Source organism: Nesterenkonia xinjiangensis, from assembly GCF_013410745.1.
In the GTDB taxonomy this organism is placed as follows: Bacteria; Actinomycetota; Actinomycetes; order Actinomycetales; family Micrococcaceae; genus Nesterenkonia; species Nesterenkonia xinjiangensis.
Genome location: NZ_JACCFY010000001.1, coordinates 2,575,247 through 2,805,932 on the forward strand (window position 1 = coordinate 2,575,247; position 230,686 = coordinate 2,805,932).

Here is a 230,686-nt window from a genome sequence, read left to right on the forward strand (position 1 = left end):
GGAGGACACCGAGGAGGGCGAGGTGCACCGCACCCTGAACGCCCAGCTGGACGAGGATCTGGGCCTGGAGCTTCCTGCCCCGGTGCTCACCCGGTCCCTGGAGCAGCTGAGCTTCACCACCGATCCGCTTCAGGAGGCCTTCCCCCAGCTGGTGGAGGACTCCGAGACCGCCGGCACCGGCGATTCCGTCGACGTCGGCGGCCTGGTCATCCCGGCCCCGGGGGAGACCCCCACAGACCAGAGCGGCGCCCCGGGCGTCGAGGAGGAGGACTGATGAACGAGGCCGTGGTCTTCGACGCCGTGGACAAGTCCTTCGCCGCGGGACCGGAGGTGCTCTCCCAGGTCAGCTTCGACATCGCCGAGGGAGAGTTCGTCTGCCTGCTGGGCGCTTCCGGATGCGGAAAGTCCACCCTGCTGAGCATGATCGCCCAGCTGGAGCGGCCCACCGGGGGCGCCATCGAGGTCACCGAGGGCGGGGCGGCGTTCATGTTCCAGGACCCCTCGCTGTTCCCCTGGCTGACCGCCGAGCAGAACATCATGCTCGCCCTGCGTCTGGCCGAGGGTCGCTGCCAGATCCGTCAGCGGAAGGCTCGGCGCGAGCGTGCGGCCGCGCTGTTGGATCTGGTGCGGCTCTCCGACCACGCCGGCCGCCGGCCCCACGAGCTCTCCGGCGGCATGCGCCAGCGGGTGGCCCTGGCTCGTGCGCTGGCGCAGGAGCGGCCGGTGATGCTCATGGACGAGCCCTTCGGGGCCCTGGACGCCATCACCCGTTCCCTGCTGCACGAGGAGCTGCTGCGCATCTGGCGGGCCACCGGGCGCACCGTCGTCTTCGTCACCCACTCTGTGGACGAGGCGGTGCATCTGGGGCAGCGGGTGCTCCTGCTCTCCTCCCGACCGGGCCGGATCATCGGTGAGTGGGAGGTTGAGGAACAGGACCGAGAGGGCGCTCGACGGGCAGGACTGGTCGACGAGATCACCGAGCGGCTGCGGAACGAGGTGGGGCGCCATGGTGGTCACGCGAACTGAGGAGCACGCCCACCACGGTGCCTCCCGGGGCACCGGCCAGGGCCTCGGCCAGGCCGAGGCGGGCACCGGCTCCCAGACCCGCCCTGGCGGGTCAGCGCCCGACGTCGCCGATGTCTCCCGCGGGCTGGACGCCCTGGAGACCCCGGGTTCATCCGCCCGGAGGCGTCTGGACCCGCAGTCCGTGCTGCTGCCGGTGGCCGCCCTCGCGGTGGTCATCGTCGCCTGGCAGCTCTACGTGATGACCGGCCACCGGCGTGGCGACCTGGTCCCCGGGCCCTTCGACGTCGCCGCCACCGCTTGGGAGCTCTGGCTCACCGGAGCGTTCTGGGAGGCGGTGAGCACGTCACTGGGGCGAGGGCTCACCGGATTCGCGCTGAGCATCCTCATCGCCACCCCGGTGGGGCTGATCATCGCGCAGGTGCGCCTGCTGCGGCAGGCCTTCGGACCGCTGATCTCCGGGCTGCAGGTGCTTCCCTCGGTGGCCTGGGTGCCCGCGGCGATCATCTGGTTCGGACTCACCGACGCCACCGTGTACTTCGTGATCTTCATGGGCGCCATCCCCTCGGTGGTCAACGGGCTCATCGCCGGGGTGCGGCAGGTCCCACCTCAGCACCATCGGGTGGGCCGGGTGCTGGGAGCCGGGCGCTGGCAGATGACGACCCGCATCCTGCTGCCGGCCATCCTGCCCTCCTATGTCGGGGGCCTGCGGCAGGGCTGGGCCTTCTCCTGGCGGTCGCTGATGGCCGCCGAGATCATCGCCACCGGTGGCTCCATGGGCTACGGGCTGGGCACGCTGCTGGACCAGGGACGAGCGCTCGCCGACATGTCGGTGGTATTGACCGCGGTGCTGATCATCCTGCTGGTCGGGGTGATCGTGGAGCTGCTGGTCTTCGCCCCGATCGAACGCCGTCTGCTGAAGACGAGAGGACTTCTGGAACGATGAGAGAGACCACGAACATCCATCCCCGCACCTCGCGGACCGACGTGCCCGCTCCGGGCGGCCATGTGGCCCTGATCGGCGGAGGCCCGGCCCAGGCGGACCTGATCACCCATCGTGGCCATGAGCTGCTGCTGGCCGCCGACGTCGTGGTGGCAGACAGGCTGGGCCCCCGGGCCCTGCTGGAGGAGCTCGCCGAGGGCGTCGAGGTGATCGACGTCGGCAAGGCTCCGGGCTGCCACACCGCCACCCAGGACGAGATCAACGACCTGCTGGTGGACCGGGCGCTGCGCGGACTGCGGGTGGCCCGGCTGAAGGGCGGCGACCCCTACGTGCTGGGCCGCGGATCCGAGGAGCGGGAGCATTGCCGCCGCTTCGGGATCCCCGTGGAGGTGGTCCCCGGGATCACCTCGGCGGTCGGGGTCCCGGCGGAGGCCGGCATCCCGCTGACCCACCGCGGTCTGTCGCGCGGCTTCACCGTGATCACCGGTCATGACGACCTCGATGTGGTCCCGCGCTCCGAGCAGCACACTCTGGTGATCCTCATGGGTGTCTCCACCCTGCGGCGCACCGCCACACATCTGATGGTCAACGGTCATGACGCATCCACTCCGGTGGCGATCATCGAGTCAGGCGGCACCCCGGAGCAGCGGGTCACCCTGTCCAGGCTCCACGCGGTGGCCGACGTCGCCGCACGCCGGAAGGTGGCCAATCCTGCGGTGATCGTCGTGGGTGCGGTGGTGACCTTGGCCGACGACTGGCCGCTGGAGCTCGACACCGACGCTCCCCTCTCGGGCCGCCGCACCGCGGCCACTGTGACCTCCCCCTGACGAACGAAGGACAGACAAGACTATGAGCACTGACATCACGCATCGCGTCGCCGTGGTCGGCGCCGGCCCGGCCGGCGTCTACGCCGCTGACATCATCGCCCGCTCGGAGCATGGCGAGCAGATCGCCATCGATCTCTTCGACCGCTACCCGGCGCCTTTCGGGCTGATCCGTTACGGCGTCGCCCCGGACCACCCGCGGATCAAGGGCATCATCAAGGCCCTGCACAAGGTGATGGACCGCGGCGGCATCCGGTTCATCGGCAATGTGGACTTCGGCACTGACATCACGCTGGCGGAGCTTCAGGAGCATTACGACGCCGTCATCTTCTCCACCGGAGCGATCGACGATGCCGCCCTGAACATCGAGGGCATCGACCTCGAGGGCTCCTTCGGTGCGGCCGACTTCGTCTCCTGGTACGACGGCCACCCCGACTACCCCCGCGAGTGGCCGCTGGAGGCGAAGGAGATCGCGGTGATCGGCAACGGGAACGTCGCCCTCGACGTGGCCCGGGTGCTCTCCAAGCATGCGGACGACCTGCTCACCACCGAGATCCCGGACAACGTGTACCAGGGGCTGAAGGCTTCCCCGGTGACGGACGTCCACGTCTTCGGACGGCGTGGCCCCGCACAGGTGAAGTTCACCCCGCTGGAGCTGCGCGAACTGGCGCACAGCCACGACGTGGACATCGTCCTGCACCCGGAGGACTTCGAGTTCGACGCCGGCTCTGACGAGGCCATCAGGTCCAACAACCAGGTCAAGACGATGGTCAACACCCTCACCAACTGGCTGGTGGAGCAGGAGGAGCGTGAGGAGGATCCGGAGCACCGCCCGGCCTCCCGGCGGCTGCACCTGCACTTCCTGCAGTCCCCGGTGGAGATCCTCGCCGGCGAGGGGGAGCGGGCCGGGAAGGTGGACGGCATTCGGCTGGAGCGCCAGGAGCTCGACGGCACCGGCAACGTCCGCGGCACCGGAGAGTTCCTCGAGTACCCGGTGCAGGCGGTGTATCGCGCGGTGGGCTACTTCGGCTCTCCGCTGGCGGACGTGCCCTTCGACGCCGACCGGGGCGTCATCCCGCACGAGGCCGGCCGGGTGCTCGGCGAGGACGGTCACCCGCTGCCCGGCGTCTACGCCACCGGCTGGATCAAGCGGGGGCCGGTGGGGCTGATCGGGCACACCAAGGGCGATGCGCTGGAGACGGTGGGCTGTCTGCTGGAGGACCTGCCCGCGCTGCCCGGCCGGACCGGGGGAGGGGAAGAGGTCGACGTCGTCGAGCTGCTCGAGTCCCGCGGGGTGGAGGTCACCTCATGGGATGGCTGGCTGCGGCTGGACGATCACGAGCGCACCTTGGGTGCCGAGTACGGGGAGCTGCCGGACGGCTCGGCTCGTGAGCGGGTGAAGGTCGTCGAGCGCGCGGAGATGGTGGGCGTCTCCCGCAGCGGCAGCGCCGTGCGTGTGTGAGGCGCCCCTAGCATCCGTTGAGCTGGTGAGTTTCCGCCCGAATCAGCGCTCACAGAGCCGCATAAGGGCGGAAACTCACCAGCTCAACGTGCCTTCGGGTGGGAACGTCAGTGGGTGATCGCGGTCTGCTGGTATAGGACCAGCCGGACTCGGGCCTCGATCAGACGGTAGGTGCTGGACATCAGCGCCACGAACGGGTCCTCACCGGTGCGCGTGGCGCGGGCTCGATAGATCAGTGCCGCACAGTCTGCGCCCAGCGGGATCAGCGCCGGGTCGGTGATCTCGTAGGTGTCCCAGGCGGGAGCCCCATCGAGGGAACCGACGACGCCGTCACGGTCCAGCACCATGCCGTTGACCAGGATCATCCGCGCGTCGGGGGCCATCAGGTCGCCGTAGAACGCGCCGCCCCGATTCTCACACAGGGCGTTCCAACCCTCGTGCTCCAGGGTCAGAAGTGTCGAGAGATCGAGCATGAGGGCACGGTAGCAACGGAGGTGATGTCCTGGGCACCCTGTGCGACCAGCCACTCTCGCGCCGGGGAGAGTGAGCCCGGAGACGGGGAAGGGAGATGCTGTGCGGGAAGGCCCTCAGGAGGCCTGGGCCTCGGCCAGCCGCTGCGCGATCGCGAGGCGCTCCACGGCGAACTCACCGGGGCGGTGGTGCTGGCAGAAGCCTCCGTCGGGGACCTTCTGCAGGTGCGCGGCCATCTGGGCCAGCTCCACGGGGCTGAACTCCTCGGCACGACGGCGCTTGGCCGGCTGCGCGCGTTCGGGCCTGTCCCGCGGCTCGACCTCCAGGCCGAACACGTCCTCCAGCGCCCTCACATAGTCCTCGGTGCGGCCCTCGGCGGCCAGCTCCCGGGCACGGACGGTGGGGGTGTGCAGCAGCTTGCGGACGATCCGCCGCACGGCGAACTCGACCTCCTCGGCCGCCGCGGTACAGCCGTGCTGCCTGCGGACCTTCTCCATCTCCCCGTCCAGCACGGACTGGGTGTGGCGGCGCAGCGCCACGATGGCGTCGTCGGCGCTCCGCTGCTGGCGCTCGGTCAGGTACTCCTGGACCGCCGACTGCACGACCTCGCGGGCCTGCTCCAGGGAGTCCTCGGTCTCGGAGGGCGCTGCCATCTTCACCGACTCCAGGGTGATCAGCTCGACGCCGGGCAGCTCGGCCACATCAGGGGTGAAGTCGTGCGAAAGCGCCAGGTCGATGATCGTCAGGTCCTTCTGGCGACCGGTGGGGCCGACCCCGGCCAGGGAGCGGATCTCCCGGGCGGTGATCTGCCGATTTCCCCCCGAGCAGCCGATGATGAGGTCCGCGGAGGCGAAGGCCTCGGCCAGGTCCTCCATCCTCAGCGCACGGGCCGCGGCACCACGCTCGGCGACGAACTGCTCAGCACGTCCGGAGCCGGAGAAGACGGCGATGTCGTGCACCCCACGTTCCTGCAGCTGGGCCAGTGAGGTGCCCGCGTAGGCGCCGGTGCCGACCAGCACGACGGAGGCGCCGCGATAGAAGGAGGCGCCGTTGCCACGCATGTCTCCGGCGATGTCCAGGGCCACCGAGACGATGGAGCGGCCACGGGAGCCCAGAGCGGTGCGGGTGCCGACGTCCTTGGCGGTGCGGGTGGCGGTCTCGAACAGCCGGGTGAGGCTGCCGGAGACGGTGCCGGAGTTCTGTGCGTCGGCCAGGGACTTGCGCACCTGTCCGGCGATCTCCCGCTCACCGACCACTGCGGAGTCTAGGCCCGCCCCGACCTCAAAGAGGTGGCTGACGGCGTCGTCCTCCACCAGAGTCCGGAACGTGGAGGCGATGGTCTGCCGGTCGACGCCGGAGGTCTCGGCCACCGCGTCGATGAGCTGCTCACGGCTGGACTCGACGGCGGTGGGATCGTCGGCGGGGGACTCGGCGTAGATCTCCAAGCGATTGCAGGTGGCCAGCGTGACGGCAGGCACATTGACAGAACCGGCCACTTCGGCCGCTCCTGAGCTGAGGATGCCGACGGTCTCGAGATCGAGATCGGCGTGGGTTGCCACCAGGGAGAACAGAGTCACGACAGAGTCAATTCTACAACGCGTCGTAGAAAGAGGCAGAATTGGGGGCATGTCTTCTGAAACATTCTCCGGCATGGCCGCCACCTCGCCCCTCACGGCACCCGTGCGGACCGTCGAGGTCCGCCGTGCCGCGGCCGGCAGGAACTCCCGGACCGTCAGGTCCGCGCTGCCCGCCGACCATCCCCTGACCAGCGGCGTCACTGCGGACTCCCCGCTGCTGGTGGAGTACCGCGGCGGTCGCGACGCCGCGGGGAACCCGGTCCGTCCGAACCGCCGCCCGGTGTGGTTCATGCGACAGGCCGGCCGCTCGCTGCCGGAGTACCGGACGCTGCGCGAGGGCACCTCCATGCTCGACGCCTGCCTGGACCCGGAGATGGCGGCGGAGATCACCCTCCAGCCGGTGCGCCGCCACGACGTCGACGCCGCGATCTTCTTCTCGGACATCGTGATCCCGCTGCGCCTGGCCGGCATCGACGTCGAGATCGTCCCCAATGTGGGCCCGGTCCTCGGCAGCCCGGTCCGTACCCGTGCAGACGTCGAGGCGCTGCCGACGCTCGACGACGACGCCTTCGCGCCGATCACCGAGGCGGTGCGTCGGACCGTGGCGCAGCTGGGCTCCACCCCGCTGATCGGCTTCGCCGGGGCGCCGTTCACCTTGGCCGCCTACATGGTGGAGGGGCGTCCCTCACGTGACCACCTGGGTCCACGCACCATGATGCACGCGGACCCGGACACCTGGGACGCGCTGGCCTCCTGGGCCGCCGACGTCTCGGGCCGATTCATGCGAGCCCAGCTGATGGCGGGCGCCTCGGCGGCGCAGCTCTTCGACTCCTGGGCCGGTTCGCTGGGCCGGGACGACTACGCCGCCCACGTCCAGAAGCACTCCGCCGCCGCGTTCTCCCACGTCGCCGGCCTCGGTGCCCCGCTGATCCACTTCGGTACCGGCACCGGCGAGATCCTGGACCTGCTGAAGGAGGCCGGGGCCGACGTCGTCGGCATCGACTACCGGGTGAACCTGGCCGAGGCCACCCGCCGCCTGGGCGCGGAGACCCCGCTGCAGGGCAACATCGACCCGGCGCTGCTCACCGCGGACTGGGACGTGCTGGAGACCCATGTGCGTGAGGTCGTCGCCGCCGGCTCCGGGGCGGCGGGCCATGTGCTCAACCTGGGCCACGGTGTGCCGCCGAGCACCGATCCGGAGGTCCTGACCCGGGTGGTCTCGCTGATCCACGAGATCAGCCCCGCGCAGCCATGAGGCGGCGGGTCGCCGTCGTCGGCGGGGGAATCGCCGGTCTGGTGGCCGCCTGGGACCTGGTCCGCGGCGGCTGCGCGGTGACCCTCCTCGAGGCCGGTCCCCGGCCCGGGGGAGCCATCGGCACCCATCGGCTGGGCGGCGTCGAGGTCGACGCCGGCGCCGAGTCCTTCGCCACCCGCTCCGCCGCGGTGCCCCGGCTGATCGGGGAGCTGGGCCTGCAGGACTCGGTCATCGCCCCTCACCCCTCCGGGGCCTGGCTGCAGCTGCCCGATCTCGCCGCGCCGCTGCCGGCCACCGGGATCCTGGGCATCCCCGCGGACCCGCTCGCCGCTGACGTGGTGCGCATCATCGGTGCCGAGGCCGCCGCGCGGGCGGCGGCGGATCGTGAGATGCCGGTGGATGCCTGGCGCGGACGTGAGGACATCACCGTCGGGGAGCTCGTGCTCGATCGGATGGGCCCGGCAGTGCTGGAGAAGCTGGTCACGCCCATCGTCTCCGGGGTGCACTCGGCCCGGCCCGAGCAGCTCGACGCAGGCAACGCCGCCCCCGGACTGGTCGAGGCGATGCTGCGCGAGGGATCCCTGGCCGGAGCGGTGGCCTCGGTGAAGGCTCAGGCCCCGGCCGGCGCGGCGGTGAACTCGCTGCACGGGGGTCTCTCCACCCTGATCCGCGCGCTCGACGAGGCGCTGCGCGCCCAGGGTGCGGAGATCCGGCTGGGTGAGCGGGTCACGGATCTGCCGGCGCTGCTGAGCGCGCATGACCATGTGGTGCTGGCGGTGGACGCCCCGGCCGCCCTCCGGCTGCTGGAGCCTGTCGCCCCGCAGGCGTCCGCGCAGCACGACACAGGGCAGCACGACACTGGGCAGCACGACGACGGCACCCCGGGTGAACCCGCTGCGTCCCGCGCCGGACGCGGCGTCGCGCTGGTCTCCCTGCTGCTGGACGCGCCCGAGCTGGATGCCCGCCCGCGGGGCACGGGGATGCTCGTGGCCCCCGGCGTGGACGGGGTGGGCGCGAAAGCCATGACCCATGTCTCCTCGAAGTGGCCCTGGGTGGCCGAGGCGCTGGGGCCCGGTCGGCACCTGGTGCGGCTCTCCTACGGGCGTGTCACGGACGTCCCGGGCACCGGTGCGCTGGGCTTGGAGTCAACTGATGAGCTCCTGCTGGCCGCTGCACGCGCCGACGTCGCCGCGCTCTTCGAGCTGCCGCGGCTGAGGGAGCAGGTCCTGGAGGCCGATGTGGTGCGCTGGGAGAAGGCGCTGCCGCAGGCCTCGGCCGGGCATGCCCGGCGGATCCGAGGCCTGCGCGAGGAGCTGGCCGACTCGGCCGTCAGCGTGGTGGGAAGCTGGTTCGCGGGCACGGGTCTGGCCCGGGTGGTGCCCGACGCCCGGCGGGCCGCGGCGGAGATCCTCGCCACATGACCCCGGCCGTGACTTTGCGGAGCACCGAATTTTCTACAGAATGTAGAAGGACGATCCGGCGCCGTGTCATTCCCTCCCGCTAGGCTGGGACGGCGTCGAGAAGCAGGAGGAATGCATGAGCTACGGTCGCAACGCCCAGAGGACCCCGGAAGAGGTCAACGCCTCGGGACGGGACTGGTACACCCTGTACACCGTCTTCGCCCGCGCGGACAGCTCCGAGGGGGTCGTTCGCGGCCCGCAGGCCAGCCCTGAGGAGATCGCGCCGCTGGCCGAGGAATTCGACGCCGTCGTCGCCGGCCTGGACCAGGACGAGGTCATCCTCCGCGGGGTCTATGACGTCTCCGGCATGCGTGCCGAGGCCGATGTCATGACCTGGCTGACCGGCCACTCCGCCGAGGCTCTGCAGGCTGCCCTGCGTCGGCTCCACCGCACCGCCCTGCTGGGCTCCTCGCGCATCGTGTTCTCGGCTCTGGGCGTGCACCGCACGGCCGAGTTCGCCCGCAGCCACGTGCCGGCCTTCGCCCGCGGCGTCGAGGCCGAGGACTGGCTGGTGGTCTACCCGTTCAACCGGTCCTATGACTGGTACCTGATGGACCCGAAGAAGCGTGGGGCCCTGCTGCGTGAGCACGGCATGCTCGGCCAGGAGTTCCCCTCCGTCCTGGCCAACACCACCAGCGCCTTCGCCCTGAATGACTGGGAGTGGCTGCTCGCCCTGGAGTCACCCCAGCTGACCGACCTCGTGGACATGATGCGGCGTCTGCGGGAGTCCGAGACCCGATACCACGTCCGGGACGAGACCCCGTTCTACACCGGACGCCGCCTCCCCACCACCACCGAGATCGCAGAGGTGCTGCGCTGACATGAGCTCCCCGACGAATGACGCCGGCTTCGACCCCCGCCGGGGCTATGATGCCGAGGGCGTCATGGCCCCCAAACAGTACGACGCCGTCCTGCTCGCCTCCTTCGGGGGGCCGGAGGGGCAGGATGACGTGATCCCGTTCCTGCGCAACGTGACCCGAGGGCGGGGGATCCCGGACGAGCGCCTCGAAGAGGTCGCCACGCACTACCGGGCCAACGGCGGCGTGAGCCCGATCAATGCGCAGAACCGTGCGCTGAAGGCGGCGCTGGAGGCCGAGCTCGCCGCGCGCGAGATCGACCTGCCCGTGTACTGGGGCAACCGGAACTGGGCGCCCTACGTGCCTGAGACCCTCCAGGAGATCCACGACGCCGGGCACCGTCGGGTGCTGACCGTGACCACCTCGGCCTACTCCTGCTACTCCTCCTGCCGCCAGTACCGCGAGGACCTCGGCGTGGCGCTGCGCGAGACCGGGCTGGAGGGCCGCCTCGAGGTGGACAAGATCCGCCAGTACTTCGACCACCCCGGCTTCGTGAAGGCCTTCCTGCCGGGCCTGCAGGCTGGGCTGGCGCAGATGCGGGAGGCCGCGGGCCAGGACGGCAAGGTCCATGTGCTCTTCGCCACCCACTCGATCCCGAACTCCGACGCCGCCGCGGCCGGTCCGCGTCCGCTGGCCGCCGAGCTGGTCGAGCAGACCGGCGCCGCAGCGGGGGAGGCCAACGGCGCCGACGTGTACTCCGCCCAGCACCTGGCGGTGGCCGAGCTGCTGATGGCGATGGCACCCGAGGCCGAGGGCGTCGACTGGTCCCTGGTGTACCAGTCCCGGTCGGGCCCGCCCTCGGTGCCTTGGCTGGAGCCTGACATCAATGACGCCATGGAGACCCTCGCCAAGGAGCAGGGCGTCACCGCCGTCGTCGTGGTTCCGCTGGGCTTCGTCTCAGACCACATGGAGGTCCTCTGGGACCTCGACACGGAGGCCAAGGAGACCGCGGAGGAGCTGGGCCTGGACTTCGTCCGGACTCCGACCCCGGGCACTCACCAGGAGTTCGTGGGCGGACTCGTGGACCTGATCGGCGAGCGGCTCGCCCAGGCGGAGGACCGCCCTGTCCGGGAGGGCCTGACGGACTTCGGACCCTGGTACGACGTCTGCCGGCCCAACTGCTGCGTGAAGGTCATGCTGGACGGTACGGAGAAACCCACGGTGGCCGCGGTGGACTCCGAGGTCGGAGTGCCGCAGGCCTGATGGTGGACTCCCGCATGTTCCGCGTCGGCACGCGCGGCAGCCGGCTCGCGCTGACCCAGACCACCCTCGTGGCCGAGGCGCTCACGGCGGCCTCGGGGATGAGCCATGAGCTGATCACCGTGCGCACCGACGGCGACATCCTCACTGGTCCGCTCGCACAGATGGGCGGCACCGGCGTCTTCGCCTCCGCCCTCCGGCAGGCGCTGTTCGACCGCACCTGCGACGTCGCGGTCCACTCTCTGAAGGACCTGCCGGCCAAGGATCTCGACGGGTTGAGCATCGCCGCGGTCCCGGTGCGCGAGGACGTCCGTGACGCCCTGTGCTCCGCCGGGGATGTGCCGCTGGCCGACCTTCGGGACGGTGCCACCGTGGGCACAGGATCCCCGCGGCGCGCTGCCCAGCTGCTCGCGGCGAGACCTGATCTGCGGGTCGTGGACATCCGCGGCAATGTCGGCACCCGCCTGGCCCGGGTGAAGGGTCGGGAGGACGCCGCCGAGGTCTCCACCCAGGCGCCCGACGCCGCCCGCGGAGACCTGGACGCCGTCGTGCTGGCCGGCGCCGGGTTGCGCCGGCTGGGACTGGAGCATCACATCTCCGAGCTGCTGGAGCCGGGCATCATGCTGCCTGCTCCCGGGCAGGGATCCCTGGCGGTGGAGGTCCGCGCCGAGGATGTCGTCGCCGGTGCTCCGTTGGCCCCAGCCCTCAGCGCGTACGACGACGTCGCCGCCCGCCTGGAGACCACCGCCGAGCGGGCCCTGCTGGCGCGGCTCAACGCCGGCTGCTCGGCCCCGATCGGCGGACTCGCGAGGTTCTCGGAGGACACCGACGGCCCGGCGGTGCTGCAGCTGGACTCCATGGTCTGTGCCCCGGACGGCTCGGCCGTCCAGCGCGCGCGGGCCGAGGTGTCCTTCAGCCGCAGCGCAGAGTCTCTGCAGGCGGCCGTCGAGCTGGGCACCCGAGTGGCGGAGCAGCTGCTCGCCGAGGACACCGGGCTGCTGGCCCACGTCATCGACACCTGACCCCCCCCCACGGTGGAGGGCCTCATCCTGCGGGATGAGGCCGGGTTCAGCCTGTGCTCCGATGCGCCCGGGGCCTCCGGCGGACGATGCTGGAGGCATGATCACCACCGCCCCGCCTGTGCTGCAGGCGCATTCGCTCTCGAAGACCTATGACTCCGCCCACGCGCTCGTCGACGCCGGGCTGACCGTCCACCCCGGAGAATCGGTGGCCATCATGGGCCCCTCCGGCTCTGGGAAGACCACGCTGATGCATGTGCTCTCCGGCATCATCCAGTCGGACACCGGCGACGTCGTCTTCACCCCCGCACCGGGTCACGCGCCGGTGAACCTCGCCACCCGGACCTCCGAACAGCGGGCCCGGCTGCGTCGTGAGCACATCGGGTTCGTCTTCCAGGACGGCCTGCTGCTGCCGGAGCTGACCGCCCTGGAGAACGTGGCCGTCGCCCGCATGGTCGCCGGGGTACCGCGGGCCCAGGCCCAGCAGGAGGCCGCGGGCTGGCTGGGGGCCCTGGGGTTGGCTGGCTATGAGCAGCGGCGCCCGGGACAGCTCTCCGGCGGTCAGGCCCAGCGGGTCGCCATCGCCCGCGCGCAGGTGACCGGCCCCGCCGTCGTCTTCGCCGATGAGCCCACCGGTGCGCTGGACTCGGCGACCTCCGAGGCGGTGCTGGATGCGCTGTTGGGCTCCACTGTCTCCCGAGGTGCCCCGCTGGTGATGGTCACCCATGACGAGGCAGTCGCCGCACGCTGCTCCCGGCTGATCCGGCTTCAGGACGGACGGGTCGTCCATGACTCCGCAGGGGTGCACGCATGAACCGGCTGTTCCTCTCCCGTCTCCTCTCCCAGCGTCAGGTGTGGGGGCTGCCGGTGGCGGCGTTCGCGATCACCAGCGGCATCGCCTACATGGTGATCGGCGGTGCCGGGTGGTTCTTCCGGCTCGAGGGTGAGCTGGCCGGGCTGTATCTGATGCTGGCTGCCATCGCGCTGGTGCTGCTGGCGGTGCCGATGGTGCTGCTCATGGCATCCTCCGCACGGCTGATGGCCCGACGGCGCGATGAGCGGCTCTCCAGCCTGCGGCTGCTCGGCGCCTCGAGCCGACAGCTGCGCGGACTGGCCCTGTCCGAGGCCGCGGTGCTGGCCGCCGTCGGCGTCGGGATGGGTGCGGTGGTCTACCTGGCGCTGATGCCGCTGGTGGGTCTGCTGCCCTTCGCCGGCTCCCGGATCGGGACCGAGGGCCTCTGGATGGGGCCGCTGGCGCTCGGGGCCACAGCGGCGGGGCTGCTGGCCGTGGCCGTGGCCAGTGCCGCGGCCGGGATGCGGCGCATCGAAATCACCCCGCTGGGGGTGCGCACCCGCACCCTGCCGGCCCGGGTCCATTGGATCCGGCTGCTGATCGCCGCCGTCGGCTTCGTGCTGGCCCAGGTGATCGCCCAGGTGGTCGGCGTCGGATCCATGGCGGTGCTGGTGGCCATGGTCCTGGCGATCATCGCCGTGCCCCTGGTGGCGGTGCATCTGCTCGGCCCCTGGGTGCTGAAGCTGGTGGCGCAGCTCCAGCTGCGCCGGGCACGCACCGCGGAACGGCTGATCGCCGCACGCAGCGTGCTGGAGTCGCCGCAGCAGATGTGGCAGCAGATCGGCGGGGTCGCGATCACCACGTATGTGGGGGTGATCGCCGGCGCGGGGATGGGCCTGGCGTCTCTGGGGATGACCGGGGCGGATGCCGAGGAGCTCGTGCTGCTGGGTGACATCCAGCGAGGCGTGCTGCTCACGCTGGGTGTCTCCTTCGTGATGACCGCCTGCGCGGTGGGCATCAGCCAGACCGCCCAGGTGCTGGATCGTCGGGACCTCTACTCCTCGCTGGCGAAGGTGGGCCTGGAGCTCTCGCAGCTCTCGGCGATCCGCCGGCTGGCGGTGATGCGTTCGCTGATCGCCGTGGTGGCCATCGCGGTGATCGCCGCCGCGCTGAGCGCTCTGCCGCTGCTGGGCGCGGCCGTGCTGCTGGCCCCGGCCTCCACGGCCACTGTGGCGGGCGTGCTGGTGGCCGGGGTGCTGGTGGTGCTGCTGGGCGTGCTGGCAAGTCGGCCGACGCTGCGCCGGGTCATCGCTGTCTGACGGCCACCATTCCCGCAGCACACGACGACGCCGGGAGCCGCCCCTCGGCGGCCCCCGGCGGTGAGCGCGTGGCAGACTGTGGGGCATGCGCATCGTCCTCACCCGCTGGCCCCATCAGGCCGGCCGTCTGGAGGAAGGGCTGCGTGCGGCGGGGATCGACGTCGGCTTCCTCCCGCTCACCGAGCAACGGCTGCCCGCCGATCTCACCGTGCTGCGGGCCGCGGTGACTGATCTGGCCGAGGGTCGGTTCCAGTGGCTGCTGCTGACCAGCGCCACCACGGTCTGGGCGCTGCAGGAGGCCGGCTGGGACGGCGACGTGCCCGAGGGCACCCGCATCGGGGTGACCGGCCCCGGGACCGCACAGGCGCTCCCGAGTGCCGCGCCGCAGGCCTGGATGCCTCACAGGGAGGCCAGCGCGGCGGGGATCCTCGCCGAGCTGCCCGCACCGCGCCCGGGGGAGCAGGTCCTGCTGCCGCAGTCCGCCCAGGCTCGGCCCCAGCTGGTCAACGGCCTGCGGTCCGCCGGATGGGAGGTCACCCAGGTGACCGCCTACGAGACCGTGGACCGGGTCCGTGAGGGCACCCTGCCGCCGTCGGGAGCCGACGACCGGTGTGCCGGCGTCGTCGGCCCCGCGGAGCTGGCCGGAGCCGAGGCCGTGCTGATCACCAGCTCCACAGCCGCTCGTGCCTGGGCTCGTCTCACGCTGCCTGGTGAGTCCGACACCCCCGCGCTGCTGGCGATCGGCAGACCCACCGCGCAGACGCTGGACGAGCTGCAACTCTCGGCCCGGATGCTGGAGGATGTCTCTGCGGCGGCCGTCCTCCGGGCGCTCGGCGTCGCCCCGGGCCCTGAGCACGCACGGCCCCGTCCGGTGGATCGCAGGCCGGGGACCGGTCACTAGAATGGAGGCGGTGCCGGTGCCGCCACCGTGGTGCTCCGACCGCCCGGCGTCAGCCGCAGCCCCTGCGCCGCAGGGCCTGGACCGGCGCCGCACCTCGGCCGCGAAGACCCGTGCGCCGGAGCATCGTCTGCACGATCGCCGTCCCCGACACTCTGGAGAGCCTGCGTGAGTTTCCCCGCCCGCCGTCCGCGACGCCTGCGCCGCACCCCCGCCCTGCGCCGACTGGTGGCCGAGACCCGGCTGCACCCGGCCGACCTGATCCTGCCGGTCTTCGTCCGGGAGGGTCTGGACGCGCCTGCTCCGATCAGCTCCATGCCCGGGGTGGTGCAGCACAGCGAGGCCTCCCTGCTGGAGGCCGCCGAGGAGGCCCGCGAGCTGGGGCTGGGCGGCATCATGCTCTTCGGCATCCCCGCCGTCCGAGACGCCGTCGGAACCGCCTCCCTGGATCCGGAGGGCATCCTGAACCGCAGCATCCGTGCGGTGAAGGCACGGGTGGGGGAGGACCTGCCGGTGATGAGCGACCTCTGCCTGGACGAGTTCACCGATCACGGCCACTGCGGAGTGCTCACCGCCGAGGGCGCGGTGGACAACGACGCCACCCTGGAGATCTACGCGCAGATGGGGGTGGCCCAGGCCGAGGCCGGTGCCGACGTCGTCGCGCCCTCCGGGATGATGGACGGCCAGGTCGCGGTGATCCGTCAGGCGCTCGACGAGGCCGGGCACCAGGAGGTGCCGATCCTCGCGTACTCGGCGAAGTACGCCTCGGCGTTCTACGGTCCTTTCCGTGAGGCCGTGGACTCCCAGCTCAGCGGGGACCGGCGCACCTACCAGATGGACGCCCCGAACCGCACCGAGGCGCTGCGCGAGGCCGAGATGGACATCACCGAGGGTGCGGACATGATCATGGTCAAGCCCGCCACCGCCTATCTGGACATCCTGGCCGACGTCGCCGCGTTCAGCGACGTCCCCGTGGCCGCCTACCAGGTCAGCGGCGAGTACGCGATGATCGAGGCCGCCGCCGCCCAGGGCTGGGTGGATCGCCGAGGCGTCATCCTCGAGTCCATCACCGCGATCCGCCGCGCCGGAGCGACGAACGTGCTGACCTATCACGCCGCCGAGATCGCCGGCTGGCTGCACGAGGGCTGAGGCCCGCGCCGCCGTCGTCGCGCCTGCGGCCCCGACCTTGCCGAACCCCCGATCTTTCGCAACCGTTGAACCCGTGATCCGAGAGGACCCTGTGACTGACCCGCAGACCACCAACCAGCAGCTCTTCGACTCGGCCCGTGACCTGATGCCTGGCGGGGTGAACTCCCCGGTGCGAGCGTTCGGCTCGGTCGGCGGCACCCCGGCGTTCATGGTCTCCGCGGAGGGCCCCCACCTCACCGACGCCGAGGGTACCCAGTACGTGGACCTCGTCGGCTCCTGGGGCCCGGCCCTGCTGGGCCACAAACACCCTCGGGTCATCGAGGCCGTCCACGCCGCCGTCGACGCCGGCCTGGGCTTCGGCACCTCTCACCCCTCAGAGACCCGACTGGCCGAGCTGGTGCGCTCCCGAGTGCCCGGGGCGGAGATGATCCGCATGGTCTCCACCGGCACCGAAGCCACGATGACGGCGATCCGCCTGGCGCGCGGGGCCACCGGCCGCAACCTGGTGGTCAAGTTCGCCGGCTGCTACCACGGCCACTCCGACGGGCTGCTCGCCGCCGCCGGATCCGGGGTCGCCACTCTGGGGCTTCCAGGCTCCGCGGGCGTCACCGAGGCTCAGGCCTCGGAGACCATCGTCGTGGAATACAACGACCAGGAGGCCCTGGAGCAGGTCTTCGCCGAGCGGGGCAACGACGTCGCCGCCGTCATCACCGAGGCCACTCCGGCCAACATGGGCGTGGTGCCCCCGGCGGAGGGCTTCAACGCGTTCCTCCGGGAGATCACCGAGCGGCACGGTGCGCTGATGATCTTCGACGAGGTCATGACCGGCTTCCGTATCACCGAGGCCGGCTACTGGGGCGCCTCCGGGCGCACCGAAGGCTGGACCCCGGACCTGTTCACCTTCGGGAAGGTCATCGGCGGCGGCCTGCCCACCGCGGCGGTGGCCGGGCGCCGCGACGTCATGGAGCACCTGGCGCCGACCGGGCCGGTGTACCACGCGGGCACGCTGTCCGGGAACCCGGTGGCGATGGCCGCCGGAGTGGCCACCCTGGAGCACGCCACCTCGGAGGTCTACCAGCACATCGACCGGCAGGCCGAGGTCGTGGCCTCCGCCCTGGGCCAGGCGTTGGACGCCGCCGGGGTGGACCACTCGATCCAGAAGGTCGGCTCGCTGTTCTCGCTGGCCTTCGGCACCTCCGCCACCGGGGTGAAGGACTATGCCGCCGCCCAGGCGCAGGAGACCTTCCGGTACGGCCCGTTCTTCCACGCGATGCTTCAGGCCGGGGTGTACCTGCCGCCGAGCGTCTTCGAGGCCTGGTTCCTCTCCGCCGCGCATGACGACGGCGCCGTCCAGCGAATCGTCGACGCACTGCCGGCTGCGGCCGAGGCCGCGGCCGCTGCAGAGGCTCCCGCGGGCTGAGGCCCCAGATAGACCGAGTGGCCACGAATCACCGGATCTTCAGGGTGACACGCCGTGCGTGCCCCGGAGATGCCGTGATTCGTGGCCACCCGATATGTGTGAGCAGGCCTCAGGGCCTGGGCTGGCTCAGCGCCCGGCGTCGCGGATGGTGCCGTACTCCAGGGCGGACCAGAAGTCGCCGCGCACGTATCGCTGCTCCGGCTCCGGGTTGAAGTCGAAGCTTCGGACCGTGCCCTGCTGCAGCGACGAGGCCACCAGACGACGGCGGCCCTGGCTGGCCAGGACCTTCGCCTCCAGCCCGGTGAGGTCGTACCGCGCGTCCAGCTCTGCGTGCAGGGCGGCGACGACGTCGGCATGCCCCGGGTCCGAAGCCAGGTTGCGCAGTTCGTCTGGATCAGTCTCCAGGTCGAAGAGCTGGTCCGGGTCCCCGGGGCAGGTGATGTACTTGTGCCGCCCGCGCACGATCGTCAGCTGGGGACGGTAGGTGCCCTCGGCCAGATACTCGATGACCACGTCCCGATCCTCCGGGCCCAGCTCCCCGGCACGCTCCCGGCGGGCCACCTCCAGCACAGAGTCCCCGGCGGTCTCGGCCGCGGGTGCCCGGCCCAGCTCCAGCAGGGTGGGCATCAGGTCCAGCAGGGAGACCGCCGTGCTGAACCGTCCGCGCGGCACCAGACGCTCTGGGCCATAGACGATCAGCGGCACCCGCGAGGACTGCTCGTAGGGGGACATCTTGTACCAGAGGCCCTTCTCACCGACCATGTCGCCGTGGTCGGAGGTCACGATGATCACCGTGCTCTCCGCCAGGCCGAGCGTGTCGAGGCGCTCGCGGATGCGACCCACGTGGTCGTCGATGTAGCTGACGGCAGCGTAGTAGGCGCGTCGGGCCCGCCGGACCTCCTCGATCCCCGGCTCCCGGACGTCGAAGCCGCTCATCGCCCGCAGCCGGTGGCTGTGCGGGTCGGTCGCGGCGTCGGGCACCTGAGGGTGCGCGGGGTCGGGGATGTCGCCGTCGGCGAACCGGTCCCAGTGCTCCGGGGGCGGCTCGTAGGGGTCGTGCGGGTGGATGAAGCTGCTGACCATCAGGAACGGCCGGGCCTGCTCGCCGTGGGAGGTCGCCCACTGGTTCGCCCGGGCCCGGTCGTTGAGGTGGCGCAGCGTGCGGAAGCCCACCTCGTCGTCGAAGTCCTGCTGGACGGTGGCCTTCGAGACGCCGGCGGAGAAGACGGCGTCGGCGTCGTGGTACCACTGCAGCTTCTGGTCCAGCGGCCGGGTCCAGTCCGGGACCATGTCCAGATCGGCGGGGTAGACGTCGGTGGTGAGACGCTCCTCGAACCCGTGCTGCTGGTCCGGGCCGATGAAGTGCATCCGGCCCACCAGCGCCGTGTGGTATCCGGCGTGGCGCAGATGGTGCGCGAAGGTCGGCGTCGAGGACGGGAAGTCATCGCCGTTGTCGTAGCAGCCCAGTTCTGAGGGCATGAGGCCGGTCATCATCGACGCGCGGGACGGGGCGCACAGCGGGGTGTTGCAGTACGCCCGGTCGAAGACGGCTCCCTCGGCGGCGAGGGCGTCCATGTGCGGGGTCTTCGCGGCCTGGTCGCCGTAGGCCCCCATCGCCTGGGCGGCCATCTGGTCGGCCTGGATGACGACGATGTTCGGAGGGGAGACGGTGGCTCCGTCGGCAGGGGGAGACACGGTTCCGTCGTGGTGGGAGACGTGTTCTGCTGTCATCCTGCATCCCTCCTTCGGGGTCATTCCGGGGCGACCTGCGACGTGCAGGCCGTGGCCAGCGTACAGGTTCGCGATGGCTAAGCTGGAGGGCATGGTCTCCACGCATGACGCACCCTCCTGCTGCGGAGCCTCCCGCGGAGAGGCCGACGACGCCGGCGCACCAGAGTCTGCGCAGAGCGAGTCCGATGGGCCTGCCGTGCCTGGCCCACCCCGTGCGGCGCTCCAGGCGCTCACGGCAGCCGCCTCGGGGCAGCTGTCCCTGCTGGGGCTCGACGGCGGCGCCTTCCGGATGGGCAGTGAGGATCAGCTGGCCTATCCGCAGGACGGCGAAGGGCCGGTGCGAAGCGTGGAGGTGGCTCCGTTCGCGATCGCGGCGACCACGGTGACGGTGGCGGAGTTCGCCACATTCGTGCTGGCCACCGGGCATCGCAGCGATGCGGAACGAATGGGGGACTCGCTGGTGTTCAGCGGAAAGCTCGAGTCCGGGGTGGCTGATTCGCTGCCCCGGGTGGCGGACGCGCCCTGGTGGGCTGTGGTGCCGGGGGCCACCTGGTTCTCACCCGAAGGGCCGGGCTCCGAGGTGCGCGGACGCGAGGATCATCCGGTCACCCATGTCTCCCAACGGGACGCGCAGGCCTATGCCGAGTGGGTGGGTGCTCGGCTGCCCTCCGAAGAGGAGTGGGAGTTCGCCGCCCGTGGGGGCCTGGACCAGCAGCCGTACCCGTGGGGTGGGGTGCGGGATCCTGAGGGGCAGCGTCGGATGAACATCTTCCCGGGCAGCTTCCCGGATGCTCCCGACGGGCCGGTGGGCACCGTCCCGGTGCGGTCCTACGCGCCGAACGGGTATGGGCTGTTCAACGTCACCGGCAACGTGTGGGAGTGGACGGCGAGCCCGTTCCAGGGCGACCCGGCGGTGCCGGCGATGCGCGGCGGCTCCTATATGTGCCATGAGTCCTACTGCCGCCGGTATCGGACCTCGGCACGCAGCTCGGCCACGGCAGACACCTCGCTGGGCCACACCGGGTTCCGGCTCGCGCTGAGCCGGTGAGCGGCTGAGCCTGTGGCCGGAGCGCAGACGCTGCCTCGGCCGGTGGGCTTCAGGTGAGCTCGGAGCTCTTCTGAGGGTCGTGGGAGATCACAGCCTGCAGCGGCGCGACGGCGAGCGTGGCGATGGTCAGACAGGCGATGGCGTAGCCGAGGTGGCTGTCGAGGGAGTCCCGCAGGTGCGGAAGCACCCACATGATCAGTGCCGTCACCGCGGCGAGCAGGGACATCAGCGGCATCGCAGCACCGGTCAGGTGTGTGGCACCGTGGGCGCGCATGCCGTAATGGATGGACCCGATGACTGCACCGCCGAGGAGGACGGTGTTCAGCAGGAGCAGCATCCAGAAGCTGGGTGAGTGGTGTTCGGTGAAGACTGGCAGGGATCCGTGGCCGAAGAAGAACGCGGCCGCAGAGATCGTCAGCAGGAAGGCGGCGTACCCGTCATGGGGCGCCCCGAGAGCCGGTTTCGCCACTTGCGTGTCCTGGTTCTGTTCCGTCTGCGAATCACTCATGGATCCACTGCATCACACCGGCCACCTCGGATCCACGACGGCGTCCGGCCGGGTCTTGCGGAAGTGGTCCTGCAGCGAGGCGGCCTGCTCGGCCTTCCACCCGATCTGCAGCTGGTGGAGCTCGTCCGCGGTGATCTGGATCTGCGGGAAGCGGGAGGCCAGGGCATCGGCGACTTCGACGGCGGCCCGGGCGTCGGCGGAGGCCGAGTGTGCGTCGTCGAGCACCACGCGGTAGTGCTCGGAGAGGTGGCCCAGGGTGCGTTTGCCGCGGCGGAACTTGTCCACCTGCTTGTCGATCACCAGGGGGTCGATGACCGGAGCCGCCTCGGGGAAGTCTGCCCCGTAGCGCAGGGCCTCCTCGGCGAGGACGGTGAGGTCGTAGGGAGCGTTGAAGACCACCACCGGGGTTCCGGTGGCGAACTCCTGGGAGAGCGCGTAGACGATCTGCGGGATCGCTTCGGCGGCGAGCTGACCCTCGGCCTGCGCACGTTCAGTGGTGATGCCATGGATGGCGGTGGTCTCCGCGGGGATCTCGACCCCCGGGTTGACCAGCCAGTCCTGGACGCGCACTGCGGGTTCGGGTGCGCTCAGGCCGGGAGCGACCTCGGCCTGGGGTTCGAAGATCACCAGGGCCGCGGAGACGATCCGAGCGACTCGGGGGTCTCGGGAGGTGGTCTCCAGGTCGAAGCCGACTCGGCGGCCGAGGTGCCATGAGTCGCCGTTGGCGGGGAGGTCGAAGAGCATCGGGTTGTCCACACCTCCAGACTATCCCGGTCCCATGACATGTCTGCGACGGTCATGCGGGCCGGGACCTGCGTGTCACACCGCTCTGGTTGAATGACTGGCATGGAGTTCGATGAGTCCCAGCGCCAGGTCCTCGCCGCCGTCGCCGAGCCCGGCCACGGCCCGATCCTGGTGCACGGCGGACCAGGCAGCGGCAAGTCCACGCTCGCGGTGGAGCTGGCCCTGCGTCACCTGGAGTCCGGCCAAGACTCCCATCGACTCCTCGTGCTCTCACCCACCCGGGCGACGTCGGCGGCGCTGCGCGACGAGATCGAGACCTCCTGGGCGCGCCGGGACACCAGCGGCCGCGGCGGCTCCCTCTCCGAGCAGCCGTCGCGTTCCTTCTCCTCCTACGCCTTCTGGCTGCTGGGCGAGGCCCGCCGCCGCGAGATCCTCACCTTCCGCGCCCGCCAGCCACGCCTGCTCTCCGGTGCGGAGCAGGACAGCATCATTCGTCAGCTGCTGGCACCGGACCCCGCCACCGGGCTGACCACGATCAGCTGGCCGGCCGCACTGCAGGAAGCGGCAGGCACCGACGGATTCCGCAAGGAGATCCGCGAGCTCTTCGACCGCGCCGCCGAGTACGGGGTCTCGCCGGAGCGCCTGCGCGCGCTGGCCGAGTCCTGCCGTCGCCCCGAGTGGCGGGCCGCGGCCGACCTCTACGAGCAGTACCGGGAGGATCTCGATGCCGGCTCCAACGCGGACGCCTTCGACCCCGCCGGGCTGATCAACGAAGCCTGCAACCTGTTGGAGGAGAACCCTCAGCTGCTCGAGGACGAACGCCTGCGCCTGCGCCGGATCATCGTCGACGACATCCAGGAGGCCACTCCCAGCGTCTTCCGTCTGCTGCGGCTCGTCGGCGCCGGTGGGGACGTCGTCGCCTTCGCGAATCCGGAGACGGCGGTCCAGGGATTCCGCGGCGCCCGTCCGGACAAGCTGCGCAATTGGACGACATCTCCGCAGCGTCTCAGCTCCGAGGCCGCCGCCGGACTGGATCCGGAGACCGACCTCGACGTGGACGGCATCGTGCGCCGCAGCGTCTCCGGGGCGATGACGCCGGATCCGCACGGTGGACTGCCCGGGGCAGAGCCTGCAGTCATGGTGCTGGAGGAGAACCACCGGATCGCGCCGGCGCTGGGCCGGGTCTACGCCCGGGTGCTGCGTCGGCTGGCTCCGATCGGACCTCAGTCGGCCCGCAGGCGATGGGAGGATCTGCTGGCGGCCGGTGGTGAGGACGTCGGCCAGGGCACCAGCACTCACGACGGCGAGGAGGACGACGCCGTCCCCGGCTCCTGCGCTGTGGAGGTCGTGCCCCAGGACTATCTGGCTGAACAGTTCGTGCTCCAGGAGGTGCTCGACCGGCATCACCGGGCCGGAGTGCCCTTCGAGGAGATCGCCGTCATCGCCCGCAACGGGACCATGCTGACGCGTCTGGTGCGCATGTTCCAGGCCCAGGGCGTCCCGGTGCGGCAGTCGATGAGCGACGTCATCCTCAACCAGGAGCCCGGTGTGGCGCCGCTGCTGCAGGTGCTGAGCATCGTCGCTGACCCGGAGGCCAGGGAGGTCGAGCTGCCGGAGGTGCTGGTGCTGCTCACCAGCCGCTACGGGGATGCTGACTCGATGTCACTGCGCAGCCTGCGCCAGGTGCTCCGGCAGCAGGAGCGCCGCAGCGTCGAGGGTGAGCCGCGCAGCTCGGACGAGCTGCTGTGTGCGGCGATCAACTCCCCGGAGGATCCGGTCGTCGCCGCGGTGCGTGCCCAGGAGCGATACCGGCACCTCACCCGCGGGGTGGAGCGTATCGCCGCGATGATCCGTGCCGGGCGCACGGCCTTCGACGCCGCCGCCGGGCCTGAGGAGCTGCTCTGGGAGATCTGGGATGCCGCCGGGGTCAGCGCCCACTGGGCGGGGGTCTCCCGCAAGCCCACCGCTGAGGGTCGGGTCGCGGACCAGGACCTCGACGCCGTGATGGCGCTGTTCCAGGCCGCCGAACGCTTCGCCGACCAGAACCCCGGGGCGACCCCGCAGGCCTTCGTGGACCACATGGAACGCCTCGAGCTGCCCATGGACACCCTGGCGAAGACCTCCGCAGGCGACCATGCCGTGGAGGTGCTCACTCCCGCCAGTGCGGCCGGGCGGGAGTTCGACACCGTGATCCTCACCGGTCTGCAGGAGGGAGCCTGGCCGAACCTGAACCCGCGGGGCCAGCTGCTCGGCAGCGGGCAGCTGGTCGACGTCGTCGAGGGGCGTACCGACGCTGCGGCCCAGTCGCCGCTCGTGAAGCGGATGAACGTGCTGCAGGACGAGTACCGCCTCTTCGCCTCGGCGGTCTCCCGCGCGAGGCGACGCCTCTTCGCAGTGGCCGTCCACGGGCAGGAGGAGAGCCCCTCGATGCTGCTGGACCTGGTGGTCCCGCCCGATGAACGCTCCTCCCGCGGCTCGGCCATTCCGCGACCCATCACCGCACCGCGGCTCATCGCGGAGCTGCGCCGTCACCTGGAGGACAGTGTCCAGCGGGAGCTCGACGGCGCTGAGGCCGGTCCCGCGGTTGTCCAGGAGCGGGAGGCTGCCGCTCGGGCACTGGCCCGTCTGGCTTCAGCCGGCCTCACCGGAGCCGACCCGGACCAGTGGTGGGGGCTGCCCGAGCTCAGCACCGATGCGCCGTTGCTGGAGCCCGAGGAGGTCGTGCGGGTCTCGCCGTCGAGCGTGCAGACCGCCGTCGAGTCGCCGCTGCAGTGGTTCACCCAGGCCGCCGGGGGAGTGGAGCCCACCGACTTCACCCGCATGCTGGGCTCGCTGATCCATGAGATCGCCGAACACCACCCCACAGAGACCGACCTCGAGGTGCTGCACCGGGAGCTGGAGGACCGGTGGCACACTCTGGGACGCGATGAGGGCTGGGAATCCGAGAAGGACCGGCTGCGGGCCGAGCAGATGATCGGCAAGCTGGCCCAGTACTATCGCGCCGTCGAACGCGACGGCCGCGAGGTCGCGGCCCGAGAGCTGAAGGTCGAAGCGACCCTGGAGGTCCCCGCGGGCGAGCCCGACCGTGACGGTGCCGAAGCTCCCGGGCGTCGCACGGTCCAGATCCGCGGTGTGATCGACCGGGTCGAACGCTCCGCAGACGGCCGGCTGTTCGTCATCGATCTGAAGACCGGAAAGACCAAGCCCGGCAAGAAGGACATCACCACCCATGCGCAGCTGGGGGCCTACCAGCTGCTGGTCTCCCTCGGCGCTGTCGATGCGGGCCTGGCCGGTGACGCGAGCGCAACCGGAGACGACGGAGACCAAGGTTCGCCGGACGCTGCCTCCCCGTCCCTCGGCGCTGCGCTGCTGCACGTCGGCACGCCGGTGGCGCAGCTCGACCTCCAGGGACAGCCCGCTCTGTCCGAGGACGAGGACTGGCCGGTCCAGCAGGTCACTCTGGCGGCTCGGGTGATGTCCGGGTCCCGCTTCGACGCCTACCACCCCAATGGCCAGCAGTCCTGCCGCATCGGGGCACTCTGCCCGCTCTGCGAGAACGCGAAACAGGTGACCCAGCCATGAGCACACCGACGCACACCACGACCACGGGGGAGACCATGACTGCCCGCCCTGCGGTGCGCTATACCGCCTGTGACATCGTCGACGCCCTGCAGCGGGACGTCCCGCCGGAGAAGCGTCTCTATCCCACCGCCGAACAGCAGGCTGTGATCGAGGCCGGAATGGATCCGATGCTCGTGGTCGCCGGCGCGGGCTCCGGGAAGACCGCCACCATGGCTGATCGAGTGGTGTGGCTGGTGGCCAACGGCATCGTCCGGCCGGATCAGATCCTGGGGGTCACCTTCACCAAGAAGGCCGCTGGAGAGCTGAAGGAACGGATCGCCGGACGGCTCCGCCAGCTCGTCGACGCCGAGCTGATCGCCCCGGAGGACATCGTTCCCGCCGAGCTGGTGGAGTCGGCCCGCACCCAGTCCCTCTCGGATCTGCTGGCCCCGGCGGTGTCGACCTATCACTCCTATGCGAACACTCTGGTCAGCGAATACGGACTTCAGATCGGCCTGGAGCCGGAGACCCAGCTGGTCGGTGAGGCCAAGGCGTGGCAGATGGTCCACCAGATCGCCAGCAGCTATGAACGTGCCCAGGTGCTGGTGGAGGCGGATCAGTCCGCCGGCAGCCTGGCCGGGTATGTCATGCAGCTCGCCTCGGACTGTGCGGAGCACCTCCGCACCCCCGACGACGTCGAGGCACACCTGGGTGAGGAGCTGGCCCGGGTGGATTCCTGGCTCGCCGCGGGGGCGAAACCCAACAAGGGGCAGGCCGGACTGGTCCAGAACCTCCGGGTGCGACGCGAGATGGCCGAATTGGTGCGCCGTTTTCAGGAGGCCAAGCATCGCGAGGGGTTCATGGACTTCGGTGACCTGCTGCGATTCGCCGCACAGATAGCCATGGAGGTCCCCAGCGCCGGTGAGGCGGAGCGGGAGAAGTACAAGGTCGTGCTGCTCGACGAGTTCCAGGACACCTCGTACGCCCAGCTGGCCCTGTTCAGCAGTCTCTATGGCACCGGCGGCTCAGGGGAGGGGGTCGGGCACGCCGTCACCGCGGTGGGGGACCCGAACCAGTCCATCTATGGGTTCCGTGGGGCCTCGGCCGGGCAGCTCTTCGACTTCCCGCAGTCCTTCCCCGCATTGGACCCGCAGACCGGCGACCGGCGGCCGGCCGATCTGCTGCAGCTGACCGTGGCGTGGCGCAACGGGCGCAGCATCCTGGATGTCGCCAACCGGATGGTAGAGCCGTTCCGACGGGACTCGGCGGATTCTCTGGGCAAGCCCTGGAGGCAGCACAACGCTCATCTGCGGGACCAGCTCAAGCCGCTCAGCTCCCCGTCCGGCGCGGCCGATGGCACGGTGAGCTACGGCTGGTTCGCCTCACAGGCCGAGGAAGCCGGTGCCATCGCGGCGCAGCTGGGGGAGGCCTTGGACGTGCCGGACGCTTCGGCACGGCCCAGCTGTGCGGTGCTGGCCCGTACTCGGGCGCAGCTGGGGACTGTGGCGGAACATCTGCGGGCCGCGGGCATCGAGTATGAGCTGGTGGGGCTCTCGGGCCTGCTACGGACCCCGGAGGTCGCGGAGGTGCTGGCCTATCTCCGCGTCATCGCGGACCCGGGCCGCTCGGATGCGCTGATCCGCATCCTGGGCGGTGCGCGCTACCGGATCGGTCCGAAGGACCTCGTCCAGCTGCAGCGCTCGGCGCGTGACCTGGAGGGCTTCCGACAGCGTGTCGACAGCGGCGGCGAAGTGCAGAGCGAGTCGGCCGACGCCCCGGATGCCGAGGACCGGTATGAGTCCACGGTCCTGGAGATGGACGAACGGTCGTCTCTGGTGGAGGCTTTGGAGCGGCTGCGGGACGCCCCAGAGCAGGCGGAGCGTCTGGGACTCTCGGCGGAAGGGCACCGCCGGCTGCTGCTGGCCAAGGAGCAGATCCGTCGCCTGCGGCAGTGGGCCGGACTGGACCTGGGCGTGCTGATCCAGCGGATCGTCAGTGACACGGGCCTGGATGTGGAGGTCGCGGCCCGCCCCTGGGAGGAGCAGCACTACGCGACTCGGCAGCTGGACGCGCTGATCGATGAGGCGGAGGGCTACGCCTCCACCGAGACCACGCCGGATCTGCGCAGCTTCTTGGACTGGCTCGATGCCGCCGAGGAGAAGGAGCGGGGGCTCGAGCAGGCCGACATCGAACCCCAGGAGGGCGCGGTGCAGCTGCTGACCATCCATGCCTCGAAGGGCTTGGAGTGGGACGTGGTCGTCGTCGCCGGGCTGCGGGAGGAGAAGTTCCCCACTCAGCAGACGGACCGGTGGACCGGGAAGAAGGGGATGCTTCCGGCCCGGCTGCGGGGTGACCGGCTGAGCATTCCGCAGTGGGAGTCGGATCAGGACACCTTGCAGGAATGGGCTGTGGCCGCCGGTGCCGGGACCTTGAAATCGTTCACGGACGAGAACTCCGTCTACTCGCAGGACATGGAGGACTTCAGCCGGGAGGAGGAGCGTCGCCTGGCCTATGTGGCCGTCACCCGGGCGAAGAAGCTGCTGATCTGCACAGGAGCGTGCTTCTACGCGCATACCAAGGGCAAGGGGCCCTCGGAGTTCCTGGAGGAGATCCGCGAGGTCCTCGACGCCGGCGGTGGGGCTGGGCAGAACCAGTTGGCGTGGGCCGAGGTCGAGGACATGACGTCCAACCCGTTGGCGGGGCAGATGTTCGGGGCGCACTGGCCCTATGATCCGCTGGCGCCGATGCCCATCGCCCGCTATCAGGAGCAGAAGGCGCCCGAAGGTGAGGCCCGGCTGGCGACCAAGGAGCAGATCGACGCCCCGGCGCAGGATCCTGGACGCCGTCCGGCACTCACCCGCGCCGCGGAACTGGTCCGGCAGGCCAGGGGACGGGAGGCGTACTCGAGCGAGGGCGAGCTGACTCCGTGGGAGCAGGAGGCCCAATGGATCGTGGACCGGGCCCGCGCTCAGCAGCGGGGCAGCGGGTTGTCGGCGTTCCCTGCGCACATCAGTGTCTCTGGAGTGGTGGGCATGGCGCGCAATGCGAAGGGGATGGCGGAGTTCGCACGTCGCCCGGTGCCGGTGAAACCGTCTCAGGCGGCCCGCCGTGGCACGGTGATGCACGAGTGGATCGAGGAGTTCTACGAGACGCGCAGTCGCCTGCCGGACATCGAGGAGCCCGGGCGTGGAGACGAGGAGCTCGACGACGCTTTCGACCTGGCCCGGGTCAAGGAGCAGTTCACCCGGACCGAGTGGGCGCAGCGGCAGTTGTACGCGGCCGAGATCCCGGTGGAGACCTCCATCGACGGCGTGGTGGTCCGCGGACGTATTGACGCCGTGTTCGGGCGGACCGAGGACGGCCGCGACCTCACCGCTGCGGACCAGCACCGCTGGGAACTGATGCCTGGAGAGGAACGCGACGCCCAGATGCGCCGCTGCACCTGGCACCTGGTGGACTGGAAGACCGGCATGGTCCCCACCGGCAAGGACCTCACCGAGAAGCAGCTGCAGCTAGCCGTCTACCGGCTGGCCTTCCACCGGCTCTACGGAATCCCGCTGGACCAGATTGAGGCATCGTTCTTCTACGTGGAGCGCGGGGTGACCGTGCCCGGTGAGGACCTCCCCGAGGCCGAGGCCCTGGAGAACCACATCCGGTCCGCTAGGGGATTTTTCAATGCAGAAGCGTAGCCGTTGTCTCGCTTCTCAGATGATTTCTCATGGCCTAAGGTAAAGGATATGACCTTGCCAATTCCCGATGGTTCGGCGCTGAGTACCGGTTTGGCGCAGGATCTGGATTTTCGTCGGTTGGCTTTCGGCTGGCTCGAGCAGAGAACAGAAGGAGGGGCGAAGCCTCTCAGCCGTGGAGAGATTCAGGAGTTCAAGGGGCATCGCCCCGAGGCTAGACACCATCTAATTCTTCAGGAGGGTATCTGGAAGCCTGCGGAGCTATTGGGGACTCTCTCCGTGACGACCGGACTGCCGCACGGACGGAAAGATCGGACCATCTACCATGACGAGATGTCTGGTGGGCTTGTGGATTATCAGTTCACCGCTTCTCCCAAGAAGCAACACCAGAACAAAGGTCTCGTCCAAGCTGCCGAGCTCAATCTTCCCGTCATCTACTTTCGAGGCACTGTATCTGGGGCATTCGACGTCTACTTCCCCGTGTATGTCCAGATTCCTCCGGGACGCCGTACGGCGCTATTGGATCTCACCTCCCGGTCCCTTCCTACGGGACTCGTCGACTTCGGCTACTCCGGTTCCTTAATTGAGGTCGACCCTGAACATGGTGAACGTACTGTGCGTTCGCGCTTGCACCAACGGGACTTTAGGGCCAATGTGATGACTGCGTACCAGAAGCATTGCGCGGTCTGCACCTTGGGCCATTCGAAACTGCTCGACGCCGCGCATATCGTTGAAGACAGTCAAGGCGGACGACCGGAGATCAGCAACGGTCTCGCACTGTGCAAGATCCACCACGCCGCATACGACTCCAACATCATGGGGATTTCGCCCGATCATCGGATTCACATCCGCCGAGACATCCTTGAGGAAACCGACGGGCCCATGTTGCGGCATGGTTTGCAGGACCACGAAGGTCAGCAACTGCGGGTTCTTCCTGCGAATCGCACATGGCACCCGGATCGAGAAGCCCTGGCGGAGCGTTTCGATACATTCAAGACGGCGACGCCGCTAGGTTAGGTCACAATCATGCCCGAAGGTGACAGCGTCTTCCGCGAAGCGGCCATGCTCCACGAAGCACTGGCCGGCCGCACCCTGCTCTCCACCGACTTCCGAGTACCCGCCTTCGCCACTGTCGACTTCTCCAGGCAGAGGGTGGACCGGGTCCAGGCGCGAGGCAAGCACCTGCTGATCACCGTCGGTGACGCCGTCGTGCATTCCCATCTGAAGATGGAGGGTACCTGGCACGTCTACCCACGCGGTACCGGTGGGCCAGGAGCCAGACGAGGGGGACCCCGATGGAAGCGCCCCGCCCATACCGCCCGATGCGTGCTGACCGCCGAACATCACCAGGCGGTCGGCTTCTCCTTGGGGGAGCTGCACGTCTTCACCCCCGCCGAGATGGATGAACACATCGCCCATCTCGGCCCTGACCTGCTCGGAGAGGACTGGAACGCAGCCGACGCCGCACGCCGGATGGGCTCCCAGCCGGACCGGGCCATCGGCGTCGCGCTGCTGGACCAGCGCAATCTGGCCGGGGTCGGCAACGTCTACCGCAGTGAGATCTGCTTCCTCGCCGGCGTCCACCCGGACACCCCGATCGGCGCAGTCCCGGATCTGAGCCGGATCATCGACATTGCCCATCGGCTGCTGCAGATCAACAAGCTCCGCGGCCGCCGGAGCACCACCGGCACACCGACCGCAGCGGTGCAGTACTGGGTCTACGGGCGAGGCGGGAAGCTCTGCATGCGCTGCCAGAGCCGCATCATCCGGTCCCACTCTGGGGAGGAGTCCCAGCGACGCGCAGCCCAGGAGGACCGGGTCATCTACGTCTGCCCGACCTGCCAGCCATCACCCGGCCAGCCGAGCTGAGCAGGCTTCTACACGACGTACCCAGCACCGCACCAACCCGGAGGGACTCAGCCCTGCGCCTGCTCCCGCCGGCTCAGCCAGATGACGTACCCGGCGATCAGCACACCCACCGCGGCGGCGGCGGCGCCGACATAGCTGGGTGCGCGCAGGCCCCACCCAGCGTCGATCACCGAGGCCCCGATGATCGCGCCCAGGGCGTTGGCGGCGTTGAAGGCCGAATGATGCAGGGAGGCGGCCAGCTGCGGGGCCCGCGGGGCCGAGTCGATCAGGTAGGTCTGCATCGAAGGACTCAGCGCAGAGGCTGAGGCGCCCACCAGGAAGAGGAACACCAGGGCCAGCAGCGCAATGTGCGCCGTGGCGGCGAAGAGCACCATGAACACGGAGATGAGCGCCATCGAGATGATCACCGTCCCCAGCACGGACTTGTCCGCCGCCCACCCGCCGATGAAGTTCCCGACCACCATGCCGACGCCGTACAGACCCACCACATAAGGCAGGTAGCGGGCATCCAGCAGGGCCACATCCGTCATCACCGGGGAGATGTAGGAGTACAGGGCGAACATGCCGCAGAACCCGACCACGGCCAGCAGGATCCCGACCCAGAGTCGCTGGGACTTCAGCCCCTTGAGCTCTCCCTTCATGGAGGCATGCTTCGAGGGCATCTGCCGGGGCGCGAAGGTCGCCACCGCCGCCATGGTGATCAGCGCCAGCACCATCACGATGGCGAACATCCACCGCCAGCCGAACTGCTGACCGGCCCAGGTCACCACCGGTACGCCGATCACATTCGCGATCGCCAGACCACCCAGCACCGCGGCGATCGCCTTCGAGCGCCGCGTGGGTCCCGCCATCTGGGCAGCCATCAGCGCGGCCACCGCGAAGTAGGCTCCATGCGGCAGGCCCGAGATGAATCGCGCCGCCAACATGGTCTCGTAGTTCGGAGCCAGCAGGCTCAGCCCATGGCCCACCACGAACAGCGCCAGCAGGAACAGCGCGTACTTCCGCCGCTCACGGGTCGCCCCGGGAAGGGCCAGCAGCGGAGCACCGACCACCACGCCGAGCGCGTAGGCGCTGATCAGATGCCCACCCTGGGGGATGGTGATCTCCAGATCAGCCACCGCCTCCTGCAGCAGCCCCATGATGGCGAACTCGGTGACACCGATCGCGAATCCGCCCAGGGACAGCGCCACGATCGCGATGACGATCTGGCGTCGGGAGAATCGCGGATCCTCCGTCACCAGGGGAACGTCGCTGGTGGCAGGGTGCGCGGAGTCGTGCTGAGGAGTGCGGGTGGAGGTCGGCACAGAGAATCCCCTCGATCAATCAGGTGTGCACGCCAGGGGAGGCGCGGGATACAGGTCTGCGTTCGTCAGAAGAGAGCACACCGATGTGCTGAACACGCAGGCGACAACTCGGCCGGAGGCGGGCCCATTCCCCGCAGAAGGGGAGATTGCTGTCACAGCACAGGGCATGTCACTCGATCGACGGCGGCCGGTGCATGCCGTGACGGCGGTGCGTCGCCCCGCTGGCCCAGGGGAAGCGAGCCAGCGCAGCAGCGCGCACCGGTCAGGAACCCGGCGGGCGAAGCCCCGGGTAGGTCGAGTAGATCGCGCTGCGGGGGGAGGAGCCCGACGACGGCGACGCCCCACCCCCGTCGGTCGGCTCGGACGAGTCGGAGTCCTCCACTGACGCCTCCCGCTTCGAGCTGCCCCGAGCTGTCGGCTCCACGGCGGTGGCTCCCTGCTCGCCGGACCCGTGGGATGGAGACGCATCGCCGCGGGCCTCGTCGGGAACGTCGGCGGGCGGGACCACCGGGTTCGTGCCGGTGTCGGCGCTGGGAGCCGACCGTGCGCTGTCCGCGGACTGGGCGGGGAAGAAGTTCTTCTGCTTGGCGCGTTTCTCGGACTCCGCATCGGCCACGATCGGCAACGACCCGGACTCGGGCCGCCGTGACTGCTCCTCGGCAGTCTCCGGCACCGGAGAGATCGTCCCGGTCGGGGTGTCGTCCTCGTCCAGGAAGAGCGAATCATCCACGACGCGGGGAATGTCCCCGGTGGGCTGCTCATCCGCGGCGGCGGAGCGCGTGGAGGCGGCACCGTCGTCCACAGGGGAAGCGGGGGAGACCGGAGAAGAGGGGGACTCCGGAGAGCCAGGAGAGGCCGGCGACGCCGGGGACGCCGGGGACCCCGGGGACACGGCGGGGAGCTGGCCGGTCGGGGCGTCGTCGTCGAGCGCAGACTCAGCCGGAGCCGTCGCCGGCTCGTCGCCGCCGGAGGCCTCGGGCTCATCGCCAGGCTCTCCTGCGCCCTCCTCTGCGGCCTCCGAAGGGGAGGGCGCCGAGGAGTCCTCGGCAGAAGCATCGGTGATGACCACCGGCTCATGGTCATCCGCGCCGGACTCGGCCCACTCGCCGGTGTCAGCCACCGTGGCGGCTGCTCCGGCACGGGCCACCGGCCGCGAGTCCTGCTCCGTGGCCGGTTCCTCTCCCTGCATCGGGGTCAGTGAGATCGGCTGTCCGCCGTGGGCCTCAATGTCCTCCACCAGCTGACGCAGCAGGCCCCGTGCCTCTTCGACCATCTCCTGGTTCTCGGTGGCGTGACCGCGCACCAGCCACTGGGCCAGCGCGAACTCAGCGGTCAGTGCCGCCCGGCGCATCAGGTAAGGGTCGCTCGGGCCCCTGCGGTGCTGCTGATAGGAGGTCAAAACCGCCTGGGCGAAATCAGGATCGGGGGCGGCGGCCAGCCACGCGAAGTCATCCGCCGGGTCACCGATGTGCAGATCGGTCCACCCGGTCACCGCCACCACGCGCTCGCCCTCGACGAGCAGATTGTCCTCGTGCAGATCCCCGTGGCCCACCGTCGGAGTGAAGTCCCACAGGAGCTTCTCCTCCATGGCATGCTCCCAACGGCGCAGCAGCGAGGAGGGGATCTGGCCGGTGGTCGCGGCCTGGTCGAGCTCGTTGAGCCGCCGCTGGCGGAACCGCTCGGCCGAGTAGCGGGGCAGATCCGCATGGTCCACCACGGACTCATCCAGATCGTGGATCGCAGCGATGGTGCGGCCGACGTCCCCGATCACCTCGGCACCGCTGGCGGTCAGCTCCTCCAGCTCGAGGGTGCGTCCCGGCAGATGGTTGTACACGAAGGTGCGCATCTCACCGCGCCGCACCGCACCCGCCACTGACGGCACGCGAAAGGGAAGCTCCGCGCGGATCGCCGTGGAGAAACCACGCAGCACCTGCAGCTCGGTCTCCAGACGCATCGCCGCCTCCTGATGCTGCGGAGAACGGATGCGCCAGCGGTTGCCCTCGGAATCGATGACGATCGCCGAGGTGAAGTCCCGGGCGTCGTCGGCGACGGCGGCCACTCCCGTCGGGGAGAGGCCCGGCACAGCGGCGGTGGCCAGAGCCGCCAGTTCCATCGATGTCCATCGCACGGTCACCAGCGTATGGTCTCCTGATGCTCCTGGTCCGCTAGGGCACGCCGTGTTCCGGAACTTCTGTCATACCTGCCACAGCGCGTGGGCGGCGCCCCGGCCGACGCCGGGAGCCCGACTGGTCCGGAGAGGGCAGACCTCCTCGGACGCGTCCTCAGCAGTCACCGGTGAGCGCTACGGTAGATCCATGCAGTCTGCACCTGGTGTCCTCGACCTCCCGCTGTCCCGGCCGCGCATCGACCGCCGCGACCAGGACCGCCAGCGCCCCGACTGGCTCGCCCAGGTGTGGCAGTCTCCGGGCACCCGTGTCCTGCGGCTCGACGACGGCCGCGCGCCCGTGCGGGACGAGGCCGTCGCATCGGACGCTCCGGTCGCAACCCTCGGGCGGGACGGCGCACCGTCCCGCCCCGCCCGCCTGCGACTGGACCTTCGGGCCCCGCACGGGATGCTGCCTGCGGATGCCGTCTACCTGGGTGCGGACGGCACGGCAGCCGACGGGTCACCGCGTCATCTGGTAGCCGTGCCCGCGCCCGGCGAGGCCCATGACGGCGAACCGGCTCCATCGCGCACCGGCCACGCGGACAGCGGGGTCATGCGCCGCGAGACCGACGCCACCGAGGCAGACGGCCGACCCTCGGTCCGCTGGGCTGATCTACGCAGGGCCGGCGCGCAACTCGACGCCCTGGAGGCCGAGCTGCTCACTCAGGCCACCGCTGTGCTGAACTGGCACGCCACCTCCCCCTTCTGTCCCCGATGCGGCTCCGCCACGGAGATCCGCAGCTCGGGCTGGATGCGACGGTGCCCCGCCTGCGGGGCGGAGCACTTCCCCCGCACGGATCCGGCCGTGATCACCGCCGTCGTCGCCCCTGATGACACGCTTCTGCTGGGGTCGGCCACCCGCTGGGACGCTCGCATGTACTCGACCTTCGCCGGATTCGTGGAGGCTGGCGAGTCCCTGGAGGACGCCGTGGTCCGTGAGGTCGCCGAGGAGGCAGGGGCCACAGTGGAGCGCGTCGAGTACATCGGTTCCCAGGCCTGGCCGTTCCCACGCTCGCTGATGCTCGGGTACCTCGCCCACGCACGGGACACCCAGGCCCGTGCCGACCAGGACGAGATCCGCGACGTTCGCTGGTTCACCCGCACCGAACTCCACGAGCAGGTCGCCGGAGGGCACGTGGGCATCCCGCCCCGATCCTCGATCTCTCGGGCGCTGATCGAACACTGGTACGGTGACACGTTGCCCGACGTCGACATCTGGAGCAGAGGAGTGCGATGACCTCGTCCCCGTCCGACCCCCAGGCTCCGGACGCGGTCCTCGACGGGCTCGACGAGGAGCAGCGCCAGGCCGCCAGCACCCTGAGCGGACCGGTGTGCATCCTCGCCGGTGCCGGGACCGGCAAGACGCGGGCGATCACCCACCGCATCGCCTACGGGGTCCGCGCCGGCGTCTACGACCCTCACCGGCTGCTCGCGGTCACCTTCACCGCCCGGGCAGCGGCCGAGATGCGCTCCCGGCTCAACGCCCTGGGTGCCCCCGGCGTGCAGGCCCGCACCTTCCACGCCGCGGCCCTGCGCCAGCTGCAGTACTTCTGGCCGATGGCCATCGGCGGGGTCATGCCGGAGATCCTCGACCACAAGGTCCGGCTGCTCACCGAGGCCGCCCGGCGCCTGCACATCACCACTGACCGGGCCGCCCTGCGCGACCTCGCCTCCGAGATCGAGTGGGCCAAGGTCTCCACCCTGACCCCCGACTCCTACCTGGAGCTCGCCGGGGACCGCCCTCCGCCCGGGGGAGTGGACCTCCGGACCTTCGCCAAGCTCTACCAGTCCTATGAGGACGTGAAGCTGGACAAGCACCTCATCGACTTCGAGGACGTGCTGCTGCTGACCGTGGGCATGCTCGAGGACGACGAGCGGGTCGCCGCCCAGGTCCGCCAGCAGTACCGGCACTTCGTGGTCGATGAGTACCAGGACGTCTCCCCGCTGCAGCAGCGCCTGCTGGACCTCTGGCTCGGCGGCCGCGAGGAGCTGTGCGTGGTGGGAGACGCCTCCCAGACGATCTACTCCTTCACCGGTGCGACCCCCGACTACCTGTTGAAGTTCACCCGACGCCACCCGGAGGCCACGGTGGTCCGGCTGGTCCGCGACTACCGCTCCACCCCTCAGGTGGTGCAGATGGCCAACGTGCTGCTGGCCGACCGCACCCGGGAACAGGCGCGGATCCGCACCCAGCTGCAGGCCCAGGGCGAGTACGCGCCCTCCTGGCCGGACCCGCTGCGGCTGATCTCCCAGCGTGAGCACGGCCCCACCCCCTCGGTGACCCAGCACGCCGACGACGACGCCGAGGCCCGCTGGATCACCGAGCAGATCGGCGCCCTGCAGGAGAAGGGCGTGCCGCTGAGCGAGGTGGCGGTGCTCTACCGCACCAACGGGCAGTCCCAGGCCTTCGAGCAGGCGCTGACCTCGGCGGGGATCTCCTATCAGCTGCGTGGCTCGGAGCGGTTCTTCTCCCGCCGCGAAGTCCGCGAGGCGCTCGCCGCGCTGCGTACCTCCTCCCTGGTGGAGGAGGGTGAGGACGGTGTGCCGAAGACGGTGCGGAACATCCTCTCCTCCCACGGCTGGCGTCGCGAGGCCCCCGAGGGCACCGGAGCAGTGCGGGAACGCTGGGAGTCGATGGCGGCGCTGGTCGGACTCGCCGACCAGATCCACGCCGGCAGGGAGGCGCTCGGCAAAACCCTGACCATGCGGGAGTTCACCTCCGAGCTGGACGAGCGCTCCGCTGCCCAGCACGCCCCCACTGTCGAAGGGGTCACGCTGGCCTCACTGCACTCGGCCAAAGGGCTGGAGTGGGACGCGGTGTTCCTGGCGGGGCTCAACGAAGGCCTGATGCCGATCACCTTCGCCAAGACCCAGCGGGAGGTCGACGAGGAGCGGCGGCTGCTCTACGTGGGCATCACCCGCGCCCGCAAGCATCTCTACATGTCCTCCGCGCAGGCCCGGCACTCGGGCGGCCGCGGCCGGCGCAGCCCCTCCCGGTTCCTGCGTCCGCTGCGCCGGGAGCTCGGACTGGAGGAGCCCACCCGGAAGATCGCACCGTCCTCGGGCGCGGTGAATCCCAATTCCCGTGCGAAGCGGAAGACGGCGACCTGCACCACCTGCGGAATGGTGCTGACCACCGGGACGGAGGTCAAGCGCCGGCGCTGCGAGGACTGCCCCGCACGCTATGACGAGGAGCTCTACGCCCGCCTGCGCACTTGGCGCTCCGCCCACGCCAAGGAGCTCGACGTGCCGGCCTTCGTGGTCTTCACCGACGCCACCTTGGAGGTCATCGCCGAGCGGCTTCCCCGGACTGACGCGGAGCTGCTCGAGGTCCCCGGGGTGGGGGAGCGGAAGCTGGAGAAGCACGGCGAGGCGCTCAAGTCGGTGCTCAGCGAGGCCACCGAGGCACGACGCGGCTGACGTCGCGCCGGCCTGCCCATGCCCGTGACGTGATCCGGAGCGCGACGGAGGCTCACCATCGGCTCACCGCGGGTGGTTCCAGCCGAAGCTGACCCCCTCCAGGAACGCATCGGCCTCCCGGGTCCGCGGGTATCTGGCCACCAGCGCCTGGAACCGGGGGCCATGACCGGGCTCGATCAGGTGCGCCAGCTCGTGGACCAGCACCGCGTCCTGCACCCACAGCGGCATCTCCTGGAGACGCGCGGACAGCCTGATCGTGCCGTCAGTGGAGGTCGTGGAGCCCCAGCGTGTCGACTGCCGGGTGGACCACACCACGCTGGTGGGCTCCGGGATGCCGTCGAGGTGCTGCCGGGAGAGCTCCCTGGCGCGGCGGAGGAGGTCGTCGTCGCTGCGCCGGCGTTGGGCAGAGCGGCGCTTCAGCTTCTGCTGGAAGGCTCGAGCATGCTCGTCCACCTGTGTCCGACTTAGCCGGGACGGCACTCTGAGCCGCAGCCGTCCGTCCACCTGGTCAGCGGTGACGGTGCGTGTCCGCCGGGGCGAACGGATCACCAGGACCTCGGCACCGTCCACCATGATCGTCTGCTCGGCCGGCTGGCCGCCGGAGCCGCTGCGGCGGGTGGTGCTGCGAGGCATCGGTCCTCCTGGAGGGGTCTCGGGCGGGACATGGGATCAGGCGGGGATCAGGCCGGGATCAGGCGGGCAGATCCTCAGGCGAGCAGAGCCCAGTGCGCGAAGAGTCTAACCCTGCGGCCTGTGGATAACTCCGGATGCCCACGGCCGAGTTCTGCCACCATGTCTGCATGGACGTCACGACACCTGCTCTGATCTATCGGCTGCCGCCGGACGCCATCGCCACGGTGCTCGACGAGGCCACTGTGCGCCTGCAGGCCGGAGATGCCTCCGTGCTGGTCGATGGCGACGCCGAGACTGTCCTGGCCGCCACCAAGAGCCTGGCCTGTGGAGTCCCGGTGGCCGCCGCCCCCGAGGTGGTAGAGCAGCTCTGGACCCACGGGGTGCTTCAGCGCGACGACGGCGCCCCCACCGCCGAGCTGCGCCGGGCCCGGCTGGCCATGTCCTGCGTCCTCGTGGACGGTCTCAGTGACTGCGGGGCCCGCCTGGCCGAGCTGCTGGTGGACCTGGGGGTGGGGACGGTGGTGCTGCGTGACGGCACCGAGATCTCCGAGGAGGACGAGGGTGAACGCCTCCGAAGAGGGCGCCGTGGACGCCGGCGGGCCGAGGTTCTCACCGAGCTGCTCCGCGCGTCTGCTGACGGGACGGCCGTGCTGGAGTGCCCGGCCGAGGGCGGTGTCCAGGGTGCTGATGTGCAGGTTCTGGTGCGTGCTGAAGGGGCGTCCTGGCCCTCCCGGGAGCAGCTCCAGGCCCGGCTGCGGGAGACCTCACGGGTGCTGCCGATCAGCGTGGGGGAGCAGGGCGCGCTGCTCGGGCCGGTGGTCGCAGCAGCCGGCCCGTCGCCCTGCCCTGCCTGCCTCGAGAGTCATCGCCCCGGCACAGCAGAGGCGTCGCCCTCAGGGGCCCGATCGACGGGCGGCTCGCCGCTGCCCGGGTTGTGCGCCCACCTGGCGGCTCTGCAGCTCAGAGAGCTTCTGGCGGGGCAGCAGCTCCCGGACCTGACGGACACCGTGATACACATCGACGCCGGCACCGGAACGGTCCGTTCCCGACCGGTGCCACCCGCCGCGGACTGCCCCTGCCGGGCTCAGTCCGAGCTGTTCGGGGTCCCCTCAGAGTCACCAGAGTCACCAGAGCCACTGGAATCGCTGGAGTCACCGGAACTGTCGGAGGTCCCGGGGCCGTCGGAACCAGTCGATGTCGAAGGACCGTCGTAGCCGCCGTCGAGCAGCTTCTGCAGCTCCTCGTCGATGCGGGCCGATTCGGCCTCGCGCTCGGCCTGCCGGGCGAGGAAGCCGTGGGGGTCGTCCAGGTCCTCCTCGGTGGGCTGCACATCTGGGTGCGACCACACCTCGTCGCGACCGGACATCCCGGAGGTCTCCCGCAGATGAGCCCACAGGGCGGCGGCGTCACGAAGGCGGCGCGGGCGCAGCTCCAGGCCCACCAGGGCGGCGAAGGTGTCCTCAGCCGGGCCGCCCACCGCACGGCGCCGGTTCAGCGTCTCGCGCAGCGCCGGAAGCGACTCCAGATGTTCGGCCGCCTGGGCGACGACGTCGTCCACCCAGCCCTCGACCAGGGCCAAGGTGGTCTCGATGCGGGTCAGCGCCGCGTCCTGCATGGGAGTCCGTTCGGGGGTGAACAGACCCTGTGCCAGGACTTCCTGCATGGCCTCCGGGTTGGTGGGATCGATCTGGGAGGCGGCCTCCTCGACCCGGCTCATGTCGATGTGGATGCCGGCGGCGTACTGGGCCACCGCGTTGAACAGATCCTGCTCCAGCCACGGGCAGCGTGCGAACAGCCGCATCCGCGCGGCCTCGCGCAGGGCCAGGAACAGCAGCACCTCCTGCTTGTCCACCTGCAGGCCCTTGCTGAACTCCTCGACGTTCCTGGGCAGCAGAGCCATGGTCTGGCCGGCCAGAGGAAGGCCGATGTCTGAGGAGGAGTGGACCTCCTTGGCCAGCGTGCCCACGGCCTGGCCCAGCTGCATGCCGAAGGCCATGCCGCCCATGGACTGGATCATCCCGCTGATCTGCTCGGAGCCGGCGCCGCCCATCATCGCCTGCATCTCCGGGGGGACCGCCGAGCCCTGCTCGTCGAGCTGTTCCTTGATCGCCCCGGAGAGCGCCTCGGAGACGGACTCGGCCACCGGTTCGGTCAGCCGGCGCCAGGCGTCGAAGGTCTCCTCCACCCACTGCGCCCGGGACCAGGCCTTGCCGATCTGCCCCACCGACTCGAAGCTGGTGGCGCCGTCGAGCCACATGTCAGCCAGGCGCAGGGCCTCGTCGATGGCGCGGCTCTCGGCGGGGGAGACGCTGGGGTCATCCCCGGCGGCGGCCTGTCGGGCCGCCTGCTTGGCCATGTTCCAGTTCACGGGGCCCTGGCGGTCGCCTTCGGAGGAGGACTGCATCGCGGAGAACATGGCCTGCACCTGGCCCATGATCTGCTGCATCATCTGCGGGTCCATCGGCGGCAGGCCCAGCTGCGCGGGGTCGAATCCCTCGGGGAGCTGGGGACCGCCCTGCCCTGGGGTTCCGGTGAAGCCGATCGACGGTCCCTGGCCGGGCGTCGCGGGGCCCTGGGCGGCGTCACCGCCGCCGAAGAGCTGACGGAACATCTCCTCCATGGGGTCCTGGGGCTCACCGCCCTGGTTCTCGTCACGGCCCTCGTCGTCACGGCCCTCGTCATCGCGGCTCCCGCCGCGGCGTCCGGAATCGTCGGCATTCATGAGCTGCTCCCTGACTGGTCGATCAGCATGGGTCTGGAGCTCCAAGACTACTGCCGCCTGTGCGGCGCTGTCTGTGCGCCGTGTGGCCAGTTCGCGGAGGGAGGAAGCGCCTGGTGGGCCGAGTTCGCCGTCGTCGGCGCGTGATGAGACAATGGCCCGGATCACTATGACTGAAAGATTCACATCCCCGGGCCGGCCGTCGGAATCGTCGCGCCCAGGAGACGCTGCAGCCGGTGGGGACCCGGCGCAGCGGCCCGGACCGGCAGAATCCATCCCAGCGCCCTGGGAGGCTGACGCGCTTCCACCCGGGCCCACGCACAGCTGGACCCTGCGTCGCACCGTGCGGCTGGGCGCCGGCCTGGGCGCCGTCGTGCTCGGCGCGGCGCTGTTGGGCACCCCGGCCCCCTATCTGACTGAAGCGCCCGGGCCGGTGTTCAACACCATCGGCGAGTTCGGGGATGAGCCGATGATCAGCATCTCCGGACAGGACACCCACCCCACTGAGGGCGCGCTGAGCATGACCACCGTCTTTGTCAACGGGGCCCCCACCTCCACCGTCTACGTCCCGCAGGTCATCAAGGGCTGGCTGGACCCCAGCGTGGACGTCATGCCGCAGGAGCTCGTCTATCCCTCCGGGACCACCGCCGAGGACGTCCGGCAGATGAACACCGCCGCCATGACCAGCTCCCAGGATCTGGCCACCGCTGCGGCCCTGGACGCCTTGGACATCGATCACAGCCAACGCCTGCGCGTCATCGACTTCACCCCGCAGGCCGCCGACGTCGGCACCACTGACGTGCTGGAGGTCGGCGACGAGGTCCTCGCAGCCGAGGGCGAGCCCGTCACCGGAGTGGAGGGCCTGCGTGAAGTGGTGAACGACGCCGCAGGTCAGCCGGTAGAATTGACGGTGACCAGAGATGGTGAGGACCTCGACGTCGAGGTTCCCACCTATCAGGAGGCCGACGGGGACTACTACGTGGGCATCCTGCTCCAGGGCGACTTCGACTTCCCTGTGGATGTGGAGATCACCTTGGAGGACGTCGGCGGGCCCAGTGCCGGGCTGATGTTCACCCTGGGGATCATCGATCATCTGACCGAGACGTCGATGACCGGCGGGGAGGACTGGGCCGGCACCGGCACCGTGGACCCTGACGGCACGGTCGGCCCCATCGGCGGGATCGCGCAGAAGGTCGTCGGAGCCCGCGACGCCGGGGCGGATCATTTCCTGGTCCCGCGCGAGAACTGCGCCGAGCTCGAGGGCAGGGTCCCGCGCGGACTGGAGGTCCACGGCGTCGACGACGTGGACCAGGCCCGCCAGGTCGTCGAGGCGGTGAGGGACGCGGACGATGCGCTCCTCGAATCCCTCGAGAGCTGCGGGAGCTGACGTCCGGGAAGCCCCGGGCCCGTGCAGCACACAGACGTTCAGACACACCAGCGCAGAACTCCACCAGCAGACCAGCACAACAGCACAACGTCCCGCGCAGGCCGAGCACCGACGGCCCTGACCGGGACGAAGAGAGGGTAGATGTGAGTTTCTCCCAGGGATTCGGTTCGACGAACCCCTTCGGCGGCTCCGGCCTGTTCGGCTCGGGCGGCTCCGACGACGGCGGCTCCGACCGCGGAGGTTCCAGCGGAGGGAGCGGGGGTCCGCAGCGCAGTCAGCGCAGCGGGCCGCGCCGTCCGTCGGCGCTGACGCTAACGATCATCATCATCGCGCTGCTGATCGGCGCGTTCGTCATCTTCTCCGGCTTCTATGCCGAGATCATGTGGTACAACCAGCTGGGCTACTCGGAGATCTTCTGGACCGAGCGCCTGAGCCGGCTGGGCATCTTCGCCGCCGGTTTCGTGGTGATGGGCTCGCTGGTCTGGCTGAGCCTGTTCCTCGCGTTCCGGAGCCGGCCGCAGACCCTGGACCGGCAGATGAACGAGTCCATCCAGCGGTATCAGAACACGCTGACGTCCATGCGCCGGCTGCTGATGATCGGTCTGCCCGCCCTCATGGGCTTCTTCGCCGGGACTGCCGCCTCGGGAGCCTGGGAGGACGTGCTGCTGTTCTTCAACCAGGAGCCGTTCGGGATGACCGATCCGGAGTTCGGCCTGGACTTCGCGTTCTTCGTCTTCACGATGCCCTTCCTCGGCTTCATCAACGGATTCCTGATCTCGGCGGTCCTGGTGGCTGGGATCGCCGGCATCATCTGCCACTACCTCTATGGCGGCATCCGCATCGAGCCCAGCGGCAAGTTCGTCATCGAGAAGGCCGCCCGGTGGCACATCGCCGTGACCGCTGCGGTCTTCGTCGTGCTCCAGGGTGTGAACTGGTGGCTTGACCGCTACGGCACCCTGACCAGCCAGGACGGCAACTGGGCTGGCGCGATGTACACCGATGTCAACGCGGTCATCCCGGCTCAGGCGATCCTCGCGGTGGCCGCAGTGCTGGTGGCCGGCATCTTCATCGTCACCGCGGTCACCGGCCGCTGGCGGTTCAGCATCATCGGTACGGCCATGCTGATCGTGACCGCCATCGTCGGCGGTGCGGTCTACCCGTTCCTGGTGCAGGAGTACCAGGTGCGTCCCTCGGAGCGCACCCTGGAGAGCCAGTACATCGAGCGCAACATGGAGCTGACCCGGTACGCCTACGGGCTGCAGGACATCGAGCAGCAGGGCTATGACGCCGAGGTCTCGGCCGCAGAGGGTGCGCTGGCCGAGGACGCGGCCAACATCCAGAACATCCGCCTGCTGGACCCGAACCTGGTGTCGGCGGCCTTCGGCCAGCTGCAGCAGTTCCGTCAGTACTACGCCTTCAGTGACACGCTGAGCTTCGACCGCTACGAGATCGACGGCGAGAACGAGGACACGGTCATCTCGGCCCGAGAGGTCAACGTCGCCGACGACGCCTCCTGGGTCAACAGGCACCTGATCTACACCCACGGCTACGGACTCGTCGCAGCGAACGCCTCGGCGGTCTCGCCGGAGGGGCGCCCGGACTTCACCCTGCAGGACATCCCCACCCAGGGCGACCTGGCCAGTGATGAGGACTACGAGCCGCGCATCTACTTCGGTGAGAACACCACCGACTTCTCGATCGCGGGGGCTCCAGAGGGTGCGGACCCGATGGAGCTGGACCGTCCGGCGTCGGCGAACTCGGATGCGGACACCGTCTACACCTTCTCCGGCGACGGCGGTCCCTCGGTGGGCAACCTGCTCAACCGGGTGATCTATGCGATCCAGTTCCAGTCCCCGGAGATCCTGCTCTCGGGCGACATGAACGAGGAGTCTCAGATCCTCTACGACCGTCACCCGCGGGAGCGCGTGGAGAAGGTCGCGCCGTTCCTTGAGGTAGACCAGAACATCTACCCGGCGATCGTCGACGGCCGCGTGCAGTGGATCGTGGAGGGTTACACCACCTCGGAGAACTTCCCGTACTCCGCTGAGCAGCAGCTGGAGTCGGCCACCACCGACGCCCTGACCCAGGGCGGGCAGGTCCTCTCCGGGCAGGTCAACTACATGCGCAACTCGGTGAAGGCCACCGTGGATGCCTATGACGGCTCGGTCACCCTCTACGCGTGGGACGAGGAGGATCCGATCCTCAAGGCCTGGGAGAACGTCTTCCCGGAGTCCCTGGAGCCCTACTCCGAGATGAGCGCCGAGCTCATGGATCACGTCCGCTATCCGGAGGACATGTTCCGTGTGCAGCGCGAGCTCCTGGGCCGTTACCACGTGACGGACCCCGGCGCCTTCTACGAGAACAACGACGCCTGGTCCGTCCCGGACGACCCGACCGTCGAGGACGGCACTGTCAACCAGCCGCCGTACTACATGACCCTGCAGATGCCGGGTCAGGACGAGCCGAAGTTCTCGCTGACCTCCACCTTCATCCCGCAGATCACCGAGGGCGCCCAGCAGCGCAATGTGCTCTACGGCTTCCTGGCAGCCAACGGCGACGCCGGCACCGGTGAGGACGGGGAGAAGGCCGAGGACTACGGCGGCCTACAGCTTCTCGAGCTGCCGCGTGACACCGCGGTCCCCGGACCGGGCCAGACGCAGGCGAACTTCGACTCCAACGCCGAGGTCTCCCAGGAGCTCAACCTGCTTCGTCAGGGCGCTTCCGAGGTCATCAACGGCAACATGGTGACCCTGCCGGCCGGAGACGGAATGCTCTACGTGCAGCCGGTCTACGTCCAGTCCACCGGTACGACCGCCTACCCGCTGCTGCGCAAGGTGCTGGTCTCCTACGGTGAGGAGGTCGGCTTCGCCGACAGCCTCGGGGAGGCCCTGGATCAGGTCTTCGGCGGAGACGCCGGTGCCGAAGCGGCCGAAGGTGCCGGAGTCGAGGGTGAAGCCGTCGACGAGGGAGTGGAAGCACCTGTGGAGGACGACGCCACGGCCGAGGACGAGGACGTTCCGTCCCCGACTGAGGATGAGGCCACCACCGAGGATGACGAGGACGAGGCCACCGAGGACGACGACCCCACGGTGGAGGATGCGCCGACCGGTTCTCCGGAGGAGCAGCTGGCTGACGCTCTCGAGCGCGCCAACGAGGCTATGCAGGACTCCCAGCAGGCCCTCGAGGACGGCGACTTCGCCGCCTACGGGGAAGCCCAGGCGGAGCTCCAGCAGGCAGTGGAGGACGCCCTGGCGGCTGAGGAAGCGATCGCCGGCGACTGATCCTCCTCCGGCGCGGCGTCCCGTGATCGGGCCGTCGGAGTCGGGAGCTGAGGTGCTGAGCACGGCCCAGGACGGTGGGGTCGGTTCCCTGAAGAGGGGACCGGCCCCACTGTCGTCTGTGTCCGGGGCGGTCACCTGCGGGGCCGGACTCCCTCACTCGAGGACGGCGCGATGTCCGGTCAGGTCAGGCCGCCCCAGACCGCCTCTGCGCCGCTGTGTCCGGCCAGGACTGTGAACGTCACTGCGGCGATCGCGCTGAGGATCGTGAGCACTCCGAAGACGCTCCGGGCGACTCGGTGGCGGATGAAGAACCACAGCAGGGCGGTCAGCGCCATCGAGGAGGAGGAGTACACCGTGGGCAGCCCCCAGCGGATGTGCTCCTCGGGGGTTCCGACGTAGTCGGTCAGGATCGAGCCGGACTGGTCGGCGACGACGGCGGAGATCGCGCCCAGCACGGCCAGGATCACTCCGAGCGGGCCACAGACTCCGCGCAAGCGGGGCACACAGACGGCCAGCACGAGCAGCAGGGCGGCCAGCGGCACGAGGATCACCACGGCGTGGACCACCAGCGGGTGGATCGGAAGGTCGAAGATCATGAGGGCTCCGGTCGGGTCGCGGGGCGCTGAGGGACCGACGGTACCGGACGCTGACCTGGAGCGTCACGGCTCCATGGCCGAGGAGACGCAGATCACCCCTGGATCGTTCGTCTCGATTTTGCATGCCGCTCACGCACCGGTAAAGTAGGACAAGTCAACGCGGGGTGGAGCAGTTCGGTAGCTCGCCGGGCTCATAACCCGGAGGTCGCAAGTTCAAATCTTGCCCCCGCAACGAGAAGACGAAGGCCCCTGATCGGAAGAGATTCCAGATCAGGGGCCTTCGTGCGTGCCCGGACATCTTACTCCGCGCGGAGCGTCAGGGACGGAGCACTGACCAGCTCCTGACCCGCCGCAGCCCTGCCGCTGGCCCCCGTGTGTGGCCATTGCTTCTCATGGGCATGCGCCACGGCCGACGCTGCTGGGCCGTCAGCGGCGGCCGGACGTGACCTCGTCGTCCCGGACGGCGGCGTAGAGCAGCATGTCCCGCCGTCGGCCTCCGATCTCCTGGTGGCTGCGCAGCAGTCCCTCCCTCACGTACCCGGCACGTTCGGCGGTGCGCACCGAGGCGGTGTTCCAGGGTTCGATGAGCAGCTCGATCCGATGCAGGCCCTCCAGGCTCCAGCCGAAGCGGGTGAGAGCGGCCAGCGCATCTCCGGCCAGCCCGCTTCCTCGTGCCGAGGGAGCCAGCGCGTAGCCGGCGGTGGCGCGTCCGTGGGCGAGCAGGCGCAGCCAGAGGCCGCAGTGGCCCACCGGGGCGTCGTCGGTGTCGGCGATGGTGAAGGCGAAACCCGCCCCTTCGGCATGCCGAGACTGCTGGCGGTGCACCCAGTTGAGCAGCTCCTCCGTGCTGGCGTGGGCCGGCAGCGTGCCGATCAGCGGCACGTAGGGGTCGGTGGACAGCTCGCGGGCCATCACGACGTCGGACTCGCGCACCTCGCGCAGCAGCACCCGCCCATGGTGCGGGGGTTCGGTGGGCCAGGGCGGCAGAGGTTCAGTCTCGGCGGTCATCGGGCGGCGCCCACCGTCGGCTCGGCCACGGCGGGCTCAGTAGATGCTGTTCCGGGTGGAGGAGAGGTTGATGCCCTCTCCGGTGAGCTGGTTCCAGCAGGACATCTGAGAGGGGAACGACGCGCAGGCGAAGAAGCCGTTGGCGGCGGTCTGCCCGTACTGCAGCACCTCCGGCTCATCCTCAGGAGACACCTGGTTCTCGCAGTCAGGCTCCGGCCCCTCGTCCACGCTGATTCGGTAGGTAGTGCCGTCCTCACAGCCCTCAGGGGCCTCGAAGGAGTGGTCCAGCACCCGGCAGCGCAGGGACTCGCCGAGCTCGCAGACCACGTTGCCGGTGGGAGCGGAGAAGGTGGTCATCTCCCGGGCGCCGGTGGCCGGGAAGGCGTAGTTGAACCAGTCGGTGCCCATCCCGCCCACGGCGGTGCTGAGCGCGTCATGCTCGGCCCCCTCGCCGCTGAGCAGCTGGAAGACACGAGCGGCGTAGGGGTCCCCGCACTCGTCCTGGAGGTCCTCCACGACGTCCTGGGAGAGGTCCGCGTGCTCCTGGGTCCACGCGTCCTCCTCGTCGCCGCGCTCAGCCAGGAGCTCGAAGACCTCTGCATCCTGAGCGGGGTCCTCACAGCTGGTCTCCTCCGGGAGATCCTGCAGGGCGGCGCGAGCCTCCTCCACCGTGGGCCCCTCGATCTCGGGCTCCTCAGGAGAGGGCTCCGGCGACTCCTCGGGCTCCGTGGTGGTCTGCTCCGGTTCGGGAGCCGGCGACTGCTCAGCGGCAGGGGTGCTTCGGTCGCCGAGCAGGGTCAGCCCCAGGGCCAGGATCGCCCCGACCGCGATCAGGGGCAGCAGCACAGCCAGGACGATGAAGCCGACCCGGCGCCCTCGTCGCCGCTCTCCGGCTTCCGGGGCGTCCTCGTCCGCAGCGGGGGTCGCCCCGACGGCAAGGACACCAGGATCGTCATCGTGGAGCGGATCTGTATGCGAGTCCTGGGGCTGATCGTCGCCGGGCAGCAGAATCCCGGCCTCCTGCAGATCCGGCTCGGGATCTGGCTCTGGGTCCGGCTCGGACTCTGGCTCCGGCTCCGGTTCAGGGTCAGCTGCCCGCTCCGTGACCGGGAGCTCGTCCTCGGGCCAGAATCGTCGCATCAGGGCGGCGTTGATCGCCGGATCGTCGAGATCCGCGAGAGCCTCGAGCAGCTCGGGGTAGGTGCTCGGGTTCGCGGCGACCTCAGGACGGAGCTCCGGGTGGTTCTCCGCGATCCAGTGCAGAATGTCCCAGTCTGTGGCCGGGTCAGAGGCCATCCGTCTGACGTCGTCGTGTTCAGTCATGCGTTCCTCGGGGCGCGGCGGGCGGGACCGCAGGTGCGGCGATCGGTTACGAGCTTACAAGCCCATGCCGATGAGACGCACCTCACGCGTCCCTGGCGATCTCCACGAACAGACGATGCAGACGGTGATCATCGGTCAGCTCGGGGTGGAAGCTCGTCGCCAGAATCCGTCCCGCACGCAGGGCCACCGGAATGCCTCGTGATTCGGCGAGCACCTGGACCCCCGCTCCGACCTCCTCGACCACCGGCGCGCGGATGAACACCGCCTCCAGCGGCTCCTCCAGACCGACGATGTCGAGCGGTTCGGTGAAGGAGTCCTGCTGACTGCCGTATCCGTTGCGTCGGGCGACGACGTCGAGTCCGCCGATGCGCGGGAAGCCGGCCAGCGCCTCCGGGTCGGCCACCTCTCGGGCCAAGAGGATCAGACCCGCGCAGGTGCCGAACAGCGCCAGCCCATCGTGCTGGGCCTCACGGATGTGCTCCATCATGCGCACCGGGGCGGCCAGCCGCGCCATCGTGGTCGACTCTCCGCCCGGCACGACAAGGCCGTCGAGACCGTCCAGCTCGGCAGGCCGACGCACCGTGCGGACCTCGGCGCCGGAGGCCGTGAGCGCCCGCGCATGCTCGGCCACGGCCCCCTGCAGCGCGAGGACTCCGATCCGCGGGCTCACCAGCCGCGCTCGGCCAGACGGTGCGGGGCCGGGACGTCGGCGACGCTGAGACCGACCATGGCCTCGCCCAGGCCCTTGGAGACCTCGGCGATCACTGAGGGGTCGTCGTAGTAAGTGGTGGCCTTCACGATGGCCTCGGCGCGGGCGGCCGGGTTGCCGGACTTGAAGATGCCCGAGCCGACGAACACCCCGTCGGCGCCCATCTGCATCATCATCGCGGCGTCCGCCGGGGTGGCGACACCTCCGGCGACGAACAGGACCACCGGGAGGCGGCCGTCCTTGGCGACCTTCTTCACCAGCTCGTACGGCGCCTGAAGCTCCTTGGCGGCCAGGTAGAGCTCATCCTCGGCCGTGGACGCCAGCTGAGCGATCTCGGCGTTGATGGTGCGGATGTGCTTCATCGCCTCGGAGACGTCGCCGGTGCCGGCCTCACCCTTGGAGCGGATCATCGAGGCGCCTTCGGTGATCCGGCGCAGCGCCTCACCCAGATTGGTGGCACCGCAGACGAAGGGGACCTTGAACGTCGACTTGTCGATGTGGTGGACGTAGTCGGCGGGGGAGAGGACCTCGGATTCGTCGATGTAGTCCACCTTCAGATGCTCCAGCACCTGGGCCTCGACGAAGTGGCCGATGCGGACCTTGGCCATCACCGGTATGGAGACGGTCTCGATGATGCCGTTGATCAGGTCCGGGTCCGACATGCGGGCCACACCGCCAGTGGCGCGGATGTCGGCGGGCACACGTTCCAAGGCCATGACGGCCACGGCGCCGGCGTCCTCGGCGATCTTCGCCTGGTCGGGGGTCACCACGTCCATGATGACGCCGCCCTTGAGCATGTGGGCCAGGCCGGTGTTGACCGTGGTCGCGCCCTGCTCGGCGGACTCTCGGGACTCGGTGTTCTCAGTGGACACGGAAGGACTCCTCATCGATGGATCCAGGTGACGGTTGCCAGACGTCCATTGAAGCAGAATTTCGCAGGGCGCAGGCACCGGGCGGGCCTCAGACGTCATCTGGGCCCGCCCGGTGTCTTGACAGAGCGCTTCAGCGCTGCGGAGCGTCGTCCCCGCTCACTTCTGCTGTTCGTTGCCCTCCAGTGCAGAGCCCAGCTCGGCCAGGCCGGCCAGATCGGCCTCGGTGACACCGGTGCCCGACTCGCCGGCCCCGGTTCCCAGGGCGGCCGGGGCGGAGGCCCCACCCTTGAGTGCGGCCAGCCGCGCCTCAATCTCGGTCTGCTCGCCGAGGTCCTCCAGGGACTCGAACTGCGCGTCCAGGCTGGAGGCAGTCAGCTCGTTCTGCCCCCGCACCCGAGCCTCCTCGCGGCGGATCTTCTCCTCGAAGCGGCCCACCTCGGAGGTCGGGTCCATGACGTCGATGGATTTCACGGCGTCGTGCACCTGGGACTGCGCGTGGGCGGCGCGAGAGCGTGCCACCAGCTCGTCACGCTTGCTGATCAGCTGCTGACGCTTGGTCTTCATCTGCTCAAGTCCCTGCTTGAGCTTGTCGACGATCTCGCGCTGGGACTGGATCGTCGGCTCGGCCGACCGGGCGGAGCTCTCCGAGTCCATCTGCCGCTGGATGGCGACCTTGGCGAGGTTGTCGAACTTCTCGGCGTCGGCCGGGTCGTCGGCCGCCCGGAACTCGTCGGCCTTCCGCGAAGCGGCCAGAGCCTTCTGCCCCCAGGAGCGCGCGGTGTCGAGGTCCTCGCGGTAGTCGTCCTCCATCATCCGCAGGTTCCCGATGGTCTGGGCCACGGCCTCTTCAGCTTCGGCGATGTTGTTGGTGAAGTCCCGGACCATCTGGTCCAGCATCTTCTCGGGGTCTTCGGCCCGGTCCAGCATCGCGTTGACGTTCGCACGCATCAGCTGGGACATCCTGCCGAAGATGGACTGCTTGGACACGGTGATCACCTTTCCTGGAGTGTTTCAGATCAGTCTAGTCAGTGGGCACGCTAGGACACAGGGGGCATCGACGCACAACCGTCCGGGGCTCAGAACCACCGACGTCGTCCGTGCCGCATGCCGTAGCGCATCATCCGCCGGCCGGCCCGGCCATGGCTGCGCTGCCGACCGTACCCGGTGCCGTATCCGCCCCCGTATCCGCCCCCGTTTCCGCCGCCGTAGCCGCCGCCCCAGTGGCGCCCAGAGCCGCCGAAGCCACCGAAGCCTCCGGACCCGGCGAGGTTCTCCTCGGCCCGGTCCCGGTCGGCGATCTGGGCGGCCTGTACGGCCAGGGTCTTGGCCTGGGTGGCGAAGTCCAGGGCGCGGGCGGGCTGGGTCTCGGCGAAGGCCTGGGCCTCGGAGAGGCAGCGCTCGGCCTCGGCCATACGGGTCCGGGCGGTGGTCCCCACACGGTGGGCGCGGGAGCGGAGGAAATCCTGGGAGGACTGCACCTGGTTCCGTGCGGTCAGCAGCTCGGTCTGCAGCATCTCGCGGGCGCGGCGGTCCTTGGCCTGCCGGTCGCGCACCGAGTTCAGCGGGGCGTCCAGCTCCCGGTGGGCCAGCTCCAGTCCCAGCAGCAGGTCCAGCGGGTCGTATCTGTCCTCGGAGTCCAGGGTGCGGCGCACTCTGGCGACGGCGGCCTCGGCGGCCGCGATGGGTCCGGCGAGCTCGGGTGCCTGGCCGGCGTCGCGGGTGGCTCGGGCCTGGGCGACGTCCTGCTCCGTCTGAGCGAGCCCGACGTCAAGGTTCTTCCGCGCGTCATGCAGCTGGGAGATGGTCTGCTCCGCAGAGTCCAGCAGCTCACCGGCCTGCCCGGCGCCCTGCTCCCCGGAGTGGATGGCCACCACCGCGTCCGATGTGCGCTGCTCCTCCGCGGCGGAGCGGGCGGTGTCCCGTTGCGTCCTGGCCTGGCTGAGCAGCTCCTCGGTGCGGTGCAGATTCTTCTCCAGACCGCTGAGCGGCTCACCCTCGTAGCGCGCCTGCAGCTCCGGCAGCTGAGCGTGGAGCTGCTGCAGACGCTGTCCCAGGCCTGTCAGGCGCTCGTCGAGCTGCTCCACGGCCGGGCCCGGACTGCGTTCGAGATCGCGCAGTCCCTCGAACTCCTGGCGGTGCGCATCGAGCGAAGCGTCCAGCTCTTCGCAGTGCTCCATGATCTGCTTGACGATCGACCGTGCCTGAGCCTCCTCCGAGGGAGGCTGCTGATCGAGCTGCTGCTGCAGTCGGAAGGCGTCGCGCAGATGCCCCTTGGACTTCTCGATGTCCTCCCGGAAGACCGCGACGGCCTCGTCCCCGTAGGCGGCCTGGGCGAAGAGGATCTCCTGCTCGGAGGAACGCACCGCCTCGTCGGCGGCCACCAGCAGGGAGCCCGCCTGCTGCCGGAGCTGATCGAAGGGCATGGAGTCCCGCGGATCGACGGGGGCGCTCTGGCCCTGCTGACCGCCCGGCCCCATCCCGGGAGCGCCAGGGGCCGAAGAGAGCCGACGCGTCTGCTTCCTGCCTCCGGAGAGGTACATGGCCCCCAGGCCGATGAGCACGAGGACCCCCGCACCGATGATCAAGGGGCCCACGAAGATGGCCCCGACGGGCAGGGGCAGGGGCAGCGCAGCGGCTTCGAGCATGGGCTCAGTCTATGAGCACCCCGGTGAGGCGTCCACGAGGCCGAGCGGCCCTGTGGACTGCGGACCTCTGTGCTGAGCGGGTCATGCCGAACGCAGGAATCGCACAGGTGGCACCCAGCGAGTTATCGTCAAAGGCACAGGATGGACGAGCACAATGCATCGAGTGCGCCGCCGTGGCACTATGCGGAGGCCCGAGATCCCACGCTCGCCCGGCGGGCGGCGTCGTCAGGTTGAAGGTAGGTTTCTCATGACTACAGACCCTCAGGACCACGCTGAGTCCCAGGACCGTGAGCAGGCGTCGACGACGCCTGGCGGTCAGCAGGATCGAGCGCCGGACAGCGGGGAGCAGACCCAGCGGATCCCCGCCTCGCCCGCGGAGGAGACGCGTCCGATCGCCCAGGAGGGCGACGCGGATCAGGACCCGGCGCAGGATCAGGACCCAGCTCAGGATGAGGCCGAAGCCGAAGGATCTCGGGAGAGGGGCCACGGGCAGCCGGACCGGACGTCTGAGGATCCGACGCAGCGGACGCCGCAGCACCCCGAGGATCAGCCCACCCAAGCGCTTCCCACCTACGGCCGACAGCCCACCTCGGACCCTGCTGCCTCTGCGCCGGACGCCGATGCCTCCAGCGTCTCCGGTGCCTCAGCCGGCTCCGTGCCGACCTCGGGTTCAGCCGCACCTGCTCCCTCGGCGCCGTCCGCACCTGCCCCCGGCACGGCAGCTCCCGTGGGCAGCCATGACCGTGCGGCACCAGGGCCGCATCCCGCTCCGCGCGGCCTTCAGCCCTCTGGCGGGCAGCCCCATCACGGACAGTCCCTGCATGCCCAATTCCACCACGGACCGCCTCATGGCAGGCAGCCGCATCAGAACCCCCCGGCGCAGCCCTACGGACAGCCGGGCCAGGCCCGCTCGGGCCACGCCCACCCCGCCCCCTGGGCCGCCGGCCAGACGCGTCTGCCCGCAGGTGGGCAGCCAGGCCAGCCCGGCGACCCCGGTCAGCCGGGCCATCCCGGTCACCCGGGCCACCCAGGTGGGGCCGCGGAGGAGAAGCGTCGTCGTGGTGTCGGCGTCCCCCTGTTCCTCGTCGGCGTCCTGGCCGCCGGGCTCATCGGCGGCGGTGTCGGTGCCGGCGCGGTCGGCCTGTTCGGCAGCGACCAGATCGACGTCGGCGGCTCCGGGATCGAGATCAACAATCCGGAGAGCGCCACCGCAGTGACCGCCGCAGCGGCGAAGGCCTCACCCTCCGTGGTGACCCTCTCCGTGGCAGGGTCCAACGCCGCCGGCTCAGGTTCCGGCATCATCCTCGACGACGAGGGCCACATCCTCACCAACACCCACGTGGTGACCCTCGGCGGCGCGACCGCCGAGGCTGAGATCCAGGTCAAACTCTCCGACGGCTCCGTGCGCCAGGCGGAGGTGGTCGGCACCGACCCGCTCTCCGACCTCGCGGTGATCAGACTCGACGACGCAGAGGGGGTCCAGCCGGCCGAACTCGGCTCCTCCTCGGACCTCAACGTCGGGGACCGGGCGGTCGCCATCGGCGCCCCGCTGGGCCTGGACGGCACTGTCACCGATGGGATCATCTCCACCCTGGAGCGCACCATCTCGGTGGCCTCTGCCGCGGTGGACGAGGAGACCCCCGACGCGCCCCAGCCGGAGGAAGGCGACCCGGGCGACGACGGCTTCGAGTTCTACTTCCCGGACCTGGAGAACTCTCCTTCGCAGGGCTCCATCCACATCAACGTCATCCAGACGGACGCCGCCATCAACCAGGGCAACTCAGGAGGGGCGCTGGTGGACGGCGAAGGCCGGGTCATCGGGGTCAACGTCGCGATCGCCTCCACCGGTGGCGGGATCTCCGAGGCTGAGGCGGGAAGCATCGGCGTCGGCTTCTCCATCCCCATCGACTACGCCCAGCGCGTGGCCGAGGATCTCATCGCCGACGGCGAGGTCTCCCACGGCCTGCTGGGTGTCACCGTCAACGCCGCAGGTGCGGGGGAGCAGCCGCTGGAGACCGGCGGCGGCTTCACCACCGGGGCCTATGTGGAGGAAGTGGTGACGGACTCTCCGGCCGACGCGGCTGACCTGGAGCCCGGCGACATCATCACCCAGGTCGGGGATCGCCGCATCGAGGACAGCCTGACGTTGACCGCCACGGTGCGGGAGTACCGTGCAGGGGAGACCGTGACCGTCACCTACCTGCGCGAGGGCCAGGAGTACGAGGCCGAGGTCACCCTCGGCGGGATGTGAGAGATCCGATGCCTCAGTCCCCGCAGAGCCCCGAGTGGCTCATCGACACCCTCGGGGCGCGCCGGGTCCTCGCCTTCGGGGCCCACCCCGACGACGTCGACTTCGGCGCGGCCGCCACGCTCGCGGCGCTGACGGAGCGGGGAGTCGAGGTGACCCTGTGCCTGCTCACCGCCGGCGACGCCGGGGGCTTCGAGGTGGGCCAGGACCGGGCCGAGATGGCGCGCCGGCGGCAGGCTGAGCAGGAGGCGGCAGCCGCCGTGCTCGGCATCAAGGAGGTCATCCTGCTCGACGAGCGGGACGGCTGGGTGGAGCCCACCCCGGACCTGATCCGCAGCGTCGTGCGGGTGATGCGGCAGGTGCAGCCCGACGTCGTGATGTCCCCGCATCCGGAGCGGGCCTGGGACCGCCTGCAGAAGTCACACCCGGATCACCTGGCCTGTGGCGAGGCCGTGGTGCGGGCGAGCTATCCGGCGGTGGAGAACCCCTTCGCCTTCCCTGAGCTGGTGGAGCAGGACGGGCTGGCGGCGTTCAAGGTCCGGCATCTGATGCTGATGGCGGCGCCCGAGGAGCGGATCAACCTGCGGGTGGACGTGACCGACCACGTGGGGCAGAAGCTCGAGGCGCTGCGCAAGCATTTCAGCCAGCACCCCGATCCGGTCCGGATGGAGGAGTTCGTGATCTCCCGACTGCGCCGGATCCATGCAGCCGGGACGGCCGAGGGCGCCCCGGAGGGCCATGCCGAGGACTTCCACTGGGTCGTGGTCAACGGTCCCGAGACGTTCGCGGGCTTCTGACCTGCCGGTTCAGCGCTCGACCAGGATCCCGTCCTCGTCGCTGTGCAGCAGCGCGCCAGGGCGGAACACCACTCCGCCGAACTCCACCGGCACGTCCTGGTCCCCGGTGCCCTCCTTGGAGGACTTCCGCGGGTTCGTGCCCAGCGCCTTGACCCCGAGGTCCAGCTGAGCGACGGCGACCCGGTCTCGGATCGCTCCGTTGATCACCACACCCGCCCAGCCGTGGGTCACCGCGGCCTCGGCGATCATGTCACCCATCAGGGCCGACTCCAGCGAGCCGTCCCCGTCGATGACCAGTACGGCCCCGTCACCGGGGGAGTTCAACGTGGCCTTGACCAGCCCGTTGTCCCGGAAGCAGCGGATCGTGCGCACCGGGCCGCGGAACCGAGCCCGACCGCCTAGGTTCTGCATCTGCAGAGAGACCGACTGCAGGGACTCGTCGGCGTCGTAGAGGTCGCAGGTGGTGAACTCGACGGTCATCGTCGGCTCCTCCTCAGCTCGTCGGCGGGTGTCAGTCCTCGGACTCGGCGATGTCCTCGGACTCGGCGTCGTCCTCGGTCGGGGCGGAGCCACCTCCACCGTACTGCGGCCCTTCCGTGAGGCGATCGCGCAGTGGGACCTCCACGATCACCTCTCCGGTGGGTCGCTCCTCACCGCGGACCTGCTCAGTGGTGACCAGCAGCTGGTCGTAGCCGGAGATGCTGCGCAGGGTGACCACCTCATCCTCAAGCTCGCCTGCGGTGAAGCTGCCCAGCGAGCTGGGCGGACGCTCGTCCGAGGGGAGCAGCCACACCTGGTAGGTGAGGCCTTCCAGAGCACCGACGTCCTCGAAGTCCACGTACCCGACGTCCTCGGTCTCGGAGAACACCGCTCGAGCGGTGCCGCCCTCCTCGAGCTCCAGACCTTCGAGCTCGCGGGCGTCCTCGGCGCCGTCAGCGGCCGCGATGATGTCCTGGCCGCCGGTGAACCGCCAGATCAGCACGATCGCCAGCAGCAGCACCACCACGAAGCCGGTGACCACCATCCAGCGCTTCATGATCGGCTCGCGCTTCGGGGCCTCCTCGGTGTGCGAGGAGAACTCCTCCACCATGCCCATGCCGACCTCCTGGTCGCCCAGGTCCAGCAGCACCTCTTCGAGAAGATGCGCCGGGGGCACTACAGGGTGGGCGGTGAAGATCTCAGCCAGGGTGCGGCGGGCGGCCAGCACACGGGTGTCCCACTGCTGAGCGGTGCGCTCATCGGCGTCGAGGACGAACTCGTCGAGCAGGGAACGTTCGCGATCATCGAGCGCGTCCAGGGCGTAGACCTCGGCCAGCTCCACCAGCAGACCCTTCTGCAGGTCAGCAGAGACCTCTCGGGTGAAGTTGCGGTTGACCCCGGTGCCGCGCTCGAGGTCCCGGCGGGTCACGGCGGCGCGCAGGATCGGATCGAACTCTTCATCGCGGGCGACGCGCTGGCTGTGCAGGCGGGTCATGCCGTCCCGGAGCCGGGACTTCACCGCGGGGATCGCCGCGCCGGCCGTCTGCGCGACCTGCTGGTGAGTCGCCCCCGCCAGGTAGCTGAGTGCCAGTGCCTGGGACTGGGAGTCGGAGAGCACCTCGAAGTCGTCCAGCACCTCTTCGGGCAGGCCTGCGACGCCGGGGCCGTCGGGCAGAGCCGTGAGACCGATGGGGGCGGCCGAGCCGTCGCGGAAACGCTCGACCATGATCCTGTGCGCCAAGGGCACCAGCCATTCGAGGACGAGCTCATACTCGCTGGGTCGGTAGCTGGCCTCGGCGTCGGCGTGCTCGTCGGTGAGCATCTCCGAGGCGGCCGTCTGCAGACGCAGGTCGCGCGCCCGGACGTCAGCCTGGTCCCACAGGTGGTGGTAGACGGCCACGGTGGAGGCATCGGCGCCGTCGGGATCCTCATGCATCAGCAGGGCGAGTCCATAGACGACGTCGGCGGTCGCCTCGTAGAACGCGGCGAAAGAAGCCTGGTCCCCGTGGGCGGTCGCGGTGAGCAGCTCGCCCAGGGTCGGGTCCTCGGACAGCACCGGCGTGGCGGTGCCCTCCTCCGTCTCTCCCCAGATGGGGTCCTCCGGCTGGTCCTGGGCGGCCTCGGGAGGCTGGACGGGATCCGGGGAGGAGGCGCGTTCGTCCGTGTCGATGGGCGTCCCGGACGCCCCCGACGCCTCCTGGTCCTCTGGGTGAGGTTGGTCGCCGTCACGGCGCGGGGAAGCTGTCTCCATATTTCGTGAGTCTAGCGACCTCAGCGGCCGGCTTCAGGGACCGACGCACACGTGCGGCGAGGCCACAAAGATTCACCAGGCCTCGTCGAAGCCCCGCTGCCGCCAGGCCTCGTAGACGGCGATGGAGACGGAGTTCGCCAGGTTCAGGGAGCGTCGCGAGGGCAGCATCGGGATGCGCACCTTCGCGGTGATGCGCGGGTCGGACTTGACGGGGCCGTCCAGGCCGGTGGACTCCCGGCCGAAGAGGAGCACGTCCCCTGGACGGTAGCCGATCGCCGTGTGGGAGGTGTCACCGTCGCCGGTGAAAGCGAAGATCCGCTGCGGGGCGAGCGTGGCCCAGGCGGCCTCCAGGCTGGGGTGGACGGTCATCACCGCCAGATCGTGGTAGTCCAGACCGGCGCGTCGCAGCTTGGCGTCGCTGAAGTCGAAGCCCAGCGGTTCGGCCAGGTGCAGCTGCATCCCGGTCACGGCCGCCAGGCGGATCAGGTTGCCCGTGTTGCCGGGGATCTCGGGCTGGTCGACGAGCACTCTGATCGGATTGTCCACGGCAACCATCCTAAGCCCGTCGGGTCACTGTCCTGTCTGTCCGTCCTCCGGGGGCCGAGCCCTCAGGAGCCCTCCTCCGGGGAGCTGAGCTGGTCCCGCAGGATCGCGAGCAGGTGACGGTCCACCACGTTGGCCTGGGAGGAGGCGGCCAGCTGGCCGACGATGCGCCTGGCCGCCCGTGCCACCGCCAGCGGAGGAGATCCGCCGCCGCGGGTGGTCTCCACCACCGGCGAGAGCAGCCCGCCGTCGGGGGAGTGGAGGATCACCTGGTGGTCCACGGTGAGCAGCACCTCGTGGCCCCGTTCATCGAGCAGCCGCTGCATCAGCGTCTCGCGCAGCTGCCGTGCCTGGGCGGCCAGGTCGGGCAGAGCGAGGCCGCGACCCGCGGCACGCAGCACCTGCCCGTCCCAGGAGGCGGCCGGCGTGGGGACCTCCAGGGAGAAGATGACGGTGAGCATGTCCCCGCAGACCAGCACATGCTCAGCACGGTCCCCGCTGCTCCCGCGGCGCCGTCCGGTCCGCTCCCGGCGGTGCCCGCCGGCCTGCGGCTCCAGCAGGACGTCGTTGAACAGCCGAGCGGCGGGGAGCTCGTCGAGGACGTGACGTTGCAGCACCTCGATGGTGCGCGCGTGGCGGCGCTGGATCCGGCCCCGCGAGAAGAGGCCCTGGGAACGGAACTCACCGTGGACCCGCTGGCTGGTCAGCGAGAGGGACAACGGCCGGGAGTCGGAGAGATCGGGGCGGTACTCCGGGGGCAGGTGAGCGTTGCCCGACGCGCTGCGCTGGGCGCCGCGCTCGGACCCGCCGCCGCGCCGTGCGGCGGGTGCCGCCCAGGTGCGGGCGGGGCCGTAGCGGACCGCGTCGACGTCGTCGGGACCGGCACTGTGCTGGGCCCGGCCGTCTGTGCGGGTCCTGTCATAGGCGGCGCGGGCGGCTTCGGAGCGAAGCACCTCCCAGGCGGCCTGGACACGATGGAACTCCTCGGCCGATCCGCCGCGGTCCGGGTGGGAGTCACGGGCCTGCCTCCGGTAGGCGGACCGGATGGTCTTCAGGTCCGCCTCCGGGGACACGCCCAGCACGGCGTACAGGTCAGCGCCGGACGCTCCAGGGGCAGAGGATCGATTGCTCATCGCCCATTCACGATAGCGCCTCAGAGAGGCCGCCTGCCCGCGCAGGTCGGCGATCAGCCGACCGCGGACACGGCGGACGGCCGTGCACACCGGTTCGCCGTCCCCGGGCACCTCGTAGAATCGGGACACGATGACGACGCCCTCCCGGTACTTCGACCACGCCGCCACCACCCCGGTCCGCGAGACCGCTGTGCGTGTGCTCACCGAGAAGATGCCCCAGCTGGCCAATCCTTCCTCACTGCACGGGGCAGGTCGCCGCGCCCGGCTGGAGGTGGATTCCGCCCGTGCCCGGCTGGCTGCCTCGCTCGGTGCGGACCCCAGCGAGGTCATCTTCACCTCCGGCGGGACCGAGTCCGACAACCTCGCGCTCAAGGGCCTGTACTGGAGCCGCCGCGCCCAGGATCCTCGACGCCGTCGAGTGCTGCTGACCGGGATCGAACACCCCGCGGTGCTGGACACCGCCGAGTGGCTGGAGGCCCACGAGGGCGCGGAGCTGGTGATCCTTCCGGTGGACGACGAGGGGGTGCTGGAGCTCGACGCCGCCGTGCACCAGCTCCAGGACCTGCAGGCCGAAGAGGCCGAATCCGTGGCGCTGGCGTCGCTGATGTGGGCCAACAGCGAGACCGGTGCCGTCCAGCCGGTGGCCGCCCTTGCCCGAGCCTGTGCCGAGTTCGGGATCCCGCTGCACACCGATGCCGTGCAGGCCTTCGGCGGAGAGCCCGTCGGCGCGGAGCCGGTGGACTTCGCGGCATCGGGTGCGGCGACCCTGGCGGTCAGCGCCCACAAGATCGGCGGGCCGGTGGGGCTCGGAGCGCTCCTGGTGCGGCGCGATGTGCCCCTGACGCCGGTGCTGCACGGCGGTGGACAGGAGCGTGACATCCGCTCCGGCACTCTGGACGCCCCCGGCATCTGCGCCTTCACCGCCGTCGCCGAAGAGGTCGTCGCGCACCGGGGTCACGAGTCTGTCCGGCTGGCCGCACTGCGCGACCGGCTGCTGGCGGCTGTGGTCGATGTCGAGGGCGTGACCCTGCGGGGACCTGATCCACGCACCGCCGGGCACCGGCGTCTGCCGAACAACCTGCACATCACCGTCGACGGGGCCGAGGGCGACTCCCTGCTGTTCATGCTGGACATGGCCGGCTTCGACACCTCCACCGGTTCCGCCTGCACCGCGGGGGTGCCCCGACCCTCACGGGTGCTGCTGGCGATGGGGCTGGACGAGGACTCCGCCCGCGGCGCCCAGCGCTTCACCCTGGGTCACACGACCACCGACGAGGACGTCGACGCGCTCGCCGAGGCGCTTCCCGGCATCATCGTCCGAGCGCGGGCGGCAGGCATGGCCGCCGGCCGGCGTTGAGCACGTCCCGGGTGACCTCCGCGTGCCCGAGATGCTGGCTGATCTCCTCGAAGACGTGCAGCAGCACGCCGTGGCAGCTGCCGGTCCAGAGACGCTCACGTCCCGGCGGAACTGCGGCCGGGGCGGCGGCTGGGTCCGTGAGGGCGACGTCGTGGAGGAACCCCCGCCGGGTGTGCGCTGCGATCTCCAGCACCTCGGCCACCGGCATCTGCGCCGAGAACTCCGCCTCCCGGTCTCGGGGGACAGGCACGCCCAGGTTCACCGTGGAGGACCAGCGGCGCAGCATCCCGCAGACGTGGGTCAGCAGCTGCACCGCAGAGTTCGTCCCGATCCCCGCTGGGACCAGTCCGGCAAGGTCCCGATTGGCGGTGACATCATCCAGGGAGCCCACCAGGTCCACCAGTGCATCGAACTTCTCCAGGATGAACAGCACCAGGACCTCTACGTCCTCGTGAGGGCCTGCGGGGTCGCCCGTGTCGTCGTGTGCCATGGGAGGGCTCCTCTCTGCGGGGCGGGCCTCAGCCCTGCATGGTCTCGGTCAGCGCATCGGCGGCGTCGCGGGTCCGGGAGATCAGCCGCAGCGCGTCGACCTCGCTGACCTGCGCCAGCTGCTCGCGGATGCCGCTGACCAGGGGAGTCAGGGTCATCGCAGCCAGTCCGGCGGCCGGCATCCCCAGCGCCTGCCAGGGGTCGGTGATCCGCCGGACGAGATCGCTGACCTGGGGCAGCGTCTGCGCTGAGCCTGGGACGGAGCCCAGCAGACCGGCCAGGAATCGGGTCTTCTGCTCGGCCAGCTCGGCGATGCGCTCCCAGTCGCTGGGCTGCAGGGCAGGCACGGGGAGGCCGAAGCCGTCCACCTGGGAGCTCGACGGCGACCGGTGGTCCTCCACATGCTCCAGCAGCGGTGCCTCGCCCAGGTCCAGGAGGACCTCGTCGGCGCCGCCGGCGCGCAGTGCCTCGACGACGACCCCCAGCATCCGCCGCGAGTCGTCCCGTGGCAGGGCGCGGATGGTCCGGTAGCCGCTCACGGTGGGCACGGCCCCGGCCCGCACCCGGGAGTGGTCAGGTTCGTGGAGGACCACGCGCAGTGCCGCGGGAGTGCAGGCTCGGCGCACGTGTTCGAGATGGCCCTGCACCCCGGTGGCCAGAGACTCGGCCAGGTCTCGGCGGGCCCCGTGGTCCACCAGCAGCTTCTCCCCACCGGGCAGGGCCAGCTGGGAGGCCAGGCTCACCGGCCCCAGCAGGTGCAGCATCAGCTCGGAGGGCCCTTGATCGGTGCCGGCCTCGGCCCGGGCGCCGCGCACATCGGCCAGGGTGTCGACGTCGGCACGGAGCAGCTGGACGGCGCGGCGGTGGTCAGCCCCGGGGCGGCCCACCAGGCGCCACCCATAGGAGACCAGTTCGGCCGGCAGCTCGGCCAGCAGGGCGAGCGTCCGGCCCAGCAGCCCGGCGTGGAGCCCACGGCTGGGCAGCTCGGTCAGGGCCGGGAGGTGGCCGCTGAGCTCAGCCTCCAGGTGTTGCGCGGAGCGGAGCGCGTCAGTGCCTGGCATGACACCGCCGGCCGCGGCGAGCACAGCGTCGGCAGGGGCGCGGGCAGTCATCGGGGCTCGGCGGAGTCGGAGGGGTGGGAGTACTCCGAGCGGGTGTCGGCCTCGGGGGCAGAGACTGTCTCCGAGGCGGAGATCGCCTGGTGGTGGCGGATGACCTCGTCGATGATGAAGTTGAGGAACTTCTCGGCGAACTCCGGATCGAGCTGAGCGTCCTCGGCCAGGCGCTTCAGCCGGGCGATCTGGTTGCGCTCGCGGGCTGGGTCGGCCGGGGGCAGCTGATGCCGGGCCTTCAGCACACCCACACGCTGGGTGGCCTTGAATCGCTCAGCGAGCAGATACACCAGCGTGGCGTCGATATTGTCGATGCTGGCGCGCATTGCCAGCAGCTCCTCCAGGACCTCGGGGTCCACGTGATGTGCGGCGTCTCCGGCGCGCTGATCAGGGCTCGAACTCATGGCCCCAGCTTACGTGGGCCGAGTGGCCACGACTGACCGCATCTCGCCGGTGACACGCCGTCAGCGGGCACCAGATGCCGTGATCCGTGGCCGCTCGATGTGCCGGGAGGCGAGCACCGTTCAGGCTGTGCTGTCAGCCGGCCGGTAGTTCTTCGACCGGGCGGTGTCGATCGTGGCCTGTCCGAGCACCCGGGTGCCCTGGTACATCACCGCGGTCTGGCCGGGGGCGACGCCGCGCAGCGCCTCCTGAAGTTCGACCACCAGGCGCGGGGCGCCCCCCTCGTCGTCGGCGATCCGCGCTTGGGCGGGCACAGGGTCTGCATGGGCACGGATCTGCAGGTCCACGGGGAACCATGCTCCGGTCTCGGCCTCGGGCACCGGACGGCCCGCCCAGGAGAGCCGGACCCCGGTGAGCCGGTCGATCTCCAGGAGCTCCTTCGGGCCGGCGACCACGGTGTTGTCCTTGGGACGGATCTCCAGCACGAACCGGGGCTTGCCGTCCGGGGCGGGGCGGCCCAGCTTCAGACCACGTCGCTGACCGACGGTATAGGCCTGGGAGCCCTCATGCGCGCCGATCTGCTCGCCGTCGGGGTCGAGGATGGGGCCCTCCCGCAGCTCGATCTGTTCGGCCAGCCAGCCGCGGGTGTCGCCGTCGGGGATGAAGCAGATGTCGTGGGAGTCGGGCTTCTTCGCCACCGAGAGCCCGCGCTCGGCGGCTTCGGCGCGCACGAGGTCCTTCGAGGGGGTCTCGCCCAGCGGGAAGAGACAGTGTGCCAGCTGCTGCTCGTCGAGCACCCCCAGCACATAGGACTGGTCTTTGGTCCAGGTGGCCGCACGATGCAGCTCGCGGGTGCCGTCTTCGCCCTCGACGATCTTCGCGTAGTGGCCGGTGGCCACCGCGTCGAAGCCCAGCGCGATCGCCTTGTCCAGCAGGGCCTCGAACTTGATCTTCTCGTTGCACCGCATGCAGGGGTTCGGGGTCCGCCCGGCGGCGTACTCGGCGATGAAGTCATCGACGACGTCGGCCTTGAAACGGGCGGAGAAGTCCCACACGTAGTAGGGGATGCCGAGCACCTCACAGGCCCGCCAGGCATCCGAGGAGTCCTCGATGGTGCAGCAGCCGCGAGAACCGGTGCGCAGGGTCCCCGGCATGCGGGACAGCGCCAGGTGCACACCGACCACCTCGTGGCCGGCGTCGACGGCGCGGGCGGCCGCCACGGCCGAGTCCACGCCTCCGGACATCGCTGCGAGTACCTTCATGACGCCTACCAGGGTCTCACAGCCGCGCCGCGGACACCCAGTCGGCGCTGGCACGAGGATCAGGAGGAGGACCGTCACCGGCTCCAGGTCTGGCGCCCGGCTCAGGGACCATCGGCAAGAGTCTCCACATCTGCGGCGGGGATCTCGTCGAAGGGTGCGGCCTCGGGACTCACCTGCTCGAAGGAGTCAGCGGTGCCCTGATAGAGCCCGGCGGGCCCGCCCAGGACGTGGAAGGTCCCGCCAGGTCCTTCCCCGGCGAAGATCAGATACTCCGTGCCCGCCGACATGAGGACCACCCCCGCGGCCTCGTGCGTGACGCCGTCCACCACTCCTCCGGTCTGGATGACGACGACGTCATCGCCGGGAGCGATGTCACCCTTGGCCACAGTGTCGACGGCGAGGGTGAAGGCCGTGGCGGGCACACCGCCCTCCTCCATCGCGTGGCGCCGCTCCTCCTCAGAGAGCCCCATGAGGGGGTTCGCCTCAGCGGACTCGCCCCCCTGATCCGGCGTCAGCACGGCGGCTTCCGAGGCGGTGACGGTGCCAGTGACGATGGCGTCCGCGTCGCCGACTAGTCCGGACGTGTCGTAAGACGGAAAGTCAGGTTCCAGCGCGACGCCCTGGTGCTCCGGCTCCTCCTTGGTGGAGCATCCCGTCAGGAGCGCTCCGAGGACTGCGGAGGCGACCAGGGCGGCGCAGGGGGCTCGGTGGACGGCGTTCATCCGAGATCACAGCCGGCCGGTGGCCTTGAGCCGGATGTAGGTGTCGGCCAGCAGCGGCGGCAGCTCGTGCGGGGTCGCGTCCACGACCTCCACTCCCATGGCGGTGAGCTGGGCCTTCTTGGCCTCCCGTTCGATGATCTCCCGCTCGGCGGCCGCGGCCCGGTACACCTCGGTGGCGGTCTCGCGCTCGCCGGTGCGTCGGTCCAGATCCGGATCACGCACTGCGGCCAGCAGCACCAGGTGCTTGGCGGTCAGGGCGGGCAGCACGGGCAGCAGGCCCTCCTCCAGAGAGCCGGACTCCAGCGAGGTCAGCACCACCACCAGGGAGCGCTGGGAACTGATCGCCGCCACGTGGGAAGGCAGCTGGGAGAAGTCGGCCTCCACCAGCTCCGGGTCCATCGTGGCCATCGCGTTGACCATCTTGTGGAGGAAATCACCTGACGAGGAGGATCGTGCCCGCGCCACGATGCCGCGGTCGAAGCCGATGAAGTCCACCCGGTCGCCGGCTCCGGCGGCGAGCACACCCAGCAGCAGCGAGGCCTCCATCCCGGTGTCCAGGCGAGGCTCGTCCTCGATCCGGGCCGCCGAGGTGCGGGAGGAGTCGAGGCAGAGGATGACCCGGCGATCCCGTTCGGGGCGCCAGGTGCGCACCACCAGGTTGTGTCCGGCCCCGGTGCGGCGGCGGGCGGTGGCGCGCCAGTCGATCGAGCGGACGTCGTCACCGCGGACGTAGTCACGCAGCGAGTCGAACTCGGTGCCGGCGCCGCGGATCTGCACCGCGGTCTGCCCGTCCAGCTCGCGGAGCCGCTGCAGCTTCGAGGGCAGGTGCCTCCGCGAGCGGAACGGCGGCAGCACGCGCTGGAGGTGGCGGGACCGGTGCACGACCTGACGGCCGGCCAGCCCCATCGGCCCCAGGGAACGGACCGCCGCAGTGGCGCTGACCAGGTCTCCTCGGCGGCGGGGCCGCAGCGGGACGCTGATGCGCTGCCGTCCGCCCGGGGGGATGGCGATCGGCTGTATCGGCCGCTGGGAACCGGCTGACGGCTGCCAGCCGTCCTTGATCGAGCCCCGCAGCCGACGACGCCCCTGATGGTGCAGCACCGAGACCGCCGTCGTCGACTGGCCCAGGCGCACGGCTTCTCCGGGGACACGCTCCACGCGGACCTGACGCGGCGATCCGGCCAGCAGCATGTCTGTGGCCACGAGCCCCACCAGCAGAGCCAGGCAGACCCACAGGGTCGCCGTCACCGGAAGCGCGACGACCACGACGCTCAGCGCGAGCGCCAGGTAGAGCAGCCGGCGGGTCAGCACCATGGACGAGTCCTCAGTTCAGCTGGTTCGGGCAGGGTCGGGGGTTCAGGTCGGGGGTTCAGGTCGGTGAGGCTGGTCAGCGGGGCACGGGCACAGTGGCGAGGATGCCCTGCAGCACGTCGTCCACGCTGACACCGTCCATGGAGGCCTCGGGCCGCAGGGCGACACGGTGCCGCAGGCAGGGCAGGGCGAGGGACTTGACGTCGTCGGGTGTCACGAAGTCGCGCCCGGAGAGCCAGGCCCAGGCCTTCGCGGAGTTCATCAGCGCGGTGGCGCCTCGTGGCGAGACCCCGAGCTGAAAGCTGGGGGACTGTCGGGTGGCCCGCGCGATGTCCACGATGTAGGCGATGACCTCAGGGGCCAGCGCGACCGACCAGACGGCTTGTCGGGCGGCCTTGATGTCGGCCTCGGAGGCTACCGGGCGGACTCCCGCTGCCGCCAGGTCCGAGGGGTTGAAGCCGGCGGCGTGTCGGCGGATCACCTCGATCTCCTCGCCGCGCTGGGGCAGGTCCAGGGTGATCTTCAGCAGGAACCGGTCCAGCTGCGCCTCCGGCAGCGGGTAGGTGCCTTCGTACTCCACCGGGTTCTGGGTGGCGGCCACCAGGAAGGGATCGGGCAGCGGGCGCCCGATGCCATCGACCGAGACCTGGCGCTCCTCCATGGCCTCGAGCAGGGAGGCCTGGGTCTTCGGTGGTGTTCGGTTGATCTCGTCGGCGAGCATCAGATTTGTGAACACCGGGCCTTCGCGGAAGGCGAAGTCCCCGGTGGTGGAGTCGTAGACCAACGAGCCGGTGACGTCGCCCGGCATGAGGTCCGGGGTGAACTGCACCCGGGCCGTGTCCAGCGACAGCGAGGCCGACATGGCGCGGACCAGCAGGGTCTTCGCCACTCCCGGCACGCCTTCGAGCAGCACATGACCGCGCACCAGCAGCCCGATGAGCACACCGGTGACCGCCCCGTCCTGACCGACGACGGCCTTGGAGACCTCATGCCGCACCTGGTGGAACCGGTCGCGAAGCGTGTCCGGCGCACCCGAGGGGGACGCGCCGGCCGTCGAGGCGGGTCGCGGCTGGGTCTGGCTCGCCTGCGGGGGGCGGGCTGCCTGCTGTGTCTGAGCCGGCGCCGCCGGCTGGTGCTGATGGGTCTGGTCGGGCTGTTGTGGTGTCACGGTGTCTCTTCCCTCGGCGTCTCGTTCTGTCTGGAGCTGTCCCACGTCTTCTCGTCCTGTGGCCCGCGTGAGGCCGTCACGGCCGGGCCACGGCGCGGGCCATGGCCGAGCCGGATCCGGATCTCGTCCTCCAGAGCGGCCAGCCCCTGGGCGTATCTCACCATCTCAGAGTTCCCGCTGATCGCTGAGGCGTCGAGAGCGTGTGCGATCTCTGCGGGAGGTCGACCGTTCTGTGTGGCGACGGCGGCGATCACGTGCTGCTCCGGGGTGCCGGGGCCCAGACGCAGCAGCCGGGTCAGGCGGAGCAGGTGAGCGGAACGCAGCGTCCTGGCGGACTCCGAGGCTGCGTCGGCCTGCTGGTAGAGCCTGCCACGACCTTCTGCGGATTCGGAGGCGGGCACCTCCACGGGAAGCGGCTCGATCACCACCGGTCCGTGCCGGCGCCCGGCCACCAGCATCAGCAGCAGCGTGCAGATCAGCAGCCACCAGGTGAGCCGGTCCACCCAGTCAGGCATGAAGTCCCACGGAGAGGCCCACTCGTCGGAGGCGAGCGAGTCCATGCCGGAGGGGGTGTACCAGATGAGATCCTGCTGCTGGCCGAAAAGGCCCAGCGCCAGGGCCGCGTTGCCCTCAGAGGTGATGTGGCGGTTGGTGAACGCCTCCGGGGCGCCGAAGACGAGGCCGCCGCGGGTCTCCGCCAACGCGTGTGCCGAGTCTCCCTCCTCCGAGTCGTGGACGAAGCAACCGGTGCCGCCGGTGAACAGCTGCCCGGGGGCGCGGATGGCCTCGGCGCGCTCAGCCGGGGCCACTGAGCAGGCCTCTCCGGTCTCCAGGACCTCGGGGAGCTCGGTGGTGCTGGAGGCCGGGATGGCGCCCGCGGGGCTCAGCTCCTCGAAGGCGCTCAGCCGCGTCGACGCTGTCGGGGAGATCCAGACGATCTCGCGCATGGACTCGGCCAGCTCCTCCACCAGTCGCGGACTCGCCTCGGGGCCCTGCTCGAGGACGACGACGGCGGCGTCGGGCAGCTGCTCCAGGTGCTCGCGGGCGATCTCTGCCGTGGGGGCGTGGTGGATGTCCACTCCCTCATCCTGCAGCACCGCGGCGACGGCCGCGTAGCCGTCCAGGTCTGTGTTGCTGAGTCCGTAGCGCTCTTGGTCCTCGACGGTGAGCAGCTGGACGACGACGGCGAACAGCACGCCCAGCACGACCAGCAGCAGCCAGAACTGCCACCGTCGCAGGGTGGTGCGCAAGGCGGATGAGAAGTTCTGCACGGTGGCGCCGCCGCTCGAGCGGGCGGGGCTCTGGGCGGTCATCGGGGCGCCACCACCTGGGGCAGGGCAGCGGCGGTGTCGTCCTGAGGCTGCGCGGCGGTCAGCAGGGCGTCAAGCTCGGCGACGTCGTCGCAGTCCTGCAGAGTCAGTGAACGTCCGCCGTAGCGGGAGAGGTTGAACAGGTCGGCGGCCATCCCGATGCGCCGCGCGTGGACCGGGAAGGAGCGGCCGAGTTCCATGGCCGCCTCGGAGGCAGTGCGGCCCGTCATCTCGGTGAGGATGTCGCGCTCCTCGGCGGCACGCACCACGGCGCGGAAGACATCCCGGTAGGACTCGTCCACCCGTCCGGCCCGCCGGTGGGCCTCGGCACGGGTACGCAGCTCCTCGCTGCTGATGCCGACATCGGTGTCCAGCGGGTCATCGGCGCCTGCGGCGCGCTGCAGCCGGGGCCGGACGAGCACGATGGCCAGGACGATCGCGGCGGTCAGCAGCACCAGGATGATCAACGGCCCGTAGGGGATGTCGATGCCCCCGATGGTGCCGAGACGCTCGTCGAGCCAGCGCAGAAAGTCGTCGATGGCCTGACGGATCGGTCCTGTCAGCTCTCGCTGGTACGCGGGGTCGGCCAGCTCGCGCTCGAGCAGGTCCCGAGCCTCGTCACGGCTGGGAGACAGCGGTGTGGAGGCCAGGGGCGCGACGGCGTGCGGCGCCAGCAGGGTCGACGGGTCCAGGGGCATGTGGCGGCGTCACCTCGGCTGGCCGAAGTCGGGCCCCGACCCGGGCCCATCAGGGCGCGGAGGGTGCCCGGGACGGGACGGGTCCTGCGGGGACTGGCCGTAGGGGTTCTGACCATGGTGCGCCTGCCCGTAGGGGTTCTGGCCGTAGGGCGCCTGCCCGTAGGGGTTCTGGCCGTAGGGCGCCTGCCCGGAGGGGTTCTGGCCGTAGGGCGCCTGCCCGGAGGGGTTCTGACCGTAGGGCGCCTGCCCGTACGGACTCTGCCCGGCGGTCGGCTGGTGGCCGCCCCAGTGATCACCACCGGCCGGGGGACCGTGCCACTGCGGGGCCGCCGCCGTCGGCTGGCCCAGGTGCTGCACGGAAGCGGGGATGACCGTGCCGTCGTCGACCGCGCCTTCGGCGACTGTCAGCAGCGCGACATCGAGGCTCTCCTGATGGATGCGGCAGTTGAGGTACATCACCGTCACCAGTGCGCCGACCAGGCCGAGGAACACGGCGCTGACGGCCGAGTCGAAGAAGCTGGCCAGGGTGAACAGCACCATCGACATCGTCGTGCCGCCGTCAGGGGAGGCCATCGCCATCTCCCCGCCGATCACCGAGATGATGCCGATCGGCATGGAGGCGATCATGACCATCACGAACGTCATGAGGTAGATCAGCGCCACCGTGCCGATGTTGATCCACCAGCGCCCGCGGTTCAGCCGCCAGGAGCGGGCCATCGCGGCGAACGGGCCGCGATCCTCGACCAGCAGCACGATCGGGGCGTACATCAGCCCGGCGGTGATCCAGGCGCCGAGCAGCAGCGCTCCCGGCAGCACCAGGATGAGCCCGATGCCGAACGTGGCCACCGCGAGCAGCAGGACGAGGACGAACACAGCGGCGCCCAGGACCATCACCAGGATGCTGAGCAGGAGCAGGTGCAGCACCAGCCAGCCGAGGCGGCCGGAGCGCAGCCGCAGGGTCTGGGTGAAGCTGGTGCGGTAGCCGTAGGCGGCGCGCAGGGTGGGGAGGGCGACGAGCGAGTACGCCACGGCGAGCACGAAGTACTGCACGACCGAGACGACGATGAGCCCCAGCCAGAAGGCCAGGCTGGTGAACACGCTGTACAGGAGCTCCTCGTCCTCAAAGGCCATCGGGTCATACATCAGGCGCAGGATGTTGCCCGAGGGGGTCATCGTGAACACCAGCATCGACAGCAGGAAGCTGATCATCCCGGCCACGAAGGGCACCCCGATCACGGCCTTCGGCGCGTGCCGGAGCATCGAGAACCCGCCGCCGAGCACCTCGCCGAGAGTCATGCGTCGGATCGGGAACACGCGGCCCGGGTAGGCAGGCGTCGACTCCTCGGTGCTCCACCCCGTCGTCATGGTTCCCCTCCTGATCACAAGTCCTGACGTCGTGCAGGCTTTCACCCTATAGCCCGTGTCCTGTGGCTGACACCCCTGTGACGCGCTGACCAGCCGGTCTGCGGCACCTTGTCATATATCCTGGCGGGATGGACCGGGCACGTGCAGGGCGAGAGGAACAGGAGAGCTGATGAAAGCCAGGATTCTGGTCGTCGATGACGATGAGGCGCTGGCCGAGATGATCGGCATCGTGCTGCGCAATGACGGCTTCGAACCCACCTTCTGCGCCACCGGAGAGCGGGCGCTCGAGGAGTTCCGCAGCACCAAGCCCGACGTCGTCCTGCTCGACCTCATGCTTCCGGGCAAGGACGGCATCGAGGTGTGCCGGGAGATCCGTGACGAGGCCGACACCCCGATCATCATGCTCACCGCGAAGTCGGACACCGCCGACGTGGTGCGCGGCCTGGAGGCCGGTGCGGACGACTACGTGCCCAAGCCCTTCAAACCGGCCGAGCTGGTGGCCCGCGTCCGTGCACGGCTGCGGCCGGCAGAGACGCATCCCCGGCCGGAGTCCGAGCAGCTCACCATCGGTGACCTGACCATCGACGTCGCCGGCCACGAGGTCCGTCGCGGCGAGACGAGGATCTCCCTGACCCCGCTGGAGTTCGACCTGCTCACCGCGCTGGCGAAGAAGCCCTGGCAGGTGTGGAACCGGGAGATGCTGCTCGAAGAGGTCTGGGGCTACCGCCATCAGGCGGACACGCGGCTGGTCAACGTCCACGTGCAACGTCTGCGGTCGAAGATCGAGAAGGACCCGGAGCACCCCGAGATCGTCCAGACGGTCCGCGGCGTGGGGTACAAGGCTGGCGGCGGACAGGGGTAGACCATCACCGAGGATGAAGGCCGCGCCTCCGCCTCCCGAGCGATCGCCACCACCACCGGAGCTGTCTCGGTGATCCGCCCGGCACGCACCGAGGCGCCGACGACGGCGGAGAACCCGCAGGTCGGGGCGGGCAGGTCCGACGCCGGCCTGTTCCGTCGCGCCGGCCGACGCCTGGCGCGGCTCCCTCGTCTGTGGGGGCGCTCGCTGCTGTTCCGGGCGGTGGCCTTCACAGGACTGCTGACCATGCTCGGCACCGGCCTGGTGGCGGCCTTCCTCGCCCAACAGGTCACCACCGGGCTCTTCCAGGAGCGCTTCGACCAGATCGAGCTCGAGGCATCCAACGGGATGCAGCAGATCCGCAACGAGTTCATCTCCGCCTCCACCGCGGACCGCAGCGAGGCTGACGGGCTGGTCGCCGACACGCTCATCCAGCAGGAGGACACCGGATCACAGATCCACCGCTACGTCTTCCTGGTGCCGCTGGACGACACCGACATCGACACCCAGTCCGTGGCCGGCCGCATCCCGCGAGGGCTGAGTGAGGACGTCACCGAAGCGGTGGTCTCCGATGAGCTGCGCGCAGCGGTGGCCGGCGGCACCGGCCAGTACTGGCAGTCGGTCTCCTTCGAACGGGACGACGTCGAGACCCCCGGAGTCATCTTCGGCACCCAGGTGACTCTTCCTCCGGGGGACATCATGGGTCTCTACTTCCTCTATGACTTCTCCACCGTGCAGGAGACCTTGGCGTTCCTGACCCGCATCATGCTGCTGGCCGGTCTGGCGCTGCTGGTGCTCAACATGGCCGTGGCAGCCTGGGTGACCCGCTCGGTGGTCTCTCCGATCTCCCAGGCGGCGGAGGTCTCCGAACGGATCGCCGCCGGACAGCTTGATCAGCGCCTGGCGGTGCGCGGTGAGGACGAGATCGCCCGGCTGGGAATCTCCTTCAACCGCATGGCCTCCAACCTGCAGGAGCAGATCACCCAGCTGGCGAACCTGTCGAAGATGCAGCAGCGTTTCGTCTCCGACGTCTCCCACGAGCTGCGCACACCGCTGACCACTGTGCGCATGGCCGCCGAGGTCCTGCACGAGTCCCGCGAGGACTTCGACCCGGTCAACCAGCGTTCCACCGAGCTGCTCTACCACCAGGTGGAGAGGTTCCAGGCGATGCTCTCGGACCTGCTGGAGATGTCCCGCTTCGACGCCGGCGCCGCCGAGCTGGCGCTGACCGACGTGGACCTGCGCAGCCTGGCCCAGGATGCGCTGACCACTGCGCTGCCGCTGGCCGACCGCTCGCAGACCCCGCTCTCGTTCGTGGTGCAGGGGGAGGGCTTCGTCGTCGAGGCTGACCCGCGCCGGATCGACAGGATCCTGCGCAATCTCATCAACAACGCCATCGAGCACGCGGAGTCTCGCCCCGTGGATCTGGTCATCGCCTCCTCACCGACCGCCGTGGGAGTCGCGGTGCGGGACCACGGCCTGGGGATGAGCCCCTCCGAGGTGGCTCACGTCTTCGACCGCTTCTGGCGCGCCGACCCGGCTCGGGCGCGCACCACCGGCGGATCCGGACTGGGGCTGTCCATCGCCACCGAGGACACGCGGCTCCATCATGGCGCGCTGGACGCGTGGGGGCAGAAGGGCCAGGGCTCCTGCTTCCGCCTGGTCCTGCCACGTCGGCAGGACGAGCCGTACCGTGCCTCCCCGTTGGCCCTGCCGCCGGTCTATCGGTCCTCGGATCGCCGGAGGGTCTCCATGCCGGTGGACGGTGCCCCTGCCACCGGAGAAGTCGATCACGACCGCGTCACCGAACAGTCCCTGAACCGCCCGAAGGAGATGGACTGATGTTGCGCCATCGCCTGACTGCCCTGATCGCCGCGCTGAGCGCTGTCGTCCTCTTCGCCGCCGGGTGCACACCGATGCTGCCCACCGACGGCCCGGTGGGGACCTCCGAGCCCGACGTCGGCGGCGACCCGGCCTACAACATCCAGGCACGCTCGCCGGTGGAGGGGATGAGCCCCGACGACATCGTGCTGGGCTTCATCAACGCCGGGGTCGAGCCCAGCAGCCAGTATGAGGTCGCCCGTGAGTACATGACCGAGGAGGCCGGGGCCGAGTGGATCTCCGGGGCCCGCACCCTCGTCTACGCCGGGGACCCGAATGTGCTCGCCATGGGAGATGACACCTATTCGGTGCAGATGGAGGTGGAGTCCGCCATCGACGAGTCCGGGATCATGACGCAGTTCCCGGAGGGTCAGACCCAGACGGAGGAGTTCCGGCTCGAGGAGGTCGACGGGGAGTGGCGCATCACCGAGGCGCCGGAGGGCACCATGGTGACCTCCGGGTCGTTCGCCACCGTCTATGAGGCCCACACGCTCTCCTTCTACGACCCGCAGCGGCTCTATGCGGTCCCCGACATCCGCTGGTTCCGCAGCAACCGGGACGGCATCACCACCGAGATCGTCAGCGCCCTTCTCGACGGCCCGGCCGCCTACCTGGAGCCGGCGGTGAGTTCGGCGTTCTCCAACGGCACTGCGCTGCAGCGGCCGTCGGTGCCGGTGGAGGAGGGGGTCGCAGTCGTCGACCTGGATCCGGAGCACCTGCGCGGGGCGAGCAATCAGGAGCGTCTGCTGATGCAGCATCAGCTGGAGCTGGCGCTGCTCGATCTCCCCGGTGTGCGAGCCGTGGAGATCACGGCGGGACAGGCCGAGTATGAGATGCCCGATCAGTCCACCGACGCGTTGGGGATCGAGGATCGGCCCAGCGTGGGCAACACGCAGGTCGGTGTCCTGGACGACACGCTGGTCCGTGTGCAGGACCTCCAGACCCTGTCCATAGGCTCTCTGCCGGATATCTCGGACCTGGAGCCGCAGAAGCCTGCTCTGCCTGCCGAGGCGGAGGAGATCTTCGCCTTCCTGGACGGCGAGGGGGAGGAGCTCTACCACCTGCGGCCGAACCGGAGCCCTGATCCGGTGCTCTCCGGGGAGGAGCTCACTCGGCCCTCGATGGACAACTTCGGCTGGACCTGGAGCGCCAGCAACGAGGACGACGGGGCCCATGTGCACGTCGCCGCCTATGACGAGACCCTGGCCCAGGCCGCTTTGGAGGTCAGCGCGGACTGGCTGGTCGACCTGGAGGTGAAGTCCCTGCGGATCGCCCAGGACGGTGCCCGCGCCGCGGTCGTGGTCGACGACGGCGGCGAGTCCCGGCTCTATCTGGCGGGGGTCGTGCGCGACTCCTCCGGGACGCCGCGAGGCCTCGGTGAGCCGATCGCCCTGCAAACGACCACGGCCGAACCCGGTGACGTCCGGTGGCTGGAGCAGGACGCGCTGGTCATCTGGTCCACCTCGGACGACTCCGCTGTGGAGGTCGAAAGGGTGAACCTCAACGGCTCCAACCAGTCGCTGGGCAGCCCGCTGCTCGGTCTGCAGAACGTCTCCGCCGGGGAGGGGCTGCGTACGGTGTTCGCCGAGCGGGTCGATGCGCCGTACAACTCCCGCAGCGGTGACAGCTGGGACATCAACGAAGAGGTCGAGGTCCGGGACTACGCCTTCCCCGGCTGACGCTCGTGAGCTGTTCCTCCACAGGAAGGCAAAAGGGGGCACGGCGCGCCCGCCTCTCCACAGCGTGCCGGTGCCAGGTGATCTGCTGCCTCGAGCCCGTGAGGCTGGAGCCATGTCATGTGCTGCTGGCCCTCCCCGCTCTCCGCGCAGCCGTCGACCTGCCCGTGGAGCCTGGGCCTGGTCCGTCCGTCGGCTCCTCCGGGAGGTCGCCGGGGTCATCTCCCCGGTGTGGTGCGCCGGGTGCGGTCGTGAGGACGTGGTGCTGTGCGGGGACTGTGGCGAGCTGCTGCGGGACCTCACCCGTCGGCCCTTCCGCGCGGAGGAGCAGGCGCTGGCCCTGCCGCTGGTGCCGCCGGCGGGCGGTGGTGAGGGGGCCGACGTCGAGCTGGTGGCGTTGCCTGCGGTGTCCGCGTCCCGGTATGAGGGGCTGGTCGCGCGGACGGTCCTGGCCTACAAGGACCACGAGGTGACCGGACTGGCCCGTGTGCTCGCCCCAGCCCTGCACGGCGCGGTGACCGGAGCCTGCGCGCAGCTGCACCCGGCGTCAGCTCCGCTGCTCGTCTGCCCGCCCTCGACGCCGGCGGCCCGACTGCGTCGCAGCCATCGTCCGGTGGAGCATCTGCTCGGTGCCTGCGGTCTGCGTCCTGCCTCCGGTCTGGTGGCTCCGACCAAGTCCGCGGCGCTGCGCTCCCTGCTGCCCGGGGCCGGTCAGAAGGCCCGTGGGATGGGGGCGCGCCGCCGGGCCCTGCGCGGGACGCTGCGGATCACCGCCGCGGGCCGCCGGATCCTGCCGGGGACGGAAGTGATCCTGGTCGACGACGTGCTCACCACCGGGGCGACGCTGCACGAGCTGCACAGGGCCCTCGCCGGAGCCGGCGCCGTCGTGCGCGGTGCCGCGGTGCTGGCCGCCTCCCGGCGTCGGAGCCCGGGGGCGGAGGGCTCCGGACGGGCCGCCTCGGCGTGTCGCCCGACGCCGAGGTCCAGTTCCGGATCTGCCCGTGACGAATGAGTGGATTCGTCCTAGGGTGGAGTATGGGTATCTTCACGATGGGTCCCATCGCAGCGGCGACGGGACGCATGTCCCGATCGGCCGTCGTGCTGTCATCGGAAACGAGGAGGACACCATGACCCTTCAGGTCAGCTATACCGGACGGAACATCCAGATCCCCTCCGCCTTCAAGGAACACGTCCAGGACAAGATCGACAAGATCGAGCAGCTCGCGGACAAAGGGCATCGCCTGGAAGTCAAAGTCGCCTCCGAGAACGCCCACCGTCGCGCAGACACTGCGCTGACCGTGGAGCTGACCGTCATCGGTCGGGGCAAAGTGGTGCGTTCGGAGGCTCAGGCCGAGGACAAGTTCGCCGCGTTCGAGATCGCGCTCAACAAGCTGACCGAGCGTCTCCGCCGCGTCCGTGACCGTAAGAAGTCCCGCGCGCACAACGCCTCCCGGAACGGAGCACCTGACGTCGCCACCGCGATGGCCGGGCTCGATCCCGTCTCCACGGATCGCCCCCTCTATGAGCAGGTCCTGGACGCAGAGGCTGCGGATGACCATCCGCCGGCTGAGGACGACGTCGACGCCGGGACGGTCAAGATCCGTCGCAAGGTGTTCCCCGCTGAGCCCATGAGCGTGGACGCGGCTGTCGACGCCATGGAGCTGGTGGGGCATGACTTCTACCTGTACATCGATGATGAGACCGGACAGGCCTCGGCGGTGTATCGGCGTCGTGGATGGACCTACGGAGTGATCTCGTTGGACGCCGAGCGGCAGATCGACGAGCCCACCACGGAGGAGCGCAGCTACCGCCCGGAGAACGGCACCACACCGCGGAAGGTCGGGGTGGCCTGAGCCGGTGCCCGGACGGGCACATGACATGCGGGACGACGAGCCGCATCTGACCGTCTGACCGTGACGTGCGGGGCTCGGACATCACGTCCGGGCCCCGCCGTCATGCCGGTGCCGAGACTGCGGCATCCGCACCGAAGATCGTCGCGCGTCGTGGCCCTTTAGGCACCGTCCAGCCTCAGCGCGTAGACTGACAAGCGGCTCCGTGCAGGTGGCCCGGGACACATCCCGGCACCGTCAGCGCAGCCGAGGACCGATACACACCTGATGGAGAACCGGCCGTGCCTACTCTGCTCGAACGAATCCTCAAGACCGGGGACAAGAAGATCCTCAAGACGCTTGGCGCCTACGCCGACGCCGTCAATCTCTTGGAGGACGAGTTCAAAGAGCTCTCCGACGCTGAGCTGCGTGCGGAGACCGAGCGCTTCAAGGAGCGCCACCGCGACGGCGAGTCGCTGAACTCGCTGCTGCCTGAGGCCTTCGCCGCAGTGCGCGAGGCCGCCGACCGAACCTTGGGCCAGCGTCACTACGACGTCCAGCTCATGGGTGGCGCGGCCCTGCACCTGGGCAACATCGCAGAGATGGGCACCGGTGAGGGCAAGACGCTGGTCGCCACGGCGCCGGCCTACCTCAACGCGCTCTCGGGTAAGGGCGTCCACGTCGTCACCGTCAACGACTACCTGGCGAAGTACCAGTCGGACCTGATGGGACGTGTCTTCCGCTTCCTCGGTATGACCACTGGGACGATCACCAATGATCTCAAGCCGGCCCAGCGCCGTGAAGCCTACGCCGCGGACATCACCTATGGCACGAACAACGAGTTCGGCTTCGACTTCCTCCGGGACAACATGGCCCAGTCGCTGGACGACCTGGTCCAGCGCGAGCACCACTACGCGATCATCGACGAGATCGACTCCATCCTCATCGATGAGGCCCGGACCCCGCTGATCATCTCCGGGGCGGCCTCCGGGGACATCTCTCGCTGGTACACCGACTTCGCGACCCTGGTGAAGAAGCTCCACAAGGACGAGGACTACGAGGTCGACGAGAAGAAGCGCACGGTGGGGGTGCTCGAGCCCGGCATCGACAAGGTCGAGGACTACCTGGGCATCGAGAACCTCTACGAGACCCAGAACACGACGCTGATCCAGTACCTCAACAATGCGATCCGCGCCAAGGAGCTCTACAAGCGCGACACCGACTACGTGGTCGTCAAGAACGAGGTCCACATCGTCGACGAGCACACCGGCCGCATGCTCAAGGGCCGGCGCTATAACGAAGGCCTGCACCAGGCCATCGAGGCCAAGGAGGAGGTGCGGATCAAGGCGGAGAATCAGACCCGCGCCACCGTCACTCTGCAGAACTACTTCCGTGGATACGAGAAGATCTCCGGCATGACCGGCACGGCCGAGACCGAAGCTGCCGAGTTCATGTCCACCTATGGTCTGGGCGTGGTGCCGATCCCGCCGAACAGGCCCCGCCAGCGCGTCGATCACAATGACCTGGTCTACAAGAATGAGGTCGTGAAGTTCGACGCGGTGCTCCAGGACATCGTGGAGCGGCACGAGAAGGGCCAGCCGGTGCTCGTCGGCACCGAGTCGGTGGAGAAGTCCGAGTACCTCTCCAAGCTGCTGGCCAAGGCCGGCATCCGCCATGAGGTCCTCAACGCGAAGAACCACGAGCATGAGGCGGCCATCGTCGCGCAGGCCGGCCGCAAGGGCGCCGTCACCGTGGCCACCAACATGGCCGGCCGAGGCACTGACATCATGCTCGGCGGCAACGCGGAGTTCAACGCCGTCCACGAGATGGAGAAGCTCGGGCTGGACCCGGCGGAGGATGCGGAGGAGTACGAGGCCAAGTGGGACGATGTGTTCACCACGGCCAAGGACGAGGCCGAGAAGGACGGCGACGAGGTCCGTGAGCGTGGCGGACTCTACGTGCTCGGCACCGAGCGCCACCAGTCCCGGCGCATCGACAACCAGCTGCGCGGTCGTTCCGGACGTCAGGGCGACCCCGGTGAGTCGCGCTTCTACATCTCGCTCACAGATGACCTGATGCGCCTGTTCAACCAGGCCGCAGCCCAGCGGATCATGAACTCCAAGGCCATGGACGAGCAGATCCCGGTCGAGCACAAGTTCGTCTCCGGCGCGATCGCCAACGCCCAGCAGCAGCGTGAGGGTCAGAACACCGAGATCCGCAAGAACGTCCTGAAGTACGACGATGTGATGAACCGGCAGCGCGAGGCGATCTACTCTGATCGTCGCCGCATCCTCGAGGGCGATGACGTCCACGAGAAGGTCCAGCACTTCATCGAAGATGCGATCGGCCTGATGATCGACGAGAGGACCTCGTCGAGCTCTTCCGAGGACTGGGACCTGGAGGGCCTCTGGGAGGAGCTGGAGACGTTGTACCCGATCTCGCTGGAGGTCGCAGACATTGTCGAGGAGGCCGGTGGTATCGATCAGATCACCGTGAAGATGCTCAAGCGCGAGATCGTCTCCGATGCCAAGATCGCCTATGAGAACAAGGAGGAGGAGCTCGGCGAGGAGGCCATGCGTCAGCTCGAGCGCCGTGTCCTGCTCTCGGTGATCGATGAGAAGTGGCAGGAGCACCTCTACGAGATGGACTATCTGAAGTCCGGCATCGGTCTGCGCTCGATGGCTCAGCGCGACCCGTTGGTGGAGTACCAGCGTGAGGGCTACCTGCTGTTCCAGACCATGGCCGACTCCATTCGCGAGGACTCCGTGCGCTACCTCTTCAACGCTGAGGTGACCTCAGCGGCGGCCCGTGCCAAGACCACCAGCCTGCCCGGTGTGAAGGAAGGCCGCGTGGCAGCAGCGGGCAAGGAGGTCAGCGTGCCGGGTCTCAAGGACGAGCAGCCCAAGGTGAAGCTCAACTTCACAGCCCCGACCGAGACCGGCGGCAAGCAGACCGAGTCCCGCAGCACCGGCTGATCCCGGCAGCGGCTCGTCGCCTCACTGGCAGCTCGGGGCGGTGTCAGCCCAGCTCGAGGGCGACGGCCCGCCACCTGCCTCGGTGCGCCTCCACTCGCATCGCGCAGGCCCGGGTGCGCGTCTCCTCGCTGAAGATCACCGAGACCTCCCATACCCCTGCCTCGACGGAGTGGGTCCGGATGCGACGCAGGCTGAGGCGTGGGGGCGTCGTCGTCTCTCGAGAGGGGTTCTCGTGGCCTCGAGTCAGGCGCCGTGTGTGCTCGAGCAGCACGCTGCGTTCCTGCACCTTGGCGTAGACGAGGGGATCGAGCCAGCGGCGCAGCTGCTGGACCGGTCGTACCCCGGCCAGCGTCTCCATCGTGGCCTGACAGATGAGCCGGGACACTGCGATGACCTGTCTTCGTTCCTCGCGCAGTGAGGCCAGTTCTGTGGGCCGTCGGCGATCCCCTCCAGCCGTGGCGTTCACCGAGACGCCGTCGGAGCCCGCGCGGTTCATCAGTCGCTGCACCTCGTCCTCCCGCTGCAGGCGGAAGGTGTTCGGACGTCGCATCGGAGGTCCCGTCCAGCTGGCCTCAGGATCTCGGCGCACCCTGGCGTCCAGCCTGATCAGCGGTTCCAGACAGTCGAGCCGGGTGGTGGTCTGTGCGTCGGTCTGTCCTCGGCTCGTCGACTGCGCGGCGGCCTCCAGATGCTGCTCTGGGATGGGGGCTGTCATGCTCAGGTCCTCTCTTCGCTGCGGTGCAGCGGGGTGGGGTGGTGCGGGCCTGTCGGTGGAGCCCGCCGGCGGACGTCACGCGGACTGATCGTGCTCCGGAGGAGTCAGCACCGTGCCGGGCAGCAGACGCCCGGGGTCACCGCCGATGGCCTCTCGATTCGCCTCGTACCACTGGGGCCAGAGCTCGGCGATCTCCCAGTCCGTGGCCTGAGGGCCCAGCTTCTCGGCAGCGATGTCCCACAGGCTGTCCCCAGCGCGGACGGTCACCTCCGCGTCGGACCGCTCACGGGTCTCTGCGCCCTGATGGCGGTCCGCCTCGGGTGCGGGCGGGTCCGGGGTGAACAGCGGGCTCATCGGGTCCTCCTCGGCGGCAGGCGGGTGCTCCTCGACTGGTCCGGGCCCAGGCGCTGCGCTCTGGGCGGTCTCGTCCGGGGGATCCTCGGCGGCGGAGAGGGGCAGCAGCAGGTCCGTCGGGCCCGAGGCTGCAGATCGTGTCTCCTCCATGGCTCGGTCGTCTGTGCTGATCGAGCTGATCGAGCTGGATCCCCCAGTGCCGCTCGGAGTGGAGTGGTGGTGGAGCGTCGTCACCGCACCCGCGCCGGTCACCGCCAGCTGCGCGGTCAGGGTGAGCACCACTGTGCGCCTCATGAACCCCGGGGACAGGCGTTCCAAGATGTTCCGCGCCGGGCCGGCATCGAGCCGTCCGAGACGCGCCAGAATTACGAGCATCGTCGACGCGACGGCACCGAGAAGCGCGGCCGCACTCAGCAGAAGGCCCAGGCCGGCGGCACCGAGGCCGACGACGTGTTCGGCGTCGCGCAGCCCGGAGTCGAGCCGGGGGAGGTGCTCCTGCACCACTGATGGTGCCGCTGGGGAGAGCAGGGAACCGACGGGCACGTCCAGGATGGCGGCACCGCAGATGAGCAGCACCGGCCCGACGGCGATGCTCAGCAGGGACAGCACTGCGTCCTGCCGCTGATCGGTCGGCTGCGGCACGTCGAGGCCGGGGTCTCGGCTGATGGTGCGCGATCGGGCGGTCCGGGGTGAGACCGCGGAGCTCCGCGTCGGCTGTCGCCGGGTCGCCCGGTCTGTGGGATTCCCCCTTCCACGCCGTCGATCCCGTCGCCGTTCCGGTGTGGTCGTGCTCATGGCCCCTCCTGATGTCTGCTCGACGACGCCCCTGAGTTCGGGGTCTCGTGGGCTGCGGCGTGCGCCGCAAGATGTGTGCGTGAAGCTGTTCACCATGTGATGATGCGATTTGATGTGATTTGCTGGTATTGGATGCTACACGGATGAGTGGTGATTGGGTAGTGTGTTGCCGCGGCGGCTGGCAGGATGTCGAGGATCAGAGGCGAGAGGGGTCGGGGTGCGGTGGGAGGCATTGTTCGCGGACATGGAGGCTCGGTGGGATGCCGAGGCTTCGGCTGAGCTCGAGCGGGACATCGCGGAGGCCACCCGCTTCGAGCAGGCGGCGGTGGGCCTGGTGGACCGGCTGCGTGCGCAGATCGGGGCGATGGTGACCGTGGCCCTTCCGGGGGAGCGCCTTGTGGAGATGCGCCTGGACGCCGTGGGGGAGGACTGGATCGCCGGCAGCGAGGGGCATCAGGGCATCGTCGTGCCGCTGCAGGCCGTGCAGTCGGTGGAGGGGCTGCCGCGGCGCGCGGCTCATGAGCACAGTCGTGTACGCCGGCGGATGGGGCTCTCTATGGTCCTGAGGGGAATGGCGCGGGACCGTGCCGTCGTCGAGATCCGTGGCGCCGAGGGCGGGGTCCTCGTCCACGGGCTGCTGGTGAACGTGGGGCGCGACCACTGCGAGGTCGCCCGAACCATCGCCGGAGAGGTCCCGCGCCTGCGTCGTGCTCAGGGCGTGCGCACGGTGCCGTTCGCCGCGATGACGGAGATCAGGGCCGAAGCGCATCCGCCCAGCTGATCAGCGGAGGCAGCGTCCGGGTCGGCGGCGTGTGCTGGGGTGTGCTTCAGGATGAGGGCTGGGATGACGAGTGGGCGGTGCGTCCACGCTCGCGGCGCGCCTGGCGCTGGACTTCGTACTGACGTTCGATGTACTCGTCCAACTTCGCCTCCTCGATCCGCCACTGTCCGCGGCCGCCCACCTGGATGGCCTCGAGGTCGCCGCTGCGCACCAGGCTGCGTGCCTGGTCCATCGAGATGTTCAGCACTTCGGCGACGTCGGGCAGCGTGAGGAAGCGCCGCATCGATTCCCTCCGGTCGGTCTGGTCGGTCTGCTCGACCTGCTGGATGCCACGAGCACGTGATCGGGGCCGAGGTCCAGGCACGTCATAGGGTTTAGTGCATTGCAGTCCCAATAGGGCCGATTCTCTCACAGCGGAGACGATTCGGAGCTGTTTGTCCACAGCTGGTGGCATTGTCCACAGGTTGCGTCAAGCAACGACGCAGGCCTGGCCTGTCGGTTACTCTGATGCGGTGTCGGGGTGGTCCTGAGGGGGACACCACGGGCATATCACACACGGAACGGACATCGAGGGGCATGCATGACGGCTGAGACGCACGACGCAGCGACGGCGGCACGCGCCACTGAGGACACTGCCGAGCGGCTGCGGCGACCGAGTTGGAAGGACCTCCGCCTCATCGTCGGGGTGCTGATCGTGGTCGCCTCGGTGGCCGGAGTCGTGGCCCTGGTCGCCGCGCAAGACCGCACAGTCCCCGTCTATGCGGCCGATCGCACCCTGGCCGTGGGGGAGCCCGTCGACATCGCGAACCTGCGTGTGGTGGACGTGCGGCTCGACGAGGTCGCCGAGCTCTACCTCAGCGCCGAGCGCGAACCCCGGTCGGACCTGCAGTTCATCACGGTCGTGGACGAGGGGGAGCTGGTCCCGCTGCGGGCAGTGGACACCACGGATCCGCTGGGTCGCCAGGCCGTCACCCTGGAGGTCGACGAGGCGCTGGCCCGGGCGGTGGAGCCCGGCCGCACCGTGGATCTCTGGGCGGCCTTCGGCGGGACGGTCGGCGCGGACGCCGAGACTCCGGTGGAACAGATCGTGGAGACCGCCGAGGTCTCCGCGGTCACCGAGTCCACCTCCACCTTCGGAGCCCAGTCCGCGGTGACGGTGGAGCTGCTGGTCGATCCGGAGGACCTGCCCAGCGTCTTGGCCGCGCGCAGCTCCGCCGCGACCCTGTCGCTGGTGCCCGCCGGTGCGGAGGCCCCCCGCGACGCCGAGGAGAGTTCCGACGAGGACACCGACGGCGACCTCGAGCGCGACGGGGAGGGCTCGTGAGACGCTGCTCGGTCATCACAGCTGGTCATCTCCATCACGACCATATCGCTGCGGTGGAGCGGATCCATGGACCGGTCACGATCGACCGCCGCTGTGCTGACCTTGCTGAGCTCATGGCGGCGGCACGTGCGGGCTGGGCAGACGCCGCGCTGATCATCGGGCAGACGGATACGCTCACCGGTTCGCTGCTCACCGAGCTCACCGAGCCCGGGATCGTCGTCGTCGTGGTCTCCGACGTCGCCGTGGAGCGCACGCGCCTGAGGAATCTGGGCGCGGTGGCACTTCCCGACGACGTCGACGTCGAAGTCCTGGTCGATGCCCTCCGTGGGCGCCCAGTGCCCGATGAGCCGACGGTGGGGTCAGTACCCGAGGTGGCATCTGGGGACTGCGCCGGGGTCCTGCCGGCAGCCGATCCCCAGGCTGCCTCCGACTCCGATGCTGGTTCACCGGCCGGAGGTGCCGATCCGCTGGACGAAGAACTGGCCGACCTGCTTCGATCGACCGGGCAGCAGGAGTCTCCGGACCTTTCGGACGTTCCTGACCGGGACTCTGACCGGGACTCTGACCAGGACACTGACGGGGACTCTGACCAGGACACTGACCGGGACTTTGACCAAGACACTGACCGGGACTCTGACCAGGATGCTGACGGGGGCGCAGAGGTCGAATCCGACGACTCGTCGGTGAGCCGTGCCGACATTCGCCCGACCGTACCGGGGGAGACCAGGATCGCCGGGATCACCACCGTGTGGGGTGCTCCCGGCAGCCCAGGCCGCACCACACTGGCGGTGAACCTCGCCGCCGAGCTGGCGCTCACCGGAGCGCACGTGCTGCTCATCGATGCCGACACGGTGGCCTCCTCCGTGGCCGCGCATCTGGGACTGCTGGAGGAATCCGCCGGTCTGGCGCAGGCCTGTCGGCAGGCCGACCTGGGTCGACTGGACTCTGCGCGTCTGCGCCGGGCGGCCACGGTGGTGGACATCAGCGGCAGCCGTCTGCATCTGCTCACCGGGCTCCCGCGAGCCGACCGCTGGCCCGAGCTGCGCGAAGGGGCCCTGCGCCAGGTGCTGCAGCTCGCTGACAGGGACTTCGACCATGTGATCGTCGATGTGGCAGCACCCACCGAGCAGGACGAGGAGCTGACGTTCGACACCCGTGCCCCGCAGCGGAACGCCGCCACCGTCGTCGCAGTGGAGGAGGCGCACACGCTGCTGGCCGTCGGAGCACCGGATCCCGTCTCCTTCCCCCGGCTGATCAAGGGGCTGGACGATCTGCGGCTCAACGTGCCCCAGGCGCCCCGGCCTCTGGTGCTGATCAACCAGACCCGGCGCGAGGCAGTGGGGCGAGCCCCAGAGGACCAGCTCCGTGAGGCCTGGACGCGATTCGGCTCCGAGGAGCCGCTGGAGATCTTCCTGCCCTGGGACCGTGCGGCCTGCGACGATGCCCTGCTCACCGGCCGTGTGCTCGCTGAGTCGGCGCCCCAGTCGGACCTGCGACGCGCTGTGGCGGAACTCGCCGGGGCTGATCTGCCGACGCGTCGTCGGAGGCGTCTGAGACGATAGGCTGGCACAGCAAGGCCGGACACCGTGGTCCGGCCCATGGATGGGGCATCGAAGACCCAGAAAGAGTGAGTGCACATGGCCGGTGAGAAGTCCCTCTGGACCCGTGATGACGCTGATCTCAAGAACCTGGAGAGTGCGTATTACGCGCATATCGCTCCAGAGGATCTGTGGTCCGTCAGCTCGGAGCATCAGCGAGAGCGGGTGACCCGCCACTTGGAGGTCGCCCGGCGTCGTACGGACTCCTCGCCCCAGGCCGACGTCGTCACCGTCGCGGGGCGCAGCATCGCCCTGGTCGTGACTGATGACATGCCTCATCTCGTCGACTCCGTCACCGCGGAGATCTCTCGCCAGGGCCACGCCATGTCTCTGGTGGTCCATCCGATCTTCCTGGTCAGCCGGAGCCTGGAGAGCCGTGAGGTGCTCGGCGTGCGCTCCGTCCCCGCACCTCAGCGAGGGCTGTCCTCCGGAGACACCCAGACCCTGCCGGACCTCTCCGTGCTGGCTGACCCCGATCAGCACACTGACGTCGAGTCCTGGATCGCCGTGGAGCTGGACCGAGTGCTGCCTGCCGAGCGGGCGGAGTCCCTCGTCAAGGGCCTCTACAGCGTGGTCGACGACGTCAAGGTCAGCCACCGGGACCAGAACCGCATGATCGGCAAGGCCCGTGGCGCCGCCGGACTGCTGCGCGAGGCCGAAGGGCTCCATGAGTCCCAGGAGTCTGCTGACCTGCTCGACTGGATGGCCGACGGCAACTTCCTGTTCCTGGGCTACCGCGAATACGAGCTGGACGAGCACACCGACGGCTCGGTGCACCTGGAGCCGGTGATCGAGACGGGACTGGGCATCCTCACGCACAAGCGCGGGAAGGGCACTCTGCACCGCACCACCGAGCTCTCCGAGGCGGGTCGGGCTCGGGCCCGAGAGCGACGTGCGCTCGTGATCACGAAGGCCAACTCCCGCTCCACGGTGCGGCGCCGCACCTACATGGACTACGTCGCGGTGAAGACCTTCGGTCCCGACGGGACCGTGCGCGGCGAGCGTCGCTTCGTCGGCCTGTTCAGCCAGCGGGCCTACACCCAATCCATCCAGAACATCCCGCTGTTGCGCTCGCGGGCGCGTCAGCTGCTCGACCGGTCGGGCTTCAGCCCGAACTCGCACTCGGGGTCGGACCTGATGCAGATCCTCGAGACCTATCCGCGCAACGAGCTGCTGCAGATGGACATCGAGGAGATCGAGGAGACGGCCTGGCAGATCCTGCAGCTGCAGGAGCGCCGTCGGGTGAAGCTGTTCCTGCGCGAGGATCACTACGGGCGGTTCATGACCGCCCTGCTCTTCCTGCCCAGGGACCGCTACAACACCGCGGTGCGTCAGCGCGTGGAGCAGGAGCTGCTGCGCCATATCGATGCCGAGTCCATCGACTTCACGGTGTGGCTCACCGAGTCGGTGCTGGCCCGGGTCTTCTTCCGGCTGCGCCTGGGGGAGGACGCCGCGGAGCTGCAGGTGGGGGTTGACGAGCTGGAGCGGCGTCTGGCCGGGGCTGTGCGGTCCTGGTCGGAGGGGATCTCCCAGGAGGCCGCTGAGCGGTATTCCGGCAGACGGGCCGAGGACGTGGCCCGCCGCTGGGGCGAGGCGTTCCCGGAGGACTACCGGGTGCTCTACGAAGTCTCCGACGCGCTGGCCGACATCACGCAGTTCGAGACCCTGGAGCGCCATCCGCAGGACGGACCGCGCATGCAGTTCTACCCGCCGCGCGGCGATGATCCCGCGCATATGCGGCTGAAGCTCTACCTCACCGAGCCCAAGACGCTGACCGACACCCTGCCGACCGTCGATGACTTCGGCCTCTCGATCCTGGACGAGCGTTCGTACACGCTCACCTGTGAAGACGGCACGAACTTCTACCTCTATGATCTTGGTCTGTGCTACCCGACCGGCGTCGATCCGCACACCACGATCGACCTGCTCAAGGAGGCCTACAGCCACGTGCTGGTGGGCACCGCCGAGTCGGACATCTTCTCCCGACTGGTGCTGCGCCTGGGGTTGTCCATCCGCAAGGTCACCGTGCTGCGGGCGTATGCGAAGTACATGCGCCAGCTGGGGTCCTCCCATTCCTACGCGTTCCTGGCCGAGGCGCTGCTGCAGAACCCCGAGGTGTCGGTGGCGCTGGTGGCCTACTTCGAGGCGCGGTTCGACCCCCACCTGGAGGGCGACCGGCACGAGCTGATGGCCGAGACCCGGCAGCGGGTGGTCCAGACCCTCGAGACCGTGCGCACCCTGGACGCCGATCGTGTGCTCTCCACCCTGCTGAACCTGATCGACTCCACACAGCGCACCAACGCCTACCAGGGGCGGAACTGGCTGTCGATGAAGCTCACCCCCGGCAGCATCGACTCGGCACCGCAGCCGCGTCCCGCCCATGAGATCTGGGTGTACTCTCCCGAGGTCGAAGGTGTGCACCTGCGTTTCGACAAGGTCGCCCGCGGCGGGCTGCGCTGGTCCGACCGTCAGGAGGACTTCCGCACCGAGGTCCTTGGCCTGGTGAAGGCACAGATGGTGAAGAACGCGGTCATCGTCCCCTCCGGAGCGAAGGGCGGCTTCTACGCGAAGCAGCTCCCGGATCCGGCCGAGGACCGCGGCGTCTGGTTCGAAGCCGGCCGGGAGGCCTACAAGGTCTTCATCCGTGCGCTGCTGGACATCACGGACAACCAGGTGGAGCGGGACGGGCGGATGCAGATCGTCCCGCCCGAGGACGTGGTCCGCCACGACGGCGACGACGCGTACCTGGTGGTCGCGGCCGACAAGGGCACCGCCACCTTCTCCGACACCGCGAACGAGGTCTCTGCGGAGTATGGGCACTGGCTGGGGGACGCCTTCGCCTCCGGCGGATCGGTGGGCTATGACCACAAGGCCATGGGTATCACCGCACGCGGCGCCTGGGAGTCGGTCAAGACGCATTTCTCCGAGCTGGGTCACGACACGCAGACCGAGGACTTCACCGTCGTCGGCATCGGTGACATGTCCGGCGACGTCTTCGGCAACGGGATGCTGCTCTCCGAGCACATCCGGCTGGTCGCCGCGTTCAACCACCTGCACATCTTCATCGATCCCGACCCGGACTCCGCCGCCTCCTTCCAGGAGCGGAGTCGGCTCTTCGCCGCCGGGCGCTCCGGCTGGGACGCCTATGACCAGGAGCTGGTCTCCGACGGCGGCGGGGTGTTCTCCCGGACCGCGAAGACCATCACCATCACCGAGCCGATGCGACGCCGCTTCGACCTTCCTGCCGAGGTCGAGGTCATGACCCCGCCGGAGCTCCTCAACGCGCTGCTGAAGGCACCGGTGGATCTCCTCTACAACGGGGGCATCGGCACCTACGTCAAGGCCTCGCAGGAGACCCACGATGAGGTCGGGGACCGGGCCAACAACGGCATCCGCGTTGATGGTCGGGAGCTGCGTGTGCGTGTCGTCGGTGAGGGCGGCAACCTGGGGCTCACCCAGGCCGGCCGTGTCGAGGCCGCCCAGGGGGGTGTCCGGCTCAACACTGATGCGATCGACAACTCTGCCGGCGTCGACTGCTCCGACCACGAGGTCAACATCAAGATCCTGGTGGACCAGCTGATCTCCTCGGGGCACCTGCAGTCGGAGGAGCGCACCGAGCTGCTGCGCGAGATGACCGACGACGTCTCCGAGCTGGTGCTGAAGACCAACCGGGACCAGAACATCCTGCTGATGACGGACCGCCACCGGATGGGGGACTGGTCTCCCAGCTTCCAGCGGCTCATGGGCTGGCTCGAAGACTCCGCAGGACTGGACCGCGAGCTGGAGGTGCTGCCCACCGACCTGCAGCTGGAGGAGCGCCGTGACGCGGCCAAGCCGCTGACCTCTCCGGAGCTGGCGGTGCTCGTGGCGTACGCGAAGATCCAGCTCAAGGGCGCCCTGGTCGCCTCAGAGCTGCCTGATGATGACTGGTTCTCCTCTCTGCTGGAGGACTACTTCCCCCAGCAGATCACCTCGCGCTTCGCCTCGGAGCTGCCGCGGCACCCGCTTCATCGAGAGATCATCGCCAACGTGCTGGCCAACGATGTGATCAACATGGGCGGAGCCACGTTCGTCTTCCGCGCGATGGAGGAGACCTTCGCCTCGGAGGCGCAGGTGGTGCGTGCCTTCGCCACGGTGCGGGAGCTCTTCCGTCTCGACGAGTTCGACGCCGCGATGCGGAGCCTGCCGGTGAGCTTCCCTCGGGAAGAGTGGGCCCTGACCTACCTGGACATGCGCCGGCTCCTGGACCGGGCGGTGCGCTGGTGCGTGAACCATGCTCCGCGCGGAACCTCCGTGCAGGAGGACGTGGAGCTCCTCGCCGAGCACATCCGCCCGCTCTACGGCCACCTCTCCGAGCACCTGCGCGGCGAGGACCACCTTCGGGTGGTGGAGAAGAAGGCCGAGGTGGTCTCCGCCGGAATGCCGGAGGACCTGGCCGGATGGGTCGCCGAGCTCTTCGAGACGTTCTCGCTGCTCGACGTCGCGGACCTCGCTCGGGAGCACGGGGTCGACTCCACCGAGGTCGCCGGGATCTACTACAAGGTCTACGAGGAGTTCAGTGCGGACTCGCTGCTGGAACGCATCACCGGGCTGCCGCGGAAGGACAAGTGGCAGGCCCTGGCGCGCGGAGCCCAGCGCGACGAGCTGTATCACGCGATCCGGGACGTGACCTCTTCAGTGTTGGAGCGGACCGAGCCGGGATCTGCGGACGAGCGCATGGCTGCCTGGCGGCGGGAGAACGAGACGAAGATCAGTCGGGCGGAGCGGCTGGTGGCGGAGGTCGATCAGCTCAAGACCGACAACATCGCATCGCTGACGGTGCTGCTGCGGCATCTCCGCGGTCTCATCGGAGGCTGAGCTGTGGCCGTCTTCGAGGATCCGCTGATCCGTCACCCGCATCTTCATCCGGGTGACGCCGACTGGCTGCACGCGCTGGTGGCCGACTGGCAGATGCTCTCGGACCTGGCCTTCTCGGATCTGGTGCTGTGGTTCCCCCACACCGCAGAGGGTTTCGTCACGGCGGAGGGTCGTTCCTACATCGCACTGGCCCAGGCGCGGCCCTCCACCACTCAGACGGTGGTGCATCGCGACGTCGTCGGGGACAGGATCCGTGCGGACCTCAAACCCATGGTGGAGCGGGCCTGGCGCTACCAGGTGGAGACGAACTCCTCGGACGAGGGGCGTCCTGCGCCCGCGCGGATGCGTGTGACCGCGATTCCGCTGATCCGCGGAGGCAGGACTCTGGCGGTGATGACCCTGCACTTCTCGGTCACCACACTGCGGACCCCGTCCCGGCTTGAGCTGACCTACCGGCGCTGTGCCTCGGACCTCCTGGTCATGGTCCGTGAGGGTCGCTGGCCGGAGACCCATGTGGAGTTCAGCGCCTACGGCGGCGCCCCGCGCGTGGGGGACGGGCTGCTGCGCCTGGACGTGGAGGGCAAGATCACCTTCGCCAGCCCGAACGCCGTCTCCGCGCTGTCCCGGCTGGGGGTGGCCGACTCGTTGGAGGGGCGTTCTCTGGCGGGGATCGGCGCTGAGCTGGAGCGCGCGGCCGGTGGTGTGGTCGATGAGACTCGTCCGCTGCTGCTCACCGGCAGGCGGGCAATGCGCGCGGAGCTCGAGGCTCACGGCGCAGCGGTGACGCTACGCTCCATCCCCCTGTACAAGGAGGGCGAGCGGTTCGCGGCGCTGGTGCTGTGCCGCGACGTGACGGAGCTGCGTCGTCGTGACCGGCAGCTGATGAGCAAGGACGCGACGATCAAGGAGATCCACCACCGGGTGAAGAACAACCTCCAGACCGTCTCGGCCCTGCTGCGCATGCAGTCGCGCAGGATGGACTCGCAGGAGGGACGTGAAGGGCTGCGCCGGGCGATGCGCCGGGTGGAGACCATCGCTATGGTCCATGATTCGCTCTCCAAAGGGTTGGAGGAGAGCGTCGACGTCGACGAGCTCATGCGTCGGCAGCTCCGCCTGGCCGCGGAGATGGCACAGTCGGAGCGTCGAGTGGAGACACGCCTGACGGGCAGCTTCGGTCAGCTCTCACCGGACATGGTCACCCCGTTGGCACTGGTGATCACCGAGGTCGTGGCCAACGCGGTGGAGCATGGTTTCGGACCAGATCCGGCCGGTCGGAAGCTCGTGGTGCAGATGTCGGTGAGGCGTTCCGCGGATGCGGCCGGACGGGAACGGCTGGAGCTCGAGATCGTCGATGACGGAGTCGGCCTGCCCGCAGAGGGTTGGGAACCGGGCCTCGGACTGCAGATCGTCAAGACCCTGGTACGGGGTGAGCTCTCCGGGGTGATCGAATGGAGCCCGGGCCAGGGACCCGACGGCGAGCCGTCTGGCACACAGGTCATGCTCCGGGCTCCCATTCTGGGGCCCCAGCACTGACGTCACCCAGGCAGCCTGACACGACGATGGCTGGCCCGCGCCGTGCGGCGTGGACCAGCCATCGTGAAGTCAGTGGGGCGGTGGGGCGAGGCGGTGCCGTGACGCGAGGTCAGGACCGGTCAGACCCCCCGGAACCGGCTCAGTCGCCTATGATGCGCGGCGTGCGCGGGCTGCACGACGTTTGAGAGCCCGCCGCTCGTCTTCGCTCATGCCACCCCAGACACCGGCGTCCTGACCGGTCTCCAGAGCCCACTGGAGGCAGGTGTCCATCACAGGGCACCGGCGGCAGACGCTCTTGGCCTCCTCGATCTGCAACAGGGCTGGGCCGGTGTTGCCGACGGGGAAGAAGAGCTCGGGGTCCTTGTCCAGGCAGGTGGCTCGACTGCGCCAATCCATGGGGATCACTACTCCTTGCGACCGCTGCGGGCCGCTGTTGCTCGGGTGGGTGCTGCGGCATTTCCTCGACCCGAGGCAGGGGAGCCTCCGGGGAGTCGGTGCCGCCTCCGGGAGGCAGAAGTTCAGTTGTCGGTGCGGGACGATGACCGCGACGGCGCATCTGCGCCGCCAGGGTCACAGGACTGCCAGACCCGAATAAGTACGTGCTCAAGGCTGACACGTTAACGGGATGCAAACAAGACTTCGCAGGGCGGAAATGCGCCGGAAACCCTGTGGGATTGATCACAGCAGAAAGGTGGATCTGAGCGGATTCGGAGGTGTTGGTCCTCGCATCGACGTCCCGGGGTGGGGTGCCTCGCGCCGCGGTGAAGTCCCAGAGGGCTGAGCGGCGCGGCGGTAGGCACGAGGCGTCGAGGCCGGCGCTGAGTGAAGGGTGGTTCAATGGGGGCATGCCCGAGAAGGACTCGCCCCGTGACTCGCCCCAGCCGGACTTCAACGCCCCGCAGGGGCCGCGCCGGTTCACGCAGGCTCGCTCGCGCCCCTGGCCGGTATGGGTGATTTTCCTGATCCTGTTGATGCAGGGGCTGGCCCTGGGCATCAACACCGTCGCCTCATTCGTCGTCTCGGAGTCCGCAGTGCTCGACACGGTGGGGATGATCGCCATGCTGGTGCTCTACCTGCTCTTCGGCGCCATCCTGATCCTGTTGGGCTTCCGCATCTTCATGGGCGCGGCCGGAGCGCGCACGCCGGCGATGGTCCTCCAGCTGCTGATCGTGGTGCTCTCGTTCAGCTTCTTCGCCGGGGGTCTGTGGCAGGTGGGACTGCTCTTCGTCGTCCCTGCGGCGCTGGCGATGCTGCTGGCCTTCGTCCAGCCGACTCGGGACTGGCTCGACGCCACGTCCTGAGCCGGCCGGCGGGCCGAGTGGTCAGTTGACCGGGCCGGTCCACTTCTCGCCCGGGCCTTTGCCTGGGGCGTCTGGTACCAGGGACTCCTCCCGGAACGCGAGCTGCAGGGAGCGCAGCCCGTCGCGCAGGGGAGCGGCGTGGGTGGACCCCACCTCGGGAGCCGCGGCGGTGATCAGGCCGGCCAGTGCGGTGATCAGCTTCCGCGCCTCGTCGAGGTCCTTCAGGGCCTCTGCCTCCGGGTCGTCGGCCAGGCCGGTCTTCACGGCGGCCGCACTCATCAGGTGCACCGCCACGGTGTTGATCAGCTCCACGGCCGGGACCTCGGCGATGTCCCGGGCCTGCTGGTCCACGGCCTGTTTCACGTCCTCGGCCTCCGGCGCCTCGATGGGGGAGCCGGCGTCGGGGTGGTTCTTCTGCTCACTCTGCATGCTGGTAAGCTTGTCATATGTCTCGGTGTGCGCGCGACGCGTGCACTGAGCGCCGAAGCGGGCGTCATCTCGCACTCCGCATGCGGGGCTCAATGCCGACGACGCCCACTCGCCATCGTCATCACAACAGGAGCTAGACAGATCAGCGAACCACGTATCAATGAACGGATCCGAGTTCCGGAAGTCCGCCTCGTCGGCCCGCAGGGGGAGCAGGTCGGCATCGTCAGGATCGAGGACGCCCAGAGGCTGGCCTCCGAGGCGGGTCTGGACCTGGTCGAGGTCGCGCCCAGCGCGAAGCCTCCCGTCTGCAAGCTGATGGACTTCGGCAAGTGGAAGTACGAGGCTGCCGTCAAGGCTCGTGAGTCTCGGAAGAACCAGACCACCACCATTCTCAAAGAGGTGCGTTTCCGCCTCAAGATCGATGATCACGACTATGAGACCAAGGTCGGCCGTGCCCGTCGGTTCCTCGCCGCCGGTGACAAGGTCAAGGCCATGATCCAGTTCCGTGGTCGTGAGCAGCAGCGCCCTGAGATGGGCGTGCGGCTCCTTCAGCGCTTCTCCGAGGACGTGGAGGATCTGGGTTCGGTCGAGTCCTCCCCGCGCCAGGACGGCCGTCACATGGTGATGGTCATCGGCCCGTTGAAGACCAAGGCCGAGGTGAAGAAGCAGGAGGCCGCTGAGGCCGCTGTGGAGGCCGCGGAGGCGGAGCCGAAGGGCACCCCGACCCGCCGCGCCCGGAAGAACCAGGAGCGTGTCTCCACGGAGAAGCAGGACGCCCAGCCGCTGTCCAACTCCATGGCGGACTACCTGCCGGACGAGCTCAAGAACCTCTGAACATCCTGACCTGTCCTGAGGCGGCCACGTCACGCGTGCCGTGCCGAGGGCAGGCTCTGTCGGCGTCCTCGTCCTGCTGAGGACCGGTGACGCCGTCGACAGATCTGCCGGAGCAGCCCTCCATCCCGCTGACGTGGGACGGAGGGCTGTCCCATGCCCGACATGCCGTGGGGCGCCACATGGCGTAGAATGGATCTTCGGGTTCACGGCAGGATGCCGCCCGCGCACTGCGCACCGCATCCGGTCGTTCCTATGACAAGGGGGCCGAGGCCCATGGAGTCCTCGTCCACGGCGAATTCAGTCGGGGCTCGGAGACCATGATGCCGATCGGCCCCACCTCTGCGCCGCCGTACGGCGGAGTCTCTCGGAGCTGATCCGTGGGATCCGTGCCGTGCACTGAAGGCGTTGTAGGTCCGCACGAACTAAGGAGAACGGCACCATGCCGAAGATGAAGACCCACTCCGGGGCCAAGAAGCGGTTCAAGCTGACCGGCTCCGGCAAGATCAAGCGCCAGCAGGCGAACCGTCGCCACTACCTGGAGCACAAGTCTTCCCGCCTGACGCGCCGTCTGGCCGGTGACCGCATCGTCACCAAGGCCGACGAGAAGCGCATCAAGCGGATGCTGGGCATCTGAGCGTCCTGCTCTCAGGACCTCGACGCCGATGATCGAGCGCCCGGACCGGCGAACTCTGCACGGCACCGGCGCATGAACACCAGAAGACTTACTGCACAAGGAGATTTCACGTGGCACGAGTGAAGAGGGCGGTCAACGCCCACAAGAAGCGCCGCAAGGTCCTCGAGCGGGCCTCCGGCTACCGCGGTCAGCGCTCCCGCCTCTACCGCAAGGCCAAAGAGCAGCTGCTGCACAGCTACACCTACAACTACCAGCACCGCAAGAAGCGCAAGGGCGACTTCCGTCGCCTGTGGATCCAGCGCATCAACGCCGCATCCCGCGCACACGGTCTGACCTACAACCGCTTCATCCAGGGCCTGAAGGCCGCTGAGGTGGAGGTCGACCGCCGCATGCTGGCAGAGCTGGCCGTCTCTGACGCCAAGGCCTTCGAGGTCCTGGTCGACGTCGCGCGCAAGGCCCTGCCGCAGGACGTCAATGCCAAGAAGGCCGCCTGAGCCTGATCGGCAGACACCGATTCACGACGGCGCCCGTCCCTGGACCCCAGGGACGGGCGCCGTCGTCGTGCGGGCCGCCGACCGCCGTCGGCCCGTGAACACAGACCCAGTGAGGAAGAATGGCAGCCATGACTGATCCCGAGGTGCTGAGCAACCCCCGGGCGGACCGGGTCAAGAAGGTCGCAGCCCTGGCCACCCGCGCCGGTCGACGCCGGCAGCGGCTCTTCCTCGCTGAAGGGCCCCAGCCGGTGCGCGAGGCCCTGGACCTGTGGCTGCGCCACTGGGAGCAGGGGGCCGGCCCGGAGAGCACGGCTGTCGGCCTGCCGACGCTGGACGCTCTGTACTTCGACGCCGAGGCGCTGGCCTCCCACCCGGACGTGCAGGCACTGCTGGACCAGGCCCGCGGAGAGCTGTATGACCCGCAGTCCACCCTGCCTCGGGAGGCCCGCTTCTTCCTGCGTGAGGCCACCGCAGAGGTGCTCGCCGCCATGGGAGACACGGAGACCTCCCAGGGAGTGCTCGCCGTGTGCCGGATCCCGGAGACACGCGGCGGCGAGGGCGCAGGCGACCCTGTGGACGCCCTGCTCGGCACAACAGATGCGGCAGGGACGGGTCCCCAGCCTGCCGGGCTCGTCGCCGGCCTGCTGAGTCTGCAGGACCCCGGCAACGTGGGCACCATCATCCGGACGGCGGACGCCGCCGGGGCTGCCGCCGTCGTCCTCACCCCGGGCAGTGCGGACCCCTGGGCGCCCAAAGTGGTGCGCTCGGCCGCCGGATCGCACTTTCACCTGCCGCTGGTCGCCGGGGTGGACCCGCAGCGGCTGGTCGACGCCGCCCGCGCGGCGGGACTGCAGGTCCTCGCGGCTGACGGCGGGGGAGAGGCCAGTCTGCCAGACCTCGAGAATCCGGCAGCCCCGACCCTGTGGCTGCTCGGAAACGAGGCCCACGGTCTCTCCGCCGAGCATCAGGCGCTGGCAGACGTCCGAGTCTCCATACCGCTCTACGGGCAGGCTGAGTCGCTCAACGTCGCCACGGCGGCGACGGTGTGCCTCTATGCCTCCGCCATGGCACGTCATGACCGAGCGTCGGGATCCACTCCGGGGTCCGTCCCGACCGGCCGATGAGTCGCGCCGCGGAGAACACCGGATTCATCTGCGGCCACTGCGGCCGTCAGGTCAGCCCGCAGTCCGGGGGCAGCTACCGCAACCACTGTCCGTTCTGCCTGCATTCACGGCATGTGGACCTCACGCCCGGGGACCGGGGCGCCGACTGCGGTGCCGTGATGGCGCCGATCGGGGTCGACCACTCGGGAAAGAAGGGCTTCATCCTGATCCATCGCTGCTCCGCCTGCGGCAGCGTCGACCGCAACCGGCTGGCCCCGGATGACGACATGGACGCCGTCATCGCCCTCCAGCGTCCTCGGTGACTCCTGCGGCTGGAGCTCAGTTCGAGGCGTGTCAGCCGCCGACCGGGGTGAAGTCTCGGCTGCCGAGGAACGCGGGACGCGGCGCCGGTGCCGCGAACGGCTCCACCGGGGTGTTCTCCACCGAGTTGTAGACGATGAACACGTTGGACCGGGAGTAGGGCGTCACATTGCCGTTCGAGGCGTGCATGCAGTTCGAGTCGAACATGATCGCGCCTCCCGCGGGCCCTTCGAGGACATCGATGCCGAAGCGGTCGGCGAACTCCGTCAGAGTGTCGGGATCGGGCACTCCGGCGCCCTGCATGACGAGGGACTGCTTGAAGTTGTCCTCCGGAGTGCCGCCCGCCGCACTGATGTAGTGCTTGTGGGAGCCGGGCATGATCATCAGCGGCCCGTTGAAGGAGTAGTTGTCGGTCAGCGAGATCGAGATGCTCACCGCCCGCGGGGCGGGCATCCCGTCCTCAGCGTGCCAGGTCTCGAAGTCCGAGTGCCACGTGAAGTCCTTGCCCACGAAGCCGGGCTTGTAGTTGATCCGGCTCTGGTGGATGTAGACCTCGGACCCGAGGATCTGACGGGCCCGCTCCACCACGCGCGGGTCTTCGGCGATCCTCCGGAACACCTCATTGGAGCGGTGGATGTCGAAGATCGATCTGACCTCCTGGGACTTCGCCTCGACGACGGTCCGCTCATCGGCCTTCACCGTGGGGTCGTGCGCCATTCGGTGGAGCTCCTCGCGGAAGAGCCGCAGCTCCTCGTCGCTGATCAGCTTCTCGATGGTCAGATAGCCCCGCTCATCGAATCCACGCAGTGTCTCGGCGTCCAGGGGGCCCTGCTCGGCGGTGCCCTGCACCACCGGATCCTGGCGCGGGATCACCCGGGGTGCCTCATCCTGGCGGGTGGGGTACTGGTCCGTCACGTCGGGGACGGTGGTCGTCATGTGAAGACCTCCTTCATCGGGGGACGTTCCGTGCACGCCGCGCCCCGGCATGAGGTGCGGCAGGCGCGGCGCCGGCCGGTGTGGAGGCTCCGACGCCGCCACTTCGGACCCTAGCAGCTCAGTTGAGGACTGCAACCGCAGATGCGCTAGGGTTCCCTTATGGTTGCACAAAGAAACTATGTCATCACGGGTGCGCACATCGTGCCCGTCACCGGGGAGCCCTTCGACGGGGCCCTGGTGGTCACCGAGGGGAAGATCGCCGCCCTGGGATCGGACGTCGAGGCACCGGAGGGGCATGAGTCCATCGAGGCCGCGGGCCGCTGGGTGCTGCCGGGCCTCGTGGACGCCCATGTCCATCTCGGCATCCACGAAGAGGGGGAGGGCTGGGCCGGCGCCGACGTCAACGAGACCACCGACCCGGTCACCGCCGCCGCCCGTGCGGTGGACGCCATCAACCCGACAGAGGTCGGGTTCGACGACGCTCTGGCGGGCGGGATCACCAGCGTCAACGTCAACCCGGGCTCCGCCAACCCCATCGGCGGGTTGGCCGTGGCGATCAAGACCCATGGTCGGATCGTCGACGAGATGGTGCTGCGCTCGCCCTCCGGGCTGAAGGCGGCGTTGGGTGAGAATCCGAAGCGGGTCCACGGAGAGCAGAAGAAGACGCCGAACACCCGTCTCGGTGTCGCGCTCACCATGCGCAAGGCCTTCGCGGAGGCGCGTGGCTGGGCGGAGAAGCCGGTGGAGGACCGCCCGGTGGACCTGGTCTCTGAGGCGTTGGTGCAGGTGCTGGACCGAGAGATCCCGTGGCGGCAGCACTGTCACCGCGCTGACGACATCGCCACTGCGATCAGGCTGGCCGACGAGTTCGGCTACGAGCTGGTCCTCGACCACGGCACGGAGTCCCACAAGCTGGCCGATGTCATCGCCGAGCGGGGCATTCCGGTGCTCTACGGGCCGCTGATCGTCTCACGGAGCAAGGTGGAGGTGCGCCACCGCGCCCCGGCCGCGCCGGGGATCCTCGCCGCTGCCGGGGTGAAGGTCTCCCTCATCACCGACCACCCGGTGGTGCCGATCGACTTCCTCATGCACCAGGCGGCCCTGGCCGTCCGCGAGGGGATGGAGCCGTCGGAGGCGCTGAGGGCCGTCACCATCAACCCCGCTCAGGTGCTGGGCGTGGCTGAGCGGGTCGGGTCCCTGGAGGTCGGCAAGGACGCCGATCTCGTGCTGTGGTCAGGCGATCCGCTGGACACTCGGAACCGGGTGCTGCGCACCTGGATCGACGGTCTCGAGGTCTACGCCTACGACCAGGAGACCCGCACCGGCTCGGTGCTCGAGCGCTGGTGAGCACCCCGCTCAGGGGCGGGGCGGCGGGGCCGGTGCCCCGCGCGGCGGGCTGATCCTGGGGTGACGGCCGACGGCGTCCGCCGGAGCAGGAGAGTCCGTCTCGATCGCGCCGGCGCGCGCAGGAGCCGGCCGGTGCGGTGAAGGGTCCCAGCCGGCGTCGACGACCTTCTTCTGCACCAGGATGGCGGAGGCGAGCACCAGCAGCCCCAGCGCTCCGACGGCGATCAGCCCGCCCCAGGATCCGATCGAGGCCCCGTAGCCGATCAGGATGCCGAACCAGCCGAAGTCCGTGTCTCCGAAGGTCGTGTTGGCCTCGGCGAGATCGCCGAGGACCAGCAGCAGCCCTGCCGGCAGAAAGGTGATGAGCAGGCCGTTGACGAACCCGCCTGCCACCGCGCCCCGACGTCCCCCGGTGGCGTTGCCGTAGACCCCGGCCGCGCCTCCGGTGAAGAAGTGCGGCACCAGGCCGGGCAGGATGAGGGCGAGCCCCAGAGCGGGGTTCAGCCACAGGGACAGGGCCGCCAGGCCCAGCAGGCCACCGACGAAGCTGGAGATGAAGCCCACCAGCACGGCGTTCTGCGCATAGGGGAAGACGATCGGTGCGTCCAGGGCGGGGATGGCCCCGGGCACCAGTCGGGCGGCGATGCCCTGGAACGCGGGGACGATCTCCCCGAGGATGGTGCGCACGCCGAAGAGGATCACCGCCACGGCGATACCGAACTGCAGGCCCTGGGTGACCGCCTGCATCATGAAGTTGCCCAGGTTCTCTGCGCCGCCGTCGAACGCCTCGTAGGCGGTCTCGCCCTCGCGTGCGACATAGATGGCCGCGATCACCACGTACATCAGCACCATGGACAGTGCGGTGGCGACCATCGAGTCTCGCAGGAAGCGCAGGGACTCCGGCAGCCGGAGCTCCTCGGTGGATCGGCTCCTGCGCCCGCCGACCAGGCGGCCCGCCGCGCCGGCGGCGACGTAGCCTGCCGTGCCGAAGTGCCCGATGGCGATGCTGTCGTCCCCGGTGATGCGCCGGGTCCACGGATGGGCCAGGGCGGGCAGCGACACCATCAGGATGCCCAGCAGGGCGCCGCCGACCAGCACGGTGACGGTACCGGAGTAGCCGGCGGTGGCCAGCACGATGGTCAGCAGGGTGGCCATGAACAGGATGTGATGACCGGTGAGGAACACGTAGCGCAGGGGAGTGAGCCGGGCCAGCACCAGGGAGACGGCGAATCCGAGGATCATCAGCCAGGCCACCTGGGCGCCGTGGAGCTCCTGGGCGATGCCGACGATGGCCTCGTTGGTGGGGATCACGCCATGGGCGCCGGTGGCGCCCTGGATCATCACGCCCAGCGGATCCAGGGAGGCGACGACGAGCGTGGCACCGGCGCCGATGAGCAGGAAGCCCAGCGTGGCCTTCAGCGCCCCGCCGATCACCAGCCCGGCGGATCGCCGCAGGGCGAGGAGCCCGACGGCGGTGATGATGCCGATCAGGAAGGCAGGGACGCTGAGGATCTCGTTGACGAGAAACAGGGCGGCGGCGACGAGCCAGTCCATGGGACGGTCCTTCAGTCAGGGAGCGATCAGGGAGGAGGAGGCGCCGGCGGCGGCCTCAGACGTCGTAGAGGTCGCGCAGGGCGGCGTCGAGTTCGGCGGTGCTGGTGAAGTTCTCCACCACGCGCACCGGGACTCCGACGTCTCCCAGAGTCCGGGCGATCTCCCCGGAGGTCAGGATGGCGACCGACTCGGAGGCACGACCCCGCGCAGAGATCGTGTCGGTGGCCTCGACCGTGAGGAAGGGGGACCAGCCCCACGTGTCGAGGACCTGCTCCAGGGTGTTCTTCAGGAACAGGGAGGTGCCGAGGCCGTTGCCGCAGACGGTGAGGATGAGGTGCCGCCCGGGGGGCTGAGGCTGCTCGGGGCTCTTCATCCGGCGCCGGGGGTGCGGCCTCGGGCGGCGGCTCGGCGCCGAGCAGGCGCATGACCTCCTCCGCGGAGGTCGCCGCGTCCAGCTGCTTCCGGGTGGCGGGGTCGCCCACGGTCCGGGCCAGCTGGGCCATGGCACGGGTATGGGCGGTCGAGTCGACGGCGGCGAGTGCGACCACCAGGGTCACCGGATCGTTGGTCTCGTGGCCGAAGGAGACGGGCGTGGCCAGGCGCAGCCAGGCCAGCCCGGTGCGGGCCACACCCTCACTGGGCCGGGCATGGGCGAAGGCGAACCCCGGGGCCACCACGATGTAGGGGCCCTTCTCCTCCACAGAGGTGATCATGGCCTGGGTGTACTCGTGATCGGCGATGCCCTGGGACTCCAGGAGGGCGCCGGCGGCGCGGAGTGCCTCGCGCCAGTCGGGGACCTCCGCATCCAGGCGGATCCCGGCAGGTGTCAGCAGCTCGGAGAGGGATGACATACGGGGCACAGTATCACCGGGTGGTGGATCCAGGACCCGCCTGGTTCACTGGTGCCATGGCAGATCAGTCCGCAGATCGACCGGCCCCCTCCCGTGGCTGCACCACCGGACGGCTGCTGCGCGTCAGCGGTCGGGTCCAGGGGGTGTTTTTCCGTGCCTCCACGCAGTCCGAGGCCGAAGATCTTAGTCTCACCGGGTGGGTGCGCAACACTGACCAGGGCGACGTCGAAGTGCTCATCGGGGGCCAGGGGCCGGCGGTGGACGCCTTGATCCGCTGGTGCCACCGCGGCCCGGAGAAGGCGCGCGTGGACCATGTGGACGAACGTGGTGCCACCGACGAGGAGCTGGCTTCGCTGCCGGCCTCGGGCTTCGAGATCCGGCGCTGAATCAGGCGTCGGAGGCTGTTGCGTCGTCTCAGTCGTCTCAGTCGTCTCAGTCGTCTCAGTCGCCCTGGGTCGGCGGAGTCAGCCCCAGCTCCGCAGGCAGGTTCCGACTCTCGCCGAGCACGTGCTCCGCCAGGAAGCCGAGGACCACCTCGTACCAGATCTTCGCGTGGCGCGGGGTGAGGATCCAGTGGTTCTCCTGCGGGAAGTACAGGAATCGGTGGACGGTGTTGCCCTCGGCGTCGGCGGGCAGGCCGGACTTCTCCAGCAGTTCGTACCAGAGGCGCAGGCCCTCGCCGATCGGCACCCGGTAGTCCTTGTCCCCGTGGATCACCAGCATCGGGGTGACGATGTCCTCCACGAATCGGTGCGGGGAGTGGTTCTGCTCCATGGCCGCGTCGATCTGCCTGCGCCAGAAGAAGGAGGCGTCCGTGGTGGGCCCGAACTGATCCAGCGCCCACAGCGAGGCATGGGTGACGATCGCGGAGAAGCGGTCGGTGTGACCGGCCACCCAGTTGGCCATATAGCCGCCGAAGGAGCCTCCCATGGCGGCCGTGCGGGTCTGGTCGATGTCCGGCCGAGCTTCGGCGGCATCGGTGATCGCCATCAGGTCCGTGAATGGCGCCTCTCCCCAGCAGTTCCAGCCGCGCTGGATGAACTCCTGGCCGTAGCCGGTGGACAGCGCAGGGTCCGGCAGCAGCACCGCGTACCCCCGTGCCACCATCAGCCACGGGTTCCACCGCCAGGACCACTGGTTCCACGAGCTCAGCGGGCCGCCGTGGATCCACAGCAGCAGCGGGGCCGGGTCCTCTGGGCTCGCGCCCTCGGGAAGCGCCAGCCAGGCGCGCACTCGCACCCCGTCCTCGGCGTGGGTCTCCACCTCGGTCAGCGTACCGGGGAGCTCCGGGCGCCGGACGGGGTTCCTCAGCCGGGTCACCGAGCCTTCGTCCAGCTCGACGCGCACCACCTCGGAGGGGTGGGCGTAGCTGGAGCGCACCCCCAACACGGCGGTGCCGTCCGGGGAGACGACGGCGGCGGAGTAGGTGGCGTCGTCATGGGTGAGCTGGCTGACGGCACCGTCGGTGACATCGACCCGGAACAGCGGCCCCCGGCCGTCGGCATCGGCGACGGCGATGACACCGGATCCGTCGGGCAGCCAGTCGAAGGCGGTGAGCCACAGATCGGCGTCAGCCGTGGGGGAGAGCCCTCCGGTCTCCAGGTCCAGCAGATGCAGTCTCGGCTCGAGGGCCCGGCTCGGGACGGGTCGCCGGGTGACCGTCACCACCGCCCTGCGACCGTCAGGGCTGAAGGGGCCCGGTGCGTGGTCGTGGTCGGGGTCGTCGGCGATCATCCTGCGCTCGCCGGAGACCAGGTCCACCAGGGCGAGCGCGGTGCGCCGGTCGGCATCGGGCTCTGGCACATGCACCGAGATCAGCGCCCGGGTGCCGTCGGGACTGAGCGTGACGTCCCCGCCGAATCGGCTGCCCAGGCCCTCTGTGACGTGGCGCAGCCTGCGGGGGAGCTCATCCTCGGTGCGCGGCAGCGGCTGCTCTGGAGACTCCTGCTCGTCCACCGTGAACAGGGCGGAACGAGCAGGTCCGAGGTCGTGGTCCCAGGAGCGGACGGGATAGGAGTCATGGAGGATCGCGGTGACCGATCCGTCCGTGCGTGCCGCGTGCAGGACGGCGTGCTGACCCTCGTCGGTGGCCCCCGGGAGCAGCGGAGCGGTGACCACGGTGACATCGGCCGATCGTGCGCAGATCACCTGGCTGACGCCGCCGGGTCGACGGTTCACCACAGTGGCCTCGCCGCCCTCTGCGGGGAGGCGCCACAGAGCGGTGTCGTCGGATTCGCCGGTCTCTCCCGGGCGGCACGACGTGAACCAGAGGTCCCCGGAGGCGGAGAAGGTAGCACCGGCCTCTCCCGCGGCGCTCCGGGTCAGCCGGCGGGCGGCGCGCGCACCCGAAGGGTCCACCTCCCAGAGCGCGGTGACGTAGCCGGTGCGCTTCTCGTCGAGCGTGGTCACGGTGGTGACGAGCCGGGAACCGTCGGGACTCATGGTCAGGCCGGCCAGCCGGGGGAAGGCCATGTGGTGGTCGAGGTCGTGGAGGTCTTCTGCTGCGCCGTCGGTCATGGGAACTTTGTATCACCGGAGCAGCCCCTCACTGTTGCATTGCGCAACTGTCCGTGAGTCGTCCAGAAGGCCCCTGGTGGCGCGGTGTCGGGCTCCGGGCCACGGGGAGCACCACGAGGAGGAGAGCCCACCATGACGGACCACGGCGACGGCATTCCTGCGCACCCGTTGTGCCCGCATCGTTTCAGCGCACGCCCCGAGGCGATGGTCGACTTCCTGCAGACGCTGGGGATGCGGCCACGATTCGCCCAGCACGGAGACTCCTTCGGGGTGCTCGCCGCAGCGGCAGGACTGATCGCGGTGCATGCGCTCGACCCGGACGATGCCGCGGTGGCCGGTGCGTCCCACGGGGAGACGCAGCTGGTGTTCCTGGCCGAGGACGCGCGGCACACCGCCGGCCGACTGCAGGAGGACGGGTTGAGAAGCATGTGGTGGGACGCGCGCCGAGGTCGCCACGCCGGAGTGACCGGCCCGCATGGGGAGGGCGTCTGGTTCACCGAGGACGCAGGCCACTACCGGCAGCGCGAGCTCCTCGAGAGTCCCCTGACACCGAGACTCACCGTGGTGGCGGTGCGCAGCAGCCACGCCCTCCAGGCCGACGTCTCCTTCTTCGCCCACCTCGGGTACGCGCCTGCACCCGGTGCCGCCGCTGGGGACTGGCTCCCCCTCGCCGTGCCGAACGCCCCGAGCGGGATGATCGGACTGCACGCGTCGGACGACGAGCAACCTGTGTCCGCCCTCGCCTCGCCGTCGGGAGAGAGCAATCCGGCAGGGCACACCGCGCTGGTGGACCTGGGCTTCCTAACTACCGAAGAGATCCCCGAGCTGGCCGCACGGCTCACTGCCGCCGGGCATCCGGCGGAGCGGGTCGAGGGGCCAGGGCCCGCGCTGACCGTGCGCGACCCCGACGGGCGGAGCCTGATGATCTATGAGGCCTGATGCGGTCCCGGTCTGGAGCCGGAGCCCGCTGTTCCCAGGTCTGGGCTAAGGTGCCGGTATGCCTGAGCACGAGCAGCACGACGTGATCCCCGGTCCGCCCACCGACACGGAGGGGCTGGTGGTCGGCTCCGACGGACTGGCCCGCACCGCATGGGCCATGGGCAGTGACATGATGCGCCACTACTACGACACCGAGTGGGGGATGCCGGTCCGCGACGAGCGCGGCCTGTTCGAGCGGCTCAGTCTCGAGGGCTTCCAGGCGGGGCTTTCCTGGGCGACGATCCTGGCCAAGCGGGAGAACTTCCGGCAGGCCTTCGCCGACTTCGACCCTGACGCCGTCGCGCGCTTCGACCAGCACGACGTCGAACGGCTGCTCCAGGACGCCGGCATCATCCGCCATCGGGGCAAGATCACCGCCACGATCGGCAATGCGCGGGCCACCGTGGACCTGCGCGAGAAGGGCGGGCTCGCAGAGCTGATCTGGTCCCACCGGCCGAAGGAGACGCCTGTCCCGCGCAGCCTCGCCGAGGTCCCCACGCGGTCGCCGGAGTCCGAGGCGCTCGCCAAGCGGCTGCGCGCGGCCGGGTTTCGGTTCGTGGGGCCCACCACCATGTTCGCCCTCATGGAAGCGGTCGGAGTCGTGGACACCCACCTGGTGGGCTCCCATCGACGGGGCGCCTCCGGCGTCTGGAGCTGAGATCCGCGGGAGGCTCGTTCTCCGGTCCACGGCGGCCTGGGTGAGTCATCGGTGTCGCTGGCGCTCCTGTGCGGCGATCTCTGCGGTCTCCAGCTGAAAGGTCGAGTGCTCCAGGCTGACGTCGAAATGCTCGGCCACACAGGTGCGCAGCTGGTGCAGGATCGCGGGAGCGTGTCCGTCGTGGAAACAGCCGTCGTCGACCACCACGTGACCGGTGATCACCGGCAGTCCGGACGCCACGGTGGAGGCGTGCAGGTCGTGGACCTCGTGGACGTGCGGCTGGGCGAGCATGTGCTCACGGACCTCGTCCAGGTCGATCCCTCGCGGAGTGAACTCCATCAGAATGCGCCCGGCCTCCCGCAGCAGCAGCGCCGCGCGCGGCAGGATCATCGCGGCGATGACCAGCGCCGCCACGGCGTCGGCCTGCTGCCAGCCCGTGAGGGCGATCACCGCGGCCGCGGCGATCACCCCCAGGGATCCGAGCGCGTCGGCGAGGACCTCCAGGAACGCGGCCCGCAGGTTCAGGCTGCTGCGGCGGCCGGAGCTCAGCACGGCCAGCGAGATCACGTTGCCCACGAGCCCGATCGCCCCGAAGAGTAGAAGCTCCCCGGCAGGCACGGAGGGGGGAGAGCTGAGCCGGGCGACGCCCTCGACAGCTGCGTAGGTGCCGATGCCGAGCAGCAGCAGGGCCTGGACCGCGGCCGCGAGGACCTCGATCCTCCGGAAGCCCCAGGTGCGGCCCGAGGTCGGGGCTCTGCCCATGAGGGAGGCAGCGAGCAGTGCGATCAGTAGGCCGATGGAGTCGGTGAGGGAGTGGACGGCGTCGGTGAGCAGCGCCAGCGAGCCGGTCAGCCAGGCGCCCAGGAACTGGGCGACGACGACCCCGCAGGTGATCCCGCAGGCCAGCGCCAGGCGGCCGCGATGGGTCGGTGCGCTCTCAGGGGAGTCTGGCTGGTGGGAGCTCAAGGGAGGGCCTCCTGAACCGCTGGTCCGTGGACTTCGATTCTAGGGTGCCCGGGGCGCGGCACGCCGGGAGAGGTGCGTGCAGGTGTCTCCGGTGAGCCGTCAGCGCGAGGTGAACCAGCGGTTCGACGACGGCAGCCACAGCAGCAGCACCATGACTGCCATGATGCCGAGATCCCACCGCAGGCCCATGCCGATCACGCTCGGGTACGCCCAGCTGCGCAGCACCGCCTCGAGAGTGGAGATCGCCAGCAGCACCGTCAGCAGGAGACGGACCCACTCGAGGCGCTCGGGGACCTTGAGGACGAGCGCGATCTGCAGGATGCCCAGGGCGGAGCTCGCCATGACCACCAGGAGCCCGACGATTCCCGGACCGAGGCCGGCCACCTGGGTGATGGTGTTCAGCCCCGTCAGATAGATGAGGAAGCTGGGCAGCAGGAAGATCAGCATCAGGCCGCTCATCGCCAGCATGCCGACATAGGCGATCCGCGAGATGAACGGCATGTGGTGGACACTGAGCGTCGAGCTCAGCGCTCGGCGAGGCACCAGGTCACCGAGCCCCTGGGGCCAGGTGGCCGGGAACCGGTAGGCGGGGCGCGGTCGATCGGACCGTGCGACGGAGGTGAGATGCTGTGTGCTCATGTCAGCTTCATGATAGCCCGGGATCGCCTCTATGACAGGGATCCAGGGGGTGTCGCACGCGCCGGGCCCCGCGGCGCGTGCTGTTCCGGGGAGAGGCGGGAGGGTTGCAGGCACTGCCGCGAATCGGCGGAGCAATGAACTCACAGTCCCGTCGTGGGCGCGTATCCTGTCCGCATGATGTCTGATCGTCTGCACCCCCGTGTCCTGCCCCTGACCGCCCTCGCTGTCGGATTCGGCCTCGTGCTGGCCGGCTGCGGGGGGACCGATGAAGAGCCCCCGGGGCAGGATGAGGATCAGGGGGATGGCGCGGCCGGGGCCGAGCAGGGTTCCGAGGAGGACTCGGCCGGCGGCGAGGACGAGGGTTCGGCAGGCGAGGCGTTCGCCCAGGCCCAGCTCGCCGACGCGGCGGGCAATGACCTCGGTCAGGTGACCTTCACCGAGACGGACGGCGGCGTGCAGGTCCAGGCGGAGGTCCAGGATCTGGCGGCGGGCTTCCACGGGTTCCACATCCATGAGATCGGCCTCTGCGAGCCGCAGTCCGAGAACGACGCCGGTGAGATCGGCGACTTCTTCTCCGCCGGCGGTCACCTGGCGGGTGAGAGCGAGGACGACCTGGGTGTCGTCGAGGGCGAGGAGGCTCCCGAGACGGAGGATGTGGACGAGGAGCAGATGCCTGATGTCGACGCCGAGGCCGAGGTGCACCATCCCGACCACGCCGGGGACCTGCCGAACCTCATGGTCGCCCAGGACGGCACCGCTCAGCTGAGCGTGGTGACCGACCGGCTCACTCCGGAGCTGCTGACCGCCGAGGACGGTGCCGCCGTCATCGTGCACTCCCAGCCGGACAACCACGGCAATGTGCCGGAGCGCTATGCGCCCGGCGGCCCGGACGAGGACACCCTCGCGACCGGTGATGCCGGTGAGCGGACCGCCTGCGGCGTGATCGAGGACTCGTGACCCTCCTCACATGGTGGGGTCCTGCATCCTCCCGATGAGCAGTCCGCTGACGGGCACGTTGTACCGCGTGGGGACGGGGCAGCAGCGCTGTTCCTCGGACGCGCCGTGAGCCCCTGCAGAGCATGAGGAGAATTGCTCGGGCTGTGATGTGGTCGATATAGTCACCTTCGGTGTGCCGGGAAGACTGGTCGGCGATGAGTAGTGTCTATGTGCGGAGCACGTGACCTGAGGCGAATGGGTGCAGAACCGGTTCGTCAGCCGTGTCGACTCCGCCCGTGGGGGCTTCCTCACGACGATGACGCCTGGACCGCTGGCGACATGTTCCCCGCACCGACAGGAGGCCCGCACCATGCACCTGCCCCTCTGCACGCCTCCCTCCTGCGCGCCGGGAGGCCGCCGCGGTCTCTGGGCTGACAGCGCGGCAGGGCGGAATCGGGCGGTGGGCCGCTGATGACGGTCATGGTGCTGCTCTTCCTCACGCTGATCCTGGTTCCGGTCGCCGCGCTGGTGCACCGAGCTCTGGGCCGTGACACCGGGTGGTTCGCCGCAGTGGCGCTGACCGGCCTCGGAGCCGCGACGCTGCCGTGGATCGGCTCGATCGCCGACGGCGAGGTGCTCGAGGAGCACCTGCCATGGATGCCCACCGTCGACGTCGGCATCTCCCTGCGGCTGGACGGCCTGGGCCTGGTGTTCCTGCTCCTCGTGCTGTTCATCGGTGCCCTGGTCATGGCCTACAGCGCCCGGTACTTCTCCCCGCAGAAGCGCACCAACGACTACTACATCTGGATGCTGCTGTTCGTCTTCGCGATGAGCGGCATGGTCATGGCCGATGACCTCATCCTGCTGTTTGTGTTCTGGGAGTTCACGACTCTCTGCTCGTTCTTCCTGATCAACCGCTCCGGGGACAAGGCTCCGGCCCCGGCGCAGCGCACGCTGCTGATCACCATGGCCGGCGGGCTTGGGCTTCTCACCGCCGTGCTGATGATCATCGTCGCCACCGGCACCACGCGGATCTCCGAGGCGCTGCAGCATGGGATCTGGCAGGAGGACGGCGTGTTCACCTCCGTGGTGGCCGTGCTGGTGGTGCTTGCGGCGTTCACCAAGTCCGCGCAGTTCCCGTTCCACCTCTGGCTCCCCGATGCGATGGTCGCCCCGGCTCCGGTCTCCGCTTATCTGCACGCGGCGGCCATGGTCAAGGCCGGCATCTACCTGCTGCTGCGCTTCTCGCCGGTCTTCCAGGGAGTCGCGATCTGGCAGACGCTGCTGATCGTCTGCGGCCTGATCACCGCGCTGATCGGTGCCCTGTTCGCCCTGCAGCGCCACGACATCAAAGAGATCATGGCCTACTCCACGGTCAGCCAGCTGGGCTTCCTGGTCACCGTCATCGGAGTGGGCACCCCGACGGCGCTGGCCGCGGCGACCATCCATGTGATCGCCCACGCGCTGTTCAAGTCCTCGCTGTTCATGATGGTCGGGATCATCGAGCATGAGGCGCATTCCCGAGACATCCGGCGGCTCAACGGGCTGCAGCGCACGATGCGGGTCTCGGGGGTGATCACGGTGATCGCCTGTGTTTCGATGGCTGGGATCCCGCCTCTGATGGGCTTCGTCTCCAAGGAGCATCTGCTCGCAGGCCTCCTCTCCGCGGATCTCGGTGCCGGCCTGACTTGGCTGATCACCGGCCTGGCCGTGCTGGCCGCCGTCGGGACCTTCGCCTACTGCGGACGCATCGTGCTCGGCGTCTTCACCTCCTACACCGGTGCGGGCCGTCGTGACGAGGTCCATGAGCCGATGCCGCAGGACGGCGCCCACGAGGCTCCGCTGTCCTTCTACCTGCCGGCTCTGCTGCCGGCGGCGGCAGGCCTGGTGCTGGGCTTCTTCCCGCAGATCTTCGACGGGCTGGTCAGCGCGGCGGCCTCGGCGGCCTCGCCGGAGGAGTACCAGGCGCACTTCGCCCTGTGGCACGGCTTCACCGTGGACCTGGCACTCTCCGCCGTGATCATCGTGGTCGGACTGATCCTCGTGCTGTACCGGGTGCGGGTGGACTCGCTCATCCCACGGACCATCCTGCCGTTCACCGGAGTGCAGGTCGTGGAGAGGCTGCGCACCGGATCCATCTCCTTCGGCCGCCGCGTCGGTGATCTAACACGCACCGACATGCATGGCCTGCACCTGACCGTGCCGGGCATCCTCCTGGTCGGGATCTTCATCGCCGGCCTGATGACGGCCCCGTTCGTCGGTGAGCTGACCCCCGGCCATACCCGCCCCACGGACTGGGTGCTGATCGGTCTGCTCGTGTTCTTCCTCATCGGCACGGTGATCACCCAGAGCCGGACGGCCGCGGTGGTGCTCGCCGGCGGTGCCGGCTTCGTCGTGGCCGCATGGTACTTCCTGCTCGGCGCGATCGACGTGGGCATGACGCAGCTGCTCGTCGAGATCCTCACCGTGGTCGTGCTCGTCCTGGTGCTGCGGAAGCTGCCCAAGCGGTTCCACGCCGTCTCCCGCACGCGCACCGTGGTGTCCGCGACGGTGGCGATCGGCTTCGGCGTGATGGCCTTCATCGCCGCCTTCGCGCTGACCGGTCGGCGCGGGCAGTCCCCGGTGGCCGAGTGGTACCTGGAGAACACCTATGACGCCACGCATGCGACCAACACGGTGAACTCGATCCTGGTCGACTTCCGCGCCCTGGACACCTTCGGGGAGCTCACCGTGCTCGGTGTCGCCGGATTCGCCATCCTGGCGCTGCTGAACTCCGCGTTCTCCACCTCGGACAACGCCCCGGCGGCGTCTCAGCTGTGGGTCGGCACGCCGATCTACAACGCGGAGGACAACACCACGGCGATGCGCCTGGTGTTCAACTGGATGGCGCCATTCATCATCCTGCTGTCGCTGGTGCTGCTGGTGCGCGGCCACTACGAGTCCGGCGGCGGATTCATCGCCGCCCTGGTGGCCGGTGGGTTCTTCGCCCTGCGGTACCTGGTGGCGCCGTCGGACTCTGCGGTGAAGCTCCGCTTCGACTACGCCATGGTCATCGTCGGGGGCATCATGACCGGTGCGGCCATCGGCGTGGTGGGCTACCTCGAGGGCTCCTATCTGCGGCCGATCATGTGGGACATCCCGCTGCCCTGGGGCGGAGAGTACGCGTTCACCACCGCGCTCATCTTTGACCTGGGCATCTACCTGGCCGTCATCGGAGCGGTGCTGGTGGCACTGGACCGACTCGGTCAGGCCCAGCGCTATCCGGCCGAGCTGCTGCGGACCCATCGCCGCGCCTTCGGCACCCCGGAGGGGGAGCAGCACGGCTCCGCCCACCGGTACGTGGACCCTGGTGACGTGCCCTTCGAAGTGGATCCGACGGTCGACGAGGACGAGACGAGCATCCAGGAGGTGAGGAACCGATGAGCATCGCCATCGCCATCGGGGTCCTGACTGCAGCCGCCGTCTACCTCTTCATGCAACGCGGCATGGTCCGCATCGTGCTCGGCTTCGTCCTGGCCTCCCACGCGGCGAACCTGCTGCTCTTCTCGGCCGGCAACGTGGCCTACCGCGGAGTTCCCTACATCGGTTCCGGAGAAGTCGGCGAGCAGGCTGACCCGCTGCCGCAGGCCTTCGTGCTGACCGCGATCGTCATCGCCTTCTCCATCACCATGTTCATGGTGACCCTGGCGATCACCACGACCACCGACGACGACACCGAGAACGAGGAGGAGTCGCCGATCATGGTGCTCACCGGCGGCACCGGTGACATCAACGACGCCGGCATGATGCGCCACGACATCGAGTGCACCGGCGCCGCGGGCGCGGGCACGGGTGGGGCGCATGCGAGCCCGCTGAGTCCGGTCCATGACTTTGAAGGCCCTGAGCTCAGCCCGGGGCTGACAGATCAGCAGGGCGGCGGCACCGGTGACATCAACGACGCCGGCGCCGATCCGGGCATCGGGAAGGGGGGTCCGCGATGAGCGAGATCCTGGGACCTCTGCTGCCGCTGCTGGTCGGCGTGCCGCTGTTCCTCGGTGCGCTGGGGGCGCTGTTCCGACGGAACAAGCTCGCCCGGCACATCATCTGTCTGGGCACTCTGACGGGGCTGCTCGCCTTCTCGCTCCTGCTGGTCGTGGAGACCCACGACGGCACCGTGATCGCCCACCAGGTGGGCCTGTGGGAGTACGGGGTCTCCATCCCGTTCGTGGTCGATGCGCTCTCCTCCCTGGTGCTGATGATCATCAGCATCCTGGGCATCGCCTCGGTGCTGTTCGCCATGGCCACCCACGAGGCCCGGGCACGGTTCTATCACCCGTTCGTGCTGGTGCTGATGGCGGGTGTCGCCGGGGCGCTGATGACCGGGGACCTCTTCAACCTCTTCGTGTTCATCGAGGTCATGCTGCTGCCCTCCTACGGCCTGCTGGCCATGATGGGGGCGAAGCTCGGAGCCCACGGGGCCCGGATCTATGTCTCGGTGAACCTGCTGGCCTCCACCCTGCTGTTGGTCGGAGTCGGGCTGGTCTACGCCACCGCAGGCACCGTGAACCTTGCCGAGCTGCATGGAGCGGCCGCGGAGGACCCGGCTGTGGCGGTGGCCGGGGGAGTGGTGCTGACCGCGATCGCCATCAAGGCCGCCGTCGTGCCGGTGCATGGCTGGCTGACCCGCACCTACGCCCTCACCTCTCCGGCGGTGACCGCCCTGTTCTCCGGCATCCACACCAAGGTCGCGATCTACGCGATCTACCGGATCTACGCGCTGCTCTTCGACGGGGACCAGCGCTTCCTGTGGGTGGCCCTGCTGATCACCAGCCTGACGATGCTGATCGGCGTGCTGGGGGCGATCGGGGAGAAGACGACCCGCTCGATCCTGGTGTTCCACATGATCAGCCAGATCGGCTACATCCTCATCGGCGTGGGGCTGTTCACCACCCTGGGGCTGACCGCGGCGATCTTCTACCTGCTCCACCACATGATCGTGAAGGCCTCGCTGTTCCTCTCCACCGGCGCGATCGAGGAGACCTACGGCACCGGAGAGATCGACAAGCTCGGCGGCATGCTCAAGCGGGAGCCGCTGGTCGCGATCACCTTCATGGTGGCCGCGCTGTCGCTGGCCGGGCTGCCCCCGTTCTCCGGGTTCGTGGCGAAGTTCTCCATCATCCAGGCCACCTTGGAGCAGTCGCACTACTGGGTCGCGGCCGTGGCCGTGGTGGTCTCGGTGTTCACGCTGCTCTCGATGCTGAAGATCTGGACCGGGGTGTTCATGGGCTCGGAGCCGGAGAATCTGGAGAAGCGGGCGCTCATCCACCAGCAGCGCACCCACGGCAAGCGATACCTGCGTGTGGAGGCCCAGGCAGGCGCTCCGACGTTGACCATCGGCCCGCCGACGACGACCACCACCCGGGTGCTGGCCGGAGAGCAGGCGGTGAAGGTCCCCGCCAAGCTCATCGTGCCGGGGGCGCTGCTGGCGGTGGTGACGCTCTTCTTCGGGCTGGGCGCGGAGCTGCTGCTCAGCCTCTCGGCCACAGCGGCGGAGAACCTGTTGAATCCGATCGACTATGTGAGGGCGGTGAGCGGCGCATGAGTCTGGAGAATCTGGCCAGGCGGCCCTGGCCGCTGCGCATCCTGAGCTTCCTGTTCTGGTACGTCCGCGAGTTCGTGCTCGCGAACGGGCAGGTCACCGTCGAAGTGCTCCGCCCGCGCCGACGGATGAGGATGGCTCCGGCCATCGTGGCGATCCCGGCGGCGTCCCGCACGGACACCGAGTGGACGATGATCTCCACCTTGATCACGCTGACGCCGGGGACGCTGACCATCACCCTCTCGAAGGAGCACGGCATCCTCTACGTGCATGGCATGTTCGTGGAAGGGCGCGAGTCCTTCGTGGCGGAGATCCAAGAGATGGAGGACCGGCTGCTCCACGCGATGCGTCGCGACGTCGGGGACCTCACCAGACCCGTCCAGGCCCCGGTGGTCGCCCCGGTGGAGGTCGACGAGGACGAGGCAGGTGATCCGCTGTGATCACGGAGATCACCCTTGAAGTGGCTCTGGTTCTGCTGGGCGTCGGCATGCTGATCGCCGGCGTGCGCGGATTCCTGGGGCCACGCACCTCGGACCGTGCGGTCGCCTCGGATCTGATCTTCTTCGCCATGATCGGCTTCATCGCCCTGATCGGCCTGCGGATCGACATCGAGGCGCTCTTCGACATCATCCTCATCGCCACGCTGTTGGGCTTCATGGCCGCCATATCCATGGCACGACTCGGATCAGGAGGGCAGCGCTGATGGACCTGCAGATCATCGAGATGAGCGCTCATCTGGCTGGCATGGTGCTAATCTTCCTGGGCATCTTCGTCATCATGGTCTCCGCGATCAGCCTCTTCCGGCTGCCGGACCTCTACCTGCGCGCCTCCGGCGTCGGCACCTCTGCCGGACTCGGCGTGGCGACGATCGTCGTCGGCGCCCTGCTGGTGGACTTCTCCGCGATGAACCTGGTGAAGGCGCTCATCGCCGTCGTCGCCCAGCTGCTGACCTCCGCCGTGGGCTCGATGGCGATCGCACGGTCCGGCTACCTCAACAACTCATTGCCGGCCGCGATCACCCACATCGACGACCTGCGGCTGACCCGCCGCGACGCCGCCGCCGAGTGACCGGGCCCCTCCGTGCGGGCGTGCCGGATCGTGATTGGTGATTCTCGGGCGGTGGTTCTCGACCGATCCGCCCGGACCCGCTGACCTGGAGCGTCGTTGCGGCTAGGGTGACCCCATGAGCTTCGAGCCGCAGCAGGACACCCGTGCGACCGACGACGGCCTTCGCCCCTACAGGGCACGGGAAGACATGGCCGAGGACCGAGACGTCCTCGATGAGCAGGCGACCTATCAGGATGCCCGGCGCCCTGGCACTGTGGCTGCGGCGGCGGATCAGCCGCTGTCCGTGAAGAGCCGGCAGCGCATGGACTTCGCCGCATCCGAGGAGGCCCCCGAGAAGCCGCGTGTTCCGTGGAGGCTGACCGGGGCGACCTGGCGGTACAGCCTGAAGCGGACTCTTGCGGAGTTCAGCCGGGACCAGTGCACCGACCTGGCCGCCGGCCTGACCTACTATGCGGTGCTCTCGCTGTTCCCGGCGCTGATCGCGTTCGTCTCGCTGCTCTCCGTCGTCGGGCAGGCTCAAGCCACTCAGGACTTCATCCTGGAGACGATGTCGGAGCTCGTGGACGAGGAGTTCATGGACACCGTGGAGACCATCGTGGGAGTGGTGACCTCCGCCCCCGGGGCGGGCCTGGGCCTGGCGGTCGGAATCCTGGTGGCGATGTGGACGGCGTCGAACTATGTCAATGCCTTCTCCCGGGCGATGAATCGGATCCACGAGGTTCCCGAGGGACGATCGATGCTGCAGCTGCGACCGGTGCTCTACAGCGTCACGGTGGGACTGATCGTGCTGGTGGCCCTCTCCGCGGTGATGCTGGTGATCTCCGGACCGCTGGCCGAGGCCATCGGGAACACCGTGGGGCTGGGTGAGACCGCAGTGACGGTGTGGGACTACGCGACCTATCCGGTGCTGCTGCTGGTGGCGGCCGCCTGCGTCGGGCTGCTCTACTACGCGACGCCGAACGTCCGACAGCCGGGGCCGCTCTGGATCTCGCCCGGCGCCCTGGTCGCCATCGTGGTGATGGTGCTGGCCACGATCGGGGTGGGGTTCTACATCGGAAACTTCGCCAGCTACGAGGCCACCTACGGGGCGCTGGCCGGGGTGATCATCTTCCTGTTCTGGATCTACATCATGAATGTGGTCCTGCTGCTGGGAGCTGAGCTCGACGCCGAGCTGGAGCGTGGCCGGCAGCTCCAGGCCGGCATCGAGGCGGAGCGGACGCTCATGCTCTCCCCGCGGCAGCTCAAGTCGGCGGAGAAGTCCGCACAGAAGTACGAGCAGCTCGTGGCCCAAGGGCAGGCGTTGCGGATGAGCGAGGGACGGACCTTCGACGCGGAGGACGTCTGGCGACAGTGATCAGATCGTGACCTGCAGCACGCGCATCGAGGTGGATCTGAAACACTTGTGAAAAGTTTCCTTGATAGACTCCGGGCATCGGGTGACGTACGCAACATCGGGACGCGCTGATGCGTTCTGATGAGGCATGCGTGACCGACCACTGAGCGGGTCGCCGCAGCGACGACCTGCTCGACTGCAGTCGCGGCTGGGTTTGAAGCCCGTCGCTCGCACCCATGAGGAGAACATCGCAGATGCGCACACACAGAACCTTCAGCCGCGGGGCGGTGGCCGTCTCTGCGGCGGCAGCCCTGACGCTGACTGCCTGCGGCGGCAACGGAGGCAACGGCGACGGCGGCGACGGTGACGCCCAGGCAGCAGATGGCGGCGGCACGGTCTCCGCCTACAACTGCGAGCCCCAGTTCCTGGTCCCCGGCAACTCGACCGAGGTCTGCGGCTCCTGGGTCCTGGAGAACCTGTTCACCGGCCTGACCCAGATCGACTACGACACCCTCGAGGCCGGCCCCGGTGTCGCCGAGAGCTGGGAGACCGAGGACAACGTCACCTGGACCTTCGAGCTCGGCGAGGACTGGACCTTCCACAACGGCGACCCGATCACCGCCCAGACCTTCGTCGATACCTGGAACTGGGTCGTGGCAGAGGACAACGCCCAGCAGAACGCGAACTTCCATGACAAGTTCCTCGGCTACGACGAGGTGGCCTCCGGCGACGCCGAGGAGATGGAGGGCGTCCGCGCGGTGGACGACTACACTCTCGAGCTCGAGCTCACCGAGCCTTTCTCCCCGCTGCCGATGATGCTCTCCTACACCGGTTTCTACCCGATGCCGGATGTCGCCTTCGAGGACATCGAGGCCTTCGAGCAGGCTCCGGTCGGCAACGGCCGTTATCAGATGGACGGTGAGTGGGTCCACGACGAGGAGATCGCCGTGGAGCGCTTCGATGACTGGGCCGGCGAGGACCCGGGTGTCCCGCAGCGCATCGAGTGGAAGATCTACGCCGACATCGACACCGCCTACATGGACGTCCAGGCCGGGAACCTGGACATCATGGACTCCGTGCCGCCGCATCTGCGGCCCAACATGGAGGCCGACTTCGGCGAGGACCAGGAGACCTTCGACACCTCCTCCTTCACCTACATGGGCTTCCCGCTCTACCAGGAGGACTTCGAGGACGAGGATGTCCGCCACGCGCTCTCCATGGCGATCGATCGCCAGGAGATCATCGACACCATCCACAACGGAGCCTTCACTCCGGCGTCGAACATCATCCCGCCGATGCTGCCCGAGGCTCGCGAGGACGCCTGCGAGTACTGCGAGTTCGATCCTGACGCAGCCGCTGAGCTCTACGAGGAGGCCGGCGGTCCTGAGGACCTGACGGTGTACTTCAACTCCGGTGCGGGGCATGAGGAGTGGACCGAGGCCATCGCCAACCAGTGGCAGCAGCACCTGGGTGTGGAGAACGTGAGCTTCGAGTCCCTGGAGTTCGCCCAGTACCTCGATCTGCACGACAACGATGAGATCACCGGACCGTACCGTCTGGGCTGGGTGCTCTCCTACCCCTCGCCGCAGTACGCGATGGAGCCGATCTACACCACTGGCCAGTCCTCGAACTACGCGGGCTTCTCCAATGAGGAGTTCGACGACCTCATCGACGAGGCGAACGCTGCTCTGGAGGAGGACGAGGCCGCCGAGCTCTACCAGCAGGCCGAGGACATCCTGCTGGAGGAGATGCCGGTCATCCCCCTGTGGTTCCAGAACTTCGGCGTGGTCCACTCGGACCGCATCGACGGCGACAGCGTCCTGATGGACCCGCGCACCTTCCTGCGTGTCGAGCAGCTCGTCGTCGCCGAGGACTGAGGGCCCGAGCGCCACAGCATGAGGACGCGGTCCGTGCCGGCCACAAGCCTGGACGGGCCGCGTCCTTCTGCCGGGACGAGGCACGACGTCGCCTCTTCCCCCAAATCACCGGCCGCACACGCTGCGGCGCTGCCCGCGGCACACTTGCACCGCGCGACACAGACGACCCCGACCGGCCTGGGTCACGAGCCCGGCCCGGTGAAGGAGCCCCGTGAAGAGCACCAGCCATAGACCCTCGTCCCTCCACGCCCGGGGGACACCCACACGTCTGACCGACTCCCGCTCCGGCCGCTCCGCGCTGGCCGGTGCCGGCCTCAGCACCGCCCTGGTGCTCAGCGCCTGCGGTGAAGGCGGCGAAGAGTCGGACGTCTCGGATGGGGGCGAGTTCAGCGCCTACACCTGCGAGCCCCAGAGCCTGACGCCGGGCGACACCTCGGAGGTCTGCGGGGCCCGAGTGCTCGAGCAGCTCTTCACCGGGCTCACCGAGATCGACTACGACACCTTCGAGGCCGCCCCGGGTGTGGCCACGGAGTGGGGGTCCGAGGACAACGTCACCTGGACATTCCAGCTGCGCGATGACTACACCTTCCACAACGGCGACCCGATCGACGCCCACACGTTCGTCGACACCTTCACCTGGACGGCCGACACGGAGAACGCGCAGGTGAACTCTGAGTTCTACGAGATCATCGCTGGCTACGAGGAGCTTCAGGAGGGTGAGACCGAGGAGCTCGCCGGTGTGCGCGCCCTGGACGACCACACTCTGGAGATCGAGCTCTCCGAGCCGTTCGGGCAGCTGCCGGTCCACGTGGGCCTGCTGGGCTTCTCACCTCTCCCGGACGTGGCCTACGAGGACATGGACGCCTTCGAGCAGGCCCCGATCGGCAACGGCCGCTACCAGATGGACGGGGAGTGGGTGCATGACACCGAGATCGCCGTGACGCGCCACGAGGACTGGCCCGGCGAGGTGCCGGGCCAGGCGGAGCGCATCCAGTGGATGATCTACTCGGACGTCGGCACGGCCTACATGGATGTTCAGGCGGGGGAGCTCGACCTGCTCGAACAGGCCCCGCCGGAGCAGATCCCGAACATGGAGGCGGACTTCGGAGAGAATCAGGGCGCCTTCGAGACCGGCACCTTCACCTACCTCGGCTTCCCGCTCTATCAGGAGGAGTTCCAGGACCCTGACGTCCGCCGGGCGCTGTCCATGGCCATCGACCGGGACTCGATCGTGGAGACCATCTTCGACGGCGGCATGCAGCCTGCACGCTCCATCATCCCTCCGGTCCTCCCGGAGGGTCGCGAGGATGCCTGCGAAGCCTGTGACCATGACCCGGAGGCCGCGGCCGACCTCTACGAGTCCGCCGGCGGGCCCACCGAGCTGGAGATCTACTTCAACTCGGGAGCCGGCCACGATGACTGGGTGGAGGCCGTCACCCATCAGTGGCAGCAGCACCTGGGCATCGAGGACATCACCTTCCGTTCCCTGGACTTCGCCCAGTACCTGGACGACCTCACCGAGGAGAACGCGGCCGGGCCCTTCCGCCTCGGGTGGACCCTCTCCTCGCCGAGCGCCCAGTACGCGATGGAGCCGATCTACTCCACCGGCGCCTCCCGGAACTTCGCGGGCTACTCCAGCGAGGACTTCGACGCTCTCATCGCCGAGGCCAATGCGGCGGACGTCGAGGAGGCTGGTCCGCTCTACCACGAGGTCGAGGACGTCCTGCTGGAGGACCTGCCGGTCATTCCGCTGTGGTTCAACCAGCAGCACGTGGTGCACACCGAGCGCATCTCCGACGTCGAGGTCAGCCCGCGCGGCCTGCCCCGCGTCGAGTCCATCACCGTCACCGAGTGAGGCGGCCCGGTCGGCCACCATGCTCCCCAGGACCGCATCCTGCTGCAAGGAAGTGAACATCTGATGAGGACACATTCAGCACCCGCCCGTCTTGTCGCCGTCAGCGCGGCCGCAGCCCTGCTGCTGACCGCCTGCGGAGACGACGACGGCGAGACCCAGGCTGCCGGCGACGACGACGGCGGCACGCTGAGCATCTACAACTGCGAGCCGCAGAACCTGATGCCCGGCAACAACACCGAGAACTGCGGCTCGCGGATCCTGGAGCAGCTCTTCACCGGGCTCACCCAGATCGACTACGAGAACTACGAGGCCGTGCCTGCTGTGGCGGAGAGCTGGGAGACCGAGGACCAGACCACCTGGACGTTCCACCTGCGGGAGGACTTCACCTTCCACAACGGGGATCCGGTCACCGCACAGACCTTCGTCGACACGTTCAACTGGGTCGTGGACCCGGACAACGCGCAGGCCGGGGCCACCTTCCATGACAAGTTCCTCGGCTATGACGAGGTCCTCGCGGGAGACGCAGAGGAGATGGAGGGTGTCCGCGCCGTCGACGAGCACACTCTGGAGCTGGAGCTCACCGAGGCCTTCGGCCAGCTGCCGGTGGTGCTGACCTACACGTCCTTCTTCCCGATGCCGGAGGTCGCCTTCGAGGACATGGAGGCCTTCCAGACCGCACCGATCGGCAACGGGCGCTACCAGATGGACGGTGAGTGGGTCCACGACGTCGAGGTCGCCATGGAACGCTATGAGGAGTGGCCCGGCGAGGAGCCCGGATCCCCGCAGCGCCTCGAATGGATGATCTACAACGACGTCGACACCGCCTACACCGACGTGCTCGCCGGGAACCTCGACATCCTCGGGGAGGTCCCGCCACATCGGATCACCGGCATCGAGGACGACTTCGGCGACGACTGGTCCCAGCACGAGAGCTCGCGATTCGTCTACATGGGCTTCCCCCTCTACGACGAGGAGTTCCAGGACGCGGACCTGCGTCACGCGATGTCCATGGCGATCGACCGGGAGGAGATCATCGAGAACATCTTCGACGGCTCCCAGACCGCCGCCCGCTCGATCCTGCCGCCGGTGCTGCCGCAGGGCCGCGATGATGCCTGCGAGCACTGCCACTTCGACCCAGAGGTGGCTGCCGACCTCTATGAGGCCGCCGGCGGCCCCGAGGAGCTGACGCTCTACACAGATACCGGCACCGGTCATGACGACTACGTCGAGGCCATCGGCAACCAGTGGGCCCAGAACCTCGGTGTCGAGGAGATCCGCTACGAGTCCCTGGACTTCGCTCAGTATCTTGACCTGCACGAGTCCGAGGGCGTGACCGGGCCGTATCGGCTGGGCTGGCTGCTGGCCTACCCGTCCCCGCAGTACGCCATGGAGCCGCTCTACTCGGAAGGGGCGCCTTCGAACTATTCGGGATACGCCTCCGAGGACTTCGACGCGCTCATCGATCAGGCGAACGCCGCGGATGTCGATGACGCCGACGAGATTTACCAGCAGGCCGAGGACATCCTGCTGGAGGACCTTCCGGTCATTCCGCTGTGGTTCCAGGACTACTTCATCGTGCACAGCGACCGGGTCGCTGACGTGGAGATGGACCTGCGCAGCTACGTCCGGGTCGAGGATGTGACGGTGACGGACTGACTGAGACCCGGCCGACCGCCTAGTATGAGCTCGGCGTCGTGGGCCCCGTTCGGTCCGCGACGCCGGGCATCTCCCTGACATGCCCTTCAAGACCACCCACCAAGGACTCTCATGACCCGATACATCATTCGGCGTCTGCTCCAGTTCATCCCGGTACTCCTCATCGCGACCCTGTTGGTCTACGCGATGGTGTTCCTCATGCCGGGGGACCCGATCCGCGCACTGGCCGGCGACCGGCCGATGAGCGACGCGGTGCGGGAGACGCTTCGTGAGCAGTACAACCTCGATGACCCCTTCCTCGTCCAGTACGGCAAGTACATCTGGGGAGTCTTCACCGCAGCCGACTTCGGCACGACCTTCACCGGCCGCCCGGTGCTGGACATCATCCAGCAGCGCCTGCCGGTGACCCTCCAACTGGCGGCGGTGGCCCTGGTCATCCAGTCCGTCATCGGCATTATCGCCGGCGCGCTGGCCGCCATCTATCGCGATCGCTTCATCGACCGCCTCGTCCAGGTCTCCACCGTCCTGGTCGTCGCGCTGCCGGTGATCGCCATCGCGTTCCTGCTGCAGCTGGTCTTCGGCCTGAACCTGGGCTGGTTCCCCATCGCCGGCGCCCGGGAAGGGCTGGTCAGCTTCATCCTGCCAGGGGTTGCCATGGCTGCGGTGTCCACCGCGATGGTGGCGCGGCTGCTGCGCGGAGAGCTCATGGACGCTCTGCATTCCGACTACGTCCGCACCGCCACCGCCAAAGGGCTGACACGCGGACGCGTGGTCGGACGCCATGCGATGCGCAATTCGCTGATCCCCGTGGTCACGTTCCTCGGCGCGGATCTTGCCACGATGATGGGCGGCTCCATCGTCGTTGAATCGATCTTCAATCTTCCGGGCCTGGGCAATCAGGTGTTCCAGTCCATCCAGGCGCAGGAGGGGACCGTCGTCGTCGGCATCGTCACGCTGTTCGTGATCTTCTTCGTCATCGTGAACCTCGTCGTCGACCTTCTCTACGGCCTGCTCGACCCAAGGATCCGCTATGAGTGACACCGCACTGCACACCCAAGACTCTTCCCGCGAACCCGGTCAGCAGAGCCAGACCGAGGTCCAGGATGCGAAGCACACCGAGGAGGCCAGCCTCTGGGCCGATGCTTGGCGGACGCTGCGGAAGAACCCGTGGTTCATCGTCGCCGCCACGCTGCTGGTGGTGCTGCTCGCGATGGCGGCCTTCCCTCAGCTCTTCACCAACACCGACCCGCGCGAGTGTCTGCTGAGTCGCAGCCGCCAGGGGCCCTCCGCCGCACACTGGTTCGGCACCGACGTCCAGGGCTGCGACTACTACACCCGCGTCCTCTACGGGGCCCGGAACTCCATCGCCATCGGCTTCATCACCACGATCGGCGTGTTCGTCGTCGCCGTGGTCATGGGGCTTCTGGCCGGCTACTTCGGCCGCATGGTGGACACGGTGCTCGCCCGCCTGGCGGACATGGTCTTCGCCGTGCCCTACATTCTGGCCGCTCTGGTGTTCCTGAACTCCATCGAGGATCGGGGTGTCACGGAAGTCTCCGGCATCCTGATCTGCTTCACCTGGCCCGTCATGATGCGTCTGATGCGTGGTTCGGTGCTCTCGGTGGCCAATACCGAGTACGTGGTGGCCGCTCGGGCGCTGGGGGCCGGTCATCTGACGATCATGCGTCGCCACATCCTGCCGAACTCGCTGGGTCCGGTGATCGGCTATGCCACGGTGTTCGTCGGCATCATCGTCGGCGCTGAGGCGACGTTGACCTACCTGGGCGTGGGTCTGCAGCTGCCGTCCATCTCGTGGGGTCTGCAGCTGCAGAACGCCCAGCCCTATCTACAGTCGCACCCGCATCTGATCCTGTTCCCGCTGATCTTCGTCGGTGTGACCGTGTTCGCCTTCATGACACTGGGCGATGCGGTCCGTGACGCGATCGATCCCAAGGGCAGGAAATGAGGCAGGAGACCATGAGCACGCATGAGACACAGCCCGACACCGGGCAGAGGACGACCAGCCATGGCCCGCTCCTGGAGGTCAAGGACCTCCATGTCGAGTTCCGCACCAAGGCGGGGGTGGCCCAGGCCATCAACGGGCTGAACTTCACCTTGAACGCTGGGGAGACTCTGGCGATCCTGGGGGAGTCCGGTTCGGGCAAGTCGGTGACGGCCCAGACGATCATGGGCATCCTCGACATGCCTCCGGGCCACATCGCCGGTGGGGAGATCCTCTACCGTGGTGAGGACCTGCTGACCATGCCGGCGGAGAAACGGCGCAGGCTGCGCGGCACGGACATCTCCATGATCTTCCAGGACGCGCTGTCCTCGCTGAACCCGGTGCTGCCGGTCGGCTGGCAGATCGCCGAGATGTTCCGCGTCCACCGGGGCATGAAGCGACGTGCGGCCCGGGAGAAGGCCATCGAGATGATGCGACGCGTCGGCATCCCGGCCGCGGAGGAACGCGTGGGGGACTTCCCCCACCAGTTCTCCGGCGGCATGCGCCAGCGCATCATGATCGCCATGGCCATCTCCCTGGATCCCGATGTGCTGATCGCTGACGAGCCCACCACGGCGCTGGACGTCACCGTCCAGGCCCAGGTGATGCGCCTGCTGAATGACCTGCAGGTCGAACACAACATGGGCCTGATCCTCATCACCCATGATCTGGGCGTGGTGGCCGATGTCGCGGACAAGATCGCGGTGATGTATGCCGGCCGCGTGATGGAGGCTGCCGACGTCTTCGAGATCTACCGGCAGCCGGCGCACCCCTACACGCGGGGTCTGTTGGAGTCGATCCCGCGCATCGACGGTGAGGACGAGAGGCTGAAGGCCATCCCAGGCCTGCCCCCGATGCTCACCGACATGCCCCCGGGCTGCCCGTTCAATCCACGGTGCGAGTTCGCCACCGACCTGTGTCGCAGCGAGCGGCCGGAGCTGCGCGAGATCACCCGGGGCCACACATCGGCCTGCCATCATGCGGAGAAGATCTACACCCTCGAGGAGGCTCAGGATGAGTCAGTCTGACCAGAGTCCTGCGGACGGGTCCGCCCTCGGCACCGACCCGTTCGGCGACGCTGAGGTGGTCCTCGAGGTCGAGGATCTCGTCAAGCACTTCCCGCTCACCCAGGGGATCGTGTTCCAGAAGAAGGTCGGAGCGGTGAAGGCCGTCGACGGTGTCAGCTTCCAGCTGCGGAAGGGGGAGACGCTGGGCATTGTGGGCGAGTCCGGATGTGGGAAGTCCACGCTGGCCAAGCTGCTCATGCGCCTGGAGGACCCCGACTCCGGCTCCGTGAGGTTCGGCGGAGAGGACTTCCTCTCGGTGAAGGGTGAGGCGCTGCGGCATCTGCGGCGGAAGATCCAGATCATCTTCCAGGACCCGTACACGTCGCTGAACCCACGGATGTCGGTCGGAGACATCGTCGGTGAGCCGTTCAAGCTGCACCCGGAGGCCAAGCCCGCACAAGGTATCCGTCCACGGGTCAAGGAGCTGCTGGACCTGGTGGGTCTGAACCCTGACCACATCAACCGGTACCCGCATCAGTTCTCCGGCGGCCAGCGTCAGCGCATCGGCATCGCCCGGGGGCTGGCGCTGAACCCGGACGTCATCATCTGCGATGAGCCGGTCTCCGCCCTGGACGTCTCGGTCCAGGCGCAGGTGATGAACCTGCTGGAGGACCTGCAGAAGGAGCTGGGGCTGTCCTACATCTTCATCGCCCACGATCTCTCGGTGGTCCGGCATATCTCCGACCGGATCGGTGTCATGTACCTGGGCAAGCTGGCGGAGATCGGGACCGAGGAGGAGATCTACTCGGCTCCGGCGCACCCGTACACGCAGGCGCTGCTCTCGGCGGTGCCGGTCCCGGATCCCACGATGCGTGGCCATCGGGAGCAGATCGTGCTCCAGGGGGACCCGCCGAACCCGGCGAACCCTCCCTCGGGATGTCGATTCCGCACGCGGTGCTGGATGGCCACGGACCTGTGTGAGAGCCAGGAGCCGGAGCTCATCCAGCGTCCGGGGATCACGCAGCAGGCGGCTTGTCACTACGCGCAGAGCAACGAGGCCGTCACAGCCTGAGCGCGGGCGGGGATGCTCCGGCCGAAGACGCCGGTTGTGATCCACGTAACATGGTGACATCTTGAGTCACAGAGAAGGACCCCGGAGCGAGCTCCGGGGTCCTTCTGCGTGACGAGGATGTTTCGGCCCGCTGTAGGACATATATGAAGGTGAGTGGAGGCTGTGCGCCCCCTGATTGTGACCTGAGTGCGGGGATCGCCGGATTGGCGGGGAATTCTGAAAGAAGTCTTGAACGTTTGCGGGCGAGCGGCATGTGTCGCTCAGGGTGACGGGGGTGGGTTGATCATGAGGGGGCGCCTCCCGCCAGGGTCTGACGCATGAAATGTGACTGGAGTAACAATTCGATCACGTGTCTCAAGCGGTGCTGGAGGGGCATCGCTCCGCCCGTATTGTGGTGCACACCTTGTCCCGGTGTCAGGTACGTCACATGACTGGTGGCTGCATGGCCCGGGAATGACTTGCACTGTAGTGAGGAGAAGCTGTGAAGCTTAGGAAGCTCTCGAGCGCCGTGGCGGTGTTGGCGTCTGGCGCACTTGTGTTGACGGCATGCGCCCCTGACGCCGGCAACGGCGACGGCGACAACGGCAACGGCGGCGACAACGGAGGTGCTGAGGACCCCATCACCGCGGAGGGCCAGCAGTACACCGTCGAGCCGGAAGACACGGGCAAGGTCACTCTCGAGGACGAGTGGGAGACTCTCGATGATGAGATCTCGGTGTCTCTGGGAGACACCGAGTTCACCAGCTACAACGGTGAGACTCCCGAGACCTACAACGTCTACAACTCGACGGTCGTGAACCATCTCTTCGGCGGCTTCGGCTATTGGGGAACCGACAACGTCTGGTATCCGGACGAAAACTTCGGGAGCTACGAGGTCATCGAGGAGGACCCGTGGACGGTGGAGTACACCATCAACGATGAGGTCACCTGGTCCGATGGGACCCCCGTCACGGTGGCCGACTACGTCCTCGACTGGGCTCGGCAGAACCCGGCGTTCACCGACGAGGACGACTCTCCTCTCTTCAACTCGGTGTCCCACACCTATGGTGAGTACGTCACCGAAGGGCCCCAGGGAGACCCTGAGGGCAAGACTTTCACCATCGAGTTCACCGAATCGTTCGCGGACTGGGAGATCCTGGTCTCGGAAGCCCACCCGGCGCACGTGGTCGCAGAGCAGAGCGGCATGGAGCTTGACGAGCTGGTGGACGCCGTGCGTGAGGAAGACATGGACACCCTCACAGAAGCCGCGGAGTTCTGGAACGAGGGCGACTGGTTCACCAACCCGGGCGAGCTGCCTGATGAGGAGCTCATCCCGAGCTCCGGTCCCTACGTGCTGGACAACTGGCAGGCTGGTGAGTCCATCACCCTCTCGGCCAACCCGGACTACTGGGGCACCCCGGCGGGAACTGAGCGCCTCGTCTTCCGCTTCGTCGATGACGGGGCCCACGTGCAGGCCCTGGAGAACGGTGACCTCAACGTCGTGCGACCTCAGGCCACTGTGGACACCCGCGGACAGCTGGAGCGGCTGGAAGGTCAGTTCGTGATGCATGAGGGTGAGGCCGCCACGTGGGAGCACCTGGACTACAACTTCGCCGACAGTTCGGTCTTCTCTGACAGCCCCGACCTGCGTGAAGCCTTCGCCATGTGCGTTCCGCGGCAGCAGATCGTGGACAACCTGATCGTGCCGGTCAACCCCGAGGCGACGGTTCTCAACGCTCGTGAAGTGCTGACCTTCGAGGAGCACTACGACGACATCGTGTCCGAGAGCTATGACGGTCGCTATGACGACGTCGATGTGGACGGAGCACGGGACATCGTCGAGGCTGAAGGCGCGGAGGGCACCGAGATCCGGATCGGCTACCAGGCGCCCAACCCGCGGCGCACCGACATCGTGGCAGAGATCAAGGCGTCCTGCGACGAGGCTGGCTTCGAGATCATCGACGATGGTGCCGATGACTTCTTCGCGCCGGGCGGTGCGCAGGAGACGGGGGACTTCGAGATTGCTCTCTTCGCCTGGGCAGGCTCGGGTCAGATCGTCTCCGGTCGCAACATCTACTCCACGGATCTTCCCCAGAACTACGGGGAGTACTCCAGTGAGACCGTCGACGACCTGTGGAACCAGGTGGCCGCCTCCGAGGATGAGGCTGAGCAGCAGGAGCTGGTCACACAGATCGAGCAGGAGCTGTGGGACGACCTGCACGGAATTCCTCTCTTCGTGCACCCCCAGCTGTCCGGCTCGGACTCGTCCATCTACAACGTCCGTGACACGGCGTCTCAGGACCAGATCACGTGGAACGCCGAGCAGTGGCAGCGGGTGGAGTGATCAGCACGAGCTGATATGAGGCTCCGTCCCCAGCATGGCGGAACTTCTGGAACCGGTGGGATTCGGCGACGACGCCGTCGTCGAATCCCACCGGATCGTGTCCACCGCATCTCGACAAAGGCGACGTCTTTCCAGTGTTTACTTATGCTCTGAAGCGCCTCGGCAGTTCGGCGCTCGTCCTCTTGGGCTCGTCCCTCCTCGTCTTCATCCTCGTCATCAATTCCGGAGATCCCCTGCAGGAGCTGCGGGAGTCCAACGCCGAGAACGTCGAGTTCCTTATCCAGCAGCGGATCGAGTTCATGAACCTCGATCAGCCCTGGTACCAGCGGTACTGGACGTGGCTGACCGGTCTCGCCGGATGTGTCGTGGGAAACTGCGACCTCGGAACGAACATGCAGGGCCAGGACGTCGGCGCGCTGGTCCAGCAGGCGGCCGGCGCCTCCCTGCGTCTGGTCTTCCTGGCGACTCTCTTCTCGATCATCATCGGTGTGCTGACGGGCATCGTGACGGCGATCCGGCAGTACTCAACCTTGGACTATGCGGTCTCGTTCCTCATTTTTCTGTTCTTCTCGCTGCCGGTCTTCTGGGCCGCCGTCCTGGCCAAAGAATGGATGGGGATCCGATTCAACAATTGGATGGCCGACCCCTCGTTCACCTGGGCGCAGACCGGGATCGTCGCAGCGGTCGCGGCGATCGTAGTGCCCGGCATCATCGGTGGATCGCTCCGGCGGCGTCTGGGCACCGGCGCGGTGATGTTCGCCTTCGTCCTGGTCGTCATGCCGCTGTTCGACTGGCTCAACTACGCGCGGCAGCCGCAGCTCGGTCCACTCGTCATCACGCTGCTCGGGGTCGCCGTCGCCTTCGGCCTCACAGCTCTGCTCTCCGGCCTGCAGAACCGTCGCGTGCTGTATTCCGCGCTGGTCACCGTCGGGCTTGGGCTCGTGTCGTACTACGCGACCTTCTGGCTGCTGCTGGATCCGGCCGGGGGCTGGTGGACCATATTCGGGCTGTTCGCCGTGGCCATGCTGCTCGCCGTCGCGACGGGACGCCTTCTGGGCGGACATGCCCGGGGGCAGGCGACGGCCGTCAGCATCCTCACGGCCGCGATCTACTCAGGTCTGGTGCTCCTCGATCACTTCATGCGGCATTGGCCGGGATTCCTCAGCCTGAAGCCGCGTCCCATCTCCACGATCGGATCCTCATCCCCCAACTTTGCCGGCAGCTTCTGGGAGGTCTCGTTGGACCAGGGGACACAGCTCCTGCTGCCCACGACGCTCCTGATGGTCGTCTCCGTGGCGACCTACACCCGATACACACGAGCATCGATGCTCGAAGCCATCAACCAGGACTACATCCGGACAGCACGAGCGAAGGGGGTCAATGAGCGCACGGTGATCTTCAAACACGCCTTCCGCAACTCCATGATCCCGGTGACCACGATCGTCGCCTTCGACTTCGCCGGTCTGATCGGCGGATCCGTCATCGTGGAGCGGGTCTTCGGCTGGCGCGGAATGGGCGACCTGTTCGCCACCGGGCTGGGCAATTCGGACCCGGCACCTGTGATGGCCTTCGTCCTGGTGACGGGGACTGCCGCAGTGCTCTTCAACCTGATCGCTGACCTGCTCTACGCAGTGCTTGACCCAAGGATTCGTGTATGAGTGCGAGCAACAGCTCCGAGAACGAGCACACAGAGATCGCAGACCTCGCCGAAGCGGAGGATGCGCGGCTTAGCGGACGCGAGAAGTCCTATTCCCAGAGTCAGCTGATCCGCCGCCGATTCTTCGCCCACAAACCTGCGGTCATCTCGATGATCGTGCTGATGAGCATCATCGTGCTGGCCTTCACCTCCATCGGCCCCACTGGTCAGGGCGGATGGTGGGACAAAAGCTTCCTCCAGACCAACCCGGTGGTCGACGGCGGACGCCCCACCATGTTCCAGGACGGCTTCCTCGGGGAGTATCCCTTCGGCCAGGACAACAACGGCAGGGACTACTTCGCGTTGGTGATGCGAGGCGCCCAGCAGTCCCTGATCGTCGCTTTCGGCGTGGCGTTCTCCTCGACGGTCCTCGGGGTGCTGGTGGGAGCCCTGGCCGGGTACTTTCGGGGGTGGGTCGAATCTCTTCTGATGCGCATCACCGACACCGTGATCGTGGTGCCCCTGCTGGCACTGGCGGCGGTCTTCGGAAGCTACGCGCAGAATCTCCCGGGCGGCACGTTCACGTTGGCGCTCCTGCTGGGGTGTGTGACGTGGACGGGAATGGCCCGACTGGTCCGAGCGGAGGTGCTCTCGCTCCGCGAGAAGGAGTATGTGGCGGCTGCGACGGCCATGGGCGCCCATCCGGCGCGGATCATCGTGAAACACATGCTGCCCAACAGTGTGGGTGTCATCATCGTCAACGCCACCTTCGCCGTCGCGGCGGCGATCCTGCTGGAGACGTCGTTGTCCTTCCTGGGCTTCGGGATCCAGTTTCCTGAGTCCTCATTGGGCCTGCTGATCGACATGAACCAGAACGCGTTCACCACGCGATCCTGGCTCTTCTGGTTCCCCGGTCTGTTCATCATCGCGATCGCGCTCAGCGTGAACTTCATCGGGGACGGCCTTCGGGACGCGATCGACCCTCGCCAGAAGCGTGCCGGCGACAAGCGCCCCACGCTGCGTGGGGTCCTGGGGTTCCGGGGCGGAGCGAAGGCGGAGCAGCGGCGAGCGGCCCTCGCCGGTGGCGACGCTGCTGACGATGTCCCGCTCCCCGACGAGACGAGCGGTCTGGGCGGCACCCCGGATCTGCGGAAGGACGAGGAACGATGACGACACCTGTTCTGAGCTACCGGGACATCCATGTCACGTTCACGACCGAGTTCGGTCACGTGGACGCCGTCAAGGGGGTGAGCTTCGACATCGGCCCGGGGGAGGTCGTCGCCGTCGTGGGTGAGTCTGGCTCGGGAAAGTCCGTCACGTCCTCCACCGCCATGGGCCTGCTGCCCGACAACGCGCGCGTCGAGGGAGACGTGATCCTGCAGGGCCGCAGCGTCATGAAGATGTCTCCCGGAGAGCGACGACGTCTTCGCGGCCAGGACATCTCCATGGTGTTCCAAGAGCCGATGACGGCGCTGAACCCGGTCCTGCGAGTCTCTGATCAGCTGATCGAGTCACTTCAGGTCCACGATGTGGCTTTCGGCGCCCAGGCGATGGAGATGGCGGTCGATCTTCTCGAGAAGGTGGGCATCCCTGACGCCCGCAGGAGGATTCGGGAGTATCCCCACCAGTTCTCCGGTGGTCAGCGCCAGAGGATCGTGATCGCCATGGCGATCGCCTGCGGACCGAAGGTGATCATCGCTGACGAACCGACCACCGCCCTCGACGTCACCGTGCAGGCCGAGGTGCTGGATCTGCTTCGGCGGCTCAAAGATGAGCTGCAGACCGGGATCCTGCTGATCACCCACAACATGGGCGTCGTCGCTGACATGGCGGACCGTGTGGTCGTGATGCTCAACGGCGAGGTCGTCGAGACCGGCGAGGTGAAGCAGGTGATGTCGGCGCCCCAGCACCCCTACACCCAGCGGCTGCTCGATGCCATGCCCCTGCTGCGCGATCCCGAGCTCCACATCGAGGACGTCGACCAGGCGCCCTCCGCATCTGCGGCCGTCGACCGCCCCGCGGGAGAGACACCAGCCCTGGAGGCGCGCAACCTCGCGCTGGACTACACGTTCCGTCGACAGGCCACGCGCGTGGTGGAGGGCGTCACCTTCACTGTGCAGCAGGGCGAGATCATGGGGTTGGTGGGGGAGTCAGGTTCTGGCAAGTCCACCGTGGCGAAGGCTGTGCTGGGTCTGCTCGACGTCGCAGAAGGTGATCTGCTGATCCGCGGACGCAACATGCCGACGATGCCTGCCAAGGAGCGCAAAGCGCTCAAGAAGGAGATCGGGGTCGTCTTCCAGGATCCCGCCGCGTCGCTGGACCCTCGTTTCCCGATCGGCGACATCATCGTCGAGCCCATGATCGTGCACAAGGTGGGCACATCGAAGGAACGCGTGAGGCGTGCCGAGGAGCTGCTCGACGCCGTGCGCCTGCCGTCCAGCGTCGTCAATCGATATCCCCACGAGCTCTCCGGGGGTCAGCGCCAGCGCATCAGCATCGCCCGGGCACTCGTGCTCAACCCGACCCTGCTGATCGCTGATGAGCCGACGTCCGCGTTGGACGTCTCCGTCCAGGCCGCGGTGCTTGACATGTTCCGCGAGCTGCAGGAGCAGTACGAGTTCGCGTGCCTCTTCGTCAGCCATGATCTCGCGGTCATCGACACCCTCGCCCATCAGGTGCTCGTGATGCAGAACGGCCGGACCGTGGAGCAGGGCAGCGTGGATCAGGTGCTGAGGTTTCCCAGGCAGGACTACACCCAACGGCTGCTGGCCGCGGCGCCGGTCCCTGACCCGATCAGTCAGGCCGAGCGTCGTGAAGCCCGGAGGCGTCTCTTGGTCAGACAGGGGCTCCGCCTCGATTGATCGGCTTGCTGCGCCTCTCCAGTGCGCAGCCGCCCAGGCGGCCCGGTGGCCGAGAACATGACCACCGGGTCGCCTGAGCGGCCGTGACCGAGGCCGCACCAGCCTGCCATCTGAGGGCAGTACACTGGATCGGGTGCCTGTGCCGTCATGTGCGGCGGTGCGGAGCCCACAACTCTTCTTTCTACTCCGGAAGGCGCTGCCTCGACATGACCACTGCTGCCGTACGCGCACAAGCAGGAACTGACGAGCGTCAGGACCTGCGCAACGTCGCGATCGTCGCCCACGTCGACCACGGCAAGACCACCCTTGTCGACGCCATGCTGCGTCAGACGAAGGCCGTCGGCGGCCATGGTGACCTCGAAGACCGAGTCATGGACTCAGGTGATCTCGAGAAGGAGAAGGGCATCACCATCCTGGCCAAGAACACCACGGTCTTCTACTCCGGCCCGTCCGCGGCCGAGCACGCCGGCCCGGACACCGTCACCATCAACGTCATCGACACCCCCGGCCACGCCGACTTCGGCGGAGAGGTCGAGCGCGGGCTCTCCATGGTCGACGGGGTCGTGCTGCTCGTCGACGCCTCCGAAGGTCCGCTGCCGCAGACCCGCTTCGTGCTGCGCAAGGCCCTCAACGCCCAGCTGCCGGTCATCCTCGTGGTCAACAAGACCGACCGTCCCGACGCCCGCATCGACGGCGTCGTCTCCGACACGATGGATCTGCTTCTCGGCCTGGCCTCCGACGTCGCCGAGGAGAACCCGGACCTCGACCTGGACTCCGTGCTCGACGTTCCGGTGGTCTATGCCTCCGGCAAGGCCGGCCGTGCCTCCACCGAGCAGCCCGCCGACGGCGGCCTGCCCGAGAACGAGGACCTCGAGCCGCTGTTCGCGACCATCCTGGAACACGTCCCGGCACCGCGCTACGACGCCGGAGAGGTCCTGCAGGCCCATGTCACCAACCTGGACGCCTCCCCGTTCCTGGGTCGCCTGGCGCTGCTGAGGATCTTCAACGGCACGCTGAAGAAGAACCAGCAGGTCGCCTGGGCCCGCAAGGACGGCAGCACCAAGACCGTCAAGATCACCGAGCTGCTCGCCACCAAGGGCCTGGAGCGCGTCTCCACCGACGCCGCCGGGCCGGGCGAGATCGTCGCCGTGGCCGGCATCGAAGACATCATGATCGGCGAGACTCTCACCGACCTGGAGACCCCCAAGCCGCTGCCGAACATCGTCGTCGACGACCCGGCCATCTCCATGACCGTCGGCATCAACACCTCGCCGATGGCCGGCCGGGTCAAAGGGGCGAAGGTCACCGCGCGCCAGGTCAAGGACCGTCTGGAGAAGGAGCTCATCGGCAACGTCTCCATCAAGGTGCTCCCCACCGAGCGGCCGGACACCTGGGAGGTCCAGGGCCGTGGCGAGCTGGCGCTGGCCATCCTGGTCGAGCAGATGCGCCGCGAGGGCTTCGAGCTGACCGTCGGCAAGCCGCAGGTCGTCACCCGGGAGGTCGACGGTGCGCTGCATGAGCCCATGGAGAACATGACGATCGATGCGCCCGAGGAGTTCATGGGAGCCATCACTCAGCTCATGGCCGCGCGCAAGGGGACCATGACCACCATGACGAATAACGGCACCGGGTGGATCCGCATGGAGTTCCTGGTCCCGGCGCGCGGACTCATCGGCTTCCGCACCAAGTTCCTCACTGAGACCCGCGGTGCGGGCATCGCCTCCTCCTACGCCGCCGGCTACGAGCCGTGGAAGGGCGAGATCGAGTACCGGGTCTCCGGATCCCTGGTCTGCGACCGTTCCGGCACCGCCACTCCATTCGCGATGATCAACCTGCAGGAGCGGGGCACCTTCTTCATCGACCCGCAGGACGAGGTCTATGAGGGCATGGTGGTCGGTGAGAACTCGCGCAACGAGGACATGGAGGTCAACATCACCAAGGAGAAGAAGCTGACCAACATGCGTGCCGCCAGCGCAGACAGCTTCGAGGGCCTCACCCCTCCCACCAAGCTGACCCTCGAGGAGTCTCTGGAGTTCGCCCGCGAGGACGAGTGCGTGGAGGTCACCCCGGAGTCCATCCGCATCCGCAAGGTGACGCTCTCCTCCTCGGACCGGCTCAAGGAGACTCGGAAGCGGAAGAACGCCTCGCAGTGAGTTCATCTCCCCATCAGAACGGAGCACCCGAGAGCGGCGTGTCCGGTCCGACCGGCCAGCCGTCGTCATCGCCGAATCGAGGCCTGCGCTCGCGCCCTGTGCTGATGGGGATCTGCTTCACCGGCGGTGCTGTGATCGGAGTGCTCGGCACCGCCGTGCACGGCAATCTCTGGATGCTGGGGGAGACCCACACCGGCTTCGTCATCCCCTGGGGCGCCGTCGTCGCGCTGCTGCTGAGCCTGCTCGGTCAGCTGTGGGCCGGGCTGCGCGCGGACTCGCTGCTGGAGCCCACGGTCATGGGCATCACCACGTTCACCGTGGTGACGATCGCCTACCTGTGGACGGGTCCGGACCAGCTGATGGTGCCCTACAGCGCCGAGGCCATGCAGCTGCTGCCCGGCCCCACGCTGGCGTCGCTGATCTGGTGGCTGGGCAGCGCGGGCATCACCCTGGTCTCCATGGTGCTGGTCAAGTGGATCCTCGCCCGGGACAAGGCCGTCGCTCGAGCAGCGGCGCGTCCGGGTGAGGGGTTCCTCATGTGACGGCGCGAACCGGCCCCACCGGACATCCGGGGGTCCGGATCGCTAGACTGGAGGACACCGGCACGCCATGTGCCGTGTGCACCTGAGAAGAGCCGCCGTTCGCCTCGCCCACCGATCGGCAGTCCCGGGTCACCTCTCGGTGACCAGGAGAGACAGAGGAGTCCATGACCTACATCATCGCCCTTCCCTGTGTGGACCTGAAGGACAAGGCCTGCATCGAGGAATGCCCGGTGGACTGCATCTACGAGGGCGAGCGTTCGCTCTACATCCACCCCGACGAATGTGTGGACTGCGGCGCCTGTGAACCGGTCTGCCCCGTGGAGGCCATCTACTACGAGGACGACGTCCCCGAGGAGTGGTCCGAGTACTACCGGGCCAACGTCGAGTTCTTCGACGACGTCGGCTCTCCGGGCGGCGCCGCGAAGGTCGGCAGGATCGACAAGGACCATGAAGTCATCACTGCCCTGCCCGCGCAGGAGCACTGACCGATTGGACATGCTGACCCTCCCTGAGTATCCGTGGGACGCCATGGCTCCGTACCTGGAGCAGGCGGCCGCGCATCCGGACGGCCCCGTCAACCTCTCCATCGGCACTCCGGTGGATTCGACTCCGGCGGTGATCCGGGAGGCGCTGGCCTCCGCGTCCGACGCCCCCGGCTACCCGACGACCCACGGACGCCGTGAGCTCCGTGAGGCGGTGGCCGCCTGGTTCTCCCGGCGACGCGGGGTGCACGACGTCGATCCCGAGGCCGTGCTGCCGACCATCGGCTCCAAGGAGCTGGTGGCCTGGCTGCCGACGCTGCTCGGGATGGGGCAGGACGACGTCGTGCTGCGGCCCAGGGTCGCGTATCCGACCTATGACATCGGAGCCCAGATCGCTGGGGCCACACCGCTGGCGGTGGAGGATCCCGCCGAGCTGGACGAGGGCACCCTGGCGCGGGTGAAGCTGATCTGGCTGAACTCGCCGGCGAACCCGACCGGCGCGGTCACCGGGGTGGAGCACATGAGGGCGTGGGTGGAGCTGGCCCGACGCCTCGGCGCCGTCGTCGCCTCGGATGAGTGCTACGCGGAGCTGCCCTGGGAGGTCGACGAGGTCCCGTCGGTGCTTGACCCGCGGGTCAGCGCAGGCGACCATCGGGGTCTGCTGGCGGTCTACTCCGCCTCCAAACAGTCGAACGTGGCCGGCTATCGGGCGGCGTTCGCCGCCGGATGCCCGGAGCTGATCGCCGGACTGGTCAACACCCGCAAGCATGCGGGCATGATCATGCCCGCCCCCGTGCAGGAGGCGCTGCGCGTGGCGTTGACCGATGACGCCCACGTCGAGGCCCAGCGGGAGATCTACGGGCGTCGTCGGGAGCTGCTGCTGCCCGCGCTGCAGGCCTCCGGGCTGCAGGTGCGGGACTCCGTCGCCGGGCTCTACCTGTGGTGCACGGACGGGGTCTCCGACTCTTGGACCCTGGTGGAGAAGATGGCCTCCCGCGGCATCGTCGTGGGGCCGGGAGTGTTCTACGGAGAGCACGGTGACGGGTTCATCAGGGTGGCACTGACGGCCCCGGACGAACGGATCGCCGCGGCCGCGGAACGGCTCGGCTGAACCCGCCGAGACCGGCGCAGCGGCGCCCGCATCGGGCTGGAGTAAGGGTGCGCGAAGGCCCTGTGACGGGCCGCGCGTGGACCACGACACAACTGGCAACGCGACGTGACGACCAGGTAGGTTGTCAGTGTCGCGTACGAGTGTTTCTGACGAGGAGACCGCATGACTGAGCAGACAGCAGCCCGCCTGAGCTATCAGGACCAGGAGCTCGAGCTACCCGTCGAGGGTGCCGTCGAAGGCAACGACGGGCTCGACATCGCTCCGCTGCTGAAGACCACCGGGGCCGTCACCTACGACCCGGGTTTCATGAACACCGCGAACGCGAAGTCTGCGATCACCTACATCGACGGGGACGAGGGCATCCTGCGCTACCGCGGGTACCCGATCGAGCAGCTCGCCGAGCACTCCAACTTCCTTGAGGTCTCCTATCTGCTCATCTATGGGGAGCTTCCCGCCCAGGAGCAGCTCGACGCATTCGACAACGTCACCCGACGCCACACCCTGCTCCACGAGGAGCTGAAGGGCTTCTTCGGCGGATTTCCGCGGGATGCCCACCCGATGCCGGTGCTCTCCTCGGCGGTTTCCGCACTGTCGACCTTCTACCAGGACTCGCTGGATCCCTTCGACGACGAGCACGTCGAGCGCTCCACCTACCGCTTGCTGGCGAAGGTGCCGACCATCGCCTCCTACGCGTACAAGAAGTCCATCGGCCAGCCGATGCTCTACCCGGACAACAACCTGGACCTGGTGGAGAACTTCCTCCGCGGCTGCTTCGGGGTGCCTGCCGAGCAGTACGAGCTGGATCCGGATCTGGTCAACGCCCTGGACACCCTGCTGATCCTGCATGCGGACCATGAGCAGAACTGCTCCACCTCCACGGTGCGTCTGGTCGGCTCCTCGCAGGCCAACATGTTCGCCTCCATCTCTGCCGGCATCAACGCCCTGTTCGGCCCCGCGCACGGCGGAGCGAACGAGGCCGTGCTGAAGATGCTGCGCCAGATCCAGGCCGGCGACGTCAGTCCCGAGGCCTTCATGGAGAAGGTGAAGAACAAGGAGGACGGCGTCCGCCTGATGGGCTTCGGCCACCGGGTGTACAAGAACTACGACCCGCGGGCGCGGGTCGTCAAAGGCATCGCTGATGACATCCTGGCCAAGCTCGGCGGAGACGATGAGCTCTTCGAGATCGCCCAGCGCCTCGAGCAGAAGGCCCTGGAGGACGACTACTTCATCGAGCGCCGGCTCTACCCGAACGTGGACTTCTACACCGGTCTGATCTACAAGGCCATGGGCTTCCCGGAGAAGATGTTCACCGTGCTCTTCGCCTTGGGCCGTCTGCCGGGTTGGATCGCCCAGTGGCGGGAGATGATGAGGGACCCTGCCACCAAGATCGGCCGCCCGCGCCAGCTCTACGTCGGCGCGCCCGAGCGCATCTACCCGGGCGTATGACTCGCCGCTGACGCGCAGACAGCACCCCCAGACAGCAGAGGACCCCGCAGCCGGACGACGGCGGCGGGGTCCTCTTGCGACTGCGGGTGGATACAGCGCAGGGGCGTGCGTCCCACGGCGCACCTACGGAGCTGTGCCCCGGCCTGCCGAAGGTTGCGCCTGCCTCTTCCTTCAGCTGCGCGAAGCTTGATCGAGCAGGTCGCTCTCGGCGGGTGCGCCCTCGGGGAGGGGCGTCGAGATGTCGCGGGCGGCCCGAAGCCCATCGAGGAGGAGGACGGCGTAGCGTCGCCAGATCTCCGGCGAGAAGTCGCGGGTCCGCTGGGTCACAGCTCCGAGCATGATCTGCAGCATCGGAAAGTCCGTGTGGTCCAGGTCGGCTCTCAGCTCGCCTGCGTCCCGGGCCCGCGTCAGGATGGCGTCGACCGCTGGTGAGAGGCGCTCCCGCACGCCGCTGAGAGCAGCACCGGCTTCGGAGCCCCCGTCGAAGAGGAGCTCCCTCAGTCCTCTGTTCCCTGCGAACTTGGTTGATGCGGCCAGGAAGAACTGCTCGAACGCTTTCCAGGGACCGAGATCGGCGGCCAGCGCTTCCTCGGCCAGCTCGACCACGTCCTCGACGGCGCTGTCAAGGACGGCCTCGATGAGTGCCGTGCGATTGGCGAACCGCCTGTACGCGGTGCCTACACCGACTCCGGCTCGTCGCGCGACGTCGTCGAGGGTGACTTCGAGGCCTCGCTCGGCGAAGAGCTCTTGGGCGGCCCCGAGCAGGCGCTGACGGTTGCGCTCCGCATCGGCGCGCAGTGGCCTGGACTCAGATCGTGTATCGGGTGGCACAGCGTCGAGCGTACACCAAGTGGAGGTGAGGCCTCCACATGTTGTACGCTCCCCTCAAGCGGAGGTTTAACCTCCATTTAACGAGGAGGATCGGATGGAGAATAGGAAACGCGCCCTGGTGGTCGGCACGGGGATCGCCGGACTGGCTTCGGCCCAGCGTCTGCAAGAGATCGGTTGGGAGCCTGTGCTCGCCGAACGGGCACCGGAGCGACGTTCTATGGGTTACTTCATCGCGATGTTCGGGACTGGCCGAGCGACCGCCCAGCGTTTGGGGGTGCTCGACGCGATCGGTAACCGCATCGCCGCTGAGGGCGTGACCTACGACGTCAACCGCGCCGGTTCTCGTCGCAAGCCCAGCATGGGGTACGGCGATCTGCCGGGCGACCCGCGGATGATCCTGCGCGGCGACATCGAGTCCGCCCTGTATCCGCAAGTTGCTGAGGCGGTAGAGATTCGGTACGGCACGAGCCCCATCGAGATCAGGGAGCACGCTGACGGAGTCGACGTGACGCTGCGCCAGACCAAAGGGGAAGTCGTCACCGACACCACCGAGCACTTCGACCTCGTCGTCGGGGCGGACGGCCTCCGCTCGACCGTGCGGCGGCTCAGGTTCGGCCCCCACGACGAGCTGATGCGGCCGCTCAACCACATCATCGCCGCGACGATGCTCCAAGAGCCCGTACCCGGCTTCGACTCGACCCACGGCCTCACTCTGGCTGAGGCCGGTCGTGCCGCCTGGGTGTTCCCCTTTTCCGATCACACCCCGGGCGTCCTGCTCTCATACCGGACCGATGACGAGGACGCGGAGTTCAGCATGAGCAGGATGGACGCTCTGCGACGAGCGTTCGGCCCCGAGCCGCTGGGCCCGATCCTGGAGCACCTCCTGCAGCAGTATGAGGCGGCCGATGACAAGCTGTTCGACTCCGCCCACCAGGTCGTCATGCCGAAGTGGCACACGGACCGCGTCGTGCTGGTCGGAGACTCTGCCTGGTGCCTGACTCTCTACTCCGGCATGGGAGCGTCGATGGGGCTGGCCGGGGCCGACCTGCTCGGCACAACGCTCGCCCGGAACCCTGAAAGCACACCGCGTGCCCTCCGTGAGTGGGAGCAGCAGATCCGCCCGTTCGTAGCCAAGCAGCAGCACTCCGGACGCACAGAGGGGTTGACCATGTTCGTGCCACAGGCCCGTCGAGATCTTGCCAAGCGCAGCGCGATGAAAGCGGTGACCGGCAACAAGACCGCTATGAAGGTCGTGAAGACACTTCTCGCCCCGAAGTTCGAGGAGAAGTCGGTCGACGTCGCCGCGCCGTGATCCGGGGCCGCGGTCGGCCAGCGAGCACGAACGAGGCGCCGACCTCGGACCTGCCGGGAGTTGGCTTGACCAACGTTCCGCCTCCCTCTCGGGGCGAGGAGGGCACGTGACGGTTCTGGGGAGGTCACGCGGCTGCCCAAGGACAACAGGGCTCTGCGAGTGGCCTTGATCCCTCCGCCGGGGCAGCTCAGGGTCGAGACGAGAGCAGCGCCGGGCGGCCGCTCAGAAGCCGATGGTCACCGCGTCGTCGTTGACCTCGTCCACGCGCGCCCAGCGGCCGGTGTCGCGGTCCCACTGATAGGCGCCGGCGTGCACGGACTGGGTGCCGTGGACATCTGCGGTGGCCACGGCCCAGTGCGCCACGGTCCACAGCCGCTGGAGGGTCGGGGCCGCCTCCTCGTCGGAGTCGGCCTCGTCGTCCGCGCCGGGCATGGTGACGGTGACGACGGTGCCCGCCTCCGGTCCGCCATCGGCCTCGTCATCGGAGGCCTCGGCCCGGTCGATGAGAATCGGACCGTACTCGTCAAGGTGAGCATCTTCCGCGTCGCCGTCCGCGTCCTCATCCTCGGCAGATTCGCCGTCCTCGTCGGCAATCCGCGCCTCCAATGCGGCCTGGGCGTCCTCGGGCACCTGCAGGGCCCCCGGCATCAGCTCGGCCAGCTCGTGGGCCATGCCGTCCGGGTCTGCCGGCGGTGCGTCCTTGCGGGACAGGTGGCAGGTCATCCCCACAGGCTGCTGACCGGTCAGCGGTCCGGCGAAGGCCCGACCGCGGTCGGCGTGCCGGGGATAGAAGCTGGGGTCCATCGGACGGTCGAGCGCCGTGGCCGCCTCAGAGATGCTGAGCTCAGGGGTCCAAGGGTCCTCGTCTCGGTCCTGTGCGGACTCCAAGGCGTCGTAGAAGCCCTTTACGGATGCGGCCGCCTCCGCGGGGGCGTCGTCGTCGGACCAGCTGGGCGAGCCCCGGCGGAACAGCTCACGGGCGTCCTGCTCCTCGGTGGCCTCCAACATCTGCAGGTCCGACTCCTGCAGAGCGATCCCCAAGGCGTCGGCGGCAGCCTCCTGGGGCAGTGCCCGATCCACTGCCATCGCCGAGATCAGGGCCGCGTTGGCGGCCTGTTCAGGGGAAAGGGTGTGCCGATCCTCACCGACCGGGACCTCACAGCGGGCGTCCAGCAGGAACTCCTGCTCGTCGATGTAGCGCCAAGTGCCCCACACCACGCCCGCCAGCGCCAGCGCCACAAGGGCCAGCACGGCCACAGCCCGACGGCGGCGCTTACGTCGGACCATCTCGCGCGTCGCCACGATCGGGCGGTCTGCACGGCGTCTGCTCATCATCGTGTGCGTGTCAGCCTCTGCTGCTCGGTCAGGGAACGGGCCGACGCCCCGGTCCGGACGTCTCCCGCGCAGGAGGCGTCCGGACCGGAACGTGGAACGTCAGTTGGCGTGCAGAGCCGTGTTGAGCTCCACCTTCTGGCCCTTGCGGGGCACCGCCTCGAGCCGGCCGGAGACAGAGTTGCGGCGGAACAGCAGGTTCGGCACCCCGGAGAGTGCGGAACCCTTGACCACCTCCACCACGTTGCCATGGTCATCGAGTAGGGAGACCTTGGTCCCGGCCGTCACGTAGAGCCCCGCCTCGACGACGGCGTCGTCGCCGATGGAGATCCCCACACCGGCGTTGGCGCCGAGCAGCACGCGCTCGCCGAGCGAGACCCGCTCCCTGCCGCCGCCGGAGAGCGTGCCCATGATGGAGGCGCCGCCGCCGACGTCGGTGCCGTCACCGACCACCACTCCGGCGGAGATGCGGCCCTCCACCATCGAGGTGCCCAGGGTCCCGGCGTTGAAGTTCACGAAGCCCTCGTGCATGACGGTGGTGCCCTCCGCCAGGTGGGCGCCGAGACGGACACGGTCGGCGTCGCCGATCCGCACGCCCACCGGCGTCACGTAGTCGACCAGCCGCGGGAACTTGTCGATGCTGAGCACCGTGACGTGCCCGCGGCCGCGCAGCTTCAGCCGGGTCGTCTCGAAGCCCTCCACGGCACAGGGGCCGAAGTTGGTCCAGACGACGTTCGTCAGGTGCCCGAAGATGCCGTCGAGGTTGATCGTGTTGGGCCGGGCCAGGCGGTGGGAGAGCAGGTGCAGGCGCAGCCAGACGTCCGAGGTGCCGGCGGCCTCGACGTCGAGGTCGGCCTCCACGGAGACCACCTCGGTGCGCACGCCTCGGTCCTCGTCGACGCTGGTGGCGGCCTCGAGCGAGGCGATCAGCTCGGCGTCCCCGTTCTCAGCGAGCGGGGCCAGCTGGGGGGAGGGGTACCAGGTGTCCAGCACCGTCCCGTCGGCGGTGACCGTGGCCAGACCATGGCCGGAGGCGACGCGGGAGGTGGATGCAGCAGTGTCCGTCGAAGTCATGACGCCCATCTTACGGACTACAGTGGAGCCATGCCCGTTGACGAGCCTGACGCTGACAGCCCGGTCGAGAGCGCCGCGCCCCGACCCGCTCCGCCGATCCTGGACCTCACCGCCGAGATCACCGAGCTGACCGAGCAGATCATCGCCTGCGAATCGGTCTCCGGGAATGAACGCCGCCTGGCCGACGCGGTGGAGTCCGCACTTCTGGAGCTGGGCGGGCTGTGGGTCCACCGTGACGGTGACACGGTGATCGCTCGCACCGACACCGGCGCCGACCAGCGGGTCGTGCTTGCCGGCCACCTGGACACCGTGCCGCTGCCCAGCGATCCGGAGACCCGCGGTGCGCCCGGATTCCGCGGCACCGTCCCGCCCCAGTGGATGACCGCCGAGGGCACGCCCTGCGGCACTCCGCCAGCAGCCGGCCGTGCCGAGGACGACGTCCTCTACGGACGCGGGGCCACCGATATGAAGGGCGGGGTCGCGGTGCAGCTCAAGCTCGCCGCCGACGTCGCTGCCCGCCTGCGGACCCTGACCGCTGCGCAGTCACTTGCCCGCGACGTCACCTGGGTCTTCTACGATCATGAGGAGGTGGAGGCCTCCAAGTCCGGTCTCGGCCGGGTGCTGCGGACGATCCCCGATCTGCTGGCCGCCGACTTCGCGGTGCTGCTGGAACCGACCCATGGTGCCGTGGAGGGCGGCTGCAACGGCACCTGCCGGCTGCGGGTGACCATGCCCGGAGTGGCCGCCCACTCCGGGCGCGCCTGGATGGGGCGCAACGCGATCCATGCCGCCGCGCCGATCCTGGCCGCGCTGGAGGCCTACGAGCCACGCACCGTCGACGTCGACGGCCTGGCCTACCGCGAGGGCCTCAACGCGGTGTCGATCAGCGGAGGCATCGCCGGCAACGTCATCCCCGACGCCTGCATCGTGGAGATCAACTACCGCTTCGCTCCGGACAAGACCGAGGCGCAGGCGCAGGATCACGTCCGCCAGGTGCTGCGCTCCGCCGGCATCGATGACGAGCTGGCAGAGGTCACCGACTCCTCGCCCGGGGCGCGCCCGGGGCTGGACCACCCCGCCGCGCAGGCGTTCGTGACCGCAGTCGGCGGCGTGCCCAAGCCCAAGTACGGATGGACCGACGTCGCACGATTCTCCGCGCTGGGTGTGCCGGCGGTGAACTTCGGTCCCGGAGACCCCCTTCTGGCGCACACCGATGACGAGCACGTCACGGCTGAGGCGCTGCGCGCCTGCTATGCGGCGATGCACCGCTGGCTCAGCTGAGTCGCTGACCCGAGTCGCCGGCCGGGCCTGGGAAGTCGCCCGGGATGACGCCTGGCTCGGCTTCGGATGATTCCTCCAGATGTGAAGCAGGTAACGATTCTGTCACCAGGGGCGCTCGGCTCCCCGTGGAGGCGGACTCTCGCATAGCCTTACTGGACGAGGTCAGAGGGGGACCCCCGTTCTGACCTGCTCGCATCACGTTCTTGAGGAGGACACCCATGAGGATCCGACGCACTGCCACCGCCATGACGGCGGCCGCAGCAATGGTCGCCCTGTCCGCATGCGGCGGCGACGACGACGCCGAGGGTAACGGTGAGGACGTCGAGGTCGGCAGCGACGAGGACTTCGTCACCGACCTGACCTTCGGCACCGGCGGCACCGCCGGCACCTACTACCCGCTCGGCGGTGAGCTCTCAGACATCTTCGAGGCCAACACCAGCGCCGACTCCGTCAACTACGTGGAGTCCGGCGGTTCCGGCGAGAACCTGGGCCAGATCTTCCAGGAGGAGTGGCAGCTCGGTCTCACCCAGAACGACACCGCCAACGACGGCGTCAACGGTGAGCTGGACGATCTCGACGGTGTCGAGCTGAACAACATCGGTTGGATCGCCAACCTCTACCCGGAGGCCGCGCACATCGTGGTGCGTGCGGACTCGGGCTTCGAGTCGGTGTCTGACCTGGAGGGCGCGACCATCGCAGTCGGCGACGCCGGCTCCGGCACCCGTGCCATCTCCGACGCCATCCTGGCCGCTCACGGCCTGGAGGAGGGCGACTACGACGCGGAGGTCACCGACTTCGGCGCCTCCACCGAGATGCTCGCCGACAACCAGATCGACGCCTCGATCTTCGTCGTGGGCACCCCGGTGGCCGGTCTGACTCAGCTGGCGGCCTCCACCGATGTGGACCTGCTGGCTCTCGACGGCGAGATCGCCGATGAGATCTCGGGAGACTCCGGTGCTGAGCCTTACGACATCTCGACCGAGGCCTACGACTTCCTCGACGAGGACGTCGAGACCGTCTCGGTGTTCGCCGCCCTGGCGGCGTCGACCACGCAGGTCAGCGAGGACCTCGGCTACGAGATCACCGCGGCGATCTTCGACCACGCTGAGGAGATCACCCTGGACGTCGGCGACTCCATCGACATCGAGGAGGCTCTGCTGGGCCTCGGTGACGTGCCGCTGCACCCGGGTGCTGAGCGCTACTACGACGAGCAGGGCGTCGACCTGCCGTGAGCGACGCACCTGCCCCGGGGAGGCTCCCGGCAGGTATGAAGGCGGGCGGTGACGCCCAGGAGAAGGCCGAGAAGGTCCTCCGCGAGCACGACACCTCCAGCCGGTTCCGTACGGACCTCGGCTGGTGGGGTTGGCTCGTGGGGGCCATCTCGGTGGTCTTCACCCTCTACCACCTGTATGCGGCGCTGGAACGCCCCTTCAACAACTGGATGCACGGCTCGCTCCACCTGGCTGGGGCGACGTCGTTGATCTTCCTGCTCTACCCGGTGAGCAGACGCCTGCTGGAGCTGCCGAGCACCGGAGTGCTGTGGAAGGATGCGCTGCTCGGACGCGGCCGGGGAGTGCCCTGGTACGACGTTCTGCTGGCCGCCGCCGGGGTGTTCTGCAATCTGTACATCTTCGTCGAGTACGGGCGTCTGACCGGCAATGCGGTGCAGATCCTCGGCTACACGGACCTGGACCACCTCGTGGCGGTCGCCGGCATCCTGCTGGTGTTGGAGGCCACTCGGCGCTGCGTGGGGCTGCCGATCGTCATCATCGCCACCTTGGCGATGGTCTATGCGATCTTCGGCAACCACAGCCCGCTGTTCCCACACCGCGGCATCTCGATGGAGAACTTCGCCACCAGCACGTTCCTCTCCACAGGGCAGGGTGTGTTCGGCACGCCGATCCAGGTGTCCTCGAACTTCATCTTCCTGTTCCTCTTCTTCGCGGTGGTGCTGCTGCGCACCAACATCGGCCAGTTCTTCAACGACCTGGCCTTCCGCGCGGCCGGCCGCTTCACCGGCGGCCCGGCGAAGGCGGCCATCGCGGCCTCGGGCCTGCAGGGGATGGTCTCGGGCTCATCGGTGGCGAACACGGTGGCCTCCGGCTCCTTCACGATCCCGATCATGAAGAAGGCGGGCTTCAAGCCGCATGTCGCGGCGGCCACCGAGGCCACCGCCTCCACCGGTGGGCAGATGATGCCGCCGATCATGGGCGCGGCGGCGTTCATCATGGCTCAGAACGTGCCTGATGTGGAGTACAACGACCTCATCGTCATCGCGGTGATCCCCGCCCTGCTCTACTTCCTCGGTGCGTTCCTCTCCATCCACTTCGAGGCCAAACGGAACCAGATCCGTGGTCTGCCCGTCGATGAGCTGCCCAGCATCCGATCGCTGGTCACCCGGGCTGACCTGCTGCTCCCGCTGGCCGTGATCATCGGCACGCTGCTGTCGGGGATGTCTCCGATGCGGGCGGCGCTGCTGGGCATCGCCACTGCGTTCGTGCTGAGCTTCCTGCGCTCCTCCACCCGGCTGGGCCCTCGGGGGCTCCTCGAGCTGCTCATCGCGGGTGCGCGCACCGCGCTGCCGGTGATCGCCGCCTGTGCGACCGCCGGGATCGTGGCGGGCACCGTGACGGCGACAGGACTGGGAGGTCAGCTGGGCCGTGGCCTGGTCGACATCGCCGGCGGCAGCTTCCTGCTGGTGCTGGTCATGGTGATGGTGGCCTGCATCGTGCTCGGCATGGGGCTTCCCACCACGGCGAACTACGTGGTCACCGCGACGGTGGCGGCACCGATCCTGTACAACAACTTCGACGTTCCGCTGATCGCCGCCCACCTGTTCGTGTTCTTCTTCGGGATACTCGCCGACATCACGCCACCGGTGTGTCTGGCGGCCTATGCGGGTGCGGGCATCGCCAATGCGAATCCGATGGCGGCCGGCGTGACGGCTCTGCGCATCGCCGTCGCCGGCTTCCTCATCCCGTACGTGTTCATCCTGCAGCCGGCGCTGCTGCTCCAGGGCACCTGGGTGGAGCTGGTGACCGCCCTGAGCACCGTGATCATCGGAATGATCGGGGTCTCCTCTGGGCTGGCCGGGCATCTGGTGGTGCGCGGCAGCCTGCTTGAGCGTTTCCTGCTGGTCGGCGGAGGCCTGGCCCTGATCTATCCGGAGCTGACCGTCTCGCTGGGAGGACTGGCGGCGATGGGAGTGGCAGTGATCATGCAGCTCGTCCGCCGCCGCGCGGGTCGAGGCTCCGAGGCAGAGAGCGCCGCCGACACCGGAGGGGAGATGTCTGAGGCCGAGGACGTCGACCCTGCTGGCGGCCGGGACGTCCGCGTCTGACGGCCTTCCGGCCAGATCGCTAGGCTGGGAGCATGAGCGAATCGAATCCTGCCGCTGCCCTGGAACGTCCCCTCGCCCTGGTCACCGGTGCCACTCGTGGCATCGGACGGGCGATCGCCGAGGACCTCGGCCGCACCCACCATGTGCTGGTCGGGGGGACATCGGCTGAGCGCGTCTCGGAGGTCGTCGCGGCCCTGCCCAGCTCCGGACCCTTCGTCGCCGATCTCACGGATGCCGAAGCGGTCGCTGCCGCGCTGGAGGAGACCGGTCTGGAACGACTGGACGTCCTGGTGCACTCTGCCGGGGTCGCCGGCTCCGGTGAGGTCGGCACGGCGTCGCTGGAGCTGTGGCGGCACATGTTCGAGGTCAACGTCTTCGCCGTGGCCGAGCTGACCAGGCAGACCCTGCAGGCCCTGCGCACGGCCCGCGGCCAGGTCATCGCCATCAACTCCGGCTCCGGCTACACCTCCCGAGCCGGCGGAGGCATCTACTCGGGCAGCAAGTTCGCCCTGCGCGCGCTCACGGACGCGCTGCGTGACGAGGAGCGCGGCACCGTCCGGGTGACCTCCATCCACCCGGGACGGGTGGACACGGACATGCAGCGAGAGCTGCAGTCGCAGATGGGCAACCGGGACTACGACGGCAGCATCTACATCGCCCCGCAGTCGGTGGCCGACACGGTCCGGCTGGCGGTGGACATGCCCGAGGCGTCCATGGTCGAGGATCTCTCCATCCGGCCGGTGCATCGGTGAGCGGGGACACCGCTGCTCAGCAGATCGTCGTGCTTCCGCGCGATCTGGTGCCGACGGCGGCGGCGCTCTGGCACGAGGCGGGCCTCACCCGTCCCTGGAACGACCCGGAGGCGGACTGTCTGCGCGCGCTCGACGGCGAGGAGTCCACAGTCTTGTGCCTGCGCCCCGGTGGTGAGTCCTCCTCGCCGGAGGAGTTGCTGGGCACCGTGATGGTCGGGCATGACGGCCACCGCGGATGGATCTACTACCTGGCGGTGCCCGTCACGCTGCGCGGTCAGGGCATCGGGGAGCGGCTGGTCCGCGCCGCCGAGACCTGGCTGCAGGAGCGAGGCATCCCGAAGCTGATGCTCATGGTACGTCGAGAGAACACCACCGTCCGCGAGTTCTACGACCGGCTGGGCTACTCGGAGCAGGAAGTCGTCACACTGGGGCGGTTCCTGTGAGCTCGGTCCAGGATGGAGAAGGATGATGACCGGGAGCCGCCACGTGGTGATCGGTGCGGGGCTGGCAGGAGCATCGGTGGCCTGGCGTCTGGCGCAGGCCGGACATGAGGTCACCGTCCTCGAACGAGACGTCCCGGCCAACGCCCAGGGCAGCTCCCATGGCTCGGCGCGGATCTTCCGTCATGCCTACCCGAGCCGCCTCTACACCGAGATGGTCGTCCGTGCCGAGGCCGGCTGGGAGGAGCTCCACGAGTCCTCCGGAGTCCAGGCACTCACCCTCACCGGCGCCGTGGACCACGGGGCGCTCCGCCGGCCGACCGCGCTCGCCGAGGTGTTGGAGGCCTGCGGCGTGGCTCATGAGCTGCTCTCCGGCGCCGAGGCCCGGCGACGGTGGCCGATGTTCGCCTTCGAGACCGAGGTCCTCTGGGACCCCGGGGCGGGCGTGGTCGACCCCGAGGCCGCAGTCCAGGCCATGCTCGACCTGGCGCGAGAGGCTGGAGCCCACGTGGAGACCGGCTGGGAGGTCGGGCGTGTGGAGAGAACCCGGACCGGGCATCGGCTGACCTCCACCGACGGGCGGATCTGCGAGGCCGGGGAGCTGATCGTCTGTGCCGGAGGGTGGCTGCCGCAGCTGCTGAGCGAGCTGCCGCTGCCAGCCGGCTTCCTTCCGGCTTCGCACGCGGTGGAGGTCCGCCAGGAGCAGGCCTTCCACTTTCCGTACCGCGGGGGAGCGGGGGAGGCCGCTGCCTGGCCCACCTTCATCCACTCCTCGGCGGACATCACCGTCTATGGCCTGCCGGGCGGGCGCGACGCCGGCCACGCGGGCCAGAAGGTCGCGGAGTTCAACGGCGGGAGGGTCATCCCGTCGGCGGCGGCTCAGGACGGCAGGGTCGACGAGGCTAATCGCCGTCGGGTGACGGGGTTCGTGGCGGAGTTCCTCCCCGGAGTGGAACCAGCGCCCTATGCAGAGACCACCTGTCTGTTCACGAACACGGCCTCCGAGGACTTCCTCATCGACCGGTACGAGCGGCTGACCGTGGTCTCTCCCTGTTCTGGCCACGGCGCGAAGTTCGCCCCGCTCATCGGGGAGCTCGCGCTGGCCGCTGTGACCGGGGAGGGCGAGGTGCCTCGCGAGTTCCGTGTGGTGTGAGACCTGCGGTGTGTGCCACCTGGTTCGCCGTCTTGAGCCCTGTGCGGCACTGCAGTAGCTTGACATGCATGGACTATTCGCGGCGATCCTTCTTCACACTCGGTGCCGCCGGTGCGACCGCCGTCGGCCTCTCACTCAGCGGGGCTCCGGCTCAGGCGGCACGAACCGATGGAGCGCCTGCGGGCGCGGAGGCTCCCCACGGCGGCACGCCGGGCAGCGGGGATGCGATTCGTCCGACCTCTTATGACGACGACGGGCGGCGGAGGAACCCGGCGAATCCTTTGGGATGTCCTCTGGGCAAGGGGGCGTGATCCGTGGACCCCGCCTGGAAGCACACCGAGAACTACACGGCCGGCCGTGACGGGACTGCTGTGGACCGGATCGTCATCCACTACATCGTGGGCACCCTCGCGGCGGCCGACGCGACCTTCGCAGACCCGGATTCGGGAGTGAGCGCCCACTACGGCATCGGCGAGGGGGCGCTGCATCAGTACGTCAGCGAGGCCAACACCGCCTGGCACGCCGGAGACCTTGCGATGAATCGGCGCAGCATCGGGATCGAGCACTCTGCGGACTCGGACCGGTCGCCCAGTGCGAGCACCTACGAGATGTCGATCGACGTATGCACCCGCATCTGTCGCGAGTATGGACTCGACCCGCAGACCCAGATCATCCCGCACAGCTCGGTGGTGGCGACGGCGTGTCCGGGCACGGTCGCGATCGCGCGGATTCGTGATGGCGTGGACTCCCGGCTGGGGTGAGGTCGACGCGCTCCGTTGCCATGAGCTGATATGAGCTGACATGTCGGGGGCCGTGCGGAGTCGCGGAGCGCTGCCGCAGACCGCCCGCATCTGACAGGCTGATGCCATGGATCGCACTCTCTGTCTCTTCCGAGACGACCTCCGCGTCACTGACAACCCTGCCCTCACGGCCGGACTGGAGCGGCTGGGCTCCGGAGGCGATGTGGTGGCGCTCTACGTCCTCGAGGACTCCACGCCCGGCCTGCGTCCTCTGGGCGGGGCGGCCCGATGGTGGCTGCACGGGGCGCTGGAGGACCTGCGCCGCTCGCTGGAGCAGCTCGGGATCCCTCTGCTGCTGCGCCGGGGAGATTCGCGCCGCATCGTGGCCGAGACGGCGGAGGCCGCCCGGGCGAGCCGTGTTCACCTGACCCGGCGCTACGGCGTCGCCGGCCAGGACGTCGACTCCGAGCTCATGGCCACCCTGCGACGGCGCGGAGTGGCGGTGGAGGAGTGGCCTGGCCATCTTCTGCACGAGCCCGAGGACGTCGCGACGGTCTCGGGTGAGCACTACAAGGTGTTCACCCCCTTCTGGCGGGCCCTTCGATCGCGTGCCGTGCAGGAGCCCCTTCCAGCCCCTCGTGGGGGTCAGGGCCTGCAGAGCGTGCGCCACTCCCTCAACGGCCTGGGTGTGTCTTCAGGCGACTTGTCCCGGTGGGAGCTGAGGCCATCGTCCCCCGACTGGGCGGCCGGGCTGCGGGAGATCTGGGAACCCACAGAGAGGGCCGCGCTGCGGCATCTCGAGGACTTCGTCGACGGCGGGATCGAACGCTACGCCTCGGAACGGGATCTGCCCGCCGCGCCTGCCACGTCGGGGCTGTCGCCATTTCTGCGTTTCGGGCAGATCAGCGTCCGGCAGGTCTGGCACTCGGGGGTCCGGGCCGGCGGGACGGATCGTGAGGACTTTCTCTCGGAGCTGGCCTGGCGGGAGTTCCATTGGCACCTGCTGCACCACCACCCCCGGATGGCGGAGCAGAACATGCGTCCCACCTTCGACGCCTATCCGTGGCAGTCCCGGCGAGATGCTCCCGAGCTCTTCCGCGCGTGGGCCCAGGGACGCACAGGGTTCCCGCTCGTCGACGCCGGCCAGCGGGAGCTGTGGCGGACCGGGCATATGCACAACCGTGTGCGGATGGTGTCGGCGAGCCTGCTGGTGAAGAACTTCGGAATCGACTGGCGAGAAGGCGAAGCCTGGTTCTGGGACACGCTGGTGGACGCGGACGCCGCGTCCAATCCGGGAAACTGGCAGTGGGTCGCCGGATGCGGGGTCGACGCCGCGCCGTACTTCCGGATATTCAACCCCGAGCGACAGCGGCAACGCTTCGATCCGGAGGGCAGATATGTGGCCCGGTGGGTCCCTGAGCTGGGGTCGACCGAGTATCCGGCCCCTGTGGTGGAGCTGCAGGAGAGCCGTCAGGAGGCTCTCGCCCACTACCAGTCGCTGGGCTGAGGTGCCGAGGGCAGTCCGGGCCTCCCATGAGAGAGGGCGCATATCAGACAGTGCTGATATGCGCCCTCTCGAAGAGCTCCCCCAGCTGGATTCGAACCAGCAACCCCTCGATTAACAGTCGAGTGCTCTGCCGTTGAGCTATGGAGGAATGCGACTGAAAGAGTGTAGCAGTCGATTCTCGGCCGAGGGAAATCGCCGTGGCCGTGGCAGCGACGAGCATGCCTGGCGGTCCGAGAGGCCTCCACGTGCCACCACATCGACGGGTCTGTCCGGGCGTGGGCCGACGTCGCTGCGGGTCGGCGCCCGAGTAGCATGGACGTCGTGCTGACCACTGATCATGCCCTTGAGGCCGCCCCGGAGAGTCCTGTCCTGCCTGCCGCCCTGACGGCGAGCGACGCTGTGCAGCTGGAGCAGGGGACCATCCACGTGAGCGCAGTGGTGATCCGCAACTCCGGAGGCGAGGTGCTCACTGTCCGGAAGAGCGGCACCGATCGCTTCATGCTCCCCGGAGGAAAACCTGTGCCCGGGGAGACGCCGGTGCAGACTGCTGTGCGCGAATGCGAAGAGGAGCTCGGCGTCGAGCTCTGGCCGGAGGACCTCCGCGCGCTGGGAACCTTCCAGGCCGTGGCGGCCAACGAGCCGGGGCTGCTCGTCACCGGGGAGGTCTTCGTCCATGATGCCGCCCCAGCCGCCGTCGACGCCGCCCCGGCCGCCGAGATCGCCGAGCTGCGGTGGCTCTGTCCGGCCTCCGCGCCGCTTCCGGAGGACCTCGCCCCGCTGCTGTCCGAGGAGATCCTGCCCGCGCTGCAGGCCGAGGTGGCCACGGCGTGAGGTCTCTGACGGTCTTCACCGGCTCCAGCCTCGGCCATGACCCCGTGCACGCCTGTGAAGTGCGCAGGCTCGGCGAGAGGCTGGCCAGGCAGGGTGTCACCGTCGTCTACGGGGGCGGGCACGTGGGACTCATGGGTGTGCTGGCCGACGCCGCTCTGCAGGCCGGCGGGGAGGTCCATGGGGTGATGCCTCGGGGGCTCGCGGACCGGGAGGCGGCCCATCCTGGGCTGACGCGCCTGGACGTCGTCGCCGACATGCACGAGCGCAAGCGCCGCATGGCCGAGCTGGGCGAGGGGTTCCTCGCCATGCCCGGAGGCGCCGGAACTCTCGAGGAGCTCTTCGAGGTCTGGACCTGGCAGCACCTGGAGATCCACGCCAAACCTGTGGGGCTGTTCGACGTCGACGGCTTCTGGCAGCCGCTGCTGGCCGTGGTGGACCACATGATCGCCGCCGGCTTCCTCTCCTCCTCCCGGAGGGAGAGCCTGATCGTGGAGGAGGACGTCGAGCCCCTGATCGCCCGCCTGGGCTCGCGCGCCCAGCAGGCGGCTGCGGAACCCGGCGTTGAGGTGGACGTCTCGAAGATCTGAGCGCCATGTCGGAGCCGCCGCGACTGCTATCCTCTCTTCGACCCCGGCGCCGATTCCCGCCGTGTTCCGTCCGGGAGCACCTGCACCCGCCGACCTCAGATCAGGAGTGAGCATGACCTCCGTCGACGCGTCCCACACCGACATCGCCCGGCTCATCATCAGCTGCCCGGACCAGCCCGGGATCGTCGCCGCCGTCTCGGAAGTGATCACGGACCTGGGCGGGAACATCCTCACCCTGGACCAGTACAGCACCGGTGTGGCCGGGGGGCGCTTCTTCCAGCGCACCGTCTTCCACCTGCCGGGCCTCGCGGCGGCGCGTCCGGACGTCGAGGAGGCTGTGGAGACCCGCCTCGCGGCCCGCTTCGACATGGACTGGAGCCTGACCGACGCCGGAACGCCCAAACGGGTGGCGATCTTCGCCTCGAAGACCGACCACTGCCTGCTGGACCTGCTCTGGCGGCACCGTCGAGGAGAGATCCCGATGGACATCGCGATGGTGATCTCGAATCACCCCGACCTCGCCGACGACGTCCGCCCGTTCGGCATCCCCTACATCCACGTCCCGGTGGACAAGGACGACAAGGCCGCCGCCGAGGCCCGTCACCTCGAGCTGCTGCAGGGAAACGTGGACCTCATCGTGCTGGCCCGCTACATGCAGATCATCTCCGAGGACTTCCTGGACCAGGTCGGGGCCCCGGTGATCAACATCCACCACAGCTTCCTGCCTGCCTTCATCGGTGCAGGCCCCTATCAGAAGGCCAAGGACCGCGGCGTCAAGCTCATCGGGGCCACCGCCCACTACGTCACCAAGGATCTCGATGAAGGGCCGATCATCGAGCAGGACGTCATCAGGGTCTCCCACGGTGACGAGGTCGCCCAGCTGACTCGGTACGGAGCCGATGTCGAGCGGGCGGTGCTCTCACGCGCGGTGCAGTGGCATTGTGAGGACCGTGTCATCCGCAACGGGCAGACCACCATCGTCTTCTGAGCTGTGTCCTGGCGGTGTGTCCTGAGAGCCGTGTCTCCTCATGGGTGTCCGGCCGTCCGACCTCGGATTGCCTCATGAGCACGTGACGTTATCCAAGACCAGCAGGTGAGGCTGACCTTTCCTGTAGACTCCGCGGTGCCGACCGTGGAAAGGATCTGCATCGTGTCCCTCGCAGCCTCATCTCGCCCAGACTCCGACCCTCCGGCGCCTACGGCCGCCTCCGTCCCCGGACCTCCGGCTCCGGGCGCAGGCCGCCCGGAGCGCGTGCAGCACCTTCTTCAGGTGGAGCGGGTCCAGAGGCTCACTCCGCACCTGGTCCGTGTGGTGCTCGGGGGAGCGGGCTTCGAGGGCATCGAGTTCAAGCCGGCCACGGACCAGTACATCAAGATGCTCTTCGCCGACCCCGCGTTGGGTCTCGAGCGCCCCTATGACATGGACGCCCTCCGCGAGAAGCTTCCGCTGGAGCAGATGCCGGTCAGTCGGACCTACACGATCCGGCACGTCGATCACGCGGCCGAGCAGATCTGGGTCGACATGGTCACCCACGGGGAGGAGGGTCTGGCCGGCCGCTGGGCCCAGGAGGTCCAGCCCGGCGAGCTGATCAGCTTCTTCGGGCCCGGCGGAGCCTATGCTCCGCGCAGCGCGGCCGACTGGCACCTGCTCGCCGGCGACGAGTCCGCGCTGCCGGCGATCGCTGCGGCGCTGGAGTCCATGCCGGCGGATGCGCAGGGCGTGGCCGTCGTGGAGGTGGCCGGACCGGAGGAGGAGATCCCGCTGGCCACGCCGTCCGGTGTGGAGGTGACGTGGCTGCATCGTGGCGGTGCCTTCTCCCCGACGAGCGCCCGGCTGGCCGATGCCGTCGCTGAGCTGGAGATCCCCGCCGGCGATGTCCAGGTCTTCATCCACGGCGAGCGTGAGCAGATGAAGCTCCTGCGCCGGCTGCTCGTGGAGGACCGTGGTCTGCCGCGCAGGGGGATGTCCCTCTCCGCATACTGGGCCCATGGTCGGGTCGAGGACCAGTTCCAGGCTGAGAAGCGCACCCCGGTGGGACGCATCGATCCGGAGTGATCCGTCGGCCGCCGCGGACTCCTGCCGGCCCTGAGCGTCGGCTGCAGGCCCCGGTGTGCTCGGATGGTCAGGGGCTGACTGCGGAGCTGGTCCCGATGACCAGCGCGGCGATGAGGAAGCCGACCAGCACGAGGACCGTGATCGCCGCACAGGGGCCAGCCCACCGGCGGAAGCCGTCGAGCCGCACATCCTTGCGATCGGACATGGTCCCGCTGAGCAGCAGGAAGAGGTCGATGATCGTCCAGGCGCCCACCACGCCCATGAAGATGAAGCCGAGGTTGAGCGCGCCGGTGGCGAAGCCGACCATCGCCGTGCCGAACATCAGGCTCTTCACCACCCCGGTGGGGATCCGGCCGAGGTAGTAGCGCTGGGCACCCAGCGGGCCCAGGACCAGTGCCAGGGCCCAGGCGATCAGGAACTTCTTCTCCGAGGTCGGCTGGCTCTCGAAGGCGCGACGATCCTCCTCCGTGTACGTGTTGGCATAGAGGTCGTCCAGATCATGCATCTCGCCCATGGGTCCATGGTAGGCGCGTCGTCGGGCTCCGCGCCGCCGGGCTCCGGCGGGTCCGTGCGACGCCTGCGCGTCGCAGGGGCCGGGGGCGGCCGCTCAGCCCGCACCGGTGCCGGTCACCAGGGTCGATGGTGATAGTTTGGTCCCGAGAGTCTGCGCATGAGGCAGTGCTCAGGTTCACAGGTTCGACCAGTCGTTTCAGGATGGAGGCGCTGTCTTGGCTCAGCAAGGAGCAGGGCACACCCGCACCGTTGCCCCCCGGCCCTCGCTGTTCGACCTGATCAAGGTCGTGCTGCGGCTGGGTCCGAAGCAGATCAATGATGAGATCCAGCTGGCCGTCGGCCAGATGAAGACCAAGGGCATCGCGGCAGGCATCGCCGCCGGCCTGATGGTCGTCGGTCTGGTCTTCGTGACGTTCCTTGTGGTCGCGCTGATCGTGGCGGCGGTCGCCGCCTTCGGCCTGATCTTCGAGCTCTGGGCGGCCGCGCTCATTGTGGCCGGCATATTCCTGCTCATCGCGGCGATCTTCGTGCTGGTGGGGCTGCTTCGTCTGAAGAAGGCCATGCCGCTGATGCCCGAGGACGCCATCCGAGGGCTGCGCCTGGACCTGGGCGTGGCCCAGCAGGGCAGCCGCTTCGACCCGCGCACGCTCGACAGGCAGGACGCTGAGCGCCGTCGGAAGAAGGAAGAGGCCAAGCGAGAGGCTCAGGAGCGCAAGAAGCAGGAGGCCAGGACTGCCGGTGCGGGCAGCCCGAAGAAGCCGCCGTACCGCGAGCTGCTGCGCAGGACCACCCAGCGCCGTGACCATCTCGGCAGCCTGCATGATCAGATCCGCGACCGCAGTGACAAGAATTCTCTGAAGTCCGACGCGCAGGACGCCGTCGCCGGGCTGAGGGAGAAGGCACGCACGGCCGGACGCAAGGCCCAGACGCAGGAGGCGCCCGCGCCCGGTGCGGCCACAGATCAGGCCGACGCGCGGGGCCAGGCCCCGGGAGATGCGAGCACCTCCGGGGCCGGAGACTTCGTCGCAGCCCGCTGGAAGCCGCTGGCCGTGCTGGGCGCTTCGGCCGCAGCGGGAGCCGTGTTCCTGCGCGAGCTGACCAGGCGCTGAGCCGTACGGCGTCGGGGCTCCCCACCGAGCGAGACCAGCAGAGGACCCCGTGAGATTCATCGGTGCTGGAACCCGGGAGGGTTTCGAGTACACCCTGCATGAGACATTCTGGACCATCCCGAATGTCATCACCGTCGTGCGTTTCCTGCTTCTCCCGGTCTTCTTCTGGCTTGTGGCGGACGGAGCCTATCTGGCCGCCTTCTGGGTGCTGGCGGTGCTGAGCTCCACAGACTGGGTGGACGGGTACATCGCCCGTCGCTTCGACCAGCTCAGCGTCATCGGGCAATGGCTGGACCCTTTGGCTGACCGGCTCTCGCTGATGATCGTCACCATCACCCTGGTGGTGTTCTCCGTGGCGCCGCTGTGGGTGGTGCTGGCCGTGGTGATCCCCGATCTGGTGCTCCTCCTCAACGTCGTGGTGCTGTTCAAGGGGTCCCCGCAGCTGACGGTCTCGGTGCTCGGCAAGATCCGCACCGCCTGTCTGCTGGTGGGCGCGCCGCTGATCCTGCTGGCCCGGACTCCTCAGCTGGAGGACACGGTGCTGACGCTCACAGCGGAGCTCGTGCTCGCAGCGGGATGTCTGATGCACATCGCTGCGTCGATCGATTATCTTGTGAAGGCGCACGGAAAAGCGCGCCAGCTTCGACGCCGGGGCATCAGGCCCCGCGACCGCGCTCTCTGGGCGAACGAGGCGGGCGGGTGACAACCCCAGGAGGACACGAGCCGCTCATGGTCAGGACGAAGGACACGCTGCGTATCCTCATCGCGGCGGACACCTACCCGCCAGACATCAACGGTGCGGCCGTCTTCTGCCATCGGCTGGCCCGGTACATGACCGGCCTGGGCCATGAGGTCCACGTGGCCGCCGCTCGTCATGACTCCGGCCCGGACACGGTAGAGAGGACCGACGAGGCCACCGTCCACCGTTTCCGCTCCTTCAAGGCCCCCACCCATGAGTACTACCGGCTGTGCCTGCCCTGGCTCGTGGAGCCGGCCATGGACCGGCTGATCGAGGAGATCCAGCCCGACGTCGTCCACGTCCAGTGCCACTACATGGTCGGCAAGGCCGCCATCGAGGCAGCCGAGCGGCGCAGGATCCGCACCATCGCCACCAACCATTTCATGCCGGAGAACCTGGACCCCTTCCTGCCGTTCCCGAGCTGGTTCTGCCGCGTCATCGCAGAGAACTCCTGGCGGGACATGGGCCGCCTGATGGGCAAGGCCTCGGTGGTGACCACGCCGACTCCGCTGGCTGCGCAGACGATGCGCGAGCGTGCGGGCTTCGACCATGTGCTGGCGCTGTCCAACGGCATCGACGTGGACCACTATCAGCCGCGGCCGGGGGAGGAGATCCCACGGTCGGAGCGGCCGACCGTGCTCTTCGTGGGCCGGCTGGCGGTGGAGAAGAACGTGGACGTGCTGATCGATGCGGTCGCGCGCACAGACCCGACGTTGAACATCGGTCTGGAGATCGTCGGCGACGGTGAGCAGCGTGACGTGCTGGCCGGCCGGATCTCCGAGCACGGCCTGCACGGCCGAGTGCGGATGCGCGGGCATGTCGATGAGGAGCAGCTGCGGCGCGCCTATATGGAGGCTGACGTGTTCTGTCAGCCTGGGACCGCGGAGCTGCAGTCACTGGTGTCCCTGGAGGCGATGTCTGCCGGTCGTCCGGTGCTGCTGGCCGATGCGCTGGCCCTGCCGCATCTGGTGGAGCCCGGGGTCAACGGTCATCTGTTCACCCCGGGCGACGCCGGTGACCTGGCAGCGAAGCTCGAGGACATCTTCCGGCGCTCGGCGGAGGATCGTGAGGCCATGGGTCGGCGCAGCCGCGAGATCGCCTCCCGGCACAGCATCGCCAAGACCATGGATGCCTTCGAACAGCTCTACCGGGGCGCCGACTGGGTGGACCCCGGCCAGTACGGCAAGGCCCAGGGGTGGCGGCCCGCGGCTCGTCGTTCGCGGCAGCGCAGCACCCGGTAGGATGTCCACGGTCACGGTCCGTGCACCGGCGTGGACCGCCCGGGGGCGTTAGCTCAGCTGGTCAGAGCAGAAGACTCATAATCTTTTGGTCGCGGGTTCAAGCCCCGCACGCCCCACCAGCACGTCGAGGTGCCCGATCTCCAGGTGGAGCGTGCCGTGCGCGCGCTGCGCCAGCCGCTCCTCGCGCCAGCGGCGGACCCGTGCGACGGCGTCGCCGTCCTGCTCGGCGGTGAGCTGCTCCTCGGCGACCTCAGCCCTGTCCCTCACCAGCTGGCCCAGCAGCGCGGTGTCCTGCGGCCCGAGCTGCCATGGGGTCTCCCATGTCTGGGTGGGCAGTCGCAGGTCATCGGCGGCGCTGAGCAGCACCTCGGCGGCGCGGGGCCCGCAGCGTCCGCCGCGCTGCTGATGCCGGTTGAAGGCGGAGGAGACCAGCTCGTCGTCAGGGTGACGAGGGCTCGGGTCCATGCCGCCGGTGACCGTGAGCGCGACCAGCAGAGGCACCTGGTGGCGCCCCACCGCCTCGAGGAGCCTGCGGATCTGTGCCGGGGTGAGCAGGTCGAGCAGAGCAGAGGCGATGGTCAGCGTCCCCGGTCCGGCGGATGCCAGCACCTCGTCCAGATCGCCGACGTCGGCCTGTCGGGTCTCGACGGGGCCGCGGGCGCCGCGCTCGGCCAGGCGGTGGGCGGTGCTGGCCAGCAGCTCGGAGTCGTGGTCCAGCAGGATCCAACGCTCATCACCTTCGAGCAGCGGAAGGAGCCAGCGGCCTCCGGCTCCGGTGCCGCAGCCGACGTCGACCACTGTCCGCGGGGCGGCCTCGGCCACGAGTGCGGCCACCGCAGCGCGGGTGGACTCCCGGGCGGCGGCATCGGCGGCCTCGCGCAGACTCAGCCAGTCTGCAGAGATCCGATCAGCTTCTGCCAGTGGTTCGCGGTCTGCTCCCATGAGGGAAGACTATCGGCTCGCGTGCGGGCCGCCTCGGCCCACCGGCCGCGCAGCTGTGGATCTGTCAGCCAGGATTCCAGGAGCCGGGCCCAGTCCTCAGGCTGATCGGGATCTGCGGTGCCTCCGGCCTCGCCGAGGGCTTCCACTGCGCCGGTGCCGGAGGAGACGATCCCCGGCACGCCATGGGCGCAGGCCTCGGTGACCACCATGCCGTAGGTCTCGGCCCAGGAGGGGAGCAGCAGCAGATCGGTGCGGCGCCAGAGTCCGTGCATCTCCTCCGGGGGGAGTGCCCCGAGGTGGACGATCCTGCCGGGGAGGCGACCCTGAAGCTCCTGGAGCATCGCGGCACCTGGCCCCTGCTCGGCGCCGCCGCCGGCGAGCTGTAGGACCCAGTCATGCTCGAGCAGGGTGGAGAGCGCCTCACCGAGCAGGCGGTGGTTCTTCCGTGGGGTGAAGGAAGCCGCCATGGTCAGTCGCAGGGGAGCCGTCTCAGAGTGCGTCCGGCCCGGGTCCACGCTGCTTGGGAGGTCCACGCTGCTCGGAATGTCCACACCGGGGACGAGGACATCGACCTTCTGGCGACCATGGCGGCGGTGGAGGTCCTCGGCCGCCCATCGGCTGGTGGCCACCACGCGGGCAGCCGCCCGCACGGCCTGACCCTCGGCCTCCGCGAGACCGACGGTCCTGGGCTCTGCGGACCCGGCCGTGCGCTCGTGCTCGGCGGCCAGCGGCAGATGCACCAGCAGAACATCGCCCAGCGGCTTCTCTGCCGGCGGGCTCGGCGCCGCCGGCCGCTGCGAGGGGTCGTCGCTGAACAGTTCGGGCATGCACCCGCCGATCAGCCCGTCCACGATCACCGGCAGCGGGCGGATTTCGCGGTGCAGTCTCGCGAGCGCGTCCAGGAGCCGGCGGCGGGAGGCCTCATCCGGGTGCGGCCAGGGGCCGGGGACACGCAGCCGGTGCACTGTGGTGCCCAGGCCCTGCAGAGCGTCCACCACTCGGTCGTTGTACAGCGACCCGCCGCTGGGTCCGGGCAGATCAGGATCGACCCAGATCAGCTCCGTCACATGCGGCTGCGAGTCCTCGCCGCCGGGCGGCCGGTGGAGGCGCCGGGTCACAGCTCGAGACGCACCGAGGCTCGGGCCCGTGGGTTCTCCCCGGCCTCGATCTCGATGGCCGTGAGTCCATGATGCTCCGGAAGCGACTGGGCGAGCTGCTGCGCGATGTAGGCGATGATCACCTCGGTGGTGCTCAGCTTGTTCTCGAAGGCGGGAAGCTCGTCCAGGTTCTGGTGGCGCAGCGGCTCCAGCACCACGGCGAGGAGATCGGTGGCGGCTCCGATGTCCATGACCACACCATGGGTGTCCAGCCCGGGGCGCTCGTAGGTGGCGTGGACATGAAGCGTGGCCCCGTGCAGCCGCTGGGCGGGGCCGAAGAACGGGTCGTCGAGACTGTGCGCGATCATCAGATGGTCATCGACGGTCAGCCGGAATCGCGACATGTGCGCCGAGAGGTGGGAGACGGTCATGGGTGCTCCTGTCGGTGTGGTGGCTCTGCGGTCTCAGGCTTGAGGCGGACGGGGGACAGCTGGTCCGTGCGGTGGTCGACCACGTGGCAGATCGTCCCGGACCAGGTGGGGTCGTCGGTGGCCAGGGCGTCCATCACCTCCGGAAGGTCCTCCAACGGGGAGCGGCCGGTGAGCAGCGCGTCGAAACGCTCGTCGAGCAGGGACAGGGCCAGCTGGAGCCGCTGCCGCCGAGTCCGCCGCAGCCGGCGCGGCTGGGCGACCTCGCCCACCTGGGAGGCGACGATCCGCAGCCTCCGAGCATGGAAATCCGCGCCCAGCGGCACGTCCGGATGGTGCTGGCCGTACCAGGACTGCTCCACGATCACCGCGTCATCGCCGGCCACCCTGAGCGCCTCCGCCAGGCCGGCCCCCGTGGCTGAGGAGTGCAGGACCACGTCACGGTCCGTGCTCGCCCGACCCGGCGGCAGGGCGTGCAGGCCCAGGGAGTCGATGAGCTGACGGCGTGCGGCATCGACCTCGACGACCTCGAGCCGTTCCAGCGGCATGCGGTCCGCGAGCAGGGCGGTGGCCAGCCCGATCATCCCTCCGCCGATGACCGTGACCCGGTCACCGAGGCTGACACCGGCCTCCCAGAGCGCGTTGAGGCCCGTCTCGGCGGCGCCGGCGAGCAGGGCTCGCTCCGGCGGACAGCCAGGCGGCAGCGGATGACAGTCCTCGGCGGGGACGGCGACATGCTCGCGGTGGCCGGCGAGGCTGAACACGGTGCGCCCGACCAGCTCGGCGGCTCCTTCTCCCTGGCCGTCCCGGACGACGCCCACATTGAGGTACCCGTGGCTGACCGGGTGGGGCAGCTCGCCCAGCTGATATGGTGCCCGCATCAGCTCGGCGATCTCGGGGGGAACGTCTCCACGGTGGACCATCGATTCGGTGCCGCGGGAGATGCCGCTGATGATCGTCTCCACCAGCACCTCGCCGTCGGCGGGGCGGGGCGGCGAAGCCTGCCTGAGCTCCCCGCGCCCGGGACCGACAGTCCAGAACTGCCTGCTGCTGGGTGCCTCCATGGTCGTATCCTGCCACGTCAGGCCGGGTGAGGGACATGGTCGCCGCGGTTCAGGCGGCACAGGTCCGGAATCCGCGTGCCCCTTATGATCGCTGTCATGGACCTCCGCCGCAGGCCGCTGCTCGGCAGCGCCGCCGTCATCATCGCTGCGGCGCTGCTGCTCGGTGCTCTGCTGCATCTCGACGGAGTGCTGACCAGGCTGCTCCTCAGCGGGCCCGAGGGGATCGAGGACAGCGTCGACGGCCTCCTGACGCCGGGGGAGGGGCTCGGCGTGCCGGCGGTGACGGCAGGAATGATCGCTTTCGCCTCCTGCCAGCTGCATGCCCTGAGAGGTGCCGGCCGCTTCCGTCTCGCCGATGCCGTGACCCTGCTGCGCTGCATGCTGCTGGGGGTGTTCACCGCCGCGGCGATCCAGGCGACCAGCCCCGCGGAGCTTCCCACCGGTTCAGGGCTGCCTCTGCCGCTGATCCTCCTGGCGGCGATCATCCTGCTCATCGACGGGCTCGACGGCGCGGTAGCCCGCTCCGCCGGTGGAGAGACCCCCGCCGGAGGCCGGTATGACGAGACCTCCGACGCCGTGGTGCTCCTCGTGCTGGCCCTGACGGCTGCGCTCGCAGTGGGATGGTGGGCGTTGCTGCTGGGACTGCTGCGGCCGGCCTTCGCCGTGGGAGGCCGCGTCCGCCCTGCCTGGCGGCAGCCTCTGGACCCCAGCCGTCGTCGTAAGATCTGCGGCATCGCGCCGGGGGTCCTCCTGCTGGTGGCCCTCGCGCCCTGGCCGGCGATCTCCGCGGTGACCAGCGCCGACGTCGAGCTCGGGCTGCGCGCCCTGCCCGTGGCCTTGGGCCTGACCCTGGTGGCGATCTCCTTCGGGCTGGATGTGCGGCGCCTGGAGAGAGCATCTCAGGACCAGCCTCCGAACCCGGGCACGCCGCTGCCCGAGTGACCTGCGGTGTGACGTGTCCGGCGCTCCCGCGGCGCCATGGTGTTGGCAGAATGGCCCCTGTGCGACTTTTCTTCGACGCCCGCTACACCCGGACCCGGGTCCATGACGGCATCTCTCGCTTCTCCGCCTCGCTGATCGAGGCCACGGCCTGCCGTGCGGACGTCACCATGCTCATCAGCGACCCCGACCAGCTGCGGCTGCTCCCGCCGGACGTCCCCTGGCTGCGGATCAGCTCCCCGACCTCCGCCGCAGAGCCGTGGGTGGCCCGGCAGATCAACCCGCACCGCCCCGACGTCGTCTTCTCCCCGATGCAGACCATGGGCGGCTGGGGGCGCGAGTATCCGCTGATCCTCACCCTGCACGACCTCATCTACTACGAGCACCGCACGCCCCCGCGGAACCTCCCTGGCCCCATCCGGCTGGGATGGCGGCTCTACCACCTCAGCCCGTGGCCGCAGCGGCTCGTCCTGGACCAGGCCGACGCCGTCGCCACCGTCTCGCAGACCACCTGTGACCTCATGCGGTCCCAGCGGCTGACGCGTCGTCCGATCGAGGTGATCCCCAACGCCCCGCAGCCGGTGGCCGCGCCCCGCGATCCCGCACAGCCGCCGGCCCGCCGCCTGGTCTACATGGGGTCCTTCATGGACTACAAGAACGTCGAGGGCGTCATCCGGGGCCTCTCGGAGCTGCCCGAGCATACGCTGCACCTGTGCAGCCCGATCGACGCCCGCCGGCGCGCTGAGCTGACTGCGCTCGCTCCGCGTGAGGATCAGCTGGTCTTCCACGACGGGATCTCCGAGTCCGGCTACCACGACCTGCTCCGAGACGCGACTGCCCTGGTGACCCTGTCCCGGGCGGAGGGCTACGGCCTGCCGGTGATCGAGGCCATGTCCCACGGCACGCCCGCAGTGGTCTCGGACCTGCCGATCTTCCGGGAGATCGCAGGCACCGCCTGGGAGGCCGCCGGGGCCCAGGCCGTAGATCCCGACGACCCGCAGGCTCTCGCCGCCGCGGTCCGCAGGCTCGCGGACCCGCAGACCTTCGCCGCCGCCTCCCGAGCTGCCCGAAGGCGCAGCCTCGAGTACGGCTGGGAGGACTCCGCCGATCGTCTGCTGCGTGTGGCTGGGGACGTCTCCCGCCGCTGGCGGCGTCGCCGCGCTCCCTGGGGCTGAGGCTCGGATCCGGGACGCGTCGGCCTGCCGGAGAGACGCACCGGGCCCGCCGGAGAGGGGCAGCAGCACCGAGGGCTCCAGGTCCCCGGTCAGCAGCAGCGGGTTGAGGTACTCGCCGTGGAGTCGCACGCCCCAGTGCAGGCAGGAGCCCGGTGTGCAGTGGTGCGAGCCGTCGAGTTCACGGGCCAGCGTGCCGATCGGCTCTCCGGCGACGACGACGTCGCCCACCTCCAGATCGCTCTCCACCGGCTCGAAGGAGCTCACCAGTCCGTCCCCATGGTCGAGGGAGATCACCGGTCGGTCCACCACCACGCCGATGAAGCTCACCTGTGCTGCCGCGGGTGCGAGCACATCGGCGCCCTCCTCGGCCGCCAGATCCACGCCCCGATGGCCGGCCGCCCACGGTGCCGGAGGCGCGGCGAAGGGCCGCAGCACCTCCGGCACTGCGGTCACTGGAGGCTGCCAGTCAGGGGTGGAGCCGGCGGACCCTGCCGCGGAGGTCGCTGCGGCCGGCAGAGTCCCGACTCGGGCTGTCGCGTCCGGGACCGCCGGCCCGCCGACGCTGAGCATCATGATCAGCAGCAGGCACATCATCACCGTGCGTGGCTGCGGGGGAGTGGTCAGCGGAGAGACGAGCTCGACGACATGGTCGACGTCGGGCTCCGCACGTCGGGCCCGGGGATTCGCAGATCTTCGGCACAGGTCCATGGAGCTATGCTGGAGCGCCGGCCGAGGCCGCGACACAGTCCGTCGCGGCCCTGTGGAGAGCTCGGCGTGTCACCCCGTCCTGTGCCCATCCTGTGGAGGATCGGATCAGGCCGGGAGATCACGATTCTGTAGTACACTGTTGGCCAGCAGTTGACGCTGACGTTCTATCGTCCTGCCCACTTCTGGTCCCTCTCGCGAGGCAGGTCTCTGGGCAGTTGATCGCCGGCCGACGCTGACTACGCGCAGAGCTTGTCTCCGTCAGCACATCCTCGTCGAAGGGCAGCTGGGGGAGGGGGATCCGCTCGGTCCGCACCGGAGACGCCTGGTTCCAGGCCTCCTGCCTCGGCAGGAACCGGAGCGGTCGGATCCATGATCTTGAATCCCCGCTCCGCCAGGAGCCCCGGTGAACGGGGCAGTACGACGTGACCAACCGAAAAATACCCGCCGGCGCTGCATGGCGTCGTCCCCTCCTCTGGGAGTCGGGGACGGCATCGTGTCTGAAGCCCGGCACCGAAAGGATTCACCATGCCTGTCGTCACCATGCGCCAGCTCCTCGACTCCGGTGTGCACTTCGGCCACCAGACCCGACGCTGGAACCCGAAGATGAAGCGTTACATCTTCACCGAGCGCAACGGCATCTACATCATCGACCTGCAGCAGTCGCTGTCCTACATCGACCGCGCGTTCGACTTCATCAAGCAGACGGTCGCCCACGGCGGCTCCATCCTGTTCGTCGGCACCAAGAAGCAGGGCCAGGAGGCCATCGCGGAGCAGGCCACCCGCGTCGGTCAGCCCTACGTGAACCACCGCTGGCTCGGCGGCATGCTCACCAACTTCGCCACGGTCTCCAAGCGCGTCCAGCGCATGAAGGAGCTCGAGGAGATCGACTTCGACGACGTCGCCGGCTCCGGCCACACCAAGAAGGAGCTGCTGCTGCTCAGCCGCGAGCTGACCAAGCTGCAGGCCAACCTGGGCGGCATCCGCAACCTGACCAAGACGCCGTCGGCGGTCTGGATCGTGGACACCAAGAAGGAGCACCTGGCCGTGGACGAGGCCCGCAAGCTGGGGATCCCGGTCATCGCCATCCTGGACACCAACTGCGACCCCGACGAGGTCGACTACCCGATCCCGGGCAACGACGACGCCATCCGCTCCGTCGACCTGCTCACCCGTGTGATCGCCGACGCCGTCGCCGAGGGCCTGATCGCTCGCGACGAGAAGCGCGGCGGCGGCTCCGGTGCCGCGGCCGAGCCGATGGCCGAGTGGGAGCGTGAGCTCCTCGAGCAGCACGCCGCAGAGAAGGCCGGCAAGGCAGACAAGGCCGAGGGCGAGGCCGTCGAGGCTGCGAAGGTCGAGACCGAGACTGCTGAGACCGTCGAGACCTCCGAGACTGACGCCGTCGACACGGTCGAGGTCTCCGAGCCCGCCGAGGCGTCTGCCGCGGACTCCAAGTAAGACTCTCGTCGCTTCAGCGCCTCACGCCCGTCACCTGAATGCCTGATACTCAGGTGGCGGGCGTGAGGGCTGTGGAGCGCGCATCTTCACCGATCTGATTCATCGATCCCCATCGAACCCCAATCTGGAGGACGGGACTATGGCGAACTACACCGCTGCTGACATCAAGGCCCTGCGCGAGCGCACCGGCGCCGGCATGATGGACGTCAAGAAGGCTCTGGACGAGGCCGACGGCAACTTCGAGAAGGCCATCGAGGCCATCCGCATCAAGGGCCTCAAGGGCGCCGCCAAGCGTGAGGGCCGCTCCGCCGCGGAGGGCCTCGTGCTGGCCAAGGTCGTCGACGGCACCAAGGGCTACCTGCTCGAGGTCAACGCCGAGACCGACTTCGTGGCCAAGTCCGACAAGTTCGTGGGGCTGGCTGAGAAGGTCCTCGAAGTGGCCGTGGCCAACGACCTCGGCGATGTCGAGACGCTGCTCGAGGCCGACGTCGACGGCAAGAAGGTCACCGACTACGTCACCGAGGAGGGCGCGGCCGTCCTCGGTGAGAAGATCGTCGTGCGCCGCCTGGCCAAGGTCGAGGGCGCCTTCGTCGATGCCTACCTCCACAAGACCTCCAAGGACCTCCCGGCTCAGGTGGGTGTCCTCTTCGCAGTGGACGCCGACTCCGACGCCGCGAAGACCGCCGCACACGACGTCGCCGTGCATGCCGCAGCCATCGTGCCGCAGTTCCTCACCCGTGACGAGGTGCCGTCCGAGACCGTGGAGAACGAGCGTCGGATCGCTGAGGAGACGGCCCGCGCCGAGAACAAGCCGGAGCAGGCCATGCCGAAGATCATCGAGGGTCGCACCAACGCGTACTTCAAGGAGAACGTCCTGGTCGACCAGCCATTCGCGAAGGACCCGAAGCAGACCGTCTCCCAGGTCCTCGAGTCCGCCGGTGCCGGAGCGACCGCCTTCGCCCGCTTCCGGGTCGGCAGCTGAGCCTCTCGCTCGTCCCACTCCGGCTCGCGCCGCAGGGTGCTCGTCTCAGCCGGAGAGGCATGCCTACAATGAGGCAGACCGCATGATCTGAGACATCAGGGGGTGGCCACACTGACGCTGTGGTCACCCCCTTCTCATGCCCGGATCCCGGCATCCGGGCACTGACCGCACTGACCCTTCTGCCGCCCGTCACCTGCCGGCCCTGGTCTGCTGCATTGGCAGCTGCCGAGGCTGACCTCCGAAAGGACCTCGATGCCGATGACCACCCAGCCTGCCGTCCCCGTCTCCGCCCAGTCCATCGATCTCGAGCTCACAGAAGGGGTCGAGCGCCGCCGCGTGCTCCTCAAACTCTCCGGGGAGGTCTTCGGCGGCGGCAGCGTCGGCGTCGACCCCGCCACGGTGCGCGGCATCGCCGAGCAGATCGCCGCCGTGGGCGGCAAGGTGGAGGTCTCCGTCGTCGTGGGCGGGGGCAACTTCTTCCGCGGTGCCGAGCTCTCCAAGGCCGGCATGGACCGTGCGCGTGCCGACTACATGGGCATGCTGGGCACGGTGATGAACTGTCTGGCGCTGCAGGACTTCCTGGAGCAGGCCGGCCAGCCGACACGTGTTCAGACGGCCATCACCATGGGGCAGGTGGCCGAGTCCTACATCCCGCTGCGCGCCATCCGGCACATGGAGAAGGGCCGTGTGGTCGTCTTCGGCGCCGGCGCCGGCATGCCCTATTTCTCCACCGACACCGTCTGTGCCCAGCGCGCGCTGGAGGTCGGGGCTGACATGGTGCTCATGGCCAAGTCCGGAGTCGACGGGGTCTACACCGCCGACCCGAAGACCAACCCGGACGCCGAGAAGCTCGAGCACATGACCTACACCGACGCGCTGCGCCGCAACATCCGGGTGATGGACCAGACCGCGATGACGATGTGCAATGACAACGACCTCCCGATGCGGGTGTTCGGCATGGAGGGGGAGGGCAACGTCACCCGGGCCCTGCTGGGCGAGGAGATCGGCACCCTGGTCACCTCCTGAGGGCCAGGTGCGCCCTGATCCAGGTCAGATCGGTGTCTGACCCGCAGAATCAGCCCCGGCGGGGGCGCTGCACCACGTAGACTGAGACGCAAGTTCCCACCTCAAGGAGACCGACGTGATTGACGAGACCCTGGTCGAAGCCGAAGAGCTCATGGAGCGAGCGGTGGAGGCCACCAGCGAAGACTTCGCCACCGTGCGCACCGGCCGGGCCAATCCGGCGCTGTACTCGAAGGTGCTGGTCGACTACTACGGCTCCGCGACGCCGCTGCAGCAGCTGGCCTCCTTCAACATCCCGGATGCTCGCACCATCCTGATCACCCCCTATGACATCTCCGCCATGCGCGAGATCGAGCGGGCCCTCTCGGACTCCGAGATCGGTGCGAACCCCTCCAACGACGGCAAGCAGATCCGGATCACGATGCCGGACCTGACGGAAGAGCGCCGCAGGGAGTACGTGAAGCTGGTCAAGTCCAAGGGCGAGGACCACAAGGTCTCGGTCCGCAACGCCCGCCGCAAGGCGAAGGACGTCATCGAGAAGGCTGTGAAGAGCGGCGACGTCGGCGAAGACGACGGCGAGCGGGGCACCAAGGAGCTGGAGAACCTCACCAAGACCTACGTGGATCGCATCGACGACATGATCAAGCGCAAGGAAGCCGAGCTCCTCGAGGTCTGAGGCCGATGACAGGATCTGAGCGCACCGGAGAGGCCGCCGGGCCGGCGAAGCCGGTGCGCACGCCACGGGCGGGTCGTGACCTGCCCGCGGCGATCATCACCGGCGCCGCTCTGCTGATCCCAGCGGTGCTGGGGATCATGTTCTTTCCGCTGCTGCTGATCATGCTGGGCGTGGTCCTGCTCTCCATGGGCGTCTGGGAGGTCGCCCGCGCCCTGGAGACCCAGGGCCTGCGACTGCCCAAGCTTCCGCTCTTCCTGGGGGCTGCGGCGATGCCTCTGTCGGCCTACTTCGGCGGAGTCGAGGCCCTGACTCTGGCGCTGATGGTGACCTGCACCGCCATCGCGGTCACGGCCGCGGTGCTGCGCGTGCAGGATCCCGGTCGGTCCATCATGTCCTCGATGTTCGTGGCCTGCTGGGTCCCGTTCCTGGTCTCCTTCGCGGTGCTGCTGCTCAGTCAGCCCGATGGACAGTGGCGCCTCGCCGTCGTCGTGCTGCTGGTGGTCTCCAACGACACCTTCGGCTATATGGTCGGGGTGCTGTTCGGCAAGCACCCGATGGCCCCCAAGATCAGCCCCAAGAAGTCCTGGGAGGGTTTCGCCGGATCCATGGTGGGCTCCGTCCTGGTGGGCGTGCTGACCTCCTGGCTGATCTTCGGGGAGCCGATCCATGTGGGGGCCCTGCTGGCCGCCGCCGTCGTGGTGTCGGCCACTGCCGGGGACTTCTCCGAGTCCATGGTCAAGCGGGAGCTGGGGCTGAAGGACATGTCCCAGATGCTGCCGGGCCATGGCGGGGTGATGGACCGGCTGGACTCCCTGGTGTTCGCGATGCCGACCGCCTACTTCGTGATCGTGGCGCTCACCCGGGATTCCGGGGGAGTTCCATTAGGCTGAGGGCATGGCGCACACAGAGAATGCACTGTTCACCCTGCTGGACCCGGAGGAGCAGGGCTACAACCGCGACGAGGTCGACGAGTTCATGGCCCGGGCTCGCGTCGCCTACGACTCCGGCACGGGGATGCCGCTGGCTGAGATTCGTCAGGCGAGCTTCTCCATGGGCTCCGGCGGCTACGACCCCGCAGAGGTCGACGGAGCATTGGACCGTCTCGAGGACGCCTTCGCCGCCGCCGAGAGGGACCGCTACATCAGCCAGCATGGTGAGGACGCCTGGTATGAGCTGTTGGCCGAGCGGGCCGCGCCGCTGCGGATCCGTCTCGAACGCCCGGACGGCAAGCGGTTCCGTGAGCCGGCACATTCCTCGGCCCTCGGGTATCGCAAGGAACAGGTGGACGAGCTCTGCCGGGAGCTGGAGCAGTATCTTGACGGGGAGAACCCGATGAGCGTGGACGAGGTCCGCACCATCGTCTTCGCGGGAGTGCACGGCTCCAACGGCTATGACGAGGCCCAGGTGGATGCCTTCCTGGACCGCATCACCGAGATCATGGCCTCAGTGGGCTGACCGGGGGCCCTGCAGGGACGTGTCGGTGCCGCCCGCGTCCGTCACGGCATCGAGGAGCCGGTCGAGCATCTCGTGCGCCGCCCTCCTGCGCGCGTCTCGTTCCTCGCCCCCTTCGGCGATCCACAGGGCGGCATCGTTCATCGCTCCGGAGAGCTGCGCCGTGGCCGCCTCCTGGAGCCGGCCCGAGTAGCCCAGCTGCCCCAGCCCCTCCTTGAGGTGTGCGGCGGCGTTCTCCGCGTCCATCCGGCGCCAGCGGGCCCATCCGAGCACCGAGGGGGCGTCCAGGAGCAGGATTCGCGCACGGGGCGCCTCGGTGATGGCGTCCAGGAATGCGTGACAGCCGCGCCGCAGCTGCTGATCGGTGTCGGCACCGCCCGTCTCGGCGGCTCTGAGGACCTCTTCCCCGACCTGGAGCTGCAGCTCTTCTGCGACGGCGGCGAAGAGTTCCTGCTTGGTGCGATGCCGGTGATAGACGGCACCCCGTGAGACGCCCACGCTCCGGGCGACGTCGTCGACTGACACTCCGGCGAATCCGTGCTCCGCGAGGAGGGACCTCGCATGGTCGAGGATCGCGCGGGCGGTCTTGGCCGCATCCGCTGCGGACGAGCGGGGCATGAACCCTCCCTTTACATTCGTTGTGTATGTATTCTGCGAGATGTCACATTCACAGTGTATGTATAGGAGGCCCAGCGATGGCCGTCACCAGTGTCTATCCCGTCCTCATGGTCGTCGAGGTCCCGTCCGCCGCGGACTTCTTCCGAGAGGTGCTGAACTTTGAGACCGTGTTCGACGCCGGCTGGTACATCAGCCTGCGGCGCGGTCCCCACGAGCTGGCGCTGCTGGCCCATGACCACCCCACGGTCCCGGCAGAGCGCCGATCCACTGTGTCGGGTGTGCTTGTCAATGTCGAGGTCGATGACGTCGATGCGGTGCATCGAGCCGTGGTCGCGCGGTCCGAGGTGCGCCTCCTGGCCCCGTTGAGAGATGAGGACTTCGGCCAACGGCACTTCATCCTCGACGGCCCGGAGGGACTCATGGTCGACGTGATCCAGCCCATCGAACCCGCTGCGGAGTTCAGCGCCGCGTATCGGTGAAGCCCGCGGCCGGTCGCCTCCGCCGACGACGGCGGCCCCGCCGTGGTGCTGGAGCCGCCGTCGTGCGGGGTGTCTGAGCCGAGTGCGCCGCGCTCAGGCGCCGCAGGTGTCCTTCAGTGCTCGGAGGCCTTCTCCGCGCCCACGCCGGTGAGCGAACGGATCTCCATCTCGGCCTGCTTGACCGGATCCTCGGCGACTGTGGAGGTCTTCGAACCCACCCAGCCGAGCAGGAACGCCAGGGGGATGGAGACCAGTCCCGGGTTGGCCAGCGGGTACAGCGCCAGGTCCGTCTCGGGGAAGAAGGAGGTCTCCGCGCCCCAGACCACCGGGGAGAAGGCGATCAGCAGGATCGAGGACCCCAGGCCCCCGTACATGGACCACAGTGCGCCACGGGTGGTGAAGCCCTTCCAGAACAGCGAGTACAGGATCGTGGGCAGGTTCGCCGAGGCCGCCACCGCGAAGGCCAGCGCCACCAGGAAGGCGACGTTCTGCCCCTGAGCGCCGATGCCCCCGAGGATCGCCAGGATGCCGACGACGACCACCGTCGTCCGGGCCGCCCGCACTTCGCCCTTATTGTCGATCTTGCCCTTCTTGATGACCTGACCGTAGATGTCGTGGGCGAAGGAGGCGGAGGCGGTGATGGTCAGGCCCGCCACCACTGCCAGGATCGTGGCGAAGGCGACGGCCGCGATGATGCCCAGCAGCAAGGTGCCGCCGAGCTCGTAGGCCAGCAGCGGGGCCGCGGAGTTCTGGCCACCGGGTGCGGAGAGGATCCTCTCCTGGTCCAGCATCGCGGCGGCGCCGTAGCCCAGCACGAGTGTGAACAGGTAGAACGCGCCGATCAGCCAGATCGCCCAGACCACGGACTTGCGAGCGTCCTTGGCCGTGGGAACGGTGTAGAAGCGGATCAGCACATGCGGCAGGCCCGCGGTGCCCAGCACCAGGGCGAGGCCCAGGGAGAGGAAGTCCATCTTGGTCAGCAGGTCCACGCCGTACTGCAGCCCGGGCTCCAGCAGCGCGTCCTGGCCGGTCCGTTCCACCGAGTCGCCCAGCAGCGCGGAGAAGTTGAAGCCGTAGCGGGCCAGCACCCAGAAGGTCATCACCGCCGAGCCGGCGATGAGCAGCGCGGCTTTGATGATCTGCACCCAGGTGGTGCCCTTCATGCCGCCGATGAACACATAGACGATCATCAGCGCGCCGACCACCGCGATGATCAGGGACTGGCCGGCTCGGGAGTCGATGCCCAGCAGCAGCGAGACCAGAGCGCCGGCGCCGGCCATCTGGGCCAGCAGGTAGAACAGGCAGACCGCCAGGGTGGAGGAGGCCGCGGCGATGCGCACCGGGCCCTGCCGCAGCCGGAAGCTCAGGACATCGGCCATGGTGAACTTGCCGGTGTTGCGCAGCAGCTCGGCGACCAGAAGCAGTGCGACGAGCCAGGCCACCAGGAACCCGATGGAGTAGAGGAAGCCGTCGTATCCGTAGACGGCGATGGCTCCCACGATCCCCAGGAAGGAGGCCGCCGAGAGATAGTCCCCGGCGATGGCCGTGCCGTTCTGGGTGCCGGAGAATGATCTGCCGCCCGCATAGTAGTCGGCGGCGGTGTTGTTGCTCTTCGAAGCGCGGAGCACGAAGAACAGCGTCACTCCGACGAAGATGAGGAAGATCCCGATGTTCGCCCAGGGGTTGCCGACCTCGGTGGAGAGGACCTCCTCCTCGCCGGAGGCGGTCGGCGGGTTCAGAGCCGTCAGTGCTGTGATGGTCATCAGCGATCGCCTCCTGCGGTGGTCGGTGCGGGGGTGTCGTCCGGCAGTCCGACGCCGGCGGCCTCCAGCTCATGTCGGATCGCGCTGGACTTCGGGTCCAGGGACTTGTTGGAGAAGGACACATAGGCGGCGGTGATCGCGAAGGTGGTCGCGAACTGGGCCAGTCCGAGCACGATGCCGAGATTGATGTTGCCCAGCACCGGAATGGCCATGATCTGCGGGGCGAAGGCGGCCAGCAGCACGAACCCCAGATACCAGACCAGGAAGATGACGGCCATCGGGAACACGAAGCTCCGATGCGTCCGCTTCAGCTCCTGGAACTCCGGGCGGTTCTGCACCTCCTGGTAGTCGACGGTCGCCGCGGTGGGCGCGGTCGGTGAGCTCATCGCTCCTCCTTGTGGTCTCGGATGGACGTCGCGTGCATGACTCCCACGTTCCGTCCGTCCAGGGCGTGGTCCACGCGGTCCCTGTGTGGGGCGGGGCGGGCCCGTCCCGGCACGCTGACCAGAGTGCCGCAGTGACCCAGCTCACGTGAAGCAGATCACCGTGCTGCTGCGATGAGCGGCCTGTGCGGTGCGACGAGCGGTCACGGTCGGCCCGGGACGGCCCGGGACGGCCCGGGACGGTCCGGAACGGCTCGAGGCGGCCCGGGACGGCACGCTCGGCTCGGACGGCAGGGCCGGGCGGCGGTGCGGCTGGCCTACGATGGTCCCCATGTTCGACATGAGCCCGGTCGTGGTCGTCCTGATGGTGCTGGTCGGGGTGCTCACCGCCTGTGTGCTGCTGCTGGCCAGCCGCCGCCCAGGCGCCGCGCCCTCCCGCGGTGAGGCAGGTGCCGCCCGTGCTGATGCCCGTGCCGATGGGGGTGGGTCCGACGTCGTGGAGGCGGGCGCGCCGGACGAGGTCCCCTTCGGCTCGCAGGAGGGCGGGGAGCCGGACTATCGCCGGCTGGCCGAGACGCGGCGGCGTCAGCTGGTGGAGGCCGAGCTGCGTACGCTGCGCGCTCAGATCTCCCCGCACTTCATCTACAACAGTCTCAACGCCATCGCCGCGTTCATCCCCACGGAGCCGGTCCGGGCGCGCGAGCTGGTCATCGACTTCGCCGACTTCACGCGGTACAGCCTGCGCGCCGAGGGGGATTTCTCCACTCTGGCGGAGGAGCTGGACGCCGTCGAACGCTATGTGGTCCTGGAGAAGGCCCGCTTCGGGGAGAGGGTCCAGGTGGACCTGCAGATCGCCCCGGAGGTGCTCGGCGTGCGGATTCCCTTTCTGGCGGTCCAGCCGCTGGTGGAGAACGCGGTGCGCCACGGACTGGAGGCCGAGTCCGGGCAGGTGCGGGTACTGCTCAGAGCTGTCGATGAGGCCACCCATGCGGCGATCTCGGTGGAGGACGACGGCGTAGGGGCGGAGCCCGAACACATGGCCGAGGTCCTCGCCGGGGAGGCCGGCGGTTCGCACATCGGGCTGCGCAATGTGGACCTGCGGCTGCGTCAGGCCTATGGCGGCGGTCAGGGCCTGGTGATCGACACGGCCGTCGGGGCAGGCATGATGGTGTCCATGCGCATCCCGAAGTTCCAGCCGGAGGCCCACGTCGACACGGAGGTCGCCGCCCGATGAGCGTCAGTGCCGCCACGCCCCGGGCCTCCCAGCCGACGGCCGCCCCGACCGGCCGCGCGCTGCGCGTGCTGGTCGTCGACGACGAGCCTCCGGCGGTGGCTCAGATGCAGTGGCTCCTCGAGGCCGACCCGCAGGTCGGGGCGGTGTGCACGGCGTCCAACGTCGCACAGGCCAGGCATCAGCTGGACACCCGGAAGGTCGACGTCATCCTTCTGGATGTCCATATGCCCGGCCCCTCCGGGTTGGCCATGGCGCGGGAGCTGCGGACCGGCGGCGAGAAGGGGCCGCAGATCATCTTCGTCACCGCCGACGCCGGACCGGCGGTGGAGGCCTTCGAGCTCGCCGCCTGTGACTATCTGCTCAAGCCGGTGCGCGCGGCGAGGCTCTCCGAGGCGCTGCGTCGCGCCGCGGAGGTCCTGGGCGGCGCCGCCGACGCCGGAGAAGGGGAGCCCCAGCGTGTCTCGGTGCTGCAGGGCGACGCCACCGTGCTGGTGGACATCGCCTCCATCCGCTGGGTGCAGGCCCAGGGCGACTACGCCCGGCTGCACACCGAGGCAGGCTCTTACCTGCTGCGCATCGCCCTGGGCGACCTCGAGGAGCAATGGTCAGGGCAGGGCTTCGTGCGGGTGCATCGCTCGTCTGCGGTGAATCTCCATCATGTGCACCGGGTGGTCCACCGCCAGGGTCGGATGACCATCCAGCTGCGTGACGCCTCCGGGGGTGAGCAGGAGATCGCAGTGAGTCGGCGGCTGATGCACCACGTCCGCGAGCGACTGGAGGTCCATCGGGTCCGCGCCCCGAGCCGGGGAGGGCCGGGATGAGTCTGCCGGGTGATGCGGAGTCGGATTCGCGGTTCGCGGGGCTGCGCGTCCACCGGGTGCGGGTGCACGGCCCGCGGACCGCACCGGAGGCGGACGAGGTCCTGCTGGCTCCGGCGCGGGGGCACGTCCGCCGTCGGGTCTCTTCTGCGCTGGTCAGCAGGCTCATCCGAGATCAGCTGCGCCTCGCGGTGGGCTGGGGGCTCGGCTTCTTCCTGCTGCTGGTCGCTCTGTACCTGGTGCTCTCGACGCTCGATGTGCTGGCCGCGGTGACGGTGCTGGGAGTGCCGCTCCCGTGGCTGGTCCCGGCCCTATGCTTCTACCCGCTGCTGATGCTCGGCGGCTGGCTGCACCTGCGCGGCAGCGAGGCCGCCGAGCGTCGTCTGCTCACCGAGGTCGGCCTCGTGGGCGAGCCCCATGGAGAGTACGAGGTCCGCCCCGCTGACGGGGAGAGCCGCGCATGAGCCCTTCTGCGACGGCGCTGGTCGCCATCGGGCTCGTCTGCCTGGTGTCAGTGGTGATCAGCCTCCCCGGGCTGCGGCTCTCCCGGACCACCAGCGACTTCTACGTGGCCTCGCGGCGGGTCCCGCCATGGCTGAACGCCTCTGCCATCGCGGGGGACTATCTCTCCGCGGCCAGCTTTCTGGGGGTGGCAGGGCTCATCGTGGCCTACGGCGCCCAGGGCCTGTGGTTCCCGGTCGGATACACCGCGGGCTTCTTCACGCTGCTGCTCTTCGTGGCCGCCCCGCTGCGCCGTTCCGGCGCGTACACCTTGCCGGACTTCGCCTCGCTGCGATTCGGCTCTGCCCAGATTCGGCGGCTGACGGCGATGATCGTGATGATGACGGGCTGGCTCTATGTGGTCCCGCAGCTGCACGGAGCCTCGCTGACGCTGAGCACCACGACGGGCCTGCCCGGGTGGGCGGGTCCGCTCCTGGTGGTGCTGGTGGTGCTGCCGACCGTGCTGGCCGGGGGGATGCGCTCCGTGACGCTGGTCCAGGCGGTGCAGTACTGGATCAAGCTGTGTGCGCTGCTGATCCCCTGTGTGTTCATCCTGCTGCGGCTGGGCCGGGACTCCGGGTCGGGCTCCGGCTCAGCCCGTCCCGGGGGAGTGCTGGAGGGCCTGCCCCCGCTGGGTGAGTTCTGGCAGGCCGGGCTGCTTCCGGATGCGCTCGACGGCGGCGGCGCCGGGCTCTACCAGACCGCTTCTCTGGTGCTGGCACTCATGCTGGGGACCGTCGGGCTGCCGCATGTGCTGGTCCGCTTCTACACGAACCCGGACGGCTCCACCGCTCGGCGCACGACCTTGCTGCTGCTGGGCCTGCTCTCGGCCTTCTACCTGCTGCCCGTGACTCTGGGGGTCATGGCACGTCTGGTGCTGCCGGTGGCTCAGGGTGGTCTGGGGAGCGCGGACCCAGACGGAGGCCCGGCCGTGGTGGGTGCGGGGGTCGCCGATGCGGCGCTGCTGCGCCTGCCGGCGGCGGTCTTCGACGGGGCGGCCGCGGATCTGCTGGTGGCGCTGGTGGCCGGCGGGGCCTTCGCCGCGTTCCTGTCGACCTGCTCCGGGCTGGTGGTCTCCCTCTCCGGGGTCGTCTCTCAGGAGTTCTTCGCCGGCACAGTGCGGGGGTTCCGGATCGGTGCGGTGGTCGCGCTCGGGCTGCCCCTGGTGGTCGGCACGGTGACCAGCCAGGTGGCGCTGGCGGGTGCCGTGGCGATGGTCTTCACCTTCACCGCTTCGGCGCTGGGTCCGCTGATCCTGCTGGGGATCTGGTGGCGGGGCCTCACAGAGTCCGGGGTGATCGCCGGGATGGTCTCGGGTGCGGTGGTCTCCTTGTCCTCTCTGGTGATCGGGCTGGCCCTGGGGGAGCACTCCGCCGGCGCGCAGGTCTTCCTCTACCCGGCACTGTGGTGCATTCCGCTGGCGTTCCTGGTCACCGTGCTGGTCAGTCTGCTCGGGCGGGAGGCGCCACCGCGCACCGCCGAGGCCGTGCTGGCGCGGCTGCACCTTCCCGAGGCGGCTCAGCCCCGGGGGTGGTGAACCACACGGAGCAGCCGACTGTGTCCGGCGGCGCTCGGCTCCTGCTCCAGCAGCTCCAGATCGATCGGCCCCATGGTGTCGCTGAGCAGGGGAGTGCCGCCGCCGAGCAGCACGGGCACGGTGTTGACCAGCACCAGGTCCACCACCTGGGCCCGGAAGCACTGGCGGGCGACGTCGGCACCCAGGATGCTGACGATCCCCTCGGGTGCGGCGGCGCGGCAGGCGGAGAGCGCGGCGTCGAGATCCGTGGTGACGGTGATGCCTTCCGGCTCAGGCCGCGGGGGTCGGTGGGTCAGCAGGATCTGGGCCCCTTCCCACTGCCCCTCGAGAGGGCCTTCCTTCTCCGGATCCCCGGCGTGGGGGTCGTCGCCGTCAAAGGTGCGGCGGCCGACCAGCAGCGCCTGGAGGTCGGGCATGAGGCGCTCCATGACGGGGTCGGCCCCCATATGGGGAAGCAGCCAGGACATGTCTCCGTCGGGTCCGGCGATCCTGCCGTCCACGGAGGCTGAGGCGGCGTAGAGGAAGGTGGTCATGGGTGCCTCATCCCTGCATCATCGGGCGGACCTCGGTGGACCCGTACTCCAGGTGGGGCATGCGCTCAGCGATCGCATGGGCCTCGGCCTCGTCGGCAGCGGCGATGACGTGCACGGCGAAGACGATGCTCCGGCCCTGGGGCTTCTGCGGGTCGGGAGCCTCCGCGACGTCGTCGGTCCCCGCGCCCAGTCGGACGGTCTGCTCGCCGAGGGCATAGCCGGCGACGAGGTGTCCGCTGCGTCGGAGCTCGGTGTCCAGGGCTTCCCAGGCCTGCATCTCCTCGTGGAGCTCCTCGGTGCCTTCCTGGGGCCCGGTGCCGGGGACGAATCGGTGGATCAGCAGGTGGGTGGCGGTGCGCTCGGTCATGATGTCCTCTCGGTGATCTGTCGGTGACCCTGCGGGGGCTGTCAGGGGTCTCTAGGCGGGCGGTAGGTCAGCAGGACGTTGCCGGAGCGGAACGCCGTCGTGGGTCCGGCCTGCAGCTCGATGCGCTGCGGCAGAGTGGTGAACAGGCGGTTCCCCCGGCCCAGGAGGACCGGATGGACGAGGACCCGCAGCTCGTCGACGAGACCCTGTTCGAGGAGTGAGGAGGTCAGGTCGGAGCTGCCGAAGACGGCGACGTCCCCGGTGACCTCCGCACCGAGGCGCGCGAGATCGCTTGGCAGGTCACGGCCGTCTGAGTGCCGCGTCCCGGTCCATGGCGGCAGGGATGCCGGGTCTCTGGTGACGACCAGCTTCGGCACGGAGGTCATGAACGTGGCCACGTCGGGCATGTTCTCCCGTGCGGACGGGGAGGTCCAGAACTCGGCGAAATGCTCGTAGGTGCGGCGTCCGAGCACCAGCGCGCCGACCTGACGGTACTGATTCCTGTTCCAGGCGAAGAACTCGGCGTCGTTCAGTGCCCAGTCCAGTTCGTGGTTGGGCCCCTCGAAGCAGCCGTCGAGGGAGGAGAACAGGAACGCGAAGACATGCCGTGCGCGGGGTTGGGCCGCTTCGTCGGGACGCCGTGCGGCCAGGGACTCGGCGAATGCTCGGGAGGCCTTTCCTACGGTGTCCGGTGGCGTGGGATCCATGAAATCCTCCGGGAGAGCTCGTCCGAGACTGATTGCGTTCTGCATCTGGTAGGGCCTATCCCAGCATGACCAGGTGTAGAATGCAAGCAGTTCCGTCCGTCGAGAGCGAGGTTTCCGCGCATGGCCGCCACCCAGCCGGCAAGGCACCGCTCCGCCTGCCCCATCAACCTCACCGTCGAAGTGCTGGGAGACAGCTGGTCGCTGATCATCATCCGTGACGTCATCTTCGGTGATCGGCGGCACTACCGACGCCTGCTCGAGGAGTCCGAGGAGGGCATCGCCTCCAACATCCTCGGCGATCGGCTCAAACGCCTGCTCGCCGCAGGGGTGCTGACCCGCGCGCAGGACCCCACGCATCGGCAGCGTCGGATCTACAGCCTCACGGAGGCCGGCATTCAGCTGGTGCCCGTGCTCGTCCAGCTCGGTGCCTGGGGCAGGAGGCATCAGCCGGCGTCTGCAGAGCTCAGCGTCCGCGCCAGGCTCCTCGAGGAGGGCGGACCTGCGCTGTGGGAGGAGTTCATGGAGGAGCTGCGTGGTCGCCACCTGCGCGGGGGCGGGGCGACAGAAGCGGTTGGCCAGCCATTGGCTGATCCGGCAGGTGGCCCTCGGTCGGCCCTCTCCGTGCTCGAGCGGCTCGATGCCGCGTACCAGGAGGCTGTGGCGCGCGGCGTCGAGGGGTGATCCCGGTGCCGACGAATACCGGACGGTCGAGGGCCACGGCCGGCGAGTGACGGGGCCGGTCTGCGGAAGCTGAGGTGCGCGCTGAGGGCTCAGGCCTCGCCGGGGTAGCGCAGGCCGATCTGTGCACGCACTTCGTCAAGGGTCCCCATGATGCCCACCGAGTCGTCGAGGGTCAGCACGTCGCCGTCGAGCTCTCCCTGCTGGATGTAGCGTTCTGCCGCACGCACCTGAAGGTGCATGCCCCGGCCGATGATCTCCGGCTGGAAACGTTCCACCACTCTGCCCTCCGGGGTCGAGACGGTGAAGCTCGCTGCGGTGTACCAGATCCGGTCGATGTCGAGGCGGCCTTCGGAGCCGATGATGTGGGCGGTGTTGGGCCCGGCTCCGCGGGAGGAGGACAGCGACGTCGACAGCGCGCCCTGGGCGTGCTGCATGATCGTGGCCACCTCGGTGTCGGCTCCGGTCTCGCCGAACCGAGCCTGCGCGGTGACGGAGCTGGGTGCGCCCAGCAGGTCCCAGGCGAAGGAGATCGGGTAGACGGCGAGGTCCAGCAGCGCCCCTCCGCCCAGTGCCAGGTCGTTGATCCGATGCTCGGGTTCGCTCGACAGGCGCTGGGTGTGGTCGGCTGAGACGGCGCGCACCTCGCCGATGGCACCGCCGTGGACCAGCTCGCGGATCCTGGTCATATGCGGCAGGTGCCGGGTCCACATGGCCTCCATGACGAGCAGTCCGCGCTCTCTGGCGAGGTCGCGGAGCGCTTCGGCCTGGGGACGGTTCAGTGTGAAGGGCTTCTCGACCAGGGCGTGCTTGCCGTTCTCCAGCGCCAGCCGCGCGTGTTCGGCGTGGTACGGGTGTGGCGTGGCCACATAGATGATGTCGATCTCCGGGTCCTCGGCCAGCGCCCGGTAGGAGCCATGGGCCCGGGGGACCCCGTGCTGACGGGCGAAGGTCTCCGCCGAGGCCTGGCTCCGGGAGGCGACCGCGCTGACCGTCAGATCCGCAGTGTGCAGGTCGTCGGCGAAGGCGCGGGCGATGCCTCCGGTGGCCATGATTCCCCAGCGAAGTGATGTCATGATCTCTGAGTCTACCGCAGGAAAGCGCTTGCCAGTGATGCGGGTCACTGTGCTGTGCAAGGATGATCGAGCACGTCGGCGCAGGTCGGGGGCCCTCGGCGTGCGGCAGCGGGGAGGAGCTGGACGTTCGATGAGAGAACCGAGCGAAGGACATCCCGGAGTGTCTGACGCAGCTGAGGTGCCACGTGTCCCGCGGCCACAGATGGGGCCGACGCCCGCCGAGCCGCTCCGCAGACCCTCGTTCGCGCGATTCTTCACCGCCGACGCGGTCACGGCCTGCGGGCTCAGCATCACCGTGGTGGCCGTCGACGTGCTGGTGGTGCAGGTCCTGGAGGCCTCCGAGGCCGAGGTGGGGATGCTGCGGGCTGTGCAGTTCCTGCCATACCTGCTGGTCGGTCTGCTGGCCGGAGCGCTGGTGGACCGGTGGCGGCGCAGACCCGTGCTGGTGGTCTCGCACGCCGCGGCAGGGGTGGGGCTGCTGGCGATTCCTGTGCTGTGGGCGCTGGGGCACCTGACGCTGGCGACGGCGGCGGCGATGCTGTTCCTGGTCGGGGTCTGCGGAGTGTTCAGCCTGGCCGCCGAGCAGTCCTCGATTCCGGACCTGGTCGGTCGAGAACAGCTGGTGCTGGCCAACGCGCGGATCGGACAGTCACGGACCGTCGCTCAGACGTCCGGGCCCGCCGTCGGCGGTGCGCTGGTGGCCTGGGCGGGTGCACCGCTGGCGCTGCTCGTCACCGCCTTCTCGAGGCTGGCCTCGGCAGTGCTGATGGCCACGGTCCGCTTCGATGTCACTGAAGCCGGTGCCCCTGAATCGGAGCGACACACCCCGGAGCGGAGCACTCCTGAACAGCACGCTCCGGTGCAGGGGCCCGGGGTCCTGCCGCGGCGGGGCCTGATGTCGTCGATGGGGCAGGGAGTGGCGTTCGTGTACCGGCACCGGACGCTGGCGCCGCTGGCGGTCTCCACGCACGTGTGGTTCCTCGCCAACAGCGCGGCGATGACCGTCTTCGCGATCTATGCGCTGCGTCACCTGGGGCTGTCCCCGGTGCAGTACGGGGCGGTCCTGGCCTGCGCCGGAGTCGGGGGACTCGCCGGTGCGCTGGCGGCCCCGCGCATCGTCCGGAGGCTGGGCGAGGGCAGCACGATCCTGCTGGGGCGAGGCGTGATGCCGCTGGCCTGGGTCGCGATGACTCTGGTGCCCGATGCCTCGGCGGGCTCGGTGGCGCTGCTGGCTGCGGCGAAGATGCTCTACGGTCTCGCGATGGGGGTGGAGGATCCTGCGGAGGCCGGGTACCAGCAGGCCGTGACCCCGCGTGCCATGCTGGGAAGGATGAGCTCCACCATGCGGACGGCCAACCGGGGCTGCGCGGCCCTCGGGGCACTGGCAGGAGGAGTGGCCGCAGGACTGCTGGGCCTGCGGGAGACGCTCTGGGTCTCAGTGGTGGTGTTCATCCTGGCGGCGCTGATCGTCGGGCTCTCTCCGCTGCGTGGAGCGCGGGCCCTGGACCATCAGGCGCGCTGACATCGCGTCGTCAGGGTCAGCTGAGCTGGAGGATCTTCTCCTGGACCACCTGGGCGCGCACGTTGGAGAAGCTGGACTCCTCGCCCACCTCGGTGAACCCCAGGGACTCGAGGATCTTCAGCGTGCCGACGTTGTCCACCACCACGCGGGCCCGCACCGGACGCTGCGGGAAGTCCTGGAGGAACTTCGAAACAGCTTCGGTGGTGACGCCTCGGCCCCAGAACTGCTTGTCGGTCCAGAACATGATCTCGCGGGCGCCCTCGTCCTCGAAGGCGGCGATGGAGCCGATCGGCTGCCCCTCGAAGTCGATCGTGCGCACGATGGCGTCGGCAGAGTTCAGCAGCTCTCCCCAGTGGTGATCGAAGACGCCACGGTCAGACGGGTTCGTGGAGGCGAAGCCGGCCATGTGGGCGGCGTCGGCGTCCTGCTGGAACTGGAAGAACTGGTCCAGATCGCTCGGCTGTACTTCCCGCAGCGTGATCATCATGTGGCTCCTCGTCGTCGGCCGCGCGGCCGAAGGTGGGGACAGGTGCAGTGCGTCCAGGGTACCGGCAGATCTGCGCCGGACGTGCATCAGGTCTCATCGGGCGGGGAGCCGGCAGGGAGCCAGCGGGGCGGATTCCGGGATATCCAGCTCAGGCCGGGATAATGGGGCGCATGTCGTCCCACCCTTCAGCCGCTCCCTCATCGCCCGAGTCCAGTGCCGCTGTGCCCGATGCGGTCCGGCGCAGCGACGACGGCGACTTCGCCGCGAGTCCGGAGACCGTGCGCCGGGTGGTGCTGCTGGGCTCCACGGGGTCCATCGGCACCCAGGCGCTGGAGGTCATCGCGGCCAACCCGGGTCGCTTCGAGGTGGTCGGTCTCGCCGCCGGGGCCAACACCAGGCTGCTGGCCGAGCAGGTGCGCGCCACCGGCGCACGGGCCGTGGGGATCGCCGTCGACGGCGGCACCGCCGCCAACCCGGACCATCCTCCGCTTGCTGAGGCGCTGCGCGCCGCCGGTGTGTCCCATCCGGTCGAGGTCCTCTCCGGTGCCGAGGCTGCGGTGACCTGCGCCGGGCAGCTGGGGGCCGATGTCGTGCTCAACGGCATGACCGGATCCATCGGGCTTCGCCCGACGCTGGCGGCCCTGGCCTCCGGAGCCACCCTGGCCCTGGCCAACAAGGAGTCGCTGGTGGTGGGCGGCGCCCTGGTGGCCGCGGCCCTGCGCCGCCCCGGCCAGGTGGTGCCGGTGGACTCCGAGCATTCTGCACTGGCGCAGGCGCTGGGCTCCGGCCGGCATGAGCGAGGCCTGTCTGCGGCTTCGGTGACCGGACGCAGCGAGGTGCGCCGGCTGATCGTCACGGCCTCGGGCGGGCCGTTCCGGGGATGGGGTGCTGAGCAGCTGCAGGAGGTCACCCCGGCCCAGGCTCTGCGTCATCCGAACTTCGCCATGGGACGTGTGGTCACCACCAACTCAGCCACCATGGTCAACAAGGCTCTGGAGGTCATCGAGGCTCACCTGCTCTTCGACGTCCCGCTGGCAGACATCACGGCAGTGGTCCATCCGCAGCAGATCATCCATTCCCTGGTGGAGTTCCAGGATGGTTCCACGATCGCGCAGGCCGGACCCCCACGGATGTATGTGCCCATCGCCCTGGGGCTGTCCTGGCCGGAGCGGCTGCCGCAGGTGGACGCTCCTGTGGACTGGACGCAGGCGATGAGCTGGGACTTCGAGCCGCTCGACGACGACGCCTTCCCCGCCGTGCGCCTGGCCAAGCAGGCCTGTGCGGCCTCGGCGACGCATATGGCGGTCTACAACGCCGCCAACGAGCAGGCGGTGGACGCCTTCCACGAGGGTGCGCTGCGCTTCACCGACATCCTGCCCACTGTGGAGCGCGTGCTCGCGCACCACGACGGCGGCGTGGGTCCGCCCAGCCTGGAGGAGGTGCTCGGTGCCGAGCAGGAGGCTCGGTCCCGAGCTGATGAGCTCATCGCGGCTGCGTCCGTGTCGAGTCCCGGCGCAGGAGCCGGCGCGTCGAAGACGATCCAGGACGACGTGATGGAGGGGCAGGCATGACGGCGCTGCTGATGACCGCCGGAATCCTCATCGTCGCGGTGGGGATCATCTTCTCCATCGCCCTGCATGAGATCGGCCACCTGCTCCCGGCGAAACTGTTCAAGGTGCGGGTGACCCAGTACATGGTCGGCTTCGGCCCCACGCTGTGGTCGACCCGCCGCGGGGAGACCGAGTACGGGGTCAAGGCGGTGCCGCTGGGCGGCTACGTGGCGATGATCGGGATGTATCCGCCTCCGGAGCAGGACGGCGCCGGCGGGGAGCCTGGCGGCGCCGAGGACGCCGGCGCGGGCCGGGAGGATCCCGACCCCGGGCCTACGGACCCGTATCTGCGGGAGATCGGGGCCCAGTACGGGCAGCCCGAGCAGCCCGGGCAGCCGACCTCCGGCTCGGAGGAGCGGGACACCCCGGTGCGGACGGTCAGCTCGCAGTCCACCGGGTTGTTCCAGCAGATGTCCGCCGAGGCGCGCGAGGGTGCGGCGGAGGACCTGCGCCCCGGCGACGAGGACCGCATGTTCTTCCGCCTGCCGGTCTGGAAGCGGATCGTCGTGATGCTCGGCGGGCCCGCCATGAATGGTCTCATCGCCCTGGTGCTCACCGCCGGGATGATCTCCTTCCATGGAACCGCCGAGCCGAACACCCAGGTGCGTGAGGTCTACGAGTGCGTGGTCTCGGCCGAGGCGGCCGATGCCGGGCAGACCGAATGCAGCGAGGATGACCCCGCCGCCCCGGCCTACGAGGCAGGGCTGCGCCCCGGGGACGAGATCGTCGCCTACGGGGGTCAGGAGGTCCAGGACTGGGACGAGTTGACGGGTCTGATCCGTGACTCGGCGGGATCCTCGACCCAGGTGGAGTATCTGCGCGCCGGAGAGCGGCACACCACCACCCTGACGCCGATCCTCACCGAGCGTCCGGTGCTGGACGGCCTCGGACGGGCCGAGCGCTCCGGGGACGGCTCCCTGGTCACCGAACCGGTCGGATTCATCGGGATGGGCGCGGAGCAGGAGCTCGTCCAGCAGCCCGTCTGGGAGGCCGGGCCGCTGGTCTGGCAGCAGTCACAGGCGGTGCTCGGCGTCGTCGCCAACCTGCCGGTGCGGCTCTATGACGTCGCCGTCTCCACCTTCACCGAGGCCGAACGCGACCCAGACGGGCCGCTGAGCGTGGTCGGGGTCGGTCGGATCGCCGGGGAGCTCTCCGCCCTCGATGAGGTTCCCCTGGAGTCTCGCTTCGCCTCGCTGATCTCGCTGATCGCCGGGGTCAACGTGGCTCTGATGATCTTCAACCTGATCCCGCTGCTGCCGCTGGACGGCGGCCACGTGGCCGGGGCCCTCTACGAGGCGCTGCGTCGGCGTCTGGCGAAGCTCCTCGGGCGCCCGGACCCGGGCCCCTTCGACATCTCCCGGCTGCTGCCGCTGACCTATGTGGTCGCCGCGCTGCTGCTGGCCATGGGTCTGCTGCTGATATACGCCGACATCGTGAATCCCATACGCCTGTTCTCGTAGCGGTCGGGGTCCGGCTCAGGCCGGTGTCGTCTCGGCTGGAGTCGTCTCAGCCGGCTTCGCCTCCGCCAGCGCGTCGATGCCCTCTGGCGAGAGGGCGTGGTGCAGCGCCAGCAGACTGGCGCCCAGCAGGCCGGCGTTCCGTGACTGCGTGGCGGTGTGGATGTCCAGGCGTTGGGTCGCCAACGGCATCGCTCGTTGATAGACGACCTCGCGGACACCGGCCAGCAGGTGCTCCCCGGCGCCGGCCATCCGCCCGCCCACGGCGATCACCTCGGGGTTCAGGAAGCTGATGCTCGCGGCGAGGACTTCGCCGAGGTCGCGTCCGGCCTGCCGCACTGCGCGGATGGCCTCCAGATCTCCGGAGTCCACGAGGCTGACCACGTCACGGCCCCCGATCACGTCCTGTCGGCCGGCACGGCGCAGTCGGTCCGCCAGCCGTGAGCCGGAGGCCACCGCCTCGAGGCAGCCTTCGTTGCCGCAGTGGCAGTAGACGCCGTCGCCGGAGCGGACACGGACATGGCCGATGTCACCGGCGATGCCCTGCGCGCCGCGCTGCAGACGTCCCCCGGAGATGATGCCGGCGCCGATGCCGGTGGCGACCTTCACGAACAGGAAGTGCTCCACCGGCCGGGCCAGCCTGCTGTGCTCACCCAGGGCCATGAGGTTGACGTCGTTGTCCACCAGCACCGGTGCGGCGAGGTGCTGATGGAACCATCCGGGGACGTCGAAGCCGTCCCAGCCGGGCATGATCGGAGGGCGGGCGGGGCGGCCTGTCTCGAAGTGCACCGGCCCCGGCAGCCCGATGCCCACCGCCATCACGTCCTCGCGGCTCCGGGAGAGCTCGACGAGCAGCTCGTCGGCCCGCCGCATGACCTGCGTCAGCACGGCCTCGGGTCCGGAGGCGATGTCCAGGGGCTCCTCGTAGGTGTTCAGCTGGGCGTTGAGCAGGTTCACCACGGCCAGCCGGACGTGGCTGGCCCCGAGGTCGACGGCGAGTGCGAGCCTGGCATCGGGCAGCAGCGCCACGCGCCGTGGAGGGCGGCCTCCGGTGGAGGCGCCGGCGGTGGCGGGCCCGATGAGGCCCAGCTGCGCCAGGGCGGAGAGCCGATCATTGACTGTGGAGCGGGCCAGCCCCGTCAGTGCAGCGAGTTCGGTGCGGCTCTTGGGCACGCCATCGCGCAACAGCTGAAAGAGGTCGCTGGCTCCTGTTCCACCGAGCGCATTGGTGCTTCTGGCCACGTGCATGGATACCAGTGAACCATACTTCCACTGCCATCCATGCGTTGAGTGGCGATTAACGGCAGAGTTATGTTGACCTCCGCCAGAAGTGGGTCTACTGTGATCACTGTCGGACGACGTGACAGGCCTCACAGTCTGTGGCGGTGCTCTCAAGACCCGCCCGTCCGGCCCGCAGTCCGAGTCTTCCCCGAATCAGCCTGAAGGAGCACGACGCCAGTGCGCAATCTGTCCATCCAGCTCTACACCGTCAGGGGAAGCCTCGAGGCCGACCCCGCGTCCGCTCTCGAGCGCCTCGCCTCCATCGGATTTCGCCAGGTGGAGCCGTTCGGCCTCGTCGACTTCGCCGATCGGCTTGCTGAGCCGTTGGACCGCCTGGACCTCTCCGCGCCCACGGCCCACGTCAAGCTCGCCGGAGCTGACCTGGACGCGGTCTTCAGCGCCGCCCGTCGCCTGGGCGTCGGCACAGTCATCGACCCGATGATCGATCCGGCACGGTGGACGACCCGTGAAGGAGTGGAAGCCGTGGCCGCCGAGCTCCAGGAAGCCTCCGCGCGGGCCGCCGAGCAGGGACTGCGCGTGGGCTATCACAACCACGCCTTCGAACTGGAGAGCCGGATCGCCGGGACCTCTGCCCTGGAGGTCTTCGCCGAGGCCGTGGGCGACGCCGTCGACCTGGAGGTCGATACGTACTGGGCCGAGGTCGGTGGGGAGTCCGCTCCCGAGCTGCTGCGTCGCCTGGGTGAGCGCGTCGTGGCGATCCACGTCAAGGACGGACCGAAGACCAAGGTGAACACGGACCAGGTGGCCGTCGGCGCCGGCAGCATGCCGATCCAGGAGATCCTCGCCGCCGCGCCGCGGGCCCTGCCGGTGGTGGAGCTGGACGACTTCTCCGGAGAGATCTTCGACGCCGTCGCCGCCAGCCACTCCCATCTGACCAGCAGCTGATCGATCCCGCCGGGACGACCCGCCCGAAGAAGCCCGCCTGATGATCCCAGACCAGGAGAACCGCATGGCCCCCAGCACCAGCACCGGAATCACCGCCTCCGAGGCGCCGAAGCAGACCCCCTCGGCCGGCGGCCGGATCGGCGTCGGCATCGTCGGCGCCGGAGTGATCAGCAACGAGTACCTGAAGAACCTCACGGCCTTTCCCGACCTCGCAGTGGCGTTCATCGCTGACCTGGACACGGCCCGCGCGGCCGAGCAGGCCGAGGCCTGGGGTGTGCCGGACTCCGGCTCCTATGCGGAGCTGCTGGCGCGGGAGGACATCGAGATCGTCGTCAACCTGACCATCCCGGCAGTGCATGTGGAGGTGGCGCTGCAGGCGGTGCGGGCCGGCAAGCACGTCTGGAGCGAGAAGCCCTACGCCCTGGACCGCGAGTCCGGGCATCAGCTCAGGCAGGCCGCCGAACAGGCGGGGGTGCGGATCGCCGTCGCCCCCGACACCTTCCTGGGGGCAGGGCTGCAGACGGCGCTGCGCACGGTCCGCAGCGGGGCGATCGGCACCCCGCTGACCGCGCTGACCCTCTTCCAGGTGCCCGGACCGGAGTCCTGGCACCCCAGCCCGGAGTTCCTCTTCGCCCGCGGCGCGGGCCCGCTCTTCGACATCGGCCCGTACTACCTGACCACCCTGGTCCAGTTCTTCGGTCCGATCCGTCGGGTGGCCGCCACCGGCTCCCAGGCGCGAGCCACCCGGGTGATCGGCTCGGGTCCCAAAGCCGGGACCGAGTTTCCCGTCGAGGTCCCCACCCATGTCAGCGCGCTCATCGAATTCGAGTCCGGAGCCAGCGCCCAGTCGGTCTTCAGCTTCGACTCTCAGCTTCCGCGGGCGGGCTTCGTGGAGATCGCCGGCAGCGAGGGCACTGCCGTGCTGCCTGATCCCAACGTCTTCGACGGCGAGACGACGCTGCACACCGGTGGTGCCGAGCCTGAGGTCATCTCCCCACAGGGCTCCTTCCACACCCGTGGCACCGGCGTCGCCGAGCTGGCGCAGGCGATCAGAGCCGACCGCCGGGAGCGTGTCCCGGGTGACTTGGCGCTGCATGTGCTCGACGCCATGGTCTCCATCGCGGAGGCGGTCGAGTCCGGACAGTTCGTCGAGGTCGCCAGCACTGTGGAGGTCTCGGAGCCGCTCGACATCGACTGGGACCCCACCCGGCCGACCCATTGATCTGATCTTCACTCACCACTCTCACCGTTTGATGAAGGGACCCTTGTCATGGCCACCACCGATCGCCTCGCCGCCCGCGGCGGCACCGTCCGCCGTGTGACCACTCTGCCCCTGGCCGTGTTGGCCGCGGGCACCCTGGCAGCCTGCGGCTCCAGTCCTGCCGAGGATGTGGACACCGAGAACATCTCCGGGTCCATCACCTACTGGGCTTCCAACCAGGGCGATTCCGTCACGGAGGACGAGCAGGTCCTCTCCGAGACCATCGAGCGTTTCACCGAGGAGACCGGTGTGGAGGTCGAGCTGGAGGTCATCCCCTGGAACGACCTGCAGAACCGCATCCTCACGGCGGTCTCCTCAGGAGACGGCCCCGATGTGCTGAACATCGGCAACACCTGGGCGGCCTCGATGCAGGCGACGGGCGCCTTCCTCGAATGGGAGGGCGAGGTGCTGGAGGCCATCGGAGGCGAAGAGCGTTTCATCGGCTCCAGCTGGGCCACCGGCGGCGCGGAGGGTGAGACCCCCACCTCGGTTCCGCTCTACGCGCTGAGCTACTCCCTCTACTACAACACCGAGATCTTCGAAGAGAACGGCATCGAGGAGCCTCCGGGCACCTGGGAGGAGTTCGTCGATGTCGCCCAGGAGCTCACTCAGGACACCGACGACGACGGCAGCATCGACCAGTGGGGCTTCACCCTCGCCGGTGCCAGCATCTCGAACAACGCACACGCGGCGTTCATCCGCGGCCTGCAGCACGGCGGTGAGCTCTATGACGAGGACGGCGAGCCGGACTTCACCAACGACGCCGTCGTCGCCGGAGTCGAAGAATGGGTCCAGCTGATGGGGGAGGACGGCGTGGTCTCGCCCTCCGACGCCGAGCTGGTCAACGGCGCGGAGTCGGTGGAGCAGGTCGCGAGCGGCCAGGCGGCGATGGTCTTCGACCAGGCGCCCGGCAATGTGTTCTCCAACCGGGACTTCGACGGCTACGCCGCGGCAGAGATGCCGATGCTCGACGTCGACGCCACCGGGCTGGAGGCCACCCAGTCCCACGTGGCGGGGATCAACATCAGCGTCTTCGAGAACTCGGACAACATCGATGCCGCCGTGGCCTTCGTCGCCCACATGACCAGCGACGAGGAGCTGACGTACCTCAACCAGGAGTTCACCGCGCTGCCGGTGGTCTCCGACCTCTATGAGGACGAGGCCTTCCAGTCCGAAGAGATCCAGCTCAAGCAGCAGATCCTGGAGGACCACGCCCAGCCGATGCCGCTGTACCCCTCGGAGAGCCAGATGGAGACAGTGGTCGGCACGGCCATCCGGGACCTCCTCGCCGATGTGGCCCAGGGTGGCGAGGTGACCGAGGACGACGTGCGTGAGGCCTTGGCCACGGCCGAGTCGCAGATGTGACGGAGGACCAGGATGCCAGTCGAGCCGAAGGTCAAGGAGCCGCCGGAGCGGGAGCGGTCTGTCGATGACGCCGCCTCCGCCCGGCACAATGGGAAGCTGACCCCTTCCGAGAGGAATCAGCGCCGCGCGCAGGCCAAGGTGGCCGGGCAGGTGGTGCAGACCGCAGGGGCGGGCCGTCGGGACCGGCTCTTCCCCTACGCGCTGATCGCACCAGCCAGCGTGATGGAACTGCTGATCCACATCATCCCGATGGCGCTGGGCGTCTACATCGCCTTCTTGGGGCTGAATCAGTTCACCATCGGCAACTGGCTGCAGGCGCCGTTCGTCGGCCTGGAGAACTTCGTCACCGGGCTGGATCCGGACGGACCGATCGGCAGCCAGTTCTACGCCGCCCTGCTGCGCACCGTGGTCTACACGCTGATCAGCGTGGGGGCCGCGTGGGCGCTGGGCATGTTCGCCGCGGTGCTGCTGACCTCCAAGGTCAAGGGGCGCGGGTTCCTGAGGACGCTGTTCCTGACTCCGTACGCCCTGCCGCAGTACGTCGGGGCGATCGCCTGGGCGTTCATGTTCAACCAGCGCGACGGCGTCATCAACCGAATCCTGGTCCAAGATCTGGGGATCCTGGACGAGGGCCCGTTCTGGCTGCTGGGCGGCAACGCCTTCTGGGTAACCGTGGTGGTCACGGTGTGGCAGTTCTGGCCCTTCGCCTTCCTGATGCTGCTGGCGGCGCTGCAGAACATCCCCGACGACGTCTACGAGGCCGCCGCCTTGGATGGGGCGAGCCTGTGGAAGCAGTTCACCACAATCACCCTGCCGATGATCCGGCAGGCCAACGTGGTCATGCTGCTGATCCTCTCGCTGTGGATCTTCAACCAGTTCAACATTCCGTATGTGCTGTTCGGTCCGGCGTCGCCTCCGGAGGCCACGCTGATCTCACCGCTGATCTACGAGCAGTCGTTCAACTACTGGAACTTCGGCGTCGGCGGCGCGATGAGCGTGCTGCTGCTGGTGGCGTTGGTGATCGCCTCGGCGTTCTACATCAAGCTGGTCATGCCGAAGGGGAAGGCGCTCCATGATTGAGACCCGCGGATTCAAGATTCTGCGCGCCGTGGGGCTGACTTTCCTCACCGCGATCGTCGTGCTGCCGCTCTACGTGATTCTCGTGACCAGCGTGAAGCCCCTGGAGGACGTCCGCGGGGTGTTCAGCTGGCTGCCCTCCCGGATCACGCTGCAGCCCTATATGGACATCTGGACGACGGTGCCGCTGGCGCATTACTTCGTCAACAGCCTGATCGTGGTGGTCACCGCGACGATCTTCTCCGTGGTGCTGGCGGTGCTGGGCGCCTACGCGCTGTCCCGGTTCCCCTTCAAGGGGGCCCGCACCTTCTCCATGATGGTGCTCTCCACCCAGATGTTCCCGGGGATCCTGTTCCTGCTGCCGCTGTTCCTGATCTTCACGCAGATCCAGCGCACCGTCGGCATCCAGCTCAACGGGTCGTATCTGGGGCTGATCCTGACCTACATGACGTTCTCGCTGCCGTTCGCGATCTGGATGCTCAGCGGGTTCTTCGCCTCCATCCCCAAGGATCTGGAGGAGGCGGCCATGATCGACGGGACCGGCCGCATGGGTGCCCTGATCCGGGTGGTGCTGCCGGTGGCCAGGCCGGGAATCATCGCCGTGTCGGTCTACTGTTTCATCACCGCCTGGGGCGAGGTGCTCTTCGCCTCGGTGATGACCAATGCGGACACCCGTACCCTGGCGATCGGGCTGCGGGCCTACGCCTCGCAGACCGACGTCTACTGGAACCAGCTGATGGCGGCCTCCGTGGTGGTGTCCCTGCCGGTGCTCATCGGATTCATGCTGGTCCAGCGGCATCTGGTCACCGGGCTCTCGGCGGGTGCGGTGAAGTGAGAGGTGAAGTGAGGGGTGAAGCCGTCGGGGCAGGGACTGATCAGTGATCGACAGGAATGCAGGACAGGCGAGGAGAGTTCGTGATTCATCAGGGAAAGGACAACGTGACGGGTCGTACTGATCAGCGAGGAGACGTGACGAGGGTCGGAGTCATCGGACTCGGATGGGCCGGGCAGCAGCATCTTGAGGCCTTCAGCCAGGCCGAGGGAGTCGAGGTCCTGGCCCTGGCGGGTATGGAAGACGATCTGCGGCGGACGCTGGGCGGGCAGTACGGCGTCCCGCATCTGGTGCGGACCTGGGAGGAGCTCCTGGAGGTGGACTCGCTGGATGCGGTCAGCATCGCGGTGCCGACGTTCCTCCACGCCCCCATCGCGATCGCAGCCCTCGAGAGGGGCCTCCACGTGCTCTGTGAGAAGCCGCTGGCCCGAGACGCTGTCGAAGGCCAGAGCATGGTCGACGCCGCCCGACGGGCCGGGCGCGTGCTCGACGTCGCGTTCAACCACCGCCGACGCGGCGACATCAGCGCTCTCAAGGGGGTCATCGACTCGGGTGAGCTGGGGCGTTCCTACTACGCGAAGGCGTCCTGGCTGCGCCGTCAGGGGATTCCCCAGCTCGGAAGCTGGTTCACGAGCAAGGAGCTCTCCGGCGGAGGCCCAATGATCGACATCGGGGTCCATGTGCTGGACTACGCCCTCTACCTGCTGGACGAGCCGAAGGCGGTCACCGTCTCGGCCTCCGCGTTCGCTGAACTGGGCACACGAGGCAGGGGCGGGGCGAAGAACATCTCCGTGACCCGTGAGGATGCGGACCGTGCCTATGAGGTCGAGGACTTCTCCTCGGCGTTCGTGCGGTTCGACGACGGTTCCACGCTGATCCTGGAGGCCGGGTGGGCCACCTATCGCGAGGCCGAGGACCTGCTGGACTTCTCCGTGTACGGGACCGAAGGGGGAGCCCACCTGCACGTGGCCGGGGCCGCCAAGACGCCGGTGGGCGAGCTGAGGGTCTTCACCGACGAGGACGGTGAGACGGCTGACTATGCGCTCACGGCCGAGCCGGGGCGCGGGCATGGGCAGGTGATCCAGGACTTCATCGAGGTGATCCGGGGTGATCGCGTGATGTGGCGCGACCATGACGGGTCCCTGGCGCTGGAGCGGGCACGCATCATCGATGCCTGCTACCGGTCGGCGGCTGCACGACAGGAAGTGAGGCTGGCCGATGCCTGAGAGTCCGCTGCGGATCCTGGTCTGGAACGAAGGCGTGCACGAGGAGCTGGCCGAGCCCGAGCACATCGGGGAGATCTATCCGGAGGGAATGCACGGGGCCATCGCCGCGGGCCTCCGGAAGCACCTCCCGGAGGCGGAGGTCGCCACTGCCACGCTCAGTGACGTGGAGCACGGGCTGACCGAGGAGCGGCTGGCCCGCACCGACGTCCTGCTGTGGTGGGGCCACCGGGCCCATGACGACGTCGGGGAGGAGATCGTCGACCGCGTGCATCGGCATGTCCTGGCGGGAATGGGACTGCTGGTGCTGCATTCCGGGCACTTCGCGAAGGTCTTCCAACGGCTGATGGGCACCACGTGCTCGTTGGCCTGGAGGAACCGGGGAGAACGAGAGCTCGTCTGGACGGTGAATCCCACCCATCCCATCGCCGAGGGGATCCCGAACCCGCTCATCGTCCCCGAGCAGGAGATGTATGGAGAGTTCTTCGACGTGCCCGAACCGGAGTCGCTCATCTTCATCAGCTCCTTCGCCGGCGGGGAGGTCTTCCGCTCCGGACTCACCTACTCCCGGGGCCACGGCCGGATCTTCTACTTCAGCCCGGGCGACCAGGACTATCCCGTCTATCACCAGGCCGAGATCCAGCGGGTGCTGGCCAACGGCGTGCGGTGGGCCGCCAGGCCGGGGCATGGACGAGAGGCCCCGGCGGTGTCGAATCCGGCGCACGGCTGGTTCGACGAATCCCATGCCGGCGCAGGCGCTTCACCGGGGAACTCATGACGGGCCGAGCCGGACATCCGGTGACGGGCGACGAGGACGATCAACACACAGGACCGGGAGCCCCGCAGTACGTGGCGGACATGGCGCGACCGAGACAGGGGGATCCATGCAGAAGCTGAAGGCAGGCATCATCGGAGGCGGGTTCATGGCCCGGACCCACACGGCGGCGGCCCGTGCGGCCGGAGCCGACGTGGTGGGGCTGGTGTCCTCATCCCCGGATCGCAGCACCGCGGCGGCAGAGCCCCTGGGAGTGACTCCGGCGTCGAGTGTGGAGGAGCTGATCGAGCGCAGCGACGTCGTCCATGTCTGTTCGCCCAACGCCCGGCATGCCGAGCACGTCCGCGCGGTCCTCCGGGCGGGCCGTCATGTGATCTGTGAGAAGCCGCTGGCCGTGGACGCCGCCGAGGCCGCCGAGCTGGCCGAACTGGCCGAGAGCGCCGGCGTCGTGGCCTCGGTCCCGTTCGTCTACCGCTTCCACCCCATGGCCCGGCAGGCTCGCAGCGAGACCTCCGCAGGGAGGCTGGGCAGGCTGCTCACCGTGCGCGGCGCCTATCTGCAGGACTGGCTGCTCGACGCCGAGGAGTCGAACTGGCGGGTCGATCCGCAGGTCTCCGGGCGCTCCCGGGCCTTCGGGGACATCGGCTCCCATCTGGTGGACCTTCTGGAGTTCATCACGGGGGAGCGGATCGTGCGGCTCAGCGCGGCCACCACCATCGCCCACCCGCAGCGCGGGGGAGCCGAAGTCGTCACCGAGGACGCCGCCGCACTGACCGTGGAGCTCACCGGGGGCGCGCTGGGCAGCCTGATGGTCTCCCAGGTCAACGCCGGGCGGAAGAACCAGCTGACGTTGGAGGTCTCCGGGGCAGAGGGCAGCGTGTTCTTCGATCAGGAGCACCCTGACGAGCTGTGGTTGGGCCGTGCGGCCGGCTCGGTGACCATCGCGCGGGACTCCGCCGTGCTGGACGAGGACGCCGCTCGGCTCTCGCTGGTCCCCTCGGGCCACCCGATGGGCTACCTGGATGCCTTTGCCGCCTTCGCCCGGGACACCTACGCGCAGATCGGCGGCGAGCGGCCCGCGGGCCTGCCCACCTTCGCCGACGGCGCCCGGGCGAACCGGATCATCGACGCCGTGCTGGAGTCCGCGCAGAGCGGACGGTGGGTCGACGTCACCCCTTCGGAGCGGCCTGTGCCTGCCCGGACCTGACTCCCGCGAAGAACACGAGCCGTCCCGGCGCGCGAGCCCTCGAACCACCGAGACCTCATCCCCAACACACGACATCAGGAGAGACATGAGCGCAGCAGAGCACGCCTCCCACCCCGTCACCCTGTTCACCGGCCAGTGGGCGGACATGCCCTTCGAGGAGCTGGCGGCCCGGGCCGCCGAATGGGGCTATGACGGCCTGGAGATCGCCGCCAGCGGCGATCACCTGGATCTGAAGCGCGCCGATGAGGACGACGAGTACCTGCAGTCTCGGTTGGAGATCCTGGACCGCCACGGGCTGAAGGTCTGGGCGATCTCCCATCACCTGGGCGGCCAGGCCGTCTGCGACGACCCCATCGACTTCCGCCACCAGGCGATCCTGCGTGACTACGTCTGGGGCGACGGCGAGCCCGAGGGAGTGCGCCGGCGAGCGGCGGAGGACATGAAGCGCTCCGCCCGCGTGGCACGGAAGCTGGGGGCCGACGTCGTCGTCGGGTTCACCGGCTCGAAGATCTGGCAGTACGTGGCCATGTTCCCGCCGGTGCCCGGTGAGGTCATCGACGCCGGGTACCAGGATTTCGCGGACCGCTGGAATCCGATCATGGACGTCTTCGATGAGCAGGGTGTGAAGTTCGCCCTGGAGGTCCACCCCTCGGAGATCGCCTACGACCACTGGACCACGGTGCGCGCGCTGGAGGCCATCGGCCACCGTGAGGCCTTCGGGCTGAACTGGGACCCGAGCCACATGTTCTGGCAGGGGATCGACCCGATCGGGTTCATCACCGACTTCGCCGATCGGATCTACCACGTGGACTGCAAGGACACCCGGCTGCGGCCGCAGACCGGGCGCAGCGGGATCCTGGGCTCTCACCTTCCCTGGGGTGATCCGCGGCGCCGCTGGGACTTCGTCTCCACCGGTCATGGGGACATTCCCTGGGAGGACGCCTTCCGCGCGCTGGGGCACATCGGCTACTCGGGTCCGATCTCCATCGAGTGGGAGGACGCGGGCATGGACCGCCTCCACGGGGCCGCCGAGGCGGTGGGGCGGATCCGTTCGCTGCTGTGGGAGCGTCCGGAGGCCTCCTTCGACGCCGCATTCTCCAATCAGTAGGAGAAGGAGTCAGCCGGCGGCACCGCCATCGGGTGCCGTCGGCATCTCGCCCCGCCTCTGAGTCAACACGCGGTCACGGGCATGACTGAGGTGGTCGGCGAGTGCCTGGCGTGCGGTGACCTCGTCCCCGTCCTGAATGGCAGCCATGATGGTGTCATGTTCCGCCACCACATTCGTGGGTGTCGTGCTGCGGTGCGCGGAGAACTTGCCCATCGTCAGGTGGATCTCCCCGGAGATCATCTCGTACATCCGTTGGAGGCGTTCGCTCTGGAATCCGTTGACGAGACCCCAGTGGAATGCGATGTCGGCTTGCACCTGTTCGGCGAAGTCTCTCTGCTCGGCAGCGCTCCGCATCGATGACTGCGCGCGCTTCACCTCGGCTGGCAGATGGCGCTGTCCTGCCAAGTGCGCGACGGCTGTGGATTCAAACGTGGTGCGGCTGAAGAACAGGTCCTTGATCTCGTCCTCGTCGAGCTCTGGCACGGCGGCCGATCTGTGGGCGACTCTCCGCAGCAGTCCTTGGCTCGTGAGACGCTCGATGCAGGACTTCGCGGTGGGGCGGGCAACGCCGTACTCTTCGACGACCCGAAGCTCCGTGACCTTCTCTCCCGGCTCGATCTCGCCGTTGATGATCCGGGTCCGCAGGGACTCGAAGAGGGCCTCCGTCAGTGATGAGGGGCCGAGCTTGATCTGAGTGCTGCTGGCAGGCACATCTCGTCCTTTCACGGTCCATCTCAGCCTGCCGCAGATGGCGTCATGGAGCTGAGGATGTCTTATCTGATCACTTGCCTGACAACAGCATAACGCTGAGCTCAGAGGCGTCACTCAGTTCTTGAGCCATGACAAGGTCTCTTCGGTCTTTCTCGTCGGCTTGTACTCAGCGCTTACGGTGCCTGAATACCCTGACGTCTGCAGGGCCGCGGCAAGGGAGGCCCAGTCCAGCTCTCCTGATCCAGGCTCGCCGCGGTCCGGCGTGTCGGCGAGCTGGACATGCCCGATCCTCCCTGCAGACTCGTCGGCAGCACGGGAGGGGTCCACTCCGTTGCGGCTCAGGTGGAAGGTGTCGAGCAGCAGGGCGGAGCCATGACCGACCTCGTCGGCCAGCTCGAGACCCTGGTGGTGCGTGGTGAGCGGATACGTGCCGTTCAGGCCTCCGGCGAGAGGCTCAATGAGGACTGTCCCTCCGATCTCCTCGACCGCTTCCGCAGCTCGCCGGTAGGCCGTCACGGCGATCGTGCGATGTGTGGAGGGTTCTGCGCCCCCGTCTGGCTGTCCGTAGAGCAGGTTGAATCCACGGCAACCCGTGGCGAGCGCGACTCGTAGGACCGCCTCCGTGTTCGCCTCCAGCTCCGCCTGCCGCTCGGGCCTGCACGCGATGCCGCGCTCTCCTCCCGCCATGTCTCCGGCGAAGAAATTCAGCCCGGTCAGCCGCACCCCGGAGTCATGGATGGTGCCGACCAGATCGTCAAGGGCCGCATCGCCCGGATGGGCCCGGGTGAAGGGCCACCAACTTTCGACGGCGCGGAAGCCGGACTCGAACGCTGCTTCGAATCGTTCCATGTACGGAAGCTCGGTAAAGAGGAGGGAGACGTTTGCACTGATCTCGTAGCCATTCCACTGCATAGGTGCATCTTGTCATACAATGAATAACATGTCATCATGTCTGACAACACGCGCTTGAGTGTGACGTGAGCCATAGACGACGGGAGTACCTGTGAGAGCACCAAAGGCAAGGCCTGACATGCAGGAGAGCCTGAGAACCCCGGAGTGGTATAGGACGGCGACTCGGTGGACTCAGCTGACGTTCACCGAGGACGACCCCTCCGCACTCGACGTCGACTTCTGGGTCGATGTCTTGCGCCGGTCCCGATCCAACGCTCTCTGCCTGAGCGCAGGTGGCTACATGGCCTTCTATCCGACGGAGATTCCCTATCACCACAGGAGCCGGCACCTTGGGGACTCCGATCCTTTCGGCACTCTGGTGGAGAGTGCCCGCTCACTGGGCATGCACGTCATGGCGCGAGTGGACCCGCATGCCATCCGTGAGGAAGCGGCCGCAGCTCATCCCGAATGGCTGGCCCGAGACGAGAACGGCCAAGCCATGGAGCATGACTCGATGCCTGGGCTCTGGTGGACAGATCCGTTCAGCAGCTATCACCGGGAATTCATCACCGAGGTTGCCGTGGAGATCACCAGGAAATACGACATCGACGCCGTCTTCGCCAACCGCTGGGAAGGGCCTCCTCGGAGGGTGTCCTACAGTCCGGCATCGATGCGGGAGTTCCTGCGGGACACCGGCATGGAGCTCCCCAGTGAGTCCGAGCCTGAGGATCCTGCCTGGTCTGTATACAGGGAATGGCGGAGCCGGAAGCTCAGCGAACTGGTGGTGATCTGGGACGATGCCGTTCGAGCTGTGAAGTCGCATGTTCGGTTCATCCCCAACCGAGGTGCCAATCTCACTCGAGATCTTGTCCGCGAGATGGTGGATGACCGATATCCGATGTTCTTCGTGGACAAGCAGGGGCGTTCCGGCGTCGAACCGTCCTGGGTGCCCGGGCGCATCGCGAAGCGGGCCCGAGGGCTCTACCCAGATAGGCCCGTGGCTCTCATCACCTCCGTGGGGCCTGAATCCCATGAGGCACGGTGGAAGGATTCTGTGGCCGACCCGGAGGAGACCACCAGTCTGATCGTCGACGGTTTCGCCCACGGTGCGCGGCCCTGGTTCACCAAGTTCAAGGGGGAGATCTTCGATCAGCGATGGGTCGCGCCGATCGTGGAAGCTTATGAGCTCCATGAAAAGGCCGAGCATGTGCTGGAGCGGTTGACTCACACCGGTGAGGTGGCGCTCTTGGACAGCCGGGTCTCTGCGGACGCGCTGCCAGACGAGTCCTATGTGCCCGGTCGGCCTGAGCACGAAGACGGCGTCTACCAGGCTCTGATAGAGGCGCGGATCCCCTTCGTCTATATCGCTGATGAAGCCTTGACGGCAAAGCGGCTGGAGGGGGTCCGAGTTCTGGTGCTTCCTGCCTGTCCGGCGTTGAGCACGGCGCAGCGTCAGGTGATCGAGGAGTTCGTCGAGGCAGGGGGAAACGTCGTGGCTACCTTCGACTCCAGCCTGGCGGGGGAGCCGGGCGAGAGGGTGCTGGAGCTGGGGGAGCTCTTGGGCGTGCGTCTCACGGAGGATGTCCGCGGCCCCTTGAAGAACAAGTACATGACCATTGAGAAGGAACACACTCTTTCCTCCGGCTACGAGGGTGCTCAACGGATCGTCGGCGGAACACAGGTGCTGGGAGTGGAGCTCCTCGGAGAGGCGCAGGAGATCTTCCGCTTCGTGCCCGATTACCCGGACCTTCCTATGGAGGAGGTCTATCCCAGGCCTGGAGCCTCCACGCCGGCTGTCGTGACGCGCGAGCATGCCTCGGGTGGGCGGACTGTGTACGTCGCGTTCAACCTGGGGGAGATCTACTGGGAGTTCCTGCAGTCCGATCACGGGCGCCTGGTGGGGAACGCGGTCCGCTGGGCGCTGGGGGGCCGGCCGCAGGTAGAGGTCTGTGGCCGAGGGTTGGTCGACGTCGCTGTCCAGCGAGGGCATGGCGAGTTGGCGGTCACCCTGGTCAACCTCACCAATCCGATGGCCATGCGGGGGCAGAACCATGAGCTGATTCCCCTGAAGGACCAAGAAGTCCGCATCCGGCTGCCAGAGGGTGTCTCGGAGGTGACGGCCACCCTGCTCTATGCCGACGAGCAAGCGGGGGTTTCTGTGGAGGACGGTGTGGCGACGGTTCCGGTCGCGCGGATTGACCGGCTGGAGACTGTGCACCTCGTCTGGCCGGTCTGAGCCGGAGGAGGTCACTGGCGTGCACCAGTGGCAGAGATTTTTCGGAAGCAGTGAACGAGGGATTGAGGAGAGAGCAGATGCGTATCGGTTTCATTGGGCTCGGGGTGATGGGTGCTCCTATGGCCTTGAACTTGCTCAAGGCAGGGCACACGCTCACTGTGCACCGGGTGAGGGAGCGTCACCAGGGCCTGTTGGAGGCTGGTGCGGTGGCAGCAGATAGTCCCCAGGAGGTTGCGGAGAAGTCCCAGGTGATCGTCCTGATGCTTCCGGATACGCCTGATGTGGAGAAGGCCGTCATCGGGGCCGATGGCGTTCTGAGCGGGCTGCAGGAGGGTTCACTGGTGATCGACATGAGTTCGATCTCCCCGGTGGTGACCAAGGACGTGGCGGCTTCCGTCCGCAGAGCCGGCGGAGAGTACATCGACGCGCCGGTCTCTGGGGGTGAGGCGGGAGCCAGGGAAGGCGCGCTCACCATATTCCTGGGTGGGTCGGAGGCCGTTGTCGAAGAGGCCATGCCACTGTTCCAGACCCTGGGGAAGAACATCACCCACATGGGCGAGGTGGGCGCCGGTCAGGCGACCAAGGTGGTGAATCAGATCATCGTGGGGCTGACCATCGAGGCGGTGGCCGAAGGGCTCTCTGTGGCGGAGGCGTCCGGCATTGACGCTGGCAAGGCACGGGAGGCGCTGTCCGGAGGATTCGCGTCCTCCAGGATCCTGGAGATGCACGGGCAGCGCATGGTCAATCGGACGTTCGACCCCGGCTTTCGGATCCGGCTGCATCGGAAGGATCTCGGTCTGGCGTTGGCCGCCGCGGAGCATCATGGCGTTGAGCTTCCCGGCATCGAGGTGGTGGCCCGCCAGATGGACAAAGCTCTGGCGAAGGACTGGGGTGAGCTCGATCATGCGGCCCTGTTTCGCCTGATCGCCGAGAGGGACGTATGAGCCAGAGATGGTGGAACACACCCTTCCGGACGGTTCAGACCAATCTGCGGGAGATCGACGCGGGGCTCGACGTCGAGCAGACTGCGGACGCGATACAGAGCTTCGGTGCGAACACCTGGTTGATCAGCGTCGGGGGGATCATCGCGAACTACCCCAGCAAGCTCGCGTGCCAGACGGTCAATCCTGTGCTGGGGGAGAGGGAATCGGGGGATCTGGTCGGCGACGCGGTGGTGGCTGCCCACGATCGGGGCATGCGCCTCCTGGGTCGCATGGACTTCTCGAAGATCGATGCTCGTCGAGCTGAGGAGCATCCCGAGTGGTGCTTCGTCAGTCCCGAGGGCGTACCTCAGACCTACAACGGGTATCGAAGTGTCTGTCCCAGCGGCGACTACTACCAGCAGAAGATGTTCGACGTCATCGAAGAAGTGATGAATGGATATGACATCTCCGGATTCTTCTTCAACATGATGACCTTCAACGAGTTCGACTACAGCCGCGCGTACTGGGGGGTCTGCCACTGCGCGCCTTGCTTGGAGGGCTTTCGAGCGTTCGCTCCTGGGCTGGAGCATCCTCGAAGCCCGGAATCCAGCGGATACGCACGCTGGAGGCAGTTCACCGCACACGTCCTTGATGATCTGCATGCGCGGATGACTGCGCATATCCATGCCATTCGTCCCCACGTGGCGCTGATCATGGGCGACAAGGCGGACATCACGTTCCACGAGGCCAACAACGCCGTGGGGAGGGCGCTGTGGCACCACCACACCGCTGAGCAGGTCAGCGCGGCGCGGTCTGGGAACCAAGAGCGCCCGGTTTTCGTCAACTCTGCGGCCTTCGTCGACATGCCGTATCGCTGGGCAGGGGAGGATCCTCACCGCTATGCGCAGTACTTGGTGCAGACGATCGCCACCGGTGCCCAGCCTTCCCTCTACCTCATGGGCCGCATCGAGGACAGCAAGTACGAGGCTGTCGAGGCCGGTGCGGAGGTGATGCGATTCCATCGGGACAACGAAAGGATCTACACAGACCTTCGATCTGACGCCAAGGTCGCTCTTGTACGGACCTCAAAGCCGGACGCCCCTGATCCACAGCGGCGGCGGGCCGAGTTCGAGGGCCAGTATCTGGCCTTGACTGAGAAACATGTGCCGTTCGACGTCGTCCGCCAGGACCGCCTCTCAGAGATGGACCCTGAACGCTATGCACTGGTCATTCTTCCAGACCTCGGTGAGCTGCGACCTGAAGAGGTCAAGGCGCTGGAGGCGGTGCTGGCCGCAGGGGGCGGTGTCGTCGCCACCGGGGATTCCGGATGGCAACAGGGCTCGCCTCAGCTCGGCGGCGACGAGCCGCTGGCCCAGCAACGTGCTGCCTTCGTGACTCAGGAGTCCGTGCGCTCACTTCATGTTCCGGTGAACGACTCTGGTGACCTTGCCCCTGTGGTGGGGGGATTCCACGTGTTGGAGCCGCGTCCCGGGGCACAGGTCGACTGGCTCGCCGTAGGGCGCGCGCTCTACGGGCCCCCTGAGAAGTGCTACGGGCATCACCCCACGTCTCACCCCGGCTGGGTCGCCGGCCGGCATGGAGCCGGGGTGCTCGCCTATGCACCGTGGCGACCAGGACTCACCTATCGGACGATCGGCCTCAGCGCGGTGCGTGATTCCTGGGTGACGAAGATTCTCACGACCTCAGGGGAAAGCTTGCAGGTGCGGAGCAGCCTGCCCCAGCAGGTGCAGATCGTTCCCGGCCGGAATCACGAGGCCGCGGTCGTTCACCTCCTCAACCGCACAGGAGATGCAGATCAGCGCTTCATGCCCCCGGTCCCTCTTGCTGAGGCGGCACTGCACCTTGATGTCTCGTGGGCGGTGTCTGGGGTCCGTGCCCGCGTCGCTGACCAGGAGCTGGAGTGGAGGCAGTCGGGCCGCGACCTCACGGTGAAGACACCTCCGCTTGGCCTGTTCGAAGTCATCGAGATCAAGTGAAAAATAACAAGACATGAATGATTGACAGACAATATGCTCGGCATTACAGTCGAATGCAGTCCGCTGAGTGATGCTCGTCACTGTGCAGGTGTTGCTCATGCTTATTGAGGGGAGAAGGTCATGCAGGCGTTCAACAGGCGAGACTTCCTGATCGGGGCCGGTGCTGCGGGTGGGATGGGGATGCTGGCCGCCTGCGGCGGTCTCGGCGGCGGCGGGGGCAATCAGGCTGGCACGCTCCGCTATGCGTTCTGGGGGAGTGATGTGCGTCAGCAGAATTATTCCGAGGCGTTCGGCATGATGGAGGACGAATACCCCGACATCAGCATGAACGTTGAATTTGCCGACTACAACGCTTTTCAAGAGCGCATGACGACGCAGATGGCCGCTGGGAATGTGGCAGATATATTCTGGGTGCCTGCTCCTCAGGTCATGACCTACTACTCAAACGGACTGTACCGCCCCCTTGAGGGGATCGATACCCTGGACCTCTCGGATTACAGCGACCAGGATATTGAGGACTTTCGCCTCGATGGGGAGCACAACACTATGCCGTTCGGAACATTTGTGCCCGTCATCAGATACAACGCGACATTTGTCGAAGAGTATGGAGCTGACCTTCCTGACGAGTGGACCTGGGATGAGTTCGCGGAGTTTGCGATTGATTTCTCCAGTGGAAATCCCGACGGCGTCAAAGCTCTGACGTATGACGCGCAGGCAGACCTCCCGTTCGAAGGATGGATTCGGCAGCGCGGCGAAGAGCTGTGGACAGAGGACGGGCAGATCGGATTCAGCCAGGAGACCCTGGAAGAATGGATCGAGTGGTGGGAGAACCTGCGCGAGGCTGGTGCCACGACCTCCATCGGCGAACAGGACGGGATCGAGGGCAGCTGGGAAGACATCGGCGACATCGTCTTGATGCGTTTCGGAAATTCGAACCACATTGTCGATGACGCCGCGATGTTCCCTGATTACGAGTTCAGGCTGAGGCACATGCCTGAGGCCCAGAGTGCGGCCGAGGGGTATCAGTACCTCTACTTCCCGAGAATGGCGATCTACAAGAATGCCGATGATGACCAGGCTGAGCTTGCGGGAAGTGTTCTGACGTTCTGCACCTCGAATGTTGAGATGCAGCAGATCGTCGGTCTGACAATGGGTGTTCCGCCGAACCCGCGTGTGGCAGAGGAATATGCGGAGGTCGCAACAGCTGAAGAGCTCGAAATGCTGGAGCTCGTGGCGGAGGACCGTGATGTCGACCGCCGTCCCCGGTACGAGGCGCCCCCCGGCACCAACACCTGGCGGGACGTTCTGCGTCGGCAGCTCGAGCAGGTGACCAATGGGAACCGGAGCATCACGGAGGCCGCGGAAGCGACGATCAGCGAGATCGACAGCGGGATCCAGGGCTGAGCGGTCGGTGATTTGAGATGACCAAGACTGTGGAAGAGGCCGCTGACGTGCAGCCCGTGTGGCAACGGCCATCAGGCCCGCCGAAGAAGACCAAGAGGAAGTCCACGCTGGGCAGGCAGGACGGCGTCGCGCATGTCTTCATGCTGCCGTGGTTGTTGGGGCTCGTGTTCATCACATCGGTTCCGATGCTGGCTTCGCTGTATCTGTCGTTCACGAACTACAACATCATGGGGTCTCCTGAATGGACCGGGCTTGCGAACTATGAACGAATGGCCGGAGACGATCGGTTCTGGAGCGCGGCACAGGTCACGGCAACCTATGTCCTGGTGTCGGTGCCGCTCCAGCTGGCCTTTGCCCTTGGCCTGGCTCTGATCCTGGATCGTGGGCTCAAGGGGCTCACGTTCTACAGGAGCGCCTACTATCTACCCTCCCTCCTGGGGGCAAGTGTGGCGGTGGCGGTTCTCTGGCGTCAGGTGTTCGGTCACAGCGGACTCATCAACCAGATGCTCGAGATGATCGGGATCCAAGGGACCAACTGGCTGCAGAACCCGGACACGGCGCTCAGTACATTGATCATCCTCAACGTCTGGACGTTCGGTGCACCCATGGTGATCTTCCTGGCGGGTCTGCGCCAGATCCCTGAGGAGCTCTATGAGGCGGCCCGAGTTGACGGGGCTTCGGTGGTGAGGCAGTTCGGTAGTGTCACGATTCCACTGCTCACGCCCATCATCTTCTTCAACCTCATCCTGCAGACGATCGGATCGTTCCAGGCTTTCACCCAAGCCCATGTGGTCAGCGGCGGAACCGGCGGCCCAGTGGACTCGACGCTCTTCTACACGCTGTACATCTACCAGCAGGCGTTCGTGAACTTCGACATGGGGTATGCCTCAGCGCTGGCCTGGGTGCTCCTGCTCGTCATCGCGCTCATCACTGGTGTGCACTTCCTTCTGTCCAAGTACTGGGTTTTCTACGGAGACTGATATGAGTGAGCAGGCATTGTCGAGGAAGGTCCAGGCGGAAGGCACGGAAGTTGCGTCACCGATGGAGTTGGGCCCATCCACCACCTCACGGGTCATAGGCCCCGGGGAGGCCAGGCGGTCGGGCAGACGCAACAGCATCATCCGCCATGCAGCGCTGATCATCTTCGGGCTGTTCATGCTGTATCCCCTGATCTGGATGGCGGTCAGTGCCTTCAAACCATCGCACCTGGTGCTCACTGACCCGAGCATCATCCCCACTGAGCTCACACTGGAGAACTTCCGCAACGGATGGCACGTGGCCGGCCTGCCCTTCTGGGTCTTCTTCGGAAACTCTCTGATCCTCGCGATCAGCTGCATCGTGGGGAACCTGTTCGCCTGCTCGTTGACGGCCTATGCCTTGGCCCGCCTCAACTTCAGGGCACGCAAATGGTACTTCGCCATCGTCCTGGTGTCGGTGATGCTGCCCATCCACGCGGTGATCATCCCCCAGTACATCGTCTTCTCTCAGCTGGACCTCGTGAACACTTTCATCCCCCTGGTGCTGCCCAAGTTCTTGGCTACTGATGCGTTCTTCATCTTCCTGATGGTGCAGTTCATCCGAGGCATCCCGAAGGAGCTTGACCAGGCAGCCGTCGTCGACGGAGCAGGTCCGTTTCGGGTGTTCTGGTACGTGATCTTCCCCCTGATGCGTCCAGCCCTCGTGACGACGACGATCTTCACCTTCATCTGGACGTGGAACGACTTCTTCGGCCAGCTGATCTATCTCACAGACTCCGGCATCTGGACGGTGCCGATCGCGTTGAACGCGCTCCTGGACTCTGAGTCGAATCAGGGGGCCGGGACGCTGATGGCCATGTCAGTGGTCTCCCTCATCCCGATTCTGCTGTTCTTCGCCTTCGCCCAGAAGTATCTGATCCGGGGGATCTCGACGACGGGGCTGAAGTGAGACGCATCATTCACGTCAAGCCCTCCGCTGGCCCTTCTCTTGAGCAGATCCGCGCCGCGGCGCCGGATTGCCAGGTGCAGGCGGTGGATCGACTTTCACCACTGGGAAGTGCGGAGTCGGCCTCGTCTCCAGAAGCGTGCTCTGCTGTGCTCGGGGCGTCCCCACGAGACGACCTCCACAGAATTCCCGGGCTGGACTGGGTCCATTCGGGTGCCGCCGGCGTTGACGGCTGGTTGACGGGCGGAGTTCTGCCGCAAGGGGTGACCCTCACGTCCGCCGCCGGCAACGGCGCGATTCCCCTGGCTGAGCACGCCTTGATGCTTATGTTGATGCTCAGTCGCGACGCTCCGCGGTGGATGAAGGCTCAGCGGGAACACCGCTGGGATCGTTTCACCCACGGTGAGCTGACAGGCCAGACCCTTGGGATCATCGGCTACGGGAACAGCGGACAGGACCTCGCGAGCAAGGCTCAGGCCTGCCATATGAAAGTCCAAGCTCTCCGCAGATCGCCCTCTGGAGACAGGGACGGTCAGGTTCGCCTGCTCCATGGAGAGGCGGGACTGACGGAGCTGCTCGACACCAGCGACTTCGTGGTGGTCACTGCTCCGATGACGTCGCAGACGGGTGGAATGCTGGGGCGCCCGCAGCTGCGGAGGATGAAACCAGGTGCCTTTCTCATCGTCATCTCTCGGGGAGGGATCGTCGATGAGGAGGCTCTCCTGGAGGTGTTGGAGGAAGGGCACCTGGGAGGAGCGGGGTTGGACGCCCACGGGGTGGAGCCGTTGCCTGAGGGCAGTCCCTTGTGGGATATGCCTCGAGTCATCGTCACACCGCACAACGGAGCGACCACCGACGCGACTCTTGAACGAGGTCACGCGATCCTTCTGGACAACGTCTCCCGGTGGGCTGCAGGGCGGAGCCTGCGCAACGTCGTGGATCGTTCACGCGGATACTGAGGGAGGATGCAGGGCCGGTACGATGGACGCATGACCGCCATCAACCTCGGTATGCCAGCTTCACCTCCGCCTGTCCTTGCCCCGCGCCGGAAGACGCGGAACTTCCAGGTCGGCAGTGTCGGCGTCGGCAGCGATCATCAGATCTCTGTGCAGTCGATGACCACCACCAAGACGCACGACATCAACGGGACGCTGCAGCAGATCGCTGAGCTGACGGCCTCCGGGTGTGACATCGTGCGCGTCGCCTGCCCCACGGACAAGGACGCCGAGGCGCTGCCGATCATCGCGATGAAGTCGCAGATCCCGGTGATCGCTGACATCCACTTCCAGCCCAAGTATGTCTTCGCCGCCATCGAGGCCGGTTGCGGCGCGGTGCGGGTCAATCCGGGCAACATCCGCAAGTTCGACGACAAGGTCGGCGACATCGCGAAGGCCGCCAAGGACGCCGGGGTCTCGCTGCGCATCGGCGTCAACGCGGGCTCCCTGGACAAGCGCGTGATGGACAAGTACGGCAAGGCCACCCCCGAGGCGCTCGTCGAGTCGGCCGTCTGGGAGGCCTCGCTGTTCGAGGAGCACGACTTCCACGACTTCAAGATCTCCGTCAAGCACAACGACCCGGTGGTCATGGTCCAGGCCTACCAGCTGCTGGCCGAGCGCGGGGACTGGCCGCTCCACCTGGGTGTGACCGAGGCGGGGCCGGCGTTCCAGGGCACCATCAAGTCCTCGGTCGCCTTCGGGGCGCTGCTGTCCCAGGGCATCGGCGACACGATCCGGGTCTCCCTCTCGGCCCCGCCGGCCGAGGAGGTCAAGGTGGGCAACCAGCTCCTCGAATCGCTGAACCTGCGGCCCCGGAAGCTGGAGATCGTCTCCTGCCCCTCCTGCGGGCGGGCTCAGGTCGATGTCTACACGCTCGCCGATGACGTCACCGCCGGGCTGGAGGGCATGGAGGTGCCGCTGCGCGTGGCCGTCATGGGCTGTGTGGTGAACGGTCCGGGGGAGGCCCGCGACGCCGACCTCGGGGTGGCCTCCGGCAACGGCAAGGGACAGATCTTCGTCAAGGGCGAGGTCATCAAGACTGTGCCGGAGGACCAGATCGTCGAGACGCTGATCGCAGAGGCCAACCGCCTCGCCGAAGAGATGGATCTGGAGTCCGATGGAGATGCTCAGGCAACGGGTGCCCCTGTGGTCTCCGTCAGCTAACACCCTCGCCGCGCGGATCGACCACGCCACGGGTGGGGCGGTCCGCGTGCTCATGCCCGGGGACACCCCCGCGCTGCGTCGTCTGCTCGACGCCGACCCGGTGGTCAACGTCTCGGTGGCCACCACTCTGGCCAGCCGGGGTGGGGCCGGGCCCGGAAAGGGCCGCAACGGCGCGGTGTTCCTCGGGATCGACGCCGAGGCGGAGGGGGCTGACCCGGCCGACGCCTCCGCCGAGGACTCAGGCAGGGCACCGGAGCTCGCCGCCGCGTGCTGGGTGGGGTCGAACATCAACCCCGTCGGTGCCGATGCCGCCCAGGCCGAGCTGTTCGGCCTGGCGCTGGGTGTGATGCGCCGGCGGGTCTCCTCGATCTATGGGCCCGCCGAGGCCGTGCTGGAGCTGCACGAGGCCTCCGGTTGGCACAGCCCGCGAGATGTCCGCGCTGATCAGCCTCTGCTCACCATGACGGGGCCCTCCTCGGAGGTGCCGCTGCCCGGAGTGCGGCAGGCCCAGTCGGAGGACTTCGCGCGGGTGGAGCCGGCCTGCGCGGCGATGTTCACCGAGGAGCTGGGGTTCTCTCCCTACGCCCAGGGCTCCGCGCAGTATCGCGAGCGGATCCGCTCGCTCATCGCCGCCGGGCACTCGCAGGTGCTCACCGATCCGGTCACAGGTGAGGTCATCTTCAAGGCCGAGTATGGTGCCGTGACCGACGACGTCGTCCAGATCCAGGGGGTCTGGGTGCGTCCTGATCATCGCGGTCAGGGGCTGGCCGTGCCCGGCATGGCCGCCGTCGTCGACCATGCCCTCACGCTGGCGCCGACGGTGAGCCTCTACGTCAACAGCTACAACGCCCCGGCGATCCGCGCCTACCGCCGAGTGGGTTTCGAACAGGTCGGCACGTTCGCCACGGTCCTGTTCTGAGTCATGGCGTCGTCCAGCCACAGGTGTGACATCATGCGTGGTCTTGGCGGCCCAGCCACGCTCATGACGCGCCTGTCGCCGCCGTCTCGGGCGCGCGGAGCCTAAGCTGGGCTGATGGCTTCTCCACGATCACGCGCCACCATGAAGGACGTCGCCGCCCGGGCCGGCGTCTCGCCGAAGACCGTCTCCAACGTGCTCACCGGCGCGGTGGCCGTCCGGGAGGGGACCCGGGAGCGGGTGCAGGCGGCCATGGATGAGCTGGACTTCGTCCCGAACCTGAGCGCCCGCGGGCTGCGTAACGGGCGCACCGGCATCATCGGGGTGGCGCTTCCGGATCTCGCCACGGCCTTCTCCGCCGACCTCGCCCACACGATCGTGGAGCAGGCCCATGAGCGGGGTCTGGCCGTGCAGTTCGAGGAGACCGCGGCAGAGCCCGAGCGGGAGCATGACCTGGTCTCCCGGGCGCGCACCCACCTGATCGACGGGCTCATCCTCAACCCGGTCCGTCTGGAGGATTCGGTGATCGAACGGGTGGACCATCTGCCGCCCGTGGTGCTCATCGGAGAGGTGGAGCAGCATCGCGCTGATCGGGTGTACGTGGACAGCCGCGTCGCCTCCCGGGAGATCACCGAGCATATGCTGTCCCGCGGGGCGCGTCGCGTCGCTGCGCTGGGCGGCGCGGTGCGCGGGCAGGAAGGCAAGGCCACCGCCGGTCTGCGCCTGCTGGGATACCTGGACGCACTGCGCGATGCCGGCCTGGAGGCGGACCCCCAGCTGCAGGTGGGCGTGGAGCAGTGGACCATCGGCGGGGCCGCGGCAGCTGTGGAGGAGCTGCTGACCCGGCAGGTGCCCTTCGACGCCGTCGTCGCCTTCACCGACACGTTGGCCTTCGGTGCTCTGCACGCCTTGCACCGGGCGGGGCTCCGTGTTCCCGAGGACGTGCTGGTCACCGGTTTCGACGACGTGGAACATGCGGCGTTCACCCTGCCGCCGCTGACCACCGTGGCCTTCACCCGGACCGACTACGTCAGTGCGGCCCTGGACCTGCTCTCAGCGCGGTTCGAGGAACGGGTGGGGCGGCGCGACGATGGCCCCTCTCAGGCGGTGGTGATCCCGCACCGGCTGGTGCTCCGCGAGTCCACCCAGGGCACCCCCGCGGGGTATGTCCCGACGGGCTCGCCTTGACGGGCGTCAGGTCTCCAGTAGCATGGTGTCCATCGTGATGTGCGCCACAAGGAGATTCTCTGAGGCGTAGTTCCATCGATGGAATTCCTGTCCTCGATCACGCTTGGCCGTGCGTGGAAGGAAGGGGCTGGTTCGCCGAGACAGAATTACATCGATGTAAAGATGATGGGGGCGCACCTGCGGACCCCATGGTCCCGACCAAGGAATGAGCATCTATGAGACGACCCATCCTCAGCAGGAGGCAGCTCCTCGGGGGCGCGCTCGCCGGCGCAGGAGCCGCCGCGCTGGCCGGATGCGCGCCCAACGTCGGGCCCGCTGACCGGACCACCCTGCAGTTCTGGCATCTGCTCAGCGGCGGTGACGGCATCACCATGGCCGAGCTGCTGGACGGCATCAATGACTCCCAGGACGACTTCTTCGTCCGCCCGACCGTGCTGGCCTGGGGCACCCCGTACTACACGAAGCTGGCCATGGCCGGCGCGGGCGGCCGTGCCCCGGAGGTCGCCATCATGCACTCCACGCGGGTGCCCGGCTATGTGCCCGGCGGCCTCCTGGACCCGTGGGACGAGGGACAGCTCGCCGAGCTCGGCGTCGACGAGTCCACCTTCACGGGCCCCATGTGGGAGAACAGCCTCGTGGGCGGCGAGCTCTACAGCGTGCCGCTCGATGCCCATCCGTTCCTGATGATGTTCAACCGCGACATCTGCCAGGAGGCAGGCGTCCTCGAAAGCGACGGACGCCTGAGCGTCCCGCAGTCCCCGGACGAGTTCATCTCCCTGTGTGAGGAGATCGGAGGAGTGACCGGCGGCAACGCGCTGTCCTACGGATTCCTGGGTGACGCTCCGCAGATCTGGCGGCTCTTCTACACCTTCTACGCCCAGCACGGGGTCACCATGGAGTTCCCCGACGGAGGCGAAGCCGTCATCGACGATGATGCCTTCCTCAGCTCCCTGGAGCACATGAGCCGTTTGGTCGACGGGACCATCGCCTCCAGCCGCGGCAACTACGACTCCGCCGTCGCGGAGTTCTCCTCCGGCAGCACCGGGCTGTTCTTCAGCGGCGTCTGGGAGCTGCCCACCATGCAGAACGCCGGCATCCCGGTGGACATGGACATGATTCCGCCGATCTTCGGCGAGCCCATCACCTACGCGGACTCGCACTCCTTCGTGCTGCCGCACCAGCTCAGCCCGGACCCTCAGGCTCGCGAGCATACCTACGAGTTCGTCGCCCAGCTGCTCAAAGACTCCGTGAACTGGGCGACCGCCGGTCATATCGCCGCCTATCTGCCGGTGGTGGGCAGCCCCGAGTATCAGGAGCTGCTGCCGCAGGCCAACTACGCGGACGCCGCCGACCACATCGTCTACGACCCCACCGCCTGGTTCACCGGATCCGGGTCCAACTTCGTCAACGAGCTGGGGCAGATGTTCCAGCGCGCGATGACCGCCGGAGACGGCTTCGAGGACGCCCTGGACCAGTTCCGTTCCTACGTGAACTCGATCCTGTCCAATCCCAACCCCGTGGACCCGGAGGGGGCTGAGCAGGTATGAGCGACATCCGAATGACCACCACCGAGAAGACCGACCGCCTCGACGAGAAGGCACCGCCCGGCACCGGCATCGCCCAGGTCGGCGAACGGGCCGCGCGCCGGAAGGAGCGCCTGGTGGCCTGGGCCTTCCTGGCCCCCTTCATGATCGCGTTTCTGATGTTCGTCGTCTGGCCGATGCTCCACGGCGCCTGGCTGAGCTTCACCGACCAGTCGCTGGCCGGTTCGGGCGGGAACTTCGTGGGCCTGGACAACTACGCCGAGGCCTTCACCGACTCCACCATGTGGGGCGCGATCCGCAACACCGTATGGTTCACCATCATCTCCACTGTGCCCCTGGTGCTGTTCGCGATGGTCATGGCCCTGCTGGTCAACACCGGCCTGCCGGGGCAGTGGCTGTGGCGACTCTCGTTCTTCATGCCGTTTTTGCTGGCCTCCACGGTGATCTCACAGATCTGGGCGTGGATCTTCAACCCGGAGATCGGCGCGGCCAACGCGGTGCTCTCCGCCGTCGGGCTGGAGCCGCTGGCCTGGCTGCAGACCCCGCATCTGGATCTGATCTCCATCACCATCGCCACCGTGTGGTGGACGGTCGGCTTCAACTTCCTGCTCTACCTGGCCGCACTGCAGAACATCCCGGAGAGCCAGTACGAGGCCGCGGCGGTGGACGGCGCCGGCCGCTGGCGCCAGCTGTGGTCGATCACGATTCCGCAGCTGCTGCCCGTGACCGGGGTGATCTTCATCCTGCAGATCCTGGCCTCGCTGAAGCTCTTCGACCAGGCCTACCAGATGCTCGGCGGGATCTCCTCGGACACCTCGCGGCCCATCGTGCAGTACATCTTCGAGGCCGGCTTCGTCGGCTACCGCTTCGGCTATGCCGCGTCCATCTCGTACGTGTTCTTCGCCCTGATCGTCGTGGTCGGCGTGATCCAGATGGGCATCCTCAACCGCAGGAAGGGGCAGCGATGACCACCACGGCAGCACTCCCGCAGATCGGGAGCGTCAAGCGCAGCTACAAGCCGGGGGAGGGGCCCTTCACACCGGCCCGGATCCTGGCCTTCATCGCCCTGGCCGTGATGGCTCTGGTCTGGCTCCTGCCCTTCGTGTGGGCCGTGGCCACCTCGTTGAAGACCGAGACCGACGCCGCCTCCGGTCGGCTGACGCTCATCGGCTCGGAGGGCATCTCCTTCGCGGCCTTCGACACGGTCCTCTCCGAGGGCAACGTCTACATCTGGGCGTGGAACAGCTTCTGGACCTCGGCCGTGATCACCTTCCTCACCGTGGCGATCTCCGCGCTGGCCGCCTACGCCTTCTCCCGGATGCAGTTCCGCGGCCGGGCCACCGTGTTCTTCGCCGTCATCGCGTCGATCATCGTGCCGCCGCAGGTGCTGATCATCCCGCTGTACTACCAGATGCTGGCGTTCAACATGGTCGACACCTACTGGGGTCTGATCCTGCCGCAGGTGGTCATGGCGCCGATCGTGTTCATCCTGAAGAAGTTCTTCGACGCAGTGCCCATCGAGCTGGAGGACGCCGCCCGGGTGGACGGCGCCGGACGGCTGCGGGTCTTCTGGTCGGTGGTGCTGCCGCTGTCCAAACCGATCCTCGGCGCGGTGTCGATCTTCGTCTTCATCCAAGCCTGGAACAACTTCCTGTGGCCGTTCATCATCATCAACGACACGCTGCTCATGACGCTGCCGGTCGGACTGCAAACCGTGATCAGCGCCTACGGCGTCGCCTATGCCCAGGTGATGGCCCAGGCCGTGCTGGCCGCGCTGCCGCTGATCGTGGTGTTCCTCTTCTTCCAGCGTCAGATCGTCCAGGGTGTGGCCACCACCGGCTTCGGCGGGAAGTGACCTCCCCACCCCGGCGGCGTCGTCGTGCGGCGGTGCCACCGGGGCACCCAGCTCTCTCCAGACATCCCCTCACCCTTTAAGAACAGGAGACTCATGTCCCAGGCACATCTGACCGTCGACCGCGCCTTCACCGTCGCGGACGTGCCCCACCGGCTCTTCGGATCCTTCGTGGAGCACATGGGCCGGTGCGTGTACACCGGCATCTTCGAGCCCGGTCACCCGCAGGCCGATCAGCGCGGCTTCCGTCAGGACGTCATGAAGCTGGTCAAGGAGCTCGGCCCCACCGTGGTGCGCTACCCGGGCGGCAACTTCGTCTCCGGCTACCTGTGGGAGGACGGCGTCGGGCCGGTGGAGGACCGTCCGGTCCGCATCGACGGCGCCTGGCACTCCATCGAGACCAACGCCTTCGGCCTCCACGAGTTCGTGGAGTGGGCGCGTGAGGCCGAGGTCGAGGTCATGGAGGCCGTCAACCTCGGCACCCGCGGGGTGGAGGAGGCCCGTGCCCTGGTGGAGTATGCCAACCACCCGGGTGGCACCTATTGGTCCGACCTGCGCCGGAAGAACGGGGCGGCCACCGGCACCATCGAAGAGCCCTTCGACATCCGCCTGTGGTGCCTGGGCAACGAACTCGACGGGCCCTGGCAGATCGGGCACAAGACCGCAGACGAGTACGGTCGGCTGGCCCAGGAGACCGCCAAGGCCATGCGGCTGGTGGACCCGGACCTCGAGCTGGTGGCCGTGGGCTCCTCCAACCGGCAGATGCCGACCTTCGGCTCCTGGGAGCACACGGTGCTCTCGCACACCTATGCGGAGGTCGACTACATCTCCATGCACGCCTACTACCAGGAGCACGACGGCGACGCCGCCTCCTTCCTGGCCGAGGCGGTGGACATGGATGCGTTCATCGACGGCGTGGTCTCCACCATCGACGCGGTGAAGGCCGCCGGGAAGCACACCAAGCAGGTCGACATCTCCTTCGACGAGTGGAACGTCTGGTACCAGCGGGGCCTCGAGACCGAGGACCAGCCCCACCAGGTCGCCAAGGGGTGGCAGAAGCATCCCCGGCTGATCGAGGACTCCTACAACGTCACCGATGCGGTGGTGGTGGGAACCCTGATGCACTCGCTGCTGCGCCATGGTGACCGCGTGCGGATCGCCAATCAGGCGCAGCTGGTCAACGTCATCGCCCCGATCCTCTCTGAAGAAGGGGGCCCGGCCTGGCGTCAGTCCATCTTCTGGCCATTCGCCAGGATCGCCGCCATGGCGCGCGGGCAGATCCTGCGCCTGGCCGTGGACGCTGACCAGGTCTCCACCCAGAAGTTCGGGGACGTCGACGTCGTCGACGCCGCCGCCACCTGGGACGAGGCCACCGGGAGGCTGTCTCTGTTCGTGGCCAACCGGGGGATGGAGGAGTCCAACGACCTCACCCTTGACCTGCATGGTCTGGAGGCCACCGGAATCAGCTCCGCCGAAGTGCTCGCAATCCCGGAGGAACGGGACCGCAGGGCGGCGAACGTGCTCGACGACCAGGACGCCGTCGGCCTCCGTCCGCTGCGTGAGGTCGGCCTCGAGGACGGCGCGCTGCGAGTGACGCTGCCGCCGATGTCCTGGGCCGTGGTGCAGCTGGAGGTCAAGACCGCCTGAGCGCAGGACCGCCGGTGCCCCGGCGGGGAGGGACGGGCCGTGTGTGAGCTTCAGCCTCACACACGGCCCGTCCGCGCGTCGGGGATCTGCCCGCCCGGATCGACGCCCATACTGGAAGGTGCGGTGGGTCAGGTGCGTCCGGCTCCCCGCTGTCCTGACCGTCGGGCTTCAGCCCGCAGACGTCCCCGGCCGACCTCCGAGGAGAACCGGATATGCCGCAGCCCGCCCCAGGCCGCCGTCGTCGTCCCGCCGCCGTCGCCGTGGCGCTCGCGGTCTCCGGGGTGCTCATGATGGCCGGATGCGGCGATGATCCGGCCATCGCTGACCGGGAGCGCGGGGGAGGGTCGATCGGCGACCCCGGCGGGAACCAGCAGCTGCGTGCCCCCGAACCCGAGGGCAACCAGCTCTCCCATGAGGAGATGCGCGAAGCCCTGGAGGAGTACTTCGGCGAGGCGACCATCACCGACACCGACGACGTCCTGCCGGGCCTGCGCGATCTGGACACCGAGCTCCAGCGCCTGCGGGTGGCGCCCCAGGAGTGCAAGCAGTACGTGGTGGAGTCCGCGAGTCCGCTGCCTGACGGCTCGCTGGTGGCCCACGCGGTGCAGACCGGATCGGCCGGCGGCTCGGGGGACTCTGAGGACTCTGGAGACTCTGGAGACTCTGGAGACTCTGAAGCCTCAGAGGACACCGGCTCGGGCAGCGTGGAGGCGACCGTCTACACCTTCGCTGATTGGGAGTCCGCCGACGCGCTGCTCTCCGGGGAGCAGGACGGCGTCGCGCTCTGCGACACCTACACGGCGACCCGACCTTCCGGTGAGGAGGACGGGGAGCCTCCGGTCACCGAGGTCACAGTCGAGGAGGTCTCGGTGTCCTCCGCCGCCGACGCGTCGCTGGGGCTGACCCAGGAGCTGAGGGCCGACGGTGCCACCTCCCATCTGGTGGCCGTGATGCTGCGGCATGGCTCCCAGGTGGTGCTCGTAGCCGAAGCCGGGGCCGAGGCGCCGGAGGAGGACGAGGACCTGGTGGAGCAGCTGCAGGAGCAGGCCGCGGCGGTGCTCTCGGATCTGACCGGCGAGGATCTCGCCCTCGAGGACGAAGACGACGATGACGAGGATGCCGACGAGGACGCTGGGTCAGATGAGGACGAGTCTGACGAGGAGTCCGGCGACGCGGACGAATCGAACGGGGACGAAACGGACCAGGACCAAACGGACGAGGACGACTCCTGAGCGCCCGGCTCTGTCGGTGACCCCTAGTAGACTTCCTTCGGCAGCAGACCCATCGATCTGGAATTGAGTTCACCGTGCCCCTGAGACTGTCGGATCTCTTTCTCCGCACCTTGCGTGACAACCCCGCCGACGCCGAGGTCGCCAGCCATCAGTTGCTGGTCCGTGCAGGCTATATCCGTCGTGCGGCACCGGGCGTGTACTCGTGGCTGCCGCTGGGGATCAAGGTGCTGCGCAAGCTGGAGGCCATCGTCCGGGAGGAGATGGACCGGATCGGCGCCCAGGAGATCCACCTGCCGGCGCTGCTGCCGAAGGAGCCCTATGAGGCCTCCGGCCGTTGGGAGGACTATGGGGACAACATCTTCCGCCTCCAGGACCGCAAGGGCGCGGACTACCTGTTGGCGCCCACCCATGAGGAGCTCTTCACCCTCCTGGTGAAGGACTTCTACACCTCGTACAAGGACCTGCCGGTCTCGCTGTACCAGATCCAGACCAAGTACCGGGACGAGGCCCGTCCGCGGGCCGGCCTGCTGCGCGGCCGAGAGTTCATCATGAAGGACTCCTACTCGTTCTGCCTCTCCGAGGAGGATCAGCGGGCGGCCTACGACGCCCACCGTGCCGCCTATCTGCGGATCTTCGAGCGTCTGGGGCTCGAGGTCGTGCCGGTGGACGCGGTCTCCGGGGCGATGGGCGGCTCGGCCTCCGAGGAGTTCCTGTTCCCGTCCTCGGTCGGGGAGGACACCTTCGTGGAGTCCGACGGCGGCTACCGCGCCAATGTGGAGGCAGTCACCACGGTGGTGCCCGCAGCGATCGACCATTCCGACCTGCCCCCGGCCGAGGTGCACCACACTCCGGGCACCAACACCATCGAGACGCTGGTCGCAGCGGCGAACGAGAACCACGCACGCGCAGACCGGGCCTGGACGGCCGCGGACACCTTGAAGAACGTGGTGATCGCCGTCGTGATGCCTGACGGTGAGAGGCGCGTGGCGGTCATCGCAGTGCCTGGAGACCGCGACGTCGACCTCAAGCGTGTGGAGGCGACCGTCGGGGAACACCTGGGCGCGGCCGGCGAGGTCACCGTCGAGGCGGCCACGTCGGAGGACCTGGAGTCTCACCCGCTGCTGGTCCGCGGCTACATCGGCCCCGGCCTGGAGCTGGAACACCCGGTCCTGGGGGCAGAGGGCGCCACCGGCATCCCGTACCTGGTGGACCCCAGGGTGGTCTCGGGCACCAGCTGGATCACCGGAGCGAATCACCGGGATCAGCATGTCTTCGGGCTGGTGGCCGGCCGTGACTTCACCTGGGACGGCGTGATCGAGTCCGTGGTGGTGAAGGAGGGGGACCCCGCCCCGGATGGCTCTGGTCCGCTGCGCACCCGCCGCGGCATCGAGCTGGGTCACATCTTCCATCTCGGGAAGCGCTACGCCGAAGCGTTGGGACTGCAGGTCCTCGACGTCAACGGCAAGCTGGCCACCGTGACCATGGGCTCCTACGGCTTCGGCGTGACCCGGGTGCTGGCCGCGATCGCGGAGGCCAACAACGATGAGCGCGGCCTGGTGTGGCCCGGTTCGATCGCCCCGGCGGACGTGCACGTGGTGGCCACCGGCAAGGACCCGGCGATCGGTGAGGCGGCCGAGACGCTCGTGGCGGCTCTGGAGGTGGAGGGCATCTCTGTGATGTTCGACGACCGCCCCAAGGTGTCCCCGGGCGTGAAGTTCTCGGACGCCGAGCTGCTGGGCGTGCCCACCCTTGTGGTGGTGGGCCGGGGCCTGGCCGACGGGATGATCGAGCTCAAGGACCGCCGCTCGGGTGAGGCTGAGCAGGTCCCCGTCGACGGCGCCGTGACGGCGATCGTCGAGCGCGTCTCCTCGCTGCGCTGACGGCCGCGGTCGTGGAGGTTCTTTTCGACCAGCTTGCCGAAATCTCGCTGCTGACGATCCTGCTGCTGCTGGTCGTGGGCTTCGCGGCCGGGTGGGTGGATGCCGTCGTCGGCGGGGGCGGGCTGCTGCAGCTGCCCGCACTGCTGACGGTTCCGGGGATCACTCCGGTGCAGGCGCTGGCCACCAACAAGCTGGGGTCCATCTTCGGGACCACCACCTCGGCGATCACCTACATCCGGCGTGTGAAGCCCAGCCTGACCACGGCTGCTCCGACGGCTTTCGCGGCCCTCTGCGCCAGCTTCGGCGGGGCGATGGTGGCCGCGTGGCTGCCCGAGGCGGTGATCCTGCCGTTGATCGTGCTGGCGCTGCTGGCGGTGGGTGTCTTCACCGCGGCGAAGCCGAACGTGGGACAGCTGGAGAAGCTGCGCCACGTGGGGCTGGGACACGTGGCTCGCGCGGTGCTGATCGGTCTGTTGGTGGGCTTCTATGATGGTGTGCTGGGGCCGGGGACGGGGACGTTCCTGATCATCGGTCTGGTGATGGTGCTGGGGTACAGCTTCCTCAACGCCTCGGCCCACGCGAAGATCGTCAACGCGGCGACCAACCTGGGGGCGCTGCTGTACTTCGGGCCTGCCGGCCACGCGCTGATCGCGATCGGCCTGCTGCTGGGCGTGGCGAACATGCTGGGCGGCTACACCGGCGCGCGCATGGCGATCGCCAAGGGGTCACGGTTCGTCCGGGTGGTGTTCCTGGTGGTGGTGTTCGCCTTGGTGGCCAACCTGAGCTGGGACCTGCTGACCACCTGGTTCGGCTGACCGCCCGGCCCTGTCCCGCCCTCGCCCTGCTCGTCCCCGCCCGCCTGCTCACCCCTGCCTCCATTCCGGTGTGTCCCCGTCGAGTTCATCTGTCCCCTTGCAATTCCGCGGGGACAAGCGAACAGGACGGGGACGAATCCGCCTAGGCCCGCGGGACGCCGGCATTCACCAGTTTCTGACGCAGCAGCTCCACGGTCTGGGCCTCCGTCCATATGAAGCGAGCGACGCCGAGGCCCAGGGCTCGAAGGCCGTCCTCGCGGACCTTCTCCTCGTACACCACCTCAGAGACATCGCGGTGCCCGAGCACGCCGTTTCGGGTGTACTTCGTCCATCCGTCGAACTCCCCGACGATCCCTGCGCTCCTCCAGAACAGGTCCACCCGAGCAGTCCTGCCGTCGGGCAGGACGAACTCCACCTGTGTCTCAGGCGTCTCGAACCCGAGGTCCTCCACGCGCAGGCGGGTCAGCGACTCTCCGACAGACTCCGCGCCGGAGTCGGAGCGTGCCCACGCGCTGGCCCAGCGTCGGCTGCCTCGCCGGCTGCGGACGAGCGGGGTCCACGGCTCGACGTCCGCCGGGGTCAGCCTGTGCCCTGAGGCCCAGCGTCCGGACCGCACCGAGTCGAGCACGACGACGGCGTCGGTGACCTCCATGCGGGGCAGGGTGTCAGCGAGCACGAGGCCCAGCGGCTCGACGAGGATCTCAAGATCGTGCAGTCTGTGCTCCCCGGCGTCGGGCAGGGGTCGGCGAACCGTGGCGGGGGAGGGAAGCGTCTCGGCGGCCTGCCGCATGGCGCTGGAGGCCAGCACCCTCCGGGTCGGCACGCCCGCCAGATCAGCAGTGTCGGGCCGACGACGGCGTGGGCCCTTCAGCGGCCCGTCAGAGGAGGCCAGAAGGGCGCCCACGGTGTCCGGTCCGGCACGCCCGACGAGCCGGGGTGCGGGCCGGATCCCCGCCTCTTGGCGTCGCCAGGTGCGCAGGTGAACTGCCTCCGGGACGCGGAGCTGGTCCACCCCGTGCACGGCCAGGGCCGTCTCCCGGCAGATGACGGAGCCTGGGGCGGCCAGCCGTGTCGCCGCGGTGGCCAGCAGGTGCCGGTCCCAGGGCGGTGCCTGCAACCATGCCGCCGGGTCGATGTACACGCCACGGCGGAGTCGAAGCAGACGTCCGGCGTCGACGGCTCGGGTGAAGCTCTGGGAGGCCTGTGTGCTGTCCTCGGATGCCCCGGCATGGAGGAGCGGATGGCTGGCGGTTCGACGGGCGGCGCTCATCCTCCGACTATGGCGCACCGGGTCGGAGGCGGGGGGCTCTCGTGCGCATCTGTGGACAACCCCCACCTCTTGTCCCCGTCCTGTTCGTCTGTCCCCGTGCATTTCCACGGGGACAGACGAACAGGACGGGGACAGCTGAAAGGCGTGAGAAACATGACGGGGCGCCGTCGTCAGCGGGCCCCGTCGGAGAGCGGCACTGTGCTCCCTGCACCGATACAATCGAGGCGCACCAGCACCCGACCGCCGGAGGTACGTCCCATGGCATCCCCACGCCGCCCCCGCGAGGACGAGGAGTCCCGCGACCCCCGAGCCTCGGCGCTGGTCTCCGTGATCGAGCCGACCGTCACGGCCCACGGGCTGCACCTGGAGGAGGTCGATCTGGCCAGCGGCCCGACCACCACGCTGCGAGTGGTCGTGGACTACGCCGCAGGCACCGAGCAGGTCGACCTGGACACCGTCGCGGGCCTCTCCGAGGCGCTCTCGGCGGTGCTGGACGGCGCGGACGTGCTCACCGACGTCGCCTCCTATGATCTTGAGGTCTCCACCCCGGGCGCTACCCGTCCGCTGACCGAGCCTCGGCATTTCGCGCGCAACGTCGGCCGGCTGCTGGAGATCGAACGGGAGGAGGGAGCTCCCGTGGTGGCGCGCCTGAAGGAGGTCGCCGACGACGGCGTGGTGGTCGCCGAGCAGCGCCCGGCCCCGAAGAAGGGCATGCCGGTGAAGTACGGGGATCCGGTGGAGATCGCCTTCGATGCGATCCTCGGCGCCCGAGTGCAGGTAGAGTTTTCCCACAAGGAGTGACCACACCGAGCGAAGAGGCCGGCCGAGATCATCGGCCGGAGGATGAGCGACGGAGCGATCGGACCGGGCCTGTGCGGCACGGGCGAACTGGAGGAACAAGTGGATATCGATATGAGTGCCCTGCGCATGCTCGTCAAAGAGCGTGACATTCCCCTCGAGAAGCTGATACCGGCCATCGAGCAGGCTCTCGTGCTGGCATACCACAAGTCCCCGGGAGCGCTGCAGCACGCTCGTGCCGAGATCGATCAGTCCACCGGTCACGTGACCGTCTGGGCCAAGGAGTTCACCGAGGAGGGCGGCGTCCTCGGCGAGTTCGACGACACTCCGAAGAACTTCGGTCGCATCGCCGCGTCCACCGCGCGGCAGGTCATCATGCAGCGCATCCGTGATGCTGAGGATGACCAGGTCCTCGGTGAGTTCAAGGGCCGCGAGGGCGAGCTGATCTCCGGTCTCGTCCAGCAGGGTCGCAACCCGCACATGGTGCAGGTGGACCTGGGCTCCGTGGAGGCTGTCCTGCCCCCGCAGGAGCACGTTCCCGGGGAGGTCTACTCCCATGGTTCGCGACTGCGGGCCTTCGTGGTGGACGTCCACCGCGGGATGAAGGGGCCTTCGATCACGCTCTCCCGCTCGCACCCGGGGCTGGTGAAGAAGCTCTTCGAGCACGAGGTCCCGGAGATCGCCGACGGCACGGTGGAGATCACCGCCATCGCTCGCGAGGCCGGCCACCGCACCAAGATCGCCGTGCGGAGCAGCCAGTCGGGGATCAACGCCAAGGGCGCCTGCATCGGATCGATGGGCTCCCGCGTGCGGGCCGTGATGACCGAGCTCAACGACGAGAAGATCGACATCATCGATCACAGCGATGACCCGGCGGAGTTCATCGCCCATGCGCTGTCGCCCTCGAAGGTCTCCTCGGTGACGGTCGTGGACGAGAACGCCCGCTCGGCGCGGGTGGTCGTTCCGGATTACCAGCTCTCCCTGGCGATCGGCAAGGAGGGGCAGAACGCCCGTCTGGCCGCCAAACTGACCGGTTGGCGCATCGACATCGTCTCCGACGCCGCTCCTGCCGCCGACTGACCACCCGGCCTGTGGGTGAGGGGACTCACTCGCGCGGGAATGATTCTTCCGTGACCACGCCGAGGGGGTAGACTGTCATGGTCCCTGTCCGAACCTGCGTCGGCTGTCGCCGACGGGTTGAGCAGGGAGACGTCGTGAGACTTGCACTGGCGCCCGAGGCCGTGGAGCCCGACGCCGACCGGTCGTCCGGTCGGCGCGAGGTGGCTTCTCAGCCTTGTCGGGTGGTGGTCGACGCCGTGTGCCGGATGCCCGGTCGCGGAGCGTGGATCCACCCGAGGCCGGAGTGCTTCGAGGCGGCGGTGCGGCGGAAGGCCTTCAACCGGGCGTTCCGTCGGCCGGTCAGCATCGAGTCCCTCAGTTTCGAGCACGTCGAGGCCGCCGCTGTGCGGCCCTGGCGCCGAGGCTGAAGACGTCCCAGCACACACCAGATGAAAGCGGGTTGGAAAGAGATGGACACCCGATGAGCACCGACGGATGAGTACCCAGTGAAGACATCCCTGAGTGACTCCGTCATGAATCTCAGAAATTTCAACGGCTCCGTCCGGTGAGACGCTGATATCAGCCCCGCTGATCTCGGCGGGCATCGCGCGGGCCAGAATGAGGAGCAAAGTGGCCAAGGCCCGCGTACATGAGCTCGCCAAAGAGCTCGGCATCACATCCAAGGACGCTCTTGCCAAGCTGCAGGAGATGGGCGAATTCGTGAAGTCGCCGTCCTCCACCGTGGAACCCCCGGTGGCCAAGAAACTGCGTTCGGCGTTCCCCCACGCCAAGAAGGACGCTTCCCAGAAGTCTGCCCCGAAGCCTGGAGGTGGCCCCTCGCCGACTCCCGGCGGGGTGAAGCCCGGCCCGAAGCCGGCGCAGAAGCCTGGTCCGAAGCCTGTCGAGGAGAAGCCTGCCCCGCAGGCGCCTCAGGCTGAGGCTCCCCAGCCCTCTGCCGAGAAGCCTGACCAGGCGGGTTCTTCCGCGCCTGCTCCGAGCGAGTCGGCCGAGAAGCCTGTTGCGGACAAGCCTGCTCCGGAGTCCCCGGTGACTCGCGCCCCCCGCCCCGGCGGTCCGAAGCCCGACGGCGCCAAGACCGGTGAAGGGGCCCCGAAGTCTGGCGGCACTCGTCCGGGTCCGCGTCCGGGCAACAACCCGTTCGCCCCGAAGCAGGGCATGGGCTCCTCGGAGCGCCCGGCCCCGCGACCCGGCGGCTCCGGCGGCCCCCGCCCCGGTCCGCGTCCGGGCCCCCGCCCGGGCAACAACCCGTTCGCCTCCCAGCAGGGCATGCGCACCGAGCGCGGCGGCGGCCCCCGTCCCGCGGGCGGTCGCGGCCGGCAGGGTGCACCGGCCCAGGGCGGTGCTCGTCCCGGCGGTCCGCGTCCGGGCCCGGAGCAGGGCGGCGGCGCTCGTCCGAAGCCTTCGATGATGCCCGGACAGACCACCTCTCCCGGTGGCGGTGGGCGTCCCGGTGGCGCTCCCGGGCGTCCCGGTGCTCCGGCCGGCGGCCCGCCGCGTGGCCGTGGTGGCCGTGGTCGTGGCGGCACTGCCGGCGCCTTCGGGCGCGGTGGTCCGTCCCGGTCGAGGTCGCGCAAGTCCAAGCGCGCCAAGCGTCAGGAGATGGAGCAGCGGCAGACCCGTGAGATCGGCGGTGTGCGCGTCCCCAAGGGTGACGGCACCACGATCCTGCGCCTGCGTCGCGGCTCCTCCCTGGCTGACTTCGCCGAGAAGATCAATGCTGAGCCCGCGGCGCTGGTCACCGTGCTGATGAAGCTCGGTGAGATGGCCACGGCCAACCAGTCCCTGGACGAGGAGACCTTCCAGCTGCTCGGGGAGGAGCTGGGCTACAGGGTCCAGATCGTCTCGCCTGAGGATGAGGACCGTGAGCTGCTCGAGACCTTCGACATCAACCTGGCGGCCGAGGCGGCCGCCGAGGATGCCGATGACCTCGAGGCACGTCCTGCGGTGGTCACCGTCATGGGTCACGTCGACCACGGTAAGACCCGTCTGCTGGACGCCGTCCGCAACTCGAACGTCACCGAGGGTGAGGCCGGAGGCATCACCCAGCACATCGGTGCGTACCAGGTGCACGTCGAGCATGACGGCCGCGAGCGGGGCCTGACCTTCATCGACACCCCCGGCCACGAGGCGTTCACCGCCATGCGTGCCCGTGGTGCGAAGGTCACCGACATCGCCGTGCTGGTGGTCGCCGCCGACGACGGCGTGATGCCGCAGACGGTGGAGGCGCTGAACCACGCCAAGGCGGCCGGTGTGCCGATCGTGGTCGCGGTCAACAAGATGGACAAGGAGGGCGCCGCACCGGAGAAGATCCGTGGGCAGCTCACCGAGTACGAGCTGATCCCCGAGGAGTATGGCGGCGAGACCATGTTCGTCGACATCTCGGCGATCCAGGGTCAGAACATCGACCAGCTGCTCGAGGCGATCCTGCTGACCGCCGATGCGGCGCTGGAGCTGACGGCCAACCCGTCCAAGGAAGCCCGCGGCGTCGCCATCGAGGCCCACCTGGACAAGGGCCGTGGCCCGGTGGCCACCGTGCTGGTGCAGTCCGGCACGCTGAAGGTCGGTGACAACATGGTCGCCGGCACCGCCTTCGGCCGTGTGCGTGCGATGTTCGACGAGAACGGCGACCTGGTCGAAGAGGCCGTCCCGTCCCGTCCTGTCCAGGTGCTGGGTCTGTCCTCGGTGCCGCGCGCCGGTGACAGCTTCCTGGTCACCTCGGATGACCGTACTGCCCGTCAGATCGCTGAGAAGCGTGAGGCCGTCGAGCGCAACGCGATGCTGGCCAAGCGTCGCAAGCGCGTGAGCCTGGAGAACTTCGACCAGGTCGTGGCCGAGGGCAAGATCGACACGCTGAACCTGATCCTCAAGGGCGACGTCTCCGGTGCTGTCGAGGCGCTGGAGGACGCTCTGCTGGGCATCGACGTCGGTGATGACGTGCAGCTGCGCGTGATCCACCGCGGCGTCGGCGCCATCACGCAGAACGACGTCAACCTGGCCACCGTGGATGAGGCCGTGATCGTCGGATTCAACGTGCGTCCGGCCGAGCGGGTCCAGGACCTGGCTGACCGGGAGGGCGTGGACATGCGCTTCTACTCGGTCATCTACGCGGCGATCGATGACATCGAGGCTGCGCTGAAGGGCATGCTCAAGCCGGAGTACGAGGAGGTCCAGCTGGGCAGCGCGGAGGTCCGCGAGGTCTTCCGCTCCTCGAAGTTCGGCAACATCGCCGGTTCGATCGTCCGGTCGGGCACCATCCGCCGCAACGCCAAGGCGCGCCTGGTGCGCGACGGCTCCGTGGTGGTGGACAACCTGGCCATCGAGTCGCTGCGTCGCTACAAGGATGACGCCACTGAGGTCCGCGAGGGCTTCGAGTGCGGTATCGGCCTGGGCTCGTTCAACGACATCAACGACGGCGACGTCATCGAGACCTGGGAGATGCGCGAGATCCCGCGCGTCTGAGTCTCATGTCGCCTGACACCTCCGGGGATCGCACCGTCGTGGTGCGGTCCCCGGAGGTGTCCCTGCCTGGCCTGGGGCTGTCCTAGGCTGGGAACCACGTTTCGACTTTCAAGGAGGCCATCATGGCTGATCCAGCACGCGCCGCACGGCTCGCCCAGCGCATCAAGGTGATCGTTGCCGAGGCGCTGCGTCGCCGGGTCAAGGACGAGCGCGCGGAGCTCATCACTGTCACTGACGCGCGCGTCACCAACGACCTGCAGCACGCCACGGTCTACTACACGGTCATGGGTGACGACGACGCCCGCCGGGGTGCCGAGGAGGTGCTCGCCGCCCACAAGGGAGCCGTGCGCCATGAGATGGGCAAGCAGCTGACCATCCGGCTCACCCCGACCATCGAGTTCGTCGCTGATGAGATCCCGGAGTCTGCCGCGCACCTGGAGGATCTGCTGCGCAAGGCGCGGGAGCAGGATGAGCAGGTTGCCGCCCTGCGCGAGCAGGCGGCTCCGGCCGGGGGCGAGGACCCCTACCGTTCGATGGGCGAGGGGTCGGAGGAGTCCGAGCACGCCGGCTCTGAGGGTGTTGCCTCTGACGGGACCGGCTCCGCTGACGAGCGCTGAGGGGCCGGCATACCTATGGGCAAGCAGCAGCGCGCGGAGGAGATCGCTGTCGGTTCCGGCCTGGTGCTGGTGGACAAGCCGGCCGGGTGGACCAGTCATGACGTCGTCGGGCGGATCCGCCGGCTGGCGGGCACCCGCAAGGTGGGGCATGCAGGCACCCTGGACCCCATGGCCACCGGGGTGCTCGTGGTCGGCATCAACCGCGCGACGCGGCTGCTGACCCACATCGTGGGGGTCTCCAAGACCTATACGGCCACCATCAGGTTGGGGCAGTCGACCACGACGGACGACGCCGAGGGTGAGCTGCGCCAGACCCGCTTCGCCAATGCGGTCACCCCGGAGCGGGTGCAGCATGAGGTGGACGGGCTGACCGGGGAGATCCAGCAGGTGCCGGCCACGGTCTCGGCGATCAAGGTCGACGGACGCCGGGCCTATGACCGTGCCCGCAAGGGCGAGGACGTCCAGCTGGCGGCTCGGCCCGTGACCGTGCATCGCTTCGACGTGCTTCAGTTCCGGCGCGTCGAGGGCGGACGGCTCGTCGACGTCGACGTCGAGGTGGACGTCTCCTCCGGCACCTATGTGCGGGCGCTGGCCCGTGACCTGGGGGAGGCGCTCCAGGTCGGCGGGCACCTGACCGCGCTGCGTCGCACCGCGGTGGGTCCCTATCGGATCGAGAACGCGCTGACTCTGGACCAGCTGGCCGAGGACTTCGGCTATGTGGGCTTGGCCGAGGCCGCGGCGCGGATCTTCGCGCAGCGTGAGCTGAGCGCCGAAGAGGCGGAGAACCTCGGGCATGGACGCCGCATCACCGCCTCCGGCACAGGCGCCGCGGGAGAACCGGATCGGCTCACGGCGGCCTTCGGGCCCGAGGGCGAGCTGATCGCTCTGCTCAAGGACGTGCCGGCGAAGAAGGACGCCTCAGCCTCCGGCGAGGCCGCCCGCGCGGCTGCTGCGGAGCAGGCGGACTTCCAGGCGAAGCCGGAGCTGGTCTTCGCGCCGCAGTGAGCGGCTTCACCTGCCGGATGCTCCGTTGCGAAGCGTTCTACAGGGTGTAGAGGTTTAGAATCGTCCAGGACCGCTCGGCAGGAGGAGACGCATGACCCTGATGTTCATCATCGGCACCGTCGTGTGCGCCGCCTCCACGCTGATCTGCTGGGTGATGACGGCACTGCGCCGCCATCCGGCGGACTCCTCTATCATCAGCCTCGCCGCCGTCGAGCTCTTTCTGGTGGCCTACGGCATCTACGCCGCGGTGCGGCAGCTGGGCTTCGAGGCGACCATCACCGGTGAGGGCTGGGAGTTCTGGGGCTACGTGTTCACGGCGCTGCTGCTGCCCGTGGGCGTGTTCGTCTGGGCGATGATCGACAAGACCCGCTGGTCGAACCTGGTGATGAGCTTCGTGGGCCTGGTGGTATTCGTGATGGTCTATCGCATGGAGGTCATCTGGTGGGGGAGCGCGCTATGACATCTGGAACGGGCCCCTCCACGCCGCGGAATCGCGGGGTGGGCATGCTGATCATCACCGCTTACGGGATCTTCGCGGTCTCGGCCACCGCCCGGGCGCTCTATCAGATCCTCGTGCACTTCGACGACGCTCCGGTGGCATACTCGCTGAGCGCTTTCGCCGCGCTGGTCTACGTCTTCGCGACCCTGGCTCTGGCCCGGACCTCGGCGGCGGCCTGGCGTGCGGCGCTGGTGGCGGTGCTGATCGAGATGGTCGGGGTGTTGACGGTGGGGTCCTGGACCTTCCTGAATCCGACGCTCTTCCCGGAGGCCACCGTGTGGTCGCACTTCGGCCAGGGCTATGGTTTCGTCCCGCTGGTGCTGCCGTTCCTGGGGCTGTACTGGCTGTGGC

General features: G+C 68.6%; 199 protein-coding genes, 3 tRNA genes and 4 pseudogenes (2 of these 206 cut by a window edge). 141 read left to right on the forward strand and 65 right to left on the reverse strand.

All coding sequences use genetic code 11. From position 1 onward, the window contains the following. The 5 genes in view from HNR09_RS11615 to HNR09_RS11635 are tightly spaced (at most 22 nt apart) and all read left to right on the forward strand, a layout consistent with a single transcriptional unit that may run on beyond the window. Positions 1-274 carry the 3' end of an ABC transporter substrate-binding protein gene (locus HNR09_RS11615; protein WP_179542189.1) on the forward strand. It extends 872 nt beyond the left edge of the window, so 274 of the gene's 1,146 nt are visible here — the last part of the coding sequence; its start codon lies beyond the left edge, outside the window; it ends in the stop codon at positions 272-274. After that, entirely contained in the window at positions 274-1,026 is a 753-nt protein-coding gene (locus HNR09_RS11620) for an ABC transporter ATP-binding protein (protein ID WP_179542190.1), read from the forward strand. The genes HNR09_RS11615 and HNR09_RS11620 overlap by 1 nt, the downstream gene beginning before the upstream one ends. Continuing rightward, positions 1,007-1,969 (forward strand): ABC transporter permease, encoded by a 963-nt coding sequence (locus HNR09_RS11625; protein ID WP_179542191.1) that lies wholly within the window; start codon positions 1,007-1,009, stop codon positions 1,967-1,969. The genes HNR09_RS11620 and HNR09_RS11625 overlap by 20 nt, the downstream gene beginning before the upstream one ends. Beyond that, positions 1,966-2,793 carry a uroporphyrinogen-III C-methyltransferase gene (gene cobA / locus HNR09_RS11630; protein ID WP_179542192.1) on the forward strand — a complete coding sequence of 276 codons (828 nt, stop codon included), beginning with the start codon at positions 1,966-1,968 and terminating at the stop codon, positions 2,791-2,793. The genes HNR09_RS11625 and cobA overlap by 4 nt, the downstream gene beginning before the upstream one ends. A 22-nt stretch (positions 2,794-2,815) precedes the next feature. Continuing rightward, positions 2,816-4,252, forward strand: a complete 1,437-nt coding sequence (locus HNR09_RS11635; protein ID WP_179542193.1) for an FAD-dependent oxidoreductase — start codon at positions 2,816-2,818, stop codon at positions 4,250-4,252. Between the two features lie 107 nt (positions 4,253-4,359). Here the strand turns inward: HNR09_RS11635 and HNR09_RS11640 are convergent, their stop codons facing one another. Continuing rightward, entirely contained in the window at positions 4,360-4,725 is a 366-nt protein-coding gene (locus HNR09_RS11640) for a nuclear transport factor 2 family protein (RefSeq protein ID WP_179542194.1), read from the reverse strand. Between the two features lie 114 nt (positions 4,726-4,839). Further along, on the reverse strand, positions 4,840-6,300 hold the full coding sequence (locus tag HNR09_RS11645) for a glutamyl-tRNA reductase (protein ID WP_179542195.1): 1,461 nt from the start codon (positions 6,298-6,300) through the stop codon (positions 4,840-4,842). 49 nt (positions 6,301-6,349) lie between these two features. Here HNR09_RS11645 and hemE point away from each other — a divergent pair, with 49 nt between their 5' ends. The 10 genes from hemE to hemL all read left to right on the forward strand — a co-directional run bounded on the left by hemE (position 6,350) and on the right by hemL (position 17,670). Then, on the forward strand, positions 6,350-7,555 hold the full coding sequence (gene hemE, locus HNR09_RS11650) for a uroporphyrinogen decarboxylase (protein WP_179542196.1): 1,206 nt from the start codon (positions 6,350-6,352) through the stop codon (positions 7,553-7,555). Next, positions 7,552-8,976: a protoporphyrinogen/coproporphyrinogen oxidase gene (locus HNR09_RS11655; RefSeq protein WP_179542197.1), complete on the forward strand. Its 1,425-nt coding sequence runs from the start codon at positions 7,552-7,554 to the stop codon at positions 8,974-8,976. Before hemE ends, HNR09_RS11655 begins: the two co-directional genes overlap by 4 nt. 115 nt (positions 8,977-9,091) lie before the next feature. Then, positions 9,092-9,835 (forward strand): hydrogen peroxide-dependent heme synthase, encoded by a 744-nt coding sequence (gene hemQ / locus HNR09_RS11660; protein WP_179542198.1) that lies wholly within the window; start codon positions 9,092-9,094, stop codon positions 9,833-9,835. Between the two features lies 1 nt (position 9,836). Further along, positions 9,837-11,075 carry a ferrochelatase gene (locus HNR09_RS11665; RefSeq protein ID WP_179542199.1) on the forward strand — a complete coding sequence of 413 codons (1,239 nt, stop codon included), beginning with the start codon at positions 9,837-9,839 and terminating at the stop codon, positions 11,073-11,075. Further along, the gene (gene hemC, locus HNR09_RS11670) at positions 11,075-12,094 is read left to right on the forward strand and encodes a hydroxymethylbilane synthase (RefSeq protein WP_179542200.1); all 1,020 of its coding nucleotides are present in this window, start codon (positions 11,075-11,077) and stop codon (positions 12,092-12,094) included. Before HNR09_RS11665 ends, hemC begins: the two co-directional genes overlap by 1 nt. 97 nt (positions 12,095-12,191) lie before the next feature. Beyond that, positions 12,192-12,905, forward strand: coding sequence for an ABC transporter ATP-binding protein (locus HNR09_RS11675; protein ID WP_179542201.1), 714 nt, complete (start codon positions 12,192-12,194; stop codon positions 12,903-12,905). Further along, positions 12,902-14,203, forward strand: coding sequence for an FtsX-like permease family protein (locus tag HNR09_RS11680; protein ID WP_179542202.1), 1,302 nt, complete (start codon positions 12,902-12,904; stop codon positions 14,201-14,203). Before HNR09_RS11675 ends, HNR09_RS11680 begins: the two co-directional genes overlap by 4 nt. Positions 14,204-14,288: 85 nt before the next feature. Further along, complete coding sequence (locus HNR09_RS11685) at positions 14,289-15,104, forward strand: uroporphyrinogen-III synthase (protein ID WP_179542203.1); 816 nt, start codon at positions 14,289-14,291, stop codon at positions 15,102-15,104. Positions 15,105-15,269: 165 nt separating this feature from the next. Further along, positions 15,270-16,250 (forward strand): porphobilinogen synthase, encoded by a 981-nt coding sequence (hemB, locus tag HNR09_RS11690; protein WP_179542204.1) that lies wholly within the window; start codon positions 15,270-15,272, stop codon positions 16,248-16,250. Between the two features lie 91 nt (positions 16,251-16,341). Beyond that, positions 16,342-17,670, forward strand: coding sequence for a glutamate-1-semialdehyde 2,1-aminomutase (hemL, locus tag HNR09_RS11695; RefSeq protein WP_343047527.1), 1,329 nt, complete (start codon positions 16,342-16,344; stop codon positions 17,668-17,670). A gap of 126 nt (positions 17,671-17,796) precedes the next feature. On the opposite strand, the gene betC is transcribed toward hemL, so the two are convergent. Further along, positions 17,797-19,401 (reverse strand): choline-sulfatase, encoded by a 1,605-nt coding sequence (gene betC, locus HNR09_RS11700; protein ID WP_179542205.1) that lies wholly within the window; start codon positions 19,399-19,401, stop codon positions 17,797-17,799. 73 nt (positions 19,402-19,474) lie between these two features. Here betC and HNR09_RS11705 point away from each other — a divergent pair, with 73 nt between their 5' ends. Continuing rightward, complete coding sequence (locus HNR09_RS11705; RefSeq protein WP_218881930.1) at positions 19,475-20,449, forward strand: formylglycine-generating enzyme family protein; 975 nt, start codon at positions 19,475-19,477, stop codon at positions 20,447-20,449. Positions 20,450-20,498: 49 nt separating this feature from the next. Here HNR09_RS11705 and HNR09_RS11710 read toward each other — a convergent pair whose 3' ends face one another. Then, complete coding sequence (locus HNR09_RS11710; protein WP_179542206.1) at positions 20,499-20,957, reverse strand: hypothetical protein; 459 nt, start codon at positions 20,955-20,957, stop codon at positions 20,499-20,501. A gap of 12 nt (positions 20,958-20,969) precedes the next feature. After that, a complete protein-coding gene (locus HNR09_RS11715; RefSeq protein WP_343047528.1) occupies positions 20,970-21,713 on the reverse strand; it encodes a 3'-5' exonuclease in 744 nt (247 codons plus the stop codon). Between the two features lie 90 nt (positions 21,714-21,803). Here HNR09_RS11715 and HNR09_RS11720 point away from each other — a divergent pair, with 90 nt between their 5' ends. The 4 genes from HNR09_RS11720 to HNR09_RS11735 are packed head-to-tail and all read left to right on the forward strand — an operon-like array spanning position 21,804 to position 30,817. Further along, positions 21,804-25,283, forward strand: coding sequence for an ATP-dependent helicase (locus HNR09_RS11720; RefSeq protein WP_179542207.1), 3,480 nt, complete (start codon positions 21,804-21,806; stop codon positions 25,281-25,283). Further along, positions 25,280-28,951, forward strand: a complete 3,672-nt coding sequence (locus tag HNR09_RS11725; protein ID WP_179542208.1) for an ATP-dependent helicase — start codon at positions 25,280-25,282, stop codon at positions 28,949-28,951. The genes HNR09_RS11720 and HNR09_RS11725 overlap by 4 nt, the downstream gene beginning before the upstream one ends. A 48-nt stretch (positions 28,952-28,999) precedes the next feature. Further along, positions 29,000-29,965, forward strand: coding sequence for an HNH endonuclease (locus HNR09_RS11730; RefSeq protein WP_179542209.1), 966 nt, complete (start codon positions 29,000-29,002; stop codon positions 29,963-29,965). Between the two features lie 9 nt (positions 29,966-29,974). After that, positions 29,975-30,817 (forward strand): Fpg/Nei family DNA glycosylase, encoded by an 843-nt coding sequence (locus HNR09_RS11735; protein ID WP_179542210.1) that lies wholly within the window; start codon positions 29,975-29,977, stop codon positions 30,815-30,817. A gap of 47 nt (positions 30,818-30,864) precedes the next feature. Here HNR09_RS11735 and HNR09_RS11740 read toward each other — a convergent pair whose 3' ends face one another. Further along, complete coding sequence (locus tag HNR09_RS11740) at positions 30,865-32,121, reverse strand: MFS transporter (protein ID WP_179542211.1); 1,257 nt, start codon at positions 32,119-32,121, stop codon at positions 30,865-30,867. A 262-nt stretch (positions 32,122-32,383) separates the two neighbouring features. Beyond that, positions 32,384-34,249: a phosphotransferase gene (locus HNR09_RS16505; RefSeq protein ID WP_179542212.1), complete on the reverse strand. Its 1,866-nt coding sequence runs from the start codon at positions 34,247-34,249 to the stop codon at positions 32,384-32,386. A 187-nt stretch (positions 34,250-34,436) separates the two neighbouring features. On the opposite strand from HNR09_RS16505, the gene nudC reads away from it, so the two are divergent. Together nudC and HNR09_RS11755 are read left to right on the forward strand one after the other, a co-directional pair. After that, positions 34,437-35,525 carry an NAD(+) diphosphatase gene (gene nudC, locus HNR09_RS11750; protein WP_179542213.1) on the forward strand — a complete coding sequence of 363 codons (1,089 nt, stop codon included), beginning with the start codon at positions 34,437-34,439 and terminating at the stop codon, positions 35,523-35,525. Then, positions 35,522-37,708, forward strand: a complete 2,187-nt coding sequence (locus HNR09_RS11755; RefSeq protein WP_179542214.1) for an ATP-dependent DNA helicase UvrD2 — start codon at positions 35,522-35,524, stop codon at positions 37,706-37,708. The genes nudC and HNR09_RS11755 overlap by 4 nt, the downstream gene beginning before the upstream one ends. 63 nt (positions 37,709-37,771) lie before the next feature. Here the strand turns inward: HNR09_RS11755 and HNR09_RS11760 are convergent, their stop codons facing one another. Next, on the reverse strand, positions 37,772-38,341 hold the full coding sequence (locus HNR09_RS11760; RefSeq protein WP_246348810.1) for a M48 metallopeptidase family protein: 570 nt from the start codon (positions 38,339-38,341) through the stop codon (positions 37,772-37,774). A gap of 1,084 nt (positions 38,342-39,425) precedes the next feature. Then, entirely contained in the window at positions 39,426-41,063 is a 1,638-nt protein-coding gene (locus HNR09_RS11765) for a zinc-dependent metalloprotease (protein WP_179542215.1), read from the reverse strand. Between the two features lie 340 nt (positions 41,064-41,403). On the opposite strand from HNR09_RS11765, the gene HNR09_RS11770 reads away from it, so the two are divergent. Both HNR09_RS11770 and HNR09_RS11775 read left to right on the forward strand, forming a co-directional pair. Further along, entirely contained in the window at positions 41,404-42,447 is a 1,044-nt protein-coding gene (locus tag HNR09_RS11770; protein WP_343047529.1) for a YlbL family protein, read from the forward strand. A gap of 143 nt (positions 42,448-42,590) precedes the next feature. Then, entirely contained in the window at positions 42,591-45,728 is a 3,138-nt protein-coding gene (locus HNR09_RS11775) for a UPF0182 family protein (protein WP_179542217.1), read from the forward strand. 179 nt (positions 45,729-45,907) lie between these two features. Here the strand turns inward: HNR09_RS11775 and HNR09_RS11780 are convergent, their stop codons facing one another. Continuing rightward, a complete protein-coding gene (locus HNR09_RS11780) occupies positions 45,908-46,324 on the reverse strand; it encodes a DUF2231 domain-containing protein (protein WP_179542218.1) in 417 nt (138 codons plus the stop codon). A gap of 158 nt (positions 46,325-46,482) precedes the next feature. Here HNR09_RS11780 and HNR09_RS11785 point away from each other — a divergent pair. Next, a tRNA-Met gene (locus tag HNR09_RS11785) sits at positions 46,483-46,556 on the forward strand. Between the two features lie 194 nt (positions 46,557-46,750). On the opposite strand, the gene HNR09_RS11790 is transcribed toward HNR09_RS11785, so the two are convergent. The 6 genes from HNR09_RS11790 to HNR09_RS11815 all read right to left on the reverse strand — a co-directional run bounded on the left by HNR09_RS11790 (position 46,751) and on the right by HNR09_RS11815 (position 52,881). Next, positions 46,751-47,332: a GNAT family N-acetyltransferase gene (locus tag HNR09_RS11790; RefSeq protein WP_179542219.1), complete on the reverse strand. Its 582-nt coding sequence runs from the start codon at positions 47,330-47,332 to the stop codon at positions 46,751-46,753. A 36-nt stretch (positions 47,333-47,368) separates the two neighbouring features. After that, positions 47,369-48,655, reverse strand: coding sequence for a variant leucine-rich repeat-containing protein (locus HNR09_RS11795; protein WP_179542220.1), 1,287 nt, complete (start codon positions 48,653-48,655; stop codon positions 47,369-47,371). Between the two features lie 82 nt (positions 48,656-48,737). Next, positions 48,738-49,325, reverse strand: coding sequence for a pyridoxal 5'-phosphate synthase glutaminase subunit PdxT (pdxT, locus tag HNR09_RS11800; RefSeq protein ID WP_343047530.1), 588 nt, complete (start codon positions 49,323-49,325; stop codon positions 48,738-48,740). Then, a complete protein-coding gene (pdxS, locus tag HNR09_RS11805; protein WP_246349253.1) occupies positions 49,322-50,161 on the reverse strand; it encodes a pyridoxal 5'-phosphate synthase lyase subunit PdxS in 840 nt (279 codons plus the stop codon). The genes pdxT and pdxS overlap by 4 nt, the downstream gene beginning before the upstream one ends. Before the next feature lie 231 nt (positions 50,162-50,392). Beyond that, positions 50,393-51,223: a PspA/IM30 family protein gene (locus tag HNR09_RS11810; RefSeq protein ID WP_179542222.1), complete on the reverse strand. Its 831-nt coding sequence runs from the start codon at positions 51,221-51,223 to the stop codon at positions 50,393-50,395. 89 nt (positions 51,224-51,312) lie between these two features. Next, positions 51,313-52,881, reverse strand: coding sequence for a coiled-coil domain-containing protein (locus tag HNR09_RS11815; protein ID WP_179542223.1), 1,569 nt, complete (start codon positions 52,879-52,881; stop codon positions 51,313-51,315). Positions 52,882-53,128: 247 nt separating this feature from the next. Between HNR09_RS11815 and HNR09_RS11820 the strand changes: the two genes are divergently transcribed. Both HNR09_RS11820 and HNR09_RS11825 read left to right on the forward strand, forming a co-directional pair. Next, a complete protein-coding gene (locus HNR09_RS11820) occupies positions 53,129-55,132 on the forward strand; it encodes a trypsin-like peptidase domain-containing protein (protein WP_179542224.1) in 2,004 nt (667 codons plus the stop codon). Positions 55,133-55,140: 8 nt separating this feature from the next. After that, a complete protein-coding gene (locus HNR09_RS11825) occupies positions 55,141-55,926 on the forward strand; it encodes a PIG-L deacetylase family protein (RefSeq protein WP_179542225.1) in 786 nt (261 codons plus the stop codon). Between the two features lie 9 nt (positions 55,927-55,935). On the opposite strand, the gene rraA is transcribed toward HNR09_RS11825, so the two are convergent. The 4 genes from rraA to HNR09_RS11845 form a co-directional block, all read right to left on the reverse strand. Next, complete coding sequence (rraA, locus tag HNR09_RS11830) at positions 55,936-56,406, reverse strand: ribonuclease E activity regulator RraA (protein ID WP_179542226.1); 471 nt, start codon at positions 56,404-56,406, stop codon at positions 55,936-55,938. A gap of 31 nt (positions 56,407-56,437) precedes the next feature. Next, positions 56,438-58,156 (reverse strand): anti-sigma factor domain-containing protein, encoded by a 1,719-nt coding sequence (locus HNR09_RS11835; protein WP_179542227.1) that lies wholly within the window; start codon positions 58,154-58,156, stop codon positions 56,438-56,440. A 72-nt stretch (positions 58,157-58,228) separates the two neighbouring features. Further along, a complete protein-coding gene (locus HNR09_RS11840; protein WP_343047533.1) occupies positions 58,229-58,702 on the reverse strand; it encodes a tRNA (cytidine(34)-2'-O)-methyltransferase in 474 nt (157 codons plus the stop codon). Positions 58,703-58,764: 62 nt separating this feature from the next. Then, positions 58,765-59,961 carry a DnaJ domain-containing protein gene (locus HNR09_RS11845; protein WP_179542229.1) on the reverse strand — a complete coding sequence of 399 codons (1,197 nt, stop codon included), beginning with the start codon at positions 59,959-59,961 and terminating at the stop codon, positions 58,765-58,767. Between the two features lies 1 nt (position 59,962). On the opposite strand from HNR09_RS11845, the gene HNR09_RS11850 reads away from it, so the two are divergent. Continuing rightward, positions 59,963-61,189: a cysteine desulfurase family protein gene (locus HNR09_RS11850; protein WP_179542230.1), complete on the forward strand. Its 1,227-nt coding sequence runs from the start codon at positions 59,963-59,965 to the stop codon at positions 61,187-61,189. Here the strand turns inward: HNR09_RS11850 and HNR09_RS11855 are convergent. The 10 genes from HNR09_RS11855 to HNR09_RS11900 form a co-directional block, all read right to left on the reverse strand. Next, the gene (locus HNR09_RS11855; RefSeq protein ID WP_179542231.1) at positions 61,143-61,679 is read right to left on the reverse strand and encodes a mycothiol transferase; all 537 of its coding nucleotides are present in this window, start codon (positions 61,677-61,679) and stop codon (positions 61,143-61,145) included. The genes HNR09_RS11850 and HNR09_RS11855 overlap by 47 nt on opposite strands. A 28-nt stretch (positions 61,680-61,707) precedes the next feature. Then, entirely contained in the window at positions 61,708-62,739 is a 1,032-nt protein-coding gene (locus HNR09_RS11860) for a uroporphyrinogen decarboxylase/cobalamine-independent methonine synthase family protein (protein WP_179542232.1), read from the reverse strand. A gap of 47 nt (positions 62,740-62,786) precedes the next feature. Continuing rightward, on the reverse strand, positions 62,787-63,194 hold the full coding sequence (locus HNR09_RS11865; protein WP_179542233.1) for a chorismate mutase: 408 nt from the start codon (positions 63,192-63,194) through the stop codon (positions 62,787-62,789). A 120-nt stretch (positions 63,195-63,314) separates the two neighbouring features. Next, entirely contained in the window at positions 63,315-64,454 is a 1,140-nt protein-coding gene (mnmA, locus tag HNR09_RS11870; protein ID WP_179542234.1) for a tRNA 2-thiouridine(34) synthase MnmA, read from the reverse strand. 101 nt (positions 64,455-64,555) lie between these two features. Then, positions 64,556-65,176, reverse strand: a complete 621-nt coding sequence (locus HNR09_RS11875) for a hypothetical protein (protein ID WP_179542235.1) — start codon at positions 65,174-65,176, stop codon at positions 64,556-64,558. Between the two features lie 6 nt (positions 65,177-65,182). Next, positions 65,183-66,490 (reverse strand): DUF58 domain-containing protein, encoded by a 1,308-nt coding sequence (locus HNR09_RS11880; RefSeq protein WP_179542236.1) that lies wholly within the window; start codon positions 66,488-66,490, stop codon positions 65,183-65,185. Between the two features lie 73 nt (positions 66,491-66,563). After that, positions 66,564-67,655 (reverse strand): AAA family ATPase, encoded by a 1,092-nt coding sequence (locus tag HNR09_RS11885; protein WP_179542237.1) that lies wholly within the window; start codon positions 67,653-67,655, stop codon positions 66,564-66,566. Further along, positions 67,652-68,968, reverse strand: coding sequence for a DUF4350 domain-containing protein (locus HNR09_RS11890; protein ID WP_179542238.1), 1,317 nt, complete (start codon positions 68,966-68,968; stop codon positions 67,652-67,654). The genes HNR09_RS11885 and HNR09_RS11890 overlap by 4 nt, the downstream gene beginning before the upstream one ends. Next, the gene (locus tag HNR09_RS11895; protein ID WP_179542239.1) at positions 68,965-69,663 is read right to left on the reverse strand and encodes a DUF4129 domain-containing protein; all 699 of its coding nucleotides are present in this window, start codon (positions 69,661-69,663) and stop codon (positions 68,965-68,967) included. The genes HNR09_RS11890 and HNR09_RS11895 overlap by 4 nt, the downstream gene beginning before the upstream one ends. A 9-nt stretch (positions 69,664-69,672) precedes the next feature. Continuing rightward, positions 69,673-71,028 carry a DUF7847 domain-containing protein gene (locus tag HNR09_RS11900; RefSeq protein ID WP_179542240.1) on the reverse strand — a complete coding sequence of 452 codons (1,356 nt, stop codon included), beginning with the start codon at positions 71,026-71,028 and terminating at the stop codon, positions 69,673-69,675. A 169-nt stretch (positions 71,029-71,197) separates the two neighbouring features. On the opposite strand from HNR09_RS11900, the gene mtrA reads away from it, so the two are divergent. The 6 genes from mtrA (at position 71,198) to secA (ending at position 80,248) form a co-directional block, all read left to right on the forward strand. Further along, positions 71,198-71,890 carry an MtrAB system response regulator MtrA gene (mtrA, locus tag HNR09_RS11905; protein ID WP_179542241.1) on the forward strand — a complete coding sequence of 231 codons (693 nt, stop codon included), beginning with the start codon at positions 71,198-71,200 and terminating at the stop codon, positions 71,888-71,890. Positions 71,891-71,959: 69 nt separating this feature from the next. Further along, positions 71,960-73,729 (forward strand): MtrAB system histidine kinase MtrB, encoded by a 1,770-nt coding sequence (mtrB, locus tag HNR09_RS11910; RefSeq protein WP_179542242.1) that lies wholly within the window; start codon positions 71,960-71,962, stop codon positions 73,727-73,729. Beyond that, on the forward strand, positions 73,729-75,447 hold the full coding sequence (locus HNR09_RS11915) for an LpqB family beta-propeller domain-containing protein (RefSeq protein ID WP_179542243.1): 1,719 nt from the start codon (positions 73,729-73,731) through the stop codon (positions 75,445-75,447). The genes mtrB and HNR09_RS11915 overlap by 1 nt, the downstream gene beginning before the upstream one ends. Positions 75,448-75,559: 112 nt before the next feature. Further along, entirely contained in the window at positions 75,560-76,456 is an 897-nt protein-coding gene (locus tag HNR09_RS11920) for a ComF family protein (protein ID WP_179542244.1), read from the forward strand. 115 nt (positions 76,457-76,571) lie between these two features. Next, on the forward strand, positions 76,572-77,297 hold the full coding sequence (gene hpf / locus HNR09_RS11925) for a ribosome hibernation-promoting factor, HPF/YfiA family (protein ID WP_179542245.1): 726 nt from the start codon (positions 76,572-76,574) through the stop codon (positions 77,295-77,297). Between the two features lie 278 nt (positions 77,298-77,575). Then, on the forward strand, positions 77,576-80,248 hold the full coding sequence (gene secA, locus HNR09_RS11930) for a preprotein translocase subunit SecA (protein WP_179542246.1): 2,673 nt from the start codon (positions 77,576-77,578) through the stop codon (positions 80,246-80,248). A gap of 43 nt (positions 80,249-80,291) precedes the next feature. Here the strand turns inward: secA and HNR09_RS11935 are convergent, their stop codons facing one another. After that, positions 80,292-80,963: an Rv3235 family protein gene (locus HNR09_RS11935; RefSeq protein WP_179542247.1), complete on the reverse strand. Its 672-nt coding sequence runs from the start codon at positions 80,961-80,963 to the stop codon at positions 80,292-80,294. Between the two features lie 75 nt (positions 80,964-81,038). Then, positions 81,039-82,112, reverse strand: a complete 1,074-nt coding sequence (locus tag HNR09_RS11940; RefSeq protein WP_179542248.1) for a LysM peptidoglycan-binding domain-containing protein — start codon at positions 82,110-82,112, stop codon at positions 81,039-81,041. A 244-nt stretch (positions 82,113-82,356) separates the two neighbouring features. Here HNR09_RS11940 and HNR09_RS11945 point away from each other — a divergent pair, with 244 nt between their 5' ends. Continuing rightward, positions 82,357-82,893, forward strand: a complete 537-nt coding sequence (locus tag HNR09_RS11945) for a hypothetical protein (protein WP_179542249.1) — start codon at positions 82,357-82,359, stop codon at positions 82,891-82,893. A 46-nt stretch (positions 82,894-82,939) separates the two neighbouring features. Here HNR09_RS11945 and HNR09_RS11950 read toward each other — a convergent pair whose 3' ends face one another. Then, a complete protein-coding gene (locus tag HNR09_RS11950; RefSeq protein ID WP_179542250.1) occupies positions 82,940-83,176 on the reverse strand; it encodes a helix-turn-helix domain-containing protein in 237 nt (78 codons plus the stop codon). 297 nt (positions 83,177-83,473) lie between these two features. Here HNR09_RS11950 and HNR09_RS11955 point away from each other — a divergent pair, with 297 nt between their 5' ends. From HNR09_RS11955 to HNR09_RS11970, 4 genes are all read left to right on the forward strand, one after another. Next, positions 83,474-84,217 (forward strand): CpaB family protein, encoded by a 744-nt coding sequence (locus HNR09_RS11955; RefSeq protein ID WP_179542251.1) that lies wholly within the window; start codon positions 83,474-83,476, stop codon positions 84,215-84,217. Next, positions 84,214-85,779, forward strand: coding sequence for a CpaE/TadZ family protein (locus tag HNR09_RS11960; RefSeq protein WP_179542252.1), 1,566 nt, complete (start codon positions 84,214-84,216; stop codon positions 85,777-85,779). Before HNR09_RS11955 ends, HNR09_RS11960 begins: the two co-directional genes overlap by 4 nt. Before the next feature lie 75 nt (positions 85,780-85,854). Next, on the forward strand, positions 85,855-90,672 hold the full coding sequence (locus HNR09_RS11965; RefSeq protein WP_179542253.1) for an NAD-glutamate dehydrogenase: 4,818 nt from the start codon (positions 85,855-85,857) through the stop codon (positions 90,670-90,672). A gap of 3 nt (positions 90,673-90,675) precedes the next feature. Further along, positions 90,676-92,205, forward strand: a complete 1,530-nt coding sequence (locus HNR09_RS11970; RefSeq protein WP_179542254.1) for a histidine kinase N-terminal domain-containing protein — start codon at positions 90,676-90,678, stop codon at positions 92,203-92,205. A gap of 147 nt (positions 92,206-92,352) precedes the next feature. On the opposite strand, the gene HNR09_RS11975 is transcribed toward HNR09_RS11970, so the two are convergent. Continuing rightward, on the reverse strand, positions 92,353-92,601 hold the full coding sequence (locus HNR09_RS11975; protein ID WP_179542255.1) for a WhiB family transcriptional regulator: 249 nt from the start codon (positions 92,599-92,601) through the stop codon (positions 92,353-92,355). Between the two features lie 449 nt (positions 92,602-93,050). On the opposite strand from HNR09_RS11975, the gene HNR09_RS11980 reads away from it, so the two are divergent. Beyond that, positions 93,051-93,506 carry a hypothetical protein gene (locus tag HNR09_RS11980; RefSeq protein ID WP_179542256.1) on the forward strand — a complete coding sequence of 152 codons (456 nt, stop codon included), beginning with the start codon at positions 93,051-93,053 and terminating at the stop codon, positions 93,504-93,506. 21 nt (positions 93,507-93,527) lie between these two features. On the opposite strand, the gene HNR09_RS11985 is transcribed toward HNR09_RS11980, so the two are convergent. Beyond that, on the reverse strand, positions 93,528-93,935 hold the full coding sequence (locus tag HNR09_RS11985; RefSeq protein WP_179542257.1) for a DUF1844 domain-containing protein: 408 nt from the start codon (positions 93,933-93,935) through the stop codon (positions 93,528-93,530). A gap of 27 nt (positions 93,936-93,962) precedes the next feature. Between HNR09_RS11985 and infC the strand changes: the two genes are divergently transcribed. The 5 genes from infC (at position 93,963) to HNR09_RS12010 (ending at position 97,323) form a co-directional block, all read left to right on the forward strand. Next, entirely contained in the window at positions 93,963-94,769 is an 807-nt protein-coding gene (gene infC / locus HNR09_RS11990) for a translation initiation factor IF-3 (protein WP_378937178.1), read from the forward strand. A gap of 439 nt (positions 94,770-95,208) precedes the next feature. After that, positions 95,209-95,403: a 50S ribosomal protein L35 gene (rpmI, locus tag HNR09_RS11995; protein ID WP_070159257.1), complete on the forward strand. Its 195-nt coding sequence runs from the start codon at positions 95,209-95,211 to the stop codon at positions 95,401-95,403. Between the two features lie 110 nt (positions 95,404-95,513). Next, positions 95,514-95,897 (forward strand): 50S ribosomal protein L20, encoded by a 384-nt coding sequence (gene rplT / locus HNR09_RS12000; protein WP_179542258.1) that lies wholly within the window; start codon positions 95,514-95,516, stop codon positions 95,895-95,897. A gap of 128 nt (positions 95,898-96,025) precedes the next feature. After that, positions 96,026-97,021 carry a TrmH family RNA methyltransferase gene (locus tag HNR09_RS12005; RefSeq protein ID WP_179542259.1) on the forward strand — a complete coding sequence of 332 codons (996 nt, stop codon included), beginning with the start codon at positions 96,026-96,028 and terminating at the stop codon, positions 97,019-97,021. After that, positions 97,018-97,323, forward strand: a complete 306-nt coding sequence (locus HNR09_RS12010; protein WP_179542260.1) for an RNHCP domain-containing protein — start codon at positions 97,018-97,020, stop codon at positions 97,321-97,323. Before HNR09_RS12005 ends, HNR09_RS12010 begins: the two co-directional genes overlap by 4 nt. A gap of 31 nt (positions 97,324-97,354) precedes the next feature. Here HNR09_RS12010 and thpD read toward each other — a convergent pair whose 3' ends face one another. After that, the gene (gene thpD / locus HNR09_RS12015; protein WP_179542261.1) at positions 97,355-98,257 is read right to left on the reverse strand and encodes an ectoine hydroxylase; all 903 of its coding nucleotides are present in this window, start codon (positions 98,255-98,257) and stop codon (positions 97,355-97,357) included. Between the two features lie 159 nt (positions 98,258-98,416). Between thpD and HNR09_RS12020 the strand changes: the two genes are divergently transcribed. Next, positions 98,417-99,604 (forward strand): amidohydrolase, encoded by a 1,188-nt coding sequence (locus HNR09_RS12020; RefSeq protein ID WP_179542262.1) that lies wholly within the window; start codon positions 98,417-98,419, stop codon positions 99,602-99,604. Between the two features lie 9 nt (positions 99,605-99,613). Here the strand turns inward: HNR09_RS12020 and ulaA are convergent, their stop codons facing one another. From ulaA to HNR09_RS16515, 3 genes and pseudogenes are all read right to left on the reverse strand, one after another. Then, positions 99,614-101,158, reverse strand: a complete 1,545-nt coding sequence (gene ulaA / locus HNR09_RS12025) for a PTS ascorbate transporter subunit IIC (protein ID WP_179542263.1) — start codon at positions 101,156-101,158, stop codon at positions 99,614-99,616. 55 nt (positions 101,159-101,213) lie between these two features. After that, positions 101,214-101,531, reverse strand: coding sequence for a PTS sugar transporter subunit IIB (locus HNR09_RS16510; protein WP_343047536.1), 318 nt, complete (start codon positions 101,529-101,531; stop codon positions 101,214-101,216). 100 nt (positions 101,532-101,631) lie between these two features. Continuing rightward, positions 101,632-102,009 (reverse strand): annotated as a pseudogene (locus tag HNR09_RS16515) (PTS sugar transporter subunit IIA); the annotation flags it as partial. 56 nt (positions 102,010-102,065) lie between these two features. Between HNR09_RS16515 and HNR09_RS12035 the strand changes: the two are divergent. Beyond that, a complete protein-coding gene (locus HNR09_RS12035) occupies positions 102,066-102,395 on the forward strand; it encodes an acylphosphatase (RefSeq protein ID WP_179542264.1) in 330 nt (109 codons plus the stop codon). 55 nt (positions 102,396-102,450) lie between these two features. On the opposite strand, the gene HNR09_RS12040 is transcribed toward HNR09_RS12035, so the two are convergent. Continuing rightward, positions 102,451-104,526, reverse strand: a complete 2,076-nt coding sequence (locus HNR09_RS12040) for a S9 family peptidase (RefSeq protein ID WP_179542265.1) — start codon at positions 104,524-104,526, stop codon at positions 102,451-102,453. 132 nt (positions 104,527-104,658) lie between these two features. On the opposite strand from HNR09_RS12040, the gene HNR09_RS12045 reads away from it, so the two are divergent. After that, entirely contained in the window at positions 104,659-105,465 is an 807-nt protein-coding gene (locus HNR09_RS12045) for a VOC family protein (RefSeq protein WP_179542266.1), read from the forward strand. 58 nt (positions 105,466-105,523) lie between these two features. Continuing rightward, on the forward strand, positions 105,524-106,162 hold the full coding sequence (locus tag HNR09_RS12050; protein ID WP_179542267.1) for a DNA-3-methyladenine glycosylase I: 639 nt from the start codon (positions 105,524-105,526) through the stop codon (positions 106,160-106,162). 45 nt (positions 106,163-106,207) lie between these two features. Here the strand turns inward: HNR09_RS12050 and HNR09_RS12055 are convergent, their stop codons facing one another. Both HNR09_RS12055 and HNR09_RS12060 read right to left on the reverse strand, forming a co-directional pair. Further along, positions 106,208-107,128: a cation diffusion facilitator family transporter gene (locus tag HNR09_RS12055; protein WP_179542268.1), complete on the reverse strand. Its 921-nt coding sequence runs from the start codon at positions 107,126-107,128 to the stop codon at positions 106,208-106,210. A gap of 99 nt (positions 107,129-107,227) precedes the next feature. Next, entirely contained in the window at positions 107,228-107,767 is a 540-nt protein-coding gene (locus HNR09_RS12060) for a hypothetical protein (RefSeq protein WP_179542269.1), read from the reverse strand. 174 nt (positions 107,768-107,941) lie between these two features. Here HNR09_RS12060 and HNR09_RS12065 point away from each other — a divergent pair, with 174 nt between their 5' ends. From HNR09_RS12065 to HNR09_RS12180, 24 genes are all read left to right on the forward strand, one after another. Continuing rightward, positions 107,942-108,724, forward strand: a complete 783-nt coding sequence (locus tag HNR09_RS12065; protein WP_246348812.1) for a superoxide dismutase family protein — start codon at positions 107,942-107,944, stop codon at positions 108,722-108,724. A gap of 450 nt (positions 108,725-109,174) precedes the next feature. Next, positions 109,175-112,126: a DUF4040 family protein gene (locus tag HNR09_RS12070; protein ID WP_179542270.1), complete on the forward strand. Its 2,952-nt coding sequence runs from the start codon at positions 109,175-109,177 to the stop codon at positions 112,124-112,126. After that, a complete protein-coding gene (locus tag HNR09_RS16520) occupies positions 112,123-112,683 on the forward strand; it encodes an NADH-quinone oxidoreductase subunit K (RefSeq protein WP_179542271.1) in 561 nt (186 codons plus the stop codon). Before HNR09_RS12070 ends, HNR09_RS16520 begins: the two co-directional genes overlap by 4 nt. Next, on the forward strand, positions 112,680-114,284 hold the full coding sequence (locus HNR09_RS12080) for a monovalent cation/H+ antiporter subunit D family protein (protein ID WP_179542272.1): 1,605 nt from the start codon (positions 112,680-112,682) through the stop codon (positions 114,282-114,284). Before HNR09_RS16520 ends, HNR09_RS12080 begins: the two co-directional genes overlap by 4 nt. Then, positions 114,281-114,721, forward strand: coding sequence for a Na+/H+ antiporter subunit E (locus tag HNR09_RS12085; RefSeq protein WP_179542273.1), 441 nt, complete (start codon positions 114,281-114,283; stop codon positions 114,719-114,721). Before HNR09_RS12080 ends, HNR09_RS12085 begins: the two co-directional genes overlap by 4 nt. Further along, complete coding sequence (locus HNR09_RS12090; RefSeq protein ID WP_179542274.1) at positions 114,718-114,984, forward strand: monovalent cation/H+ antiporter complex subunit F; 267 nt, start codon at positions 114,718-114,720, stop codon at positions 114,982-114,984. Before HNR09_RS12085 ends, HNR09_RS12090 begins: the two co-directional genes overlap by 4 nt. Next, positions 114,984-115,349 carry a cation:proton antiporter gene (locus HNR09_RS12095; protein WP_246348815.1) on the forward strand — a complete coding sequence of 122 codons (366 nt, stop codon included), beginning with the start codon at positions 114,984-114,986 and terminating at the stop codon, positions 115,347-115,349. Before HNR09_RS12090 ends, HNR09_RS12095 begins: the two co-directional genes overlap by 1 nt. A 115-nt stretch (positions 115,350-115,464) precedes the next feature. Continuing rightward, positions 115,465-116,703: a YihY/virulence factor BrkB family protein gene (locus HNR09_RS12100; protein ID WP_246348817.1), complete on the forward strand. Its 1,239-nt coding sequence runs from the start codon at positions 115,465-115,467 to the stop codon at positions 116,701-116,703. 233 nt (positions 116,704-116,936) lie between these two features. Next, positions 116,937-118,559, forward strand: coding sequence for a peptide ABC transporter substrate-binding protein (locus tag HNR09_RS12105; RefSeq protein WP_179542275.1), 1,623 nt, complete (start codon positions 116,937-116,939; stop codon positions 118,557-118,559). A 211-nt stretch (positions 118,560-118,770) separates the two neighbouring features. After that, positions 118,771-120,414 (forward strand): ABC transporter substrate-binding protein, encoded by a 1,644-nt coding sequence (locus tag HNR09_RS12110; RefSeq protein ID WP_179542276.1) that lies wholly within the window; start codon positions 118,771-118,773, stop codon positions 120,412-120,414. A gap of 63 nt (positions 120,415-120,477) precedes the next feature. Further along, positions 120,478-122,070, forward strand: coding sequence for a peptide ABC transporter substrate-binding protein (locus HNR09_RS12115; RefSeq protein WP_179542277.1), 1,593 nt, complete (start codon positions 120,478-120,480; stop codon positions 122,068-122,070). Positions 122,071-122,181: 111 nt separating this feature from the next. Then, positions 122,182-123,108, forward strand: a complete 927-nt coding sequence (locus tag HNR09_RS12120) for an ABC transporter permease (RefSeq protein ID WP_179542278.1) — start codon at positions 122,182-122,184, stop codon at positions 123,106-123,108. Next, complete coding sequence (locus tag HNR09_RS12125; protein ID WP_179542279.1) at positions 123,101-124,036, forward strand: ABC transporter permease; 936 nt, start codon at positions 123,101-123,103, stop codon at positions 124,034-124,036. The genes HNR09_RS12120 and HNR09_RS12125 overlap by 8 nt, the downstream gene beginning before the upstream one ends. 11 nt (positions 124,037-124,047) lie before the next feature. Next, a complete protein-coding gene (locus HNR09_RS12130) occupies positions 124,048-125,100 on the forward strand; it encodes an ABC transporter ATP-binding protein (RefSeq protein ID WP_179542280.1) in 1,053 nt (350 codons plus the stop codon). Continuing rightward, positions 125,087-126,151 (forward strand): ABC transporter ATP-binding protein, encoded by a 1,065-nt coding sequence (locus tag HNR09_RS12135; protein ID WP_179542281.1) that lies wholly within the window; start codon positions 125,087-125,089, stop codon positions 126,149-126,151. Before HNR09_RS12130 ends, HNR09_RS12135 begins: the two co-directional genes overlap by 14 nt. A 481-nt stretch (positions 126,152-126,632) precedes the next feature. Then, on the forward strand, positions 126,633-128,474 hold the full coding sequence (locus HNR09_RS12140) for an ABC transporter substrate-binding protein (protein ID WP_179542282.1): 1,842 nt from the start codon (positions 126,633-126,635) through the stop codon (positions 128,472-128,474). A gap of 134 nt (positions 128,475-128,608) precedes the next feature. Next, positions 128,609-130,132: an ABC transporter permease subunit gene (locus HNR09_RS12145; RefSeq protein ID WP_179542283.1), complete on the forward strand. Its 1,524-nt coding sequence runs from the start codon at positions 128,609-128,611 to the stop codon at positions 130,130-130,132. Next, positions 130,129-131,280, forward strand: a complete 1,152-nt coding sequence (locus tag HNR09_RS12150) for an ABC transporter permease (protein ID WP_179542284.1) — start codon at positions 130,129-130,131, stop codon at positions 131,278-131,280. The genes HNR09_RS12145 and HNR09_RS12150 overlap by 4 nt, the downstream gene beginning before the upstream one ends. After that, positions 131,277-132,971 (forward strand): ABC transporter ATP-binding protein, encoded by a 1,695-nt coding sequence (locus tag HNR09_RS12155; RefSeq protein WP_179542285.1) that lies wholly within the window; start codon positions 131,277-131,279, stop codon positions 132,969-132,971. Before HNR09_RS12150 ends, HNR09_RS12155 begins: the two co-directional genes overlap by 4 nt. A gap of 206 nt (positions 132,972-133,177) precedes the next feature. After that, positions 133,178-135,124 (forward strand): translational GTPase TypA, encoded by a 1,947-nt coding sequence (gene typA / locus HNR09_RS12160; RefSeq protein WP_179542286.1) that lies wholly within the window; start codon positions 133,178-133,180, stop codon positions 135,122-135,124. A gap of 38 nt (positions 135,125-135,162) precedes the next feature. Continuing rightward, positions 135,163-135,666, forward strand: a complete 504-nt coding sequence (locus HNR09_RS12165; protein ID WP_179542287.1) for a hypothetical protein — start codon at positions 135,163-135,165, stop codon at positions 135,664-135,666. Positions 135,667-135,830: 164 nt separating this feature from the next. Beyond that, complete coding sequence (fdxA, locus tag HNR09_RS12170) at positions 135,831-136,151, forward strand: ferredoxin (RefSeq protein WP_179542288.1); 321 nt, start codon at positions 135,831-135,833, stop codon at positions 136,149-136,151. Positions 136,152-136,161: 10 nt separating this feature from the next. Next, positions 136,162-137,259: a succinyldiaminopimelate transaminase gene (dapC, locus tag HNR09_RS12175; protein ID WP_179542289.1), complete on the forward strand. Its 1,098-nt coding sequence runs from the start codon at positions 136,162-136,164 to the stop codon at positions 137,257-137,259. Between the two features lie 162 nt (positions 137,260-137,421). After that, a complete protein-coding gene (locus HNR09_RS12180) occupies positions 137,422-138,705 on the forward strand; it encodes a citrate synthase (protein WP_179542290.1) in 1,284 nt (427 codons plus the stop codon). A gap of 171 nt (positions 138,706-138,876) precedes the next feature. Here HNR09_RS12180 and HNR09_RS12185 read toward each other — a convergent pair whose 3' ends face one another. Continuing rightward, complete coding sequence (locus HNR09_RS12185; protein WP_179542291.1) at positions 138,877-139,536, reverse strand: TetR family transcriptional regulator; 660 nt, start codon at positions 139,534-139,536, stop codon at positions 138,877-138,879. 94 nt (positions 139,537-139,630) lie between these two features. Between HNR09_RS12185 and HNR09_RS12190 the strand changes: the two genes are divergently transcribed. Further along, entirely contained in the window at positions 139,631-140,848 is a 1,218-nt protein-coding gene (locus HNR09_RS12190) for an FAD-dependent monooxygenase (RefSeq protein ID WP_179542292.1), read from the forward strand. A gap of 222 nt (positions 140,849-141,070) precedes the next feature. On the opposite strand, the gene HNR09_RS12195 is transcribed toward HNR09_RS12190, so the two are convergent. Next, the gene (locus HNR09_RS12195) at positions 141,071-142,183 is read right to left on the reverse strand and encodes a hypothetical protein (RefSeq protein ID WP_179542293.1); all 1,113 of its coding nucleotides are present in this window, start codon (positions 142,181-142,183) and stop codon (positions 141,071-141,073) included. A gap of 99 nt (positions 142,184-142,282) precedes the next feature. Further along, positions 142,283-143,254 carry a 2,3,4,5-tetrahydropyridine-2,6-dicarboxylate N-succinyltransferase gene (gene dapD, locus HNR09_RS12200; RefSeq protein WP_179542294.1) on the reverse strand — a complete coding sequence of 324 codons (972 nt, stop codon included), beginning with the start codon at positions 143,252-143,254 and terminating at the stop codon, positions 142,283-142,285. Positions 143,255-143,284: 30 nt separating this feature from the next. Here dapD and dapE point away from each other — a divergent pair, with 30 nt between their 5' ends. The 8 genes from dapE to HNR09_RS12240 all read left to right on the forward strand — a co-directional run bounded on the left by dapE (position 143,285) and on the right by HNR09_RS12240 (position 152,467). Beyond that, a complete protein-coding gene (dapE, locus tag HNR09_RS12205) occupies positions 143,285-144,535 on the forward strand; it encodes a succinyl-diaminopimelate desuccinylase (RefSeq protein ID WP_179542295.1) in 1,251 nt (416 codons plus the stop codon). Positions 144,536-144,753: 218 nt separating this feature from the next. Then, complete coding sequence (locus HNR09_RS12210) at positions 144,754-145,767, forward strand: TAXI family TRAP transporter solute-binding subunit (RefSeq protein WP_179542296.1); 1,014 nt, start codon at positions 144,754-144,756, stop codon at positions 145,765-145,767. Continuing rightward, a complete protein-coding gene (locus HNR09_RS12215; RefSeq protein ID WP_343047537.1) occupies positions 145,764-147,875 on the forward strand; it encodes a TRAP transporter permease in 2,112 nt (703 codons plus the stop codon). Before HNR09_RS12210 ends, HNR09_RS12215 begins: the two co-directional genes overlap by 4 nt. A 32-nt stretch (positions 147,876-147,907) precedes the next feature. Beyond that, positions 147,908-148,627: an SDR family oxidoreductase gene (locus HNR09_RS12220; protein ID WP_179542297.1), complete on the forward strand. Its 720-nt coding sequence runs from the start codon at positions 147,908-147,910 to the stop codon at positions 148,625-148,627. Further along, positions 148,624-149,070, forward strand: coding sequence for a GNAT family acetyltransferase (locus HNR09_RS12225; RefSeq protein ID WP_343047538.1), 447 nt, complete (start codon positions 148,624-148,626; stop codon positions 149,068-149,070). Before HNR09_RS12220 ends, HNR09_RS12225 begins: the two co-directional genes overlap by 4 nt. A gap of 25 nt (positions 149,071-149,095) precedes the next feature. Continuing rightward, the gene (locus HNR09_RS12230) at positions 149,096-150,220 is read left to right on the forward strand and encodes an FAD-dependent oxidoreductase (RefSeq protein ID WP_378937362.1); all 1,125 of its coding nucleotides are present in this window, start codon (positions 149,096-149,098) and stop codon (positions 150,218-150,220) included. Positions 150,221-150,534: 314 nt separating this feature from the next. Then, a complete protein-coding gene (locus HNR09_RS12235) occupies positions 150,535-150,981 on the forward strand; it encodes an N-acetylmuramoyl-L-alanine amidase (protein WP_179542299.1) in 447 nt (148 codons plus the stop codon). A 106-nt stretch (positions 150,982-151,087) separates the two neighbouring features. Next, entirely contained in the window at positions 151,088-152,467 is a 1,380-nt protein-coding gene (locus HNR09_RS12240; RefSeq protein WP_179542300.1) for a cryptochrome/photolyase family protein, read from the forward strand. Positions 152,468-152,543: 76 nt separating this feature from the next. Here the strand turns inward: HNR09_RS12240 and HNR09_RS12245 are convergent. Then, positions 152,544-152,615, reverse strand: a tRNA-Asn gene (locus HNR09_RS12245). Positions 152,616-152,779: 164 nt separating this feature from the next. Here HNR09_RS12245 and HNR09_RS12250 point away from each other — a divergent pair. The 4 genes from HNR09_RS12250 (at position 152,780) to HNR09_RS12265 (ending at position 155,941) form a co-directional block, all read left to right on the forward strand. Then, positions 152,780-153,298 (forward strand): NUDIX hydrolase, encoded by a 519-nt coding sequence (locus HNR09_RS12250; protein ID WP_179542301.1) that lies wholly within the window; start codon positions 152,780-152,782, stop codon positions 153,296-153,298. Then, the gene (locus HNR09_RS12255; RefSeq protein ID WP_179542302.1) at positions 153,295-153,885 is read left to right on the forward strand and encodes a TIGR00730 family Rossman fold protein; all 591 of its coding nucleotides are present in this window, start codon (positions 153,295-153,297) and stop codon (positions 153,883-153,885) included. The genes HNR09_RS12250 and HNR09_RS12255 overlap by 4 nt, the downstream gene beginning before the upstream one ends. A gap of 112 nt (positions 153,886-153,997) precedes the next feature. Continuing rightward, on the forward strand, positions 153,998-154,873 hold the full coding sequence (purU, locus tag HNR09_RS12260; RefSeq protein ID WP_179542303.1) for a formyltetrahydrofolate deformylase: 876 nt from the start codon (positions 153,998-154,000) through the stop codon (positions 154,871-154,873). A gap of 264 nt (positions 154,874-155,137) precedes the next feature. Beyond that, positions 155,138-155,941: an SIP domain-containing protein gene (locus HNR09_RS12265; RefSeq protein WP_179542304.1), complete on the forward strand. Its 804-nt coding sequence runs from the start codon at positions 155,138-155,140 to the stop codon at positions 155,939-155,941. A gap of 67 nt (positions 155,942-156,008) precedes the next feature. Here HNR09_RS12265 and HNR09_RS12270 read toward each other — a convergent pair whose 3' ends face one another. Then, complete coding sequence (locus HNR09_RS12270) at positions 156,009-156,455, reverse strand: TM2 domain-containing protein (RefSeq protein WP_179542305.1); 447 nt, start codon at positions 156,453-156,455, stop codon at positions 156,009-156,011. Positions 156,456-156,669: 214 nt separating this feature from the next. Here HNR09_RS12270 and HNR09_RS12275 point away from each other — a divergent pair, with 214 nt between their 5' ends. From HNR09_RS12275 to HNR09_RS12290, 4 genes are all read left to right on the forward strand, one after another. After that, positions 156,670-157,563, forward strand: coding sequence for a phage holin family protein (locus HNR09_RS12275; RefSeq protein WP_179542306.1), 894 nt, complete (start codon positions 156,670-156,672; stop codon positions 157,561-157,563). Between the two features lie 49 nt (positions 157,564-157,612). Further along, positions 157,613-158,266 carry a CDP-alcohol phosphatidyltransferase family protein gene (locus HNR09_RS12280; RefSeq protein WP_179542307.1) on the forward strand — a complete coding sequence of 218 codons (654 nt, stop codon included), beginning with the start codon at positions 157,613-157,615 and terminating at the stop codon, positions 158,264-158,266. A gap of 26 nt (positions 158,267-158,292) precedes the next feature. Then, positions 158,293-159,543, forward strand: a complete 1,251-nt coding sequence (locus HNR09_RS12285) for a glycosyltransferase (protein ID WP_179542308.1) — start codon at positions 158,293-158,295, stop codon at positions 159,541-159,543. Positions 159,544-159,585: 42 nt separating this feature from the next. Further along, positions 159,586-159,662 (forward strand) — tRNA-Ile (locus tag HNR09_RS12290). On the opposite strand, the gene HNR09_RS16610 is transcribed toward HNR09_RS12290, so the two are convergent. Genes HNR09_RS16610 through HNR09_RS12310 form a run of 4 tightly spaced genes read right to left on the reverse strand, consistent with a single transcriptional unit; the run spans position 159,619 to position 163,074 of the window. Then, positions 159,619-160,485, reverse strand: a complete 867-nt coding sequence (locus HNR09_RS16610) for a class I SAM-dependent methyltransferase (protein WP_179543179.1) — start codon at positions 160,483-160,485, stop codon at positions 159,619-159,621. The genes HNR09_RS12290 and HNR09_RS16610 overlap by 44 nt on opposite strands. Continuing rightward, on the reverse strand, positions 160,428-161,552 hold the full coding sequence (locus tag HNR09_RS12300; RefSeq protein WP_179542309.1) for a glycosyltransferase: 1,125 nt from the start codon (positions 161,550-161,552) through the stop codon (positions 160,428-160,430). The genes HNR09_RS16610 and HNR09_RS12300 overlap by 58 nt, the downstream gene beginning before the upstream one ends. Positions 161,553-161,599: 47 nt before the next feature. After that, positions 161,600-162,013, reverse strand: coding sequence for a 6-pyruvoyl trahydropterin synthase family protein (locus HNR09_RS12305; protein ID WP_246348822.1), 414 nt, complete (start codon positions 162,011-162,013; stop codon positions 161,600-161,602). After that, positions 162,010-163,074: a zinc-dependent alcohol dehydrogenase gene (locus tag HNR09_RS12310; protein WP_179542310.1), complete on the reverse strand. Its 1,065-nt coding sequence runs from the start codon at positions 163,072-163,074 to the stop codon at positions 162,010-162,012. The genes HNR09_RS12305 and HNR09_RS12310 overlap by 4 nt, the downstream gene beginning before the upstream one ends. Before the next feature lie 96 nt (positions 163,075-163,170). On the opposite strand from HNR09_RS12310, the gene HNR09_RS12315 reads away from it, so the two are divergent. Together HNR09_RS12315 and HNR09_RS12320 are read left to right on the forward strand one after the other, a co-directional pair. Continuing rightward, entirely contained in the window at positions 163,171-164,016 is an 846-nt protein-coding gene (locus HNR09_RS12315) for a CDP-alcohol phosphatidyltransferase family protein (RefSeq protein WP_179542311.1), read from the forward strand. Between the two features lie 59 nt (positions 164,017-164,075). Then, on the forward strand, positions 164,076-165,188 hold the full coding sequence (locus HNR09_RS12320; protein WP_343047540.1) for a glycosyltransferase: 1,113 nt from the start codon (positions 164,076-164,078) through the stop codon (positions 165,186-165,188). Between the two features lie 111 nt (positions 165,189-165,299). Here the strand turns inward: HNR09_RS12320 and HNR09_RS12325 are convergent. After that, positions 165,300-165,896 (reverse strand): annotated as a pseudogene (locus HNR09_RS12325) (M23 family metallopeptidase); the annotation flags it as partial. Positions 165,897-166,421: 525 nt separating this feature from the next. Here HNR09_RS12325 and rpsB point away from each other — a divergent pair. The 6 genes from rpsB (at position 166,422) to HNR09_RS12355 (ending at position 171,487) form a co-directional block, all read left to right on the forward strand. Then, positions 166,422-167,351, forward strand: a complete 930-nt coding sequence (rpsB, locus tag HNR09_RS12330; protein WP_179542313.1) for a 30S ribosomal protein S2 — start codon at positions 166,422-166,424, stop codon at positions 167,349-167,351. 139 nt (positions 167,352-167,490) lie between these two features. Further along, positions 167,491-168,333 carry a translation elongation factor Ts gene (gene tsf / locus HNR09_RS12335; RefSeq protein WP_179542314.1) on the forward strand — a complete coding sequence of 281 codons (843 nt, stop codon included), beginning with the start codon at positions 167,491-167,493 and terminating at the stop codon, positions 168,331-168,333. 258 nt (positions 168,334-168,591) lie between these two features. Then, positions 168,592-169,359, forward strand: coding sequence for a UMP kinase (gene pyrH / locus HNR09_RS12340; RefSeq protein WP_218881931.1), 768 nt, complete (start codon positions 168,592-168,594; stop codon positions 169,357-169,359). A 115-nt stretch (positions 169,360-169,474) separates the two neighbouring features. Next, complete coding sequence (gene frr, locus HNR09_RS12345) at positions 169,475-170,032, forward strand: ribosome recycling factor (protein WP_179542315.1); 558 nt, start codon at positions 169,475-169,477, stop codon at positions 170,030-170,032. A gap of 5 nt (positions 170,033-170,037) precedes the next feature. Continuing rightward, positions 170,038-170,922 (forward strand): phosphatidate cytidylyltransferase, encoded by an 885-nt coding sequence (locus tag HNR09_RS12350; protein ID WP_179542316.1) that lies wholly within the window; start codon positions 170,038-170,040, stop codon positions 170,920-170,922. Positions 170,923-170,926: 4 nt separating this feature from the next. Further along, a complete protein-coding gene (locus tag HNR09_RS12355) occupies positions 170,927-171,487 on the forward strand; it encodes a DivIVA domain-containing protein (protein WP_179542317.1) in 561 nt (186 codons plus the stop codon). Here HNR09_RS12355 and HNR09_RS12360 read toward each other — a convergent pair. Then, complete coding sequence (locus HNR09_RS12360) at positions 171,476-172,102, reverse strand: TetR/AcrR family transcriptional regulator (RefSeq protein ID WP_179542318.1); 627 nt, start codon at positions 172,100-172,102, stop codon at positions 171,476-171,478. The genes HNR09_RS12355 and HNR09_RS12360 overlap by 12 nt on opposite strands. A gap of 77 nt (positions 172,103-172,179) precedes the next feature. Here HNR09_RS12360 and HNR09_RS12365 point away from each other — a divergent pair, with 77 nt between their 5' ends. Further along, entirely contained in the window at positions 172,180-172,581 is a 402-nt protein-coding gene (locus HNR09_RS12365; RefSeq protein ID WP_179542319.1) for a VOC family protein, read from the forward strand. Positions 172,582-172,694: 113 nt separating this feature from the next. Here the strand turns inward: HNR09_RS12365 and HNR09_RS12370 are convergent, their stop codons facing one another. Together HNR09_RS12370 and HNR09_RS12375 are read right to left on the reverse strand one after the other, a co-directional pair. Next, positions 172,695-174,344 carry a solute symporter family protein gene (locus tag HNR09_RS12370; RefSeq protein ID WP_179542320.1) on the reverse strand — a complete coding sequence of 550 codons (1,650 nt, stop codon included), beginning with the start codon at positions 174,342-174,344 and terminating at the stop codon, positions 172,695-172,697. Then, on the reverse strand, positions 174,344-174,730 hold the full coding sequence (locus HNR09_RS12375; protein WP_179542321.1) for a DUF485 domain-containing protein: 387 nt from the start codon (positions 174,728-174,730) through the stop codon (positions 174,344-174,346). The genes HNR09_RS12370 and HNR09_RS12375 overlap by 1 nt, the downstream gene beginning before the upstream one ends. A gap of 568 nt (positions 174,731-175,298) precedes the next feature. On the opposite strand from HNR09_RS12375, the pseudogene HNR09_RS12380 reads away from it, so the two are divergent. The 4 genes and pseudogenes from HNR09_RS12380 to HNR09_RS12395 all read left to right on the forward strand — a co-directional run. After that, positions 175,299-175,961, forward strand: a pseudogene (locus HNR09_RS12380) (sensor histidine kinase); the annotation flags it as partial. After that, complete coding sequence (locus HNR09_RS12385) at positions 175,958-176,782, forward strand: LytR/AlgR family response regulator transcription factor (protein WP_179542322.1); 825 nt, start codon at positions 175,958-175,960, stop codon at positions 176,780-176,782. The pseudogene HNR09_RS12380 and the gene HNR09_RS12385, both read left to right, overlap by 4 nt. Further along, positions 176,779-177,243: a hypothetical protein gene (locus tag HNR09_RS12390; RefSeq protein WP_179542323.1), complete on the forward strand. Its 465-nt coding sequence runs from the start codon at positions 176,779-176,781 to the stop codon at positions 177,241-177,243. The genes HNR09_RS12385 and HNR09_RS12390 overlap by 4 nt, the downstream gene beginning before the upstream one ends. Next, a complete protein-coding gene (locus HNR09_RS12395) occupies positions 177,240-178,817 on the forward strand; it encodes a sodium/solute symporter (RefSeq protein ID WP_179542324.1) in 1,578 nt (525 codons plus the stop codon). Before HNR09_RS12390 ends, HNR09_RS12395 begins: the two co-directional genes overlap by 4 nt. Here the strand turns inward: HNR09_RS12395 and HNR09_RS12400 are convergent. The 3 genes from HNR09_RS12400 to HNR09_RS12410 are packed head-to-tail and all read right to left on the reverse strand — an operon-like array spanning position 178,799 to position 180,424. Beyond that, the gene (locus HNR09_RS12400) at positions 178,799-179,350 is read right to left on the reverse strand and encodes a dihydrofolate reductase family protein (RefSeq protein WP_179542325.1); all 552 of its coding nucleotides are present in this window, start codon (positions 179,348-179,350) and stop codon (positions 178,799-178,801) included. The two genes, HNR09_RS12395 and HNR09_RS12400, sit on opposite strands and share 19 nt — an antisense overlap. A 7-nt stretch (positions 179,351-179,357) precedes the next feature. Continuing rightward, on the reverse strand, positions 179,358-179,717 hold the full coding sequence (locus HNR09_RS12405; protein ID WP_179542326.1) for a YciI family protein: 360 nt from the start codon (positions 179,715-179,717) through the stop codon (positions 179,358-179,360). A 41-nt stretch (positions 179,718-179,758) separates the two neighbouring features. Continuing rightward, positions 179,759-180,424: a dihydrofolate reductase family protein gene (locus HNR09_RS12410; protein ID WP_179542327.1), complete on the reverse strand. Its 666-nt coding sequence runs from the start codon at positions 180,422-180,424 to the stop codon at positions 179,759-179,761. A gap of 120 nt (positions 180,425-180,544) precedes the next feature. Between HNR09_RS12410 and HNR09_RS12415 the strand changes: the two genes are divergently transcribed. Beyond that, the gene (locus HNR09_RS12415) at positions 180,545-181,105 is read left to right on the forward strand and encodes a winged helix-turn-helix transcriptional regulator (RefSeq protein ID WP_179542328.1); all 561 of its coding nucleotides are present in this window, start codon (positions 180,545-180,547) and stop codon (positions 181,103-181,105) included. 89 nt (positions 181,106-181,194) lie between these two features. On the opposite strand, the gene HNR09_RS12420 is transcribed toward HNR09_RS12415, so the two are convergent. Continuing rightward, positions 181,195-182,178 carry a Gfo/Idh/MocA family protein gene (locus HNR09_RS12420; protein ID WP_179542329.1) on the reverse strand — a complete coding sequence of 328 codons (984 nt, stop codon included), beginning with the start codon at positions 182,176-182,178 and terminating at the stop codon, positions 181,195-181,197. Positions 182,179-182,338: 160 nt separating this feature from the next. Between HNR09_RS12420 and HNR09_RS12425 the strand changes: the two genes are divergently transcribed. Further along, positions 182,339-183,700, forward strand: coding sequence for an MFS transporter (locus HNR09_RS12425; RefSeq protein WP_343047541.1), 1,362 nt, complete (start codon positions 182,339-182,341; stop codon positions 183,698-183,700). A 16-nt stretch (positions 183,701-183,716) separates the two neighbouring features. On the opposite strand, the gene HNR09_RS12430 is transcribed toward HNR09_RS12425, so the two are convergent. Beyond that, the gene (locus tag HNR09_RS12430; protein WP_246348824.1) at positions 183,717-184,187 is read right to left on the reverse strand and encodes a GNAT family N-acetyltransferase; all 471 of its coding nucleotides are present in this window, start codon (positions 184,185-184,187) and stop codon (positions 183,717-183,719) included. A 170-nt stretch (positions 184,188-184,357) separates the two neighbouring features. Here HNR09_RS12430 and dxr point away from each other — a divergent pair, with 170 nt between their 5' ends. Further along, the gene (dxr, locus tag HNR09_RS12435; protein WP_179542330.1) at positions 184,358-185,758 is read left to right on the forward strand and encodes a 1-deoxy-D-xylulose-5-phosphate reductoisomerase; all 1,401 of its coding nucleotides are present in this window, start codon (positions 184,358-184,360) and stop codon (positions 185,756-185,758) included. Continuing rightward, the gene (locus HNR09_RS12440) at positions 185,755-187,257 is read left to right on the forward strand and encodes a M50 family metallopeptidase (protein ID WP_179542331.1); all 1,503 of its coding nucleotides are present in this window, start codon (positions 185,755-185,757) and stop codon (positions 187,255-187,257) included. The genes dxr and HNR09_RS12440 overlap by 4 nt, the downstream gene beginning before the upstream one ends. A gap of 15 nt (positions 187,258-187,272) precedes the next feature. Here HNR09_RS12440 and HNR09_RS12445 read toward each other — a convergent pair whose 3' ends face one another. Beyond that, positions 187,273-188,502 (reverse strand): ROK family transcriptional regulator, encoded by a 1,230-nt coding sequence (locus HNR09_RS12445; RefSeq protein WP_179542332.1) that lies wholly within the window; start codon positions 188,500-188,502, stop codon positions 187,273-187,275. Positions 188,503-188,712: 210 nt separating this feature from the next. Here HNR09_RS12445 and HNR09_RS12450 point away from each other — a divergent pair, with 210 nt between their 5' ends. The 9 genes from HNR09_RS12450 (at position 188,713) to HNR09_RS12490 (ending at position 198,289) form a co-directional block, all read left to right on the forward strand. Further along, positions 188,713-189,441 carry a TIM barrel protein gene (locus HNR09_RS12450; RefSeq protein ID WP_179542333.1) on the forward strand — a complete coding sequence of 243 codons (729 nt, stop codon included), beginning with the start codon at positions 188,713-188,715 and terminating at the stop codon, positions 189,439-189,441. A gap of 64 nt (positions 189,442-189,505) precedes the next feature. Continuing rightward, positions 189,506-190,663: a Gfo/Idh/MocA family protein gene (locus tag HNR09_RS12455; RefSeq protein WP_179542334.1), complete on the forward strand. Its 1,158-nt coding sequence runs from the start codon at positions 189,506-189,508 to the stop codon at positions 190,661-190,663. A 48-nt stretch (positions 190,664-190,711) separates the two neighbouring features. Beyond that, positions 190,712-192,067 (forward strand): ABC transporter substrate-binding protein, encoded by a 1,356-nt coding sequence (locus tag HNR09_RS12460; protein ID WP_179542335.1) that lies wholly within the window; start codon positions 190,712-190,714, stop codon positions 192,065-192,067. A 12-nt stretch (positions 192,068-192,079) separates the two neighbouring features. Further along, positions 192,080-193,147: a carbohydrate ABC transporter permease gene (locus tag HNR09_RS12465; protein WP_179542336.1), complete on the forward strand. Its 1,068-nt coding sequence runs from the start codon at positions 192,080-192,082 to the stop codon at positions 193,145-193,147. Beyond that, positions 193,140-193,979: a carbohydrate ABC transporter permease gene (locus HNR09_RS12470; protein WP_179542337.1), complete on the forward strand. Its 840-nt coding sequence runs from the start codon at positions 193,140-193,142 to the stop codon at positions 193,977-193,979. The genes HNR09_RS12465 and HNR09_RS12470 overlap by 8 nt, the downstream gene beginning before the upstream one ends. A gap of 134 nt (positions 193,980-194,113) precedes the next feature. Then, positions 194,114-195,202 carry a Gfo/Idh/MocA family protein gene (locus HNR09_RS12475; RefSeq protein ID WP_343047542.1) on the forward strand — a complete coding sequence of 363 codons (1,089 nt, stop codon included), beginning with the start codon at positions 194,114-194,116 and terminating at the stop codon, positions 195,200-195,202. After that, complete coding sequence (locus HNR09_RS12480) at positions 195,195-195,977, forward strand: ThuA domain-containing protein (protein WP_179542339.1); 783 nt, start codon at positions 195,195-195,197, stop codon at positions 195,975-195,977. The genes HNR09_RS12475 and HNR09_RS12480 overlap by 8 nt, the downstream gene beginning before the upstream one ends. A 106-nt stretch (positions 195,978-196,083) precedes the next feature. After that, entirely contained in the window at positions 196,084-197,181 is a 1,098-nt protein-coding gene (locus HNR09_RS12485) for a Gfo/Idh/MocA family protein (RefSeq protein ID WP_179542340.1), read from the forward strand. Positions 197,182-197,266: 85 nt separating this feature from the next. Continuing rightward, positions 197,267-198,289, forward strand: a complete 1,023-nt coding sequence (locus HNR09_RS12490; protein WP_179542341.1) for a sugar phosphate isomerase/epimerase family protein — start codon at positions 197,267-197,269, stop codon at positions 198,287-198,289. Between the two features lie 9 nt (positions 198,290-198,298). On the opposite strand, the gene HNR09_RS16230 is transcribed toward HNR09_RS12490, so the two are convergent. The 3 genes and pseudogenes from HNR09_RS16230 to HNR09_RS12500 form a co-directional block, all read right to left on the reverse strand. Continuing rightward, the gene (locus HNR09_RS16230) at positions 198,299-198,772 is read right to left on the reverse strand and encodes a GntR family transcriptional regulator (RefSeq protein ID WP_343047543.1); all 474 of its coding nucleotides are present in this window, start codon (positions 198,770-198,772) and stop codon (positions 198,299-198,301) included. 9 nt (positions 198,773-198,781) lie between these two features. After that, positions 198,782-199,114, reverse strand: a pseudogene (locus HNR09_RS16615) (GntR family transcriptional regulator); the annotation flags it as partial. Then, on the reverse strand, positions 199,115-199,849 hold the full coding sequence (locus HNR09_RS12500; protein WP_246348827.1) for a hydroxypyruvate isomerase family protein: 735 nt from the start codon (positions 199,847-199,849) through the stop codon (positions 199,115-199,117). Between the two features lie 181 nt (positions 199,850-200,030). Between HNR09_RS12500 and HNR09_RS12505 the strand changes: the two genes are divergently transcribed. The 17 genes from HNR09_RS12505 to HNR09_RS12585 all read left to right on the forward strand — a co-directional run bounded on the left by HNR09_RS12505 (position 200,031) and on the right by HNR09_RS12585 (position 221,607). Beyond that, entirely contained in the window at positions 200,031-202,127 is a 2,097-nt protein-coding gene (locus tag HNR09_RS12505) for an alpha-amylase family protein (RefSeq protein WP_281366351.1), read from the forward strand. A gap of 50 nt (positions 202,128-202,177) precedes the next feature. Further along, positions 202,178-203,071, forward strand: coding sequence for an NAD(P)-dependent oxidoreductase (locus tag HNR09_RS12510; RefSeq protein ID WP_343047544.1), 894 nt, complete (start codon positions 202,178-202,180; stop codon positions 203,069-203,071). Then, positions 203,068-205,047 carry an alpha-amylase family protein gene (locus HNR09_RS12515; RefSeq protein ID WP_179542345.1) on the forward strand — a complete coding sequence of 660 codons (1,980 nt, stop codon included), beginning with the start codon at positions 203,068-203,070 and terminating at the stop codon, positions 205,045-205,047. The genes HNR09_RS12510 and HNR09_RS12515 overlap by 4 nt, the downstream gene beginning before the upstream one ends. Positions 205,048-205,167: 120 nt before the next feature. Beyond that, positions 205,168-206,451, forward strand: coding sequence for an ABC transporter substrate-binding protein (locus tag HNR09_RS12520; RefSeq protein ID WP_179542346.1), 1,284 nt, complete (start codon positions 205,168-205,170; stop codon positions 206,449-206,451). A 17-nt stretch (positions 206,452-206,468) separates the two neighbouring features. Next, positions 206,469-207,431 (forward strand): carbohydrate ABC transporter permease, encoded by a 963-nt coding sequence (locus HNR09_RS12525; RefSeq protein WP_179542347.1) that lies wholly within the window; start codon positions 206,469-206,471, stop codon positions 207,429-207,431. Positions 207,432-207,492: 61 nt separating this feature from the next. Then, on the forward strand, positions 207,493-208,377 hold the full coding sequence (locus HNR09_RS12530) for a carbohydrate ABC transporter permease (RefSeq protein ID WP_179542348.1): 885 nt from the start codon (positions 207,493-207,495) through the stop codon (positions 208,375-208,377). A 260-nt stretch (positions 208,378-208,637) separates the two neighbouring features. After that, positions 208,638-209,333: an NAD(P)-dependent oxidoreductase gene (locus HNR09_RS12535; protein ID WP_218881934.1), complete on the forward strand. Its 696-nt coding sequence runs from the start codon at positions 208,638-208,640 to the stop codon at positions 209,331-209,333. A gap of 30 nt (positions 209,334-209,363) precedes the next feature. Then, the gene (gene ispG / locus HNR09_RS12540; RefSeq protein WP_179542349.1) at positions 209,364-210,533 is read left to right on the forward strand and encodes a flavodoxin-dependent (E)-4-hydroxy-3-methylbut-2-enyl-diphosphate synthase; all 1,170 of its coding nucleotides are present in this window, start codon (positions 209,364-209,366) and stop codon (positions 210,531-210,533) included. Continuing rightward, positions 210,493-211,452 (forward strand): GNAT family N-acetyltransferase, encoded by a 960-nt coding sequence (locus HNR09_RS12545; RefSeq protein WP_179542350.1) that lies wholly within the window; start codon positions 210,493-210,495, stop codon positions 211,450-211,452. Before ispG ends, HNR09_RS12545 begins: the two co-directional genes overlap by 41 nt. Before the next feature lie 114 nt (positions 211,453-211,566). After that, positions 211,567-212,637 carry a LacI family DNA-binding transcriptional regulator gene (locus tag HNR09_RS12550; protein WP_179542351.1) on the forward strand — a complete coding sequence of 357 codons (1,071 nt, stop codon included), beginning with the start codon at positions 211,567-211,569 and terminating at the stop codon, positions 212,635-212,637. A 215-nt stretch (positions 212,638-212,852) separates the two neighbouring features. Then, on the forward strand, positions 212,853-214,184 hold the full coding sequence (locus tag HNR09_RS12555; protein ID WP_179542352.1) for an extracellular solute-binding protein: 1,332 nt from the start codon (positions 212,853-212,855) through the stop codon (positions 214,182-214,184). 11 nt (positions 214,185-214,195) lie between these two features. Next, positions 214,196-215,149: a carbohydrate ABC transporter permease gene (locus HNR09_RS12560; RefSeq protein WP_179542353.1), complete on the forward strand. Its 954-nt coding sequence runs from the start codon at positions 214,196-214,198 to the stop codon at positions 215,147-215,149. Further along, on the forward strand, positions 215,146-216,036 hold the full coding sequence (locus HNR09_RS12565) for a carbohydrate ABC transporter permease (RefSeq protein ID WP_179542354.1): 891 nt from the start codon (positions 215,146-215,148) through the stop codon (positions 216,034-216,036). Before HNR09_RS12560 ends, HNR09_RS12565 begins: the two co-directional genes overlap by 4 nt. Before the next feature lie 93 nt (positions 216,037-216,129). After that, on the forward strand, positions 216,130-217,680 hold the full coding sequence (gene arfA, locus HNR09_RS12570) for an arabinosylfuranosidase ArfA (RefSeq protein WP_179542355.1): 1,551 nt from the start codon (positions 216,130-216,132) through the stop codon (positions 217,678-217,680). 212 nt (positions 217,681-217,892) lie between these two features. After that, a complete protein-coding gene (locus tag HNR09_RS12575) occupies positions 217,893-218,912 on the forward strand; it encodes a hypothetical protein (protein WP_179542356.1) in 1,020 nt (339 codons plus the stop codon). Positions 218,913-218,986: 74 nt separating this feature from the next. Continuing rightward, positions 218,987-220,792, forward strand: coding sequence for a proline--tRNA ligase (locus tag HNR09_RS12580; RefSeq protein WP_179542357.1), 1,806 nt, complete (start codon positions 218,987-218,989; stop codon positions 220,790-220,792). An 11-nt stretch (positions 220,793-220,803) separates the two neighbouring features. Continuing rightward, positions 220,804-221,607, forward strand: coding sequence for a TSUP family transporter (locus tag HNR09_RS12585; protein WP_179542358.1), 804 nt, complete (start codon positions 220,804-220,806; stop codon positions 221,605-221,607). Between the two features lie 142 nt (positions 221,608-221,749). On the opposite strand, the gene HNR09_RS12590 is transcribed toward HNR09_RS12585, so the two are convergent. Beyond that, complete coding sequence (locus tag HNR09_RS12590) at positions 221,750-222,877, reverse strand: hypothetical protein (protein WP_179542359.1); 1,128 nt, start codon at positions 222,875-222,877, stop codon at positions 221,750-221,752. Between the two features lie 258 nt (positions 222,878-223,135). Between HNR09_RS12590 and HNR09_RS12595 the strand changes: the two genes are divergently transcribed. The 8 genes from HNR09_RS12595 to HNR09_RS12630 all read left to right on the forward strand — a co-directional run. Continuing rightward, the gene (locus tag HNR09_RS12595) at positions 223,136-223,678 is read left to right on the forward strand and encodes a ribosome maturation factor RimP (protein ID WP_179542360.1); all 543 of its coding nucleotides are present in this window, start codon (positions 223,136-223,138) and stop codon (positions 223,676-223,678) included. Positions 223,679-223,777: 99 nt separating this feature from the next. Beyond that, on the forward strand, positions 223,778-224,755 hold the full coding sequence (gene nusA / locus HNR09_RS12600) for a transcription termination factor NusA (RefSeq protein WP_179542361.1): 978 nt from the start codon (positions 223,778-223,780) through the stop codon (positions 224,753-224,755). Between the two features lie 134 nt (positions 224,756-224,889). Further along, on the forward strand, positions 224,890-225,162 hold the full coding sequence (locus HNR09_RS12605; RefSeq protein ID WP_343047545.1) for a YlxR family protein: 273 nt from the start codon (positions 224,890-224,892) through the stop codon (positions 225,160-225,162). Positions 225,163-225,364: 202 nt separating this feature from the next. Next, positions 225,365-228,214 carry a translation initiation factor IF-2 gene (gene infB, locus HNR09_RS12610; protein WP_179542363.1) on the forward strand — a complete coding sequence of 950 codons (2,850 nt, stop codon included), beginning with the start codon at positions 225,365-225,367 and terminating at the stop codon, positions 228,212-228,214. A 122-nt stretch (positions 228,215-228,336) separates the two neighbouring features. Then, positions 228,337-228,831, forward strand: a complete 495-nt coding sequence (gene rbfA / locus HNR09_RS12615) for a 30S ribosome-binding factor RbfA (RefSeq protein ID WP_179542364.1) — start codon at positions 228,337-228,339, stop codon at positions 228,829-228,831. Between the two features lie 15 nt (positions 228,832-228,846). Continuing rightward, complete coding sequence (gene truB, locus HNR09_RS12620; RefSeq protein WP_179542365.1) at positions 228,847-229,836, forward strand: tRNA pseudouridine(55) synthase TruB; 990 nt, start codon at positions 228,847-228,849, stop codon at positions 229,834-229,836. Between the two features lie 91 nt (positions 229,837-229,927). After that, positions 229,928-230,296, forward strand: coding sequence for a hypothetical protein (locus HNR09_RS12625; RefSeq protein ID WP_179542366.1), 369 nt, complete (start codon positions 229,928-229,930; stop codon positions 230,294-230,296). Next, positions 230,293-230,686: the 5' portion of a hypothetical protein gene (locus HNR09_RS12630; RefSeq protein WP_179542367.1), read on the forward strand. 62 nt of this gene lie beyond the right edge of the window; only the first 394 of its 456 coding nucleotides appear in the window; it begins with the start codon at positions 230,293-230,295; the stop codon falls past the right edge of the window. The genes HNR09_RS12625 and HNR09_RS12630 overlap by 4 nt, the downstream gene beginning before the upstream one ends.

Coding starts and splice junctions, on each gene's coding strand:
- HNR09_RS11620 (WP_179542190.1), top strand. CDS start 274: ATGAACGAGGCCGTGGTCTTCGACGCCGTGGACAAGTCCTTCGCCGCG.
- HNR09_RS11625 (WP_179542191.1), top strand. CDS start 1,007: ATGGTGGTCACGCGAACTGAGGAGCACGCCCACCACGGTGCCTCCCGG.
- cobA (WP_179542192.1), top strand. CDS start 1,966: ATGAGAGAGACCACGAACATCCATCCCCGCACCTCGCGGACCGACGTG.
- HNR09_RS11635 (WP_179542193.1), top strand. CDS start 2,816: ATGAGCACTGACATCACGCATCGCGTCGCCGTGGTCGGCGCCGGCCCG.
- HNR09_RS11640 (WP_179542194.1), bottom strand. CDS start 4,725: ATGCTCGATCTCTCGACACTTCTGACCCTGGAGCACGAGGGTTGGAAC.
- hemE (WP_179542196.1), top strand. CDS start 6,350: ATGTCTTCTGAAACATTCTCCGGCATGGCCGCCACCTCGCCCCTCACG.
- HNR09_RS11655 (WP_179542197.1), top strand. CDS start 7,552: ATGAGGCGGCGGGTCGCCGTCGTCGGCGGGGGAATCGCCGGTCTGGTG.
- hemQ (WP_179542198.1), top strand. CDS start 9,092: ATGAGCTACGGTCGCAACGCCCAGAGGACCCCGGAAGAGGTCAACGCC.
- HNR09_RS11665 (WP_179542199.1), top strand. CDS start 9,837: ATGAGCTCCCCGACGAATGACGCCGGCTTCGACCCCCGCCGGGGCTAT.
- hemC (WP_179542200.1), top strand. CDS start 11,075: ATGGTGGACTCCCGCATGTTCCGCGTCGGCACGCGCGGCAGCCGGCTC.
- HNR09_RS11675 (WP_179542201.1), top strand. CDS start 12,192: ATGATCACCACCGCCCCGCCTGTGCTGCAGGCGCATTCGCTCTCGAAG.
- HNR09_RS11680 (WP_179542202.1), top strand. CDS start 12,902: ATGAACCGGCTGTTCCTCTCCCGTCTCCTCTCCCAGCGTCAGGTGTGG.
- HNR09_RS11685 (WP_179542203.1), top strand. CDS start 14,289: ATGCGCATCGTCCTCACCCGCTGGCCCCATCAGGCCGGCCGTCTGGAG.
- betC (WP_179542205.1), bottom strand. CDS start 19,401: ATGACAGCAGAACACGTCTCCCACCACGACGGAACCGTGTCTCCCCCT.
- HNR09_RS11705 (WP_218881930.1), top strand. CDS start 19,475: ATGGCTAAGCTGGAGGGCATGGTCTCCACGCATGACGCACCCTCCTGC.
- HNR09_RS11710 (WP_179542206.1), bottom strand. CDS start 20,957: ATGAGTGATTCGCAGACGGAACAGAACCAGGACACGCAAGTGGCGAAA.
- HNR09_RS11720 (WP_179542207.1), top strand. CDS start 21,804: ATGGAGTTCGATGAGTCCCAGCGCCAGGTCCTCGCCGCCGTCGCCGAG.
- HNR09_RS11725 (WP_179542208.1), top strand. CDS start 25,280: ATGAGCACACCGACGCACACCACGACCACGGGGGAGACCATGACTGCC.
- HNR09_RS11730 (WP_179542209.1), top strand. CDS start 29,000: ATGACCTTGCCAATTCCCGATGGTTCGGCGCTGAGTACCGGTTTGGCG.
- HNR09_RS11735 (WP_179542210.1), top strand. CDS start 29,975: ATGCCCGAAGGTGACAGCGTCTTCCGCGAAGCGGCCATGCTCCACGAA.
- nudC (WP_179542213.1), top strand. CDS start 34,437: ATGCAGTCTGCACCTGGTGTCCTCGACCTCCCGCTGTCCCGGCCGCGC.
- HNR09_RS11755 (WP_179542214.1), top strand. CDS start 35,522: ATGACCTCGTCCCCGTCCGACCCCCAGGCTCCGGACGCGGTCCTCGAC.
- HNR09_RS11760 (WP_246348810.1), bottom strand. CDS start 38,341: ATGCCTCGCAGCACCACCCGCCGCAGCGGCTCCGGCGGCCAGCCGGCC.
- HNR09_RS11765 (WP_179542215.1), bottom strand. CDS start 41,063: ATGAATGCCGACGATTCCGGACGCCGCGGCGGGAGCCGCGATGACGAG.
- HNR09_RS11780 (WP_179542218.1), bottom strand. CDS start 46,324: ATGATCTTCGACCTTCCGATCCACCCGCTGGTGGTCCACGCCGTGGTG.
- HNR09_RS11790 (WP_179542219.1), bottom strand. CDS start 47,332: ATGACCGCCGAGACTGAACCTCTGCCGCCCTGGCCCACCGAACCCCCG.
- HNR09_RS11795 (WP_179542220.1), bottom strand. CDS start 48,655: ATGACTGAACACGACGACGTCAGACGGATGGCCTCTGACCCGGCCACA.
- pdxS (WP_246349253.1), bottom strand. CDS start 50,161: ATGCTCAAGGGCGGCGTCATCATGGACGTGGTGACCCCCGACCAGGCG.
- HNR09_RS11815 (WP_179542223.1), bottom strand. CDS start 52,881: ATGCTCGAAGCCGCTGCGCTGCCCCTGCCCCTGCCCGTCGGGGCCATC.
- HNR09_RS11820 (WP_179542224.1), top strand. CDS start 53,129: ATGACTACAGACCCTCAGGACCACGCTGAGTCCCAGGACCGTGAGCAG.
- HNR09_RS11825 (WP_179542225.1), top strand. CDS start 55,141: ATGCCTCAGTCCCCGCAGAGCCCCGAGTGGCTCATCGACACCCTCGGG.
- rraA (WP_179542226.1), bottom strand. CDS start 56,406: ATGACCGTCGAGTTCACCACCTGCGACCTCTACGACGCCGACGAGTCC.
- HNR09_RS11835 (WP_179542227.1), bottom strand. CDS start 58,156: ATGGAGACAGCTTCCCCGCGCCGTGACGGCGACCAACCTCACCCAGAG.
- HNR09_RS11850 (WP_179542230.1), top strand. CDS start 59,963: ATGACGACGCCCTCCCGGTACTTCGACCACGCCGCCACCACCCCGGTC.
- HNR09_RS11855 (WP_179542231.1), bottom strand. CDS start 61,679: ATGGCACACGACGACACGGGCGACCCCGCAGGCCCTCACGAGGACGTA.
- HNR09_RS11860 (WP_179542232.1), bottom strand. CDS start 62,739: ATGCCAGGCACTGACGCGCTCCGCTCCGCGCAACACCTGGAGGCTGAG.
- HNR09_RS11865 (WP_179542233.1), bottom strand. CDS start 63,194: ATGAGTTCGAGCCCTGATCAGCGCGCCGGAGACGCCGCACATCACGTG.
- mnmA (WP_179542234.1), bottom strand. CDS start 64,454: ATGAAGGTACTCGCAGCGATGTCCGGAGGCGTGGACTCGGCCGTGGCG.
- HNR09_RS11875 (WP_179542235.1), bottom strand. CDS start 65,176: ATGAACGCCGTCCACCGAGCCCCCTGCGCCGCCCTGGTCGCCTCCGCA.
- HNR09_RS11880 (WP_179542236.1), bottom strand. CDS start 66,490: ATGGTGCTGACCCGCCGGCTGCTCTACCTGGCGCTCGCGCTGAGCGTC.
- HNR09_RS11890 (WP_179542238.1), bottom strand. CDS start 68,968: ATGACCGCCCAGAGCCCCGCCCGCTCGAGCGGCGGCGCCACCGTGCAG.
- HNR09_RS11895 (WP_179542239.1), bottom strand. CDS start 69,663: ATGCCCCTGGACCCGTCGACCCTGCTGGCGCCGCACGCCGTCGCGCCC.
- HNR09_RS11900 (WP_179542240.1), bottom strand. CDS start 71,028: ATGACGACGGGGTGGAGCACCGAGGAGTCGACGCCTGCCTACCCGGGC.
- mtrA (WP_179542241.1), top strand. CDS start 71,198: ATGAAAGCCAGGATTCTGGTCGTCGATGACGATGAGGCGCTGGCCGAG.
- HNR09_RS11915 (WP_179542243.1), top strand. CDS start 73,729: ATGTTGCGCCATCGCCTGACTGCCCTGATCGCCGCGCTGAGCGCTGTC.
- HNR09_RS11920 (WP_179542244.1), top strand. CDS start 75,560: ATGTCATGTGCTGCTGGCCCTCCCCGCTCTCCGCGCAGCCGTCGACCT.
- hpf (WP_179542245.1), top strand. CDS start 76,572: ATGACCCTTCAGGTCAGCTATACCGGACGGAACATCCAGATCCCCTCC.
- HNR09_RS11935 (WP_179542247.1), bottom strand. CDS start 80,963: ATGACAGCCCCCATCCCAGAGCAGCATCTGGAGGCCGCCGCGCAGTCG.
- HNR09_RS11940 (WP_179542248.1), bottom strand. CDS start 82,112: ATGAGCACGACCACACCGGAACGGCGACGGGATCGACGGCGTGGAAGG.
- HNR09_RS11945 (WP_179542249.1), top strand. CDS start 82,357: ATGGAGGCTCGGTGGGATGCCGAGGCTTCGGCTGAGCTCGAGCGGGAC.
- HNR09_RS11950 (WP_179542250.1), bottom strand. CDS start 83,176: ATGCGGCGCTTCCTCACGCTGCCCGACGTCGCCGAAGTGCTGAACATC.
- HNR09_RS11955 (WP_179542251.1), top strand. CDS start 83,474: ATGACGGCTGAGACGCACGACGCAGCGACGGCGGCACGCGCCACTGAG.
- HNR09_RS11965 (WP_179542253.1), top strand. CDS start 85,855: ATGGCCGGTGAGAAGTCCCTCTGGACCCGTGATGACGCTGATCTCAAG.
- HNR09_RS11975 (WP_179542255.1), bottom strand. CDS start 92,601: ATGGATTGGCGCAGTCGAGCCACCTGCCTGGACAAGGACCCCGAGCTC.
- HNR09_RS11980 (WP_179542256.1), top strand. CDS start 93,051: ATGCCCGAGAAGGACTCGCCCCGTGACTCGCCCCAGCCGGACTTCAAC.
- HNR09_RS11985 (WP_179542257.1), bottom strand. CDS start 93,935: ATGCAGAGTGAGCAGAAGAACCACCCCGACGCCGGCTCCCCCATCGAG.
- rpmI (WP_070159257.1), top strand. CDS start 95,209: ATGCCGAAGATGAAGACCCACTCCGGGGCCAAGAAGCGGTTCAAGCTG.
- HNR09_RS12005 (WP_179542259.1), top strand. CDS start 96,026: ATGACTGATCCCGAGGTGCTGAGCAACCCCCGGGCGGACCGGGTCAAG.
- HNR09_RS12010 (WP_179542260.1), top strand. CDS start 97,018: ATGAGTCGCGCCGCGGAGAACACCGGATTCATCTGCGGCCACTGCGGC.
- thpD (WP_179542261.1), bottom strand. CDS start 98,257: ATGACGACCACCGTCCCCGACGTGACGGACCAGTACCCCACCCGCCAG.
- HNR09_RS12020 (WP_179542262.1), top strand. CDS start 98,417: ATGGTTGCACAAAGAAACTATGTCATCACGGGTGCGCACATCGTGCCC.
- ulaA (WP_179542263.1), bottom strand. CDS start 101,158: ATGGACTGGCTCGTCGCCGCCGCCCTGTTTCTCGTCAACGAGATCCTC.
- HNR09_RS16510 (WP_343047536.1), bottom strand. CDS start 101,531: ATGAAGAGCCCCGAGCAGCCTCAGCCCCCCGGGCGGCACCTCATCCTC.
- HNR09_RS12035 (WP_179542264.1), top strand. CDS start 102,066: ATGGCAGATCAGTCCGCAGATCGACCGGCCCCCTCCCGTGGCTGCACC.
- HNR09_RS12040 (WP_179542265.1), bottom strand. CDS start 104,526: ATGACCGACGGCGCAGCAGAAGACCTCCACGACCTCGACCACCACATG.
- HNR09_RS12045 (WP_179542266.1), top strand. CDS start 104,659: ATGACGGACCACGGCGACGGCATTCCTGCGCACCCGTTGTGCCCGCAT.
- HNR09_RS12050 (WP_179542267.1), top strand. CDS start 105,524: ATGCCTGAGCACGAGCAGCACGACGTGATCCCCGGTCCGCCCACCGAC.
- HNR09_RS12060 (WP_179542269.1), bottom strand. CDS start 107,767: ATGAGCACACAGCATCTCACCTCCGTCGCACGGTCCGATCGACCGCGC.
- HNR09_RS12065 (WP_246348812.1), top strand. CDS start 107,942: ATGATGTCTGATCGTCTGCACCCCCGTGTCCTGCCCCTGACCGCCCTC.
- HNR09_RS12070 (WP_179542270.1), top strand. CDS start 109,175: ATGACGGTCATGGTGCTGCTCTTCCTCACGCTGATCCTGGTTCCGGTC.
- HNR09_RS16520 (WP_179542271.1), top strand. CDS start 112,123: ATGAGCATCGCCATCGCCATCGGGGTCCTGACTGCAGCCGCCGTCTAC.
- HNR09_RS12080 (WP_179542272.1), top strand. CDS start 112,680: ATGAGCGAGATCCTGGGACCTCTGCTGCCGCTGCTGGTCGGCGTGCCG.
- HNR09_RS12085 (WP_179542273.1), top strand. CDS start 114,281: ATGAGTCTGGAGAATCTGGCCAGGCGGCCCTGGCCGCTGCGCATCCTG.
- HNR09_RS12095 (WP_246348815.1), top strand. CDS start 114,984: ATGGACCTGCAGATCATCGAGATGAGCGCTCATCTGGCTGGCATGGTG.
- HNR09_RS12100 (WP_246348817.1), top strand. CDS start 115,465: ATGAGCTTCGAGCCGCAGCAGGACACCCGTGCGACCGACGACGGCCTT.
- HNR09_RS12105 (WP_179542275.1), top strand. CDS start 116,937: ATGCGCACACACAGAACCTTCAGCCGCGGGGCGGTGGCCGTCTCTGCG.
- HNR09_RS12115 (WP_179542277.1), top strand. CDS start 120,478: ATGAGGACACATTCAGCACCCGCCCGTCTTGTCGCCGTCAGCGCGGCC.
- HNR09_RS12120 (WP_179542278.1), top strand. CDS start 122,182: ATGACCCGATACATCATTCGGCGTCTGCTCCAGTTCATCCCGGTACTC.
- HNR09_RS12125 (WP_179542279.1), top strand. CDS start 123,101: ATGAGTGACACCGCACTGCACACCCAAGACTCTTCCCGCGAACCCGGT.
- HNR09_RS12130 (WP_179542280.1), top strand. CDS start 124,048: ATGAGCACGCATGAGACACAGCCCGACACCGGGCAGAGGACGACCAGC.
- HNR09_RS12135 (WP_179542281.1), top strand. CDS start 125,087: ATGAGTCAGTCTGACCAGAGTCCTGCGGACGGGTCCGCCCTCGGCACC.
- HNR09_RS12150 (WP_179542284.1), top strand. CDS start 130,129: ATGAGTGCGAGCAACAGCTCCGAGAACGAGCACACAGAGATCGCAGAC.
- HNR09_RS12155 (WP_179542285.1), top strand. CDS start 131,277: ATGACGACACCTGTTCTGAGCTACCGGGACATCCATGTCACGTTCACG.
- typA (WP_179542286.1), top strand. CDS start 133,178: ATGACCACTGCTGCCGTACGCGCACAAGCAGGAACTGACGAGCGTCAG.
- fdxA (WP_179542288.1), top strand. CDS start 135,831: ATGACCTACATCATCGCCCTTCCCTGTGTGGACCTGAAGGACAAGGCC.
- dapC (WP_179542289.1), top strand. CDS start 136,162: ATGCTGACCCTCCCTGAGTATCCGTGGGACGCCATGGCTCCGTACCTG.
- HNR09_RS12180 (WP_179542290.1), top strand. CDS start 137,422: ATGACTGAGCAGACAGCAGCCCGCCTGAGCTATCAGGACCAGGAGCTC.
- HNR09_RS12190 (WP_179542292.1), top strand. CDS start 139,631: ATGGAGAATAGGAAACGCGCCCTGGTGGTCGGCACGGGGATCGCCGGA.
- HNR09_RS12195 (WP_179542293.1), bottom strand. CDS start 142,183: ATGATGAGCAGACGCCGTGCAGACCGCCCGATCGTGGCGACGCGCGAG.
- dapD (WP_179542294.1), bottom strand. CDS start 143,254: ATGACTTCGACGGACACTGCTGCATCCACCTCCCGCGTCGCCTCCGGC.
- dapE (WP_179542295.1), top strand. CDS start 143,285: ATGCCCGTTGACGAGCCTGACGCTGACAGCCCGGTCGAGAGCGCCGCG.
- HNR09_RS12210 (WP_179542296.1), top strand. CDS start 144,754: ATGAGGATCCGACGCACTGCCACCGCCATGACGGCGGCCGCAGCAATG.
- HNR09_RS12220 (WP_179542297.1), top strand. CDS start 147,908: ATGAGCGAATCGAATCCTGCCGCTGCCCTGGAACGTCCCCTCGCCCTG.
- HNR09_RS12230 (WP_378937362.1), top strand. CDS start 149,096: ATGACCGGGAGCCGCCACGTGGTGATCGGTGCGGGGCTGGCAGGAGCA.
- HNR09_RS12240 (WP_179542300.1), top strand. CDS start 151,088: ATGGATCGCACTCTCTGTCTCTTCCGAGACGACCTCCGCGTCACTGAC.
- HNR09_RS12250 (WP_179542301.1), top strand. CDS start 152,780: ATGGACGTCGTGCTGACCACTGATCATGCCCTTGAGGCCGCCCCGGAG.
- purU (WP_179542303.1), top strand. CDS start 153,998: ATGACCTCCGTCGACGCGTCCCACACCGACATCGCCCGGCTCATCATC.
- HNR09_RS12270 (WP_179542305.1), bottom strand. CDS start 156,455: ATGGGCGAGATGCATGATCTGGACGACCTCTATGCCAACACGTACACG.
- HNR09_RS12285 (WP_179542308.1), top strand. CDS start 158,293: ATGGTCAGGACGAAGGACACGCTGCGTATCCTCATCGCGGCGGACACC.
- HNR09_RS16610 (WP_179543179.1), bottom strand. CDS start 160,485: ATGGGAGCAGACCGCGAACCACTGGCAGAAGCTGATCGGATCTCTGCA.
- HNR09_RS12305 (WP_246348822.1), bottom strand. CDS start 162,013: ATGACCGTCTCCCACCTCTCGGCGCACATGTCGCGATTCCGGCTGACC.
- HNR09_RS12310 (WP_179542310.1), bottom strand. CDS start 163,074: ATGGAGGCACCCAGCAGCAGGCAGTTCTGGACTGTCGGTCCCGGGCGC.
- HNR09_RS12315 (WP_179542311.1), top strand. CDS start 163,171: ATGGACCTCCGCCGCAGGCCGCTGCTCGGCAGCGCCGCCGTCATCATC.
- rpsB (WP_179542313.1), top strand. CDS start 166,422: ATGCCTGTCGTCACCATGCGCCAGCTCCTCGACTCCGGTGTGCACTTC.
- tsf (WP_179542314.1), top strand. CDS start 167,491: ATGGCGAACTACACCGCTGCTGACATCAAGGCCCTGCGCGAGCGCACC.
- pyrH (WP_218881931.1), top strand. CDS start 168,592: ATGACCACCCAGCCTGCCGTCCCCGTCTCCGCCCAGTCCATCGATCTC.
- HNR09_RS12350 (WP_179542316.1), top strand. CDS start 170,038: ATGACAGGATCTGAGCGCACCGGAGAGGCCGCCGGGCCGGCGAAGCCG.
- HNR09_RS12355 (WP_179542317.1), top strand. CDS start 170,927: ATGGCGCACACAGAGAATGCACTGTTCACCCTGCTGGACCCGGAGGAG.
- HNR09_RS12360 (WP_179542318.1), bottom strand. CDS start 172,102: ATGCCCCGCTCGTCCGCAGCGGATGCGGCCAAGACCGCCCGCGCGATC.
- HNR09_RS12365 (WP_179542319.1), top strand. CDS start 172,180: ATGGCCGTCACCAGTGTCTATCCCGTCCTCATGGTCGTCGAGGTCCCG.
- HNR09_RS12370 (WP_179542320.1), bottom strand. CDS start 174,344: ATGACCATCACAGCACTGACGGCTCTGAACCCGCCGACCGCCTCCGGC.
- HNR09_RS12375 (WP_179542321.1), bottom strand. CDS start 174,730: ATGAGCTCACCGACCGCGCCCACCGCGGCGACCGTCGACTACCAGGAG.
- HNR09_RS12385 (WP_179542322.1), top strand. CDS start 175,958: ATGAGCGTCAGTGCCGCCACGCCCCGGGCCTCCCAGCCGACGGCCGCC.
- HNR09_RS12390 (WP_179542323.1), top strand. CDS start 176,779: ATGAGTCTGCCGGGTGATGCGGAGTCGGATTCGCGGTTCGCGGGGCTG.
- HNR09_RS12395 (WP_179542324.1), top strand. CDS start 177,240: ATGAGCCCTTCTGCGACGGCGCTGGTCGCCATCGGGCTCGTCTGCCTG.
- HNR09_RS12400 (WP_179542325.1), bottom strand. CDS start 179,350: ATGACCACCTTCCTCTACGCCGCCTCAGCCTCCGTGGACGGCAGGATC.
- HNR09_RS12405 (WP_179542326.1), bottom strand. CDS start 179,717: ATGACCGAGCGCACCGCCACCCACCTGCTGATCCACCGATTCGTCCCC.
- HNR09_RS12410 (WP_179542327.1), bottom strand. CDS start 180,424: ATGGATCCCACGCCACCGGACACCGTAGGAAAGGCCTCCCGAGCATTC.
- HNR09_RS12415 (WP_179542328.1), top strand. CDS start 180,545: ATGGCCGCCACCCAGCCGGCAAGGCACCGCTCCGCCTGCCCCATCAAC.
- HNR09_RS12420 (WP_179542329.1), bottom strand. CDS start 182,178: ATGACATCACTTCGCTGGGGAATCATGGCCACCGGAGGCATCGCCCGC.
- HNR09_RS12430 (WP_246348824.1), bottom strand. CDS start 184,187: ATGATGATCACGCTGCGGGAAGTACAGCCGAGCGATCTGGACCAGTTC.
- dxr (WP_179542330.1), top strand. CDS start 184,358: ATGTCGTCCCACCCTTCAGCCGCTCCCTCATCGCCCGAGTCCAGTGCC.
- HNR09_RS12440 (WP_179542331.1), top strand. CDS start 185,755: ATGACGGCGCTGCTGATGACCGCCGGAATCCTCATCGTCGCGGTGGGG.
- HNR09_RS12445 (WP_179542332.1), bottom strand. CDS start 188,502: ATGCACGTGGCCAGAAGCACCAATGCGCTCGGTGGAACAGGAGCCAGC.
- HNR09_RS12455 (WP_179542334.1), top strand. CDS start 189,506: ATGGCCCCCAGCACCAGCACCGGAATCACCGCCTCCGAGGCGCCGAAG.
- HNR09_RS12460 (WP_179542335.1), top strand. CDS start 190,712: ATGGCCACCACCGATCGCCTCGCCGCCCGCGGCGGCACCGTCCGCCGT.
- HNR09_RS12465 (WP_179542336.1), top strand. CDS start 192,080: ATGCCAGTCGAGCCGAAGGTCAAGGAGCCGCCGGAGCGGGAGCGGTCT.
- HNR09_RS12470 (WP_179542337.1), top strand. CDS start 193,140: ATGATTGAGACCCGCGGATTCAAGATTCTGCGCGCCGTGGGGCTGACT.
- HNR09_RS12480 (WP_179542339.1), top strand. CDS start 195,195: ATGCCTGAGAGTCCGCTGCGGATCCTGGTCTGGAACGAAGGCGTGCAC.
- HNR09_RS12485 (WP_179542340.1), top strand. CDS start 196,084: ATGCAGAAGCTGAAGGCAGGCATCATCGGAGGCGGGTTCATGGCCCGG.
- HNR09_RS12490 (WP_179542341.1), top strand. CDS start 197,267: ATGAGCGCAGCAGAGCACGCCTCCCACCCCGTCACCCTGTTCACCGGC.
- HNR09_RS12500 (WP_246348827.1), bottom strand. CDS start 199,849: ATGGAACGATTCGAAGCAGCGTTCGAGTCCGGCTTCCGCGCCGTCGAA.
- HNR09_RS12505 (WP_281366351.1), top strand. CDS start 200,031: ATGCAGGAGAGCCTGAGAACCCCGGAGTGGTATAGGACGGCGACTCGG.
- HNR09_RS12515 (WP_179542345.1), top strand. CDS start 203,068: ATGAGCCAGAGATGGTGGAACACACCCTTCCGGACGGTTCAGACCAAT.
- HNR09_RS12520 (WP_179542346.1), top strand. CDS start 205,168: ATGCAGGCGTTCAACAGGCGAGACTTCCTGATCGGGGCCGGTGCTGCG.
- HNR09_RS12525 (WP_179542347.1), top strand. CDS start 206,469: ATGACCAAGACTGTGGAAGAGGCCGCTGACGTGCAGCCCGTGTGGCAA.
- HNR09_RS12530 (WP_179542348.1), top strand. CDS start 207,493: ATGGAGTTGGGCCCATCCACCACCTCACGGGTCATAGGCCCCGGGGAG.
- ispG (WP_179542349.1), top strand. CDS start 209,364: ATGACCGCCATCAACCTCGGTATGCCAGCTTCACCTCCGCCTGTCCTT.
- HNR09_RS12545 (WP_179542350.1), top strand. CDS start 210,493: ATGCTCAGGCAACGGGTGCCCCTGTGGTCTCCGTCAGCTAACACCCTC.
- HNR09_RS12550 (WP_179542351.1), top strand. CDS start 211,567: ATGGCTTCTCCACGATCACGCGCCACCATGAAGGACGTCGCCGCCCGG.
- HNR09_RS12555 (WP_179542352.1), top strand. CDS start 212,853: ATGAGACGACCCATCCTCAGCAGGAGGCAGCTCCTCGGGGGCGCGCTC.
- HNR09_RS12560 (WP_179542353.1), top strand. CDS start 214,196: ATGACCACCACCGAGAAGACCGACCGCCTCGACGAGAAGGCACCGCCC.
- HNR09_RS12565 (WP_179542354.1), top strand. CDS start 215,146: ATGACCACCACGGCAGCACTCCCGCAGATCGGGAGCGTCAAGCGCAGC.
- arfA (WP_179542355.1), top strand. CDS start 216,130: ATGTCCCAGGCACATCTGACCGTCGACCGCGCCTTCACCGTCGCGGAC.
- HNR09_RS12575 (WP_179542356.1), top strand. CDS start 217,893: ATGCCGCAGCCCGCCCCAGGCCGCCGTCGTCGTCCCGCCGCCGTCGCC.
- HNR09_RS12590 (WP_179542359.1), bottom strand. CDS start 222,877: ATGAGCGCCGCCCGTCGAACCGCCAGCCATCCGCTCCTCCATGCCGGG.
- HNR09_RS12595 (WP_179542360.1), top strand. CDS start 223,136: ATGGCATCCCCACGCCGCCCCCGCGAGGACGAGGAGTCCCGCGACCCC.
- rbfA (WP_179542364.1), top strand. CDS start 228,337: ATGGCTGATCCAGCACGCGCCGCACGGCTCGCCCAGCGCATCAAGGTG.
- truB (WP_179542365.1), top strand. CDS start 228,847: ATGGGCAAGCAGCAGCGCGCGGAGGAGATCGCTGTCGGTTCCGGCCTG.
- HNR09_RS12625 (WP_179542366.1), top strand. CDS start 229,928: ATGACCCTGATGTTCATCATCGGCACCGTCGTGTGCGCCGCCTCCACG.